This window comes from Pantoea sp. C2G6, assembly GCF_051336815.1.
Taxonomy (GTDB): Bacteria; Pseudomonadota; Gammaproteobacteria; order Enterobacterales; family Enterobacteriaceae; genus Pantoea.
Genome location: NZ_JBGMNJ010000003.1, coordinates 1 through 230,686 on the forward strand (window position 1 = coordinate 1; position 230,686 = coordinate 230,686).

Annotated in this window: 209 protein-coding genes, 2 tRNA genes, 1 other RNA gene and 2 pseudogenes (1 of these 214 cut by a window edge); 105 read left to right on the forward strand and 109 right to left on the reverse strand. The window is 56.5% G+C overall.

From position 1 onward, the window contains the following. Window positions 1-38 precede the first annotated feature (38 nt). Window positions 39-609 (forward strand): annotated as a pseudogene (locus tag ACCW71_RS05930) (hypothetical protein). A 519-nt stretch (window positions 610-1,128) separates the two neighbouring features. Here ACCW71_RS05930 and ACCW71_RS05935 read toward each other — a convergent pair. Continuing rightward, window positions 1,129-2,262 (reverse strand): glutathione-independent formaldehyde dehydrogenase, encoded by a 1,134-nt coding sequence (locus tag ACCW71_RS05935; protein WP_436370175.1) that lies wholly within the window; start codon window positions 2,260-2,262, stop codon window positions 1,129-1,131. 753 nt (window positions 2,263-3,015) lie between these two features. Between ACCW71_RS05935 and ACCW71_RS05940 the strand changes: the two genes are divergently transcribed. Continuing rightward, entirely contained in the window at window positions 3,016-3,918 is a 903-nt protein-coding gene (locus ACCW71_RS05940) for an alpha/beta hydrolase (RefSeq protein WP_436370176.1), read from the forward strand. A gap of 154 nt (window positions 3,919-4,072) precedes the next feature. On the opposite strand, the gene rhaT is transcribed toward ACCW71_RS05940, so the two are convergent. Then, window positions 4,073-5,107, reverse strand: coding sequence for an L-rhamnose/proton symporter RhaT (gene rhaT, locus ACCW71_RS05945; protein ID WP_436370177.1), 1,035 nt, complete (start codon window positions 5,105-5,107; stop codon window positions 4,073-4,075). Window positions 5,108-5,466: 359 nt separating this feature from the next. Between rhaT and ACCW71_RS05950 the strand changes: the two genes are divergently transcribed. Together ACCW71_RS05950 and ACCW71_RS05955 are read left to right on the forward strand one after the other, a co-directional pair. After that, complete coding sequence (locus tag ACCW71_RS05950; RefSeq protein WP_436370532.1) at window positions 5,467-5,790, forward strand: hypothetical protein; 324 nt, start codon at window positions 5,467-5,469, stop codon at window positions 5,788-5,790. A gap of 43 nt (window positions 5,791-5,833) precedes the next feature. Beyond that, the gene (locus tag ACCW71_RS05955; protein ID WP_008925225.1) at window positions 5,834-5,932 is read left to right on the forward strand and encodes a YoaK family small membrane protein; all 99 of its coding nucleotides are present in this window, start codon (window positions 5,834-5,836) and stop codon (window positions 5,930-5,932) included. Between the two features lie 3 nt (window positions 5,933-5,935). Here the strand turns inward: ACCW71_RS05955 and ACCW71_RS05960 are convergent, their stop codons facing one another. Continuing rightward, window positions 5,936-6,202 (reverse strand): DksA/TraR family C4-type zinc finger protein, encoded by a 267-nt coding sequence (locus ACCW71_RS05960; RefSeq protein WP_436370179.1) that lies wholly within the window; start codon window positions 6,200-6,202, stop codon window positions 5,936-5,938. A gap of 196 nt (window positions 6,203-6,398) precedes the next feature. Between ACCW71_RS05960 and aldA the strand changes: the two genes are divergently transcribed. Further along, window positions 6,399-7,847: an aldehyde dehydrogenase gene (aldA, locus tag ACCW71_RS05965; protein WP_436370181.1), complete on the forward strand. Its 1,449-nt coding sequence runs from the start codon at window positions 6,399-6,401 to the stop codon at window positions 7,845-7,847. Window positions 7,848-8,053: 206 nt separating this feature from the next. On the opposite strand, the gene ACCW71_RS05970 is transcribed toward aldA, so the two are convergent. Continuing rightward, window positions 8,054-9,319: an MFS transporter gene (locus ACCW71_RS05970; RefSeq protein ID WP_436370182.1), complete on the reverse strand. Its 1,266-nt coding sequence runs from the start codon at window positions 9,317-9,319 to the stop codon at window positions 8,054-8,056. Next, window positions 9,316-10,737 (reverse strand): M20 family metallopeptidase, encoded by a 1,422-nt coding sequence (locus tag ACCW71_RS05975; protein ID WP_436370183.1) that lies wholly within the window; start codon window positions 10,735-10,737, stop codon window positions 9,316-9,318. Before ACCW71_RS05975 ends, ACCW71_RS05970 begins: the two co-directional genes overlap by 4 nt. Before the next feature lie 162 nt (window positions 10,738-10,899). On the opposite strand from ACCW71_RS05975, the gene ACCW71_RS05980 reads away from it, so the two are divergent. Continuing rightward, window positions 10,900-11,814: a LysR family transcriptional regulator gene (locus ACCW71_RS05980; protein WP_436370184.1), complete on the forward strand. Its 915-nt coding sequence runs from the start codon at window positions 10,900-10,902 to the stop codon at window positions 11,812-11,814. Window positions 11,815-11,862: 48 nt separating this feature from the next. On the opposite strand, the gene ACCW71_RS05985 is transcribed toward ACCW71_RS05980, so the two are convergent. Next, a complete protein-coding gene (locus ACCW71_RS05985) occupies window positions 11,863-13,458 on the reverse strand; it encodes an ABC transporter substrate-binding protein (protein WP_436370185.1) in 1,596 nt (531 codons plus the stop codon). 127 nt (window positions 13,459-13,585) lie between these two features. Between ACCW71_RS05985 and pepT the strand changes: the two genes are divergently transcribed. Next, window positions 13,586-14,815 (forward strand): peptidase T, encoded by a 1,230-nt coding sequence (gene pepT, locus ACCW71_RS05990; protein ID WP_436370186.1) that lies wholly within the window; start codon window positions 13,586-13,588, stop codon window positions 14,813-14,815. Window positions 14,816-14,851: 36 nt separating this feature from the next. On the opposite strand, the gene ACCW71_RS05995 is transcribed toward pepT, so the two are convergent. Together ACCW71_RS05995 and ACCW71_RS06000 are read right to left on the reverse strand one after the other, a co-directional pair. Further along, a complete protein-coding gene (locus ACCW71_RS05995; RefSeq protein WP_436370187.1) occupies window positions 14,852-15,628 on the reverse strand; it encodes a transporter substrate-binding domain-containing protein in 777 nt (258 codons plus the stop codon). A gap of 70 nt (window positions 15,629-15,698) precedes the next feature. Then, entirely contained in the window at window positions 15,699-16,865 is a 1,167-nt protein-coding gene (locus ACCW71_RS06000) for a methionine aminotransferase (protein ID WP_436370188.1), read from the reverse strand. Window positions 16,866-16,989: 124 nt separating this feature from the next. Here ACCW71_RS06000 and ACCW71_RS06005 point away from each other — a divergent pair, with 124 nt between their 5' ends. After that, window positions 16,990-17,871 (forward strand): LysR substrate-binding domain-containing protein, encoded by an 882-nt coding sequence (locus tag ACCW71_RS06005; RefSeq protein WP_436370190.1) that lies wholly within the window; start codon window positions 16,990-16,992, stop codon window positions 17,869-17,871. On the opposite strand, the gene ACCW71_RS06010 is transcribed toward ACCW71_RS06005, so the two are convergent. The 4 genes from ACCW71_RS06010 to ACCW71_RS06025 all read right to left on the reverse strand — a co-directional run bounded on the left by ACCW71_RS06010 (window position 17,829) and on the right by ACCW71_RS06025 (window position 24,424). Beyond that, complete coding sequence (locus ACCW71_RS06010) at window positions 17,829-19,505, reverse strand: methyl-accepting chemotaxis protein (RefSeq protein WP_436370192.1); 1,677 nt, start codon at window positions 19,503-19,505, stop codon at window positions 17,829-17,831. The genes ACCW71_RS06005 and ACCW71_RS06010 overlap by 43 nt on opposite strands. Before the next feature lie 217 nt (window positions 19,506-19,722). Then, window positions 19,723-21,243, reverse strand: coding sequence for a carboxylesterase/lipase family protein (locus tag ACCW71_RS06015; RefSeq protein WP_436370193.1), 1,521 nt, complete (start codon window positions 21,241-21,243; stop codon window positions 19,723-19,725). A 435-nt stretch (window positions 21,244-21,678) separates the two neighbouring features. After that, window positions 21,679-23,022 carry a 2-oxoadipate dioxygenase/decarboxylase HglS gene (hglS, locus tag ACCW71_RS06020; protein ID WP_436370195.1) on the reverse strand — a complete coding sequence of 448 codons (1,344 nt, stop codon included), beginning with the start codon at window positions 23,020-23,022 and terminating at the stop codon, window positions 21,679-21,681. Between the two features lie 67 nt (window positions 23,023-23,089). Next, complete coding sequence (locus tag ACCW71_RS06025) at window positions 23,090-24,424, reverse strand: MFS transporter (protein WP_436370196.1); 1,335 nt, start codon at window positions 24,422-24,424, stop codon at window positions 23,090-23,092. Window positions 24,425-24,746: 322 nt separating this feature from the next. Here ACCW71_RS06025 and ACCW71_RS06030 point away from each other — a divergent pair, with 322 nt between their 5' ends. Next, window positions 24,747-25,667, forward strand: coding sequence for a LysR substrate-binding domain-containing protein (locus tag ACCW71_RS06030; RefSeq protein ID WP_436370198.1), 921 nt, complete (start codon window positions 24,747-24,749; stop codon window positions 25,665-25,667). Here the strand turns inward: ACCW71_RS06030 and smrA are convergent. Then, the gene (smrA, locus tag ACCW71_RS06035; RefSeq protein ID WP_436370199.1) at window positions 25,664-26,230 is read right to left on the reverse strand and encodes a DNA endonuclease SmrA; all 567 of its coding nucleotides are present in this window, start codon (window positions 26,228-26,230) and stop codon (window positions 25,664-25,666) included. The two genes, ACCW71_RS06030 and smrA, sit on opposite strands and share 4 nt — an antisense overlap. A 311-nt stretch (window positions 26,231-26,541) precedes the next feature. Between smrA and ACCW71_RS06040 the strand changes: the two genes are divergently transcribed. Together ACCW71_RS06040 and uspE are read left to right on the forward strand one after the other, a co-directional pair. Then, window positions 26,542-27,294 carry an FNR family transcription factor gene (locus tag ACCW71_RS06040; protein ID WP_010244686.1) on the forward strand — a complete coding sequence of 251 codons (753 nt, stop codon included), beginning with the start codon at window positions 26,542-26,544 and terminating at the stop codon, window positions 27,292-27,294. A 117-nt stretch (window positions 27,295-27,411) separates the two neighbouring features. Next, the gene (gene uspE / locus ACCW71_RS06045) at window positions 27,412-28,368 is read left to right on the forward strand and encodes a universal stress protein UspE (RefSeq protein WP_436370201.1); all 957 of its coding nucleotides are present in this window, start codon (window positions 27,412-27,414) and stop codon (window positions 28,366-28,368) included. 42 nt (window positions 28,369-28,410) lie between these two features. Here uspE and pntB read toward each other — a convergent pair whose 3' ends face one another. Then, entirely contained in the window at window positions 28,411-29,802 is a 1,392-nt protein-coding gene (gene pntB, locus ACCW71_RS06050) for a Re/Si-specific NAD(P)(+) transhydrogenase subunit beta (protein ID WP_436370202.1), read from the reverse strand. A gap of 3 nt (window positions 29,803-29,805) precedes the next feature. Then, a complete protein-coding gene (pntA, locus tag ACCW71_RS06055; RefSeq protein ID WP_436370203.1) occupies window positions 29,806-31,338 on the reverse strand; it encodes a Re/Si-specific NAD(P)(+) transhydrogenase subunit alpha in 1,533 nt (510 codons plus the stop codon). Window positions 31,339-31,880: 542 nt separating this feature from the next. Between pntA and ydgH the strand changes: the two genes are divergently transcribed. Both ydgH and ACCW71_RS06065 read left to right on the forward strand, forming a co-directional pair. Further along, window positions 31,881-32,834: a DUF1471 family protein YdgH gene (gene ydgH / locus ACCW71_RS06060; protein ID WP_436370205.1), complete on the forward strand. Its 954-nt coding sequence runs from the start codon at window positions 31,881-31,883 to the stop codon at window positions 32,832-32,834. A 202-nt stretch (window positions 32,835-33,036) separates the two neighbouring features. Further along, window positions 33,037-34,428, forward strand: a complete 1,392-nt coding sequence (locus ACCW71_RS06065; RefSeq protein ID WP_436370207.1) for a basic amino acid/polyamine antiporter — start codon at window positions 33,037-33,039, stop codon at window positions 34,426-34,428. On the opposite strand, the gene ACCW71_RS06070 is transcribed toward ACCW71_RS06065, so the two are convergent. Continuing rightward, a complete protein-coding gene (locus ACCW71_RS06070; protein ID WP_436370208.1) occupies window positions 34,425-34,838 on the reverse strand; it encodes a hypothetical protein in 414 nt (137 codons plus the stop codon). The genes ACCW71_RS06065 and ACCW71_RS06070 overlap by 4 nt on opposite strands. A gap of 176 nt (window positions 34,839-35,014) precedes the next feature. Between ACCW71_RS06070 and rstA the strand changes: the two genes are divergently transcribed. The 5 genes from rstA to ACCW71_RS06095 all read left to right on the forward strand — a co-directional run bounded on the left by rstA (window position 35,015) and on the right by ACCW71_RS06095 (window position 40,269). Beyond that, window positions 35,015-35,740, forward strand: coding sequence for a two-component system response regulator RstA (gene rstA / locus ACCW71_RS06075; RefSeq protein ID WP_436370209.1), 726 nt, complete (start codon window positions 35,015-35,017; stop codon window positions 35,738-35,740). Then, entirely contained in the window at window positions 35,737-37,038 is a 1,302-nt protein-coding gene (rstB, locus tag ACCW71_RS06080) for a two-component system sensor histidine kinase RstB (RefSeq protein ID WP_436370210.1), read from the forward strand. Before rstA ends, rstB begins: the two co-directional genes overlap by 4 nt. A gap of 18 nt (window positions 37,039-37,056) precedes the next feature. After that, window positions 37,057-38,544, forward strand: a complete 1,488-nt coding sequence (locus ACCW71_RS06085; RefSeq protein WP_436370211.1) for a carboxypeptidase M32 — start codon at window positions 37,057-37,059, stop codon at window positions 38,542-38,544. Window positions 38,545-38,701: 157 nt separating this feature from the next. Next, a complete protein-coding gene (gene asr, locus ACCW71_RS06090; protein WP_436370212.1) occupies window positions 38,702-39,181 on the forward strand; it encodes an acid resistance repetitive basic protein Asr in 480 nt (159 codons plus the stop codon). A gap of 278 nt (window positions 39,182-39,459) precedes the next feature. After that, window positions 39,460-40,269, forward strand: a complete 810-nt coding sequence (locus tag ACCW71_RS06095) for a trypsin-like serine peptidase (RefSeq protein ID WP_436370213.1) — start codon at window positions 39,460-39,462, stop codon at window positions 40,267-40,269. A gap of 52 nt (window positions 40,270-40,321) precedes the next feature. On the opposite strand, the gene hrpA is transcribed toward ACCW71_RS06095, so the two are convergent. Continuing rightward, window positions 40,322-44,224 carry an ATP-dependent RNA helicase HrpA gene (hrpA, locus tag ACCW71_RS06100; protein ID WP_436370214.1) on the reverse strand — a complete coding sequence of 1,301 codons (3,903 nt, stop codon included), beginning with the start codon at window positions 44,222-44,224 and terminating at the stop codon, window positions 40,322-40,324. Window positions 44,225-44,480: 256 nt separating this feature from the next. Between hrpA and azoR the strand changes: the two genes are divergently transcribed. Continuing rightward, window positions 44,481-45,080 (forward strand): FMN-dependent NADH-azoreductase, encoded by a 600-nt coding sequence (gene azoR / locus ACCW71_RS06105; protein ID WP_436370215.1) that lies wholly within the window; start codon window positions 44,481-44,483, stop codon window positions 45,078-45,080. Window positions 45,081-45,151: 71 nt separating this feature from the next. Here the strand turns inward: azoR and ACCW71_RS06110 are convergent, their stop codons facing one another. From ACCW71_RS06110 to ACCW71_RS06120, 3 genes are read right to left on the reverse strand one after another with little or no spacing between them, the layout of a single operon-like run. Next, complete coding sequence (locus ACCW71_RS06110) at window positions 45,152-45,490, reverse strand: YdbL family protein (RefSeq protein WP_436370216.1); 339 nt, start codon at window positions 45,488-45,490, stop codon at window positions 45,152-45,154. A gap of 11 nt (window positions 45,491-45,501) precedes the next feature. Next, complete coding sequence (locus ACCW71_RS06115) at window positions 45,502-45,690, reverse strand: YnbE family lipoprotein (protein ID WP_436370217.1); 189 nt, start codon at window positions 45,688-45,690, stop codon at window positions 45,502-45,504. Beyond that, window positions 45,687-48,317: a YdbH family protein gene (locus ACCW71_RS06120; RefSeq protein ID WP_436370218.1), complete on the reverse strand. Its 2,631-nt coding sequence runs from the start codon at window positions 48,315-48,317 to the stop codon at window positions 45,687-45,689. The genes ACCW71_RS06115 and ACCW71_RS06120 overlap by 4 nt, the downstream gene beginning before the upstream one ends. A 145-nt stretch (window positions 48,318-48,462) precedes the next feature. On the opposite strand from ACCW71_RS06120, the gene ACCW71_RS06125 reads away from it, so the two are divergent. Further along, window positions 48,463-49,455: a 2-hydroxyacid dehydrogenase gene (locus ACCW71_RS06125; protein WP_436370219.1), complete on the forward strand. Its 993-nt coding sequence runs from the start codon at window positions 48,463-48,465 to the stop codon at window positions 49,453-49,455. A 32-nt stretch (window positions 49,456-49,487) separates the two neighbouring features. On the opposite strand, the gene ACCW71_RS06130 is transcribed toward ACCW71_RS06125, so the two are convergent. After that, window positions 49,488-49,763 carry a putative hemolysin gene (locus tag ACCW71_RS06130; RefSeq protein ID WP_436370220.1) on the reverse strand — a complete coding sequence of 92 codons (276 nt, stop codon included), beginning with the start codon at window positions 49,761-49,763 and terminating at the stop codon, window positions 49,488-49,490. A gap of 184 nt (window positions 49,764-49,947) precedes the next feature. Here ACCW71_RS06130 and ACCW71_RS06135 point away from each other — a divergent pair, with 184 nt between their 5' ends. The 3 genes from ACCW71_RS06135 (at window position 49,948) to ttcA (ending at window position 53,083) form a co-directional block, all read left to right on the forward strand. Further along, window positions 49,948-50,604, forward strand: a complete 657-nt coding sequence (locus ACCW71_RS06135) for an MgtC/SapB family protein (protein ID WP_436370221.1) — start codon at window positions 49,948-49,950, stop codon at window positions 50,602-50,604. 182 nt (window positions 50,605-50,786) lie between these two features. Further along, window positions 50,787-51,047, forward strand: a complete 261-nt coding sequence (locus tag ACCW71_RS06140; protein ID WP_436370222.1) for a hypothetical protein — start codon at window positions 50,787-50,789, stop codon at window positions 51,045-51,047. A 1,100-nt stretch (window positions 51,048-52,147) separates the two neighbouring features. Next, complete coding sequence (gene ttcA, locus ACCW71_RS06145; RefSeq protein WP_436370223.1) at window positions 52,148-53,083, forward strand: tRNA 2-thiocytidine(32) synthetase TtcA; 936 nt, start codon at window positions 52,148-52,150, stop codon at window positions 53,081-53,083. 45 nt (window positions 53,084-53,128) lie between these two features. Here ttcA and ACCW71_RS06150 read toward each other — a convergent pair whose 3' ends face one another. The 3 genes from ACCW71_RS06150 to ACCW71_RS06160 form a co-directional block, all read right to left on the reverse strand. Next, on the reverse strand, window positions 53,129-53,275 hold the full coding sequence (locus ACCW71_RS06150) for a hypothetical protein (protein ID WP_162836816.1): 147 nt from the start codon (window positions 53,273-53,275) through the stop codon (window positions 53,129-53,131). A gap of 305 nt (window positions 53,276-53,580) precedes the next feature. Further along, window positions 53,581-54,564, reverse strand: a complete 984-nt coding sequence (gene zntB, locus ACCW71_RS06155) for a zinc transporter ZntB (RefSeq protein ID WP_436370224.1) — start codon at window positions 54,562-54,564, stop codon at window positions 53,581-53,583. Window positions 54,565-54,678: 114 nt separating this feature from the next. Beyond that, window positions 54,679-56,298, reverse strand: coding sequence for a peptide ABC transporter substrate-binding protein (locus ACCW71_RS06160; RefSeq protein WP_436370225.1), 1,620 nt, complete (start codon window positions 56,296-56,298; stop codon window positions 54,679-54,681). A 154-nt stretch (window positions 56,299-56,452) separates the two neighbouring features. Here ACCW71_RS06160 and mpaA point away from each other — a divergent pair, with 154 nt between their 5' ends. Next, window positions 56,453-57,160: a murein tripeptide amidase MpaA gene (gene mpaA / locus ACCW71_RS06165; protein WP_436370226.1), complete on the forward strand. Its 708-nt coding sequence runs from the start codon at window positions 56,453-56,455 to the stop codon at window positions 57,158-57,160. On the opposite strand, the gene ycjG is transcribed toward mpaA, so the two are convergent. Continuing rightward, the gene (ycjG, locus tag ACCW71_RS06170; RefSeq protein WP_436370227.1) at window positions 57,135-58,118 is read right to left on the reverse strand and encodes an L-Ala-D/L-Glu epimerase; all 984 of its coding nucleotides are present in this window, start codon (window positions 58,116-58,118) and stop codon (window positions 57,135-57,137) included. The two genes, mpaA and ycjG, sit on opposite strands and share 26 nt — an antisense overlap. A 144-nt stretch (window positions 58,119-58,262) precedes the next feature. Between ycjG and tpx the strand changes: the two genes are divergently transcribed. Next, complete coding sequence (gene tpx / locus ACCW71_RS06175; protein WP_436370228.1) at window positions 58,263-58,766, forward strand: thiol peroxidase; 504 nt, start codon at window positions 58,263-58,265, stop codon at window positions 58,764-58,766. Window positions 58,767-58,815: 49 nt separating this feature from the next. Here the strand turns inward: tpx and tyrR are convergent, their stop codons facing one another. The 7 genes from tyrR to pspA all read right to left on the reverse strand — a co-directional run bounded on the left by tyrR (window position 58,816) and on the right by pspA (window position 64,595). Beyond that, entirely contained in the window at window positions 58,816-60,381 is a 1,566-nt protein-coding gene (gene tyrR / locus ACCW71_RS06180; protein WP_436370229.1) for a transcriptional regulator TyrR, read from the reverse strand. Between the two features lie 202 nt (window positions 60,382-60,583). Beyond that, a complete protein-coding gene (locus ACCW71_RS06185) occupies window positions 60,584-61,645 on the reverse strand; it encodes a YcjF family protein (protein WP_436370230.1) in 1,062 nt (353 codons plus the stop codon). Further along, a complete protein-coding gene (locus ACCW71_RS06190) occupies window positions 61,642-63,039 on the reverse strand; it encodes a YcjX family protein (RefSeq protein WP_436370231.1) in 1,398 nt (465 codons plus the stop codon). Before ACCW71_RS06190 ends, ACCW71_RS06185 begins: the two co-directional genes overlap by 4 nt. Beyond that, the gene (pspD, locus tag ACCW71_RS06195) at window positions 63,020-63,268 is read right to left on the reverse strand and encodes a phage shock protein PspD (RefSeq protein ID WP_436370232.1); all 249 of its coding nucleotides are present in this window, start codon (window positions 63,266-63,268) and stop codon (window positions 63,020-63,022) included. The genes ACCW71_RS06190 and pspD overlap by 20 nt, the downstream gene beginning before the upstream one ends. 54 nt (window positions 63,269-63,322) lie before the next feature. Beyond that, complete coding sequence (gene pspC, locus ACCW71_RS06200) at window positions 63,323-63,673, reverse strand: envelope stress response membrane protein PspC (protein ID WP_436370234.1); 351 nt, start codon at window positions 63,671-63,673, stop codon at window positions 63,323-63,325. Beyond that, the gene (pspB, locus tag ACCW71_RS06205; RefSeq protein WP_436370235.1) at window positions 63,670-63,894 is read right to left on the reverse strand and encodes an envelope stress response membrane protein PspB; all 225 of its coding nucleotides are present in this window, start codon (window positions 63,892-63,894) and stop codon (window positions 63,670-63,672) included. The genes pspC and pspB overlap by 4 nt, the downstream gene beginning before the upstream one ends. Before the next feature lie 35 nt (window positions 63,895-63,929). Beyond that, complete coding sequence (gene pspA / locus ACCW71_RS06210) at window positions 63,930-64,595, reverse strand: phage shock protein PspA (protein WP_436370236.1); 666 nt, start codon at window positions 64,593-64,595, stop codon at window positions 63,930-63,932. Between the two features lie 164 nt (window positions 64,596-64,759). On the opposite strand from pspA, the gene pspF reads away from it, so the two are divergent. The 12 genes from pspF (at window position 64,760) to ACCW71_RS06270 (ending at window position 75,826) form a co-directional block, all read left to right on the forward strand. Further along, the gene (gene pspF, locus ACCW71_RS06215) at window positions 64,760-65,761 is read left to right on the forward strand and encodes a phage shock protein operon transcriptional activator (RefSeq protein WP_436370238.1); all 1,002 of its coding nucleotides are present in this window, start codon (window positions 64,760-64,762) and stop codon (window positions 65,759-65,761) included. A 356-nt stretch (window positions 65,762-66,117) separates the two neighbouring features. Then, window positions 66,118-66,330 carry a hypothetical protein gene (locus ACCW71_RS06220; protein WP_436370533.1) on the forward strand — a complete coding sequence of 71 codons (213 nt, stop codon included), beginning with the start codon at window positions 66,118-66,120 and terminating at the stop codon, window positions 66,328-66,330. A 113-nt stretch (window positions 66,331-66,443) separates the two neighbouring features. Next, a complete protein-coding gene (locus ACCW71_RS06225; RefSeq protein WP_436370239.1) occupies window positions 66,444-66,590 on the forward strand; it encodes a putative hemolysin in 147 nt (48 codons plus the stop codon). A gap of 81 nt (window positions 66,591-66,671) precedes the next feature. Beyond that, a complete protein-coding gene (locus ACCW71_RS06230) occupies window positions 66,672-67,334 on the forward strand; it encodes a class I SAM-dependent methyltransferase (RefSeq protein ID WP_436370240.1) in 663 nt (220 codons plus the stop codon). A 366-nt stretch (window positions 67,335-67,700) separates the two neighbouring features. After that, window positions 67,701-67,856: a hypothetical protein gene (locus ACCW71_RS06235; protein ID WP_436370241.1), complete on the forward strand. Its 156-nt coding sequence runs from the start codon at window positions 67,701-67,703 to the stop codon at window positions 67,854-67,856. 443 nt (window positions 67,857-68,299) lie between these two features. After that, on the forward strand, window positions 68,300-69,925 hold the full coding sequence (gene sapA / locus ACCW71_RS06240; RefSeq protein ID WP_436370243.1) for an ABC transporter substrate-binding protein SapA: 1,626 nt from the start codon (window positions 68,300-68,302) through the stop codon (window positions 69,923-69,925). Further along, on the forward strand, window positions 69,922-70,887 hold the full coding sequence (sapB, locus tag ACCW71_RS06245) for a putrescine export ABC transporter permease SapB (RefSeq protein WP_436370244.1): 966 nt from the start codon (window positions 69,922-69,924) through the stop codon (window positions 70,885-70,887). Before sapA ends, sapB begins: the two co-directional genes overlap by 4 nt. Then, window positions 70,874-71,764 carry a putrescine export ABC transporter permease SapC gene (gene sapC / locus ACCW71_RS06250; RefSeq protein ID WP_436370246.1) on the forward strand — a complete coding sequence of 297 codons (891 nt, stop codon included), beginning with the start codon at window positions 70,874-70,876 and terminating at the stop codon, window positions 71,762-71,764. Before sapB ends, sapC begins: the two co-directional genes overlap by 14 nt. Next, on the forward strand, window positions 71,765-72,760 hold the full coding sequence (gene sapD / locus ACCW71_RS06255; protein ID WP_436370247.1) for a putrescine export ABC transporter ATP-binding protein SapD: 996 nt from the start codon (window positions 71,765-71,767) through the stop codon (window positions 72,758-72,760). Between the two features lies 1 nt (window position 72,761). Then, window positions 72,762-73,565 (forward strand): putrescine export ABC transporter ATP-binding protein SapF, encoded by an 804-nt coding sequence (gene sapF / locus ACCW71_RS06260; RefSeq protein ID WP_436370249.1) that lies wholly within the window; start codon window positions 72,762-72,764, stop codon window positions 73,563-73,565. A gap of 142 nt (window positions 73,566-73,707) precedes the next feature. Continuing rightward, window positions 73,708-74,496: an enoyl-ACP reductase FabI gene (fabI, locus tag ACCW71_RS06265; protein WP_436370250.1), complete on the forward strand. Its 789-nt coding sequence runs from the start codon at window positions 73,708-73,710 to the stop codon at window positions 74,494-74,496. A gap of 217 nt (window positions 74,497-74,713) precedes the next feature. Further along, entirely contained in the window at window positions 74,714-75,826 is a 1,113-nt protein-coding gene (locus tag ACCW71_RS06270; protein WP_436370251.1) for a CMD domain-containing protein, read from the forward strand. A gap of 6 nt (window positions 75,827-75,832) precedes the next feature. On the opposite strand, the gene ACCW71_RS06275 is transcribed toward ACCW71_RS06270, so the two are convergent. Continuing rightward, window positions 75,833-76,729, reverse strand: a complete 897-nt coding sequence (locus tag ACCW71_RS06275) for a LysR family transcriptional regulator (RefSeq protein ID WP_436370534.1) — start codon at window positions 76,727-76,729, stop codon at window positions 75,833-75,835. A gap of 691 nt (window positions 76,730-77,420) precedes the next feature. On the opposite strand from ACCW71_RS06275, the gene ACCW71_RS06280 reads away from it, so the two are divergent. Next, complete coding sequence (locus ACCW71_RS06280; RefSeq protein ID WP_436370252.1) at window positions 77,421-80,654, forward strand: autotransporter domain-containing protein; 3,234 nt, start codon at window positions 77,421-77,423, stop codon at window positions 80,652-80,654. Between the two features lie 192 nt (window positions 80,655-80,846). Here ACCW71_RS06280 and ACCW71_RS06285 read toward each other — a convergent pair whose 3' ends face one another. Continuing rightward, window positions 80,847-81,416: a DUF4142 domain-containing protein gene (locus ACCW71_RS06285; RefSeq protein ID WP_436370535.1), complete on the reverse strand. Its 570-nt coding sequence runs from the start codon at window positions 81,414-81,416 to the stop codon at window positions 80,847-80,849. 247 nt (window positions 81,417-81,663) lie between these two features. Continuing rightward, entirely contained in the window at window positions 81,664-81,849 is a 186-nt protein-coding gene (locus ACCW71_RS06290; protein WP_436370253.1) for a general stress protein, read from the reverse strand. A 688-nt stretch (window positions 81,850-82,537) separates the two neighbouring features. Here ACCW71_RS06290 and ACCW71_RS06295 point away from each other — a divergent pair. Next, window positions 82,538-82,741 (forward strand): hypothetical protein, encoded by a 204-nt coding sequence (locus tag ACCW71_RS06295; RefSeq protein WP_436370254.1) that lies wholly within the window; start codon window positions 82,538-82,540, stop codon window positions 82,739-82,741. A gap of 187 nt (window positions 82,742-82,928) precedes the next feature. Here ACCW71_RS06295 and ACCW71_RS06300 read toward each other — a convergent pair whose 3' ends face one another. The 4 genes from ACCW71_RS06300 to ACCW71_RS06315 all read right to left on the reverse strand — a co-directional run bounded on the left by ACCW71_RS06300 (window position 82,929) and on the right by ACCW71_RS06315 (window position 88,301). Next, on the reverse strand, window positions 82,929-83,639 hold the full coding sequence (locus tag ACCW71_RS06300) for a YoaK family protein (protein WP_436370255.1): 711 nt from the start codon (window positions 83,637-83,639) through the stop codon (window positions 82,929-82,931). A gap of 711 nt (window positions 83,640-84,350) precedes the next feature. Next, window positions 84,351-84,722 carry a hypothetical protein gene (locus ACCW71_RS06305; protein ID WP_436370256.1) on the reverse strand — a complete coding sequence of 124 codons (372 nt, stop codon included), beginning with the start codon at window positions 84,720-84,722 and terminating at the stop codon, window positions 84,351-84,353. Between the two features lie 263 nt (window positions 84,723-84,985). Next, window positions 84,986-86,530 (reverse strand): methyl-accepting chemotaxis protein, encoded by a 1,545-nt coding sequence (locus ACCW71_RS06310; protein ID WP_436370257.1) that lies wholly within the window; start codon window positions 86,528-86,530, stop codon window positions 84,986-84,988. A 184-nt stretch (window positions 86,531-86,714) separates the two neighbouring features. After that, complete coding sequence (locus ACCW71_RS06315; RefSeq protein ID WP_436370259.1) at window positions 86,715-88,301, reverse strand: PTS transporter subunit EIIC; 1,587 nt, start codon at window positions 88,299-88,301, stop codon at window positions 86,715-86,717. A 260-nt stretch (window positions 88,302-88,561) separates the two neighbouring features. Between ACCW71_RS06315 and ACCW71_RS06320 the strand changes: the two genes are divergently transcribed. From ACCW71_RS06320 to pdeR, 5 genes are all read left to right on the forward strand, one after another. Beyond that, window positions 88,562-90,865 (forward strand): FdhF/YdeP family oxidoreductase, encoded by a 2,304-nt coding sequence (locus tag ACCW71_RS06320; protein WP_436370260.1) that lies wholly within the window; start codon window positions 88,562-88,564, stop codon window positions 90,863-90,865. A 111-nt stretch (window positions 90,866-90,976) separates the two neighbouring features. Next, the gene (locus tag ACCW71_RS06325) at window positions 90,977-92,911 is read left to right on the forward strand and encodes an exoribonuclease II (RefSeq protein WP_436370262.1); all 1,935 of its coding nucleotides are present in this window, start codon (window positions 90,977-90,979) and stop codon (window positions 92,909-92,911) included. A 186-nt stretch (window positions 92,912-93,097) separates the two neighbouring features. After that, window positions 93,098-95,167: a carbon starvation CstA family protein gene (locus ACCW71_RS06330; RefSeq protein WP_436370263.1), complete on the forward strand. Its 2,070-nt coding sequence runs from the start codon at window positions 93,098-93,100 to the stop codon at window positions 95,165-95,167. Next, window positions 95,160-95,450, forward strand: a complete 291-nt coding sequence (locus tag ACCW71_RS06335) for a YbdD/YjiX family protein (RefSeq protein WP_436370265.1) — start codon at window positions 95,160-95,162, stop codon at window positions 95,448-95,450. Before ACCW71_RS06330 ends, ACCW71_RS06335 begins: the two co-directional genes overlap by 8 nt. A gap of 159 nt (window positions 95,451-95,609) precedes the next feature. Next, entirely contained in the window at window positions 95,610-97,595 is a 1,986-nt protein-coding gene (gene pdeR, locus ACCW71_RS06340; protein ID WP_436370266.1) for a cyclic di-GMP phosphodiesterase, read from the forward strand. A 12-nt stretch (window positions 97,596-97,607) separates the two neighbouring features. Here the strand turns inward: pdeR and ACCW71_RS06345 are convergent, their stop codons facing one another. From ACCW71_RS06345 to araD, 3 genes are all read right to left on the reverse strand, one after another. After that, window positions 97,608-98,474, reverse strand: coding sequence for a crotonase/enoyl-CoA hydratase family protein (locus tag ACCW71_RS06345; RefSeq protein WP_436370268.1), 867 nt, complete (start codon window positions 98,472-98,474; stop codon window positions 97,608-97,610). Window positions 98,475-98,618: 144 nt separating this feature from the next. Next, window positions 98,619-99,602: a 2-keto-3-deoxygluconate transporter gene (gene kdgT, locus ACCW71_RS06350; protein WP_436370269.1), complete on the reverse strand. Its 984-nt coding sequence runs from the start codon at window positions 99,600-99,602 to the stop codon at window positions 98,619-98,621. A 217-nt stretch (window positions 99,603-99,819) separates the two neighbouring features. After that, window positions 99,820-100,518, reverse strand: coding sequence for an L-ribulose-5-phosphate 4-epimerase (araD, locus tag ACCW71_RS06355; protein WP_436370270.1), 699 nt, complete (start codon window positions 100,516-100,518; stop codon window positions 99,820-99,822). A 346-nt stretch (window positions 100,519-100,864) separates the two neighbouring features. Between araD and osmB the strand changes: the two genes are divergently transcribed. Next, window positions 100,865-101,080 carry an osmotically-inducible lipoprotein OsmB gene (gene osmB / locus ACCW71_RS06360; protein WP_003853848.1) on the forward strand — a complete coding sequence of 72 codons (216 nt, stop codon included), beginning with the start codon at window positions 100,865-100,867 and terminating at the stop codon, window positions 101,078-101,080. A gap of 77 nt (window positions 101,081-101,157) precedes the next feature. On the opposite strand, the gene yciH is transcribed toward osmB, so the two are convergent. From yciH to pgpB, 5 genes are all read right to left on the reverse strand, one after another. Next, entirely contained in the window at window positions 101,158-101,481 is a 324-nt protein-coding gene (gene yciH, locus ACCW71_RS06365) for a stress response translation initiation inhibitor YciH (protein ID WP_436370271.1), read from the reverse strand. Beyond that, a complete protein-coding gene (gene pyrF, locus ACCW71_RS06370; RefSeq protein ID WP_436370272.1) occupies window positions 101,481-102,200 on the reverse strand; it encodes an orotidine-5'-phosphate decarboxylase in 720 nt (239 codons plus the stop codon). Before pyrF ends, yciH begins: the two co-directional genes overlap by 1 nt. 194 nt (window positions 102,201-102,394) lie before the next feature. Beyond that, window positions 102,395-103,564, reverse strand: coding sequence for a lipopolysaccharide assembly protein LapB (lapB, locus tag ACCW71_RS06375; RefSeq protein WP_436370273.1), 1,170 nt, complete (start codon window positions 103,562-103,564; stop codon window positions 102,395-102,397). 6 nt (window positions 103,565-103,570) lie between these two features. Then, window positions 103,571-103,879 carry a LapA family protein gene (locus ACCW71_RS06380; protein ID WP_436370274.1) on the reverse strand — a complete coding sequence of 103 codons (309 nt, stop codon included), beginning with the start codon at window positions 103,877-103,879 and terminating at the stop codon, window positions 103,571-103,573. A 134-nt stretch (window positions 103,880-104,013) separates the two neighbouring features. After that, complete coding sequence (pgpB, locus tag ACCW71_RS06385) at window positions 104,014-104,772, reverse strand: phosphatidylglycerophosphatase B (protein WP_436370275.1); 759 nt, start codon at window positions 104,770-104,772, stop codon at window positions 104,014-104,016. A gap of 227 nt (window positions 104,773-104,999) precedes the next feature. Between pgpB and ribA the strand changes: the two genes are divergently transcribed. Continuing rightward, window positions 105,000-105,593, forward strand: coding sequence for a GTP cyclohydrolase II (gene ribA / locus ACCW71_RS06390; protein ID WP_436370277.1), 594 nt, complete (start codon window positions 105,000-105,002; stop codon window positions 105,591-105,593). A 30-nt stretch (window positions 105,594-105,623) separates the two neighbouring features. Here ribA and acnA read toward each other — a convergent pair whose 3' ends face one another. The 4 genes from acnA to topA form a co-directional block, all read right to left on the reverse strand. Further along, the gene (acnA, locus tag ACCW71_RS06395) at window positions 105,624-108,305 is read right to left on the reverse strand and encodes an aconitate hydratase AcnA (RefSeq protein WP_436370278.1); all 2,682 of its coding nucleotides are present in this window, start codon (window positions 108,303-108,305) and stop codon (window positions 105,624-105,626) included. A gap of 594 nt (window positions 108,306-108,899) precedes the next feature. Next, a complete protein-coding gene (locus tag ACCW71_RS06400) occupies window positions 108,900-109,058 on the reverse strand; it encodes a YmiA family putative membrane protein (protein ID WP_436370279.1) in 159 nt (52 codons plus the stop codon). Between the two features lie 497 nt (window positions 109,059-109,555). Next, on the reverse strand, window positions 109,556-110,530 hold the full coding sequence (gene cysB, locus ACCW71_RS06405; RefSeq protein WP_436370280.1) for an HTH-type transcriptional regulator CysB: 975 nt from the start codon (window positions 110,528-110,530) through the stop codon (window positions 109,556-109,558). A 184-nt stretch (window positions 110,531-110,714) separates the two neighbouring features. Further along, on the reverse strand, window positions 110,715-113,312 hold the full coding sequence (gene topA, locus ACCW71_RS06410) for a type I DNA topoisomerase (RefSeq protein ID WP_436370281.1): 2,598 nt from the start codon (window positions 113,310-113,312) through the stop codon (window positions 110,715-110,717). A 371-nt stretch (window positions 113,313-113,683) separates the two neighbouring features. Between topA and ACCW71_RS06415 the strand changes: the two genes are divergently transcribed. Continuing rightward, window positions 113,684-113,932, forward strand: a complete 249-nt coding sequence (locus ACCW71_RS06415; protein WP_436370282.1) for a DUF2498 family protein — start codon at window positions 113,684-113,686, stop codon at window positions 113,930-113,932. Window positions 113,933-113,960: 28 nt separating this feature from the next. On the opposite strand, the gene sohB is transcribed toward ACCW71_RS06415, so the two are convergent. Beyond that, entirely contained in the window at window positions 113,961-115,007 is a 1,047-nt protein-coding gene (sohB, locus tag ACCW71_RS06420; RefSeq protein ID WP_436370283.1) for a protease SohB, read from the reverse strand. A gap of 173 nt (window positions 115,008-115,180) precedes the next feature. Here sohB and ACCW71_RS06425 point away from each other — a divergent pair, with 173 nt between their 5' ends. Both ACCW71_RS06425 and cobO read left to right on the forward strand, forming a co-directional pair. Further along, window positions 115,181-115,942: a YciK family oxidoreductase gene (locus ACCW71_RS06425; protein ID WP_436370284.1), complete on the forward strand. Its 762-nt coding sequence runs from the start codon at window positions 115,181-115,183 to the stop codon at window positions 115,940-115,942. Further along, the gene (gene cobO, locus ACCW71_RS06430; protein ID WP_436370286.1) at window positions 115,942-116,532 is read left to right on the forward strand and encodes a cob(I)yrinic acid a,c-diamide adenosyltransferase; all 591 of its coding nucleotides are present in this window, start codon (window positions 115,942-115,944) and stop codon (window positions 116,530-116,532) included. The genes ACCW71_RS06425 and cobO overlap by 1 nt, the downstream gene beginning before the upstream one ends. A gap of 52 nt (window positions 116,533-116,584) precedes the next feature. On the opposite strand, the gene rluB is transcribed toward cobO, so the two are convergent. Continuing rightward, window positions 116,585-117,478 carry a 23S rRNA pseudouridine(2605) synthase RluB gene (gene rluB, locus ACCW71_RS06435; RefSeq protein ID WP_436370288.1) on the reverse strand — a complete coding sequence of 298 codons (894 nt, stop codon included), beginning with the start codon at window positions 117,476-117,478 and terminating at the stop codon, window positions 116,585-116,587. Between the two features lie 784 nt (window positions 117,479-118,262). Here rluB and ACCW71_RS06440 point away from each other — a divergent pair. Then, window positions 118,263-118,910, forward strand: a complete 648-nt coding sequence (locus ACCW71_RS06440) for a serine protease (protein WP_436370289.1) — start codon at window positions 118,263-118,265, stop codon at window positions 118,908-118,910. A gap of 10 nt (window positions 118,911-118,920) precedes the next feature. Here ACCW71_RS06440 and ACCW71_RS06445 read toward each other — a convergent pair whose 3' ends face one another. Both ACCW71_RS06445 and rnm read right to left on the reverse strand, forming a co-directional pair. Beyond that, complete coding sequence (locus ACCW71_RS06445; RefSeq protein ID WP_436370290.1) at window positions 118,921-119,541, reverse strand: L-threonylcarbamoyladenylate synthase; 621 nt, start codon at window positions 119,539-119,541, stop codon at window positions 118,921-118,923. A gap of 12 nt (window positions 119,542-119,553) precedes the next feature. Then, complete coding sequence (rnm, locus tag ACCW71_RS06450) at window positions 119,554-120,438, reverse strand: RNase RNM (RefSeq protein ID WP_436370291.1); 885 nt, start codon at window positions 120,436-120,438, stop codon at window positions 119,554-119,556. A gap of 279 nt (window positions 120,439-120,717) precedes the next feature. Here rnm and ACCW71_RS06455 point away from each other — a divergent pair, with 279 nt between their 5' ends. From ACCW71_RS06455 to ACCW71_RS06480, 6 genes and pseudogenes are all read left to right on the forward strand, one after another. Continuing rightward, window positions 120,718-122,283, forward strand: coding sequence for an anthranilate synthase component 1 (locus ACCW71_RS06455; protein ID WP_436370292.1), 1,566 nt, complete (start codon window positions 120,718-120,720; stop codon window positions 122,281-122,283). Further along, window positions 122,283-123,877, forward strand: a pseudogene (gene trpD / locus ACCW71_RS06460) (bifunctional anthranilate synthase glutamate amidotransferase component TrpG/anthranilate phosphoribosyltransferase TrpD). Before ACCW71_RS06455 ends, trpD begins: the two are co-directional and overlap by 1 nt. A 2-nt stretch (window positions 123,878-123,879) precedes the next feature. Beyond that, window positions 123,880-125,241: a bifunctional indole-3-glycerol-phosphate synthase TrpC/phosphoribosylanthranilate isomerase TrpF gene (trpCF, locus tag ACCW71_RS06465; RefSeq protein WP_436370294.1), complete on the forward strand. Its 1,362-nt coding sequence runs from the start codon at window positions 123,880-123,882 to the stop codon at window positions 125,239-125,241. Window positions 125,242-125,287: 46 nt separating this feature from the next. Next, the gene (gene trpB / locus ACCW71_RS06470; protein ID WP_436370296.1) at window positions 125,288-126,478 is read left to right on the forward strand and encodes a tryptophan synthase subunit beta; all 1,191 of its coding nucleotides are present in this window, start codon (window positions 125,288-125,290) and stop codon (window positions 126,476-126,478) included. Next, window positions 126,478-127,281, forward strand: coding sequence for a tryptophan synthase subunit alpha (gene trpA, locus ACCW71_RS06475; protein ID WP_436370297.1), 804 nt, complete (start codon window positions 126,478-126,480; stop codon window positions 127,279-127,281). Before trpB ends, trpA begins: the two co-directional genes overlap by 1 nt. 149 nt (window positions 127,282-127,430) lie before the next feature. Beyond that, window positions 127,431-127,745, forward strand: a complete 315-nt coding sequence (locus tag ACCW71_RS06480) for a BON domain-containing protein (RefSeq protein ID WP_009089937.1) — start codon at window positions 127,431-127,433, stop codon at window positions 127,743-127,745. Between the two features lie 40 nt (window positions 127,746-127,785). Here the strand turns inward: ACCW71_RS06480 and ompW are convergent, their stop codons facing one another. Then, window positions 127,786-128,421, reverse strand: coding sequence for an outer membrane protein OmpW (gene ompW, locus ACCW71_RS06485; RefSeq protein WP_436370299.1), 636 nt, complete (start codon window positions 128,419-128,421; stop codon window positions 127,786-127,788). 249 nt (window positions 128,422-128,670) lie between these two features. On the opposite strand from ompW, the gene ACCW71_RS06490 reads away from it, so the two are divergent. From ACCW71_RS06490 to yciA, 4 genes are read left to right on the forward strand one after another with little or no spacing between them, the layout of a single operon-like run. Beyond that, a complete protein-coding gene (locus tag ACCW71_RS06490; RefSeq protein ID WP_436370300.1) occupies window positions 128,671-129,087 on the forward strand; it encodes a YkgJ family cysteine cluster protein in 417 nt (138 codons plus the stop codon). A gap of 27 nt (window positions 129,088-129,114) precedes the next feature. Beyond that, on the forward strand, window positions 129,115-129,849 hold the full coding sequence (locus ACCW71_RS06495; RefSeq protein WP_436370301.1) for a YciC family protein: 735 nt from the start codon (window positions 129,115-129,117) through the stop codon (window positions 129,847-129,849). Window positions 129,850-129,897: 48 nt separating this feature from the next. Next, on the forward strand, window positions 129,898-130,437 hold the full coding sequence (locus ACCW71_RS06500; RefSeq protein ID WP_436370303.1) for a septation protein A: 540 nt from the start codon (window positions 129,898-129,900) through the stop codon (window positions 130,435-130,437). 60 nt (window positions 130,438-130,497) lie between these two features. Further along, window positions 130,498-130,929 (forward strand): acyl-CoA thioester hydrolase YciA, encoded by a 432-nt coding sequence (yciA, locus tag ACCW71_RS06505; protein ID WP_436370304.1) that lies wholly within the window; start codon window positions 130,498-130,500, stop codon window positions 130,927-130,929. Between the two features lie 39 nt (window positions 130,930-130,968). Here the strand turns inward: yciA and tonB are convergent, their stop codons facing one another. Continuing rightward, entirely contained in the window at window positions 130,969-131,706 is a 738-nt protein-coding gene (tonB, locus tag ACCW71_RS06510; protein ID WP_436370305.1) for a TonB system transport protein TonB, read from the reverse strand. A 198-nt stretch (window positions 131,707-131,904) separates the two neighbouring features. On the opposite strand from tonB, the gene ACCW71_RS06515 reads away from it, so the two are divergent. After that, entirely contained in the window at window positions 131,905-132,201 is a 297-nt protein-coding gene (locus tag ACCW71_RS06515) for a YciI family protein (protein ID WP_436370306.1), read from the forward strand. A 73-nt stretch (window positions 132,202-132,274) separates the two neighbouring features. Beyond that, the gene (locus ACCW71_RS06520; RefSeq protein WP_436370308.1) at window positions 132,275-132,454 is read left to right on the forward strand and encodes a hypothetical protein; all 180 of its coding nucleotides are present in this window, start codon (window positions 132,275-132,277) and stop codon (window positions 132,452-132,454) included. Window positions 132,455-132,528: 74 nt separating this feature from the next. Here the strand turns inward: ACCW71_RS06520 and ACCW71_RS06525 are convergent, their stop codons facing one another. Continuing rightward, complete coding sequence (locus ACCW71_RS06525) at window positions 132,529-133,008, reverse strand: anti-virulence regulator CigR family protein (protein ID WP_436370309.1); 480 nt, start codon at window positions 133,006-133,008, stop codon at window positions 132,529-132,531. A gap of 460 nt (window positions 133,009-133,468) precedes the next feature. Further along, entirely contained in the window at window positions 133,469-133,726 is a 258-nt protein-coding gene (gene ycgZ / locus ACCW71_RS06530; RefSeq protein WP_436370311.1) for a regulatory protein YcgZ, read from the reverse strand. Between the two features lie 358 nt (window positions 133,727-134,084). On the opposite strand from ycgZ, the gene ACCW71_RS06535 reads away from it, so the two are divergent. Beyond that, entirely contained in the window at window positions 134,085-134,402 is a 318-nt protein-coding gene (locus tag ACCW71_RS06535) for a hypothetical protein (RefSeq protein ID WP_436370313.1), read from the forward strand. Window positions 134,403-134,522: 120 nt separating this feature from the next. On the opposite strand, the gene ACCW71_RS06540 is transcribed toward ACCW71_RS06535, so the two are convergent. After that, window positions 134,523-134,696: a YciY family protein gene (locus ACCW71_RS06540; RefSeq protein ID WP_436370315.1), complete on the reverse strand. Its 174-nt coding sequence runs from the start codon at window positions 134,694-134,696 to the stop codon at window positions 134,523-134,525. Between the two features lie 160 nt (window positions 134,697-134,856). Here ACCW71_RS06540 and cls point away from each other — a divergent pair, with 160 nt between their 5' ends. Both cls and ACCW71_RS06550 read left to right on the forward strand, forming a co-directional pair. After that, window positions 134,857-136,317 carry a cardiolipin synthase gene (gene cls / locus ACCW71_RS06545; RefSeq protein ID WP_436370317.1) on the forward strand — a complete coding sequence of 487 codons (1,461 nt, stop codon included), beginning with the start codon at window positions 134,857-134,859 and terminating at the stop codon, window positions 136,315-136,317. Window positions 136,318-136,362: 45 nt separating this feature from the next. Continuing rightward, the gene (locus ACCW71_RS06550; RefSeq protein WP_436370319.1) at window positions 136,363-136,686 is read left to right on the forward strand and encodes an HI1450 family dsDNA-mimic protein; all 324 of its coding nucleotides are present in this window, start codon (window positions 136,363-136,365) and stop codon (window positions 136,684-136,686) included. Window positions 136,687-136,732: 46 nt separating this feature from the next. Here ACCW71_RS06550 and oppF read toward each other — a convergent pair whose 3' ends face one another. From oppF to ACCW71_RS06585, 7 genes are all read right to left on the reverse strand, one after another. Next, window positions 136,733-137,734, reverse strand: a complete 1,002-nt coding sequence (oppF, locus tag ACCW71_RS06555) for a murein tripeptide/oligopeptide ABC transporter ATP binding protein OppF (protein ID WP_436370320.1) — start codon at window positions 137,732-137,734, stop codon at window positions 136,733-136,735. Further along, window positions 137,731-138,744: an ABC transporter ATP-binding protein gene (locus ACCW71_RS06560; protein WP_436370321.1), complete on the reverse strand. Its 1,014-nt coding sequence runs from the start codon at window positions 138,742-138,744 to the stop codon at window positions 137,731-137,733. The genes oppF and ACCW71_RS06560 overlap by 4 nt, the downstream gene beginning before the upstream one ends. Before the next feature lie 11 nt (window positions 138,745-138,755). After that, window positions 138,756-139,664, reverse strand: coding sequence for an oligopeptide ABC transporter permease OppC (gene oppC, locus ACCW71_RS06565; protein WP_436370322.1), 909 nt, complete (start codon window positions 139,662-139,664; stop codon window positions 138,756-138,758). 14 nt (window positions 139,665-139,678) lie between these two features. Next, on the reverse strand, window positions 139,679-140,599 hold the full coding sequence (gene oppB / locus ACCW71_RS06570; RefSeq protein WP_436370324.1) for an oligopeptide ABC transporter permease OppB: 921 nt from the start codon (window positions 140,597-140,599) through the stop codon (window positions 139,679-139,681). A gap of 92 nt (window positions 140,600-140,691) precedes the next feature. Next, window positions 140,692-142,332 carry an oligopeptide ABC transporter substrate-binding protein OppA gene (gene oppA / locus ACCW71_RS06575; RefSeq protein ID WP_436370325.1) on the reverse strand — a complete coding sequence of 547 codons (1,641 nt, stop codon included), beginning with the start codon at window positions 142,330-142,332 and terminating at the stop codon, window positions 140,692-140,694. Between the two features lie 155 nt (window positions 142,333-142,487). Further along, window positions 142,488-144,113 carry an ABC transporter substrate-binding protein gene (locus ACCW71_RS06580; RefSeq protein ID WP_436370326.1) on the reverse strand — a complete coding sequence of 542 codons (1,626 nt, stop codon included), beginning with the start codon at window positions 144,111-144,113 and terminating at the stop codon, window positions 142,488-142,490. 585 nt (window positions 144,114-144,698) lie between these two features. Further along, window positions 144,699-145,346: a YchE family NAAT transporter gene (locus ACCW71_RS06585; protein WP_436370327.1), complete on the reverse strand. Its 648-nt coding sequence runs from the start codon at window positions 145,344-145,346 to the stop codon at window positions 144,699-144,701. 462 nt (window positions 145,347-145,808) lie between these two features. Here ACCW71_RS06585 and adhE point away from each other — a divergent pair, with 462 nt between their 5' ends. Then, window positions 145,809-148,496, forward strand: coding sequence for a bifunctional acetaldehyde-CoA/alcohol dehydrogenase (gene adhE / locus ACCW71_RS06590; RefSeq protein WP_436370328.1), 2,688 nt, complete (start codon window positions 145,809-145,811; stop codon window positions 148,494-148,496). Window positions 148,497-148,559: 63 nt separating this feature from the next. Here adhE and tdk read toward each other — a convergent pair whose 3' ends face one another. After that, on the reverse strand, window positions 148,560-149,186 hold the full coding sequence (tdk, locus tag ACCW71_RS06595) for a thymidine kinase (RefSeq protein WP_436370329.1): 627 nt from the start codon (window positions 149,184-149,186) through the stop codon (window positions 148,560-148,562). 393 nt (window positions 149,187-149,579) lie between these two features. On the opposite strand from tdk, the gene hns reads away from it, so the two are divergent. Then, entirely contained in the window at window positions 149,580-149,987 is a 408-nt protein-coding gene (gene hns, locus ACCW71_RS06600; protein WP_436370330.1) for a histone-like nucleoid-structuring protein H-NS, read from the forward strand. 96 nt (window positions 149,988-150,083) lie between these two features. Here hns and ACCW71_RS06605 read toward each other — a convergent pair whose 3' ends face one another. The 5 genes from ACCW71_RS06605 to rssA all read right to left on the reverse strand — a co-directional run bounded on the left by ACCW71_RS06605 (window position 150,084) and on the right by rssA (window position 155,592). Continuing rightward, on the reverse strand, window positions 150,084-151,091 hold the full coding sequence (locus tag ACCW71_RS06605) for an NAD-dependent epimerase (RefSeq protein WP_436370331.1): 1,008 nt from the start codon (window positions 151,089-151,091) through the stop codon (window positions 150,084-150,086). 14 nt (window positions 151,092-151,105) lie between these two features. After that, on the reverse strand, window positions 151,106-152,446 hold the full coding sequence (locus ACCW71_RS06610) for a UDP-glucose dehydrogenase family protein (protein WP_436370332.1): 1,341 nt from the start codon (window positions 152,444-152,446) through the stop codon (window positions 151,106-151,108). A gap of 22 nt (window positions 152,447-152,468) precedes the next feature. After that, window positions 152,469-153,377 (reverse strand): UTP--glucose-1-phosphate uridylyltransferase GalU, encoded by a 909-nt coding sequence (gene galU / locus ACCW71_RS06615; protein ID WP_436370333.1) that lies wholly within the window; start codon window positions 153,375-153,377, stop codon window positions 152,469-152,471. Window positions 153,378-153,570: 193 nt separating this feature from the next. Further along, window positions 153,571-154,587 carry a two-component system response regulator RssB gene (gene rssB / locus ACCW71_RS06620; RefSeq protein WP_436370334.1) on the reverse strand — a complete coding sequence of 339 codons (1,017 nt, stop codon included), beginning with the start codon at window positions 154,585-154,587 and terminating at the stop codon, window positions 153,571-153,573. A 99-nt stretch (window positions 154,588-154,686) separates the two neighbouring features. Continuing rightward, entirely contained in the window at window positions 154,687-155,592 is a 906-nt protein-coding gene (gene rssA / locus ACCW71_RS06625; protein ID WP_436370335.1) for a patatin-like phospholipase RssA, read from the reverse strand. 95 nt (window positions 155,593-155,687) lie between these two features. Here rssA and ACCW71_RS06630 point away from each other — a divergent pair, with 95 nt between their 5' ends. The 6 genes from ACCW71_RS06630 (at window position 155,688) to xthA (ending at window position 158,497) form a co-directional block, all read left to right on the forward strand. Continuing rightward, window positions 155,688-156,143 carry a YchJ family protein gene (locus ACCW71_RS06630; protein WP_436370336.1) on the forward strand — a complete coding sequence of 152 codons (456 nt, stop codon included), beginning with the start codon at window positions 155,688-155,690 and terminating at the stop codon, window positions 156,141-156,143. A 56-nt stretch (window positions 156,144-156,199) separates the two neighbouring features. Next, on the forward strand, window positions 156,200-157,048 hold the full coding sequence (gene purU / locus ACCW71_RS06635; RefSeq protein WP_436370337.1) for a formyltetrahydrofolate deformylase: 849 nt from the start codon (window positions 156,200-156,202) through the stop codon (window positions 157,046-157,048). Window positions 157,049-157,193: 145 nt separating this feature from the next. After that, window positions 157,194-157,278: transfer RNA gene (locus tag ACCW71_RS06640), tRNA-Tyr, on the forward strand. 38 nt (window positions 157,279-157,316) lie between these two features. After that, a tRNA-Tyr gene (locus ACCW71_RS06645) sits at window positions 157,317-157,401 on the forward strand. A gap of 40 nt (window positions 157,402-157,441) precedes the next feature. Further along, a non-coding RNA gene (locus tag ACCW71_RS06650) (RtT sRNA) lies at window positions 157,442-157,569 on the forward strand. A 121-nt stretch (window positions 157,570-157,690) separates the two neighbouring features. Continuing rightward, window positions 157,691-158,497 carry an exodeoxyribonuclease III gene (gene xthA, locus ACCW71_RS06655; protein ID WP_436370338.1) on the forward strand — a complete coding sequence of 269 codons (807 nt, stop codon included), beginning with the start codon at window positions 157,691-157,693 and terminating at the stop codon, window positions 158,495-158,497. Window positions 158,498-158,530: 33 nt separating this feature from the next. Here xthA and ACCW71_RS06660 read toward each other — a convergent pair whose 3' ends face one another. From ACCW71_RS06660 to ACCW71_RS06670, 3 genes are all read right to left on the reverse strand, one after another. Further along, complete coding sequence (locus ACCW71_RS06660) at window positions 158,531-158,842, reverse strand: DUF1496 domain-containing protein (protein WP_436370339.1); 312 nt, start codon at window positions 158,840-158,842, stop codon at window positions 158,531-158,533. Next, window positions 158,839-160,755, reverse strand: coding sequence for a DNA topoisomerase III (locus ACCW71_RS06665; protein WP_436370340.1), 1,917 nt, complete (start codon window positions 160,753-160,755; stop codon window positions 158,839-158,841). Before ACCW71_RS06665 ends, ACCW71_RS06660 begins: the two co-directional genes overlap by 4 nt. 192 nt (window positions 160,756-160,947) lie before the next feature. Further along, complete coding sequence (locus ACCW71_RS06670; protein ID WP_436370341.1) at window positions 160,948-161,499, reverse strand: NAD(P)H nitroreductase; 552 nt, start codon at window positions 161,497-161,499, stop codon at window positions 160,948-160,950. Between the two features lie 173 nt (window positions 161,500-161,672). Between ACCW71_RS06670 and sppA the strand changes: the two genes are divergently transcribed. From sppA to pncA, 3 genes are all read left to right on the forward strand, one after another. Then, a complete protein-coding gene (gene sppA, locus ACCW71_RS06675; protein ID WP_436370342.1) occupies window positions 161,673-163,535 on the forward strand; it encodes a signal peptide peptidase SppA in 1,863 nt (620 codons plus the stop codon). Between the two features lie 85 nt (window positions 163,536-163,620). After that, window positions 163,621-164,634, forward strand: coding sequence for an asparaginase (gene ansA, locus ACCW71_RS06680; protein ID WP_436370343.1), 1,014 nt, complete (start codon window positions 163,621-163,623; stop codon window positions 164,632-164,634). A gap of 16 nt (window positions 164,635-164,650) precedes the next feature. Then, entirely contained in the window at window positions 164,651-165,259 is a 609-nt protein-coding gene (pncA, locus tag ACCW71_RS06685; RefSeq protein WP_436370345.1) for a bifunctional nicotinamidase/pyrazinamidase, read from the forward strand. Window positions 165,260-165,316: 57 nt separating this feature from the next. Here the strand turns inward: pncA and ACCW71_RS06690 are convergent, their stop codons facing one another. Continuing rightward, a complete protein-coding gene (locus tag ACCW71_RS06690; RefSeq protein WP_436370346.1) occupies window positions 165,317-165,598 on the reverse strand; it encodes a YeaC family protein in 282 nt (93 codons plus the stop codon). Window positions 165,599-165,603: 5 nt separating this feature from the next. Continuing rightward, window positions 165,604-166,014 (reverse strand): peptide-methionine (R)-S-oxide reductase MsrB, encoded by a 411-nt coding sequence (gene msrB / locus ACCW71_RS06695; RefSeq protein WP_436370347.1) that lies wholly within the window; start codon window positions 166,012-166,014, stop codon window positions 165,604-165,606. Between the two features lie 341 nt (window positions 166,015-166,355). Here msrB and gapA point away from each other — a divergent pair, with 341 nt between their 5' ends. Next, entirely contained in the window at window positions 166,356-167,354 is a 999-nt protein-coding gene (gapA, locus tag ACCW71_RS06700) for a glyceraldehyde-3-phosphate dehydrogenase (protein ID WP_436370348.1), read from the forward strand. A 74-nt stretch (window positions 167,355-167,428) separates the two neighbouring features. Beyond that, the gene (locus tag ACCW71_RS06705) at window positions 167,429-168,328 is read left to right on the forward strand and encodes a D-hexose-6-phosphate mutarotase (protein ID WP_436370349.1); all 900 of its coding nucleotides are present in this window, start codon (window positions 167,429-167,431) and stop codon (window positions 168,326-168,328) included. On the opposite strand, the gene ACCW71_RS06710 is transcribed toward ACCW71_RS06705, so the two are convergent. Continuing rightward, window positions 168,325-169,176, reverse strand: a complete 852-nt coding sequence (locus ACCW71_RS06710; protein WP_436370350.1) for an aldo/keto reductase — start codon at window positions 169,174-169,176, stop codon at window positions 168,325-168,327. The two genes, ACCW71_RS06705 and ACCW71_RS06710, sit on opposite strands and share 4 nt — an antisense overlap. A 72-nt stretch (window positions 169,177-169,248) precedes the next feature. After that, window positions 169,249-169,998: a MipA/OmpV family protein gene (locus ACCW71_RS06715; protein ID WP_436370351.1), complete on the reverse strand. Its 750-nt coding sequence runs from the start codon at window positions 169,996-169,998 to the stop codon at window positions 169,249-169,251. A 418-nt stretch (window positions 169,999-170,416) separates the two neighbouring features. Here ACCW71_RS06715 and yeaG point away from each other — a divergent pair, with 418 nt between their 5' ends. The 6 genes from yeaG to ACCW71_RS06745 all read left to right on the forward strand — a co-directional run bounded on the left by yeaG (window position 170,417) and on the right by ACCW71_RS06745 (window position 179,170). Beyond that, window positions 170,417-172,351, forward strand: coding sequence for a protein kinase YeaG (yeaG, locus tag ACCW71_RS06720; RefSeq protein WP_009089877.1), 1,935 nt, complete (start codon window positions 170,417-170,419; stop codon window positions 172,349-172,351). 88 nt (window positions 172,352-172,439) lie between these two features. Further along, window positions 172,440-173,717, forward strand: a complete 1,278-nt coding sequence (locus ACCW71_RS06725) for a YeaH/YhbH family protein (protein WP_436370352.1) — start codon at window positions 172,440-172,442, stop codon at window positions 173,715-173,717. Between the two features lie 247 nt (window positions 173,718-173,964). After that, window positions 173,965-175,692, forward strand: coding sequence for a potassium/proton antiporter (locus ACCW71_RS06730; protein WP_436370354.1), 1,728 nt, complete (start codon window positions 173,965-173,967; stop codon window positions 175,690-175,692). 78 nt (window positions 175,693-175,770) lie between these two features. Further along, on the forward strand, window positions 175,771-176,004 hold the full coding sequence (locus ACCW71_RS06735; protein ID WP_436370355.1) for a DUF1480 family protein: 234 nt from the start codon (window positions 175,771-175,773) through the stop codon (window positions 176,002-176,004). Window positions 176,005-176,381: 377 nt separating this feature from the next. Beyond that, on the forward strand, window positions 176,382-177,848 hold the full coding sequence (wbaP, locus tag ACCW71_RS06740; protein WP_436370356.1) for an undecaprenyl-phosphate galactose phosphotransferase WbaP: 1,467 nt from the start codon (window positions 176,382-176,384) through the stop codon (window positions 177,846-177,848). Window positions 177,849-177,976: 128 nt separating this feature from the next. Next, window positions 177,977-179,170: a multidrug effflux MFS transporter gene (locus ACCW71_RS06745; RefSeq protein WP_436370357.1), complete on the forward strand. Its 1,194-nt coding sequence runs from the start codon at window positions 177,977-177,979 to the stop codon at window positions 179,168-179,170. On the opposite strand, the gene dadX is transcribed toward ACCW71_RS06745, so the two are convergent. Further along, on the reverse strand, window positions 179,163-180,233 hold the full coding sequence (gene dadX / locus ACCW71_RS06750; RefSeq protein WP_436370358.1) for a catabolic alanine racemase DadX: 1,071 nt from the start codon (window positions 180,231-180,233) through the stop codon (window positions 179,163-179,165). The genes ACCW71_RS06745 and dadX overlap by 8 nt on opposite strands. Window positions 180,234-180,252: 19 nt before the next feature. After that, window positions 180,253-181,554, reverse strand: coding sequence for a D-amino acid dehydrogenase (locus ACCW71_RS06755; RefSeq protein WP_436370359.1), 1,302 nt, complete (start codon window positions 181,552-181,554; stop codon window positions 180,253-180,255). A gap of 504 nt (window positions 181,555-182,058) precedes the next feature. On the opposite strand from ACCW71_RS06755, the gene ACCW71_RS06760 reads away from it, so the two are divergent. Further along, on the forward strand, window positions 182,059-183,594 hold the full coding sequence (locus ACCW71_RS06760; RefSeq protein WP_436370360.1) for a SpoVR family protein: 1,536 nt from the start codon (window positions 182,059-182,061) through the stop codon (window positions 183,592-183,594). Window positions 183,595-183,641: 47 nt separating this feature from the next. Here ACCW71_RS06760 and fadR read toward each other — a convergent pair whose 3' ends face one another. Further along, the gene (gene fadR / locus ACCW71_RS06765) at window positions 183,642-184,361 is read right to left on the reverse strand and encodes a fatty acid metabolism transcriptional regulator FadR (protein ID WP_436370362.1); all 720 of its coding nucleotides are present in this window, start codon (window positions 184,359-184,361) and stop codon (window positions 183,642-183,644) included. 455 nt (window positions 184,362-184,816) lie between these two features. On the opposite strand from fadR, the gene dsbB reads away from it, so the two are divergent. Continuing rightward, window positions 184,817-185,347, forward strand: a complete 531-nt coding sequence (gene dsbB / locus ACCW71_RS06770; RefSeq protein ID WP_436370363.1) for a disulfide bond formation protein DsbB — start codon at window positions 184,817-184,819, stop codon at window positions 185,345-185,347. A gap of 50 nt (window positions 185,348-185,397) precedes the next feature. On the opposite strand, the gene ACCW71_RS06775 is transcribed toward dsbB, so the two are convergent. From ACCW71_RS06775 to ACCW71_RS06785, 3 genes are all read right to left on the reverse strand, one after another. Further along, entirely contained in the window at window positions 185,398-185,844 is a 447-nt protein-coding gene (locus ACCW71_RS06775) for a YcgN family cysteine cluster protein (RefSeq protein WP_436370364.1), read from the reverse strand. Between the two features lie 64 nt (window positions 185,845-185,908). Continuing rightward, entirely contained in the window at window positions 185,909-186,568 is a 660-nt protein-coding gene (locus ACCW71_RS06780) for a fumarylacetoacetate hydrolase family protein (RefSeq protein ID WP_436370365.1), read from the reverse strand. A 313-nt stretch (window positions 186,569-186,881) separates the two neighbouring features. Continuing rightward, window positions 186,882-187,157: a YcgL domain-containing protein gene (locus ACCW71_RS06785; protein WP_436370367.1), complete on the reverse strand. Its 276-nt coding sequence runs from the start codon at window positions 187,155-187,157 to the stop codon at window positions 186,882-186,884. 155 nt (window positions 187,158-187,312) lie between these two features. Here ACCW71_RS06785 and minC point away from each other — a divergent pair, with 155 nt between their 5' ends. The 3 genes from minC to minE are packed head-to-tail and all read left to right on the forward strand — an operon-like array spanning window position 187,313 to window position 189,133. Continuing rightward, window positions 187,313-188,014 (forward strand): septum site-determining protein MinC, encoded by a 702-nt coding sequence (gene minC, locus ACCW71_RS06790; RefSeq protein WP_436370369.1) that lies wholly within the window; start codon window positions 187,313-187,315, stop codon window positions 188,012-188,014. A 33-nt stretch (window positions 188,015-188,047) separates the two neighbouring features. After that, entirely contained in the window at window positions 188,048-188,860 is an 813-nt protein-coding gene (gene minD, locus ACCW71_RS06795) for a septum site-determining protein MinD (RefSeq protein ID WP_046101942.1), read from the forward strand. 3 nt (window positions 188,861-188,863) lie between these two features. Continuing rightward, complete coding sequence (gene minE / locus ACCW71_RS06800) at window positions 188,864-189,133, forward strand: cell division topological specificity factor MinE (RefSeq protein WP_436370371.1); 270 nt, start codon at window positions 188,864-188,866, stop codon at window positions 189,131-189,133. Window positions 189,134-189,186: 53 nt separating this feature from the next. Here the strand turns inward: minE and rnd are convergent, their stop codons facing one another. The 7 genes from rnd to ACCW71_RS06835 all read right to left on the reverse strand — a co-directional run bounded on the left by rnd (window position 189,187) and on the right by ACCW71_RS06835 (window position 197,388). Beyond that, entirely contained in the window at window positions 189,187-190,308 is a 1,122-nt protein-coding gene (gene rnd, locus ACCW71_RS06805) for a ribonuclease D (RefSeq protein WP_436370373.1), read from the reverse strand. 98 nt (window positions 190,309-190,406) lie between these two features. Next, the gene (gene fadD, locus ACCW71_RS06810; RefSeq protein ID WP_436370375.1) at window positions 190,407-192,083 is read right to left on the reverse strand and encodes a long-chain-fatty-acid--CoA ligase FadD; all 1,677 of its coding nucleotides are present in this window, start codon (window positions 192,081-192,083) and stop codon (window positions 190,407-190,409) included. Window positions 192,084-192,288: 205 nt separating this feature from the next. Continuing rightward, a complete protein-coding gene (locus tag ACCW71_RS06815) occupies window positions 192,289-192,882 on the reverse strand; it encodes a Slp family lipoprotein (RefSeq protein ID WP_436370377.1) in 594 nt (197 codons plus the stop codon). Window positions 192,883-192,942: 60 nt separating this feature from the next. Beyond that, window positions 192,943-193,641, reverse strand: a complete 699-nt coding sequence (gene tsaB / locus ACCW71_RS06820) for a tRNA (adenosine(37)-N6)-threonylcarbamoyltransferase complex dimerization subunit type 1 TsaB (protein WP_436370379.1) — start codon at window positions 193,639-193,641, stop codon at window positions 192,943-192,945. Between the two features lie 44 nt (window positions 193,642-193,685). Further along, the gene (locus ACCW71_RS06825; RefSeq protein WP_436370381.1) at window positions 193,686-195,596 is read right to left on the reverse strand and encodes an ATP-dependent DNA helicase; all 1,911 of its coding nucleotides are present in this window, start codon (window positions 195,594-195,596) and stop codon (window positions 193,686-193,688) included. A 251-nt stretch (window positions 195,597-195,847) separates the two neighbouring features. Then, window positions 195,848-196,585 (reverse strand): carbonic anhydrase, encoded by a 738-nt coding sequence (locus tag ACCW71_RS06830; RefSeq protein ID WP_436370382.1) that lies wholly within the window; start codon window positions 196,583-196,585, stop codon window positions 195,848-195,850. A gap of 635 nt (window positions 196,586-197,220) precedes the next feature. Then, window positions 197,221-197,388, reverse strand: a complete 168-nt coding sequence (locus ACCW71_RS06835) for a hypothetical protein (RefSeq protein WP_436370384.1) — start codon at window positions 197,386-197,388, stop codon at window positions 197,221-197,223. Between the two features lie 316 nt (window positions 197,389-197,704). Between ACCW71_RS06835 and ACCW71_RS06840 the strand changes: the two genes are divergently transcribed. Together ACCW71_RS06840 and ACCW71_RS06845 are read left to right on the forward strand one after the other, a co-directional pair. Then, the gene (locus tag ACCW71_RS06840; protein WP_436370386.1) at window positions 197,705-198,064 is read left to right on the forward strand and encodes a hypothetical protein; all 360 of its coding nucleotides are present in this window, start codon (window positions 197,705-197,707) and stop codon (window positions 198,062-198,064) included. A 62-nt stretch (window positions 198,065-198,126) separates the two neighbouring features. Then, on the forward strand, window positions 198,127-198,471 hold the full coding sequence (locus ACCW71_RS06845; protein WP_436370388.1) for a RidA family protein: 345 nt from the start codon (window positions 198,127-198,129) through the stop codon (window positions 198,469-198,471). Window positions 198,472-198,483: 12 nt separating this feature from the next. Here ACCW71_RS06845 and ACCW71_RS06850 read toward each other — a convergent pair whose 3' ends face one another. Beyond that, window positions 198,484-198,675, reverse strand: a complete 192-nt coding sequence (locus tag ACCW71_RS06850; protein ID WP_436370389.1) for a YoaH family protein — start codon at window positions 198,673-198,675, stop codon at window positions 198,484-198,486. A gap of 110 nt (window positions 198,676-198,785) precedes the next feature. Between ACCW71_RS06850 and pabB the strand changes: the two genes are divergently transcribed. From pabB to ACCW71_RS06870, 4 genes are all read left to right on the forward strand, one after another. Next, the gene (gene pabB, locus ACCW71_RS06855; protein ID WP_436370390.1) at window positions 198,786-200,165 is read left to right on the forward strand and encodes an aminodeoxychorismate synthase component 1; all 1,380 of its coding nucleotides are present in this window, start codon (window positions 198,786-198,788) and stop codon (window positions 200,163-200,165) included. Further along, entirely contained in the window at window positions 200,149-200,712 is a 564-nt protein-coding gene (locus ACCW71_RS06860) for a CoA pyrophosphatase (RefSeq protein WP_436370391.1), read from the forward strand. Before pabB ends, ACCW71_RS06860 begins: the two co-directional genes overlap by 17 nt. A gap of 185 nt (window positions 200,713-200,897) precedes the next feature. Continuing rightward, on the forward strand, window positions 200,898-202,262 hold the full coding sequence (locus ACCW71_RS06865) for an L-serine ammonia-lyase (RefSeq protein ID WP_436370393.1): 1,365 nt from the start codon (window positions 200,898-200,900) through the stop codon (window positions 202,260-202,262). A 225-nt stretch (window positions 202,263-202,487) separates the two neighbouring features. Then, window positions 202,488-204,062, forward strand: coding sequence for an EAL domain-containing protein (locus ACCW71_RS06870; protein WP_436370395.1), 1,575 nt, complete (start codon window positions 202,488-202,490; stop codon window positions 204,060-204,062). A 112-nt stretch (window positions 204,063-204,174) separates the two neighbouring features. On the opposite strand, the gene ACCW71_RS06875 is transcribed toward ACCW71_RS06870, so the two are convergent. Further along, window positions 204,175-205,746 carry a TerC family protein gene (locus ACCW71_RS06875; RefSeq protein ID WP_436370396.1) on the reverse strand — a complete coding sequence of 524 codons (1,572 nt, stop codon included), beginning with the start codon at window positions 205,744-205,746 and terminating at the stop codon, window positions 204,175-204,177. A 505-nt stretch (window positions 205,747-206,251) separates the two neighbouring features. Here ACCW71_RS06875 and manX point away from each other — a divergent pair. From manX to ACCW71_RS06895, 4 genes are all read left to right on the forward strand, one after another. Further along, the gene (gene manX / locus ACCW71_RS06880) at window positions 206,252-207,214 is read left to right on the forward strand and encodes a PTS mannose transporter subunit IIAB (RefSeq protein WP_436370398.1); all 963 of its coding nucleotides are present in this window, start codon (window positions 206,252-206,254) and stop codon (window positions 207,212-207,214) included. Between the two features lie 66 nt (window positions 207,215-207,280). Next, the gene (locus ACCW71_RS06885) at window positions 207,281-208,081 is read left to right on the forward strand and encodes a PTS mannose/fructose/sorbose transporter subunit IIC (RefSeq protein WP_436370536.1); all 801 of its coding nucleotides are present in this window, start codon (window positions 207,281-207,283) and stop codon (window positions 208,079-208,081) included. Window positions 208,082-208,096: 15 nt separating this feature from the next. Continuing rightward, on the forward strand, window positions 208,097-208,942 hold the full coding sequence (locus tag ACCW71_RS06890) for a PTS mannose transporter subunit IID (RefSeq protein ID WP_436370400.1): 846 nt from the start codon (window positions 208,097-208,099) through the stop codon (window positions 208,940-208,942). Between the two features lie 91 nt (window positions 208,943-209,033). Next, the gene (locus tag ACCW71_RS06895; RefSeq protein ID WP_436370537.1) at window positions 209,034-209,492 is read left to right on the forward strand and encodes a DUF986 family protein; all 459 of its coding nucleotides are present in this window, start codon (window positions 209,034-209,036) and stop codon (window positions 209,490-209,492) included. Here the strand turns inward: ACCW71_RS06895 and rlmA are convergent. The 5 genes from rlmA to ACCW71_RS06920 all read right to left on the reverse strand — a co-directional run bounded on the left by rlmA (window position 209,489) and on the right by ACCW71_RS06920 (window position 212,623). Further along, the gene (gene rlmA / locus ACCW71_RS06900; protein WP_436370402.1) at window positions 209,489-210,298 is read right to left on the reverse strand and encodes a 23S rRNA (guanine(745)-N(1))-methyltransferase; all 810 of its coding nucleotides are present in this window, start codon (window positions 210,296-210,298) and stop codon (window positions 209,489-209,491) included. The genes ACCW71_RS06895 and rlmA overlap by 4 nt on opposite strands. Before the next feature lie 138 nt (window positions 210,299-210,436). Then, a complete protein-coding gene (gene cspE / locus ACCW71_RS06905; RefSeq protein ID WP_003852684.1) occupies window positions 210,437-210,646 on the reverse strand; it encodes a transcription antiterminator/RNA stability regulator CspE in 210 nt (69 codons plus the stop codon). Window positions 210,647-210,727: 81 nt separating this feature from the next. Next, window positions 210,728-210,802 (reverse strand): DUF2627 domain-containing protein, encoded by a 75-nt coding sequence (locus ACCW71_RS06910; protein ID WP_436370538.1) that lies wholly within the window; start codon window positions 210,800-210,802, stop codon window positions 210,728-210,730. Window positions 210,803-211,327: 525 nt separating this feature from the next. After that, window positions 211,328-212,332, reverse strand: coding sequence for an MBL fold metallo-hydrolase (locus ACCW71_RS06915; protein WP_436370403.1), 1,005 nt, complete (start codon window positions 212,330-212,332; stop codon window positions 211,328-211,330). Window positions 212,333-212,350: 18 nt separating this feature from the next. Next, window positions 212,351-212,623: a YebO family protein gene (locus tag ACCW71_RS06920; RefSeq protein WP_436370404.1), complete on the reverse strand. Its 273-nt coding sequence runs from the start codon at window positions 212,621-212,623 to the stop codon at window positions 212,351-212,353. Window positions 212,624-212,835: 212 nt separating this feature from the next. Here ACCW71_RS06920 and ACCW71_RS06925 point away from each other — a divergent pair, with 212 nt between their 5' ends. Beyond that, complete coding sequence (locus ACCW71_RS06925) at window positions 212,836-213,072, forward strand: YobH family protein (RefSeq protein ID WP_436370406.1); 237 nt, start codon at window positions 212,836-212,838, stop codon at window positions 213,070-213,072. A 27-nt stretch (window positions 213,073-213,099) separates the two neighbouring features. Here the strand turns inward: ACCW71_RS06925 and kdgR are convergent, their stop codons facing one another. Beyond that, entirely contained in the window at window positions 213,100-213,891 is a 792-nt protein-coding gene (gene kdgR, locus ACCW71_RS06930; RefSeq protein WP_436370408.1) for a DNA-binding transcriptional regulator KdgR, read from the reverse strand. Between the two features lie 187 nt (window positions 213,892-214,078). Here kdgR and ACCW71_RS06935 point away from each other — a divergent pair, with 187 nt between their 5' ends. Further along, window positions 214,079-215,452, forward strand: a complete 1,374-nt coding sequence (locus ACCW71_RS06935; RefSeq protein WP_436370409.1) for an MFS transporter — start codon at window positions 214,079-214,081, stop codon at window positions 215,450-215,452. 53 nt (window positions 215,453-215,505) lie between these two features. Here the strand turns inward: ACCW71_RS06935 and htpX are convergent, their stop codons facing one another. The 4 genes from htpX to ACCW71_RS06955 all read right to left on the reverse strand — a co-directional run bounded on the left by htpX (window position 215,506) and on the right by ACCW71_RS06955 (window position 219,988). Then, window positions 215,506-216,387: a protease HtpX gene (gene htpX / locus ACCW71_RS06940; RefSeq protein ID WP_436370411.1), complete on the reverse strand. Its 882-nt coding sequence runs from the start codon at window positions 216,385-216,387 to the stop codon at window positions 215,506-215,508. Between the two features lie 243 nt (window positions 216,388-216,630). Next, window positions 216,631-218,670 carry a carboxy terminal-processing peptidase gene (gene prc / locus ACCW71_RS06945; RefSeq protein WP_436370413.1) on the reverse strand — a complete coding sequence of 680 codons (2,040 nt, stop codon included), beginning with the start codon at window positions 218,668-218,670 and terminating at the stop codon, window positions 216,631-216,633. Between the two features lie 19 nt (window positions 218,671-218,689). Beyond that, the gene (gene proQ, locus ACCW71_RS06950; RefSeq protein ID WP_436370415.1) at window positions 218,690-219,391 is read right to left on the reverse strand and encodes an RNA chaperone ProQ; all 702 of its coding nucleotides are present in this window, start codon (window positions 219,389-219,391) and stop codon (window positions 218,690-218,692) included. 96 nt (window positions 219,392-219,487) lie between these two features. Next, window positions 219,488-219,988, reverse strand: a complete 501-nt coding sequence (locus ACCW71_RS06955) for a GAF domain-containing protein (RefSeq protein WP_436370417.1) — start codon at window positions 219,986-219,988, stop codon at window positions 219,488-219,490. Window positions 219,989-220,202: 214 nt separating this feature from the next. Here ACCW71_RS06955 and yebS point away from each other — a divergent pair, with 214 nt between their 5' ends. The 3 genes from yebS (at window position 220,203) to rsmF (ending at window position 225,623) form a co-directional block, all read left to right on the forward strand. Then, complete coding sequence (gene yebS, locus ACCW71_RS06960; protein ID WP_436370418.1) at window positions 220,203-221,447, forward strand: membrane integrity lipid transport subunit YebS; 1,245 nt, start codon at window positions 220,203-220,205, stop codon at window positions 221,445-221,447. Continuing rightward, the gene (locus tag ACCW71_RS06965; RefSeq protein WP_436370420.1) at window positions 221,416-224,049 is read left to right on the forward strand and encodes an MlaD family protein; all 2,634 of its coding nucleotides are present in this window, start codon (window positions 221,416-221,418) and stop codon (window positions 224,047-224,049) included. Before yebS ends, ACCW71_RS06965 begins: the two co-directional genes overlap by 32 nt. Window positions 224,050-224,195: 146 nt before the next feature. Beyond that, window positions 224,196-225,623, forward strand: a complete 1,428-nt coding sequence (gene rsmF, locus ACCW71_RS06970) for a 16S rRNA (cytosine(1407)-C(5))-methyltransferase RsmF (RefSeq protein ID WP_436370422.1) — start codon at window positions 224,196-224,198, stop codon at window positions 225,621-225,623. A 1-nt stretch (window position 225,624) separates the two neighbouring features. Here rsmF and ACCW71_RS06975 read toward each other — a convergent pair whose 3' ends face one another. The 4 genes from ACCW71_RS06975 to ACCW71_RS06990 all read right to left on the reverse strand — a co-directional run bounded on the left by ACCW71_RS06975 (window position 225,625) and on the right by ACCW71_RS06990 (window position 230,321). Next, window positions 225,625-226,272 (reverse strand): metallophosphoesterase, encoded by a 648-nt coding sequence (locus ACCW71_RS06975; RefSeq protein ID WP_436370424.1) that lies wholly within the window; start codon window positions 226,270-226,272, stop codon window positions 225,625-225,627. A 259-nt stretch (window positions 226,273-226,531) separates the two neighbouring features. Further along, on the reverse strand, window positions 226,532-226,747 hold the full coding sequence (locus ACCW71_RS06980) for a DUF1272 domain-containing protein (protein WP_436370425.1): 216 nt from the start codon (window positions 226,745-226,747) through the stop codon (window positions 226,532-226,534). Between the two features lie 83 nt (window positions 226,748-226,830). After that, entirely contained in the window at window positions 226,831-228,147 is a 1,317-nt protein-coding gene (locus ACCW71_RS06985) for an MFS transporter (protein WP_436370427.1), read from the reverse strand. 143 nt (window positions 228,148-228,290) lie between these two features. Continuing rightward, window positions 228,291-230,321, reverse strand: coding sequence for a choline transporter (locus ACCW71_RS06990; RefSeq protein WP_436370429.1), 2,031 nt, complete (start codon window positions 230,319-230,321; stop codon window positions 228,291-228,293). A 255-nt stretch (window positions 230,322-230,576) separates the two neighbouring features. On the opposite strand from ACCW71_RS06990, the gene betI reads away from it, so the two are divergent. Then, window positions 230,577-230,686, forward strand: the 5' portion of a protein-coding gene (betI, locus tag ACCW71_RS06995) for a transcriptional regulator BetI (protein ID WP_436370430.1). The gene runs 484 nt beyond the window's last position; only the first 110 of its 594 coding nucleotides appear in the window; the start codon lies at window positions 230,577-230,579; the stop codon falls past the right edge of the window.

The following is a 230,686-nucleotide window of genomic DNA, read 5'->3' on the forward strand; positions in this document are numbered from 1 at the left end:
GACCTGCTGCTTTCATATTTTTTTATATAAAAATAATTATGAAAAAAAGTTACCACTTCGAAAACACATATAAAAAATGGACCATTTCAGCCCTGACTCTCATCATAATGGGTGCATGGTTATGGTATATTTCCTGGGCATCCAGCATTTCAAATAATACAATTTTAAAAAAAATCGGAGCCTGAATGGGAAACATATATTTCTTTTGGCACATTGATTGGGATCTTTTCTTTTATATATGCGTTCTGTTTCCGTACTTCTAACAAAACAATAAAGTATCTCTTCAACGCATTTTTTGGCGGCTTTTGCGTAGGTTTGGTATTTATCTTAAACATTTTCGATGTCTATGTTTATCTTTTTCCAGACAAAATAATTGGCTATGAATCAGAATGTGAGATTGTCTTCCCTGGGCCATCAAGGGGTAAATATGGGCATTGTGAAGCAGGAATCTGGTTAAAAGATCTGAATACTACCCGATGGATACAACTTTGTACAAATAGGGAATTTTTACGCAGCCACCGTAAGCAAGGAATGACAGGAGTATGGGTATCAGCTCGTGTAAATAAAATTGGGACCTATATCATACAGTACGAGTTTATTTATAAATAATTTTACGAAAAATTAAAAACCCTTAGGTGAGTACTTTTTGTGTCTGCGGGATGAATGTTAGCCAATATCAGCCCCTCACCTGTATGGGACTACCCTAATCTCATCTTTTCCAATCCAGCGCTGGTTTTACACGACACATTTCAAGCAAACAATAGTTTTTGGATGACAATGACCTCGAAAGCCCGATACGTTACCCGTGCACTGAAGTCGAATAATAATCTTGGTAAACAATGAATTAATTTTAATTGCGGGACGCAAGCAAAAATTTTTCCTTTGATCTGTTTTTTGGTTTGCTCACATATAACGTCACCACCTCACTCATAGCGGCCCTTCCTGAATGTCAGAGGATGTTATTGCAGAAGCAGGCAAAAATCAGAGCAGGATAGTGACTAAATAAGAGATGGATAAGCGGGCAAGCCTGACTATTGAAGACCATTATGCCAACGGGATACGCAATGGTATCCCGTTATCACTACTGCGTTTTTCCCGATTTTATTTTTACTTCGCGATCGGCGTCAGTTAAGGCTTAAGGATAACCTTCGTCCATCCTTCATCGCGATCGTCAAAATGCTTATATGCTTCAGGCGCTTCTTCAAGTGAGAGCCGGTGCGAGATTATGTTGCCCGGGCTGGCTTTACCCTGATGGATCAGGCGGGCCAGCTGCCGATTGTAGGCTTTGACATTCGCCTGACCGGTGCGGATTGCCTGTCCTTTGAACCAGAAGTTGCCGAAATCAAAAGGCATTTTACCCTCTTTGGCGAGGTCAGATGCTGCGCCCGGATCCTGTGGTACAAACACGCCAACAACACCAATTCCTCCTGTTGCTTTGGTTGACGCAACGAGACTGTTCATGGTGGCGGAATTGTCTTCATGGCCGTGTTTGTTACAGCACTGATAGCCTACGCATTCACAGCCGCAGTCGGTGCCGCGTCCGTCCGTCAGGTCGAGAATTCTTTGCACCGCTTCATCACCGGTCGCATTGATGGCCGTCGCCCCCATTTTCTCTGCCAGAGCCAGACGGTCTTTGTGTGTATCCACCACAAACACCTGTGAGGCACCTTTTATGATGGCTGAATGTGCGGCCATCAAACCCACCGGACCCGCGCCATAAATAGCGACACTTTCGCCAGCCTTTAATCCAGCGAGTTCTGTTGCATGCCAGCCGGTAGGGAAAATGTCTGAGAGCATGACATAATCATCTTCTTTTTCTACTGCGTCAGGCGGCAGTACCAGGCAGTTAAAGTCTGCAAAGGGAACCCGAAGCAGTTCGGCCTGACCTCCTTCCCACGGGCCCATTTCAGCAAACCCATAGGCGGCGCCCGCGGTCCCCGGATTGGCGGTGAGGCAAAAGCCAGTCAGACCTTTTTCACAATTCTCGCAAAAACCGCATCCGACATTGAAGGGAAGGCAGACATAATCACCGACCTTGATACGCTCGACGCCTGAGCCAATTTCAACCACTTCCCCCAGGTTTTCGTGTCCCAGAATACGTCCCTGCTCGAAGCTGGTTCGCCCCTCGTACATATGCAAATCAGATCCACAAATATTGGTGGTGGTGATCCGGACAAGGACATCTGTAGGACGGACAATCTTCGCATCCGGTACATCTTTTACTTTTACATCGTAGGGACCATTGTAAATAACGGCTTTCATGATCTTCTCCTGCTTGCGTTCGGGAAGGCACTGCTCCCGGCCGGGTGGGTGTCAAAAAAGCTTAGCTGCCATAATAGATAACGTGATCGTCAGCACGACGTTCGGGATGATTCTTATCTGAACAGGTTTAGGTCTGTTGACAGAAAATGGCGGCCAAAGACCATCTGGAAACATTCCCGCCGCCAGCGTTTACTCAGCATAAAAGCGAAATAAACATTAATTTTTAAGGGGATACAATCATGTCCTGCGCGTCTGGCAGGATAAAATATGACGGTAAAGCAAGCTGTCAATGCAATGGTCGGAAGGCTGTTTGAATCCGTAAAGGGTAATAGTGTTAATAAAATCTTACAGATATGGCGTATCCGTCTGAATCGACCGATGAGTGTGTCGTAGTAGAAAATCTGAAGTGGCATTCTCGTTGCCCTGACATCAAGACAAAGAGTTTAAGTCATGCGGATGTCCGCTTGGTGCCAGAAGCGGACGTTCTTAGCATCTGCGAGCACTAATCAGTAGAGAGTAAATTTCACCGCATAATAATTCAGATGCGCCGCAATCTTTATAGCCGTTTTTCAGAACTCTGGCCGTTGATAGGTGCCGGAAACGGCCCTCATGCCGTAGAATGGCGCTGAGGGCGTCTGCGGCGGTGCGGCCAGGCTCTTTTATATTAAAAACTCTCGTGCATACATGAAATGTTGCATGCTTCATGTCACAAGTTCACAGGTAGTGAATCCTATTGAATAAGGAATTTAGGACGTGATTGACTTCACCCGCTTTGTCGAACGCTATGAGCAGTTTAACGCCTCATTACTCCCTTCTGATAACATCACCGAAAGCCGGATCAATGATTTATATATCCGGCTATACAGGCCAATGGCGGCCCTTGATGAGGTTCTCATTATCTACCATGGTGGTGGGGTCAACTCTGACGCTGGCTACGACATTCTTGCACGACAGTTGAGTTACGATCTGCCCGTCTGTGTTTGTCTCGTTGATATCCGTGGGCACGGTCGTTCGGTAGGTGTCCGGGGAGAAGCTTCCAGTCCTGTTCAAATCTGGCGGGATGTAGATGTCGTCATTGATTATGTCCGAACCTCATTTCCTGATGCCAGAATTCACTTGCTTGGGCACTCAAGTGGAGGCGGTATGCTGATAAATTACTTTACTCGATACTCTCTATCGAGAGTTGTTGAAAGCCTGATCTTGCTAGCCCCGGCATTAGGTCCTTTTTCACCTCCTGCTCTGAACCGCGATTTTTCCTCTCCCTTTGCATCGATAAACCGTTTGAGCTTCATAATCAATGCAATGAGTGCAGGTTTTCTATGTGGACGTCATGCAGGAGTAAGGCTTAATTTCCCCTGTGAGGTTATTAATGCAAGGCCTGACTTTGTTCAGACATACAACGTTAATATGGCTAACGCCCTTACCCCTCGGAACCCCGAAAGACAACTTAAAGAGATCTCCATTCCAGTAACGGTCATGCTTGCTGAGCATGATGAACTGTTTGATGTAAGCCGTATGGAAGAGTTTTTCAGGAACTGCGGCAATCCGAATGTAAGCAGTCGAGTTGTGGCAGATAGTACACATCTCGATTGTATTTTCGAGTTAACGGATATGGTGAGAGAACACTTCACTGGCCTGACTTCAAGAGCGCAATAGGAAAGTTATGTTCAACGTATCAGAACCACTCAGCTGTCATAGTCCCCTTCTCGCTCATCGCGGACGATGCTCACCCACATCGTCCGCTCTCTGACCAGACCCTTTCAACATCCCGCCCAAAGCCAGACACCAGACCGCCTTGACCAGAGCGGCATCAGGCCGCCATACCCAGCCCGACGATATTGGCCGCAATGATGATCACCAAACAGCCGATCGACAATACGCTGACCGGACGCCGCCCCACTGACTTCCACTCTTTCATCAGTAAGCCCACCAGACCGCCACACAACACGTAGAGGCTCATATGCAGCATCCAGCTGACATAGTCATACTGCGCGGGAATTCTGGCGTGGCCCCAGGCGTAGAAGAAGAATTGCAGATACCACATGGTGCCGCCCAGTGCCGCAAAGGCGGTATTGGCGATTAACAGCGGCTTCGCCACGGAGAAGTCTCTGCGCAGCGACAGCTCGGGCCGGGTTGCCAGCCGGTAAAAACAGAACAGCAGATTAACCAGCGCCCCGCCCCCCATAATGATCACATAGCTGGGTAAAGCGACATAGAGCGGATCGATCCCCAGCTCAGCCGCCGCCTGATGCAGCGGTTTCGCGGCGTCCATGGCAAACGACATGCCAGCGGAGAAGATGCCGCACAGCACGGCCAGCACCAGCCCTTTCTTCAGGTTGAACTCTTCCGCGTTAATACCCAGAGCCCGCTCTTTTAACAGGCCAGCCCGGGTAACGATCGCGACGCCCATCAGGGCCACCAGCACGCCCAGCAGGGTCAACCGGCCACCGGCTGAGGCGAACAGCTCGCCGAAACGTCCCTGAAGCAGCGGCGTCATCAGCGTCCCCACCACCAGCGTCACCCCGATGGCGATGCCAATGCCCATCGACATGCCGAGATAGCGCATAGTCAGACCATAGTTGATATTGCCCACGCCCCACATCGCGCCAAACAGAAAAACCGGCGTCAGCTGCGCCAGCGTGAAGCTGCGGTAATAAGCCATAAAGTCCGGCAACAGGATGGCGCTAACCGCCCATGGCAGGATCAGCCAGGAGACCACGCCACCGACCGACCACATGGTTTCCCAGGACCATCTTTTCACCTGTTTAAAAGGCGCGTAAAAGCACGCGGCGCTGGCCGCACCGACGAAATGCCAGAAGATACCTGCAATAATGGCGCTGTTCATTGTTATTCCCCGCTTAGGTTGAGGCCTGTCGGGAACCTGCGGCTCCCGCTCAGCAGGCAGTCTACGTTTGGCAGGATTTCCTCAGCCTTTGGCTTAATGCCGGACCCGGCAACATACTGGCAATATTCACCTCTTATTCCCGTTCAGGATCACAAATTCGTGGTTGACAGAAAATGGGAAGAAAAAGCAGGTAAGTAATTTATTATTCTACTTTTTTTTTGAATTATGCTGCATGACGCAGCTCATTTTCGTGCTGGATGCCAGTTGTGCTGTCAGCGTGGCAACACGGCAAAGAAGCCTTTCTTTACGCCAGACAAGGCCGTATAAACGGGGGAAATTGATGGGGATTGGGCATGCCAATGACGAGTAAGTGGTTAACGCTGTTTCTTTCGCAGGCAGTCAGCCGGGTGATGCTGGATGATATACGGGCGATCCTGCCAGCAGATGCCATGAAGGTATTTATCAATGGAATGGATGAAACCCACTACGCGACCGTTGAATGTCTCCAGGCGGAGCAGCATTGCGCTTTAATCGCCTCGGCAATCGTGGTGTGGCGTCAGCTGGGCCATGTGCACCATATTCTGTATAAAAAAGGGGAACTGCTGCGTGAGGTTGACGACGCGACGCAGTTCCAGCTGTTTACCCTGCTGAAAACCCACCGCGCGGTGCTCCAGATCTCATGATAAGATCGCGTTCCCGCACATCGCGCACTACAGCAGGTAAATAATGAGAATCGGCATTCTGTTTCCTATCGCCATTATCGTGGCGGGCGTTGGCTTTCTGGCCTGGTTTATCGGTAGCGGCCTGGCGATGCCGGGTTCCTGACCGCTAACGCAGCTGGCTATCCTTACTGCCGCGACGGTTATATAGGCTGCTGTTCTGCTGCTTTTTGTCAATTTTAGCCTGACACTCTACGCAGTAGCGCACCCCTTTAAGCGCCTGACGACGGGCTTCGGGGATCGGCTCACCGCAAAGCTCACATTCGGTCGCGCTCTCACCGTGACCGATAGCCTGTCGTACCCGTTCGATACCGTCGTTAACGGTGCTGTCGATCTGTTCCTGTACTGCCCCTTCGGACGCCCATCCATTTGCCATGATTTAGCCCCTTGTTGATCATTTCACTCCTTTAAATTTACAACAAATTGCCATTTTTGCCGCAGAACCCGCCGATACCTGTGATTGGTTGCCAGCTGATCCCTGCGCCTGGCAGTGAGGAAAAGGTCGCGGGCGGCGATCTGTTTCACCCTTTAATCACATTACGGCAACGTATCGTTAGCGGAGAGTGAAAACAATGACAACACATCATCAACATTACATAGCTGGCGAATGGGTCGCCCACCCCGGCGACCGCTGGATTGAGGTCATCAATCCCGCCACCGAAGCGCTGCTGTCGCGTATTCCGCAGGGCAGCCGTGAAGATGCCGGTCGTGCGATCAGCGCCGCTGAGGCCGCCCAGCCTGGCTGGGAAGCGCTGCCCGCGGTGGAGCGCGGTGTCTGGCTGCACAAAATCGCCACAGCGATCCGGGCGCGCGAGCCTGAGCTGACGGCGACCATTGTGGCGGAAGGCGGCAAGACGCAGGGGCTGGCGCAGACCGAGGTGCTGTTTACCGCCGACTACTTTGATTACATGGCGGAGTGGGCGCGCCGCTATGAAGGAGAGATCATCAATAGCGACCGCCCGGATGAAAATATCTTTCTGTTCAAAAAAGCGATTGGCGTCACCACCGGCATATTGCCGTGGAATTTCCCCTTCTTTCTTATCGCCCGTAAAGCGGCACCTGCGCTGATCACCGGTAATACCATCGTGATCAAACCCAGCGAGCTTACGCCGAACAACGCGGCGATCTTTGCCGATATTCTGCACCAACTCGGTCTGCCAGCCGGGGTGATCAATCTGGTCTATGGGCTGGGCCCGGAGGTGGGACAGGCGCTGGCGGATAACCCTAAAGTCGGGCTGGTCAGCCTGACCGGCAGCGTCGGCGCGGGTATCGCCACCATGCAGGCTGCCGCCAGAAATGTGACCCGGGTGTCGCTGGAGCTGGGCGGAAAAGCGCCCGCCATCGTGATGGATGATGCTGATTGTGACCTCGCGGTTCGCGCCATTGTCAGTTCGCGGATAATCAATAGCGGCCAGGTCTGCAACTGCGCAGAGCGGGTCTATGTGCAGCAGGGTATTTACGACCGGTTCCTCAGCGCGCTGACCGCCGCGTTTCAGCAGATAAAATATGGCGATCCGGCTGAGCAGCGCGACATCGATATGGGACCGCTGATTAACGCGGCGGCACGCGATCGGGTCGGGCAGAAAGTGGCGGAGGCGGTGGCGACCGGAGCAAAAGTGGTGCTGGGCGGCAAGCCAGCCGGAGAGAAAGGTTTCTTCTTTCAGCCCACGCTGCTGACAGAGGTGCGCCAGGAGATGGCGATCATGCAGGAGGAGATTTTTGGCCCGGTGCTGCCGGTGATGGCCTTTAAGACGCTGGATGAGGCGATTGCGCTGGCTAACGACTGTGAATATGGCCTCACCTCCTCGATTTACACCCGCGACCTCAATACCACCATGATCGCCCTGCGCAAGCTGAAGTTCGGCGAAACCTATGTTAACCGGGAAAACTTTGAAGCGATGCAGGGCTTTCACGCCGGATGGCGTAAATCGGGAGTGGGTGGCGCAGACGGGAAACATGGTCTGGAAGAGTATCTGCAAACCCATGTCGCCTACCTGCAATTCAGTCAGGCGCAGGCTTAATGTTCAGACCTGGCAGACGGCCTGAATCAGCGTAAACCTGGCCGCGACACATCAGCTAAACGCCCAGTGAAGCGGGTCAGAGGAGAAAAGCGGGCCGCGCCAGGGATGGCGGCTATCTGACCCTGTTTACTGCGCAGGCGCGATCTCACCACTTCCCCTGGCTGACTCTGTCAGTACCAGAAGGGGCCGGTTTCCCGGCCCCTTTGTTATAGCCGCTTACGGCAGCGCAACAGCGCAATGCCGCTCAGCAGCGCGACGGCCATCAGGTAGTAGCCCGGTGCCAGACTGCTGCCGGTGGCCGCAATCAGCATGCTGCAAATCAGCGGCGCGAAGCCGCCAAACAGCGTTACCGCCACGTTGTAGCTGATCGCCATGCCGCTGGCGCGTGTGGTCGCCGGGAAGAGGTCGGCCATTACCGACGGCACGGTAGAGAAATAGACCGATTTCAGCAGCGCCATCCAGCCCACCAGCAGGATCAGCGAGGTGGACGTGGTGTGATCGACCATCCACTTAAAGGCGGGATAGATGGTGACGATCAGCAAAAGCAGCGATCCCCACATCAGCGGCAAGCGACCCACCCGTTCAGCCCACAATCCCATCAGCGGCGTCACCACCGTCAGGATAATCCCCGCGACCAGCGTGGCGGTGAACGCCACCGATCCCGGCAGATGCAGGGTTTTAGTGGCGTAGGTGGGAATGTAGTTGAGCATGTAGTTCACAGCGGTTGAGATCACCATCAGCCCGATAGCCAGGGTGATCAGCGCTTTCTGACGCCCGAACAGCGTCTTAAGCGGTGCAGACTCCTTCTGCTGCGTCGCAAAGCTGGCCGGTTCCTGCACGTGGCGGCGAATATAGATCCCCAGCGGGCCGATCAGCAGGCCAAAAGCAAACGGGATGCGCCAGCCCCACGCCTGAATATCGCTTTCGCTCAGCCAGTGGGTCAGCCCCAGCCCGAAGGCCGACGCCATCAGGGTACTCGCTCCCTGAGTCGCGAACTGCCAGCTGGCGATAAAGGCTTTACGCTCTGGAAAATGCTCCACCAGAAAAGCGGTCGAGCTGCCAAATTCGCCGCCAGCGGAGAAGCCCTGGATCAGCCGCGCCAGAATAATCAGCAGCGGTGCCGCCAGTCCGATGGAGGCGTAGCCCGGCATAAAGGTAATGATCGCCCCGCCCAGCATCATCAGGTTAATCGACAGCAGCAGCGCCTTTTTACGGCCATGACGATCGGCATAGTTACCCAGCACGATAGCGCCCAGTGGACGGATCAGAAAGGAGATGCCGAAGCTGCCGAAGGTCAGCAGCAGCGAGACCGAGGGATCGCTGACCGGAAAGAAGACATGTGCGATATAGCTGGCGAAAAAGCCATATACCGCAATATCGAACCACTCCAGCGCGTTACCGATGCAGGTCGCGAACAGGGTTTTATGCAGGCTGGGTTTCACCTGCGCGGTACTTTGCGCGATGCTGCTCATTGATCCCCCTCCCGCCAGCGAGTGTGGCGCGCCATCAGCGCTTCGCCCTCTTCGCCCAACTGCCAGAGTAATCGGGTCATGATCGCCAGCCCTTCACGCGCCACGGCGGTCAGCATATGTTCATTGACGCCATGCTGGCCGCAGGCGGGATAAGAATGGGGAACCCACAGCGTCGGCAGGCCGAGAATATCGGCGAACACTTCGTTGGGCAGTGAGCCGCCCAGATTAGGCAGCAGCGCCGGTTTTTTGCCGCTGCTGCGCGCCAGGATCGCCAGCGCCCACGCCACCAGCGGGTCCTGCGGGTCGAGCCGGGTAGCCGGTGAACCGCGCATAAACTCGACGCTGACGTTGTCGAAGCCGTGTTGCCGCAGATGGGTTTCAATATGCTGCACCAGGTTTTCCCAGTCGGTGCCGACCACAAAACGCAGCTGGCACACCGCGGTGGCGTGACCGGGAATGGCGTTCATGGGCCGCGCCGGATTGCCGGTTTCAAAGGCCAGCACCTCCAGCGTGTTCCAGCCGTAGAGCCGCTCGGCAGGCGTCAGGCCGGGTTCACCCCAGCCGGCTGCCAGCGCCGGATCGCCGGGCATCCCGCCGACCTCGATGTCACTTAAGATGGCACGCACTGCTTCAGTGAGAGAGTCCGGTTTGAGCGCCGCGACCTGCAATACTCCCTGCGCATTCACCAGACACGCCAGAGCGTTAGCGAGCTGGGTGCCGGGATTGCTCAGCAGTCCGCCCCAGTTGCCGGAGTGATAGGCGTTGTCGCGCGCGTTGATGGTCAGGCGAAAGTTCGCCGCCCCGCGTGAGCCGAGAAACAGTGTCGGCCGCGGTGCGCTCAGCCGGGGGCCGTCGGAAGCGATAAAGAGATCGGCCTGTAACAGCGCCCGCTGCTGCTGGCAAATCTGCGCCAGCCCTGGCGAACTGATCTCTTCGCCCATTTCGAACAGAATTTTGCAGTTGAATCCCAGCCGTCCGCCTCGCGCCTGCCAGAGCTGCTCCAGCGCGGCGAGATTGATGCAGTGCTGCCCTTTGTTATCCGCGCTGCCGCGGCCATACCAGCGATCCTCTTCAGCCGTGAGCTGCCAGGGAGACAATCCCTCGCGCCAGTTTTCATCGTCGCCAAACACCACATCACCGTGGCCATAGCAGAGCAGCGTCGGCTTTGACGGGTCTTCGATGCGGGTGGCGATCAGAAACGGCGGGCTCTCTGGCTGCGGGTTTTCAAAATGATGCAGCGTGAATCCCAGCGCTGTCAGCTGCGGGCCAATCTCCTGGTGCAGATAGTGATCCAGCCCGGCCCGCTGGCTGGCGTGCTGGCTCTCGGTGACGCAGGCGATGCGTCGTGCCAGCAGCTGCTGGAACTCGCCGCTGTCAAAATAGTGCATCGCCTGGTCGACTGCCTGTTGTTCTGTCATGTTTGCCCTGTCTGTTTTTTTTATCGTGGGTTATCTTTGACAAACTTTGCTCTTTGCCACAATTATCAATTTATCGAGCAGGCGTTGCTTTTAAAGCAAAGCAGCGTTGCCCGATTGTGAGGCATCCCTTTTTCCCTTCTTCGTTACAGGAGTCCATGCACGATGATAAGCAGCGAGATCCGCTATTTTCTGGCGGTGGCGAACAGCGGCTCGCTGAGCGCAGCCAGTGAACAGCTGTTTGTGGCGGTTTCGGCGATCAGTCGTCAGATTCAACGGCTGGAGGCACAGGTCGGCGTGCCGCTGTTTGAGCGTCACGCGCGCGGCATGGTTCTGAATGAAGCGGGCGAGATCTTCGCGCACCATGTGCGGAAAAGTCAGCTGGATATGGAGTATGCGCTGGCGGAGATTAAGGGGCTGAAAGCGGTGCGCCGTACCCGGATCCGTATCGCCTGTACTGATGGCATGGCCTTCAGTCTGCTGCCTGGCCTGCTGGCGGAGTTTCGTCTTGCCAATCCGGGGGTACTGTTTGCCCTTAACGTGACGCACTCCCAGGGGGTGGCGGCCAGCGTGCGGGCCGGTGAGTGTGACGTGGCGTTGCAGTTCAGCCTGCAACCGGAGCGCAGCGTGGAGGTGCTCGGCTCCTGGTCCGCGCCGGTTTTACTGGCGATGCATCAGTCTCACCCGCTGGCGACACGTCAGGTGACGCTGGCTGATCTCCATCGCTGGCCGCTGGCGCTGCCGGGCCAGCACACCACCGTGCGGCAGCTGTTCGATCTCTCCTGCCAGATGAACGACTGCGTGGTGGAGCCGGTGCTGACCTGTGACTACTTCGCCACCCTCTACCATTTCCTGTTGCGCACGCCGCAGGCGGTCACCATTTGCAGCGCCTTTACCCTGCTGTTTGAGCGCGATACGCAGCAGCTGGTATTGCGATCGATGGGAGTGGATCAGCTGAGCCAGCGCACCCTGCAACTGCAAACCGTTTCCGGCCGCCAGCGTAACGCAGCCCTGACGCTGTTTCTGCAATTTTTGCAGCAGCGGCTGACGGAGATCGACCAGCAGGTCCGGGCGGGATAAGGGTAAAAGGCCCACTGCGGCGTGGGCCTCTGGCGTTTGCAGCACCGCTTACGGCTTAATATCGACCTGATAGAAGATATGTTTGCCGAAAGGATCGACCTGATAGCCGCTGACCGATTTGCGCACCGGTTCAAAGATGGTGGAGTGCGCAATCATCACCGCCGGCATCTGGTCATGCATCATCTGCTGCGCCTGCAAATAGAGCGCGGTGCGTTTGCCCTGGTCCGGTTCCGCGCGCGCTTCAGTGATCAGCTTCTCAAACGGCTGATAGCACCATTTTGAGGAGTTCGATCCGCCGTTTGCCGAGGTGCAGCTGTAGAGCGGGCCAAAAAAGTTGTCCGGGTCGCCTGTCGCGGTGGTCCAGCCCATCAGCGCCGCCTGATGCTCGCCGCTGCGTACCCGCTTGAGGTATTCGCCCCACTCATAGCTGACAATCTTCGCTTTGATGCCCACTTTCGCCCAGTCCGACTGAATCATCTCCGCCATCCGGCGCGCGTTCGGGTTATAGGGCCGCTGTACCGGCATCGCCCAGAGCGCGATTTCGGTGCCGGGTTTGACGCCCGCCTGTTGCAGCAACGCTTTAGCCTTATCCGGGTCGTAGTCGTAATCCTTCAGATCTTTGTCGGCGCTCCAGACGCCCGGCGGCAGAATGTTTTTGGCCACCGTGCCGGTGCCTTTAAAGATGGCCTCAATGATCGCCGGTTTGTTAATCGCCATCGCCAGCGCCTGCCGCACTTTGACATTATCGGTTGGCGCTTTGGTGGTATTAAACGCCAGGAAGCCGGTGTTCAGCCCCGCTTTCTGCTCCAGGGTGATGTCGGGATTGGCGCGCATCTTTTCCAGGTCGGCGGGATTCGGGAACGGCATCACCTGACACTCGTTCTTCTCCAGCTTGGCATAACGCACCGAGGCGTCCGGGGTGATGCTGAACACCAGCCGATCCAGTTTCGCCTTGCCCTGCCAGTAGTCCGGGAAGGCTTTGTAGAGGATGCGGGAGTCCTTCTGATACTGCACCAGTTCAAACGGGCCGGTGCCGATCGGGTTCATATCCACCTTCTCCGGCGTGCCCACTTTCAGCATCGCGTCCGCGTATTCGGCGGAGTGAATGGAGGCGAAATACCAGGCGAGATCGGCAAGGAATGGCGCTTCCGGGTGCGACAGCGTAAAGCGCACGGTGTGGTCGTCAACCCGGTCGATACTTTTAATCAGGGTGGAGAGTTCCAGGCTTTCGAAGTTGGAATAGGTGCCGCCAGAGACAGTATGGTAGGGGTTTTTCGGGTCCATCTGGCGCATAAACGAGAAGATCACATCATCGGCGTTGAAGTCTCGGCTCGGTTTGAACTCTTTGTTGCTCTGAAACTTCACGTTGTGACGCAGGTGGAAAGTGTAGACGGTGCCATCGGGGCTGATTTCCCAGCGTTCCGCCAGGCTGGGCACCAGCTCAGTGGTGCCTGGGGTAAAGTCCACCAGCCGGTTAAAGACCGGTACCGCGCTGGCGTCAACACTGGTGCCTGAGGTATAAAGTTGGGGATTAAAGTTTTCCGGCGAGCCCTCAGAGCAGTAGACCAGGGTTTTCGCATTCACGCTGCCCGCCAGCGCGATCCCAGCCGTAACAAGCGCTAAGGTGGCTATCTTCATTTTCATTATCATCCTCGCTTGGTATTGACTTCCGGTGATCACAATATCTAAATGAATCATTCAGATGCTTCATTGATAGCACGATTCGGCACCATAGCGAACCCCAGCCCTGGCTGACCAATAAGGAATAGTGATGACCGACACTCTAGAGACGCAACTCACCGATCGTTTTTTCCGTTACCTCGCCGTCAGCAGCCAGAGCGATGCTAAATCGACATCGCTGCCCAGCACAGCAAGCCAGCACGCCATGGCCGCACTGCTGGCGGATGAGCTGCGCGCCCTGGGGCTGGATCAGGTGGTGATTGATGAGCACGCCACGGTGACGGCGGTGAAACGCGGCAACCGCCCTGACGCGCCGCGCATCGGTTTTATCACCCATATCGATACCGTGGACGTTGGTCTGTCGCCCGATATTCACCCGCAGATCCTCACCTGGCAGGGCGAGGATCTCTGTCTGAACGCGCAGCAGAATATCTGGCTGCGCCGCGACGAGCATCCTGAGATCGCACCCTATGTCGGGCAGCAGGTGATCTTCAGCGACGGCACCAGCGTGCTGGGCGCGGATAACAAAGCGGCGGTGACGGTGGTGATGACGCTGATGGAGAACCTGAACGGTGACCACGGCGATATTGTGGTCGCCTTTGTACCGGACGAAGAGATTGGCCTGCGCGGGGCGAAAGCGCTCGATCTGGAGACGCGTTTCAACGTCGATTTTGCCTGGACCATCGACTGCTGTGAGCTGGGCGAAGTGGTCTATGAAAACTTTAATGGGGCGGCGGCGGAGATAGTGTTTACCGGCGTGCCGGCGCATCCGATGTCGGGCAAAGGGGTGCTGGTCAATCCGCTCTTGATGGCGCATGACTACATCAGCCTGTTTGACCGGCAGCAGACTCCTGAACATACCGAAGGACGTGAAGGCTATATCTGGTTCAACGAGATACAGGCCAACGCCAGCAAAGCGACGCTGAAAGCTTCCATTCGTGATTTTGATCTCAGCAGCTTCGCCGCGCGTAAGCAGCAGTTGCAGCAGGCCGCTGCGGATCTCGCGGCACGTTATCCGACCGGCGAGGTAAGCGTCAATATCAGCGATATTTACAGCAATATCAGCAATGCGCTGGGTGAAGATCGTCGGGCGATCGACCTGATTTTCAGCGCCTTTGCCGCGCTGGAGATTGAACCGAAAGTGATCCCGATGCGTGGCGGCACCGACGGCGCGGCGCTGTCAGCCAAAGGGTTGCTGACGCCGAACTTCTTCACCGGGGCACACAATTTCCATTCCCGCTTCGAGTTTTTACCGCTGCCCTCGTTTGTGAAGTCCTATCAGGTGGCGGAAAAACTCTGCTATCTGGCGGCGGCAGGCTGAACCAAAAACCGGGCGCTGAATGCGCCCGGTTTGCGATTATGGCTTCACGCTGACATCAATGCCGGGGAAATATTTCTCCGCCAGCTTTTTCAGCGTGCCATCGCCCTGCACTTTGGCGATCGCCGCATCCAGCGACTGCTTCAGCTGGGTGTCATCTTTACGCAGACCATAGCCGATGCCCGACCCCAGAATCGCGTCATCTTCCACCGGCTTGCCGACAAAGCCAAAACCTTTGCCCTGCGGCTTATCGAGGAAACCGGACTGACCGGCGGCGGACATTACCAGCGTACCATCAAGGCGACCGGCAACCATGTCGTTATAGACCTGGTTCTGATCCTGGTAAGAGGTGACGGTCACGCCCTGCGACTCCCAGTGTTGCTTCGCGTAGGTCTCCTGAATCGATCCCTGTAACACGCCGATGTTTTTGCCCTTCAGCGCCCCGGCCGTCGGGGCCAGCTTCTGATCGGTTCTGGCGACTAACATGGTCGGGATACGGTAGATCGGCTGGGTAAAACCGATACTTTTCGCGCGCGCTTCGGTAATGTTCATCGCTGAGTTGATGGCGTCGAACTTCTTCGCCTGTAACGCCGGGATCAGCGCGTCAAAGCTGCTCTCGACCCAGTGGCAGCTGAATTTTCCCGCCTGGCAGATAGCGTTGCCCAGCTCAATATCGAACCCTTCCAGCTCACCTTTGGCGTTGCGACTTTCAAACGGCGGATATTGTGACTCCACGCCGTAGCGCAGATCCTGAGCCAGTGTCGACAGCGATGTCATCATGCCGAGCGCGAGAAACAGCGCGTTCATTTTTTTCATTATTTACTTACCCCGAAAGTCATATTTACCTCTCCCGTCCTGCCTCACATCCGCGATGCCGCGTCGTGATTCAGTGGGGAAAAGCACACAGCGCAGCGGCGCCAGCCTCAAGTGTCGCCTCGTCTTTCGCAAAAGAGAGGCGAATCAGTTTGTTGTCTGTCCCATCCATATAAAACGCCGACAGCGGAATGGTCGCCACTCCGTAATCGACGATAAGACGTTTTACCATTTCGCTGTCCGGTTCGTCACTGAAATGTCCATAACTGGCCAGCATAAAGAACGAACCGGCGCTCGGCAGCAGCCTGAAGGGAGATCCCTCCATCAGTGCCACCAGCCGATCGCGCTTCTGTTGATAGAAGGCGGAGAGCGACAGGTAATTCTCCGGCGTTTGCAGATAGTGCGCGAAGCCGACCTGCATCGGCGTATCGGCGGCGTACATCATAAACTGATGCACTTTGACCAGCTCGCTCATCAGTTCCGCCGGTGCCAGGCAGTAGCCGACCCGCCAGCCGGTGACGTGAAAGGTTTTGCCGAATGAGGAGACGATGACGCTGCGCGCCGCCAGCTCCGGGTGCGTCGCCATTCCGCAGTGCGGGCGACCGTCAAACAGAATATGTTCGTAGACCTCGTCAGAGAGCACCACGATGTCACTGTTGCGGGTCAGAGCGGCCAGCTGGTTCAGATCCTCCGGGGTCAACACCTGGGCGCTGGGGTTATGCGGCGTATTGATGATAATCATCCGGGTGCGCGGGGTAATCGCGGCCCGCAGCTGATCCCAGTCGATGGCGAAAGCGGGCACCTGTAATTTCAGGCCGATGGGCTTGCCGCCCTGCAACCGCACCACGGGGGCGTAGCTGTCGAAGGCGGGCTCAAAGAAAATCACCTCGTCGCCCGGATGGACCAGCGCAGTAATCGCCATGTAGAGTCCCTGACTGGCGCTGCCGGTGATCAGCACTTCGCTGGCGGGATCATATTTCTGCCCGTAGAGCGTCTCCACTTTTTCGGCCAGCGCTTCCCGTAACACCGGCAGCCCCATCATGGCGGCATACTGGTTGTGCCCCTGCTCCATGGCGCGGCTGACCGCGGCTACCAGCGCCGGATCGCACGGGAAGTTGGGCGCGCCCTGCGACAGGTTGATCGCCTGATGCCGGGCCGAAAGCTGACCAATGACGCTAAAAATAGTGGTGCCGACATCCGGCAATTTTGACTGGATAGCGACAGGCGTGTTCAGTGACATACTCTCTCCGAGCGGGCGAATCCCGTGAAAATGGGTAAACCGCTATTCAACGGGCTGTGACTTGAGTCGGCAAGCGAAATGTCGTCATAATAGCCATGACAAAAATGCATAGCTGAGGTTTCCCGTGTCGCGTTCATCCCTGCCGCTTAACGCCATTCACGCCTTTCTGGTGACCGCCCGCCATCTCAATCTGACGCACGCCGCCAGCGAGCTTTGTCTGACCCAGGGTGCCGTCAGCCGCAAGATCGCCGCGCTGGAGCAGTGGCTGGGGCTGACGCTGTTTGATCGTCACGCGCGCGGTCTGCGGCTGACGCCACAGGGCGCGGCGCTGCTGCCCGAACTGCGCCAGGGCTTTGAGCTGATGGAACAGGCCAGCGAGAAAGCGCGCCGCAGCCATACCAGCATTCGCCTGAAGGCCCCGACCTGTGCGATGCGCTGGCTGGTGCCGCGACTGGTGGCGCTGGAACAACAGCGGCCGGACCTTCATGTCGCGCTGACCACCACGCTGGATCATGCCACCCAGCTTGAAAACTACGATGCGGCCATTGTCTATGGCAAGCCGCACGCCGGGGGGATCTGCCTTTTCGCCGAGTCGCTGACGCCGGTGATCGCCGCCGATCAACCCTGCCCCGAATCGCCCTCCGCGCTGGCGGCGATGACCTTTTTGCATCCCACTGGTGATAGTCGTGACTGGCAGTGCTGGCTGGCGGCGCAGCGGGTGACGTTAAGCATGAGGCGAAACCAGCATTTTGCCACCATGGATCTGGCGATCAGCGCGGCGATTCAGGGCTTTGGGGTGGCGATTGCCGACAGCAATCTGGTGGAGAGTGATATTGCCAGCGGCAGGCTGATAAAACCTTTCGCTGGCGAGGTAAAAACCGGGGCCGTCTATACGCTATTGCAGCGGCCCGCGGCGGACGCGCCACCCTTCCTGGCGGAACTGGTGGCGTGGCTGTGTCGCGATCAGAAGGTCACCCAGTCACTGCTCTCTGCTGGTTTAGCCTGAGCCTGAGCCTGAGCCTGAGTCCGCAGCGGCGCGGCGGGCGCGGTGGGTTTCGCCTTGCTGGCGGGCGCGCTCTGCGCGCTGCCGGAGAGTCGGAACTTCGCCACTGAAGCCTGCAATGCTTCTGTCTGAACCGCCAGGGCGCTCGCCGCCGTGGAGACCTCTTCAACCAGTGAGGCGTTCTGCTGCGTCACGCTGTCCATTTCCGTTACCGCCGTCCCCACCTGCGAAATCCCTTTGCTCTGCTCTTCAGAAGCAGAGGCAATCTGTTTCATGATGGCATCGACATCCTGCACCGATTTAAGAATGTGGTTCATGGTGCCACCGGTGGTGCTGACCAGCTCGGCTCCTTTGCCGACACGCTGGACCGAATCTTCAATCAGCGTGGCGATCTCTTTGGCGGCGTTGGCGCTGCGCTGGGCGAGATTACGCACTTCGGACGCCACCACCGCAAAACCACGGCCCTGTTCCCCTGCCCGCGCCGCTTCTACCGCGGCGTTGAGCGCCAGGATATTGGTCTGGAAAGCGATACCGTTGATCACGTTGGTGATCTCGGCAATTTTCTTCGAGCTGCCGGAAATGCCATCCATTGTGCTGATCACTTCGCTCACCAGCTGGCCACCGCGCTGGGCGGTGGAGGTGGCGGTTTCTGCCAGCAGGCTGGCCTGACGCGCATTGTCGGCATTGAATTTCACCGTGGCGGTGAGCTGTTCCATGCTGGCCGCGGTCTGTTCCAGCGCGGCCGCCTGCTCTTCGGTACGCGAAGAGAGGTCGTTGTTACCGGCGGAGATCTCTGCCGCACCGCGTGAAATGTTCTCTGTGCCGCTGCGAATCGCGCTGACCGCTTCGCGCAGACTATCCTGCATCGCGCTGAGCAGCGGCACCAGCTTACCGACGCAGTTACGGCCAAATTCATGGACCGGCTGGCTCAGATCGCCAGTGGCGATGATAGCGAAGTGGTTGCGGATCTTCTCCAGCGGCCGGACCAGCATCGCCACCAGATAACGGTCGGTAAACAGCAGAATCAGCAGGCCGATCACCACGGCGATGGTGATAATCAGTTTGGTGATGGCGGTCAGGCGATCAACCTCAACCCGGGTCTGATCGAGTATTTCAGCGGCAGTCTGATTAAATTTATCGGCGCTGAGGCCAAACGCGCGGCTCAGCGGCGGCGTCACGTTGTTGGCCTGCTGACGATACGCCTCGGCCGACGCCTGACGCGCCTGCTGCAACTGCGGCGTCACGCCCCCATCCAGCAGCTTTTGCCAGCGCTGAATCACCTCATCCACCACATCGGGGCTCATCGGGCCGGGTGCCAGCTGCTTAAAGCGCGTCAGCTGCTGGGTCATGCCGTCCAGCGCCTGCTGCACCGGCGCGTAATCCTCATCAGTCAGCGTCTTGCCCGCCGCTTTGCTTTCCATGACACGGGATAAGCGGGTAATAACCCGAAAATATTGATCGTTACCTTTACCCAGCACCGTCATCTGCTCGACCAGATGACGGTCAACATCGTTGCCGTCACTGAGCGCGCCAAGCGAGTGGATGCTGTAAAGCCCGACGCCGCTCCACAGTAAACAGAACAGTCCCAGAATCGTGAGCATGACTGCACGAATGGTGAAATTTTTGAGCATTCCCATACCAGAATCCTATACACGTTGACCCGCAAGCGTCGGGCATAGGAGATTTATCGGCACGGGATCGTGAAAATGTAACTGTTTTGTTACCTATTTATTTACAGCGTCCGCCCGAGCGATGCCCGATAAAAACAATAAATATCAGTACATTACACTTTAAAAAGCAAAATTATTCCATTCGCGAAATTTAACGGTTAGCAGGCTAACCGTCATCTGCCGCCTAAAGCCTGACCATTCTGCTCATCAGCAGGCGGAACAGCCGCATTCTGGCACGCATAAAGTTGTGTCTTAAAGACAGACCCTGCTGGCTCGCCTGACCCAGTGACATTGTCACGTCATTGCCCGGATGCCACGCTGGCCAGACGACGTCTCCCTCCAGCTGATGCTTATATTCCCCGGCATCACGGGCAAAGGTGAACCAGTAGTCGCTGACCTGTGCGGCAAAAGCCCGGTCGCCGGCGCTGAAGGGGCGGTTTTCCAGTGGATCGGGCATCTGACTCAGGGTATCCAGCACATAAGGCACTTCGTTGCCGTGCCAGGTGCCGTGCGGATAGAGATCGCGGGCCTGCTCCGACACATAATCAAACCAGTAGCGCCAGCCCGGCATCCCGACCCTGTGCTGCGCCCGCATCACCAGCCAGGGCATGATGCTGAAGGCCATATCGCGCGCCACCGCCCGTCCCAGCAGCCGATCGTCATGGATGTCATACATCCATTTCAGCATCCGATAGGTGAGCCGGTTCTTATCGCGCAATTGATAGAGGATTGCCGTGGCGTCAACGCCAAAATATTCCAGCACGCTGGCTTCGTCGCTGTTACTGCCCGCCATCAGCGGCAGCCGATGCTGCTGTGCCGCCAGAAAGGTTTTCAGCATCGGCTCAGGCAGCACCGCGTCACCGGCAATCGGTACCGGCGGGATCGCCAGTGGCCCTTCCAGTGACCAGAAGGCGTCGGCGGGCAGTGCCCGCAGGGCATCGGCGCTGGCGTCGGGCGGCAAACCCAGGTGCCGGGCAACCGCCATCCCCTGCTGACGCGCCTTTTTCAGCGGCGTATCCGGCAGGCTATAGGCGCTCTGGACGATGCCTTTATGAAACAGCCCTTCCGCCAGCGGTGAGCAGCAGAGCGACAGCACGCTGCGCGCGCCGGACGATTCGCCGAACAGCGTTACGTTACGGCGGTCGCCGCCAAATGCAGGGATGTTGCGCTGAACCCATTGCAGCGCGGCGATTTGATCGAGCAGACCAAAATTGTTCACCGTGCCAGCGACCGGATATTCCGCATCCAGCGCCGGATGAGAGAAGAAACCGAGATGGCCCAGCCGGTAGTTGAGAGTGACCACTACCGCGCCGCGTGAGGCCAGCGGCTTGCCGCTGTAAGGTGCCAGACCGCCCGCGCCAATGGCGTAACCGCCGCCGTGCAGCCAGACCATCACCGGCAAAGGTTTCACCGGTTCAACATCGGGCGTCCAGACATTCAGATAAAGGCAATCCTCGCTCAGTTCGCCCGGATCGCCTCCACCCACCGCCTGACACCAGGCGCGGTTCTGCCAGGCGGAAGCACTGAAGCGGGTGGCATCACGCACCTGCTGCCAGGGGGCGACAGGCTGCGGTGGTCGCCAGCGCAGCGCGCCCTGTGGCGGTGCCGCATAAGGTATGCCTTTGAACACGAAAAGGTCATCGTCCATGCATCCACGTAACTCACCCTCGGCAGTCATGATCCTCAGACCTGTTTCGTTTTTCATTCCTGTTTCCCTGTGCAGACGTCTCTCCATTATTTGCAGGCCCGCCACGCTTGTCCATGTCTGAGGCGGATTTGCAGATTAAGCTGAAACGGGCATATCAGGTGTCTGCACCCTCGTCACCCGCTGAGGCAGCTCCGCCAGCGCGATTGATTAATAACGGTTATCTCAGCACGGCGCGGCTGACGCCGCCGCAGGCCGCCAGCACGCACCTTCGCACGCTGTGCCCGGCGGCTGGTGATAAATAATCAGCAGGCGGGCTAACCGATAAAGATATTTACGCCAGGAAACCGGCAACCGTTGATAAAGCGACAATTTCTGGCGGACAGCCTGCGGGAAACCGCGGTTCAGGACCATCGGATTCAGAGAGCCGTTGATGGAGATGCAGGCTGAGCGCCTGCGGGATAACAGGAGAGCGGGCGCTCTCCTGTTAACAGCTTAGCCGGTTCGTATGCCGCACTGTTCCAGCGAACGCTGCTGACGTGACGCATAGAGCGCCATCTCATCCAGCACCGCGCTGCCTAACGCCGCTTCAAAGGCTTCGCGGCTCGCCTGACCGGCTGAGCGCACCTGCGCCCGATCGCCGAGGTTGGACTGAAAAATGCCCGCCGCGCTGACCGGCAGAAAATCTTCATACACGATGGGGTCCGCCAGCACCCGTCCTGCGCGGATCAGGCTCTCCAGCGATTCACCCTGTTCAGGCGGTGTGGCGACGCCCTTTTCACTCAGCCGGTAATGGAACCAGGCCAGTTCCTGCTGACGCAGCGTGGTCTCATCATCAGGAAAATCGCGGAACACGGCGGCCAGATGCTGCTGATGCTGCTGGTTATCCTGCCCGCTGCCCGCCTCACTGAGCAGCCGATCGTAGAGCGCGCGCCCTTTCGGCGTCAGCGCCACGCCACGCTGTTCAATCTCGCCAAAACGGGCGGTATGGGTTCCCTGATGACCATCCTGGAAAATTATCGGCTCCTCCAGCGCTTTGAAGCTGGTCTGCCGTAACAGGATCGGCACCTGACGACGTGGCGGCCCCTCAATCAGGGTTTTGGGATCGATGCCGCGCGACGGCATCAGCTGCTGAACCCGGTCAATATCCAGGGTGCGCGGTGTCAGGTGATTGATATGGCAGCCGGGAAAACAGACCACATCGGCAATTAACCGGTGCTGCTGATTCAGCGCCTGATAGGTCTGGCTGTCAACGTTGCTGTGGGCGTGCCAGCGGAAGGTTTCCAGCGCTTCGGTAACAAACTCCTCAGCCTGGGCTGCGGTCAGACCGCCCTGTTGCTGATGCAGTTGCAGCAGCTGGCGACAGCGGACGGTGAAAATATCGCGTGCCGCAAGGATCGCCAGCGCTTTTTCCCGCAGCGCACTATCTTCGATCAGTTCGGGACGCAGCAGCGAGGTAAAGACCCGGAAGGGATTGCGCCGCAGCGCCGCCTCATCGATCGGGCGGAACGCGGTGGAATGGACCGGCACCCCCGCCTGCGAGAGATCATAATAGCCGACCGGATACATCCCCATTACCGCAAACAGCTGCCGCAGCGTGGCCAATTCCTGGGCGCTGCCGACGCGGATAGCACCGTGGCGTTCGATATTCAGTCGGCTAATCTCATCGGCGGCGGTCAGACGATCCTTCAGCGCGATGTCAGCTTCCAGCGCGCGATCGTTAACGGTGGCCACCAGCTGCATCAGCGTGCCGTATTGCGGCACCTCCTGCTGATACATCGCTGACATCGCCTGAGAGAAACGGGTGCGGATAGCATCCGCACTGAGAAAGTTGTCCATCTTATCCACCTGCCTGCGTGAGCGTTGCTGCTAATGTAATGCAACGCACCGGCGTCAGCGGAAAAAATCATGAATTTGTGATCGGCTTAAAGCCGTAGCGGTTTTTCAGTATCAGCATCAGGGTGGTGATCACAGCCGGTATCGCCAGCAGCAGGAAGATAACGCTGAAGGACCAGCCGAGTGACAGCATCTCCGCGCCGACGAAGGCGCTTAAAATCGCGCCGACACGACCCACCCCGTGCATCCAGCTGGAGCCGGTTGCGCGGGCGTGCGTGGGATAGTAGCTCGCGGACAGGGCATTCATGCCGGTGTTGGCCCCGTTGAAACAGAAGCCGCTGCAAAAGGCGATCAGGCTCATGATGCCCGCTTCGGCCGGGGAAAAGCCCAGCGCCACGATAAAGACACCACCACAGCCGTAGATTGCCGCCAGCGCCAGGTTGGGATTGAAGCGATCCATCAGCCAGCCGGCAAACAGCGATCCCAGCGTTCCGCCAGCCTGATACATCGCGGTGATGATCGCCGCTTCCGTTACCGACATACCCAGGGTGTTGACCAGCGAGGGCAGCCAGCTGCCGATCAGATAGACCAGAAACAGCCCCATAAAGTAGCCGCCCCACAGCATGGTGCTGCCAAACAGATAGCGGCGTGAGAGCACGGTCCCGATGGCGCCATGCGCCGCGACACGGGTTTCCGGGGCGAGAAACGCGCTGTCGGGCTGGGTTTTGCCCGGCAGCATCCGCTCAACAATGGCGTGAATACGGGCAGCGGGCGCCCCCCGGCTAATCAGAAAACGTACTGACTCGGGCAGGCCGCGGATCAAAAAAGGCAGCACCAGCAGCGGCAGCAGACCGCCCAGCAGCAACACCGAATGCCAGTTGTAGCGCGGCAACAGCCAGGAGGCGGCAAAGCCCCCGCTGGCGGCCCCGAAGGTAAAACCGCAAAAGACCACGGTGATGATAAAAGCGCGTCGCCGATCCGGGGCATACTCGGCGACCAGCGTACCGACATTCGGCATCGCCGCCCCCAGCCCGAGACCGGTCAGGAAGCGAAACAGCATCATCTGCTCAATGTTCTGCGACAGTGCGGTCGCCAGCGTCCAGAGGCCAAAAAAGAAGACGCTGAGGATAATCATCATCCGGCGACCGTAGCGGTCGGCGAGCGGCCCTGCCACCATCGCGCCGAGCGCAAGCCCGATTAACGCTGCGCTGATCACCACGCCCAGTTGATGATTGGTGACACCCCACGCCATTTTCAGCGTCGGGGCAATAAATCCCATAATCGCAATATCCATGCCATCGAGCGCAACCACAATAAAACAGAGCGCTATTAACCGTTTCTGCCAGAGGCTAAGCCTCTGCTGGTTGATAAGCTGGCGAACATCTACCGCCTCGATGCTGCTCAATGAAAACTCCTCTGGAGGGTCGGGATTTGACATCAGATTAAGTAAAAAAAACGGCGCTAATGATAGCCGATCGTTAACCTTAAAACGCCAGAAATTTATATGATATTGAGAATTATTCAATTTAAGAAGCGTTAACCTGTTGATCTCATAGGCGCTGTAAACCGCCCTGGCCTGCACTCATCAGGAGGAATGGTTATGATTCAGTAGGTTAAGCGGGAATAGTGCTATTCCAGCCTGTTTGTTAAAATAAATTTGCAACTAAGTTAACAAAATCCATTTTAAAGGGTTGCCTGTTCGCGGTGATCCTCATTAAGTTTAGGCTATGGAAAAAAATATCCTTTTTAATCAGCGCATTCGTTTGCGCCATTTACATACCTTTGTTGCCGTTGCGCAGCAGGGCACGCTGGGCCGGGCGGCAGAGACGCTGAGCCTGAGCCAGCCTGCGCTCTCCAAGACCCTGAACGAGCTGGAGGAGCTGACCGGCGTCAGGCTGTTTGAGCGTGGCCGGCTGGGTGCGCAGCTCACCACCATGGGCGAGCAGTTTCTGACCCATGCGGTGCGGGTGCTGGACGCGCTGAACCATGCCGGACAGAGTTTCAACGAGCAGCCCGGTGACAGCCCGGTGATCATCCGGCTCGGCGCATTAACCACCGCCGCGATGGGCATGCTGCCGCCGATTCTTGATCGCTTCCACCAGCTGCAACCTCATACCACGATTCAGGTGGCGACCCTGCATAACAATGTGCTGCTGGCCGGGCTGCGCGCCGGTGAGTTCGACATCGGCATCGGCCGGATGGCCGACAGCGACATGATGCAGGGGCTGACCTATGAACTGCTGTTTCTGGAGTCGCTTAAGCTGGTGGTGCGGCCAGAACATCCGCTGCTGAGTGACAACGTCACGTTATCCAGGGCGATGCAGTGGCCGGTGGTGATTTCGCCGGAGGGCACCGCCCCGCGCCGTATCGCCCAGCAGATGCTTGATGAGCAGGGTTGCTCGCTGCCGCCGCACTGCATCGAAACCTCTTCAACCTCGCTGGCTCGCCAGCTCGCCCTGCGCTACGACTACATCTGGTTTGTGCCATCCGGGGCGATCAGGGAAGATCTCAGCCACAACGCGGTCTGTGCCCTGCCGATAAACTCTTCAGGACCGGGAGAGCCGGTCGGTATCATTACCCGGACCGGCAGTGAGCTGAGTCTCAGCGCAGAAGTGCTGATGTCGACCATCCGTAAGTTTCACAGCTAGCGGCTGCGTTTCGCATGGCGCTCACGGTTATCGAGCCGCGCTTTGTCGGTTTTGCGCAGCCCGACGTAGAGCGCCCCGCCGCCGCCATGCTGGGTCTGGGCGACGCAGAAGGTCTGCACATCGTCAAACTGCTGAAGCCAGCGCGCCAGATAGCTGCGCACAATGTTGGCATGTGACTGATCGTCGCGGCCTTTGCCGTGAATAATCAGCAGATTACGCAATCCCTGTTTGTGAGCCTGCATCATAAAACTGAATAGCGCCTGGCGACAGGTTTCAACCGGCTGGCGCAGCAGGTTGAGACTGGCGTCCAGCCGGTACTCCCCTTTGCGCAGTTTATCCAGCACGCCCTGCTGAATACCGTCGGCTTTATATTCCAGCGGTGTGTTCAGCGGCACGATCTCCAGATAACCCCGGGTCAGAAAATTCTCCTGCTCCGTGTCGCCTGGCGGCTTACGTGGCGCTTTGGTTGACGGGGCTTTGAGCCATAACGTGCTGGTGGTGTCTTTTAACGGAGTGACATCGCCCATGGCATCCCGAAAGAGGTCGTCATCATCAAGGTTCATGGTTTCTCACACCTGGTTAAAATTGATGGAGTGCAAAACGGGCTAATCAGAGAGCGTAGCAAAAGCGAAAACCGCCCTGCCAGCCTCTTTTTTCATTCTGCCGGTCGATAAAGCGCCGTGTGCGGCGGTCAGAAGCGGAAACTTTTCGTGACAGTGCGAGATTCCGCCATTCTGAGAAGCCCGTCACATCAGCATTTCAGGTTGTGTGATTCATCCCTGAACTTTGTAGGCCTAAAGCTGCTCGGATGAGTTCCATTGCGCTTAAAAAATGTTAAAATTGATTCCAGTCAATTATCGTCGAGCAAACCATTATGATCCCTGAAAAACGCAGCATTCGTCGTATTCAGTCAGGCGGTTGTGCCATTCACTGCCAGGATTGCAGCATCAGTCAGCTCTGCATCCCTTTCACCCTAAATGAACATGAGCTGGATCAGCTCGACAATATCATTGAGCGTAAGAAACCGATCCAGAAAGGGCAAACGCTTTTCAAAGCTGGTGATGAACTGAAATCTCTTTATGCGATTCGCTCTGGCACCATTAAAAGCTACACCATTACCGAACAGGGCGATGAGCAAATCACCGGTTTCCACCTCGCGGGTGACTTAGTCGGCTTTGACGCGATTATGGGCTCCAGCCATCCGAGCTTCGCCCAGGCGCTGGAAACGGCGATGGTCTGCGAAATTCCGTTTGAGACGCTGGATGACCTGTCAGGCAAAATGCCGGCCCTTCGTCAGCAGATGATGCGTCTGATGAGCGGCGAAATCAAAGGCGACCAGGATATGATCCTGCTGCTGTCGAAGAAAAATGCTGAAGAGCGGCTGGCGGCCTTTATCTGGAACCTCTCCCGCCGTTTCGGCCAGCGCGGCTTCTCACAGCGCGAGTTCCGTCTCACCATGACCCGTGGCGACATCGGTAACTACCTGGGTCTGACCGTGGAGACCATCAGCCGTCTGCTGGGCCGTTTCCAGAAATCGGGCATGCTGGCGGTGAAAGGAAAATATATCACTATTGAGAACCACGCCCTGCTGGAAGAGTTGGCGGGCCAGAGCCATCAGGCGGCCTGACAGCTGGCCGGATTAATAATTGTTATTTTGTTGATCCGGCAGTAACTTTTTCACTTCTTCCGCTGTGCAACATAGGCTATCTTTATTCCAGTCGCACTGGTTTAAGGAGAACGCCTCATGTCCCAGTACCAAAACATTCTGGTCGCCATTGATGCCCAGCAGGACGATCAGCCCGCGCTGCGACGTGCGGTCTATCTCAATCAGCGCATCGGCGGCAAAATCAAAGCCTTTCTGCCTATCTACGATTTCTCCTATGAGATGACCACCCTGCTGTCGCCTGACGAGCGCGCCTCGATGCGCCAGGGCGTCATCAGTCAGCGTACGGAGTGGATCCGCGAGCAGGCGCACGCCTACCTCGATGCCGGGGTCGAGATTGATATTAAAGTCATCTGGCATAACCGTCCCTTCGAGGCGATTATTCAGGAAGTCCTGACCCATCAGCATGACTTAGTACTGAAAATGGCGCATCAGCATGACCGCCTCGAATCGGTGATTTTTACCCCCACCGACTGGCATCTGCTGCGTAAGTGCCCCTGCCCGGTCTGGATGGTGAAAGACCAGCCGTGGCCGGAAGGCGGTAAAGCCATTGTCGCCGTCAATCTCGCCAGCGAAGAGCCGCATCACGATGGCCTGAACCAGAAGCTGATCCGGGAAACGGTGAAGCTGGCGGAGAAGGTCAATCAGACCGAAGTCCATCTGGTCGGTGCCTACCCGGTTACGCCGATCAATATCGCCATTGAACTGCCTGACTTTGATCCCAGCGTCTATAACGACGCCATCCGCGGTCAGCATCTGGTGGCGATGAAAGCGTTACGTCAGAAATTCGGTATTGGTGAAGAGTTTACCCATGTGGCGAAAGGATTACCGGAAGAGGTGATCCCCGACCTGGCCGCGCATCTCGGTGCCGGTGTGGTGGTGCTGGGCACCATCGGGCGTACCGGCCTCTCGGCGGCTTTCCTCGGCAATACGGCTGAACAGGTGATTGATCATCTGCGCTGCGATCTGCTGGCCCTTAAGCCAGACGATTTCAAATCGCCGATTGATCTGGATGATGAAGAGGATGAGGAGGATTAATCCTCCTCATGGGATGAACGGGCGGCTGATTAGCCGCCCTTTTTATTTCAGGGCTTTGAGAATCGCTTCGACGCTGGCTTTGGCGTCACCAAACAGCATCTGGGTGTTCTCTTTAAAAAACAGCGGGTTCTGCACCCCGGCATAACCGGTATTCATTGAGCGTTTAAACACCACCACGTTGTGCGCTTTCCACACCTCCAGCACCGGCATACCGGCAATCGGACTGTGCGGATCATCCTGCGCGGCCGGGTTAACGGTATCGTTCGCGCCGATTACCAGCACCGTGTCGGTGTCGCTGAAATCATCGTTGATCTCATCCATCTCCAGCACCACGTCATACGGCACTTTGGCTTCCGCCAGCAGCACGTTCATATGGCCCGGCAGACGTCCTGCCACTGGATGGATACCGAACCGCACTTTAATCCCGAGCGCACGCAGTCGGGCGGTGATCTCCGCAACCGGATATTGTGCCTGGGCTACCGCCATGCCATAGCCCGGCGTGATAATCACGGAAGATGAGGCTTTCAGCATCTCCGCGGTCTCTTCCGGGCTGATTTCACGGTATTCGCCCACTTCCTGGCTCTCCTCACCACTGCTGGCTTCGGTACCAAAGCCGCCAGCGATCACGCTGATAAACGAGCGGTTCATCGCTTTACACATAATGTAGGAGAGGATCGCACCGGAAGAACCCACCAGCGCGCCGGTGACAATCAGCAGGTCGTTGCTGAGCATAAAACCTGCGGCAGCCGCCGCCCAGCCGGAGTAGGAGTTGAGCATTGAGACCACTACCGGCATATCCGCCCCGCCGATAGAGGCGACCAGATGCCAGCCAAACGCCAGCGCAATCACCATCATCAGCAACAGGGCAAACACCTGTACGGCGGTGCTGTGAGTTTTGACAAACCACAGCAGCAGCAGGAACGACACTACCAGCGCCAGCAGATTGAGCTTGTGGCGATGCGGTAAGGTCAGCGGCCGGGAAGAGAGCTTGCCGCACAGCTTGCCAAACGCCACCAGCGACCCGGTGAAGGTCACCGCACCGATAAAGATGCCGATAAAGACTTCGCTGAGATGGATGTTCTCCATCACCGCGGGCAGGCCAGGCGCATGGTCGATATAGCTGTTGATGCCCACCAGCACCGCGGCCAGACCGACGAAACTGTGCAGAATCGCCACCAGCTCCGGCATGCCGGTCATCTCAACCTTTTTCGCCATGCGGATACCGATGGCACCGCCGATCACCATAGCCAGCAGGATCCAGACCACGTTACCGCTCTCTGGCCCGAAGATGGTGGCGATCAGCGCAATCGCCATCCCGGCGATACCAAAAATATTTCCGCGCTTTGAGGTCTCATGTCGGGAGAGACCGGCGAGACTACAGATAAACAAAATTGCAGCAACAATATAAGCTGCTGTGACTAATCCGCCAGACATAAGTTACCCCTTACGAAACATTTTCAGCATGCGCTGGGTGACGGTGAAGCCACCGAAAATATTGATGCTGGCAATCAGCACGGCAATAAAGGAGATAAAGGTGACCCAGCCTCCGTGCCCCATCTGTAACACCGCACCGATCACGATGATGCCGGAGATCGCATTGGTCACTGACATCAGCGGCGTATGCAGCGCGTGGCTGACGTTCCAGACCACGTAATAACCGACCACGCAGGCGAGCGCGAACACGGTAAAGTGCGACAGGAAATCGGCGGGTGCGACGCTCGCCAGAGAGCCAAACAGGACGATCGCCACGGCCATCAGCAGATATTTGCGCCACGGCGAGCCCGGTTTTTCCTCCACTTTCTGCGCCGCTTTCGCCGCCGCAGGAGCGGCTTTCGGCGCTGCGGAGACCTGAATTGGTGGGGCTGGCCAGGTGACGTCACCGTCACGTACCACCGTTACACCACGCACTACCACATCGTCAAAATCGATCTCAATTTCGCCGTTTTTCTCTTTGCACAGCAGCTTGATCAGGTTGACCAGGTTGGTGCCATAGAGCTGGGAGGATTGCGTCGGCAGGCGGCTGGGCAGATCGGTATAGCCGATGATCTTCACGCCATTCGGGGTGACGGTGACCTGATCGGCGACGGTCAGCTCGCAGTTGCCGCCGGTCTGCGCGGCAAGGTCAACAATCACGCTGCCGGGCTTCATGCTGGCGACCATCTCAGCGGTGATCAGCTTCGGTGCCGGTTTGCCTGGGATCAGCGCGGTGGTGACAATGATGTCCACCTCTCTGGCCTGCGCGGCAAACAGTTCCATCTCCGCTTTGATAAACGCCTCGGACATGACTTTGGCGTAACCATCGCCGCTGCCCGCTTCCTCTTCAAAGTCGAGTTCGAGGAATTCGGCGCCCATACTCTGCACCTGCTCTTTCACTTCCGGGCGGGTATCAAACGCCCGGACGATAGCGCCCAGGCTGCCTGCGGCACCAATCGCCGCCAGCCCGGCCACACCGGCACCAATCACCATCACTTTTGCCGGAGGCACCTTGCCCGCGGCGGTGATCTGACCGGTAAAGAAGCGACCAAACTCATGGGCCGCCTCGACGATGGCGCGATAGCCGGCAATGTTCGCCATCGAACTCAGCGCATCCAGCGACTGGGCGCGTGAAATGCGTGGCACCGAGTCCATCGCCATCACCGTCACCTGCCGCGCCGCCAGCTTCGCCAGCAGATCGGGATTCTGCGCCGGCCAGATAAAGCTCACCAGCGTACTGCCCGCCCGCGTCAGGGCGATCTCATCGTCATCTGGCGCATTGACCTTGAGTATGATGTCGGCCTGCCAGACCTGCTCTCTGTCACTGAGGGTGGCGCCCGCCGCGCTAAAACTTTCGTCATCAAAGCTGGCGCGTTTACCGGCGTCATGCTCAATCACGACGCTGAATCCCAGCTTAATCAGCTGCCCGACGGTGCCGGGCGTGGCGGCCACGCGCGACTCATTCGGCAGGTGTTCCTTGGGTATTCCAATTAACATAGTGTTTCCTTTCATCGGTTAAAGGATGATTGCCTGAACTCTGCACGACGACCGGCAACTGAAACGCCGTTTCAGCTGCTTATGAACGAAATGCATGTATTTCAAAGTATTTATAACCTACTGAAATTGTGTCTCGCGATCCAGAGTCGTGCCGCAGAGTGGTGACATTCACCCAATAATTCAGTTTTAGAACCGTAAAACCATGTTATCCCACTGCAAAGCAGCGGCAGCAGCAGATAATCTGCTGTGAAAAAGCGTCGCAGGGCGAATTAACCATCAATTAAAACCCTTATTTAACAATGCATTAACTGTTATAGCGCTAAGCGTTACCCTTTTAAGTGGTTACTCAGCGCGGAAACCGCCCTATATGCGCGTTTCATGACAAAAGAATGAAAAAGCGCTGGTTGAATAACGCGATATAGCGCAAAAAATGGCTGCGACAGTCTGTTTATAACATGCAATAATCAGCGGCTAATCTGTTATACATCAAGAGTCCAGCACGTTTTCGTACTCATTTTTGCGTAAGGCGAAGGATTATTTTTATGAAGCTGAAGAACACCATTCTGGCGTCCACCCTGTTATCCCTGCTCACAGCCAACGCATTCGCTGCCCAGGAGTTAACGCCAGAAAAAGCGGCCGCGCTGAAGCCATTCGAACGTATTAATATCACCGGTCGTTTCAACGCCATTGGCGATGCTGCCGACGCCGTCTCTAAGCGCGCAGATGAGATGGGTGCGGCCTCCTTCTACATTCAGGGTATCAATGACAGCAACGGCAACAGCGGTAACTGGCGGGTCACTGCCGACCTCTATAAAGCCGACGCGCCGGCAGCAGATACCTCGACCACCTATCGTCGCTTCAATGGCGTCAACGAGCTGCCCAAAGCGGAAGCCTACAAACTCGAACCTTTTGACACCGTTTCGGTCAGCGGCTTCTTTGCCAGCCAGCCGGACGTGAACGACGCGATCTCCAAAGCGGCGAAAGAGAAAGGCGCAGCCTCCTTCTTTATCGTGCGTCAGATCGATGCCAACAGCGGCGGCAATCAGTACATCACGGCTTACGTCTATAAAGCGGATGCCAAAGAGCGTAAGGTCCAGAACCCGAACGCGATCCCGGCCAATTCCGAAGCGGGTAAAGCGGCCCTGGCCGCCGGTGGTGCCGCGGCGGCTAACGTTGAGATCCCAGGCGTTGCCTCTTCTGAAACCCCAAGCAGCAAAGTGGGTCGTTTCTTTGAAACGCAGAGCTCTACCGGTAAACGCTACACGGTCACCCTGCCCGACGGTAAAACCGTACAGGAAGTGAACGCCATCACCGCGGCGCAGATGCAGCCGTTCGACACTGTCACCTTTACCGGTCACTTCGGTACTCCGACCGCTGTGTCGGAAGAAGTGGCCAAACGTGCGGCGGATAAAGGCGCGAAGTTCTATCACGTCACCCGTCAGTGGCAGAACCAGAGTGGCGGTAACCTGACCGTCACCGCGGATCTGTTTAAGTAATTCCCGTCAGGGCGGCGCTCGCCGCCCTGCTGTTTGCATAATCCCTGCTCTGTTTTGCATATTCACGCATTGCCATCCTGAGTCACTCTCCGTAAAATCTGCCGCCTGTCTGGATTTTGTTATCGCATTCTGCTGCTGCTCTACGATAATCCTATGATAAAACCGGGTTTACCCAGCCATTTATGCTAGCGGGAAGGTAGTTTTGGAGAAAAAATTAGGTCTCGGTGCGCTGACCGCACTGGTGCTCAGCTCAATGCTGGGCGCCGGGGTGTTCAGCCTGCCGCAAAATATGGCGGCGGTGGCCGGTCCGGCTGCGCTGCTGCTGGGCTGGCTGATTACCGGCGTCGGCATTATTTTTCTGTCGCTGGCGCTGCTGCTGCTGACGCGCCTTAAACCCGAACTGGATGGCGGTATCTTTACCTACGCCCGCGCCGGGTTTGGGGAGCTGATGGGCTTCTGCTCCGCCTGGGGCTACTGGCTGTGTGCGGTGATCGCCAACGTCTCCTATCTGGTGATCGTCTTCTCCGCCCTGAGCTTTTTTACCGATACGCCCGACCGGATTATCTTTGGCGATGGCAATACCTGGCAGGCGATGCTGGGTGCCTCCGTGCTGCTCTGGCTGGTTCACTGGCTGGTGCTGCGCGGAGTGCAGACCGCCGCCAGCATCAATCTGCTGGCGACGCTGGGCAAACTGGTGCCGCTGCTGCTGTTTATTGTGCTGGCGGTGCTGGCGTTTAATTACGATCGGTTCCGTTTCGACTTCTCCGGCGTGACGCTGGGGCAACCCTTGTGGGAGCAGACCAAGCAGACCATGCTGATCACCCTGTGGGTGTTTATCGGGGTTGAGGGTGCCGTGGTGGTCTCCGCCCGCGCGCGCCAGAAAAAGGATGTGGGCCGGGCGACGCTGCTGGCGGTGCTGGCGGCACTGCTGGTCTATCTGCTGGTCACGCTGCTGTCGCTGGGTGTGGTGCCCCGTGCCGAACTGGCGGCGATGCGTAATCCTTCCATGGCGGGCCTGATGACCCGGCTGATGGGCGGCTGGGGTAACGCGGTGATTGTGGTGGGGCTGATCATCTCGGTGTGCGGTGCCTATCTCAGCTGGACCATTATGGCGGCGGAAGTGCCGCTGATTGCCGCGCAACAGGGCGCTTTCCCCCGCATTATCGCCCGGCAAAACAGCCACAACGCCCCTGCCGCGTCACTGTGGCTCACTAACGGCAGTATTCAGCTCTGCCTGATCCTGATAGCCATTACCGGTGCTGACTACAATAACCTGCTGACCATCGCCTCGGAGATGATTCTGGTGCCCTATCTGCTGGTGGGGCTCTATCTGATGAAAGTGGTGCGCGGCCAGGCTAACCCGCTGGCGATGGCGGTGGGTATAGGTGCCAGCCTCTATGGTATCTGGCTGCTCTACGCCTCGGGGCCGCTGCATCTGATGATGTCAGTGGTGCTCTATGCGCCGGGCCTGCTGCTGTTTCTGTTTGCACGACGGGGTGGCCGCGCCGATGTTGCGCTGACCTCACTGGAACGGATCGCCATGGTTCTGCTGATTGCAGCCGTGCTGCCAGCGGTGTGGCAGCTTATGGCTTAATGTGACTGCACCGGAATCGAGACGCACAGCAGGTCATCCTGCTGTGTCAGATTCAGCGGCTTACGGTATTCGTGATGGATCTCATCCAGCTGCTCAGCGGAGAGCGGATAAGGGAGCTGAATGTCGAAGCGGCTGATCTGCTGCTGTTCCGCGAGGGTGATCAGGCGAGCGATGTTAATTTCGTCGCTGACCTGAGTCGAAATGATTTGCAACGCTAATTCTTTCAGGGTGTCGTCATTGCCCGCCACCGGGTGGGTGGATTTGCGTGTCACCATCCCGAATATCGGCATCACGCCATAGATGGCGTCGACGAAACTCCAGCGTTTTTTGCAGGAAGCGGAAAGAAAGTCACTGTAATTGAAGCAGATGCGGTCGGGGTATATGGCTGATGCCAGCTCTTTATCAGACACACTACGCTCCTCATGATAATCATAACTATCCCAAACCTGGCGCAAAAAGGCCGCGCTAATGATGGCACATTTTGCCGGTTAGATACCAGCGAGCCAGGGATATTTCGTGCGGTGACGTAGAGCTCAGGACCAGGAAAAGATATGCTTTCGCCATCCTCATTCCTGCTCAGTGAACTATGAACAAAATTGTTTATGTAGAAGATGAACCCGAAGTGGGTTCGCTGATTGCGGCCTATCTGGGTCGTCACGATATTGAGGTGATCGTCGAGATGCGCGGCGATCGCGCGGAAGCGGTGATTGCTGAACAGCAGCCCGATCTGGTCATGCTGGATATTATGCTGCCGGGGAAAGATGGCATGACCCTCTGCCGTGACCTGCGCGCCAACTGGCAAGGCCCTATCGTTCTGCTGACTTCGCTCGACAGCGACATGAACCATATTCTGGCCCTGGAGATGGGCGCGCAGGATTACATCCTGAAAACCACGCCGCCCGCGGTGCTGCTGGCCCGGTTGCGGCTCCATCTGCGCCAGGCGCAGCAGGGACAGCCAGAAGACGCGCCCGCCCCGCCCACCGCCAACCGGATGCTGCGCTTTGGTTCACTGACGATTGACGCCCTCAACCGCCAGGTGACGCTGTTTGATGAGCAGATCGCCCTCTCCACCGCCGATTTCGATCTGCTGTGGGTGCTGGCCAGTCATGCCGGACAGACGCTTAACCGCGACGCGCTGCTGAAAACCCTGCGCGGCGTCAGCTATGACGGTCTCGACCGCAGTATCGACGTGGCGATCTCCCGGCTGCGTAAAAAGCTGCACGACAGCGCCACCGAGCCGTTCCGCATAAAAACCATCCGCAACAAAGGCTATCTGTTTGCGCCCCAGGCCTGGGATACCCGCGTGTTATGAGAAAGCTTTTTATTCAGTTTTACCTGCTGCTGTTTGTCTGTTTTCTGGTGATGGCGCTGCTGGTCGGTCTGGTCTACAAGTTCACCGCTGAGCGCGCCGGTCGCCAGTCGATGAATGACCTGATGGCCAGTTCGCTCTATCTGATCCGCAGCGAACTGCGCGAAATCCCGCCGCGCGACTGGAACAGGACGATTAAAAGTCTCGATCTCGGCCTGTCGTTTGACCTGCACATTGAGCCACTGAGCAAATATCAGCTGGATGAGGGCAATATGCGGCGGTTACGCGCTGGCGAGATTGTGGCGCTCGACGATCAATATACCTTTTTGCAGCACATTCCCCGCAGCCACTACGTCCTGTCGGTCGGACCGATCCCCTATCTGTTCTATCTGCATCAGATGCGGCTGCTGGATATTGCCCTGCTGATTTTTATCGGCATGTCGCTGGCGCTGCCGGTGTTTATCTGGCTGCGTCCCCACTGGCAGGAGATGCAGCGGCTGGAGAAAGCGGCGCAGCGTTTTGGCCGGGGCGAGCTGGATGTGCGCACCCATTTTGACAGCACCTCCAGTCTGTTCCGGCTGGGTATCGCCTTTAACCAGATGGCGGAGAATATCAACACGCTGGTGGCCAGCAAGAAGCAGTTGATCGATGGCATCGCCCATGAGTTGCGGACCCCGCTGGTACGCCTGCGCTACCGGCTGGAGATGAGCGATAATCTCTCTGACGGCGAGCGGGTGGCGCTGAACCGCGACATCGGTCAGCTGGAAAGCCTGATTGAGGAGCTGCTGACCTATGCCCGCCTTGACCGGCCGCGCGTCGATCTCAACCTGACTTCGCTCGATCTCGCCAGCTGGCTGCGTGAGCGGCTGGATGATTTCCGCACCATTAATCCCGACGTACGGCTCGATCTTGACCTGCCGCAGCGCGAAAACGTGGGTATCTCCGACCCGCGGCTGATGGAGCGGGTGCTGGATAATCTGGTCAACAACGCGCTGCGTTATGCGCGGGAACGGCTGCGTGTCAGCCTCTGGTTCGATGGCCCGGTCGGCTGCCTCCAGGTGGAGGATGACGGTCCGGGTATCCCGCCCGAAGAGCGGGCGCGGGTTTTCGAACCCTTTGTCCGGCTCGACCCCAGCCGCGATCGCGCCACCGGCGGATGCGGGCTGGGGCTGGCGATCGTTCATTCGATTGCGCAGGCGCTCAGCGGCCAGGTGACGATTGAGTCCAGCCCGCTGGGCGGGGCAAGCGTTCGCTTTTGCTGGCCGGTTGATCTACCCTTGCGGGAAATTCCCCTGCGTTAAAACCACAAGGAGCCTTACGTGACTTCAGCGTATCAACAGCTTTGCGCCACATTCCAGCGCCTCTCCCGGTTTGGTCATGTTGCGGCCATCGCCGGATGTGACATGCAAACCACCATGCCGCCAGGCGGCAGTCAGGCGCGCGGTGAAGCGCTGGCCGAAATGAGCGTATTGCAGCATCAGATCCTGACCTCTCCGCAGGTGGGTGAGCTGTTGCAGCGTGCGGAGCAGCAGACGCTGAACGATGTTGAGCGGGCCAACCTCAACGAAATGCAGCGCGCCTATCAGCAGGCCAGCCTGCTGCCGGATGATTTTGTGGAAGCCAAATCGATCGCCGGTTCCCGCTGCGAACATGCCTGGCGCAGCCAGCGTCCGGCCAATGACTGGCAGGGCTTCGCCACCAACCTGAAAGAGGTGGTGCGCCTGAGCCGCGAAGAGGCACAGCGGCGTGCCGACGCCAGTGGCTGCTCGCGTTACGATGCGCTGCTGGATCTCTATGAACCTGGCATGACCCGCGCCCGGCTGGACTCCACCTTTGGCGAGCTGAAGAGCTGGCTGCCGCAGCTGTTGCAGCAGGTGGTGGAGAAGCAGGCGCAGCAGCCGGTTATCACGCCGCAGGGCCCGTTTGCCGTGCCGGCCCAGCGCCAGCTCGGTCTGAGCATTATGGAGACGCTGGGGTTCGACTTTAATCATGGCCGACTGGACATCAGCGCCCATCCCTTCTGCGGCGGCGTGCCGGAAGATGTGCGCATCACTACCCGTTACAATGAGAGTGAATTCCTCAGCGCCATGATGGGGGTGATCCATGAAACCGGTCACGCCCGCTATGAGCAGAACCTGCCGCAGCAGTGGCGCGGCCAGCCGGTGGCGCTGGCGCGTTCAACGGCGATCCATGAGTCACAGAGTCTGTTTATGGAGATGCAGCTGGGCCGCAGCCGCCAGTTTTTACAGCGTATTCTGCCCCAGGTGGTCGCCACCTTCGGCGATCAGCCCGCGCTGGCGGCGGATAACTTCGTGCGTCTGGCGCAGCAGGTTAAACCGGGGCTGATCCGGGTGGATGCCGATGAGCTGAGCTATCCGGCGCATGTTATTCTGCGCTACGAAATCGAGCAGGCGTTGATTGAGGGTGAAATTGAGGTCGACGACATCCCGGCGCTGTGGGATGAGAAGATGCAGCAGTCGCTGGGGCTGGATACCCGGGGTAACTACCGTGATGGCTGTATGCAGGATATTCACTGGACCGACGGCGCGTTTGGCTACTTCCCGACCTATACGCTGGGCGCAATGTACGCCGCGCAGCTGTTCCGCTCGGTACAGCAAGCGATTCCTCAGCTCAGCGAACTGGTCCAGCACGGGGAGCTGCAACCGGTGTTTGACTGGCTGCAACAGAATATCTGGCAGCACGGCAGCCGCTTCTCTACCGACCAGTTGCTGATCAACGCCACCGGCGAAACGCTGAACCCCGCCTTTTTCCGCGAGCATCTGGAGCAGCGTTACCTGCATAACTGAGTACAGAGGCGGTCAGCTGACCGCCTTTTTCCTGTCTTGTACAATCGGTTACACGCCGATACCAAACACCCACGGACACCCTTCTGCAATTTCCCTATAGTCTCTTCACCGGCCCCGCAGTGGGCTACACATGAAAAAATAGTCCGAGGAATTTGCAATGAAAAAATTATTTGCACTGGTTGTCGCCGCTGCTATGGGTATGTCTTCTGTTGCTTTCGCTGCTGATACCACCGCCGCGCCTGCTACCGCTGCACCAGCCGCAACAACGACCACCACCACTTCAGCTGCACCGGCTAAAACTGTTCACAAAACGGCGCACAAGAAACATCATAAAGCGGCTCAGAAAGCGCAGGCAGCCAAGAAAGTTCACCACAAAAAAGCGGTGAAAAAAGATGCCGCGCAGAAAGCGCAGGCCGCTAAAAAAGTTCACCACAAAAAAGCGGTGAAAAAAGACGCCGCGCAGAAAGCACAGGCCGCTAAAAAAGTTCACCACAAAAAAGCGACCCAGCCAGCAGCTCAGAAAGCCCAGGCTGCTAAAAAAGTTCACCACAAAAAAGTGGTAAAACCGGCTCAGAAAGCGCAGGCCGCTAAAAAGATGCACCACAAAAAAGTCGTTAAACCAGCGGCTAAAAACTAAGGTCGCCACCCGGCGCCCGACCACGCGTTAATGATTAAAAACACCCGGTTCTGCCGGGTGTTTCTTTACTGGAGTGGATGATATGGTGCGTCGCTATCGCTTCGAAATTATTCTGCTTATTATGATCCTGTGTGGCATTGTTGCAGCCAGCTTTTTTATTTAACCGTTGTAGCGTACTGATTAACCAATAAAACTCCCTTTTTCAACGCTCACCGACTATAGTTATCGCTGTTACGTGATAACAATAACCTCAATTTTTTCTCGCCATTGAGAGTTCTATGCGCCTGGCTACCTTGTTAATGGTTGGACTTTTCAGCTTTGCCACCACTGTTCATGCTGATGATGACGATGACACACCCACTTCTGCTGAAATCAAAATGCTGTTCTTTGGCAAAGATCACCGCAAAGCGATCACCGATATTACCGCGGCGCCCTGGGATGCGATTGGTCAGCTGGAAACCGAAAGCGGCAACCTCTGTACCGCCACGCTGATCTCCCCGCACCTGGCCCTGACCGCCGGACACTGTCTGCTGTCACCGCCGGGCAATTTTGATAAGCCGGTTGCGCTGCGTTTTATGGCCAGCGATAAAGGCTGGCGCTATGAGATTCATGATATTGATGCGCGGGTTGAACCCTCGCTGGCGTCGAAATTAAAAGCGGATGGCGAAGGCTGGATCGTGCCGAGCAATGCGGCACCTTTTGATTATGGCCTCGTGATATTACGCAATCCGCCTTCGGCGATTACCCCGATCCCGCTGTTTGATGGCTCGCGCAGCGATCTGACCGCCGCGCTGAAGCTGACCGGGCGAAAAGTGACGCAGGCGGGCTATCCGGCCGATCACCTCGATACGCTCTACTCCCACAGCGATTGCCTGATTACCGGCTGGGCGCAGCGCGCCGTGCTGTCGCATCAGTGCGATACCCTGCCGGGCGACAGCGGCTCGCCGCTGCTGCTCAACAGCGACAAGGGCTGGCAGTTAATCGCGGTACAAAGCTCCGCTCCCGCGGCGAAAGATCGCTATCTGGCCGATAACCGCGCCATCGCGGTAACGTCGTTCAAAGATAAGCTGGAATCGCTGGCGCAGTAACGCGCCGCGATTTCGCTGCTATCAGGCGGCGCGCCAGCTGGCGCGCCTCCCGCTACTCCGCCATCTGCTCCATCGTCTGCAAAATACGCTTGTCTGAAATCGGATAAGGCGTACCCAGCTGCTGGGCAAAATAGCTGATACGCAGCTCTTCAATCATCCAGCGGACACTCTTCACCTCGTCATCATCCTGGCGCTGCGGCGGCAATTTATTGCGCCACGCCTGATACGCCTGCTCCACCGCCTGCACTTTCAGCATCCGCGCCCGATCGCTGTGCGGATCGGCCGGCAATTTCTCCAGACGGCGTTCAATGCCGTGCAGGTAGCGCAGCGTATCGGCCAGCCGCTGCCAGCCGTTGCCGGTGACGAAACCGCGATAAACCAGCCCGCTGAGCTGCGCTTTGATGTCAGACAACGCCAGCGCCATCGTCATATCGACCCGGCCTTTCAGCCGTTTATTGATATTGAACACCGCCGTCAGGATCTGCTCGACCTGTTTCGCGATGGTCACCACCGTCTCATTGAGTTCACCCCGCACCTTCTCCTGCAACTGCGCGAACGCCGCCTGATCCCAGGCCGGACCGCCCGCCTCTCCCATCAGCTTATCAATGCCGCAGGCGATGCAGTCATCGATCAGCTCCAGCACCTTGCCGTACGGGTTGAAGTAGAGTCCCAGCTTGGCTTTGTTCGGCAGTTTTTCATGCAGATACCTGATCGGTGACGGCACATTCAGCAGCAGCAGACGACGCTGACCGCGCCACATCTCTTTCTGCTGTTCATGCTCACTGTCAAACAGGCGAATGGCGACACTCTCTTTCTCATCCACCAGCGCGGGCCAGGCTTTAACCTGATAGCTGCCGCGCTTCTGTTCGTAGCTGCGCGGCAAATCACCAAAGCTCCAGATGTGCAGTCCGCTCTGCTCCAGCCCGTCATCAGCGACTTTCGACAGCGTCTCCTGCACTTTTCCTTTCAGCTGCGCCTTCAGCGCGGTGAGATCTTTGCCTTCCAGTAGTTTACGGTTCTGCTCATCCACTACCCGGAAGGTCATTTTCAGATGATCGGGCACCTGTTCCCACTGCCAGTTTTCCCGCTCCAGCGTGACGCCGGTCATGCGGCGGAATTCACGCGCCAGCGCATCCAGCAGCGGCATCTCCATCGCCTTGACCCGGCCCAGGAACGCTTCGGCGTAGTTGGGGGCCGGCACCAGATTACGGCGCAGCGGTTTGGGCAGCGATTTAATCAGCGCGATAATCAGCTCCCGCCGTATACCGGGGATCTGCCATTCGAAGCCGCTATCCTCGATCTGGTTCAGCAACGGCAGCGGAATGTGTACCGTCACCCCATCGGCATCTGCGCCGGGCTCAAACTGATAACTCAGCTTCAGCTTGAGGTTGCCCTGATGCCAGAAGTTGGGGTAGTCGAGCTGGCTGACTTTATCCGCGCCCGCTTTGATCAGCATCTGCTTGTCGAAGTTCAGCAGTTCTGCGTTTTCGCGGCTGGCCTGTTTCCACCAGCTGTCAAAGTGCTTCGCCGATACCACCGCTTTGCCGATGCGCTGATCGTAAAACGCGAACAGGGTCTCATCATCCACCAGGATGTCGCGACGGCGGGATTTATGCTCCAGGTCTTCCACTTCGCTGCGCAGTTTCTGGTTGGTGCGGAAGAAGGCATGTCGCGTCTGCCAGTCGCCCTCCACCAGCGCGTGCCGGATAAACAGCTCGCGGCTCAGGGTCGGATCGATGCTACCGTAGTTGACCTTACGGGCGGCGACAATCGGCAGACCGTAAAGCGTCACCTTTTCCGTGGCCATCACCGCGCCCTGCGACTTCTCCCAGTGCGGTTCACTGTAGCTGCGCTTGATCAGATGCTGGGCCAGCGGCTCAATCCACTCCGGTTCAATGCGCCCCGCCGTCCGGCCCCACAGGCGGCTGGTCTCAACCAGCTCCGCCACCATGGTCCACTTCGGCGGCTTTTTAAACAGCCCGGAGCCAGGGAAGATGGCGAAGCGGGTGTTGCGCGCGCCAGTATACTCCTGCTTGTCGGCATCTTTCTGACCAATATGCGACAGCAGACCGCTGAGCAGCGCGCAGTGGATCTGCCGCAGTTCGGCCGGTTCACTGTTCACCGGTATCCCCAGTTCCCGCACCACCTGGCGCAGCTGAGTGTAAATATCCTGCCATTCACGTACCCGCAGATAGTTCAGGAAGTCGCTTTTACACTGGCGGCGGAACAGGTTGCCGGACAGCGCTTTCTGTTGCTCCGCCAGATAGTTCCACAGATTCACAAAGGCGAGGAAGTCAGAATCTTTATCGGCGAAACGGCGATGTTTCTCGTCAGACGCCTGCTTCTTCTCCGCCGGACGCTCACGCGGGTCCTGAATCGACAGGCCAGCGGTGATGATCATGACTTCACGCACGCAGCCATGTTTCTGTGCTTCCAGCACCATGCGTGCCAGCCGCGGGTCGACCGGCAACTGCGCCAGCTGACGCCCGGAGCCGGTCAGTTTGTAATGGCCCGTCTCCTCATTCAGCGTCAGCGCGCCCAGTTCCTCCAGCAGACGCACGCCATCCTGGATATTGCGCTTATCGGGCGCTTCCACAAACGGGAAGGCCGCGATGTCACCCAGCCCCAGCGAAGTCATCTGCAAAATCACCGACGCCAGGTTGGTGCGCAGGATTTCAGGATCGGTAAAGGCCGGACGACTCAGGAAGTCATCTTCCGAGTAGAGCCGGATGCAGATCCCCTCAGAAACACGTCCGCAGCGGCCTTTACGCTGGTTAGCGGAAGCCTGCGAGATGGGTTCAATCGGCAGACGCTGCACTTTGGTGCGGAAGCTGTAACGGCTGATGCGCGCCGTACCGGGATCGATCACATATTTGATGCCGGGCACCGTCAGTGAGGTTTCCGCGACGTTGGTGGCCAGCACGATGCGACGGCCACTGTGCGACTGGAAAACCCGGTTCTGTTCGGCGTTCGACAGGCGCGCATAGAGCGGCAGGATTTCGGTATGCGGCAGGTCGCGTTTATTCAGCGCATCGGCGGTGTCACGAATCTCCCGCTCGCCACTCATGAAGATCAGGATGTCGCCCCGGCTCTCGCGTCCCAGCTCATCCACCGCGTCAAAAATCGCCTGTAGCTGGTCGCGATCGCCATCATCCGCCTCTTCCACCACCGGCCGGTAGCGCACCTCAACCGGATAGGTACGGCCAGAGACTTCAATGACCGGCGCGTTATTGAAATGGCGTGAGAAGCGCTGCGGGTCGATGGTCGCCGAGGTGATGATCACTTTCAGATCGGGACGGCGCGGCAGCAGTTCGCGCAGATAGCCGAGCAGGAAATCGATGTTCAGGCTGCGTTCATGCGCCTCATCGATGATGATGGTGTCATACTGCATCAGCAGGCGATCCTGCTGGATCTCCGCCAGCAATATCCCGTCGGTCATCAGTTTAATCTGGGTCAGCTCGCTGACCTGGTCATTAAAGCGCACCTTGTAGCCGACGCAGCCGCCCAGCGAGGTACTCAGCTCATCGGCAATGCGGTTCGCCACGGTGCGCGCCGCCAGACGACGCGGCTGGGTATGACCAATCAGGCCGGTCACACCGCGTCCCAGCGCCAGACAGATCTTCGGTAGCTGGGTGGTTTTACCCGAACCGGTCTCACCAGCGACAATCACCACCTGATGGTCGCGAATCGCCTCGGCAATATCCTGCTGCTTCTGACTGACCGGCAGATTGTCCGGGAAGGTAATCGCTGGCGTAGCCGCACGGCGCTGCGTCACGCGCTGTTCAGCGGCGCTGAATTCCTGCTCCAGTTCACTGGCGATGCCCAGCCGGGCCTCGGCGCTTCTGGCTTTGCTGGCCCCCTGTAAGCGGCGCTGCAATCGCTGCCGATCGCGCAACATTAATCCGTCGAGGCGTGACCAGAGCGCGGCCAGTGGGGAAGTATCGGGAGATGACATAATAGTGACGTACCTTACACAGTCAGTGCGGCTGCATGAAACAGCGCCCTGTAAGCCGGGATAACCAGCTGATTCAATAAATTAATTGTGCGCATAATAGCACATTCTGAACGGCCCCAACGGCGGGTGCCGCTCCGACTTATTCAATAAATTCGAACATAGGGCTCGAAATATTGCGCTTTCACCGCGCCATTGATAACCGTAGAGTGTAAACCATTGAGCGGAAAGCCTTCCGCGTTACAGACAGGAAATCACCATGAGCAAAGTGTTAGTTCTGAAATCAAGCATCCTCGCAGGCTACTCACAGTCAAGCCAGCTGGCTGACTTCTACGTTGAACAGGCAAAAGCACAGGGTAAAGAAGTCACTGTACGTGACCTGGCCGCTAATCCGATCCCGGTGCTGGATGGTGAGTTAGTGGGCGCGCTGCGTCCCTCCGACGCACCACTGTCGCCACGTCAGCAGGAGGCGCTGGCGCTGTCAGATGAGCTGATTGCAGAACTCCAGGCGCATGATGAAGTGGTGATTGCCGCGCCGATGTACAACTTCAACATCCCGACCCAGTTGAAGAACTACTTCGACCTGATCGCCCGTGCTGGCGTGACCTTCCGCTACACCGAAGCAGGCCCGGAAGGTCTGGTTAAAGGCAAAACCGCAGTAGTGATCTCCAGCCGTGGCGGCATTCACAAAGATACCCCAACTGACCTGCTGACCCCTTACGTGAAGCTGTTCCTGGGCTTTATCGGCATCACTGACGTTGAGTTTGTGTTTGCTGAAGGTATCGCTTACGGCCCGGAAGTGGCCAGCAAAGCGACCGCTGAAGCGAAAGACGCCATCAAACAGATCGTGACCGCATAATCGCGCTCATCTTTTGAAGAGGTTGTCACCCGCCGGGCCCTGTGCCCGGCTTTTTTTTGCCGGTGACCGACTCACGGCGTGGCGCTGCCCTCTTTCTTCAGCCACTGACCGTTGATACCGCGCACATATTCTCCCGCCGCCGCCCGGCTCACCAGCTTCTGGCCCGCGATGCTGGCGACCTCGGCGGTGGTCAGGTTGTTCTGCTGGGCCAGCCGCTGATACTGCTGCTGACGCCCGGCGTTAATGCGCTGCACCAGCGCCTGGGTTTCGCTATCCTGTGCACGGGCAGCCAGATAGCCGGAGAGGGTTTCGCCGACCCGTCCCGATTGCCGCGCCTGATCCAGCGTCAGTGCCCAGGCGGGTTGCGCCATCGCCAGGGCAAAAAACAGCGCCACGCTGATGCGTTTCATCTTCGTTCTCCTCAGAACAGGTCGCTCTGGTTTTTCAGTAACGCTTCCACGTCTTTATCCACTTTGATATGGATTTCGTGTTCGATTTTCACGTTCATATTGATGGTGATGGGATCTTTGGGTGCCGTCACTTCAATGCGCGGCACGCAGCCAATACTCAGCAGTCCGGCTGCCAGAACCAGTAGTGCCCTGAGGCTCATGGTGAGGTGTCCTTGTTCGATGGCAGAGTCGCATGTTGCTCTAACCAGGATTGCAAATTATCGCCAAAGCGCAGGCTGCGCCAGAGCTGAAACAGGTTTTCCTGATGATGATAGTTAAGATTGACCGTCTGACGACGGTTACTGAACTGGCTGACGCCCTGCACCTCTGCCGCCATAGTGAGGTCGCCGAGATTATCCAGATTAATCGTCGCCCAGCTGCGGGAGATCTCCATATAACGTAACCAGTCCAGCGCCGCGCCGGTCGCGACGTTATTGCGGGTAATCGCATCCGCCATATCTTTATCCAGCCGGAAGGTCAGCGGACCACTATTGGCAATCCACCCTTTTTCAACCAGCCAGCGGGGATTATTCAGCCACAGCGGCAGCTCGCCGTTGATCCTGCCGGACATGGCAAACTGTTTCGGATTAATGGCCGTCACCAGCTTGCTCAGGCTGATATTGCGCAGCGACACCCGCGCGGGCTGATGCTGCGGCATGCGCAATGCTGGCAGGGTGATCTGCCCGCCCAGCAGATCAAGACTGACATCCTGTAGCGTCAGCGGCTGCCGTTCGCTCCACGGCCAGCTGCCCTGAAGATCGGCACGGATGTTCTGCATCGCAAACTGGTTCTTTATTTCCGCGATGCGCAGGGAAACCGGCCCGTGCTGACCAAACTGCCACTGCTGATTGCTGAAGCGAAACGGCAGGGAAAAATCGACGCCGTTGATCTGACTGTCGGGCGTCCAGACGCTGCCCTGCGTCACCTTCCAGTGACCACCCGCCTGGAATCCCTGATCGCGCGCGGCGGAGAAGGCGACCTGCGCCTGTAACTCGCCGCCCTGGATCTGCATTTTCAGATCCTGACTGAGCAGCGGCTGAAAAACCGTCAGCGACTGGGCCGGCCACCAGGCCTCGCCCCGCAGCCGCTCGCCATCCCAGCGGCCATTGACCTGAAGCGGTCCGACCCGGCCCGCTTTCAGCTCGCCGCGCCAGAGGAAATAGCCAGGATCGCGCCCGCGGGCCTCAAAGTCGAGCGTGGCGTTATCCAGCCGGCCACCGTAACTGAAGCGGGTCGCGCCCGTCTGGAGGCGGAATTTACCGTTAAACGCGGGATGTCCGGCGGCACGCTGCCAGTTGACCGGCGCAGTCAGCGTCAGGCGCGGTTTTGCCACGTCGACGCTGCCATAGGCCAGCTGATTAAAGCCGGTGGATAAGCTATCGAGCTGGATCAGGGTATCGTGCCAGCCGCCGGTCCCTTTGACATCCCAGCGCGCCTGAAGCGGCAGCATCTCGCCTGCGCCCCAGTAGCGCCAGTTCCATTCGCCCTTGTCAGGCCAGAAATCACTGGCGCGGCCATCGAGGTGCAGCCGGAAGCGACCAAAACTGGGGTCGTGGGCGTTGAGTATCGCCTGCAACCGGCCATCAATGCCCTGCGACGAGAGCCGCACGCCCGCCAGCGGCCAGCGCGCCTCATCCACTTCCAGCGTAGAGAGCAGGCGTCCGCGCAGGCGCAGCAGCGATTTCGGCTGGAGCAGTAACTGCGGATCGAGCAGCGAGCCGCTGAGTATGCCCGGAATGGAGCCGTAAAGTTGCAGATCGGCCAGCTTGCTCTCACCGGTCAGCTGAAACGGCAGCTGGCTGTCAGTCAGGCTGAGCCTGCCGGGCCCAAGGCCCAGCACCACATTGCCTTTGCCGCCGCGTCCCTGGGTCAGCAGATTCACCCGCCCGCTAAGCACACGGGCTTCAGGGCCCGACTGCCAGTTATCCAGCGTCAGGTTAACAAAACCTGAAAGTGGCTGCGCGGCCAGTGGCCAGAAGTATTCGCCCTGCTGAATACGAATCTGGTCGCGGCTCACCTGCCACGGCAGTCGCAGCAGCGGCCGCTTCATCTCCTGCATCATCACGCTCAACACGCCCTGCTGCTGCTGCCAGTCGAGATGAAGTTGTAGCGGATGCGGCAGCGCCGCCAGCGCCAGTTGTCCCGCCACGTCGCCGCTTACCGGCAGGCCATTGGCAAAGGTGGGGAGTTCCAGCTGACCGCTCAGGGTGACAGGTTCCGGCAGTGCGGGATGGCTCAGCCGCAGATGGCGGATAGCGAGCTGCTGACCGGTGAGCGTCGCCGCCAGTTGCAGATTATCCCCCTGATAGCTGAGCTGCTGGTGATCCCGCTCCAGAGTCAGATCCAGCGCGCCCGCATAGCTCTGCCAGGGCGCGACCACCAGCCTGGCCAGATGCACGTCTGCGCCAGGCAGCATCGCCTGCCACTCCGCCAGGGTTTTGGGGGCGGTGGTATCGGCAGTACTGGCGGGTAATTTTTGCAGGCAGTCGCTGTTAAGGGTCAGCTGAGCCGCGCTGAGCTTCCAGCGCGACTGATGCCAGCCCAGCGCCACCTTATCCACCGTGGCCAGCGGGCAGTCACCCGCCAGATAGCGGATGGCGGGAAACCAGACACCGCCCTGCCGCCAGCGGGGAGCACCAGAGAGTTCAATGCGGGTGTCGGGTGGCAGCCAGAGACCGGCCAGTCGGGGCAGCCAATGCGTCACGGTTAACATCAGGCCCAGCAACAGCAGAATTAGCGCCAGAACGGCTGCAATGCGTCGCCGGAAAATCGGTGGCATCAAAGCCATAGTCCTTTTCCTTACCCTATCCTGACACGGATGATGGCATGTAACGCCCGCAAGGTGAAGGTCTGAGCCCGATGCAAAGCAGCGGTTTCAGCAAAGTCCGCCAGAAAACGTTATCCTTGAGTTATCACTCTGCAGGAGCATAACAATGAAAATCGCGGTCTACAGCACTAAACATTACGATCAGAAATACTTTGAGCAGGTCAACCAGCAGGCTGGCTTTGAGCTGGTGTTTTTTGACTTCTTACTGACCCCCTCCACGGCGAAAACCGCCGTCGGCTGTGATGCGGTCTGCCTCTTCGTTAACGATGATGGCAGCCGTCCGGTACTGGAAGAGCTGGCCTCACTGGGTGTGAAGTATATTGCGCTGCGCTGTGCCGGTTTCAATAATGTGGATCTGGCGGCGGCGGCGGAACTGGGTCTGCCGGTGGTGCGCGTCCCGGCCTATTCACCGGAGGCGGTCGCCGAGCACACCATTGGCATGATGATGGCGCTGAACCGCCGGATACATCGCGCTTATCAGCGTACCCGCGACGCCAACTTTTCGCTCGACGGGCTGACCGGCTTTAACATGCATGGCAAAACCGCCGGCGTGATTGGCACCGGCAAGATTGGTATTGCGACGATGCGCATCCTGAAAGGCTTTGGTATGCGGCTGCTGGCGTTTGATCCCTATCCAAGCGCGCAGGCGCTGGAGCTGGGGGCGGAGTATGTGGATCTGAAAACGCTGTTTGCGGAATCCCACGTCATCACGCTGCACTGCCCGCTGACGCCGGAGAATCATCACCTGCTCAATGCCGACGCTTTTAATCAGATGCGGGATGGCGTGATGATCATCAACACCAGCCGCGGCGGGTTAATCGATTCGCAGGCGGCGATTGACGCGCTGAAAAAGCAGAAAATTGGCGCGCTCGGAATGGATGTCTATGAGAATGAACGCGACCTGTTCTTTGAAGATAAGTCGAATGATGTGATCCAGGATGATGTGTTCCGCCGGCTGTCGGCCTGTCATAACGTCCTGTTCACCGGTCATCAGGCGTTTTTAACCGCCGAAGCGCTGACCGCCATCTCAGAAACCACGCTCAACAACCTCAGCCAGCTGGAACGGGGCGAAACCTGCCCGAACCAGGTTTCTGCCTGATCACCACGGGCCGGTCTCATCCGGCCTGCTTATCAGCGCGCGCAGCGTCCGCCAATCAGCGCCTGTTCATCACAGCGACGGCCATTCACCAACTGGCACATGCCAATTCGCGATCCATCCAGCTGATGAGAGAACGCCAGGGTTCCGCCTGCGTTGGTGCAGTTGCTTTCGGCCAGCGAAGACATCACCACCCGCGGCTGGATATGGGCGGCAGTGGCTTGTTGAGGTGGCTCGTTATCATCACTGTGGCTGCTACAGGCAGAGAGTAATAGCGCGGCACCGGCCAGCAAAAAAGTGGCTGCTTTCATCAGTCGGACTCCGGGGGTTGGGGTTAAAGGCTGGGTCAGCATATGCCAGGCAGCACAAGGGGTCGAGAGGTGAAACAGCTTTTTACAAAATTATCCGGCATCATTTGCAAGCAGAATTATCTTGTTTACCGGCTATAGCTGAACTGTCACCTTCTTTCTGCCTTTTTAAAATCGGAGTAATGCCATGTTAATGGATATGTTAATTCGCATCGCCCTGGCCGGGATCCTTGGCGGCCTGATCGGGATGGAGCGCCAGATGCGGGCCAAAGAGGCGGGGCTGCGCACGCACATTCTGGTGGGTATTGGCAGTGCAATGTTCATGCTGGTGTCAAAATATGGCTTTGCCGACATGCTGAACAGCGAACATGTGGCGCTGGACCCAAGCCGGGTCGCAGCCCAGGTGGTCAGCGGCATGGGCTTTCTCGGCGCCGGCACCATCATGATCCAGAAGCAGGTGGTGAAAGGTCTGACTACCGCCGCAGGTTTATGGGTGACGGCGGCAATTGGCCTGGTGATTGGTAGCGGCATGTATGAGATTGGTATTTATGGCACGGTGCTGGCGCTGGTGGTGCTGGAGGTGTTTCGTCGCCTCAGTCATGTGCTGATTGGCAAACATCATACGCTGCTGGTTTACCTGAAACCCAAAAGCGTACCGCTGGTACTGCTGGTGATGCAGCGGGAAGGCATTCGCTACGGTAACGTCACCGTCATCAACCGGGATGAGGAGAGCGGGCTGTGTGAGCTGAGCGTGCAGGTAACATTATCGCGCAAGTTCAATGATGCCCACCTCTACGACAAAGTGATGGAAATCAAAGGGGTGCAGTCGCTGGAGATGATGTAATCGCCCGAGGCTGATAACGCTTTCCGCGGGCGCGCTCTGCCAGAGTGCGCGCCCACGGCCCCGTCGCGAAGTCAGACGCCTTTTTTAAACGCCAGTGCAACCACTCCCTGACCTGAGACAAAAAGGGGAATGCGGATTGATGCCATACTGACTGCCTGCGCAATCATTCTGGCTGGAGACCCATGTCTTTACAATCTGACAATACTCAAACCGCCCTGCCCGCTGCCGCCTCTAAAAATGTCAGCCTGACGCTGAAACTGTCTGTTTTACTCTTAATCGGCGGAGCTGTCGGGTTCATGGTGTTCCTGAATCATCGGGGCTCGGTAAATAGTGTGCTGGAGAGTGGTAACTGTATGGCTGAAGAAGGCGTACACGAATTTTTTTCCTCGCTGAAATTTCTTCTGCACCAGGCTTACCGCTGGATTTTTAAAACCTGCGGCTGATGTGACTCAGTGCAGCAGGAAATGGAATAATCCGGGGTGATTAATCAGCAACTGCACGCCAGCATACATAATTGCAACATAGCATAGTAAAAAGAGCATCAGCGTAATTGAAAATCTGAAGCCGTACTTTTTAATTTTTTTGGTTGTGCCCCAATGGCTCATATTCGGTTAACGCTATTTTTCGGTTTCAATGATTCGGTATTTAACGTTTTCGTCGAATCGCTGTATTCACAAAACGTGCGCAGCGCAGAGCCTGGCGCGTTTCCCGGCGTCCCTGGCTCTGCATCGCGCACGGCAGCCAGAAAAATCAGCTAATAATCTGTTTTTATTGCATAAGATTAACAGGATGCGATCGAAATCCTGACACGCTATTGGTCGCTGAGTCACTAATCCGGCCTGGCCTGTTGTTAACATCGATTAAAACCATTAACGCCGGTTAAACCGAAAACTTTAATTCAGGCTGAACAGTATAAAGCACTCTCTTCAACCCTTATTCAACAGCACACTTTCTTCTGCTGCTGACCTGCCGTTAACCATTAAAGATAAAAAGGCATTTATTTCCCTTTTTTCTTAAAATAGGTTCAGGGTTGATGCATATCAAAAAAGATGAGGGGAATCCTCCTTTCTGTTGATAGCTGATTGAGTCAGCCGCATGCACGCTGTCTGTTTTTGGTTATCCGGGCGTGACAATGAAATATCTGCTTATTCTCTTCTTCATTTTTATCTCGGCGGGATGCGCAGTGAAAAACCCTAAGCACGCAAACGCGGCTTATCAAGCCTCGCCGCCCGCCTGCTCCACGCACCAGGATGAGATCGATTGTGAGTGGGATCATGTCCCGGCCAACGAGGGTTAACCGCTCTCTCTCTGGTCAGACAGGCAATCGCCCCCTCAGCTGGTGAGCCTGTTAAGTGCGTTTTATCGCCCCGCCCCTCAGCGCGGCACGCTTTAAGGTGCAGCTTTCTTCACTCCAGCGCTGGCAATCGCGGCAACAATCCGTACCATACGCTGCATATTCGTGACACCGCAGAGCAGCGTTTGCCTGAGCGCGTGCCATCGCTGGCACCCCAGGGACCTATTCTGGCTTCAGAGATAGATAAAAATGCAAGATAATCAAACGGTTGACAAGAAAGAACAGTACAACCTCAATAAGCTGCAAAAACGCCTGCGCCGTCATGTTGGAGAAGCGATTGCGGATTTCAATATGATCGAAGAAGGCGACCGCATCATGGTTTGCCTCTCCGGTGGTAAAGACAGCTATACCATGCTGGAGATCCTGCGCAGTCTGCAAAAAAGCGCGCCGGTCAGCTTCAGCCTGATTGCCGTTAACCTTGACCAGAAACAGCCGGGTTTTCCTCAGCACATTCTGCCGGAATATCTTGAGTCTCAGGGGGTGGAGTATCGGATTATCGAAGAAGATACCTACTCCATCGTCAAAGATAAGATCCCCGAAGGGAAAACGACCTGCTCACTCTGCTCCCGACTGCGCCGGGGCATTCTCTATCGCACCGCCACCGAGCTGGGCTGTACTAAAATCGCACTGGGCCACCACCGTGACGACATCCTGCAAACGCTGTTCCTTAATATGTTCTACGGCGGAAAACTCAAAGGGATGCCGCCTAAGCTGATGAGTGATGATGGCAAACACATTGTGATTCGTCCGCTCGCCTACTGTCGCGAAAAAGATATTATCCGCTTCTCTGAAGCGCGCCAGTTCCCGATTATTCCCTGCAACCTGTGCGGTTCTCAGCCCAACCTGCAACGTCAGGTGGTGGCGGATATGCTGCGCGACTGGGATAAGCGCTATCCGGGCCGTATCGAAACCATGTTCAGCGCGATGCAGAATGTGGTGCCGTCGCACCTGGCGGATATTAATCTGTTTGACTTCAAAGGCATCAAGCATGGTGATGCTGTAGTTGACGGCGGCGATCTCGCCTTCGACCGGGAAACGCTGCCGTTGCAGCCAGTGGGCTGGCGAAGCGATGAAGAGGATGCGCCTGATCTCAGCGCACGTCTGGATGTGCTTCAGATTAAGTAAGTGCTGAAATGATCAAGGGCGTGCTGTCAGCAGCACGCCCTTTTTTTATATGTTGCGGTGCGGTGGCGGATCCATTACCGGCGGAAATTCCGGGTCCGGTGGCGGATCGGGCTGGGGTTGCGGCTGAGGAATCGGGTCAGGAATCGGTGTCGGATCCGTGGGTATCGGCTCGCTGTTAAGAATCGCGTTCATGCCGTGCTCCTTTGCTGACGAATGAATCTTAAGCATAGGTAAGGAATGGGGTTACAGCCAGCGGGCAAAAAAAAAGCCGGCGCTATGGCCGGCATGTTTCGAATTAAATGTGCTATGCAATAATTCTAAATTAGGAAGTAAGACAATATGGAGCGCAACGCCCATCGCTTGACGTTGCATTCACCTGCGGGAGAGAGTTTGCGTCAGCTGCGCTTATGGGTTCTTGATGTCGATCAGCTTTTGCGCGCTTTATGGCGTTTCTCAGCAGAGATAACGCGATTCCGGCGCAAAAAGTGCACACTTTCCTACATCCAGCGCCGTTTACGCAGGTAAGCCGTTACCCCCAGCGCCAGCGCCACCAGCAACAGACAGAAGAGTGAAAAGCCGTAATGCCACTCGCCTCCCGGAATGCCACCGAGGTTGACGCCAAACAGCCCGGTCAGGAAGGTGGCAGGCAGGAAGATCATCGCCATCAGCGACATGGTATAGGTCCGGCGATTCATCGATTCCGCCATTGAAGAGGCGACCTCGTCGGCGAGGATGGCGGTTCGCGCCACGCCCGCATCGAGGTCATCGAGCCCGCGCCCCAGGCGATCGGCGATCTCCTGCATCCGTCGCCGTTCACTGTCATCCATCCAGGCGAGCTTTTCGCTGGCCAGCCGGGCGTAGACATCCCGCTGCGGTGCCATGTAGCGCCGCATCACAATCAGCTGCTTGCGCAGCAAACCCAGCTCGCCGCGCGCTGGCATCCGCTGATCCAGCAGCGCATCTTCCAGCTCAATGATTTTGTCATGCAACTCTTCAATAAACTCGCTGGTGTGATCGGTCAGCGCGTCACAGAGTTCGACCAGCCAGCTGCCGCAATCGATCGGGCCATTACCGTTCTGTAACTCTTTCAGCACTTCATCAACCGCAAAGACTTTACGCCGCCGGGTCGAGACGATCAGCTTGTCGTTGATAAACACCCGCATCGCCACCAGCTGGTCGGGACGGGCATCGCTGTTGTGGTTGACGCTGCGCAGCACGATGATAAATCCGTCACCCAGCCGGCTGACGCGCGGCCGCATGCTGTCACCCGCTAAGGCGTCACGCACCGCGTCCGGGATTTGCGGCGTTGATTGCAGCCACTCCGCACTCTGGCGATGGGTATAGTTCAGATGCAGCCAGCTTGGCTGTTCGCAGTGGATCACCTCATCCCCGGCAATCGGGATCATGCCGCCCTTGCCATCCAGCTGGCAGGCGATAATCGCGTCTGACACCTGCAATGCTTTTCCCTGAATTACGTCCACACCTTCACCTCGTTATCAAAATCAATACGATGCAGTCTAGCGTGGCGCTGATGAGTTGCAATCGTCGGGCTGTATGGAAAGATGTCGCGCAGCCGTCTTGCGGCCGCGCGCGGCTCAGTGCTTCGCAATCCACAGCTCGCGGCTGTAGGCGACATCTTCCGGGTTGGCGATGGGATAGCCTTTGACCCAGGGTTTAATCAGGCGGCCATTGGTATATTGATAGATCGGCGCAATCGGTGCCTGCTCAGCGAGGATCTGCTCGGCACGGTTGTAATCGCTGTTGCGCGCCTCGTCGCTGGTCTCTTTGCTGGCTTTGGCGATCGCCGCGTCATAATCCGCATTGCTGAAGCGCGCGATATTGCTGCTGTTGCCGGAGGTGAGCAGGTTGAGGAAGGTTGAGGGCTCGTTGTAATCCCCCACCCAGGAGGCGCGAATAACGTCGAAATTACCGCTGTTGCGACTGTCGATATAGGTTTTCCACTCCTGGTTTTCCAGGGTGACATCCACCCCGAGGTTCTTTTTCCACATCGACGCCACCGCAATCGCAATCTTCTGATGGCTCTCCGAGGTGTTGTAGAGCAGCCTGAGTTTCAGCGGTTTGCCCGGACCATACCCCGCCGAGGAGAGCAGCGCTTTGGCCTGCGCGTTCAGGGTGCTCTGATCGTGCTGTTGCAGGAAAGCGGGCAGCGGTCGGAAGCCCGCGGTGACGTCAGGGGTGAAGTGCCAGGCGGGTTTTTCCCCGGTACCCAGCACCTTTTCAGCGATAATCCTGCGGTCGATGGACCAGGAGAGCGCTTTACGCACCCGCACATCGGCGGTCGGACCTTTCACGGTGTTAAAGGCGTAATAGTAGGTGCCGAGCTGGTCAGGCGTGTAGACCTCGCCCGGCAGCGTCTTCTTCAACAGCGCGTACATGTTTTTCGGGAAAGATTCGGTAATGTCGATGTCGTTGGCGCGATAGCGTTTAGTGGCGCTCGACTCTTCGTTAATCGGCACAAAGGTCACTTTGTTCAGCACCGAGTGCGCATCGTCCCAGTAGTGCGGATTGCGGGTCAGCACAATTTTTTCATTTACCACCCGCTCACTAAGCCGGTAAGCGCCGTTGCCCACCAGTTTGCCGGGCGCGGTCCAGCCATCACCCAGTTGCGCAAGGGTCTGCTGCGGCACCGGAAACAGCGCGACGTTGGCCACCAGCGCCGGGAACCAGGGCACCGGCCGGTCCAGCGTCACTTTCAGGCGGCTGTTATCCAGCGCCACCACCCCCAGCTTATCTGGCGTCATCTCACCTTTGGTGATCGCCGCGGCGTTGTCGATACCGCTCAGGGCGGCGAACCAGGCAAAGGGGGAGCTGTTTTCAGGATTAACCAGTCGCTGCCAGCTGTAGACAAAATCTTTTGCGGTCACCGGCTCGCCGTTGGACCAGCGGGCGTTGTTACGCAGGGTGAAGATCCAGGTTTTGTTATCGCTGCTGCTCCAGCTCTGCGCCACGCCCGGCACGATTTTACCCTGCGCATCCTGATTGGTGAGACCTTCGAACAGATCGCGGATCACCTGGATTTCGGGCAGCCCGACCGCTTTAAGCGGATCGAGCGAGGCGGGTTCATCTTTAATATGCCGGACAATCTGCTGCTGCTCAGCCAGCTGCGCGCCAGCGGGCAGATTCGCCGCGAAAGTCGGTGTCACTATGCTGCTCAGGCTGACTGCCGCCAGCGTTATACGAAAGGTCTTTGCCATCATCACTCCTTTACCCCAAAGAAGCGCTACATCCGTTCAGTGCCGGTGCAGCTTGTCTCCCGGCACTTTAACGCAAATCGTTGACAGATATTTAGCTATTTTCCGAACGCCGCTTTTCCGCTACTTTTAGAAAAACCTTTCAGAGGATATGAAGATGTCGTCATTACACCCGCGTCCGCTGCGCGGCAAACTCGACGTTCCCTATCAGCAATATGGCCGCTCGGTGCTGGGCGCGCCGCTGCTCTGGTTCCCGGCTCCGCTGAGTGAAGGTGACAGCGGCCTGATTCTGGCTGGCACCCATGGCGACGAGAACGCGGCTATCGCCACGCTCTCTGCGGCGCTGCGGACGCTGCCGGACCGGATGCGTCGCCATCATGTGGTGCTGGCGGTCAACCCGGATGGCTGCCAGCTTGGGCTACGCGCCAACGCCAATGGCGTCGATCTTAACCGCAACTTTCCGGCCGCTAACTGGCAGTCGGGCGAGACGGTTTATCGCTGGAACAGCGTCGCCGACGCGCGTGACGTGGTGCTCTCTGCCGGTACGCACCCCGCCTCGGAACCAGAGACCCAGGCGCTCTGCGCGCTGATCCATCAGCTGAAACCGCGCTGGGTGGTCTCATGGCATGAACCGCTGGGCTGCATTGACGATCCGCATCAGGCGGAGATTGGCGGCTGGCTGGCGGCACAGACCAGGCTGCCGCGCGTCAGCAGCGTCGGCTATGACACGCCCGGATCGTTCGGCAGCTGGTGTAAAGATCTCAGCCTGCCCTGCGTCACCGCCGAAATGCCGGTGATCTCTGTCGATGAGGCGACAGAAACCTATCTGGACATGATGGTTAACCTGCTGCGCTGGCAGCAATGATCAGCTGACCGTTCTGCACCCTGATCGCCGGCTCAGCATCCACCGCCAGCCAGGTCGGTCCGTCGAGGTCGGCGAAGCGGCTCTGCGGTACCAGCGGCAGCGCGGCGCGGATGGCGCGCGAGGTGCAGAGCATACAGCCGAGCATCAGCGCAAACCCCTGCTGCCGCGCAGCGTCGGCCAGCGCCAGTGCTTCGGTCAGGCCGCCCGCCTTATCCAGCTTGATATTCACCATCTCATAACGCCCCCGCAGCGCCGCCAGGCTGTCACGGGTGTGGCAGCTCTCATCGGCACAGATCGGCAGCGGGTGGATAAAGTTTTCCAGCGCCGCATCTTCGCCCGCTGGCAGCGGCTGCTCCAGCATCGCCACATCAATGTCGGCCAGCAGCTGACAGCGCGCCGCCAGACCTTCCGCGTGCCAGGACTCGTTGGCATCGACAATCAGGGTCGCCTGCGGCACCGCCGCCCGGATCGCCATCAGACGCTCGGTGATAAAATTATTATCCAGCTTAATCTTCAGCAGGGTCGCGCCATGCTGCCATAGCGCCAGTGCGCTGCTGGCCATCGCTTCGGGGGTATCGATACTCACCGTCTGAGCGGTCACCACATCCGCTGGCGCGGTTACCCCGCTGAGCTGCCACAGGCTGCGGCGCTGCTGATGCGCGCTGAGATCCCACAAAGCGCTGTCGATGGCGTTACGCGCCGCCCCGGCGGGCAGCGCCTGCTGTAACGCTTCGCGCGTCATCCCCTGTTGCAGCGCCGGCAGCAGCGAGGCGATTTGCGCCAGCACCGACGCTTCGGTTTCACCGTAGCGGGCGTAAGGGGTCGCCTCCCCGATCCCTTTCACGCCCGCCTCTTCAATTTCAACCACCACCACCTTCACTTCGGTCCGGGTGCCTCGGGCAATGACAAACGGCGTATGCAGCGGCCAGGCTTCGGGATAACTTTTTACCGTTTTCATTTCCACTCCAGAATGGTTGACGCAGTGGCAGACCGCCACGCTGAATTTAACAATTGAACTCGTAAACCCTTAAAAATTATGTCATAAACAAGCCCTGTCTTTAGCGGTCTTCTCTCAGGTCTCTCTACCATAAAAGGAATCACTATGTCTCAGACTGTACATTTTCAGGGTAACGCCGTGCCGGTTGCCGGGCAGTTTCCTCAGGCTGGCGATAAAGCCAAAGCCTTTACCCTGGTCGCTAAAAACCTGGTCAACGTGGCGCTCTCTGAGTATGCAGGAAAACGCAAGATTCTGAACATTTTCCCCAGCGTTGATACCGGCGTTTGCGCCTCATCGGTGCGTAAATTCAATCAGGCGGCCAGCGAACTGAACAATACCGTGGTGCTGTGCATCTCTGCTGACCTGCCCTTTGCCCAGTCACGCTTCTGCGGCGCAGAGAATCTGAATAACGTGGTGACGCTCTCGACGCTGCGCGGTTCAGAGTTTAAGTATGAATATGGTGTGGAAATCGCCGATGGCGCGCTGGAAGGCCTCACCGCCCGCGCGGTGATTGTGCTGGATGAGAATGACAAAGTGCTCTACAGCCAGCTGGTGGATGAAATTACCACTGAGCCAGACTATGACGCGGCGCTGGCTGCGCTGAAGTAATAAAAAAGCGGATAACCGGGTTATCCGCTTCTTCTCTTGCGGTGGCGACTTACTCGCTTTCGCTGCGCTTCTGCCCCAGCCCATACTCCCGCAGCTTGTTGGCAATCGCGGTGTGCGAGACACCAAGTCGTTTAGCCAGTTTTCGGGTGCTGGGATAAGAGAGATAGAGCCGGGTCAGAATCGAACGTTCAAAACGGCTGGTGATTTGATCCAGCGTCCCCTCCAGCGCCTCATCCCCCAGCGAGACATCCAGCGCCTGCTCCGGCAGCACAATATCCTGGGGTCGCAGTTCGTAGCCTTCCAGCTGGGTTAACGCCCGGTAGAGCGCGTTTTTCAGCTGACGCACGTTACCCGGCCAGGCGTAACGGGTTAAAAAGGCGTTGAGCTGCGGTGACAGTCGCGGACGCGGCATGCCCTGCTCATCGGCAAAGCGGGCGACAAACATTTCGGTCAGCGGCAGAATATCCTGCGGACGGTCGCGCAGCGGCGGCAGTTGCAGCGTCAGCACGTTCAGCCGGTAGAAGAGATCCTCACGGAACTCACCGCGCTGCACCAGCTCAATCAGGTTCTTCTGCGTGGCGCAGATGACGCGCACGTTGACATGCACCTCGTGCTCTTCGCCAACGCGCCGGAAGGTGCCATCATTCAGAAAACGCAGCAATTTGGTCTGCATTCTGGGTGACATCTCACCAATTTCATCCAGCAGGACCGAGCCACCGTTAGCCTGCTCAAAGAAGCCTTTTTTGCCCTCCAGCGCATTCGGATAAGCACCAGCGGCATGGCCAAACAGCTCGCTCTCCGCGACATCATCAGGCAGCGACGCACAGTTCAGGGCGAGGAAAGGATTTTTGCCGCGGGCGCTGCGCAGATGACAGGCGCGCGCCAGCATATCCTTACCGGTTCCGGTATCGCCGACGATCAGCAAAGGGGCATCAAGCATCGCCAGCTTGCGCGCCTGATCGACCACCTGCCGCATTTTTGGCGTGACGGCAATAATATGATCGAACTCCGACTCATCGGTCACCACCAGATTCTGCAACTGACGGCCCATGCGCGCGGTCGATTTCAGCATCACCATCGCGCCGACCGGCTGATCGTTCTCGCCCTCTTCACCGGGCAGGTAGATGGGGCGCGCCTCCATCAGAAAGTCGCGTCCCTCAATCACCACATGCTGCGCCTGCGCTTCGACCCGCTCACTCTCCAGCCAGCGCATAAAGTTGAAACCGTTAATCAGATTACCGGCGCTGAAGTTACGAATCTTCTGTTCGTCGAGATTAAACAGGTTTTGCGCCGCCGGATTAGCCAGTTCAACTTTGCTTTTCAAATCGATGGAAAAGACTGGTTCCGGCATCGCCACCAGCAGCGCGCTCAGCGCCCGATGCTCACGCTCTGAGGGCATGTACGCCACGGTGCGCACATCTGTTACGCCGGGTGTACGCCGGATTTCCGCCATCAGGTTACTGAAAGCGTCAAATTCCAGGGCGGAAAAGTTCAGATAGATGCGGCCCAGCGCCGCGATTTCGATACCGCGCAAATCGATGTTGCGCGCCACCAGCAGGTCGAGCAGTTCTCGCGTCAGGCCGATACGGTCCTGACAGAACACTTCCAGACGCATTGTTTTCGCCTTAATCAGGTTCAGATAAAGCGATGATACGCTAAGAGATGTGCCAGCAGAAAGGGCTCTGTCAGGAAAAGTTGACAGCGTTAACTCATCCGACTGACTTTTGTACCACCAGCGGGATGAGCCGCGTCAGCGCCCGAGGAGCAGGCTTTGTCAGTGCCAGGCTTTTTCTGAACAGCTGACCGCCTGGCTGCTGTCAGGCGCTCTTATTACCGCCCTTGTGCAACGCCTCTTTCATCTGGCCCAGCAGTTCCCGACGAAAATCGCCCAGCCGCGGCTTATCCTGCTCCAGCCACGGCAGCGGACGGCAGAGTTCCATCGCTTTTATCCCCAGCCGGGCGGTAAGTAATCCTGCGCCAATCCCCTGGGCTGCGCGGGTTGAGAGACGGGCGGCAATATCCTGCGACATCCAGTCCATACCGACCTCACGCACCAGTTCTGAAGCCCCGGCAAAGGCCATGTTGAGCAGCACCAGCCGGAACAGCCGGATACGGCTGAAATAACCCAGCTCAATGCCATAAATCGCGGCGATGCGGTTCACCAGCCGCAGATTTCGCCAGGCGATAAACGCCATATCCACCAGCGCCAGCGGGCTGACCGCGATCATAAGCGTCGCTTCCGCCGCGTGACGGCTGATTTCGCGTCGCGCCTGGCGGTCCAGCACCGGCTGCACCAGCTGCGCGTAGAGCCGCACAACTTCACTGTCATTGTGGGTTTCGTGCAGTGCGGCGTGCCAGCGCTGTAGCGCCGGATGCGCCTGATCCAGCTCCGCCTGCTGCGCCAGCTTCTCGCAGAAGGCCCGGCCTTTGCCAATGCCGTGACTGTGCAGCAGTTCACGCCCTACATCCCGCTCTTCGGCCCGCTGGCGCAACTGGTAGAGACGTCGCCATTCGCTGGTGAGTGCGCCCACGCCCGCCAGTACAATCAGGCCGCCCGCCATGCCACTGCCGAGCGCAAACCAGTCGCGGCTCAGCCAGGCGTCATGGGTCCACTGAACGCCCTGGGCAATGACGCTGACGCCAAACAGCAGCACGCCCGCCGTCACCAGTCTGCGCCACAGACTGCGCCGGGGTTTCAGCGCGGCTTCCACCGCGCGCTCACCTGCGCCCTCCTCTTCGACAGCGACATCTTCATCCTGCACCGCCAGAAAGGCGGCTTCGGTCTCGGCGGCAAAGGTCTGCGCCGGACGCAGCGGCGTGCTGCTGTTCTCCTCCAGCGGATGGGCAAAGTCGATACGCGGCTTCAGCGGATCACTCATCGCAATTTATCTCCTAATAAAAACTCCAGCGCGGCATCCATGCGGATATGCGGCAGCGGACGATCAACGTCCAGCTGCTGCGGCCGGAACTGTTCAAACTGAAAGCCCTGCTGCTGCCAGAAGGCGTTGCCCGGCAGGCGCGGCGGCACTTCGCCCGGGTAGACGGTGAGCGGCTCGCCATCACTGAGCCGATTGCCGCGCAGCGCCGGGATCTTTTCGCCACGATGATCGACCAGTCCGCTCTGCGTCGCCTGCACCGAAGCGAGTCCGATACAGTCCATGCTGATCCCTTCAAACGCGGCGTTCTGCCAGGCATCCTGCACCAGCTGCTGTAACAGCGACACCATATTGCCGTGCTGATCGCTGGTGATATGGTCCGCTTTGGTGGCGGCAAACAGTAACTTATCGATCACCGGTGAGAAGAGCCGACGGAACAGCGTGCGCTGACCGTAATGAAAACTCTGCATCAGCTGCGTCAGCGCCAGCCGCATGTCGTTAAAGGCCTGCGGGCCGCTGTTCAGCGGTTGCAGACAGTCGACCAGCACAATCTGGCGATCAAAACGCAGAAAGTGATTTTTATAGAAGCCCTTCACCACATGCTGGCAATAGTAGTTAAACCGCTGTTGCAGCATGCCGAAGTGACTGCCCTTGTCGGCCTGGGCCAGCTTAGTCAGCTGCGCCTCATCGTCGGTCGGCCAGGGAAAGAACTGTAAGGCGGGCGCGCCCGCCATGTCGCCGGGCAGCACAAAGCGGCCGGGCTGAATAAAGTGTAAGCCTTCTGATTTACAGCGGTGCAGGTAGTCGGTCCAGGCGGCCGCGATCTCCGCCAGCTGGGTTTCATCGGCCGGGGCAAAAGGATCAAGCTGCTGGCAGAGCGTGCGCCAGGGTCTGGCCCACTCAGCGCGGTCGCCCTGAAGCAGACCGTTCATCTGGCGCGACCAGGCGAGATAATCCTGGGCCAGCATCGGCAGATCCAGCAGCCATTCACCCGGATAATCGACGATTTCCAGATAGAGGGTCGCGGTCTCTTTCAGGTGACGCAGCAGAGAATCATTGGGGCGGTAGCGCAGCGCCAGCCGCATTTCGCTGACGCCACGGGTTGGCGTTGGCCAGGCGGGTGGCGTGCTGTAGAGCTGCGCCAGGCCCTCATCGTAGGTAAAACGCGCGGTGCCCATGTCGCGCTGCGGCACCCGCTTTACCCCTAACAGGCGCTCATCCCGCACCACGGAAAACAGCGGCAAACGTGCGCCGCTGTGAACCGTTAAAAGCTGATTAACCAGTGAGGTAATAAAGGCCGTTTTACCGCTGCGGCTCAGGCCGGTCACCGCCAGGCGCAGATGGCGATCGACGCCGCGGTTCATCAATGCCACTAATTCAGTTTGCAGTCTTTTCATCTTTCTCCCTGATGAAGCGCGACGCCGCCCGGTTCATTACTCGTTTCAGCATCGGCTCAAGCGCCAGAGTCAGCAGCAGACGTAAAGGACGCCGCGCGACCGATTTCACCGCCCAGCCCGTAACGCCGGCCGGACCATAAGTTACAGCATTGATAATGATGAATCTGGCCGCCGACTTCAACACAGGCGCCGCGCGCTGACCAAAAGCGGTGGTTCGTGAAAATGACATCAGTACCTCCAGAGTGTCAGCAAGGGGCCTGAGCCAGGCCCGGAGTAAGCAGAATCAAATCTGACGGAAGCGGCTGCGCACACTGAAGGTTTCAGAGGTGACGTAGCGTTCCACGTCGCGCACGCTGCGCTCATCCTGCTGCAAGGCGCTCTCCAGTTGATCGAGCAGCTCGCTGGCGCTGGGCTGGCGCTCGCCCTCTTTCAGCGCTGCGGGTTTGGCATCCAGCACATAACCCAGCACAAAGTAGGCGACGACGGTAAACATAAACAGCCCAAAGAACAGCGATAACACCACAATGATGCGCAACAGACGGACCGGAATATCCAGATACTCCGCCAGGCCAGCGCAGACGCCCATCAGCTTCCCTTCTTCAGGCTTGCGCCAGAGTTTACGGCCTTTCATCATGGCTGCCTCCAGTTAGGATGTTCGGCGTCCAGAATCGCTTCCAGCGCGTCGATACGTTCACGCATCCGCTGGGCTTCCAGGGTGACACGTTGCAGGCGCTGGATTTCGCTTTGCGACAGTTCCGAACCGCCGTTGCCTTTGTTGTAATGCAGCCATAACCAGATCGGTGCCACAAACAGCACGAAGATGGTCAGTGGTATGGCGAGAAAAAGTGCGCTCATTGACTCTCCTTTATCACTTTTCGCAACGTCGATGATTACTCACTGCGGTTCATTTTGGCTTTTAAGGCGTTAAGCTGCTGGCTGATCTCATCATCCGCTTTCAGATCGGTAAACTGCTGGTCCAGGGTTTTCGGTTTACCGAAGCCGTGGCTTTCCGCTTCCGCTTCCATATGATCGATACGACGCTCAAAGGATTCAAAGCGTGCCATCGCCTCATCGATTTTACCGCTGTCCAGCTGACGACGTACATCGCGTGATGAAGAGGCCGCCTGATGACGCAGCGTTAACGCCTGCTGGCGAGCGCGGGTTTCACTCAGTTTCTTCTCCAGCTCACCGATTTCGCCTTTCATGCGATCCAGCGTCTCTTCCACCTGGCTCACTTCCTGCTTCAGCGACGCGATCAGGTCAGTCAGTTTCTGTTTCTCAATCAGCGCCGAGCGGGCTAAGTCATCTTTATCTTTACGCAGCGCCAGCTCCGCTTTTTCCTGCCATTCAGCCTGCTGGATTTCAGCCTGCTCAATGCGACGTGACAGCTGTTTCTTTTCCGCCAGCGCCCGTGCCGAGGTCGAACGGACTTCAACTAAGGTGTCTTCCATTTCCTGAATCATCAGCCGCACCAGTTTCTGCGGATCTTCCGCACGCTCCAGCAGCGAGTTGATGTTGGCATTTACGATGTCAGCGAAGCGAGAAAAAATACCCATAATGATGTTCCTCTTTAAATGTTTTAATACCCGATAGGCTGCTTAGTTAATACAAGATGCGTGCCAATTTTATAATCACTTGATTTTTCTATCTTTTAAAATTTTACACCTTTTCCCGCTTGTTCTAATATAGTGAAAATGATTAACAGGTGGCGAAATTCATCATGGCAGTAACCAACGACAATCTTCTGGGTGAATCGAACAACTTTCTTGAAGTGCTGGAGCAGGTTTCCAAACTGGCGCCGCTGGAGAAACCGGTGCTGGTGATTGGCGAGCGCGGTACCGGTAAAGAGCTGATCGCCAGCCGCTTACACTATCTTTCAGACCGCTGGCAGGGCCCTTTTATCTCGCTGAACTGCGCCGCCCTGAATGAGAATCTGCTCGATTCTGAACTCTTTGGTCATGAAGCGGGCGCGTTCACAGGCGCGCAGAAGCGTCATCTCGGTCGCTTTGAACGGGCCGACGGCGGCACGCTGTTTCTGGATGAGCTGGCGACGGCACCGATGCTGGTGCAGGAAAAGCTGCTGCGGGTAATTGAATATGGACAGCTGGAACGGGTCGGCGGCAACCACTCTTTGCAGGTGAATGTGCGGCTGGTCTGCGCCACCAATGAAGATCTGCCCGCGCTGGCCGCGGCAGGGAAGTTCCGCGCCGACCTGCTGGATCGACTGGCCTTTGACGTGGTGCAGCTGCCACCGCTGCGCGAACGCCGCAGCGATATTCTGGTGATGGCTGAGCATTTCGCCATTCAGATGTGCCGGGAGCTCGGCCTGCTGCTGTTTCCCGGCTTCACCCCACAGGCACAACAGGCCCTGCTCGACTACCACTGGCCGGGTAACGTCCGCGAACTGAAAAACGTGGTCGAGCGATCGGTTTATCGCCATAACAGCAGTGAGCAGCCGCTGGATACGGTTATCATTAATCCGTTCGCTTCACGGCCTGAGCCAGTGGCGCGCTCCCCTCTGAGCCCGGACGCTGAAAGCAGCGCGCTGCCCGCCCTGCCGCTGGATCTGCGTCAGTGGCAGAATCAGCAGGAGCGCGATCTGGTGGAGGCCAGCCTGCAACAGGCGCGCTATAACCAGCGCCGCGCGGCCGGTCTGCTGGGCGTCACTTACCACCAGTTGCGTGCGATGATGAAGAAGCATGGTATCGCCAGTGATAAATAGCGGCCTGCGCGCACGACAGCTGCGTTAAATATCCCAACGGTTTAGCGTTTATTTAATATCAGCCTGAGTCGGCAGCGGTTAAATAGCGATAAACCCGGTCTGGTTTTCAGCGGCGTTAACATCCAGGCGCGGGCAGCGCAATAGTGAATGACGCTGCCCGCCCGGTTATTTATAAAAACTTTATCTCATCTCAAAGTATTTACCCGGCCAGCCGTATTAAGATAGCAAAGGTAATTCGCTGCCCTTCAAGGCATAAACCAGAGTGATCTTCAGGTTTAAAGCGATGATGCGCCGGGCAGCCGGTATTAATGAGTCCGTACGTGACGTTGATTCAACAGCAATATGAGAAGATGGCTATGGATGACGCTGATTTATCACAACAGGTTGAGCAGGCAATTATTGCGGCGGCCTTAACCAACCGTAAACCGCAGCCAGTCAGTCCTGATGGCATCTGTATCTGGTGCGAAGATCAACCTATTGTCGCTAACACTGCCTTCTGCTCGGCAGAATGTGGCGTCGACTACCATAAATATCACCGTGAATTACGCCAGCGTAATAGTGGCGATTGACGATGTAATCACCAATCTGATTAAAGTTAATGATGAAAAAATGTTTGATAGCCGCAGCCGCACTTTTATTATCTGCCTGCACCCCACACGACGATCTGCCGCGCAGAATTGGCATGGCTAATCCGGCGTCGCAATACTGTCTGAAAATGGGGGGTAAACTGGAGCGGGTCAGAGACGCAGCAGGTGAGAACCATTTCTGCACGCTGCCAGATGGTCAACGTATTGAACAGTGGACGCTCTATCGTCAGCACCACTGTTAAGCGCGACGCAACCGGCCAGAGGAGAACCATGCCCGGTGTGCAACTCAATCATTACACCGCTTTTCACAGGAGAATTTAGGGATGAATATCGAAACGAAAAGAGGCGCGCAGGTTTACACGCCGCTCTCTCTGCGGCTCTATGACTGGTGGGTGCTCGACATATCAAACAGTTATGCGTGGCAGTGTAAAACCCGGCCGGTTCTTCTTGACCATTTCCAGGCCTTTCTGGGCAAGGATCATATGGACATCGGGGTGGGAACCGGCTTCTATTTAGCCCAGAGCAGCCAACAGGCGGGCCATCTCACACTGGTTGATCTCAACCCCAGCAGTTTAAAGGCGGCCAGCCAGCGGGTCAGCGCGCGATACACCCCGGAATGCATTGAGCACGATATTTTCAAACCCTTGCCCGACCGGCTGAATCATCGTTTTGACTCGGTTTCTCTGTTCTACCTGCTGCACTGTCTGCCGGGTGAAATGGCGTTCAAATCGGCGGTGATCGCCAATGCCGCGCGGACGCTCAAGGCTGACGGGATACTCTATGGCGCGACGATTCTGGGTTCCGGCGTAATTCATAACAAATTTGGCCGCAAACTGATGAATATCTATAACAAAAAAGGGATATTCAGCAACTGGCAGGACTCAGCAGAGGAATTAAAAAAAATCCTCGAGGCCTCTTTCAGACAGGTTGAGATTAAAATCTGCGGCACCGTGGCACTATTTTCCGCCAGCCAGAAAATTTCCTGATTTTACCAGGACCACGGGATCATCAGGTCAGTAAATGTTGATTCTGTTGCGGGACCAGAAGAGGAGAATGCATTCTGCGGCCGGAGTTAACGCCTCAGAATATAAATCTGTTGAGCTATGGTTTCAGTTTATAACCCTATACTCCTTTTCGTGGTTATGACATCACTGGTCAGCAGGAATGATATGGGTAACCGGCCTGAAAAGGGATATTTTTAAGCGGGTTCCTGATGTTGCTTAGTGATGTTATTGAGCGTTTTAAGGTTACTCCTGTTTATCTGAGCTGAAACTGCTTCAGTGGTTGCCGGGAATTGTTCAGGCTTCTCCCGGCAATCCTCTTTTAATTTATAATTAAAATGATAATTTACTATGGAATTTACTGAAGAAGAAAAAGAGGCTATCAGCAGCTTTCTTTCCCAGCACTGGAATGATTTCTTTCACTGTAGCCGGGATTTTATGTCAGTGGTTGCGCTGCATAAATTAGCCAGAAAACTTGATCTGAGCGAACCTGACGATCCGCGCTAAAATAGCCTATCTTTGCGGCAACGCCATTCAAAGGGCAGACATTCAGCCCCGTCCCCACCCTGTTCTCCCGCTATTCTGCTCAGCGACGCTTGCTGCCTGACCGCCATCGACTTTTATCTGCTTCAGGCAACAGGCTATGGCCGGACGAAGCGTTGCCGCCTGAGACAAAAAAAGCCCGCCATCAGGCGGGCAACAATACTGGAAGCAATGTGAGCAATGTCGTGCACTTCTCCGGCAGAGCCACCGTTGAGGCGCAGATGAATAATAATCATTCTTATTATCATCTGTAAAGAGGTAGTTGAGAATTTTTCTCATTACCACAGCGTTAGTGCGCTTTTTTTACGATGGCCATGAGGAAAATCAGGCTGGCAGCGGTTGCAGGTTTTGGGACAACGCCCGCTTTGCGATACACTCTGGGGAATGCCTCAAAATCGTTGAGTTATATGTCAAAACTACTAAGTTCGCTGTTGTTCAGCTTCAGCGTGTTGAGTCTGCCTGCATGGTCGGCGCCTGCCAGTGATATTCGCCAGACAGGCTTTGTCTATTGCGTCAGCGGCACGCTGAATACCTTTAATCCGCAGATGGCCAGCAGCGGCCTGATTGTCGATACGCTGGCGGCGCAGCTCTATGACCGCCTGCTGGATGTGGATCCCTACACCTATCGTCTCAAGCCCGACCTGGCATCCAGCTGGGAGGTGCGGGACAACGGCGCGACTTACCGTTTTCATCTGCGCAGTGGTGTGCAGTTTCAGCAGACCAATCAGTTCCGCCCTACCCGGCCGCTGAATGCCGATGACGTGGTGTTCAGCTTTGCCCGGATGTTTGACCGCAATCATCCCTGGCATAACGTCAACGGCGGCAACTATCCCTATTTTGATAGCCTGCAATTCGCCGATTCCGTGCAGAGCGTGAAGAAGATCGACAACCGGACGGTCGAGTTCCGCCTCAACAGCCCGGACGCCTCCTTCCTGTGGCACATGGCGACCCACTATGCGCCGATACTCTCCCGAGAGTATGCCGATCAGCTCACCGCACAGGGCCATCAGGAGGAGCTGGATCGTCAGCCGGTCGGCACCGGCCCCTATCAGCTCAGCGAATATCGCACCGGCCAGTATATCCGGCTGGCGCGCAATCCCCGCTACTGGAAAGGGGTGCCGCGTCTGCAACAGGCGGTGATCGATCTCGGTTCAGGCGGCACCGGGCGGCTCTCCAAACTGCTGACCGGGGAGTGCGACGTGCTGGCTTATCCGGCGGCCAGCCAGCTCAGCATCCTGCGCGACGACCCGCGTCTGCGGATGACGCTGCGCCCCGGCATGAATATCGCCTATCTGGCCTTTAATACCCGCAAGCCACCGCTTGACCGGCCCGAAGTGCGGCACGCACTGGCGCTGGCGATCAACAATGAACGGCTGATGGAGTCGATCTATTACGGCACCGCCGAAACCGCCGCCTCAATATTACCGCGCGCCTCCTGGGCTTATGACAATGAAGCGCGCGTCACCAGTTACGACCCGGATAAGTCCCGCGCGGCCCTGGCCGCCCTGGGATTAACCGATCTGCATCTGCGGCTGGTGGTGCCCGCCGCCTCGCAGTCGTGGAACCCTAGTCCGCTGAAAACCGCAGAGCTGTTGCAGGCCGACCTGGCGCAGGTTGGCGTGAAGCTGACGATAGTGCCGGTTGAGGGACGTTTTCAGGAGGCGCAACTGATGGCGATGAATCACGATCTGACCCTCACTGGCTGGGCCACCGACAGTAACGATCCCGACAGTTTCTTCCGTCCGCTACTCAGCTGCGCGGCGATTCGCTCTCAGACCAACTACGCGCACTGGTGTTCGCCCGCCTTTGACGCCACGCTGCAAAATGCCCTGCTGTCGCAGCAGCTCTCTGGCCGCATCGACAGCTATGACAAAGCGCAGCAGATTCTGGCGCAGGAGTTGCCGGTGCTGCCGCTGGCTTCCTCGCTGCGGCTCCAGGCGTTTCGTCACGATATTAAAGGGCTGGTGCTGAGTCCGTTTGGTAACGCCTCCTTTGCCGGGGTCTACCGTGAAGCTGATGAGGGCAAAAAATGATCATCTATATTCTGCGTCGCCTGCTGCTGCTGCTCATTACCCTGTTTCTGCTGTCGCTGGTCAGCTTCAGCCTGAGCTACTTCACCCCTAACGCACCGCTGGAGGGCGCAGCGCTCTCCGACGCCTGGTGGTTCTGGTTCAAAGGCATGTTGCAGTTCGATTTCGGCGTCTCCAGCACCAATGGTCAGGAGATCGGGTTGCAATTACGTGAAGTGTTTCCCGCCACCATGGAGCTGTGCATTCTGGCTTTCCTGTTTGCGCTGCTGGTGGGGGTGCCACTGGGGATCTGCGCCGGGGTCATGCGCAATAAGTGGCAGGATAAAACCATCCGTGCGCTGGCGCTGGTTGGCTTCTCCGCCCCGATCTTCTGGCTGGCGCTGCTGTTTACCCTGTTCTTTTCGCTGACCCTCGGCTGGCTGCCAGTCTCCGGTCGTCACGATCTGCTCTATCCGGTGCAGAATATCTCCGGCTTCGCGCTGATTGATGCGTGGCTGAGCCCCTCTCCCTGGCGGCATGAGATGATTATCAGCGCCCTGACCCATCTGATTTTACCGGTGCTGGTGCTGGCTATGGCCCCGACCACCGAAGTGATCCGCCTGCTGCGTAACAGCACCAGCGAGGTGATGGACAAAAATTATGTCAAAGCGGCCGCCACCCGCGGTCTTTCGCGCTTCACGGTGATCCGCCGCCACGTGCTGCATAACGCCCTGCCGCCGGTGATCCCGCGCCTCGGCCTGCAATTTTCCACCATGCTGACGCTGGCGATGATCACCGAGATGGTGTTTAACTGGCCAGGTCTGGGCCGCTGGCTAATCAATGCGATTCGCCAGCAGGACTATGCGGCGATCTCCGCCGGTGTGATGGTGATTGGCGGGCTGGTGATCCTGGTGAATGTCATCTCCGAAATTATTGGCGCGGCGATGAATCCGCTGAAACATAAGGAATGGTATGCCCTTAGATAATATCTACGCCGAAAAACGCCTGCCCAGCGCCTTTCGTCAGAGCTGGCATCACTTCTATGGCAACCCGATGTCGATGGTCGGGCTGTATGGTTTTGGCGCGCTGTTACTGCTCTGTCTGTTCGGCGGTCTGATTGCACCTTACGGCATCGATCAGCAGTTTCTGGGCTATCAGCTGCTGCCACCTTCCTGGTCGCGTTATGGCGATGTCTCTTTCTTTCTCGGCACCGACGATCTGGGCCGCGATGTGTTGAGCCGTCTGCTGAGCGGAGCTGGCCCGACGGTAGGGTCGGCGATTCTGGTGACGCTGTTCGCCACGCTGGGCGCGCTGCTGCTGGGCGTGCTGGCGGGCATGACGCACGGCGTGCGCTCAGCGATCATGAACCACGTGCTCGACACCCTGCTCTCTATTCCCTCGCTGCTGCTGGCGATTATCGTGGTGGCGTTTCTCGGCCCGCGGCTGGAACATGCGCTGCTGGCGGTCTGGCTGGCGCTGATGCCACGGCTGGTGCGCGAGATCTACAGCGCCGTGCACGATGAGCTGGAAAAAGAGTATGTGGTGGCGGCGCGTCTCGACGGTGCCAGAAACCGCAACATCCTGCGCTATGCGATTTTGCCCAACATTCTGCCGTTGCTGATCACCGAGATTACCCGCGCGCTGTCGATGGCGATCCTCGATATTGCCGCCCTCGGCTTTCTCGACCTCGGCGCGCAGCTGCCGTCACCGGAATGGGGCGCGATGCTGGGGGATTCGCTGGAGCTGATCTATGTCGCGCCCTGGACCGTGATGCTGCCCGGTGTGGCCCTGATGGTCAGCGTATTAATTGTTAACCTGCTCGGTGACGGCATCCGTCGCGCCGTCGAAGCGGGAGTGGAATAGATGCCGTTACTTGATATTCGTAATCTGACCATTGAATTTATGACGGCTGATGGGCCGGTCAAAGCGGTCGACCGCGTGAACCTGACGCTGAGCGAAGGCGAAATTCGCGGTCTGGTGGGTGAGTCCGGCTCCGGCAAAAGCCTGGTGGCGAAGGCCATCTGCGGCGTGACCAATGATAACTGGCGCGTCACCGCTGACCGCATGGTGTTTGATGATGTTGATCTGCTGCGCCTGTCGCCGCGTGAGCGCCGCCGGATCATCGGCCATAACGTCTCGATGATTTTTCAGGAGCCACAATCCTGTCTCGATCCCTCTGAGAGCATTGGCCGTCAGCTGATGCAGGTGATCCCGCGCTGGACCTTTAAAGGTCCATGGCTGAAACGCTTCTGGTTCTGGCGCAAAACCCGCGCCATCGAACTGCTGCATCGCGTCGGCATTAAAGATCACAAAGATATTATGCGCAGCTTTCCCTATGAGCTGACCGAAGGGGAATGCCAGAAGGTGATGATCGCCATTGCGCTGGCTAATCAGCCGCGTCTGCTGATTGCGGATGAACCGACCAATGCGATGGAGCCGACCACCCAGGCGCAGATATACCGCCTGCTGAGCCGTCTCAACCAGAATAACAACACCACGATTCTGTTGATCAGCCACGATCTGCGCACCCTGAGTCAGTGGGCGAATCGCATCAACGTGATGTATTGCGGTCAAACGGTGGAGACGGCGCAGAGCGAGGATCTGATGAGCACGCCGCATCATCCCTATACCCAGGCGCTGATCCGGGCAATGCCCGATTTTGGCCGCGCGCTGCCGCACAAAAGCCGGCTCAACACGCTGTCAGGCGCGATTCCGTCGCTGGAGAGCCTGCCGATTGGCTGCCGGCTGGGGCCACGCTGCCCCTACGCCCAGCGCAAATGCATCGAAACGCCGCGGCTCGCCGGAAGTAAAACGCATCTGTATGCCTGCCATTTCCCGCTGAATATGGAGAGTCAGTAGCATGGAAACCTTACTGGAAGTGCGTAACCTGAGTAAGACCTTTCGCTACCGCACCGGCCTGTTCCGGCGGCAGCACGTTGAGGCGGTGAAGTCGGTGAGTTTCACCCTGCGTGAAAAGCAGACGCTGGCAATCATTGGCGAAAACGGCTCCGGCAAGTCAACGCTGGCGAAGATGCTCAGCGGCATGGTGGCTCCGAGCGAAGGTGAAATCCTGATTGACGAACACCCGCTGACCTTCGGCGATTATGGCTATCGCAGCCAGCGCATCCGCATGATCTTTCAGGACCCCTCGACCTCACTCAATCCGCGTCAGCGCATCAGCCAGATCCTGGAGTTTCCGCTGCGGCTGAACACCGATCTGAATGCGGAAGATCGCGAAAAACGCATTATCGCCACGCTGCGCCAGGTGGGATTACTGCGCGATCACGCCGGTTACTATCCGCATATGCTGGCCCCCGGACAGAAGCAGCGTCTGGGGCTGGCGCGCGCGTTAATTCTGCAACCGAAAGTGATTGTGGCGGATGAGGCCCTGGCTTCGCTGGATATGACCATGCGTTCCCAGCTGGTGAATCTGATGCTGGAGTTGCAGGAGAAACAGGGCATCTCTTACATCTACGTCACGCAGCACCTCGGCATGATGAAGCACATCAGCGATCAGGTGCTGGTGATGCATCAGGGGGAAGTGGTTGAGCGCGGCGGCACCGCTGACGTGCTGGCCTCCCCGCTGCACGACCTGACCCGCCGGTTGATCAGCAGCCACTTCGGCGAGGCGTTAACCGCCGAAGCCTGGCGGCGCGATCTCTGATTTTTGCTGCCGGTCGCGGAAATTACCGGCCGATTTACCTGATTTATGAGAGACGTGCTAGAATCCGCACGTCGATTAACGTCGGTCGCCTACTTTTTAACCAATGCGACCGCCAACTACAATGACCATAAGGATTACAGCTATGGGTTTTCTTTCCGGTAAGCGCATTCTGATTACTGGCGTTGCCAGTAAACTTTCCATCGCCTACGGTATTGCGCAGGCGATGCACAAACAGGGCGCAGAACTGGCTTTCACCTACCAGAACGACAAATTAAAAGGTCGTGTGGAAGAGTTTGCTAAAGATTTGGGTTCTGACATCGTGCTGCCATGTGACGTAGCTGAAGATGAGAGCATCAAATCTCTGTTCACTGAACTGGCAAAAACCTGGCCGAAATTTGACGGTTTCGTTCACTCAATCGGTTTCGCCCCTGGCGACCAGCTGGATGGCGACTACGTGAACGCCGTTACCCGCGAAGGCTTTAAAATCGCGCATGACATCAGTGCCTACAGCTTCGTTGCGATGGCTAAAGAGTGCCGCGAGATGCTGAATCCCCACTCCGCCCTGCTGACCCTCTCTTACCTGGGTGCAGAGCGCGCGATCCCGAACTACAACGTGATGGGCCTGGCGAAAGCGTCGCTGGAAGCCAACGTGCGTTACATGGCAAACGCCATGGGCCCGGAAGGTGTGCGTGTGAACGCCGTGTCAGCCGGTCCAATCCGTACCCTGGCGGCATCAGGCATCAAAGATTTCCGTAAGATGCTGGCACATTGCGAAGCGGTTACGCCGATTCGTCGTACCGTAACCATCGAAGATGTCGGCAATTCAGCCGCTTTCCTCTGCTCTGACCTGGCGGGCGGCATCACCGGTGAAGTGGTACACGTTGATGGCGGCTTCAGCATCGCCGCAATGAACGAACTGGAACTGAAATAAGTTCTGCAAGGGCGAGCCTGGCTCGCCCTTCTCTTTTACCCCGCCTCACGCTTGCTGCCTGATTTTCCTGCCGTTATACCGTAACGCTATTAATTATCACCGATCAATCTTTTGCCCCGGACCGGCCTTCAGCGACGATAAGCCTGCCCTTCGGTTTATGCACATTTTCAGATTCTGCCGCCTGCATGCCGAACCCGAATTTGCAAAAGGATTGATCATGGAACAACGCCGCTATCCGGGCCATAACCACTGGTTTTACGAGAGCCAGACCAGTCCACGTACTCTCCAGGCCGCGCCGCTGGTCCCCGAAGCCGCCCATATTGACGATCGCTTTCTGCTGGGTTGCCCCTGTGATGATGAAGCGCTCGCCTCGCTGCTGCATGCTCACCAGCCCGCTTTACAGGCGGCGCGCGATCTGGCGCAGCGGCTGTTTCCCGATAGTCTGACTCCCTCGCTGACCCACACCCTGACCCTCTACGATCGCCTCAGCACAGCGCTGACCGTGGCGCAGGTGGCGGGCGTTCAGCGTTTATGTAATCACTACTCTGCCCGGCTCAATCCGCTGCCCGGTCCCGACTCCTCGCGCGAAAGCAACAATCGCCTGACCCAGATTACCCAGTATGCGCGCCAGCTGGCGATGCAGCCTGAGCTGATCACCGCCAGCGCCATTACCGCGCTGGATGCAGTGGGTCTGACCGAGCCGGACATCGTGACGCTCAATCAGCTGATTGGTTTTGTCAGCTATCAGGCGCGAGTGGTGGCCGGACTTCAGGCGCTTCAGGCGCAGCCGGTACGCTGGCTGCCCGGCACCCAGGCCCCGCCTGACGCGCAGGCAACCGGCTTTGATCGTCCTCCCCGCTGGCAGCCGGTCATTAAACCGCTGGAGTTACGCTATGCCAGCGCGGACCAGCTTGCCGCGATCACCCATTGCCAGCCGCTGGCGGGAATGCAGGAGCCGGTGTGGCTGCTGGCGCACGATCCGGTGGCTTTAAGCGGCTGGACCGCACTGCGTCAGCAGCTCACAGCGGCAAATAGTCTGGCAGAAGCGACGGCCGCCCGTATTCTTGGCAGCCGCTGGGCCTTCCGGCTGCTGGCCGGGCATGAGATCATCATCGAGGGCGTTGATGGCGCTGGAGCCGGTCGTGAAGAGCAACAGATTATTGCGCTGGCGGCACAGCTGACCCGCTCACCTGAGCGCTTCAGCGCCGCCCACCTGCAACCGCTGACGGAATCAGGCTGGGAGGCCGGAACATTGTTCGCGCTGATCCAGTCAGTGGCGATGGGTAACTGGACCAGCCGTCTGTTTTATGCGCTGGGCGAAGCCGCCTAAGCCGGACTAAACCGGTAGCTGACCGCGTGCTTCGTCGAAGAAGTGCTGCGCCAGCGGCGTGGCGCGGCCAGGTTCGGCAATCACCAGCGCCGCCTCGCGCGCCATCGGCGGCAGCGTAATCGTCCGCTGATGCAGCCCGTGGAGTGAAGCGGGCAGCAGATGACCGACCGGCGACACCAGCAGCCCTAATCCAACCTGTGCGCACTGCATCAGCTGCATCACCGACGCGCTTTCAACAATCACGCGCGGCACCAGCCCCGCTTCGCGGAAAGCCATATCGAGATAGCGGCGAAAATAGCGCGTCGGTTCTGCCAGGCAGAGCGGCTGTTGTGCCAGCGTGGTGAGGTCCAGCGGTTCATCCGCCACCAGCTGCGGAAAGTGCTGAGGATGAAAAATCGCCTCCACGCCACGATCGGCCAGCAAAGCGGTCTGGAAATGGAGTTCCCGCAGGGTCGCCATCTCAAAAAAACCGATGCCGACATCCACCGTATGACTGTTAAGCGCTTCCAGCAGCTGGTCGGCGCTGAGCACCGCGATGCGATAATCGAGCTGAGGATAGCGCGCCTGCACCGCTTTGAGCAGCAGCGGCAGCGCCACGCTGCACTGTGGCACCACACCAACCCGCAGCGTGCCATTAACCCCATGTTTCAGCGACTCAACTTCCAGTTTCAGCCCCTGATAGACCGAGACAATCTCCCGCGCCCAGGCCAGCACGCGATCGCCCTCTGGGGTAAATCCGGCAAAGTTATTACTGCGGTTAATCAGCGGTAATCCCAGTTCGCGCTCCAGATTTTTCAGGCGCATCGAGAGGGTCGGCTGTGTGACAAAACTGGCTTCCGCGGCACGGCCAAAATGGCGTTCACGCTCCAGGTTGCAGAGGTAGATCAATTGTTTTATGTCGATTTTCTTTTACCATCAGTCGCTTACGGATTAATATTTTGGCCGGGTAAATTTTTACAGACTCATCGCTGTATTAACTAGAATTCAACACCCGTTTAACCCAGAGTCAGAATCATCTTATGCTTAATGTCACTGTGCTTCAAACCAGCGGACGCAAAAAGCGGGCCGCCGCAACTGCCCGCCAGACGCTTCCCTTCCTCAGCTGACCAGGGCGTTAATCATAACGTTCTGTTCCGAAAGCACGCTCCCGCCTGACACTATTGTTTTTACACCTGAAATATTTGAGTTTTGGCCTGCGCTGCCGATGTTACAAATGTTAATACGGGAGAGGCTTTACAGCCAGACATTGGGGCAGGATGCGGTCCCCCCTCTGCTGCCCTTATCACGTCTTTACGAAATCATAACCTGCTGATTTGCAGACTAATTAAATTTTACTTAACTGACTTCCGGGTGGAATATGGGGTGGAGTGTTTCTTGCAGGCAGGTTACTGCAAGCCTGATTTGCGTCATGCTGCTGACAGCTTCAGCGACACGGGCATTTGCGCTGTCTGCCGGTTGTGCAGTGATCAATAACTTATCCGGCTCTGCATCACTGTCGTTTAGCGGCAACAGGTATCCCGCCTCTGATTTTGCCCCCGGTGACGCACTGACGCTGAGCTTCACCGACAGCGGCGCAGGGACTGGTGCCCCGCCCATGAATACGGATAGCCTGAGCCTGGCCCGTTATGATTTGAGTAATGCCCAGACTTATAACGCGACTAACTCAACGAGTAATACGCCGCATAGCGTCTCAATTACCGTGCCCGCGGGGAGTCTGGAAGCTAATGGCATTGCAGTGCGTGCCACAACATCGCATGGTCAGATAAGCAATCTGGTGTTTGACTGTACCAGCGCCGCTTCATCATCCAGTGATGCCACCCTGTCAGCCCTCTCTCTTTCGTCAGGCACGCTGTCGCCGTCGTTCAGTCCCGCCACCAGCAGCTACAGCGCGTCGGTGGCCAGCAGCGAGACTTCGGTGGGAGTTACCGCGGTGGTTAATGAAAGTCATGCCACGGTAAAGATCAACGGCTCGGCAGTGAGTTCGGGCGCCTCCGCAACCCTTCCGCTGGCCACAGGCAACAACAGCATTTCCGTTTTGGTGGCGGCCGGGGACGGTACCACCCGTTCATACAGCATTAGCGTCATTCGCCCAGAAGCGCCGCCCTCAGCAGCCAACAGCAGCTCAGTCGTGGCGGCAAACAGCGCCAGCAATATCATTGCGCTGGCCCTCAGCGGCGGCACCGCATCCTCAGTTACCCTGGTAACGCCACCAGCGCACGGTAGCGCCTCCGTGAGCGGAACCTCGCTGAGCTACACCCCGGTGGCGGGCTATTCCGGCAGTGACAGTTTTGTCTGGCATGCGGCAAACAGTGGCGGGACGTCAGCGGATGCTACCGTGTCGATTACCGTCAGTGCTCCTGTGCTCTCGATTATACCGGCAGCAGGCGCACTGCCAGCCGCTACTGCTGGCAACGTCTGGTCACAGACGCTGTCCGCGTCCGGTGGCACCGCCCCTTACACCTGGAGCAGTACGGCCCTTCCGCCCGGTCTTACGCTGAATTCATCAACGGGTACGCTGTCAGGAACCGCCACTACGGCGGGCGATTACCCCTTTCAGGTCACCGCAACTGACGCGCTGGGTGGCAACGGCAGCGCAGCTTATACACTCAACGTCAGCGCCGCCTCACCCGTGGCCAGCGACAGCCTGGCCACGGTGGCGGCAAACAGCCGCGGCAATCTGCTTACGCTCAGCCTTTCCGGCGGTACGGTTACAGCGTTGAGCATCGTGGATCTGCCGGCTCACGGCAGTGTCACCGTCAATGGCACGGCCGTTTCATACACCCCCGCCCCAGGCTACGACGGCAGCGACAGCTTTACTTACTTCGCCACCAACGCCAGTGGCAGCTCAGCCCGAGCCAGAGTGTCACTTACCGTCACGCCGGTGCTGCTGACTGTTCTGCCTGCCAGTGGCGCGCTCTCTGCGGCAACGGTGGGCAGTAGCTGGAGCCAGACGGTCAGCGCAACTGGCGGAACCTCGCCCTACTCCTTCAGCGCCACGGCCCTGCCAGCGGGAATCACGCTGAACGCGGCGACAGGTCTGTTGACGGGTTCACCGACCGCAGCAGGCAGCTACTCTTTTCAGGTCACAGCCTCTGACAGTCGTGGCGCCAGCGGTACGGTAAGCTACGCGCTGACTGTCAATGCCGCGCCGCAGGCAGCACTGATGATGCAGCCTGAAAGCGGCGCACTGCCTGAGGGGATGGCCGGAAAAGTGTACGCCCAGGGGTTCAGCGTGAATGGGGGGACAGCGCCTTACCAGTGGCAGTTGAACGGGACACTTCCCGCCGGTCTGACCTTTGCCAGCGGCCAGCTCAGTGGCACGCCTCAGAGCAGCGGTAACAGCGCCTTCACTATTCTGGTGACGGATGCGGCTGGAAAAACCTTGCAGACCGGTTACAGCCTGAAGATAACGCCTGCAACGGCAGTCGCCACTGACCACAGCGCCTCACTCACCGCGGGGCAGTCAGTGACCATCACGCTTAACAGCGGTGCGACAGGCGGCCCGTTCAGCGGTGCGCAACTTCTCGATCAGCCTGATCGCAGCGTAGGTACAGCTACGGTAAATGCTTCCGGTGCCGACTACCAGCTGCTGTTTACTGCGGCGGCGCAGGCCAGTGGAACGGTGGCGCTTCGCTACGTGCTTACCGGACCTGCCGGGGCTACCCAGCCGGCCAGGGTGATACTCACCATCGCGGAACGCCCCAATCCTGCCCGGGATGCCGACGTTATCGGGATCGTAAGTGCTCAGTATCAGGCCGCACAAAATTTTGCCCGCGCACAGCTTCGCAACTTCAGCGACCGCCTCGAACAGTTACATAGCGGAGCTGATCTCCCTTCTGACCTGCGCGGGATTCGCTTCACTATGCCGTCAGGCCGGCCTGAACAGGATGCTGACCAGAAGATGTGGGCTACCGCCTGGGAACATCAGCGCTCCCTGACCGACAGCAGCAGAGATCAGGCGCTCTCCCCGTCGCTTCCCCTTTCCACCCAGCAGCAGGCTAAGCGGCTCTCTTACTGGACGGGCGGTTACGTTGACTTTGGCAGTGATAAAGAGAGTGGCATACGCTTCAGCCACACCACGGTGGGCGTGACCACCGGTGCCGATTACCGGTTTACCCCGGCGTTTACCGCAGGCATGGGCATAGGTTTCGGACGTGATGTTAGCGACGTGGGTAACAGTCACTCCCGGACCAACGGACGGGCCTTCAGTTCTGCCCTGTATGGCAGCTATCATCCAGGCGCTTTCTTCGTCGATGGCCTGCTGGGACACGGCCTGATGAACTTCGACAGCCGGCGTAGCGTCAGCGACAGCGGTGGAGTGGCACGTGGCAGCCGCTCAGGACGTCAGGTATTTAGCGCTCTGACGTCCGGTTATGAGTTCCGCTCACCGGACACGCTGATTTCGCCTTATGGGCGTTTGCAGTATTACCGGACCTGGTTTGATGGCTACAGCGAAACCCATGCCGGTGCTTTCAGCCTGGCCTATGCGCCCCAGGCATTCTCTCAGGTGATCACCAGCGCAGGTCTGCGGGGTGAACACACCGTTCCGGCCCGCTGGGGTGCGCTGCGCCTGCAAAGTCGTCTGGAGTATTCACAGATGCTCAGCGACAGCGGTGAAGCCCGGGTAGGGTATGCCGACACCGGTAATGACACCTGGCGGATACCCCTGACTGAGCAGAGCCGTCAAAGCGTGACGATAGGCACCGGCATCGATTTTATGCTGCCGAATAGCATCACACCCGGTATTGCTTATCAGGCTACGCTCGGGCTTGACGCGGCACGCACCCAGGATCAGATGGTGCTGATCCGGTTAAATATCGGGTTTTGAAAATAACCTATTCAGGATTAATTGATGGGTGCGGCACTGATTTTTGCTGCCTGTTACCGGGAAAACGGGGCGGGTTAAGCGTGATCCCTGTCGTGAATAGAGGAGCCGGGGGTTCTGGCTCCTCTTCATGTCGGCCAACGCGAAGCCCGCGACATGCGTCTGAAGCCAGAGAGCGATAACCGGCAAGTCCGGTTACATTGACATGTGCTGGGCGGATTTCAGATGCTGTTCAACCACCGGGGTATGGGCCTCTGCCAGCGCTTTCACATCGGCGTCCTTTATCTTCATCGCGTCACTCTTAAGGGTAGAGAGCACCATTTTATGATCTTTGACGCCGGCGTTTTCCATATACAGTTTGTCAAAAGCACCGCCGCTCTGTTTTTCCAGTTTATCGGCCATCGCCTTGTGTTTAGCGTCCGGCTCCGTGGGTAACGAAACCCCTTTTTGCTGAGCAACCATCTGTACTTTATTCAGGGCGCTACCATGGTCGTCGACCATTTTCTGGGCAAAAGTTTTGACTTCAGCGCTTTGTGCTTTATTTAGCGCAATTTTGGCGGCGGCAATTTCATTGATATTGGCCTGCGCCATATCTTTTAGCGCTTTTTCGTCGCCAGCGCTGAGCTTGCCCTTCACTACGGTCTCCGCTGCATTACCGCCCTGCGGGGTGCTGGTCTGAGTCTGGGCCTGAACGCTGACAGTACTGAACAGCGCGACACTGACCGATAGCGCCAGCAGTGTCTGGAAAGTTTTATTCTTTGGCATTATGCACTCCTGAATGTCATGGAAGAGATTGATGTCAGACACAAACTGCTCAGTCTCATGGGGTAATTGCACACGCGATAATTTATTCAGCGGACCGGCAATAAGAGACAACCGTTGAAGTTGGATTCGCGGCAAGAAAGTCAGAAAATAAAGTTGAAAAGAAAGGAAGCGCGAACGGTTTAAAATATCGTACAGAGCATTCCTGACTTCATCTCTTCAGCATTCATATTCATGTTTGTCTGGGGATTCACACTCTCTCTTCCTGCCCTTTCCCCCGTCGACTGACTGAGCCACCTTTCCGACCGGCATCAACGGCTCTCTCTGGGTTATTCTTGAAATTTCCACTGCTTACCTGTCCGCCCTTACGTCCCGCTTCCGCAGCACGTTGCGGATTTTCCGCAAAATTACCTGCACCACCTCGATGATTAGCCATGTTTTTTTTCCTCACTTACCCTTTCTGAACATCACTGAGTTATTAAGCGTGGTACCATTCGCGGGTTATCACAAATATAAACAAGGGATTGCAGCAGGATAAAAACAATAAAAAAACCTTCCGCTTCGCTTAAAAAGGAACTTTTCTCTATTACTTGCAACGGCTTCAGAATAATATCTGTACGAAATATTAAATTACTGTACAGCTTTACTGGTTTCTTTTTAAGAAAATTCCTGGTTTGCTTATTTGCAGCTGTGAACCTTTTATCGGGGGTAATCGGGTTAAACGCCGACCAGACCACGGGGAAGTATTCTTTCCGTAACCCCTGACATTCAGCAGCGGCATGTCAAAGATAAAAACTTATTCTGCGGGTTACTCTGTACCTGGTGTCAGCCTGAACCTCCGCAACGATGTTTAATTAAATCTCTCTCAGGGTGTTGATAAAACACCGACCTCAGATAACAGATCAGATAGTGGAGAATATCGACCAGAAAGAATTTGCCGGGCCAACAGAAAGACCAATGCAGGCCCTGCAAACGCACCCTTGATTGCTCTGTGGAGATGGCCTGTCGAAATGAATCAATTTAATCAACTGAGAAGGTATTTTCAGGATGGTCTAATATTCTCTAAGTAAGTGTCAGCAGAAAATCCTGAAATAATCACGCAGGTATCAGAATGAGGACGGAAAATGAAAATCAGTGTAATTTTTGAAGACACTGGCGTTGAAGAGGAACATGACTTTGAGACTAAACCTCGCGCCGGAGATTTGGTGACGTTAACGCGCGATGGAAAAGGTGAAGATTATATCGTTATTATTGAACCTGATCCTGACCACACTCATGATGATGGGCGTGATGGGCATCCCACCAAGGCCAGGGTCCGGCCAGCCTGATGCGACTCAACTAATCGCCCCGCGCGGCGATTTCTGGCTGCCCCACCCGCTTTGTTTCACAGGCGGATTTCAGGAGGTGAAAGGAATTGTTGCTAATCCTTCACTTCAGTGGCCGATCCGCCCGGCAGGTCTGGCGCGTTTAACGCCCGCGCTCATTTGCTCCGGCTGCGTCGTCGCTGATGCGGGCTTAATGCCGCTTGCTCACTATCGCGTTCAGCGCCAGGCAGATTAAGCCAAACCCCACCGGCAGCAGGAAACTATAGCCCAGCAGTTTATAGAGCCAGATGCCAGCTACCCCACCCGCCAGGAAGGATACCAGCGTCAGGCTGTGAAGCCGCAACCGCTCCAGATAAAGCGGAGCATCCTTCGGCGATGTTTTGCGCCACAGCACTTCATACAACATCGCCAGTTCAATGCCAATATCGGTGGCGGTGCCGGAGATGTGGGTGGTACGGACTCTGGCGTTGGAGAGACGGGTGACAACCGCATTCTGCAAACCCATCAAAAAGCTCAGGCTCATGACCAGCGCCACGCCAGGTGAGAGCGGCGGAAAGTGGTTTTCAATCACGCCGAGCACAATCAGGGCGCTGCCCTCCGCCAGAATGATGAACGCATAGACCGTGCGACTGTTTCTGCGACGTCCTGAGTTGATCATCAGCGTTGAGAAGGTTGAGCCCGCGATAAACAGGCTGACAATCGACAGAAAAAATAGCCCGCCACTCAGATTGGCTTTCGCCAGGTGATCGGAAAGGGATGAGACATTCCCGGTCATGTTGGCCGAGAAAAACCCTACGATTTCAAACGCTGCGGTATTCAGTGCGCCCGCCGCCGCCGCCAGGGTACAGGCCAGCCGGGTATCGGCGCTATTGGTGCGGGCACTCTCTGTGCTGATTAGCATTGCTGCCACTTCTTCTGTCAAAAGCCCTAGAATCCGCTGATTATACCCCCGCGACAAGGTGCTGAAGCAAGCCGTCGGCTCACCGTGCTTTTCTTTTTTTTCTTCTGACGCCCCATATCGTTAATGAAACTTATCGCCCTATAAAATACCTCTCCAGCCTTCTTGCAGGAAAATAAAATCTGATGATATCTCCATCTGCGAAAAATAAAATTCACCAGATGGTTACCAACCTTTATCAATATTTAATCTGGCTAAACGCGCAGACTCCTCTGCAAGCTCATGTATCCGGCAATCTGATATGCTCCAATAAGGCTTAGCTCAATGAAATTGATCAGGAAAAATCATTTAAATCATCAAATTAAAACTTACAGATGTGTATAACATCCAAACTTCGCATCAAATGAAAGTTGTGATTTATGTCAATCCAGTCATTAGTTCAAAGTCTTGCGCGAGAGCAGGAAAAACTACTGACCATTGGATAGGGTGTCAAGGAAAGCTGCAAGCGATAGAGGATATGACTATGCGTCTTACGCCATATTGATAAATGAGGTAAACGCAGCCTGTTTCAGTGACGGCGAGTAAAAAATCATTTCAGATTCGGTCTATTCCCTGTCCTACTTTCTGCTGATTATTTCGTCCCAAATAACGGCCATAACTTTTTTCAGTTATTGATCAATGCAAAAAACCGCCCGAAGGCGGCGTTTCAGCTTACTAATAGTTAAGCCCTGCCAGTCTGCTACGGAGTCGCCTGATTTCATCCTGAGATGATAAGCTTTCAGTCGCCTTTGCCTGGGGGTCAACCCGTTTATAACGAGAATTTGCGTAACTGACCATCGCCTGAAGACTGATGAGGACATTCTCAATGCCCATCACACCTTCTTGCTCGGCATGTACCCGGATATACCTGCGCTTCACAATGGCAGGACTGAACAGCGAGAAGATGGCTGGCTTGTAAGCTGAAATATAATCACTAAATAGGTTTTCCCAACGCGCATCAACTTCCTTATCAAGCTCAAAATAAAACACACCCGATCTACGACTGTTAGCACATAAATTGTGAGCCATTCCCTTAATCTTTGGCATTGAAAAATTCATGCAACCCTCGCTCGCCTGTAACTAGTTCCATAAGAAGGGCTACAAGAATAGTCTCAATTATTTACTGTTTTCCAGTTTTTTTTCACTTTTCTGCGCCCCTCAGAAAAGACCCTTCATGTTAACAAGATGTTTTTCATCAATAACCGCTGTCAGGGCACTGGCCAGCCGGTCATCGGCGCGACTTGTGTCAACATTAGCTGTGCTGATTCATTATGCCCGCCCTGAAAACCACTCAGGGCGGGAGACTTTCACTAGCTGCTGGCCAGTCGGAAGGTTGAGACCGAATGCGTCAGGTACTGCACCTGCTCCTCCAGCGAGGCGGAGGCCGCCGCAGACTCCTGCACCAGCGCCGAGTTCTGCTGGGTGACGCTGTCCATCTCGGTTACCGCCTGTTCAATCTGACCAATGCCGCGACTCTGCTCATCAGAAGCGGTTGAGATATGCTCCATCAGCTGATTGACGCGACTCACCGACGAAATTATCGCGTTCATCGCCTCACCGGTGCGGCTGACCTGACCGGAACCGGCCTGGATAATCGCCACCGACTCCGCAATCAATCCCTCAATCTCTTTGGCCGCGACCGCACTGCGCTGTGCCAGATTACGCACTTCGCCCGCCACCACCGCAAAACCGCGGCCCTGCTCGCCCGCTCTGGCCGCTTCCACCGCCGCGTTCAGTGCCAGAATATTGGTCTGGAAGGCGATGCTGTCGATGACCGTGGTGATCTCCTCAATCTTCTTCGAGCTGGCATTAATCAGCCCCATGGAAACCACCACCTCCTGAGAAACCTTCTCTCCCGTTTCGGCGTTTTTCACCGCTTCGCTGGTCAGACGGCAGGCTTCAAACACATTTTCGGTGTTCTGTTTTACCGTCGCCCCCAGCTGCTCCATGCTGGCCGCGGTCTCGGTCAGCGCCGCCGCCTGCTGCTCGGTACGCGAGGCGAGATCGATATTGCCCGCCGCAATCTCCTGTGAGGCGGTGGAGACCGAGCGGGTTGAGTCACGCACCTGAAGGATGATGCTGGTCAGCGCGCTACGCATCTGCTCCAGCGAGCCCATCAGCAGCTGGATTTCACTGCGCGAGCCAGCTTTAACCGGCACCGTGCTGTCCAGCACGCCCGCCGCGATCAGCTTGCAGTGCTCCTGCGCATGATTCAGCGGTGAAAGCACATAGCGCTTCATAAAGAGATAGATGGCCACAATGATGGCGAAGAACAGCACCCCGAACAGCACCAGCAGCGTAAGCCCCGACGTGAAGTGGCGCTGAGCATCGCTGTTAAGCGATTTGGCATAGGCTTCATGTTGCGCCAGCACCCGATCCAGAATGATTTCATACTGACGGTCAAGGCGGACGACGGTGGCAATCTGGTTTTTGAAACGCACCTGATCGTGAGCCTCTGCCGCCTCAATCAGCGGCTGCAACCCCTGCTGACGATAGGCCAGGTAAGCCTGACGGTAGGCGTCTGCCTCTGCCTCTTCGCCCGGCAGACGCGGTGCATTCAGGTAAGCCTGGAAAGCGGCATCCGCTTTACCGGCCACGGTGCGCACGCCATCCAGCGTGGCGGGGTTCGTGGCATCACTGCCTTCGATCGCTTTCATATACTCCATCAGCCTGACACGCAGGGTGCGGCTGTGGTTGATCGGGTCAATCACCGACAGCACCACCCTGATCTCTTTGTTAACCGCATTCAGGGAGTGATTGCTCTGGATAAGCAGCCAGGTACTGATGGCCACGCTGGTGAGGAACAGCGCCAGCAGAAAGGAGAAAATAATCAGCGAAGATTTTTTTAACGACATAACAACGTTCCGAAAAGTTAATGGATTGTTAGCTATATCGGCTAAAAATTTGCGCCCATTAGGGTCAGGCTTTTTTTAGTTACATTAAGCGAGACGGCAAGCCTCTGAAACGACAGGGTTAACAGGGTATTACCGCCAGGCGGGCGCAGCCTGTTAAGGCGTTAACCCGACGGCTCGCGGGCTCTCAGGCGACGCCCAGCGCCATTTTCACTTCATTGGCGATTTTCTCCACCTGCGGGCCATAGATCACCTGAATATCGTGCTCGCTGACGCGATTGACGCCATTGGCACCGGTGCTCATCAGCGTCTGATCCACCACCTGGTTCATCTCCTTCACCCGCACGCGCAGCCGGGTAAAGCAGCAATCGACATCCTCGATATTGGCCTGCCCGCCCAGCCCGCTGATGATCACCTGGGTGCGTTCATCCGCCGCGACCTGCTGCGGTTTCTCCTCCTCAGATTCCCGGCCCGGCGTCTCAACGTTCATCCGGGTAATCACCAGCCGGAAGGCGTAGTAGTAAATCGGCGCGTAGATCACCCCCAGCGCCAGCGTCCACCACCAGTGGGTTTTCGCGCCGCCCAGCATGCCGAACACCACCAGATCGATCACCCCGCCCTGCACGTTGCCGATCATCAGGTGCAGCATCGACATCAGCATAAAGGAGAGACCGGTAAGGAAAGCATGCAGCAGATAGAGCACCGGTGAGACGAAGATAAAACAGAACTCCAGCGGTTCAGTGATGCCGGTGGTAAAAGAGGTGAGCGCTCCAGCCAGTACCAGCGCTTTAACCCGCTGCTTATGCTCGGGGCGCGCGGTGTGGTAGATCGCCAGTGCCGCCGCCGGCAGGCCAAACATCATCACCGGAATTTTACCCTGCGCCAGAAACTGGGTGGCGGTGCGCAGCGTCTCGTCGGGGATCGATCCCGGATGGGTCAGCGAGGTGTTGAAAATATTCAGCGCGCCGACGATGGTCTGGCCATCGACCACCGCCATGCCGCCAATCGGCGTGAAGCGCACGGTTTCGTTAAGGATATGGTGCAGACCGGTCGGGATCAGGATGCGTTCAAAAGTCCCGAGCAGGAAAGCTCCATACTGACCGCTCTTTCCGATCATGTCGCCAATCCAGGCGATGCCCGCGCCAATCGTCGGCCAGATCAGCGCCAGCGCGATCCCCACCAGCGGCAGGCAGACCACGGTGACAATCGGCACAAAACGCCGTCCGCCAAAAAAGCTGATCGCCGTTGGCAGTTGCTGAGTGTAAAAGCGATTGTGCAGCACCACCGTGATCAGCCCGGCGATGACGCCGCCCAGCACGCTCATGTTATAGGTGAAGATGCCCAGCATGTTGATATATTCCGCCGAGGTCATCATCGCGCTGGTCTGATCAAGCCCCGCCTGTTGCAGGGCGGCGGGCGTGGTGGTGACGGCGGTAATCCCTTTGGCGGCCAGCGTGGCGCTGATGCCGACATTCATCACGATATAGCCGATGACCGCGGCAAAGGCGGCGGTAGGCTTTTCCGCTTTGGCCAGTCCGATGGCGCTGGCGGCGGCGAAGAACAGCGGCAGGTTGGCGAACAGCGCGCCCGCGACCTTGCGGATAAAACCGATGATCAACTGAGGCAGCTGCATCTGGACAAACGCCTCGCCGGTTACCGCCGGGTTCTGCATCGCCGCCGCCAGTCCGAGAAAGATCCCGGCGGCGGCAATCACGGAGATTGGCATCATCAGCGCTTTGCCAAACGCATGGATCTGGCTGGTCAGCTGTTTCATGGTGTTGCGCCCTTTGAGTAGTGAACAGCAAGTATTAGCCCGTTATGACGAGAACTCCCGTTATCAGCAGGTTAAAGGCGGGTAAAATTTGAACAGCATCACATTTCTGGCCGATGTGCGATAAACCGCAGCTATCGCACCATTAAGTCAATCAATTAGACAAGGTCTGGTGTTAACTGCACACTTCGCTTCACCATCAGGCTATAACCTGATAACAAACAATCTACAATAATGCCTACTATAAAAAGCCTGCACTCAATATGAAATTTAAACGCCAAATTAAACCCTACCGCGCGGCTGCGGGCGGCTGGGGCTCACTGGAAGCCACCACTCGTTTCGTTCTTGACAGCAAAGCGGCCCTGAAAAATATGCGCAACCTGATGCGCATGAATAAAGCGCGCGGTTTTGACTGTCCCGGTTGCGCCTGGGGTGATGACAATAAAAGTACCTTCAGCTTCTGCGAAAACGGGGCCAAAGCGGTCACCTGGGAAGCGACGCGCCGGATGGTCGATACAGACTTTTTCGCTAAACACAGCGTAACCACCCTTTATACCCAGAGTGATTACTTCCTGGAATACCAGGGGCGTCTGACCCACCCGCTGCGCTATAACGCCGCCACCGATCACTATGAACCGATCAGCTGGGACGATGCGTTTGCGCTGATCGCGCAGCACATCAAGGCGATGGATCACCCCGATCAGATGGAGCTTTACACCTCCGGTCGCGCCAGCAATGAAGCCTCCTGGCTCTATCAGCTGTTTGGTCGCTTGATGGGCACCAATAACTTCCCTGACTGCTCCAACATGTGTCATGAAGCGAGCGGCACCGGGCTGAAGCGCAGTATCGGCGTCGGTAAAGGCACCATCCGGCTGGATGATTTTGACCATGCCGACGCGATTTTTGTCTTTGGTCAGAACCCTGGCACCAACCACCCGCGTATGCTGCACAGCCTGCGCCACGCCGCCGATCACGGCGCGAAAATCGTCACTTTCAACACCCTGCGTGAACGCGGTCTGGAGCGCTTCGCCGATCCACAAAAACCGCTGGAAGTAGTGACTTCGAAAGCCGGCAACATCAGCTCCTCCTACTACCAGCCTAATCTCGGCGGGGATATGGCGGCGGTGCGTGGCATGGTGAAATCGCTGCTGGAGACCCATCGCGCGCGGCTGGCGGCGGGAGAAAGCGGCCTGTTTGATCAGACCTTTATCAATGCCAAAACCAATGGCATTGAGGCCTATATTGAGGCGGTGGATAACACCGACTGGATGCAGATTGTGGCGCAGTCGGGCCTGACCCAGGCACAAATCCGGGAAGCGGCCGCGATCTACCAGAGCGCCGATCGGGTGATCTGCACCTGGGCGATGGGGATCACCCAGCACAAGCACTCGGTCGATACGGTGCGGGAGATCACCAACCTGCAACTGCTGTTTGGTCAGCTGGGTAAAAAAGGCGCGGGACTCTGCCCGGTGCGCGGTCACAGTAACGTGCAGGGCAACCGCACCATGGGGATTGATGAGAAGCCGGCGAAGCCTTTCCTCGATGCGCTGGGCAAGCATTTCGATTTCGAGCCACCGCGTGCGCCGGGCCACAACACCGTTGAAGCACTGAACGCCATGCTGCGCGATGAAGTGAAAGTGCTGATCGCGCTGGGGGGTAACCTGGCGGCGGCCGCGCCTGACTCACCGCGCACCGAAGAGGCGCTGTCGCGCTGTGGTCTGACGGTGCACATCAGCACTAAACTCAACCGCAGCCACCTGGTGCCTGGCCATGAAGGGCTGATTCTGCCGACCCTGGGCCGCACCGAGCGCGATCTTCAGGCAACCGGCAACCAGTTCATCACCGTGGAAGACTCCTTCAGCATGGTGCACGCCTCCGAGGGGATCGGCATTCCGCTGGCAGAGACGCAGCGCTCTGAAACCGCGATTGTCGCCGGCATCGCCGATGCGGTGCTGGGCGATGAGAAGGTGAAATGGCGCGAGCTGGCGGCTGATTACAACCTGATCCGTGACCATATTGCCGCCACCATTCCGGGCTTCGCTGACTTCAATGCGAAATGCGATATTCCGGGTGGTTTCTATCTGGGTAACGCCGCCGCTGAGCTGCGCTTTAACACGCCGAGCCAGAAAGCGGAGTTCAGCGCCGCCGCGCTGCCGACCACGCTGTTCCCGAATCTTGATCAGGATGTGCCCTTTACCTTGCAGACCCTGCGTTCACACGATCAGTACAACACCACGATTTACGGCCTTGATGACCGTTATCGCGGCGTGTTTGGTCAGCGTGAAGTGGTGTTCATCAACCCGGATGATATGGCGGCGCTGGGCTTTACCGAAGGCCAGAACGTCGACATCGAAACGCTGTGGAACGATGGCATAACCCGTCGCGTCAGCGGCTTTAAGCTGGTGCCCTACAATATTCCCCGCGGCAATCTGGCGGCTTACTACCCGGAAACCAATCCGCTGGTGCCGTTAAACAGCTTCGGTGATGGCAGCGGGACACCGACTTCAAAATCGGTGCCGGTGAAGCTGGAGCTGTCGTCAGCGCTGGCCGATCAACGCATCGCCTGATCGCGCGTCACCCTCCCCTAAAAAGCCGGTTCGTCCGGCTTTTTGCCTTGCCGCGCGGCGTCGATTCGCGTAAAACTGTCAGCCGCAATCAGGCCACGAAACGTAAAAATTATGTTCCAGGATAACCCGCTGCTCGCGCAGCTGAAAGAGAAGCTCCATTCACAAACGCCTCGTGCTGAAGGCGTTGTCAAAGGCACCGAAAAAGGCTTCGGCTTTCTGGAAGTCGATGCGCAAAAAAGCTACTTCATTTCGCCCCCCCAGATGAAGAAAGTGATGCATGGCGATCGTATCGTCGCCGTCATCCATAGCGAAAAAGATCGTGAAAGCGCTGAGCCGGAAACCCTGGTTGAGCCCTTCCTGAGCCGCTTTGTTGGCCGGGTGCAGAAGAAAGACGATCGTCTGTCGATTGTGCCGGATCATCCGCTGCTGAAAGAGGCGATCCCGTGCCGTCCGGTGCGCGGTCTGAGCCATGAGTTTGAGCATGGCGACTGGGCGGTCGCGGAGATGCGTCGCCATCCGCTGAAAGGCGATCGCGGCTTTTATGCCGAACTGACCGATTTTATAGTGAAAGCTGACGATCACCTCGCTCCCTGGTGGGTGACGCTGTCGCGCCATAACCTTGAGCGTGAAGCGCCTGATGTCAGCTTTGGCGAGATGCTGGATGAAAACCTGGCGCGTGAAGATTTGACCGCGCTCGATTTTGTCACCATCGACAGTGCCAGCACCGAAGATATGGATGACGCGCTCTATATTGAAGAGCAGGATGATGGCGCGCTGCGTCTGACCATCGCTATCGCCGATCCTACCGCTTACGTGGCGGAAGGCAGCGAGCTGGATAAGCTGGCGGCGCAACGGGCGTTTACCAACTATCTGCCGGGCTTTAACATTCCGATGCTGCCGCGTCAGCTCTCTGACGATGTCTGTTCGCTGCGTCCGAATGTGCGCCGCCCGGCACTCGCCTGCCGCGTGACCGTGGCGGCAGACGGCACCCCGTCTGATGACGTGCAGTTCTTTGCCGCCTGGATCGAGTCGAAAGCGAAACTGGCTTATGACGACGTCTCTGACTGGCTGGAAAACAGCGGCACATGGCAGCCGCAGAGCGAAGCGATTGCCGGTCAAATCCGTCTGCTGCATCGCCTCTGCCTGGCGCGCAGCGAGTGGCGTCAGACCCATGCGCTGGTGTTTAAAGATCGTCCCGACTACCGCTTCCTGCTGGGTGAAAAAGGTGAAGTGCTGGAGATCGTGGCGGAACCGCGTCGTATCGCGAACCGCATCGTGGAAGAGTCGATGATCCTGGCTAACATCTGTGCGGCGAAAGTGCTGCGCGATCGCCTCGGCTTTGGTATCTACAACGTGCATGCCGGTTTCGATGCCACCAACGCGGAACAGGCGGTCGCGGTCCTGGCGAATCACGGTATCACCGCTGACGCCCAGGCGATCACCACCCTGGAGGGATTCCGGGTGCTGCGTCGTGAACTCGATGCGCAGCCGACCCAGTTCCTTGATAGCCGCATCCGCCGTTTCCAGACCTTCGCTGAGATCAGCACCGAGCCCGGCCCGCACTTTGGCCTCGGTCTGGAGGCGTACGCCACCTGGACCTCACCGATTCGTAAGTTTGGCGACATGATCAACCATCGTCTGCTGAAGGCGATCATTCGCGGCGAGCAGATTGACCGTCCTGACAGTGCGCTGACGGTGACCATGAGTGAGCGTCGTCGCCTGAACCGCATGGCGGAGCGTGACGTCGGTGACTGGCTTTACGCCCGTTATCTGGCCCCGTTTGCCGCCACCGATCGTCGCTTCAGCGCCGAGATCATCGATGTCTCACGCGGCGGTATGCGTGTCCGCCTGCTGGAGTCTGGCGCGGTCGCCTTTATTCCGGCACCGTTCATTCACGCGGTGCGTGATGAGCTGGTGTGCAGCCAGGAAAATGGCAGCGTGCAGATCAAAGGTGAAGTAGTTTATCGGGTGACGGACGTGATTGATGTCACTATCGCTGAGGTGCGGATGGAAACGCGCAGCGTGGTGGCGCGTCCCGCCGTCTGAGCCTGACACCCGGCGGGATAACTCCGGTTATCCCGCCGGTTCCCGCCCCGCTGATGCGGCAAAAAAGTTAAATTTGCACCCCGCTTCACACTTCTCCACTGATTAACTTTCACTTACATTCCATTACATTAACTTTAACTCGTTGTTTTCGATCGCTTTCCTCTCGGTCCCTACAAGGAGTTAGTCATGAAGAACGTCAAAACCAGCGCAATCTGGTTAGTAGTGGCGTTAATCGGCGCGGGCGCTTTCGCCATGCTGGCCCTCAGCCGCGGCGAGCACGTTAACGCCGTCTGGCTGGTGATCGCCGCTGTCGCCTGCTACAGCATCGCTTATCGTTTTTACAGCCTGTTTATCGCCCGCAATATCTTTGAACTTGACGATCGCCGGATGACGCCCGCTGAGCGGCTGAGTGACGGGCTCGATTATGTCCCGACCAACAAATGGGTGCTGTTTGGCCACCACTTTGCCGCTATCGCCGGGGCGGGTCCGCTGGTCGGGCCGATTCTGGCGGCGCAGATGGGCTTTCTGCCCGGCACCATCTGGATTCTGGTCGGCGTGATGCTGGCGGGTGCGGTACAGGATTTCCTGATCCTGTTTATCTCGACCCGCCGCGATGGCCGTTCGCTGGGTGAAATGGCCCGACAGGAGCTGGGCGCGTTTGCCGGTGTGGTGACCATGCTGGGGGCGCTGGGGGTGATGATCATCATTCTCTCCGCGCTGGCGTTAGTGGTGGTTAAAGCGCTGGCCAATAGTCCGTGGGGGCTGTTTACCATCGCCGCCACTATTCCGATTGCGCTGTTTATGGGCATCTATATGCGCTATATCCGGCCCGGTAAGATCGCAGAAGTTTCGCTGATCGGCTTTGTGCTGATGATGGCGGCGATCATCTATGGCGGTGACGTGGCGCAGCATCCCTACTGGGGCCCCTTCTTCACCCTGAAAGGCACCTCGCTGACCTGGGTGCTGGTGATCTATGGCTTTATCGCCTCGGTGCTGCCGGTCTGGCTGCTGCTGGCCCCGCGTGACTACCTCTCCACCTTTCTTAAAATCGGCGTCATCGTCGGTCTGGCGGTGGGCATCGTCTTCGCCATGCCGGAAATGAAGATGCCTGCGGTGACTAAATTTATCGACGGCACCGGTCCGGTCTTCGCCGGGGCGATGTTCCCGTTCCTGTTTATCACCATCGCCTGTGGCGCGATTTCCGGCTTTCATGCGCTGGTTTCCAGCGGCACTACCCCCAAACTAGTCGAGCGCGAAAGTCATATCCGCTTTATTGGCTATGGCGCGATGCTGATGGAGTCGTTTGTGGCGATCATGGCGCTGATTTGTGCCTCGGTGCTCGATCCGGGCGTCTACTTTGCCATGAACTCCCCGGCGGCGCTGATCGGCACCACCGTAGAGAGCGCTTCCCAGGCGATTAACGGCTGGGGCTTTGTGGTGACGCCTGAAATGCTGAGCGGCATCGCCCGCGACGTAGGTGAAGGCTCGATTCTGTCCCGCGCTGGCGGTGCACCGACTTTTGCGGTGGGTATGGCCCACATCATCAGCGACATCTTTAACAGCCGGGCGATGATGGCCTTCTGGTATCACTTCGCCATTCTGTTTGAAGCGCTGTTCATCCTGACGGCGGTGGACGCCGGGACCCGCGCCTGCCGCTTTATGGTGCAGGATCTGGTCGGCACGGTTGTGCCCTCAATGGCCAACAACCGCTCGTGGCTGGGTAACATGGCGGGAACTACCGTCGCGGTCGCGGGCTGGGGATTCTTTGTCTATCAGGGCGTGGTCGATCCGCTCGGCGGGATCAATACCCTGTGGCCGCTGTTTGGTATCGGCAACCAGATGCTGGCGTCGATGGCGTTAATCCTCGGTACCGTGGTGCTGTTTAAGATGAAAAAACAGCGCTACGCCTGGGTGACGATTCTGCCTACCATCTGGCTGTTTATCACCTCAATGACCGCGGGCTGGCAGAAGATTTTCCATGAGAAACCCGCCATCGGTTTCCTGGCGCAGGCCAACAAGTTCCGCAAAGGGCTGGATGAAGGGGTGATCATCGCTCCGGCCAAAAGCGTGGCGGATATGCAGACCATCGTGTTCAGTAATCAAATCAACGCGGCACTGTGCGGCTTCTTTATGCTGGTGGCGGTGACGATGCTGATTGCCGCGTTCTTCGTCATTCGCCGCGCGCTGCGCAGCACGGTTCCGACCACCCATGAATCGACGGTAGCGCTGCGTAACAAGGAGGTGCGTCATGTCTGACGCCATTCATCAGGTCCAGCGTCCGCAGGGGCCGTGGTCGATCCTGCGCTGCCACCTTGTGCAGGCCCCGGTCGATCACACCTTCAGCTGGCGCGGGTTGTGGCGCGGTCTGCAACAGTGTTTTCGCTTAATGGTCGGGGTGCAGGATTATCAAAAATATTTACAGCATATGCGGCTGCACCATCCTGACCAGCCGCCGATGAATGAGCGTGATTTCCATCGCTACTGTCTGGATGCCCGCTTCCCCAGTCAGGCGGGAAAACTGGGCAAATGTCCCTGCTGACCGCCGCCTGACGCCCCGCTTCGGCTGGGCTTTTTTGTGCCATTCTTATCTGGATGGGAAAATATATTTGGTTTGCACCTTGTGCTGGCGTCAGATGATGAATACTGTTGCTAAAATAATGAGATAACGCCTGCAGAGCACTTCCCGGAGGAAGTTTCCATGACCGATGAACAAGGGCAAACGTTGTTGTATACCTTGTTTGGTACAACCAGCCCTCATTGGCGTCTGACCGCGGACAGCGATGCGCTGCATTTTGCCGAAGATGAGTCGTCCCAGACCAATATTGCCCTTCCGCTTACCCCAGGTCAGGCAGCCATGATCAGGGCGATGCCGGTCATCACCTCAAGCATTAATCTGACCCTGCCTTTGCAGGGCGTCCCTGTGCCGATGCATTTTGTTGGCCGTAAAGTGAATCAGATCTCCTGGGCTGGCACCGCCTCCGCCTGGGGCGACACTTCAGCCGTAGCCCGTGACCTGACCCTCGGCCTTTCATTCGCCGAACAGGTGGTTTCCGAAGCCAATTCGGTGATCGTGATCCTCGACCAGCGCGGCAATATTCAGCGTTTTAACCGCCTGAGTGAAGAATACACCGGCCTGAATGAGCATGAGGTGATCGGCCGGAACGTCTTTCAGCTGTTTATGACGAAGCAGGAAGCCTCCCAGTCGCGGCGTAACATCGCCGGCTTTTTCCGTGACGGCAACTCCTATGAAGTGGAGCGCTGGGTCAAAACCAAAAAAGGTCAGCGACTCTTTCTGTTTCGTAATAAGTTCGTTCACAGCGGCAGCGGGAAAAATGAAATTTTCCTCATCTGTTCAGGCACGGACATAACCGAGGAGCGCCGCGCCCAGGAACGTCTGCGCGTGCTGGCTAACACCGATACGGTGACCGGTTTGCCCAACCGCAACGCCATTCATCAACAGATCAGCCTGGCCCTTGAGCAGGCGGCGGGCAGTCAGACCGGTGTGGTCTATCTCGATCTCGACAATTTTAAAAAAGTGAACGACGCCTACGGCCATATGTTTGGCGATCAGCTGTTACAGGCGGTGTCGCTGGCGATCCTCAGTTGCCTCGGTAAAGACCAGACGCTGGGTCGGCTGGGCGGCGATGAATTTGTGGTGCTGGCGGAGCAGACCAGCCAGGCGGCGCTGGAGGCGATGTCCTCACGCATTCTGGAACGTCTGCGCCAGCCATTCCGCATCGGGCTGATCGAAGTCTACAGCGGCTGCTCGATCGGGATTGCCCTCGCCCCACTGCACGGTGAGGATCGGGAGAGCCTGATCCGCAACGCCGACACGGCGATGTACCACGCCAAAGAGAATGGCCGTGGCAAGTTCTGCGTCTTTGCCGCCGAAATGAACCAGCGGGTGTTTGAATATCTCTGGCTCGATACCAACCTGCGTAAGGCGCTGGAACTGGACCACCTGACCGTGCACTATCAGCCCAAAGTCGACAAAGATGGCGAGGTACGCAGTGCCGAGGCGCTGGTGCGCTGGAATTCGCCGGAGCGCGGGCTGGTCTCTCCCGGCGACTTTATTCCCTACGCCGAAGAGTCGGGTTTGATCGTGCCGCTGGGGCGCTGGGTGATGCTCAACGTGCTGAAGCAGATTATCGCCTGGCGGCAGCAGGGAATCTTCTTGCGGGTCGCCGTTAACGTGTCGGCGCGTCAGCTGATCGATCAAAGCATCTACAGCGATTTGAAACAGGCGCTGGCCGAAGCCGCGCTGACTGACTGCCCGATCGACATCGAGCTGACCGAAAGCTGTCTGATTGAGAATGAAACCGAAGCGCTGAAGCTGATGAAGCAGTTTCAGGAGCTGGGTGCGCAGGTCCATCTGGATGACTTTGGCACCGGCTACTCCTCTCTTTCTCAGCTGGCCAGGGTTCCCATCAACGCGATTAAGCTCGACCAGAGCTTTATCCGCGATATTAACAAACAGCCCGTTTCACAATCGCTGGTACGCGCTATCGTCGCCGTCGCCAAGGCGCTCGACTTGCTGGTAATTGCCGAAGGTATTGAAACCGTGGATGAGGAGAAATTTATCCTCAACAGTGGTGTGGATGGGCGTCAGGGTTATTACTACGCAAAACCAATGCCCGCGGAGCAATTTGGGCATTGGCTGGCTAAGCATCCTGCCCGCGTTTAACGCTCGTGGCTATTAACCCGCTTTACGCAGTGATGCGCTGTGGCGGTTTTGTAACTGGACCAGACGTTCCATGTAGGCAATGTCCTTGGGTTCGATGCTAAAGGCATAGTCGACCCAATCCTCGGTTATATCCATCAGTTCGGCGCGTGACAGTTGCAGTACGCGCTGACGCGCTTTCAGCATCGCCCGCACCCCGTTGAGCTTTGGCCGTAAGGTATCGATAAAGGTGCGGGTCGCGCGATAGCTGTCGCCCGGCTGGAAGACTTTGTCCACCAGACCGCGCGTTTCGTACCACTCCGCACTGTGGGATTCACCTTCACAGATCAGCTCTTCCGCCAGTTTCATGCCGGAGCGCCGCGCCACCAGTGAGTAACCGCCCATGCCGGGAAACAGGTTAAAGGCAATTTCCGGGAAGCCCATGCGCGCGTTGTTCTGCGCCAGAATGAAGTGGTGTGCCAGCGCCGCTTCGAATCCGCCGCCTAACGCGCTGCCTTCAATCATCGCCAGCGTCACCGCCCCGGTGTCAAAACCGCGTGCTGCCGAATGGATGCAGTCGACACAGGCACGGGCATAGGCCCGCAGCGCCTCACGCCGGTTGTTGCGAATGCACTCGACGAAGAAGCGCAAATCGCCCCCGGCGTTAAACATCTGCGGCACCAGCGAACCGGTGACCCAGAAGTCGATAGGCAGGCCGGAACGCTGCGCGGCATAGCTCAGGTTCATGATCTCCTCAATCAGCTCATGGTTGAAGCTGGGACGCGGCTGCGCTCGTAACATCATCCACATGGTGCGCCGCCCCTCTTCGTAATAGGCGACTAACTGCGTGGTGTTACCGACTTCGGTAAATAATCTGCAAGTGGCTTGGTTAATTACTGTCATTGTCTCATCCTCTGTTTATATTTGATGCGTTAAATACGCCACATCAGCGTAATGCAGAGTGAGGCCAGACCAAATGAGAGATTGATTTACAACACAAAATCCAGAGTGATCCCCGACTGGCGCGCCGGGGATTGATTAGGTGGGTTACTTAATAGCGGCACGCTGTCCGACCGCAACATGCAGTCGCTTAACACGTTTCGAATAGATCGCAGTAATAATCGGCACCAGCACCGAGGTGACAATTACCGAGGTAGCCACCAGCGCCGTGGCGGCCGGTGCCATCGCTTTAAACTGCGGCACGATCTCGGCAATCAGCACCGGCGTCGCGACGGCTGCCCCCGCCGTACTGGATGCCGCCACGCCCGCCGTGCCATCACCGCCGCCAATCAGCCGGTCCGCCACGATTAACGGAATGCCGGTGATGATGATCACCGAGACGCCCAGCATAATGCCCAGCAGGCCGGTTTCAGCAATCACCCCCAGATTGATGGTATTGCCCAGCGCGAAAGCGAAGAAAGGGATCAGCGTCTGCACCGCTTTGCCGAAGAACTCCCGCAGTTCAGGATCAAGATTCCCTAATGCAAAGCCTGCGATAAACGGCAGCACCGCACCGACAAAGACCTGCGGCTCAAATGACGCTATACCGGCGGTGCCGAGAATCACCATGGTCATTAATGGCCCGGACTCCAGCGACATCAGCACAAACGCGCCCGCCTCCTCTTTAGTGCCATATTGCTGCATGATCGAGGCGTAGAGCCCGCCGTTGGTCATATCCATTGCCGCCACCAGCGCCAGCGTTGATAACCCGGCAAACATCCCCACTTCGATGCCATTTTCAGGCATCACCCGCGAGGCGATCGCCGCCACGATCCAGGCTACCGCAATTTTGGTCAGCACCAGGGTGCCCGATTTGCGCAGCACCTTGCCGGTGGCGCTGAGCTTAATTGAAGCCCCCATACAGAAAAACCACACCGCCAGAATCGGTACGGTCCCCGTCATTAAGCCGTTGGTGAAAGAGCCAAAATATTTTCCTGCGCCAGGGGAAAGCGTATGACAGAGCGCGCCGATAAACAGCGGAATGAGCATCATGCCGCCAGGGATCTTGTCGATTGCACGTTTGATATGCATTTGGATGTCACCTTTGCTATGCCAGAGGATGGAGCGGGAAGTGCCCGAAGGCGATGCAGGCAAATTAGTGACTCAGGAGAAGGAAAACAGTGATCGCCCCGATAAAATGAAACGCTGTTTTATTTTTATTAATTTTATGTTTTGTTATTTTGAGCGGGATCGCCATACCAGTATCAGATGAGAATGAAAAAACGGAACGCCGTGGCGTTCCGCTTTTTTATTTCTGCCCGTACCAGGCGTTTTCGCCATGTTTTCGCAGATAGTGCAGATCAAGCAGCGTCTGCTGAATCGGCGGCAGCTGCGGAGTCAGCTGCTGGCTGAACAGCCCCATATAGGCGACCTCCTCCAGCACCACGGCGCTATGCACCGCCGCGTGCGCGTCTTTCCCCCAGGCGAAGGGGCCGTGCGAGTTAACCAGCACCGCCGGGATCGCTGACGGGGATAACGCCCGCTGTGCAAAGGTTTCAATAATCACTTCACCGGTGTTCCACTCATACTCCTGCTGGATCTCTTCATTGCGCATCACCCGCGTACAGGGGATCTCACCATAAAAATCATCCGCATGGGTGGTGCCCCAGGCCGGGATTGGCCGTCCGGCCTGCGCCCAGATAGTGGCGTGGCGCGAATGGGTATGCACGATGCCGCCCACCTCCGGCCAGGCAAGATAGAGCGCGCGGTGCGTCGCGGTATCTGAGGAGGGCCGTTTCTCACCCTCCACCACCTCACCACTCGCCAGATCGACCACGACCATATCTTCAATCCGCATCACCTCATAGCGGACGCCGGAGGGTTTAATCACCAGTAATCCGCGTTCACGGTCCACTGCGCTGACGTTGCCCCAGGTGAACGTTACCAGGTTATATTTGGGTAAATCCAGGTTTGCTTCCAGAACCTGCTGTTTCAGGTGTTGCAGCATGCCTTTTCTCCGGCTGACCATCGTTGTTAAATTCTGCGGAGTTCAGCGGCAAAGAGTTATGGAGCAAATGGCTATAAACGCAGATGGAATGGCTGTGAATGCAAAAATGTGGCGTGATTTCAGAATTATCTATCTTTGGATTGGACGCAGAACATTTAAAATCCTCTCAGGCAATGCGTGGACCTGTTTGTTCTGCATTGTGACTCACCCGCTACAAACGGTTTGTCCATGGTGATCACATTTCGATGGCGTCACGGAAGCGACAATGATGTATCACAAGCGGGCTGAGGAAATATCAGAGCTATACTTAGGTGTTGCCTCTGTGAGCACATTAAAGGAGAAGTTTATGACAACAACAATGAAACGCATTACTGCCGTAGTACTGGCAACCACGTTAGCCGTTGCACTGAGCGGATGTTCTAACTGGTCCAAACGTGACCGCAACACCGCGATTGGTGCGGGCGCGGGCGCGATCGGGGGTTCAGTTCTGACCAATGGTAGCGCACTCGGCACCGTCGGCGGCGCCGCTGTGGGTGGTATCATCGGTCATCAGGTCCACTAAGGACCTTATTAAAACTATAATCGGCTACGCTAAGCATCTACCTGTCAATCGGGCTACTTCGGTAGCCCGATTTTTATTCAGCCGCCCGCCAGTTTGACCTTCATCCCTTTGGCTTCCAGCAGGCTTTTCAGCAGATCGCGCTTATCGCCCTGAATCTCGATAATGCCCTCTTTCAGCGAGCCGCCGCAGCCACACTTCTTTTTCAGCTCCGCCGCAAGTTGCGTCAGGGCGGCATCATCCAGATCGATGCCGCTGATCAGGCAGACGCCTTTGCCCTTTCGTCCGCTGGTCTGGCGCTGGATACGAACAATGCCATCCCCTTTTGGCCGTGCCGGTTTCTGCTCCGGCTGTGTGATGCGGCCGCTGTCCGTTGAGTAAACCAGTGGATTGTCATTCGCCATTACTGTTGCTCCAGACTGTGCAGGATCGCCTGTAGTGCGGCGGCGGGATCGGCGGCCTGGGTAATCGGACGACCGATCACCATATAGTCGACGCCCGCCTGTTTCGCCTGCTGAGGTGTCATGATACGACGCTGATCGCCCGCGTCGCTGCCTGCCGGACGAATGCCCGGCGTGACCAGCGCGAAATCCTGGCCGATAACCGCTTTAAAGCGCGAGGCTTCCTGAGCGGAGCAGACGACGCCATCCAGCCCACACTCCCGCGTCAGCTTCGCCAGTCGCTCCGCCTGTTCAGCCGGTGACAGCGTGATGCCCAGTCCTTGCAGATCGTCTGCGTCCATGCTGGTCAGTACCGTCACCGCAATCAGCAGAGGCGCCGCTTTACCATAGGGTAGCAGCGCTTCACGCGCCGCGTTCATCATTCGCGCCCCGCCGCTGGCATGGACGTTAACCATCCAGACGCCGAGGTCAGCCGCCGCCGCTACCGCGTGAGCAGTGGTGTTGGGGATATCGTGGAATTTGAGGTCGAGAAATATCTCAAAGCCACGCTGTTGCAGGGTTTTGACCAGCGAGGGGCCAAACAGCGTGAACATCTCTTTGCCCACTTTCAGCCGGCAACTGCGGGGATCGATCTGGTCGACAAAGCGCAACGCGCTGTCGAGCTCATGATAGTCCAGCGCCACCAGAATCGGCGAAGCGGTCACGGTGTGAGATGAAGGCATGGTATTTCCTCTGCTAGTGGGCACCCGCGGGCGCGTTAGACAAACGGCAAGCATTCTACCTGCGCCCCTGGCCCATCACAATCACCATTGTTCCTCTGCCAGACGACGCAGGCAGCGGGGTTAAATTCAGGGTGAGTCACACTCTTTAGTATGTTGTAACTATTGACAGGGTAAAAAAAGGGATGGCGGCCCGACTACTGGCCGTCGAGTCCGCGAATCGGTTTGACTGAGGACCAGGTGCGGCAGGAAGGACAGTGCCAGTAAAGCGCATGGGCGGTGAAGCCACACTTCTGACAGCGGTAGCGCGGCTTGGTGCGGATCTGCTCGCCAACCATGTCGCGCAGCACCATCAGACTCTCTTTGGCCCGGCCATCTTCCGCTTCCTGGAGATTCAAATCCATCAGACGATGGAACACCCGCATCGTCGGGTGGCGTTGCAGCTGACGGTTAATGTAGTTCTGCGCCGCCTCGGTGCCCTGCTGCTGCTCCAGAATATCGGAGAGATAGAGTTCCGCGGCTGCGCCGGTGTTTTCTTCAACACAGCGTTGCAGAAACGCGGCCCAGGCATCGGGCTGATTCAGCCGCTGGAAACAGGTTTCCAGCATCGCCAGCGTCTCGCTCACCAGCTCTTTATCCTGATCCAGAACCCGTTGCAGCAGCCCCACCGCTCTGGCGTACTCCTCTTTCTCCATCAGGATGCGCCCCATCATGATAGAGACGCGGGCGCTGTTCCGATCGGCCGCCTCCCCTTTCTTCAGCAGGTTCATGGCGCGATCCAGATCGTCACTGCTCATCGCCTGTAATGCCAGCTCACAATAGAAGTGGGCAATCTCCCCCTTCTGCTTCTCCTTGCCAAGCCGCACCAGCCGTTCAGCGACCTCAATCGCCTGCTGCCAGTCGCTGGTCGCCTGATGGATCAGCAGCAGCTGTTGCAGCGCACCGATGCGAAAATCGGTTTCGTCGGTGAGCTGTTTGAACATATCTTCCGCGCGGTCGTAGAGGCCAGCCGCCATATAGTCGCGCCCCAACTGCTGCACCGCCAGCAGACGCTGCTCATAGCTCAGTGAGGCGCTCTCCATTAATGCCTGGTGGATACGGATGGCGCGATCCACTTCCCCGCGTGAGCGAAAAAGATTACCCAGCGTCAGATGCGCCTCCACGGTGCCGCTGTCCTCTTTCAGCATATCCAGGAAGAGGTCGACCGCTTTATCCTGCTGATTGGAGAGCAGGAAGTTTACGCCAGCGACATATTCACGGGAGAGTCGGTTAGCTTCCTGTTGCTTATCCTGGTGCGCGCTGCGGCGGCCCATATACCAGCCATACGCAGCCGCAACCGGCAGTAACAGAAACAGCAGTTCATGCATCGGGATTTATTCCCGGCCAGCCGGCGGCGCGGAAGGTGTCGCCAGCGCGGTGCTCTGCTCAATCTGCGTCTGCATGCGTTTGATTTTCCGGTTGGCGTTCGCCAGGGCGACGCGGGTGCGCAACCAGAAGAGACCGCAGATGATCCAGCCCAGCACAAAGCCTGCGCCAAACAGCGATGCCAGTAAGGTCGAGATGCTGAACTCTCCCTGCGCCAGCAGATAGTTGAAGGTAATAACCTGGTCGTTGTGCGCGCCTAAGGTGACGGAAATAATGAAAATGACCAGTACCACTAAAAAAATCAGCAAATATTTCACAGTGCATCCTGTTGTGAGGTTATCGGGTGGAATTATGCCAAAACTCCAGCAAAAATGCTGCTCCCAGCAGCATCAGGCGCGTCGCTTTTGCGCAGGCCTGCTTAATAATATGGGGTCTTGCGGGTTAATTACAATCAGGGGTCCCGCTGCGCCACCTCTTTTTGCTCGGCCGGCGGCAGGCTGAGTGGTCCACAGAGTCGCTGCGCCAGCCAGGTGGCAACCGTCACCAGCAGCCAGGAGATGAGGGTCGCCATCGCCAGATCGCGCGGCCAGTGCATGCCAAGCAGCAGACGGCTGGCCATCACCCCCGCCGCCCAGAGGAAAATCACCACCACGGTTTTATAGTGGCGGCGCGGCCAGAGTAAGCCGATAGCCAGCAGCGCCCAGCTGGCGGCAAACATGGTGTGACCGGAAGGAAACGCGAAGCCGGTTTCAAAAGCCCAGTGACGTTTCAGCCAGCCCGGGATCTGCGTCTCATTGGCGATTAGCGAGGTCACCATCTCGCCGCGCTGCTTGCGCTTCAGCTGATAAAAAGTTTGATCGTCCAGCCCGTGATGCTCTTCCAGCCAGACCACATAAGGACGCGGCTCCTGCACCTGCTCTTTGATAAAGGATTTAGTGTACTGACCGGCGAGAATAGTGGCGTTCATGATCAGCAGCAGCACGATCGCCGGTTTCAGACGAAAGCGCAGGCACCACAGCATCCAGGCGCTGAGCAGCACGCTGGTTAAAATACCCCACGGTGCGGTGACGGTTTCCGTTAGCCAGAACAGCCCCCTGAGCATGGCGTTGCTTTCGCCTGGCTGCCAGCGCCAGCCGGTCAGCCAGGCCGCAACCGGCATGATCAACAGCAGCAGCATTCCGAAGGTGGTGCGGCGCGAAATCTTAAACATCCTCTTCCCTTATATCGGCGAAAAATGACAACAATTGCATAACTTTAGCTTAAAAAAGAATAACATAACCCTTACCGATTAGATAATTGTGCTTTATCACTGTAATCGCCATGACAGATTACCAGCCCGCCGTTGGGTTGTGGCACAATATCGCACGTTTGTCAGGCCATAACGGCCTGTGCGCTATCATGATGATAGTGCATCCTCTGAAGGTTCTGGAGAGTCACATGCAGCTTAAACGGGTGGCAGAAGCCAAACTGCCCACACCATGGGGAGATTTCCTGATGGTCGGTTTCGAAGAATTGGCAACCGGACATGACCACGTTGCGCTGGTCTTTGGCGATATTAATGATGGCGAGCCGGTACTGGCGCGCGTTCACTCCGAGTGCCTGACCGGCGATGCGCTGTTCAGTCTGCGTTGCGACTGTGGCTTTCAGCTGGAAGCCGCCCTGAACGCCATCGCCGAAGAGGGTCGCGGCGTGCTGCTCTACCATCGTCAGGAGGGCCGTAACATCGGGCTGCTGAATAAGATCCGCGCCTATGCGTTGCAGGATAAAGGGTATGACACGGTAGAAGCGAACCATCAGCTCGGTTTTGCCGCCGATGAGCGCGACTTTACGCTGTGTGCCGATATGTTCAAACTGCTGGGGGTGAATGAGGTACGACTGCTGACCAACAATCCCCGCAAGGTGGAGATCCTCAGTGAAGCCGGGATCAACATTGTTGAACGGGTGCCGCTGGTGGTGGGACGCAATCCGAAGAATGCCCACTATCTCGATACCAAAGCGGAAAAGATGGGGCATCTGCTGCCGAAGTCATAAAAGAAAAGCCGGGTCTCCCCGGCTTTTTTGTCAGTCCAGCATGTTGCGGATGACATAGTGCAGAATGCCGTCGTTGCGGTAATAGGTCAGCTCATTACCGGTATCAATACGACAGCGGGCATCCAGCTCCTCCTTGCTGCCGTCGGCGCGGGTCAGCGTCACCTTCACGCTGCACCCCGGCTTCAGCGACTGAAGATCTTCCACATCGATCCGCTCTTCCCCGGTCAGCGCCAGGCTTTTGCGGGTGACGCCCTGCGGGAACTCCAGCGGCAGAATACCCATGCCGATCAGATTGGAGCGGTGAATACGTTCAAACGATTCGGCAATCACCACTCTGACGCCCTGTAGTCGCGGGCCTTTTGCCGCCCAGTCACGGCTGGAACCCGAGCCATACTCTTTACCGGCAATCACCGCCAGCGGCACCCCTTCCGCCTGATACTTCATCGCCGCGTCATAAATCGCCAGCTGCTCGCCGCTGGGATAGTGCCGGGTGTAGCCGCCCTCGGTGCCGGGCACCATTTCGTTACGGATACGGATATTGGCGAAGGTGCCACGCATCATCACTTCATGGTTGCCGCGACGTGAACCGTAGGAGTTAAAGTCGTTACGCTCAACCCCATGAGCCAGCAGATAGCGCCCGGCCGGACTTTCCGCCTTGATGCTGCCCGCCGGAGAGATGTGGTCCGTGGTGACCGAATCGCCCAGTATCGCCAGCACCCGCGCGCCACGAATATCCTGCACCGGCTTCGGCTCTTTCTCCATGTCATCGAAGAAAGGCGACAGCCGAATGTAGGTCGATCCCTCATCCCACTCATAGGTGGCCGCTTCGCTCACTTTAATCTGCTGCCACTCTGGTGTGCCGTCGAACACTTCGGCGTACTCTTTGTGGAACATGTCGCTGGTAACCTGCTGTACCGCGGTGGCGATCTCTTCGGGTGAAGGCCAGATATCTTTTAAATAAACCGGCTGACCCTGGCGATCGTGGCCCAGCGGCTCAGTTTGCAGGTTAATTTTCATATTTCCCGCCAGCGCATAGGCGACCACCAGCGGTGGCGAGGCCAGCCAGTTGGTTTTAATCAGCGGATGAATACGCCCTTCGAAGTTGCGGTTGCCTGACAGCACCGCCCCCACCGTAATGTCGCCCTCTTTGATGGCTGACTCAATCTCATCCTTAAGCGGACCGGAGTTACCAATACAGGTGGTGCAGCCGTAGCCCACCAGATTAAAGCCCAGCTTGTCGAGATAAGAGGTCAGCTGCGCCACCGCCAGGTAATCGGAAACGACTTTCGAGCCGGGTGCCAGCGAAGCTTTGACCCACGGCTGACGTTTCAGGCCGCGCTCGACCGCTTTTTTCGCCAGCAGACCGGCGGCCATCAGCACGCTGGGATTGGAGGTGTTGGTACAGGAGGTGATCGCACTGATCACCACCGCGCCATCGGTGAGCGTATGAGTCAGGCCGGTGTCGCTGTCGGTGTATTCGACGCTTTTATGCGGTTTCTGCGCGTGGTTGACCTCCAGCTCATTGCTGGCGTCAAAGGCTGCGGGCACGTCGCCGAGCGACACCCGATCCTGCGGACGTTTAGGTCCGGCCAGGCTCGACTCGACATCATTCATATCCAGCGACAGAGAGCTGGTAAAGCGCGGCTTATCGCCGGGGTTACGCCACAGGCCCTGCGCTTTGGCATAGGCTTCCACCAGCGCCACCTGATCCGCGTCGCGGCCGGTCAGCGTCATGTAACTCAGTGTGACATCATCCACCGGGAAGAAGCCGCAGGTCGCGCCATATTCCGGTGCCATGTTAGCGATGGTCGCGCGGTCTGCCAGCGGCAGGTCCGCCAGGCCGTCACCGTAAAACTCGACAAATTTGCCGACCACGCCATGCTTACGCAGCATCTGCGTCACGGTGAGCACCAGATCGGTGGCGGTAATGCCCGGTCGTAACTTACCGGTGAGTTCAAAGCCAACCACATCCGGGATCAGCATTGAGACCGGCTGGCCCAGCATTGCCGCTTCCGCCTCAATGCCACCCACGCCCCACCCTAATACGCCAAGCGCATTGATCATGGTGGTATGCGAATCGGTGCCGACCAGCGTATCGGGCCAGGCATATTCTTCGCCATCCAGGGTCTCATGCCAGATCGCCTTACCGAGATATTCCAGGTTTACCTGATGGCAGATCCCGGTGCCCGGTGGCACCACCCGGAATTTATCAAAGGCTTTCTGGCCCCAGCGCAGGAAAACGTAGCGTTCATGGTTACGCTCCATCTCCAGCCGGACGTTCTCTTCAAAGGCGTCATCATCGCCAAAGTGGTCAACCGTGACCGAGTGGTCAATCACCAGATCGACTGACGACAACGGGTTCACTTTCGCCACGTCGCCACCCAGCCGGTTTACGGCTTCGCGCATCGCCGCGAGATCAACCACCGCTGGCACGCCGGTAAAATCCTGCATTAAGACGCGCGCGGGCCGGTAAGCGATTTCACGATCGGCATGCGCATCTTTTTGCCAGTCCACCAGCGCCTGAATATCTTCCAGCGTGACGGAGTCGCCATCCTGCCAGCGCAACAGGTTTTCCAGCAGCACTTTCAGGGATTTAGGCAGACGATCGATGTTACCGAGATGTTGAGCAGCGTGGGGAAGACTGAAGATGTGATATTTTTTCGTGTCGACCTGTAGTATGTCCTGACTCTGCTCGCGTAGGGTAGACGACATAGCTCCTCCTTTGATTCGTGGTCGTTAAACCTTAGTGTAATAAAGGTTTATGTTAAAGATAGACCACAAATTCGTTAACGTTTTGATTACAACACAAATTGCTACAATCGCCGTAAACGAAAATGCCCCGTGAGATCACGAGGCATCGGAAAGAGAAGAGTTAATTCAAATCAGAGCGCGATCCACACCGCAGCAGACCAGAACGCAAAGGAGAAGGCATACGCACTAAGCCAGGACATTTTAATCATATTCATTGGTCTACTCCTTCGCCGCAAGCTGGCGTAAAAGTTCTCAGGTCATCGGGACGCGATGACACCCATAGTAAGACAGGATGTGGAAGTGGGCTTTTAGCAGGCCCGCCGGAAATACCGGTAAGACAAACAGTTAATAAAAAAATGGGTCTGACAGGGTTATTTACTTTTAGGGTCAAGAAACGACTCGATAAAATGTCGCTGATTATCACTCAGCTCCCAGGAATCCGGGATAGACACTTTCTCTTCCTTTGCAAGCGACTCTTTCGCTTTGCAGGAAACCGGCTTGCGCTGACACGAAGTCGCAGCGCGCTTATGGCTGAGTGTATTTACCCACATGGCTTTAGCCCCAGATGCGCCAGATCATTAACGCAACAACCACCCAGAACAGCGCAGAGGCAGCGAATACGGTTAACCAGGCTTTACGGCGGGTGTTACCCGTACGTTCAGCTTTGGTGCTTTTTACCGGGAAACCCGGTTGGACAGTCAGTCGTGTATTCATAGTTTTTGATAATCACTCTCAACAAAATGATTGATAACAACGATTAAGATTTAGGACGAATCCTAAACGCCTTAAGGCCAAAAATCCAGTTATTTTTATTGAGTAAAACGATTAACGCTATTAATCAATACAATGAAATAACGTAAGAAATCATTAACCACCAAACGAACTTTTAATTAACTGAACCCCTAAAAAATTTGAGTTAATTCCAAATCAGATCCATTTAAAACTTGAGTATTAATTAAGGAGACCAATCTGTATCGGCTTCATACTCAAGCTGTTAACTGGAGTATGGGAATATTCCTGGCGACCCGCAAAGCGGCAAGGTTAAAAATGTGTTGTGTTTCGCATTTAAGAAAGACCAATCAAAAAACATGTGATCAATGTTTCATTTACAAAAAAATCATGAAAACTTTTAAGTCTCATTTGGCGCTAAACCCTGGAAACAAAAAAGGCTGCCCTCTGGCAGCCCTAAGCGTAAGACCTGGCGGTAAACCTTACTTAAACGGCAGTTTAATATCCTTAAACATCGCCTCAATGTCTTCGTTGGAGCGCAGGGCGACCGCGGTGTCGACCACATCGCGCGTCAGGTGTGGTGCAAAACGCTGGATGAAATCATACATATAGCTGCGCAGGAAGGTGCTGCGGCGGAACCCGATCTTCGTGGTGCTGTTGGTAAAGATGTCGGCCGCCTCAATGCGAATCAGGTCAGGGTCGGCGATGGGATCGACCGCCATGCTGGCAATTACCCCGACTCCCAGCCCTAAGCGGACATAGGTCTTAATCACGTCGGCGTCGGTGGCGGTAAACACAATGCGTGGCGTGAGTCCTGCCCGGTTAAAGGCGGTATCGAGTTCCGAGCGCCCGGTGAAACCAAAGGTGTAGGTCACCAGCGGATACTCAGCCAGCTCCTCAATAGTCACCTGCCCTTTACCCGCCAGCGGATGGTCCGAGGTGACCACAATCGCCCGGTTCCAGTGGTAGCACGGCAGCATGATCAAATCGTCATAGAGATGCAGCGCTTCGGTAGCAATAGCAAAATCGGCATTGCCCTTTGAGACCGCTTCCGCAATCTGGGTAGGCGACCCCTGATGCATATGCAGCGAGACGCGTGGGTAGCGCTCAATAAAGCCTTTAATCACCCCCGGCAGCGCATAACGCGCCTGAGTGTGGGTGGTGGCCACATAGAGCGAACCTTTGTCCGGCCAGGTGTGTTCGCCCGCCACCGATTTAATCGCATCGACTTTGGAGAGAACTTCACGCGCGATACGGATAATCTCTTCACCGGCTGGCGTCACCTGGGTGAGATGCTTTCCGCTGCGGGCAAAGATTTGCACCCCCAGTTCATCTTCCAGCATGCGCACCTGCTTACTGATGCCGGGCTGAGAGGTATAAAGTCCTTCTGCCGTCGAAGAGACATTGAGATTGTGGTTCACCACTTCGACGATATAGCGCAACTGCTGTAATTTCATATCTGTTCCATCCCGGTAAGTTACAGAGTCGCATCCCCGGAAAACGTATTGTCGCAAGGGTAAAGAGAGGCCATGCATCAGGAAAGGTCGGAAATGCTATAACAACTATATCAGTTAAGGGGTGAGAGTAGAACGGATTGATATAAGGCTCAGAAAAAGGCCAGCGAGCGCTGGCCTGTGAGGATTACTTTTTCGCTTCCTGCCATTTTCCTTCTATATAGAAGGCTGACCAGCCGGTCGCTTTCCCCTCTTTTTCCGAGGAGACATACTGCTGTTTGGTTTTGCGGCTGAACCGCACCATTGTTTTGTTGCCTTCCGGGTCGACAGCCGGCGCTTCAGCCAGATACTTCAGCTTCTCCGGCAGACGATCGCTGAAGCGCTGAAGCTCTTCCACTAGCGGCGCACGGGTTTCGCGGGATTTCGGGAAGGTGTTGGCCGCCAGGAATACCCCTGCCGCGCCATCACGCAACACAAAGTAAGCGTCAGACTTCTCGCACGCCAGTTCCGGCAGCGGCACCGGATCCTCTTTAGGCGGTGCCACTTCACCGCTGCGCAGGATCTTCCGGGTGTTTTTGCACTCTTCGTTGGTACAGGCCATGTACTTGCCAAAGCGTCCCATCTTCAGGTGCATTTCCGAACCGCACTTCTCACACTCCACTACCGGGCCGTCATAACCCTTGATGCGGAATTCACCCTTCTCAATCTCATAACCATCACACTCCGGGTTATTCCCGCAGACGTGCAATTTACGTTCGTTATCGATCAGGTAGCTGTCCATTGCCGTGCCACATTTCTGGCAGCGACGACGGGCGCGCAGGGCGTTGGTTTCAGCATCATCCCCTTCCAGAATATTCAGAACTTCATTTTCCGGGATCAGGTTGATGGTCTGCTTGCAGCGCTCCTTAGGCGGCAGCGCGTAACCGGAGCAGCCGAGGAAGACGCCGGTGCTGGCGGTACGGATACCCATCTGACGGCTACAGGTCGGGCACTCAATCGAGGTCAGAACCATCTGGTTGGGCTGCATGCCGCCCTCTTCAGGATCTTTCTCTGCCCGCTCCAGCTGTTGGGTAAAGTCGCTGAAGAAGTGGTCGAGGACCGCTTTCCACTGCGCCTGGTTGTTGGCGACCTGGTCGAGGCTGCTTTCCATATGGGCGGTGAAATCGTAATTCATCAGTTCGCGGAAGTTCTCTTCCAGACGATCGGTGACGATTTCACCCATTTTTTCCGCATAGAAACGGCGGTTTTCCACCCGCACATAGCCGCGATCCTGGATGGTCGAGGTAATGGCCGCGTAGGTAGAGGGACGACCAATGCCGCGCTTCTCCAGTTCACGCACCAGCGAGGCTTCGCTGAAGCGAGCCGGTGGCTTGGTAAAGTGCTGACCTGGCAGCAGCTGTTGCAGATCCAGCACATCCCCCACGCTGACCGCAGGCAGCGTACGATCTTCATCATTTTTACGCAGCGCAGGCATGACTTTGGTCCAGCCGTCGAAACGCAAAATCCGGCCTTTGGCTTTCAGTCTGAACTCACCCGCCGCGGCGGTGATGGTGCTGGAGTCATACTTCGCCGGCGTCATCTGACAGGCGACAAACTGACGCCAGATCAGCTGATAGAGCTTCTGCGCATCCGCTTCCATATCTTTCAGCTGTTCCGCCACCACTTCCACATCGGAAGGACGAATCGCTTCGTGCGCTTCCTGCGAGTTCTCTTTGCTGGCGTAGGTAATGGCGCTTTCCGGCAGATATTTTTTACCGAAATGGCTCTCGATATAGCCCCGCGCCATGGCGACCGCATCCTGACTCAGGTTAGTTGAGTCGGTACGCATATAGGTAATGTGTCCCGCTTCGTAGAGTCGCTGGGCCATCATCATGGTTTTCTTCACGCCAAAGCCGAGCCGGGTACTGGCCGCCTGCTGTAGCGTTGAGGTGATATAAGGTGCGCCAGGTTTACTGCTGGTCGGCTTGTCTTCACGATCGATGATTTCATAGCGTGCTTTTTCCAGCAGCGCCACGGCCGCGTAGGTCTCGTCACGGTTAACCGGACGGAAAACGCTATCACCCCGGTGCGTGACGTCCATTGAGAGATCGTCGCCCTTTGGCGTGGTCAGCGCCGCATTGACTTCCCAGTACTCTTCCGGGACGAAGGCTTTGATCTCACGCTCACGTTCCACCACCAGGCGAACGGCAACAGACTGCACCCGCCCGGCGGAGAGACCACGGGCAATCTTTTTCCACAGCAGCGGTGACACCATATAGCCCACCACGCGATCCATAAAACGGCGCGCCTGCTGAGCATTAACCCGATCAATATTCAGTTCGCCCGGCTTCTCAAACGCCTGGCGAATCGCATTTTTGGTAATTTCGTTAAACACCACGCGGCTGAAGCGCGAGTCGTCACCGCCGATCACTTCCCGCAGGTGCCAGGCAATGGCTTCCCCTTCGCGGTCAAGGTCAGTCGCGAGATAGATGTGATCTGCACTGGCGGCCAGCGCCTTGAGTTCGGCCACCACCTTCTCTTTGCCAGGCAGAATCTGATAATCCGCTTCCCAGCCGTGATAAGGGTCAACACCCATGCGGCTGACGAGTGCGGCTTTCTCATCTTTTTTAACTTTTTTAACTTTCTTATCTGTCGAGGCGTCAGCACTTTTCTTGACGGTTGAACCACTGGTCGGCAGATCCCGGATATGACCGACGCTGGATTTAACCACGTAGTCACTGCCGAGGTATTTATTGATTGTTTTAGCCTTTGCCGGGGACTCAACAATAACGAGTGCTTTACCCATATTTACCTTTACCTAATGAAAACATCCTGCTTAACGGGAGAGGATTGGATGCCCAAAAACCCATCGGGTTCAATATTGCTGCGCCTGTTTAACATTTCAAGGCGAAGGGGTCAATCTCAGTTCAGATGATAGGGCCTTATGCAACTGCATGATAAAGAGCGCTTTTTCCATCTGAAATCCTCCCACATCCCGCTGCAAAATCCCTGAAATCGGAATCGCCCACACTCTACCTGATAAAATCTGTTACGCAACCTAATTAGCACTCAGGTCAGAGTAACGCCAGTTTTTAGCCCGTTACGCCGATTTGTCACCGCGCATAACACGCAAGTAATATAGAAAGGATTAAGAGGCTGTCAAAAAAGGAGCGACAAATGCAGCAAACGACGCAGGCTATTTCACGCCAGGCATTGCTGGAAAAGGCCAATGCGCTGATCAAAGAGCATGATGATTATTTAGCGGGTATGCAGGCGGAAGAGGTGATTCAGCAGGGGAATGTTCTGGTGTTTCGCGGACCGCTCTTTCTTGATGCGGATGAATTGCCGACCGCTAAAACCACGGCGGTGTTTAATGTGTTCAAACATCTGGCCGTGGTGCTGTCGCCGCTCTATCACCTGGAATAAAAACCCGGCACAGAGGCCGGGTTCAGCATCAGAGCAGCGGCTTTTCACCGCGCTGCCAGAGCTTCAGCAGTAAACGTTCGGCTACCGAACCGGCACTCTGTGTTACTCGGTCGATCATTTTCCGCCGACGCGCATAGTGCACGCCGAGCACGTTAAAGCGATCCATCTGGCGGATAATCAGGTCATCGCTGGTGCCGATCTCATCAACCAGACCGAGATCCAGCGCCTGGCGGCCATACCAGTGTTCCCCGGTCGCCACCTGATCGATATTGAGCGACGGACGCATCTGATGAACAAACTGCTTGAACAGCTGATGCGTCTCGTCGAGATCTTCCTGGAACTTCTCACGTCCCTCTTCGGTGTTTTCACCAAACAGTGTCAGGGTACGTTTGTACTGGCCGGCGGTGTGTAACTCAATATCAATATCGTTACGCTTCAGCAGGCGGTTGAAGTTAGGGATCTGCGCCACCACGCCGATGGAGCCAATAATAGAGAACGGCGCGGCCACGATGCGATCGGCAACGCAGGCCATCATATAGCCGCCACTGGCCGCCACTTTATCTACCGCGGCGGTAATCGGCAGCCCCTGATCGCGCAGACGCTGCAACTGCGAGGCGGCCAGACCATATCCGTGCACCACCCCGCCAGGGCTCTCCAGCCGCAGCAGCACCTCATCCCCCGGCTGCTTAACCGCCAGCACCGCGGAGATCTCTTCGCGCAGGGAGCTGACTTCGCTGGCATCCATGCTGCCTTTAAAATCAATCACATAAAGCGTAGGCTTCGCCACATCGCTCCGGCCCTGTTTCGCCGCCTGCTTTTCCGCTTTCGCTTTCAGCTTTTCACTCTTTTTATGATTTTTCAGCCAGACTTTTTGCGCCTGCGGTTTCATCTTCGCCAGTTGCAGATCCTCTTTCATCTGCTGATAGTCATCACCCAGATGTGTCAGACGCAGCTGGCCGTGCTGCGCTCGTTTGCGTAATGCGGCATTCATCACAATCAGCACAATGGCAGCGACAACCAGCACCACCGTCACCGCTTTGGCCAGAAACAGCCCATATGTTGAAAGAAAATCCATCAGGTCGCCTTAGTAAACAGAGAATTAGAAACAGTGGGCTAGTTTAGCCGTTTTACGCTTTAGCGTCGCCTGAAATGCCAGCAGCTGGCACAGAATGCGTGGGTGGATGATTGCGCCCGCCTCTGAATTCAGGCATAAAGCGAAATCATGCTGTTTTGCCGGAGGACCCCGCTGTGCATTATCAACCCAAAAGCGACCTGCTCAATCATCGCATTATCCTGGTCACTGGCGCTTCAGATGGCATTGGCCGTGAAGCGGCGCTGACCTACGCCCGTTATGGCGCTGAAGTGATTTTAATGGGCCGCAACCCTGAGAAGCTTCAGCAGGTGGAACAGGCGATCGCGCAACTGAATAAACGCCCGGCCCATAGTCTGGTGTTTGACCTGGCAGAGGCCACACCGCCCCGTTGCCAGCAGCTGGCGGAGCAACTGGCACAGCAGTTCCCGCGTCTTGACGGCGTGCTGCACAACGCCGGTATTCTCGGTGAGATCGTGCCGCTGGCGGAGCTTGACCCGCAGGTCTGGCAGCAGGTGATGCAGATTAACCTGGATGCCACCTTCTTTCTGACTCAGGCGCTGCTGCCGCTGCTGTTAAAGTCGGATGCCGGTTCGCTGGTGTTTACCACCTCCAGCGTCGGTCGCACCGGTCGGTCGGGCTGGGGCGCGTATGCGGTGTCAAAATTTGCCACTGAGGGGATGATGCAGGTGCTGGCGGATGAGTATAAAAACCAGACGTTGCGGGTGAACTGTATCAACCCCGGCGGCACCCGCACCAAAATGCGCGCCAGCGCGTTCCCGCAGGAAGATGCCGCTAAGCTGAAAACACCCGCCGATCTGATGCCGCTCTACCTCTACCTGATGGGTGATGACAGCCGGCGTAAAACCGGCATCAGCTTCGATGCCCAGCCCGGCAGAAAACCGGGAGCCGCGGAGTAATGGCGGAAGATCGGCATCAGCAACGCCAGCAGCGGCTGAAAGAACAGGTGGACGCGCGCATCGCGGCGGCCACGGAGGTGCGCGGGATCCTGATGGTGTTCACCGGTAATGGCAAAGGCAAAACCACGGCCGCTTTCGGCACCGCGTTACGTGCCTGCGGCCACGGCAAGCGCGTCGCCGCTATCCAGTTTATCAAAGGTGACTGGCCCAACGGCGAGCGCAATTTACTGGAACAGCACGGCGTTGAATTTCAGGTGATGGCCACCGGCTTTACCTGGGAGACGCAGAACCGGCAAACCGACACCGACGCCTGCCTGGCTGTCTGGCAGCATGCCAGACGGATGCTGGCGGATGAGCAGCTCGATCTGGTGGTGCTGGATGAGATCACCTATATGGTCAGCATGGACTATCTGCCGCTGGAGGAGGTCGTGACAGCGCTGCGCGAGCGCCCTGCCCACCAGAGCGTGATTATTACCGGACGCGGCTGTCACCGCAGCCTGACAGAGATGGCGGACACCGTCACCGAGATGCGGCCGGTGAAGCACGCCTTTGACGCCGGGATTCAGGCACAGCAGGGAATTGACTGGTAGCAGAAAAAGAAAACGCAGCCCGGAGGCTGCGTCTGTTAGCTGTCTGACAAGGTTATGAACCGGAGTTGCGTTTGCTGCCCGGATTGCGGCGCGGCGCACGAGGCGTGCTGCTCACCTTGCTGTGACGCTTCACGGCGCGACGGATCTGGTTCGCTTTGGTGCGACGGCGATCTTTCTCAACCACCAGCTTAGTGACGGTTTCCTCATCCATTCCCACCAGATTGCGCAGGTAGTTGACCGCTGGCAGATCCAGCTCGGTCCAGCCACCGCGTGGCAATCCTTTCGGCAGCGTAATATCGCCATAGCGGACGCGCATCAGACGACTCACCTGGACGCCAACCGCTTCCCATAAACGACGCACTTCACGGTTGCGCCCTTCGGTTAAGGTGACGTTATACCACTGGTTGATCCCTTCTCCGCCGCCAAAACGCAGGGTTTTAAAGGCGGCCGGGCCATCTTCCAGCTGGACGCCCTTGCTCAGCTGACGAATTTTATCGTCGTCCACCTGACCAAAGACGCGCACCGCATATTCACGCTCAACTTCACGACTCGGGTGCATCAGGCGATTGGCCAGCCCCCCGTCGGTGGTGAAGAGCATCAGACCACAGGTGTTCACATCCAGACGGCCAACGGCAATCCAGCGTGAACCGCGCAGCCGTGGCAGACGGTCAAATACCGTCGGGCGTCCTTCGGGATCGCTGCGGGTACAGAGTTCACCTTCCGGCTTATAGTAAGCCAGCACGCGACAGACTTCGGTTGCGGATTCCGCAATCGAGACCAGGTGACCATCAATACGGATTTTCAGGGATTTGCTGCTTTCGACGCGGTCGCCCAGCGTGGCGATTTTTCCGTCGACGCTGACACGGCCAGCGGCAATCATAGATTCGATTTCACGACGCGAGCCATGACCGGCACGCGCTAAGACTTTCTGTAACTTTTCGCTCATTGAGCTTCCTCTTTGTCGCCTTCCCAGGCGTCACGGTGGGGTGATAATGCTTTCTAAATCAAAAGGTTAAATTAGAAAGTTTGGCCCATTATACAGGCAATTAACCTTGATGTAACGCCCTTTGTGCGTCGGCGCGTGGCCGCTCAGGATGCATCAGCCAGAAAGCTTTTTCAGGGGGATCGATTCCGCCTGTGGCGGGTTAGCGTACCGGGCTGACTGATTAGAAAAGGTGTTTAATAAATCGGGAATAACGAAAACTTTATAGTAAGAGAGAATTAAATTTTCTGAACACTGCATTACCAGCGAGGGAATCGTCTGTCGTCAAAAACCTTATCGGTATCTTACACTTCCCTCGTTTTAATCCTGCTTTTAATCCTCTGACTGCCAAGCCATTAACAGCATAAAAATCTGTCCGATTGATTTTAGCCACCATAAGTGATCGGCTATTTTAATAAAGTCAGATTAACCCTGATGCAGATTTATTTAAAACCTTATTTTCCCGGTTATTTAATAAAGATTAATTTTAATAAATTGTACAACACTATTAAGCGTGTAAACTTTGTCACTGACAGATAATAAAAATGCAGAGTCCGGCGGAAAGCCTGCTCGCGATACGCTTCTTACGTTTTTAAAATTCATTAATAAAAATAGCGTTTTTTAAATTAAATCCAATAAACCGGCGCACCCGGACCTGTTGCGTTAATACGGTTCAGTGATGAACCTGATTGCATGTCAAAAATCTTCACCAGGGATTTCCCGACATGCCTGAATAAAGATGATCCTCATGAGAAACCTGATGCTGTTTCCGGCGCTGGCTGCGCTGGCGCTGAGCGGGTGTTCCGTGGGCCATACTGAGTACAGTCGTACCGCGATGCAGCACGTTGATATGAGCGTGACTGGCATTCCGACGATCCTCGGTCTCGGCACGCTGGGCACCAGCATTCCTCTGACACCTGACTATAGCCTGACGGCTGCGCACGTGGCAAAAACCGCCGTGCAGCGGGTTAAGGCCTATCACCCCTATTGCGACGTGGCGATTATTTATCATAAGAATGACGCACGCACGCTGGCCCGATTCCGCAGCAGCGATATTGGCGATCCGATTAAAATGTATGGTTACAGTTTTATTTCAGCGATGCCGGTGGAGTCAAAAGGGATTAATCTGGCCCGGACCACTATCCGTAATGGCTGGAATAAAAGTCCCTGTATGGCAATGGCATCTAATGCTGGCGTAGTGCAGGGAATGTCGGGCGGCGGGGTTTATAATAGCGACGAGACGCTGGGCGGGGTTATTGTTGGCTATTCAGATGCGATTAAAAATGGCCGCAGCGGAAAAGTGATCCTGAAAGATGTGTCACTCTATATTCCCTACGGCCAGTTTAAGAGCTGGTTGCAGTCGAACCTGGGCCCGACGCCGACCCGCGGCGTCTGAGCCGCTGGCCTTACTGGAACGGACGGGTGTCGCCCACCCCTTCACGCACAATCTCCGGCGCATCGGTGGTCAGATCGACCACCGTGGTCGGCTGCTGCCCCAGGGTGCCGCCATCAATAATCAGGTCAACCAGCTTGCCGATGCTGTGCTGGATCTCTTCCGGGTCAGACTCGGTAAAATCATTGCCCGGCAGAATTAAGGAGGTCGACATCATCGGCTCATTAAGGGCTTCCAGCAGCGCCAGCGCCACCGGATTCGACGGCACGCGCAGACCAATGGTTTTACGTTTCTCATTCATCAGACGGCGCGGGACTTCTTTGGTCGCCTTGAGAATAAAGGTGTAGTTGCCTGGGGTGTTGTTCTTCAGCAGGCGGAAGGCGGAATTCCCCACCTGTGAATAGACCGACAGCTCTGAGAGATCGCGGCACATCAGGGTGAAGTTGTGATGGCCATCGAGCTGACGGATGCGGCAGATGCGCTCCATCGCGCCCTTCTCCTCCAGCCGGCAGCCCAGCGCGTAACCGGAATCGGTCGGGTAGACAATCACACTGCCTTTATTCAGATAGTCCACGGCCTGATTGATCAGACGCGGCTGGGGATTGTCGGGATGAATATGAAACAATTGACTCATAGAAACCTCTTGTCACCTTTCCGTGATGGCCGGGCCAGGCGCCAGATCCGGGAAGCGTTCCCAGACCGGCTCAACCGCCGCGGGCAGCCAGAGTTTGCGGCCCAGCTCAATCCACGGGCAGGGTTGATGAAAATCGGAACCTTGTGATGCGGCCAGTTCATTATCTCTGGCATATTGCGCCAGCTGGGTGCGCTCATTGGGCGGCTGCTGGCACTGCGCCACTTCCATCGCGTCACCACCCGCTTCACGGAAATGGGCGATGAGCCGCTTGAGCCACTTAGCCGACAGGCCATAACGGCCAGGATGCGCCAGCACGGCGCAGCCACCAGAATGATGAATCGCATCAATAGCTTGTTTAATTGTACACCATTGTGGCGGCACGTAGCCGGTTTTGCCACGCGCCAGATAATTTTTGAAGACCTGCGCCATATCACTGGCTTTGCCCTGCTCGATCAGAAAACGGGCAAAATGGCCACGGGTGATGATGCCGCCATCCGCCAGTCGCGTCGCGCCAGCCAGCGCATCAGGAATACGCGCTCTGGCCAGTCGCTCCCCTATCTCTTCCGCGCGGCGCTGACGGCAGGCGTGTTGTCCGGCGAGGAAGGCGACCATCGCCGGATGGTGAATATCGATATTGAGCCCGACGATATGAATTTCGTGGTTTTCCCACAGGGTTGAGATCTCCGCGCCGGCCAGAATTTTGATCGGTAAATCGCGATCGAGGGCGGTCTGCTGCGCTTCCTCTACCCCCGCCACGCTGTCGTGATCGGTGATCGCCAGCACGCCCACGCGCATCTCCACCGCACGTTCAACCAGCGCCGCAGGCGTCAGTACCCCATCAGAGGCGCGCGTGTGGCTGTGTAAATCATAAACCGGGAAACGGGCGATATCGCTCAAAAGAACTCCTGCTGCAAACTAAACCGGCCAGCATGATAACGATTTTAACCGTCAGTGAAAAAGTGTATTGACATTTCCGCCCTGAACCCGTTAACTAGTACACAAGTTCACACCTGACAGGTACTCACACATGGCGATGGTTATTATGCATTTAAATGGTTGGCGCACTGTTCCCGACATCGGGCGACACGGTCGTGCACACCTGGCGTAAACGCTGTGCCGAGTCCTGAGCCCGCTACCAAGCGGGCTTTTTTTTAGGCGAAATTCAGAGAAATCATCATGCCAAATGCGAAACCTACAGTGAAGTTGATTACCGGGACCGCGCCCTACCGCGAAGATCCGGCCGCAGTGTTTCACCAGCTATGCGGCGCACGTCCGGCAACCCTGCTGCTTGAGTCGGCCGACATCGACAGCAAGCGCAACCTGAAAAGTCTGCTGGTTGTCGACAGCGCCCTGCGCATTCGCGCCCTGGGCAATCAGGTAAGCGTTCAGGCGCTGTCTGAAAATGGTCGCGCCCTGCTGCCGCTGCTGGATGAAGCGCTGCCAGCCTCGGTCCGCAACCAGGTACGTCCCGACGGACGCGAACTGACCTTCCCACAGATCACCGACCAGCAGCAGGATGAAGACTCCCGCCTGAAAGCGCTCTCGGTGTTTGATGCGCTGCGGATGATCCCGCAGCTGGTTAACTCACCCGCCGATGAGCGCGAGGCGCTGCTGCTGGGTGGTCTGTTTGCCTATGATCTGGTGGCTGGTTTTGAGACCCTGCCCGACCTCGACAATCAGCAACGCTGCCCCGATTACTGTTTTTATCTGGCGGAAACCTTACTGGTGATCGATCACCAGACCCGCAGCGCACGTCTGCAAGCCAGCCTGTTCTGCCCCTCCACCAGCGAGTTCCAGCGGCTGCAACGCCGTATTGAACAGCTGCATGGCCAGATGCTGCAACCGGCACCGGCTCTGCCGGTTCAGACGGTTGCCGGGATGGCGCTGACCACCAGCCAGAGCGATGAAGAGTATTGCGAGGTGGTACGTACCATGCAGGAAGCGATTCGCATCGGCGAAATTTTCCAGGTGGTGCCGTCACGCCGCTTCTCACTGCCCTGCCCGTCACCGCTGGCTGCGTATGAGACGCTGAAAAACAGCAATCCCAGCCCCTATATGTTTTTCATGCAGGATCAGGATTTCTCGCTGTTTGGCGCGTCACCGGAGAGTTCACTGAAGTATGACGCGACCTCGCGGCAGATTGAGATCTACCCGATCGCCGGTACCCGTCCGCGTGGCCGTCACGCCGATGGCTCGCTGGATCGCGATCTTGACAGCCGCATTGAGCTGGAGATGCGCACCGACCATAAAGAGCTGGCTGAACATCTGATGCTGGTCGATCTGGCGCGTAACGATCTGGCGCGTATCTGCGTGCCCGGCAGCCGTTATGTGGCGGACCTGACCAAAGTCGACCGCTACTCCTTTGTGATGCATCTGGTTTCCCGCGTGGTCGGCACGCTGCGCGCCGACCTCGATGCGCTGCACGCCTACCGCGCCTGTATGAACATGGGCACCCTGAGCGGTGCGCCGAAAGTGCGCGCGATGCAGCTGATCGCCGGAGCGGAACGCACCCGCCGCGGCAGCTACGGTGGCGCGGTGGGCTACTTCACCGCCCAGGGCGATCTCGATACCTGCATCGTTATCCGTTCCGCCTATGTCGAAGATGGCGTCGCCACCGTTCAGGCGGGCGCCGGTGTGGTGCTGGACTCTAATCCGCAGGCGGAAGCCGATGAGAGCCGTAACAAGGCCCGCGCCGTGCTGCGCGCCATTGCGACAGCCCATCACTGCAAGGAGATCTTCTGATGGCCGATATTCTGCTGCTCGATAACATCGATTCCTTTACCTACAACCTGGTTGATCAGCTGCGGACCTTTGGTCACAACGTGGTGATCTACCGTAACAGTCTGCCAGCAGACCACTTAATCGCAGAGTTAGAGCGGATGGAAAATCCGGTGCTGATGCTCTCTCCCGGTCCGGGCGCACCGAAAGATGCGGGCTGTATGCCGGAGCTGCTGCGGGTGCTGCGCGGACGTCTGCCGATTATCGGTATCTGTCTGGGACACCAGGCGATTGTCGAAGCCTACGGCGGCCATGTCGGCCAGGCGGGCGAGATCCTGCACGGTAAAGCCTCCTCCATCACGCACGACGGCGAGGCGATGTTTGCCGGTCTGAGCAATCCGCTGCCGGTAGCGCGTTATCACTCACTGGTCGGCAGCAATACCCCGGACGAGCTGACGGTCAACGCCAGTTACAACGGGATGGTGATGGCGGTCCGTCACGAGACCGATCGCGTGTGCGGCTTTCAGTTCCATCCTGAATCCATTCTGACTTCTCAGGGCGCGCGTCTGCTTGAGCAGACGCTGGCCTGGGCGCTGGCAAAGTAACAGGGAGAATAATGATGCAACAGACACTGGAAAAACTTTACCAGGCGCAGACGCTGGATCAGGCTGAGAGTCATCAGCTGTTCAGCGCCATTATTACCGGACAGCTGCAACCGACGCAGCTGGCAGCCGCGCTGATCGCCATGAAAGTGCGCGGTGAAACCCCGGAAGAGATTGCCGGGGCCGCCACCGCGCTGCTGGAAGATGCCCGGCCCTTTCCCCGCCCTGACTACGCTTTCGCCGACATTGTCGGCACCGGCGGCGACGGCAGCAACAGCATCAATATCTCCACCGCCAGCGCCTTTGTCGCGGCGACCTGTGGCCTGAAAGTGGCGAAGCATGGCAACCGCAGCGTCTCCAGCAAATCGGGTTCATCCGATCTGCTGGCGGCCTTTGGCATCGATCTCGATATGCCTGCGGAGCGGGCGAGAAAGGCGCTGGACGATCTCAACGTCTGCTTCCTGTTTGCGCCGCAGTACCACACCGGCTTCCGTCATGCGATGCCGGTGCGTCAGCAGCTCAAAACCCGTACGCTGTTTAATGTGCTCGGCCCGCTGATTAACCCGGCGCGTCCGCCGCTGGCGGTGATTGGCGTCTATAGCCCGGAGCTGGTGATGCCGATAGCGCAAACCCTGAAAGTGCTGGGGTATCAGCGTGCCGCCGTGGTGCACGGCGGCGGGATGGATGAAGTGGCGCTGCACGATGTCACGCATGTCGCCGAGCTGCGTGACGGTGAAATCACCCGGTATCAGCTCTCGCCAGAGGACTTCGGTTTTGGCTTCCATCCCAAAGAGGCGCTGGCGGGCGGCACCCCGGAAGAAAATCGTGACATTCTGACCGCTTTACTTCAGGGTAATGGCCAGCAGGCCCATGAGGAGGCAGTCGCCGTGAATGTGGCGATGCTGCTCAAGGTATTTGGTCAGGAAGATCTGCGTGAAAACGCACAGCAGGCGCTTAACGCCATCCGTAGCGGACAGGCTTACGAGCGCGTCGTCGCACTGGCAGCAAGAGGATAATCATGCAAGGCACCGTGTTAGAAAAAATTGTTCAGGACAAAGCGATTTGGGTTGAAGCACGTCAGCAGCAGCAGCCTCTCTCCACCTTTCAGAACAGCATTGAGCCTGCCAGCCGTCATTTCTATGACGCGCTTCAGGGCGCAAGAACGGCGTTTATCCTGGAGTGTAAAAAGGCGTCACCGTCGAAAGGCATCATCCGCGAGGATTTTGATCCGGCCGCCATTGCCGGGGTCTATCGCCATTACGCCTCAGCGGTCTCCGTGCTGACCGATGAGAAATATTTTCAGGGCGACTTCGCCTTTCTGCCGATTGTCAGCGCGGCGATTACCCAGCCGGTGCTGTGCAAAGATTTTATTATCGACCCTTATCAGATCTATCTGGCCCGTTACTATCAGGCGGATGCCATTCTGCTGATGCTGTCGGTGCTGGATGATGAGCAGTATCGTCAGCTGGCCGCCGTGGCGCACAGCCTGAAGATGGGCATCCTGACCGAAGTCAGTAATGAAGAGGAACTCGAACGCGCGATTGCGTTGCAGGCAAAAGTGGTTGGCATCAACAATCGTGACCTGCGCGACCTCTCTATCGATCTTAATCGTACCCGTCAGCTGGCGCCGCGCCTGTCGCACGGCGTGACGGTGATCAGCGAGTCGGGCATCAACAGCTATGCCGACATCCGCGAGCTGAGCCACTTTGCCAATGGCTTCCTGATTGGCTCGGCATTGATGGAAGAAGCCGATCTCACCGCGGCGGTGCGCCGGGTGACGCTGGGCGACAATAAAGTCTGTGGCCTGACCCGCCCGGAAGATGCGCGCGCCGCCTATGAAGCGGGCGCCATCTACGGTGGTCTGATCTTTGCTGAAGGCTCACCGCGCCGGATCGAGCAGGCCACCGCTCAGAACGTGATGGCGGCAGCCCCGCTGCGCTATGTCGGCGTGTTCCGCAATAACGCCGTTAGTGACGTTGTCACACAAGCCAGCGCCCTGTCGCTGACCGCGGTCCAGCTGCACGGCAACGAATCGCCGGAATATGTGGCGGAACTGCGCGCCGCGCTGCCGGCGGAGATTAAAATCTGGAAGGCAATGCGCATCGAAGGTTCACTCCCGGCGCGCGACTGGCCGCACGTCGATCGTTACGTGTTTGATAATGGCGATGGCGGCACCGGACAGCGTTTCGACTGGTCGCTGTTACAGAATCAACCGCTGACTGATGTGCTGCTGGCCGGAGGGCTGAGCGCGGATAACTGTGTTGAAGCCGCCCGACTCGGCTGTGCCGGTCTGGACTTTAACTCCGGGGTGGAAAGCGCGCCCGGCATCAAAGATGCCCGTAAAATTGCCGCGGTGTTTCAGACCCTGCGAGCCTACTGATTTGCCTGGCCTGCTTAACGGCGGGCCCGAAAAAGGAAGATAAAAGATGACCTTACTTAATCCCTATTTTGGTGAATTTGGCGGAATGTATGTTCCGCAGATCCTGATGCCCGCCCTGCGCCAGCTGGAAGAGGCCTTTGTCGACGCCCAGAAAGATCCTGAGTTCCAGGCTGAATTTACTGACCTGCTTAAGAACTATGCCGGGCGGCCGACCGCGCTGACGCTGTGCAGGAATCTCACGAAGGGCACTAAAACCCGGCTCTATCTGAAGCGTGAAGATTTGCTGCACGGTGGTGCTCATAAAACCAACCAGGTGCTGGGTCAGGCGCTGCTGGCGAAGCGTATGGGTAAAAACGAAATCATCGCCGAGACCGGTGCCGGTCAGCACGGTGTCGCCTCGGCGCTGGCCTGCGCGCTGCTGGGGATGAAGTGCCGTATCTACATGGGCGCGAAAGATGTCGAGCGTCAGTCTCCTAACGTGTTCCGTATGCGTCTGATGGGGGCGGAAGTGATTCCGGTACACAGCGGCTCGGCCACGCTGAAGGATGCCTGTAACGAGGCGCTGCGTGACTGGTCGGGCAGCTATGAGACCTCGCACTATATGCTCGGCACGGCGGCGGGCCCGCATCCCTTCCCGACCATTGTGCGTGAGTTCCAGCGGATGATCGGCGAAGAGACCAAAAAGCAGATTCTGGAAAGAGAGGGGCGTCTGCCTGACGCGATCCTCGCCTGCGTGGGTGGCGGCTCCAACGCCATCGGCATGTTCGCGGACTTTATCGAAGAAGAGAAAGTCAGACTGATCGGCGTGGAGCCGGCGGGTCACGGCATTGAGACCGGCGAGCATGGCGCGCCCCTGAAACATGGCCGCGTCGGTATCTACTTCGGCATGAAAGCGCCGATGATGCAGACCGGCGACGGTCAGATTGAAGAGTCCTACTCTATCTCTGCCGGTCTCGATTTCCCGTCGGTGGGGCCGCAGCATGCCCATCTGAACAGCACCGGCCGCGCCGAGTATGTCTCGATTACCGATGACGAGGCGCTGGCCGCCTTTAAACAGCTCTGCCGGGCCGAAGGTATCATTCCGGCGCTGGAGTCGTCACACGCCCTGGCGCATGCCCTGAAGATGATTCAGGCTGAACCGGAAAAAGAGCAGTTGATTGTGGTCAACCTCTCCGGCCGGGGTGATAAAGATATTTTCACCGTTCACGACATCTTAACCGCGCAGGGAGAAATCTGATGGAACGTTATGATCGACTGTTTAAGCGCCTGTCAGAAAATAACGAAGGCGCGTTTGTCCCCTTTGTGACGCTGGGCGATCCCTCACCGGCGCTTTCACTGCGGGTGATTGACGCGCTGGTGGAAGGCGGCGCGGATGCGCTGGAGCTGGGTATCCCCTTCTCCGATCCGCTGGCTGACGGCCCGACCATCCAGAACGCGACCTTACGTGCGTTTGCGGCAGGCACCAATACCAGCCAGTGCTTTGAAATGCTGGCGACCATTCGCCATAAATATCCCGATCTGCCGATTGGATTGCTGATGTATGCCAATCTGGTGTTTACCAACGGTATCGATGCGTTCTATGCGCGCTGTGCCGAAGCGGGCGTCGATTCCGTACTGGTGGCCGACGTGCCGGTGGAAGAGTCGGCCCCCTTCCGCCAGGCGGCGCTGCGTCACGGCGTGGCACCGATCTTTATCTGTCCGCCGAATGCCAGCGATGACCTGCTGCGGGAGATCGCCTCGCACGGACGCGGTTATACCTACCTGCTGTCGCGGGCGGGCGTGACCGGTGCTGAAAATCGCGCCAGCCTGCCGTTGCAGCATCTGATTGACAAGCTGCGGGAATACCACGCTGCGCCGCCTTTACAGGGTTTCGGCATCTCGGAACCTGAACAGGTGAAAGAGGCGATCGCCGCCGGTGCCGCTGGCGCGATCTCCGGTTCGGCGATTGTCAGAATCATCGAAAAACATCATGCAGAACCTGACGTGATGCTGAGCGAACTGAAGAACTTTGTCAGCCGCCTCAAAGCCGCCAGTCGTTAATCCTGTCAGCATGCCTTATCACACGATAAGGCATGATTTGTTTCCTTTTTTTTCACTCCACTATTTGCCCTTTTTGCGCAATCTGCACCACAATGACATTGCGCCGTTACGGTAACGTCGCATCCATTTTGTGACAGGGAGAGAAAGCAATGAAATTTGTTAAACTGCTGACAGGTGCTGTACTGGCGGGCGTGGTTGCGCTGACACTGAGCGCCTGTGCGCCAACCGCAACCAAAGAGGGAACCGGTGGCTATATTGATGACACCGTAGTGACCACCAAAGTTAAAGGTGAACTGCTGAAAGACGATTCGCTGAAATCAACTGAGATCAACGTAGAGACGTTTAAAGGCAAAGTTCAGCTGAGTGGTTTTGTTTCATCACCGCAGATGGCCAATCGTGCCGTTCAGGTTACGCGCAGCGTGCCGGGTGTGAAATCTGTCGTCAATAATATGCAGATTAAATAACTGACACAAAAAGGCCGCTGTTTCAGCGGCCTTTCTCTTATCAGAAGCGGTAGCCCGCACCGAAGAAGAAAACCCAGGGATCGACGCTCATATTGATATTCTGCTGTGCGCCTCCCGCTTTGAACTTCACTTCCGTATCAATATCCATGTACCAGAGTGACGCATTCAGCATCCAGTCACGGTTAATCTGATAGTCCAGACCCACCTGTCCCGCCACGCCCCATGAATCCTTAACGCTCAGATCGCTCAGGCCCGCATCGCGGCCGGTCTGGTTGAAATCGGCATCATAAAAGGTGGTGTAGTTGATACCTGCGCCAATATAGGGACGCACTTTGCTTTTGCTGTCAAAGAAGTAGTACTGCGCCATCAGCGTCGGCGGTAACTGGCGCACGGTGGCCAGGGTGCCGGTCGGGCCGAGACCCACTTTATGACGGAATGGCGTCGCAGCCAGCAGCTCCACACCGATGTTGTCAGTGGCCATATAGGTAAAGGTCAGGCCCAGCTGGGTATTATTACTGGCGCTGAACTCACCCATGCCTAATACGTTATCGGAACTTTCGGTTGGACGAACGGTTGCACTGCCGGCACGCATAAAGAAGTCGCCCGCTTCATGGGCCATTGCCAGTTGAGGTAAAGCCAGAGCCAGCAGCATCGCGCATTTTGCCAGTTTCATCATCACTCCTTTGCTTGAGGTTAATGTTGCGAACGCATCACTTTTTTGCTGGCAAATATTTAACGTGATTTACAGAAAATTGCACTCTGAACGGATCAGAAAAATCACTTAAAAAACAATGGATTGATTTAGATCAATTTCGCTACAAACCGACGTCACAAAATTTCGCTTGCTGAATATTTTCGCCGGGCCTATTTTGCTGATCTTCCTGTTTGATTTTGGTTCGATGCCCTGGGAGGGGCGGGTGATCAAATGAGTGAATCCTCTAACCCATGTATCAGCTGTGGCGCCTGCTGCGCCCATTTTCGTGTCTCATTTTACTGGGCTGAAGCCGACGATGCCGGCGGCCCGGTGCCGACGGAGTTAACCGAACCGCTCAGCCTGTTGATGCGCAATATGCGCGGCACCAACGACCGCACGCCGCGCTGCGTTGCCTTGCAGGGCGAGATCGGCGGCTGCGTCTCCTGCGGCATCTATCAACAGCGCCCGACGCCCTGCCGGGAGTTCGCTATGTCGGGCGAAGCGGGCATCGCGAACGAAGCCTGCGATCGCGCCCGCGCCCGCTACGGCCTGCCCGCCCTGTTTCACCCATCTTTACCTGTTATGACAGAAAGTTATGCCACGGCGGGTGCCGCCGGGCTGCCAGAACATGTACAATCGCCAGGTTAATTAACCGGGTTCCTCCAAGGAGTGTACATGTCTATCACGGCGAGTTCGTTATACCGTGACACTGGAAATTTCGCGCGTCATCAACTGGCGACATTGCTGTTAATGTCGCTGTTGACCGCGTTTATCACCGTCATGCTGGTGCATGTGCTGACGCCAGATGCCGATCAGATGGCCATACTGCAACAGGGTGACAGCAGCGCCAGCTCATTGTTTGAGATGGTGCAGAATATGTCACCTGAACAGCAACAGGTGCTGCTGCGCGCTTCGGCGGCCAGCACCTTCGCCGCGTTGATGGGCAATACCCTGCTGCTCGGCGGGATGCTCTGTCTGATCCCGCTGGTCTCTTCCGGCCAGCGGGTCAGTGCGCTGCGGGCGATCGGGGCGTCAGCGCCGCTGCTGCCAAAGCTGTTGCTACTCACCTTTCTGATGACGCTGATCGCCCAGCTGGGCTTTATGGTGCTGGTGGTGCCGGGGATCCTGCTGACGATGCTGCTGTCGCTGGCGCCGGTCATGCTCGCCAGCGAGAAGATCGGGGTGTTTGCCGCAATGCGGGCCAGCATGCGCATGGCGTGGAAAAATGTGAGACTGATCGCCCCCGCCATTCTGCTCTGGCTGCTGGCGAAACTGATTGTCATGCTCTTCTTCTCGTCGCTGACCGTGTTACCCCTGAATGTCTCCTCGGTGATTTTTACCGCGGCAGGTAATATGGTGTCGGCCATGCTGATTATCTATCTCTGCCGACTCTATATGCTGTTACGTTGATGGCGGATGCGCCGCAGGGCGCATCGGGCAACTCTGACTGGAATGACTATGAAGCAGTTACTCGACTTTCTTCCCCTGGTAGTCTTTTTCATCTTTTATAAGCTGTATGACATTTTTGTCGCCTCTGGCGCGCTGATTGTCGCAACCGGCCTGGCGTTAGTGGCAAGCTGGGTGCTCTATCGTAAGCTGGAAAAGATGACCATTTTTACCTTTGTGCTGGTGGCGGTATTCGGCACCCTGACCCTGGTGTTCCACAACGATGAGTTCATTAAGTGGAAAGTCACGGTCATCTACAGCCTGTTTGCGCTGGCGCTGCTCTACAGCCAGTGGTTTATGAAACAACCGCTGATCCAGAGCATGCTGGGTAAAGAGCTGGTATTACCTGACGCGGTCTGGCGTCGCCTTAACGTCGCCTGGGCGCTCTTCTTCCTGATCTGCGGTCTGGCTAACATCTATGTGGCTTTTTGGTTATCCCAGGCCTTTTGGGTTAACTTTAAAGTGTTCGGTCTCACCGGCCTGACCTTACTGTTCACCCTGCTCAGCGGCCTCTACATCTGGCGACAGATGCCTCAGCAGGAACAGAAATAATCATACTGCCCGGTACGCCGGGCATTTTTTTGGCATTCACCTGTAAAAGAAGCGGAATCAATGAGCGAAAAACATAACCTGCCACAAGGCGAAATGGTGCTGCGTACGCTCGCCATGCCAGCAGACACCAACGCTAACGGCGATATTTTCGGTGGCTGGCTGATGTCGCAGATGGATATTGGCGGCGCGATTCTGGCTAAAGAGATCGCCGAAGGGCGTGTGGTGACGGTGCGGGTTGATGGCATGTCATTTCTGAAGCCGGTCGCGGTGGGCGATGTGGTCAGCTGCCATGCGCGCTGCATCCGTACCGGCAACAGCTCGATAACCATCAATGTTGAAGTCTGGATTAAGAAAGTGTCGTCTGAGCCGATTGGACAGAGATACTGTGCGACCGAAGCGGTATTCATCTATGTCGCGGTCGACAACGAGGGCAACTCACGCCCGCTGCCCGCGGGGCGTGCCAATCAGCAATCCGGCGAGAAAAGCGAATAAGCAGGCGGGTCAGGCTGGTTCAGCCTGACCTTTTCGCCCCTACTCCAGGCTTGCGCCACCCTTAACCCGGAAGATGATATTCATGGTCAGCTGACCCGGCCGGCCACTCTGATAGCGCCAGCTTTTCATCGCCTGCTTCACTTCCCGCTCAAACATATTGCGCGGCTCTGCGGAGAGTATCTGGATATTATCGACCCGCCCATCGCTATCCACATCAAATCTGACCCGTACCCGGCCCTCGATGCGCAGCGCTAAGGCGCGCGGCGGGTAGCCTGGTTTGCTCACACTCAGGGCTTTCGGCCCGGTTGAGACCGATGGGGTGGGTGCCGGTGTGCTCTTTGGCGCGGCGGTCGGTTTGCTCTGGGTGGCCGGCGCCTGTTGCTTAAAGGGATCAGCCTGCGGTCTGCTCTCCTGACGGGGTTTCTGTTCAGGCTGGACGCGCCGGTGCTCCGGTTTCGGCCTGGGTTTCGGCTTCGGCTTAGGCTCAGGTTTGGGGATCGGCACTGGCTCCGCTTTGGGCGGTTCAGGCACCGGCTCAGGTTCTGGCTGAGGTTCCGGTTGCGGCTGAGGTTCCGGTTGCGGCGCGGTGACGGCTGGCTCGGGCTGAACTTCCGGGGCGACCAGGCTTACGCTGATAGGCTGCGCCGCTTCAGGGACGTCCGTCACCTGATGGAATGAGGCATACAGCATTCCGGCAATCACGGCACCATGTAAAGCCACAGACAATAACATGGCGACGGGCGTGCGTTTTGGTATTGGCATAGTCAGCGTGGTCATAACAGTCGCAGTTATAGAGTGAAGCCGCGATTTTAAATGCAAATAGCAATCAGTTTCAATAACTCCGGCGATCGGGGCGAAAGAAAAGCGCTTTTTTAGCCCATTATGCTGAGCGGGCGACGGCTCAGAGGTTTCGTTTGCACTCTGAGGGTCGATCCCTTAACGTGTTGCCAAATTCTGATTAGTGGGAGTTCCCAAGTGCTTTACGTCATTTATGCAGAAGATAACGCCGATTCACTGGAAAAACGTCACGCCGTGCGCCCTGCCCATCTGGCACGGCTGAAGCTGCTGCATGAAGAGGGACGCCTGATTATTGCAGGCCCGATGCCTGCGGTCGACAGCAACGATCCGGGCGTGGCAGGCTTCACCGGTTCCACCGTGATTGCTGAGTTTCCGTCACTGGAAGAGGCGCAATCCTGGGCGCAGGATGATCCCTATATTGCGGCTGGCGTCTACAAGCAGGTCGCGGTGAAACCCTTTAAGCGGGTGTTCTGAGTCTGAAACCCGAGATTAAAGATGGCGGTTCTACGCTGTTGAGCCGCCATCTTCTCTCTGCCGGAGGCGCGGAATGCAAATAATCGTGTTAACGCTGCTGGCTGTGGTGGTGGTGCTTATCGGTAGTGCGATCTGGCTCTGGCGGCGTCAGGGCTGGCGTCAGCAGAAGCAACTGATCGTCATGCTGGTGGTGCTGGCAGCCGCGTTGCAACTGGTGAACGTTACGCTGATGCTCAACGCCCAGCGAGGCTGATTCTACCCGCTTTCCTGCCGCTTTAAAAAACCGCCCGCGTTATGCTGGCGGTTTTTTTATGGCCGCAGGAGACGTTAATCAAACACGTTGTTAATAATGGTCGTCACCACCGCCGTGCTCAGGGCAATCAACATCAGATTGTCGCCAACGATCTTCCATTCGTAGCCCGGATAATCAGGCAGGCCCCGACGCATTGAGTCCGGCAGCGAACGTTTTGCGATGCCAGGCGGCAGCGGCTTGCCGCGGGCCAGATTTTTCGCAATGCCTGGCGGTAATGGCGCGTAACCGGTCACGCCGTGCTGTCTGGCAAGATCACGCGCAAAGGAAAATGTGACATCGGCGTCGGCGTGCCAGGGATCATCGCCACCCTTCTTCGGCTGGTGAGACGCAGAGCCCTTGCCCTCAGCCATCCTGCCATGCCCCTGCGAATGTCCCTTGCCGTGACCACCGCCATTACCCTTCCCGTTACCGGGATCCGCCAGCAAAGCCGGGGAAGTCAACAGCAGGCAGCAGGTTAACGCGGTAACAGCCGCTTTTGATCGATTTTTCATCATGCCACTCCCAAAGTGAATGCTGTTTAACGCTATCGCCTGATTTGAAAAACAACAAGCTGCCCGCGCCAGCGATCATATTGAACCGTTTTCTCCACCTGGGCGGCAGGCAACAGGCGTTGATCGCCCAGCGGCAGAAGCAGAACAATTAAACCGGCTAAACATTCAGCAGCAAAAAATGCCTGAATCCACGCGCGCGGTCCCGCTGTCAGGCGACATAGTGCGGAAAATGCCCGCTATCGGCAAATAAAAATGTAAATTTTTTTGACCAATCCCCCACTCTGTCCTTGACTGACAATGAGCGTCACACAACAGGAGAGATCGTCATGACCGAATTACTGCATATCATGTCTGTGAGCGCGATTGTTGCGGGCATCTATTTGCTGGACTGAAACAGCAACGCGGGGAAAACAAAAGCCCTGCCGATTGAGGCAGGGCGAGTCTCGGGTATAAGCGAGCTTATTTAAGCCTGAGAGCTGAACTGCGGCTCCAGCAGCAAGCCAATCAGTTCATGATAGTGCTGCTCTTCTTCCGGGCTGGTCACATGCTGTAAACGGCTAATCAGTTTAGAGCAGATGGCTTTACGATTCAGGCTGCGGCCGGAACGCATAATTTCCGTGACCACAGAACCAAGAATAGCCTGCTGAGAAAGACGTGCCGCGCTATGAAGGTAAGCGGAAATATCAGCGACTGAAGCGGGAATTCGTACGTTGGTCTGCATGGTTAACCCTCATAACGTTCATTTAAATTATCTAACCGATGCAGTAAAGCTATACAACAACATGATGGTTGTACAGGTATTTAGCTTAAAAATTAGCATTAATCATAGGGTTTTTTGATAAATCGAGCCCTGACAGTCACTTGCGTGATGGTCAGGTTGTACAGGTTTTCAGATGGGGTGTGACGGTGCGGCGGAAAAGTAAAAAGTTATCGCCGCCTGTTAACGCCTTGCGTAAGAAAAAGTGTCCTGACCGTCATTTTTTTAAGGGTAAAGAGGAATTATTCCAGAGAGCTGTCTACCTTTATCGTTTGCTGCTTATTCCTCTGAACGGACGCGATTGCACATTCGCAGGCTCATTATGCATAAAATAGATAATATCCAGGCTTCAACCCTGTTCGATGCGCTGTTATCGCGTATGGCCGCTATTGGCGATCCGAAAATTGAAGTCCTGAGCGGGTATCCCGCCAACTGTTCGGCGTGGCTGACCATCTATTATCAGCGCCGTTCAGATAAGTGGTCGTTTGAATGGTATGACCGCGCTGGCTATCGCAGGCCCACCGTGCTGGGCAGCAGTGCAGAGTGCCTGATGCGTGAAGTCAGCGATCGCGGCGCCTCCGGGCAGGAGATGCTGCTGGCGCGTCGCATGCTGGCGGAATATGGCTTTTTTGAAGCCTGAGTGGCTCACTGAATCATGGACGGCAGGCTGCATGACCTGATAGTAAATGTTTATCGTGCCAGACCAGCCTGCGAATCATCGCCCTGCTTCAGCCACCGGCTGAATCACCGCACGGCGGGATTATATCATCTGCGTTATAAACAGAATCGAGCGACGCTGCTGCTGCGCCAGCTGATGGCGGATGGAGTGGATGCGCTTATAGCGTCTTGACTGCGCCTCCAGCCAGCGTGAACGGCGGCGATACACCTGACGTAACATTCTCCAGCGCGCCACTTCATTTCTGCTTCGTTTCATAACTTCCTCTCTGACATCGTTTAACGCGCAGGCATTATAGAGATCTTCACGCCAATGCCAAATCCAATCTCTTATCGTCGCCACGCAGCATAAAGGGTTTCGTTAGCTGGCATCTGCACGTAAACTTGCCAGACGAAAGCGCGAACCGGATGTCCACTTTATGACCACTTTTTACACCCTGATCAGCTGGCTGCTGCTGTTTGGTTACTGGCTGCTGATCGCCGGTGTCACCCTGCGCATCCTGATGAAGCGGCGTGCCGTGACCTCTGCCATGGCCTGGCTGCTGGTTATCTATATTCTGCCGCTGGTCGGCATTATCGCTTATCTCTCGTTTGGCGAACTGCATCTGGGCAAACGGCGTGCGGAGCGCGCCCGCACCATGTGGCCCTCGACCGCCCGCTGGCTGAATGACCTGAAGCAGTGCCGCGAAATCTTTGCCACCGAGCACAGTGACGTTGCGCGTTCGCTGTTTGAGCTTTGCTACCACCGGCAGGGGATCGCCGGGGTAAAAGGAAATCAGCTCCAGCTATTAACCAGCTCTGACGATGTGATGCAGGCGCTGATCCGCGACATTCAGCTGGCGCGCCACAATATTGAGATGGTGTTCTATATCTGGAATCCTGGCGGCCTGGCCGATGAAGTGGCGGAATCGCTGATGGCCGCCTCGCGCCGGGGCGTTCACTGCCGTCTGCTGCTCGATTCGGCGGGCAGCGTCGCCTTTTTCCGCAGCCCCTGGGCTGACATGATGCGCAACGCCGGTATTGATGTGGTGGAAGCGTTGCAGGTCAGCCTGTTGCGTGTTTTTCTGCGCCGCATGGACCTGCGGCAGCATCGCAAAATAGTACTGATCGATAACTACATCGCCTATACCGGCAGCATGAACCTGGTGGACCCGCGCTTTTTCAAACAGAGCGCGGGTGTGGGCCAGTGGATCGACCTGATGGCGCGTATGGAGGGACCGGTCGCCACCGCGCTGGGGATCGTTTTCAGCTGTGACTGGGAGATAGAGACCGGCAAACGCATTCTGCCACCACCGCCCAATCACAACGTGATGCCGTTTGAACAGGAGAGCGGTCATACCGTGCAGGTGATCGCCTCCGGTCCCGGTTTCCCGGAAGATATGATCCATCAGGCGCTGCTGACCGCTGTCTATTCGGCGCGTGAGCAGCTGATCATGACCACGCCCTACCTGGTGCCCAGCGATGACCTGCTGCACGCTATCTGTACCGCGGCGCAGCGCGGCGTGAATGTCAGCGTTATCGTGCCGCGCCACAACGATTCGCTGCTGGTGGGCTGGGCCAGCCGCTCCTTCTTCAGTGAACTGCTGGAAGCGGGGGTAAAGATCTATCAGTTTGAAGATGGCCTGCTGCACACCAAAAGCGTGCTGGTTGATGGTCAGCTGAGTCTGGTGGGTACGGTGAATCTCGATATGCGCAGTTTATGGCTCAACTTTGAAGTGACGCTGGTAGTGGATGATGCGGGATTTGGCAGCGATCTGGCCTGTGTGCAGGATGACTACATCGCCCGCTCGCGGTTGCTGGATGGCAAACGCTGGGCAAAACGTGCCTGGTGGCAGCGCATCGTCGAACGACTGTTTTACTTCTTCAGCCCTTTACTGTAAAACGAGCCAGATTATGTAAATGGCCTCAGGCAGACAGGACAGACTATGGATTTAAATAATCGCCTTACTGAAGATGAAACGCTGGAACAAGCCTACGATATTTTTCTCGAACTGGCAGGCGACAATCTCGATCCGGCAGACATCATCCTCTTTAATCTCCAGTTCGAAGAGCGCGGTGGCGCAGAACTGTTCGATCCTTCCGAGGACTGGAAGGAGCATGTCGATTACGATCTGAATCCTGACTTTTTCGCTGAGGTGGTGATTGGACTGGGTGAAGCGGATGGCGAACCGATTACTGATGTCTTTGCCCGCGTGTTATTGTGCCGCGAGAAAGATCACAAGCTCTGTCATATCCTGTGGCGTGAATAAGCGTCGCAGCAGAGAAGAACGCCGGGCCACTGCCCGGCGTTTTGCGTTATAGCGGATCGACTTTCAAACAGGAGACCGCATGGTGGAAACTGCCCTCCAGCAGCGGTCGGGTTTTGGCGCACTCCGGTCCGGCAATCGGACAGCGGGTGCGGAAAACGCAGCCCGACGGCGGATTGATTGGTGAGGGTAACTCCCCTTCCAGCAGCTGGATCTGTTTATTCTTCTCCAGATCCGGGTCGGGGATCGGCACCGCCGACATCAGCGCCCGGGTGTAAGGGTGCTGAGGATTGCTGTAGACCTCACTGTAGGTCCCCAGCTCCACCGCATGACCGAGATACATCACCAGCACCCGGTCAGAGATATGTTTTACCACCGCCAGATCGTGGGCAATAAAGATCAACGACAGCCCCATTTCGCGCTGTAGCTGTTGCAGCAGATTCACCACCTGCGCCTGAATCGAGACATCCAGCGCCGAGACCGGCTCATCACAGATGATCAGTTTAGGTTCCAGAATCAGGGCGCGGGCGATACCGATACGCTGACACTGTCCACCGGAGAACTCATGCGGATAGCGGTTGATCAGGTTCGGCAGCAGCCCGACTTTCATCATCATATTTTTGACGCGATCTTTCACTTCCTGCCGCGCCATCTTTGGATGATAGGTGCGCAGTGGCTCGGCAATAATATCGCCGATGGTCATGCGCGGATTGAGCGAGGCCAGCGGGTCCTGAAATATCATCTGAATATCGCTGCGCGCCTTGCGCCACTCCTCTTCGCTCTGCCCCAGCAGATCGCGGCCCAGCCACGCAACCCGTCCATCGGTGGCCTTTACCAGTCCGATGATGGCGCGCGCCAGGGTCGATTTACCACAGCCCGATTCGCCCACCACGCCGAGCGTCTCACCTTCATAGAGACGCAGGCTGACGCCATCGACCGCCTTCAGCGTCTTTGATGGCTGCCAGAACCACTGCTTGCCATCTTTGATGTCGAAATGCACTTTGAGATCGGCGATTTCGAGTAACACTCTTTTTTCAGCTACGGTGCTCATACTAACTCCTCCGCCGGCTTGAAGCAGGCGCGCAGACGTCCATCACCAAAAGGTTCCAGCGGCGGAGCCTGGGTGCAGATCTCCATCGCGTGCGGGCAGCGCGGCTGGAACGGACAGCCCTGTGGCAGTCGCAGCAGGTTGGGTGGATTACCGGGAATGGTGGTCAGGCTTTCACCTTCAGCATCCAGACGCGGCACCGCGTTCAGCAGGCCGATGGAGTAAGGGTGTGACGGCTGATAGAAGACATCGCGGGCGCGGCCATACTCCATGGTGCGTCCGGCATACATCACCAGCACCTTGTCGCAGATCCCCGCCACCACGCCCAGATCGTGAGTGATCATGATTATCGCGGTGTTGAACTCGCGCTTCAGATCGTTGAGCAGCGTCATGATCTGCGCCTGCACCGTCACATCCAGCGCGGTGGTCGGCTCATCGGCAATCAGCAGTTTTGGCCGACAGAGCAGCGCCATGGCGATCATCACGCGCTGGCGCATCCCGCCGGAGAACTCATGCGGATACATCTTCATCCGCTTGCGCGCTTCCGGCATTTTCACCGCGTCGAGCATGCGGACCGACTCTTCAAACGCCTGCGCGCTGTTCATCCCTTTGTGCAGTTTAAGCACTTCCATCAGCTGATCGCCCACCCGCATATAGGGATTCAGCGAGGTCATCGGGTCCTGGAAGATCATCGCAATCTGCTCGGCACGCAGTCGGTTGAGCTGGCTCTCCGGCAGATTAAGGATCTCTTTGCCATTAAACAGCGCCGAGCCACCGATGCGGCCATTTTTGGCCAGCAGTCCCATCAGGGCAAAGGCGGTCTGCGACTTGCCGGAGCCGGATTCACCGACGATGCCCAGCGTCTCACCGGCGCGCAGCGAGAAGTTGAGATCGTTGACGGCGGTGACATCCCCATCGTGGGTGCCAAAGGTCACGCGCAGATCTTTGACCGTAAGTAGCTGTTCGCTTCCCGCGCGGGCCGCCATCGCTGGCTGAAATTCATGAATAGTCATCGGGAAACTCCTTAACGATCTTTCGGGTCGAGGGCATCGCGCAGGCCATCGCCAATAAAGTTGAAACAGAACAGCGTGACCACCAGAAAGCCTGCCGGATAGAGTAACAGCCACGGCGAGACTTCCATGGAGTTGGCCCCATCGCTGAGCAGTGCGCCCCAGCTACTCAGCGGCTCCTGGGTGCCCAGACCGAGGAAGCTCAGGAAGGATTCAAACAGGATCATGCTCGGCACCAGCAGCGAGGCGTAAACCACCACCACGCCCAGCACGTTAGGCACGATATGACGTACCACGATTTTCCAGGTTGAGACGCCGCCAACGTGGGCAGCTTCAATAAACTCTTTGCGCTTCAGGCTCAGGGTCTGCCCGCGCACGATACGCGCCATATCCAGCCAGGAGACCATGCCGATGGCGGCAAAAATCAGCAGGATGTTGCGGCCAAAAAAGGTGACCAGCAGAATGACGAAGAACATAAACGGGAAGGAGTTGAGGATCTCCAGAACGCGCATCATCGCGGAGTCAATTTTACCGCCGAGGTAGCCAGCGACTGAACCGTAGAGGGTGCCGACAATTACCGCGATCAGGGCGGAGGCGACGCCAACCATCAGTGAAATCCGGCCACCAATCGCCACACGCACCAGCAGATCGCGCCCCGACGAATCGGTGCCAAACCAGTGACCCGAGGTGGTGTCAGGTGGCGCGGACATCATCGCCCAGTCGGTGTCATCATATTTAAACTGCGCCAGCATTGGCGCAAAGATGACAAACAGGGTAATCAGCAGCAGCACCAGTAAACTGATGGAGGCGGCACGGTTATGGATAAAGCGACGACGGGCATCCTGCCACAGGCTGCGCCCTTCTACTTCCAGCTTCTCACTGAACGCATCAAGAGCTTCGCTGTTTTTCTTACTTAACATCATGGCGAACTCCGCAATCAGTAACGAATTTTGGGATCGATAACGGCATAGAGCACGTCAACAATCGCGTTAAACAGGATGGTCAGCAGACCCACCAGGATGGTCAGGCTCATCACCAGCGAGTAGTCACGGTTCAGCGCGCCGTTGACAAACAGCTGGCCGATACCTGGCAGACCGTAGATCGACTCAATCACCATCGACCCGGTAATAATGCCGACAAACGCCGGGCCCATATAGGAGATCACCGGCAGCAGCGCAGGTTTCAGCGCGTGACGCAGCACAATGCGGCGCAGCGGCAACCCTTTGGCGCGGGCGGTACGGATAAAGTTGGAGTGCATCACTTCAATCATTGAGCCGCGGGTAATACGCGCGATACTGGCGATATAGGCCAGCGACAGCGCCACCATCGGCAGCAGCATGTAGTTCCACTGCCCGCCGTTCCAGCCTCCCCCCGGCAGCCATTTCAGGCTGATGGCGAACAGCAGCACCAGCAGCGGTGCGACCACAAAGCTGGGTATCACCACGCCGGTCATTGCCACCCCCATTACCGCAAAATCCCACAGGCTGTTCTGTTTAAGCGCAGCGATCACCCCGGCGGTGACGCCGAGTACCACCGCCAGCAGGAAAGCGGCCAGGCCAAGTTTGGCTGAAACCGGGAACGCATGGGCGACCAGATAGTTGACCGAGTAGTCTTTGTATTTAAATGAGGGGCCGAAATCGCCGTGTGCCAGCTGCACCAGGTAATCGACATACTGCTTACCAATAGGATCGTTGAGGTGATATTTCGCCTCGATGTTGGCCATCACTTCCGGGGCCAGGGTACGCTCACCGGTAAACGGGCTGCCGGGTGCCAGACGCATCATAAAGAAGGAGATGGTGATCAGGACGAACAGCGTCGGGACCGCTTCAAGCAAGCGACGCAGGATGAATTTTAACATTGCCGTACCTACCAGGCTGTTGCTTCACAACAGATAAATAAAGATAAAAGGCGGCGCCAGACGCGCCGCCACTGCTGATAGCCTGTGTGCTATTAGTGTTTAATGATGTAGAAGTCTTTATCCAGCGTTTTATCCAGTGGATCTTTACCGGTGTAACCGCCGACATAAGGTTTCACCAGACGGGTATTCACGTAGTAGTAAACCGGTACGATGGTGCTGTCTTTATCCAGAATCTGCTCCGCTTTCTGATAGTCAGCTGCACGGGCTTTTTCATCCGGGGCTTTAATCGCGTCACGCACCACTTTGTCAAACTCTTCGCTCTTATAATGCGCGGTGTTACTGCTGCTGTTCGACAGCATGGTATTCAGGAAAGATGTGGGTTCGTTATAGTCTGCACACCAGGCGGCGCGTGAGACATCGAAGTTACCCTGATGACGGGTGTCCAGGAAGGTTTTCCACTCCTGGTTCTCCAGCTTGATGTTCACCCCGATATTTTTCTTCCAGATCGACGAGGCGGCAATCGCCAGCTTCTTGTGCAGATCGGAGGTGTTATACAGCAGGTTGAATGTCAGGGGTTTATCGGCGGTATAACCCGCTTCAGCCAGCAGCTTTTTCGCTTCGGCATTACGTTTGTCCTGTGACCATTTGAACCAGTCTGGCGGCAGAATATCCATACCGTCGGTGGATGGCGGCGTGTAGCTGTAGGCTGGCTTCTGACCCTGCGCCAGCACTTTATTCACCATGATGTCACGATCCAGACCCAGCTTCAGGGCGGCGCGCACGCGAGGATCGGTGAATGGCGCTTTCTGGTTGTTAATTTCGTAGTAGTAGGTGCAGAGATAGGGATCAACGTGCAGCTCTTTACCGTTGTCACGCTGTAACTTTTTAAACAGCTCAATTGGCAGGTTGTTATAGGTCATGTCACTGCCGTTCTCAGAGAAGTAGCGGTTAACATCGCTGACTTCAGAACTGATGGGCAGGAAGGTGACTTTGTTCAGCACTGTGTGCTCATTGTCCCAATAGTTCGGGTTACGCACCAGGGTGATGCGTTCGTTGATCACGTGCGCATCCAGCTTAAAGGCACCGTTGCCGACCCAGTTCTGTGGCTGCGTCCACTGATCGCCGAATTTTTCAATCGCCGGTTTGTAAACCGGTGACATCACGGAGTTGATCAGCAGCTTATCAAAATAGGGAACCGGCTCACTCAGGGTGACTTCCAGCGTGTGATCATCAATGGCTTTCACGCCCAGATCGGTAATCGGTTTTTTACCGGCGATGATCTCATCGACGTTCAGGATGTGACCATACTGCGGATAGCTGGCGTAAGGCGACGCGGTTTTCGGATCGACCAGACGCTCCCAGCTATAAACGAAGTCGTGTGCAGTGACCGGCTCGCCATTGGACCATTTGGCATTTTTGCGCAGGTGGAACGTCCACACCTTGAAATCTTTATTTTCGTAACTTTCCGCCACGGCCGGGATCGGTTTGCCGTTGCTGTCATTGACCAGCAAACCTTCATACAGGTCACGCGCCACGTTATCTTCCGGCACGCCTTCAATTTTGTGCGGATCGAGCGACTGCACTTCATCGCCATTACCGCGTACCAGCTCCTGTTTTGCTGCCAGCTCTACGCCAGCGGGTACTGTCGCAGCCAGAGCAGCATTCCCTGCCAGTGCGCTCACTGCGGCGAAGACGCCAGCAGCAATCAGGCTTTTTTTCGTGATGTTGTTCATTATTACACTCCAGTTTTATTATCGTCACCGCGGCGATTTATGCCCCGGTGTCCCCCGTCTGCGGGTTTCCCAGGCCTGTCAGCCTGGAAAGCGTGACCCTGTAAGGTCCGCACACTGACGCGCTTCCCGACTGTCTCGCCGGGTAGAAGCCGTCATCAGTGCTGTTTTATGAAGTAGTACTTCAGGTCTGTCATGTCCTGCGGGTCTTTGCCCGTAAAGCCGCCAACCCAGGGCTTTACCAGGCGCACACTTACGCGGTAGTAAACTGGCACAATTGGTGAGTCTTTGTCGAGTTGTGTTTCAGCCTGCTGATACAGGCTGGCGCGTTGCGCCTCGCTGCCCGCCGTCAGGGTCTCCGCCATCAGTCGATCAAACGCCGGGCTGCGGTAAAACGCGGTGTTGATCGAGGCGTTGCCGATCAGCATGTTGAGGAAGGTTGAAGGCTCATTGTAATCGGCGCACCAGGTGGCACGCGCCACGTCATATTGCGCCTGACGCCGTGTCTCCAGCATGCTCTTCCACTCCTGGTTTTGCAGCGTCACCTTCGCGCCGAGGTTTTTCTGCCACATCGACGCGGCAGCAATCGCCTGGCGTTTGTTCTGATCGGAGGTGTTGTAGAGCAGCGAAAAAGAGAGCGGATGTGCGGCATCAAATCCCGCTTCGGCCAGCAGTTTTTTCGCCGCCTCATTACGCTGCGCCTGCGTCCACCTGAACCAGGCGGGCGGGCTGAGCGTGATCCCCGCGGTGAACGGCGGCGTCAGGCTGTAGGCCGGAATCTGCCCCTGAGCCATGATCTTATTGGCAATCACCTCGCGATCGAGGGTCATTTTCAGCGCGGCGCGCACCCGTGGATCGGTAAACGGCGGCTTTTTGTTGTTGATTTCATAGTAGAAGGTGCAGAGGAGCGGACTGACTTTCACTTCATCGCCCAGCTCTTTGCGCAGTTTGCCAAACAGCTCCGGCGGCACTGCGCTGTTGGTCATATCGATACCGCCGCTGCGGTAGCGATTAATATCGCTGTTCTCAGAGGCGATAGGCAGGAAAGTGCCCTGCTCGATTACCGTATGCGCATTATCCCAGTAGAGAGGATTGCGCTTCAGCACGATCTTCTCATTCACTACCCAGTCACTCAGGCTATAAGCGCCATTACCGACATAGTGGTCAGGTCGGGTCCAGGCGTCGCCCCACTGTTTAATCGCCGGGGCATAGACCGGTTTCATCGCGGTATGCGCCAGCATCGCCACCAGATAAGGCACCGGTTCACTCAGGGTAATTTGCAGCCGATGATCATCCAGCGCTTTTACCCCCAGCTGGTCTGGTGCGGCTTTGCCGGTAAGAATGGCATCAATATTGGCAAAATGGGCGGCCTGAAGATAGCTGGAGTAAGGCGAGGCGGTATGGGGATCCGCCAGCCGACGCCAGCTGTAGACAAAATCGGCGGCCGTTACCGGCTGGCCGTTGCTCCACTTCGCCTCATCACGCAGCGTGAAGATCCACTGGGTAGGCGTCGGATTCTCCCAACTCTTTGCCACACCCGGCACTACCTGACCGGCGTTATCGGTGTTAACCAGGCCATCCAGCAGATTGAGAATGATGTTCGATTCCGGCACGCCCTCGGTTTTATGGGGATCGAGCGAGGCGACTTCACTGCCGTTGTTAATCACGATCTGTTGCAGCGCGGCCAGGGCGGTGCCCGGCGGAACGGTGGCCGCATAGGCTGGTGTAAAAACAGTAAACAGAATCCCGGCGAGTGTAGACCGCTGTAGCGATAGTGCTTTCATCCCAATCATGCGAAAACGCCAACCTTTAATTAAGTATCCCGATAGGCTTAAGCAAAAAGCGTTCTCACTTTGGGCTTTCGGAGAAAAAAAAATCATGTTGAGCCAAAAATTATCAGAAGCGGCCATAAGGCGCCAAAGCAAAATAGCCAAAATGTTAACTAATTCTCTTTTATCATGAGAAGTGGTGCAGCGGAAGTGTTAATTTTTCAGCGAAAAATATCTTATCAATATGAAAAATAGCGATTTTCGTTAAAAAACCCCACTTCACCAGCCAGGAACGGGCGAAAGAGAGTGATTCTGGTGGTTATGCTGGATAGATGGCAGCTGATGCGATGGAAATAAAAGGGAATAACCTTAAGATAGCGTTTTATCACGACGATGGTAAAACGCTAAGCAGAATATCATGTGAAAATAGTGACATTATTTCTCAATAAAAAGTCTGTGATCCCTGCCGCAGTAATGAAATTAATAATGCATTGCTCTCATTTAGCGGGATGAATAAATGCATCATTATGGTGCAGTAAATCCCTCTTTTGCACCACGATGAATCACAACTTCCTTTTACTGCCTGAAATAAGGGAGGGATTAACCGAGTAAACCTGGAAAAATAGATTTCAGACCGGTCACGACAAACTCAATTCCCAGCGCCATCAGCAGCAGCCCCATGATTCGGGTAATCACGTTAATGCCGGTCTGACCCAGGATACGCACCATTAAAGGGGCGGCCCTGAACAGCAGCCAGCAGCAGAAAGCAAAGATGGCAATCGCCAGGGTGAAACCCAGCAGATTCAGCCAGCTGTGATAGCGGGTACTCCAGACAATGGTCGAACTGATCGCCCCCGGCCCGGCCATCAGCGGTAACGCCAGCGGCACCACCCCGACACTTTCGCGGATCGCCGTTTCTGACTTCTCCTGTTTGTTCTGCTTATCTTCGCCCAGCTTGCCGCTGATCATCGACATCGCAATGGTGACCACCAGGATCCCGCCGGCAATACGGAAAGAGTCAATGGAGATGCCAAATACCCGCAGAATCGCATCGCCCAGAAACAGTGAAGTCCAGAGAATGATGGCGACCGCCAGATTGGCCGTCAGGTTGGTTTTATTGCGCTCAGCCGCTCCCTGATAACGGGTCATGCTGATAAACACCGGAATAATCCCCACCGGATTGACCAGCGCGAACAATCCGACAAAGAATTTTATATAACCTGATAAATCTAAAAGCGCTGGGTTCACGACTGACTCCGTAACACTGGGGGGGAGAAAACGCGACTAATGTAAGTGAAAAGTCGCTGATGCGCCAGATGCTGGCACAGCTATTTATACTATTGAACTGGCGCAGGTTTAGCGCATTTCGCCAGAGATCAAAAACCCACTGGTTTTAGTCGCTACCCGACCGGCCAACCGCTGGCGTAAACGGATTTGATGGCTGACAGCGAGAAAGGGCTGCTGAAAGGTGTCAGCTTGCGCTCAAATTGATCTGAATCAAAATTGGTCTACCTCAAACCAGGTAATCTTTTCGCAACGGAAGTCACAGCATCAGACAGCAAAACAGCACGGGCTGTCCAGCAAGACTTATTTAGTAAACAGTTGAATATCCTGACATTCCGCCCTACTCCGACACGTTATGGCAGCGTGACTATACTCAGGACGCAGGATTGTTTACTAAAAAAGTTTAACTTCCTTCAGGAGAACACCATGGCCGTTACTAATGTCGCTGAACTTAATGCACTGGTTGAACGTGTAAAAAAAGCCCAGCGTGAATATGCCAACTTTTCCCAACAACAGGTTGACGCCATCTTCCGTGCTGCCGCCCTTGCCGCTGCTGACGCCCGAATTCCACTTGCCAAGATGGCCGTCGCCGAATCCGGTATGGGCATCGTCGAAGACAAAGTGATTAAAAACCATTTTGCTTCAGAATATATCTACAACGCCTATAAAGATGAAAAGACCTGCGGTGTGCTGGCCACTGACGATACTTTCGGTACCATCACTATCGCGGAACCCATTGGCATCATCTGTGGCATCGTTCCCACCACCAACCCGACTTCCACCGCCATTTTTAAATCGTTAATCAGCCTAAAAACCCGCAACGGTATTATCTTCTCGCCACACCCACGCGCCAAAGACGCCACTAACAAAGCCGCTGAGATTGTGCTGAAAGCCGCGATTGCCGCGGGTGCGCCAAAAGATATTATCGGCTGGATCGATGCGCCTTCAGTTGAGCTGTCAAACCAGCTGATGCATCACCCTGACATCAACCTGATCCTCGCCACCGGCGGACCGGGTATGGTGAAAGCGGCTTACAGCTCCGGTAAACCGGCGATTGGTGTCGGTGCCGGTAACACGCCAGTGGTGATTGACGAAACCGCGGATGTGAAGCGTGCGGTCGCCTCTATCCTGATGTCAAAAACCTTTGATAACGGGGTGATCTGCGCCTCTGAGCAATCGGTGATTGTGGTGGATGCCGCTTATGATGCGGTGCGTGAACGCTTCGCCAGCCATGGCGGCTATCTGTTGCAGGGTGCTGAGCTGAGCGCGGTGCAGAATATCATTCTGAAAAACGGCGGTCTGAACGCGGCGATCGTTGGTCAGCCCGCGTTCAAAATTGCTGAAATGGCCGGTATCAGCGTGCCGCCAAGCACCAAGATTCTGATTGGCGAAGTTAAACTGGTGGATGAGTCTGAGCCATTTGCTCATGAAAAACTCTCCCCTACGCTGGCGATGTACCGGGCGAAAGATTTCGCGGACGCCGTCGATAAAGCGGAAAAACTGGTCGCCATGGGCGGCATCGGTCACACCTCCTGCCTCTATACCGACCAGGACAACCAGACCGAGCGCGTTAACTACTTCGGCGACAAAATGAAAACCGCGCGTATTTTGATCAATACGCCTGCGTCACAGGGCGGTATCGGTGACCTCTACAACTTTAAGCTGGCACCCTCACTGACGCTGGGTTGTGGTTCATGGGGCGGAAACTCGATTTCAGAGAACGTCGGTCCGAAACACCTGATCAATACCAAAACTGTCGCCAAGCGAGCTGAGAATATGTTGTGGCATAAACTTCCAAAATCTATCTACTTCCGTCGGGGCTCTCTGCCAATTGCGCTGGAAGAGGTGGCAACAGATGGAGCGAAACGTGCCTTTATCGTCACAGACCGCTTCCTGTTCAACAATGGCTATGCCGATCAGGTGACCCGCGTCCTTAAATCACACGGCATTGAAACCAAAGTCTTCTTTGAAGTCGAAGCTGACCCTACCCTGAGCATTGTGCGCAAAGGCGCCGAGCAGATGAACAGCTTCAAGCCCGATGTGATTATCGCGCTGGGCGGCGGCTCCCCGATGGATGCGGCGAAAATCATGTGGGTGATGTATGAACATCCTGAAACCCACTTTGAAGAGCTGGCGTTGCGTTTCATGGACATCCGCAAACGTATCTACAAGTTCCCGAAAATGGGTGTCAAAGCGCGCATGGTGGCTATCACCACCACCTCCGGTACCGGCTCTGAAGTGACACCGTTCGCTGTTGTAACCGATGATGCCACCGGTCAGAAATACCCGCTGGCTGACTACGCTTTAACCCCGGATATGGCGATTGTCGATGCCAACCTGGTGATGGATATGCCACGTTCGCTCTGCGCCTTTGGTGGTCTGGACGCCGTTACCCATGCGCTGGAAGCCTATGTGTCAGTGCTGGCGAATGAATATTCAGATGGTCAGGCATTGCAGGCTCTGAAACTGCTGAAAGAGAACCTGCCAGCCAGCTATGCCGAAGGTGCAAAAAATCCGGTGGCGCGTGAACGGGTACACAATGCGGCCACCATCGCCGGTATCGCCTTTGCCAACGCCTTCCTCGGCGTATGTCACTCAATGGCGCATAAACTGGGTTCAGAGTTCCATATCCCACACGGCCTGGCTAACGCCCTGCTAATCTCTAACGTTATTCGCTACAACGCCAATGACAATCCGACTAAACAGACCGCTTTCAGCCAGTACGATCGTCCGCAGGCACGTCGTCGCTACGCCGAGATCGCTGACCATTTAGGTCTGAGCGCCCCGGGCGACCGTACCGCGCAGAAAATCGAGAAGCTGCTTGGCTGGCTGGATGAGATTAAAACTGAACTGGGCATCCCGACCTCTATCCGTGAAGCAGGCGTACAGGAAGCGGACTTCCTGGCGAAAGTGGACAAGCTGGCCGATGATGCCTTTGATGACCAGTGTACCGGTGCTAACCCGCGCTATCCGCTGATTGCTGAACTGAAACAGATCATGCTCGATACTTACTACGGCCGCGAGTTCACCGAACCCTTCTCCAGCGTCGCTGAAGCCGTTGCTGAGCAGCCGGTTAAGAACGTGAAAACCGAGAAAAAGGTCAAAAAAGTCTGAAACCCTGAGCTGACTCTCTGATAAATAAAAACCCGCCGCGGCGGGTTTTTTATCATCTGAGCATCAGCGCTCGTTGAGCGGCGTTTGCGCGCCGTGAATCGCCTGCAACGATCCCTGTTCTATCGCCTGTTTGTAGTGCTTGCGACAGACGGAGATATAACGCTCGTTGCCGCCAATCACCACCTGCTCCCCCTCACTGAACGGCCTGCCCTCACTATCCAGCCTCAGCACCATGCTCGCCTTGCGGCCACAGTGACAGATGGTTTTAAGTTCGACCAGCTTATCCGCCCACGCCAGCAGGTACTGACTACCGATAAACAGTTCACCGCGGAAGTCGGTTCGCAGTCCATAACAGAGTACCGGAATATCCAGATCATCGACCACGTCGGAGAGCGATTTGACCTGTTCCCGCGTCAGGAACTGGCTCTCATCCACCAGCACACAGTGAATGGGCTGAATGGCATGCTCAGCAGCAATCTCACTGTAGAGTGAGGTCTCTGCGTTATATAACTGTGCAGGCGAAGAGAGACCGATACGGGAACTCACCTGGCCGGCCCCAAAGCGGTTATCAATTTCGGCCGTGTAGACCAGCGTGCGCATTCCGCGTTCCTGATAGTTATAGGAGGATTGCAGTAGTGCGGTTGATTTACCTGCGTTCATGGCAGAGTAATAGAAATAGAGTTGAGCCATAGCAACATATCTTCATCGGGACTGAACGGAATGGCGCGCATATTAGCATAAAGTCCTGTCAATCTGCTGGGATTGATTGCGCGGGGGAGAAATCCGTGAGGGTGCTATCAGAGCGCAGTTTCGCCCTGTCCGGCCATCCTCCCTTTCACCGGGATATATCCCTGACAAATAAAATGACATTTTTGTTACGGATCTGAACAGATTAAATTTATTGATTATCGCTTCGCTAAAAATAACGGTTATTGCGCATAACCAGGAATTTTCTTAAGCTGATTATTTTCCGGCACCATTCCCCTTTATTCCTTCGCGGTTTATTTTGTGATTGAAGTTATTTATTGTCGCCTCTACTATTGGCGTGCAACACAACTTTTCCCTTATTCAGAGACCAGGACAATGAGCGAAGCACTAAAAGTTCTAAATAATATTCGTACGCTGCGCGCCCAGGCCAGAGAGTATCCTGTCGAAATACTCGAAGAGATGCTGGAAAAACTGGACGTGGTGGTAAAAGAACGCCGCGAAGAGGAATCTCATTTTCAGGCAGAAAATGAAGAACGTACTCGGAAACTTAATCAATACCGGGAAATGCTGCTGGCAGATGGCATTGACCCACAGGAACTGATTGGTACGCTGACAGAAACCCGAACGGCAGCCAAAGGTAAACGCTCAGTGCGCCCGGCTAAATATGCTTATACCGATGAAAAAGGCGAGTCCAGAACCTGGACAGGTCAGGGCCGGACACCCGCCGTGATTAAAAAAGCGCTCGAAGAACAGGGTAAACAGTTAGACGATTTTTTACTGTAATTTGACCGGGTTTTGCTGAGGCGTTTTATCTGAATAATCGCTTCGTTTTAAATAAAAAAGGAAGCCTGCGCTTCCTTTTTTTTATTCAGCTGTACGTCAGACCTGATAGAAATCGCGGTACCAGTCGACAAAGCGTTTAACCCCCTCTTCCACACCGGTCTGCGGTTTAAAGCCAATCGCTTTAAACAGGGCTTCAGTATCTGCGCTGGTCTCCAGCACGTCACCCGGTTGCATTGGCATCAGATTCTTCTGTGCAGTAATGCCCAGCGCTTTTTCAATCGCCTCGATATAGCGGATTAAGGTTACAGGCTGACTGTTCCCGATATTATAGACCCGATAAGGCGCTGAACTGGTTGCTGGCGATCCCGTCTCAACCGTCCAGTTTTCATCCTGCTGTGGAATAACATCCTGTAACCGGACAATCGCCTCAGCGATGTCATCAATATAGGTGAAATCGCGCTTCATCTGGCCCTGGTTATAAACATCAATCGCTTCACCGGCCAGCATGGCGCGGGTGAATTTAAACAGGGCCATATCGGGGCGTCCCCACGGGCCATAGACGGTGAAAAACCGCAGCCCGGTGGTCGGCAGCTGATAGAGATGCGAATAGGTATGCGACATCAGTTCATTGGCTTTTTTGGTGGCGGCGTAGAGCGAAACCGGATGATCGACGCTGTCATCGGTGGAGAAAGGCATTTTGCGATTCAGGCCATAAACCGAGCTGGATGACGCATAAAGCAGATGTTCAATTTTATGGTGGCGGCAGCCTTCAAGAATATTGAGGTGACCGATGAGATTTGAATCGGCGTAAGCGTGGGGATTTTCAATGGAGTATCGGACGCCAGCTTGTGCGCCCAGATGAATAACACGCTGGAACTTATGCTGTGCAAACAGTGACGCAATTGCGTCACTGTTTGCCAGATCCCCTTCAATAAAGGTAAAAGCGGGATCTGATTTAATCAGATTCAGGCGGGCGAGCTTAAGATTTACGTCGTAATAATCATTCAGGTTGTCGATACCGACAACCTGGTGACCGGCGGCCAGCAGACGCTGGCTGACATGAAAACCAATAAAGCCTGCGGCGCCGGTGACCAGAAAGTTCATAAATCCCTCGTTAATTACGCAATTTGAATAGACGCTCCGCGGCCGATTGCATAATAAACGAAACCGCGTTTGCTGGTACGCTCTGGATCATACAGGTTACGACCATCAAAAATCACGGGTTCTTTCAGTGCATTTTTGATGACGTCAAAGTCAGGTGCACGGAAGTTCTGCCACTCCGTACAGATGACCAGGCCGTCCGCGCCCTGAAGTGCCGCTTCTTTGGTACCCATCAGCTTAAGATCGCTGCGGTGACCATAGATGCGCTGCGCTTCGTCCATTGCTTCCGGGTCAAACGCCTGTACCGAGGCACCCGCTTCCCACAGCGTTTCCATCAGCACGCGGCTGGAGGCTTCACGCATGTCGTCAGTGTTAGGCTTGAATGACAGACCCCAGATAGCAAAGGTTTTGCCGCTCAGATCGTTACCAAAATGACGTTTGATAAAGGTCGGCAGCTTGGTCTTCTGGCTGTCATTGACATCTTCCACCGCCTGTAACAGACGTGGCTGATACCCAATCGATTCAGCAGTACGGATTAACGCCTGCACATCTTTCGGGAAGCAGGAGCCGCCGTAACCGCAGCCAGGATAGATGAAGTGGTAGCCAATACGGGGATCAGAACCGATACCCTGGCGTACTTTTTCAATATCCGCGCCTAAACGTTCAGCCAGGTTGGACATCTCATTCATAAAGCTGATTTTCGTCGCCAGCATGCAGTTTGCCGCATACTTGGTCAGCTCTGCGCTGCGGATGTCCATCATGATCATACGATCGTGGTTACGGTTAAACGGCTCATAAAGCTCGCGTAACAGCTCGACCACGTCGTCGTTGTCGGTGCCGACAACGATACGCTCAGGACGCATGCAGTCATTGACCGCCGCGCCTTCTTTCAGGAATTCCGGGTTCGACACCACATCAAATGTGATGTTGACATCACGCGCTTTGAGCGCTTCCGTCATGACCGCACGAACTTTGTCTGCTGTGCCAACCGGTACGGTTGATTTGTCGATAACCACTTTGTGATCGTTCATATGCTGCGCAATGGTGCGCGCAACTGCGGTCACATATTTCAGATCGGCAGAGCCGTCTTCATCCGGTGGGGTACCGACTGCAATAAACTGCATAACACCATGGTTAACGCCCTGCTCAGCATCAGTGCTGAACTTCAGACGACCCGCTTCGTAATTGGACATTACCAGCGGTGTCAAACCCGGTTCGAAAATAGGAATGATGCCTTTTTTCAGATTTTCGACTTTGTTTTCGTCGACATCAATGCAGAGAACGTCATGTCCGACTTCGGCTAACACCGCAGCCTGAACCAGACCGACATAGCCGATACCAAATACAGTGACTTTCATCGAGTTATCCTGTGTTTATGAATTACTTTTTGTTGCCAACCGCGCCATCGAGCCATTCAGAAAAATCTTTGCCCAATACCGGATGACGAACACCGTACTCAACGAAAGCCTGCATGTAGCCCAGTTTGTTACCGCAGTCATGGCTCACACCTTTCAGGTGATAGGCTTCAACGGTCTCTTTTTCCATCAGCATGGCGATAGAGTCAGTCAGCTGAACTTCGCCGCCGGCACCTGGAGGAGTTTTTGCCAGCAGTGGCCAGATATCCGCAGAAAGCACGTAACGACCCACAACTGCCAGGTTAGATGGGGCTTCTGCCGCTTTCGGCTTCTCAACCACACCGACCATAGGTGCGCTGTCGCCTGGGTTCAGTTCTGCACCCTGACAATCCACCACGCCATACGCCGTCACATCAGCCACCGGCTCAACCATGATCTGGCTGCGGCCAGACTCTTCATAGCGGCTCAGCATTTCGGCCAGGTTGTCTTTGGTTGGGTTGGATTCATACTCATCGATGATCACGTCTGGCAGGATAACCGCAACCGGCTCGTCACCCACTAAAGGATGTGCACACATGACCGCGTGGCCCAGACCTTTGGCGATACCCTGACGGACCTGCATGATGGTGACGTGTGGTGGGCAGATAGACTGGATTTCATCCAGCAGCTGACGCTTAACACGTTTTTCCAGCATAGATTCCAGTTCGAAGCTGGTGTCAAAGTGGTTTTCGATAGCGTTTTTAGAGGAGTGCGTAACCAGCACGATCTCATTGATGCCTGCGGCGATACATTCGTTAACGACATACTGGATTAACGGCTTATCAACCAGCGGTAACATCTCTTTCGGAATCGCTTTGGTAGCCGGGAGCATGCGCGTACCCAAACCCGCTACCGGGATTACCGCTTTTTTTACTTTGGTATTATTGGCAGACATTAAGATACCTCTCTCATAGGCCGTTCAAGTTAATACTTGATATGTCGGTTTAAAATCGAAAACGAGTATAACAGTTTGTATCGAACGGATTTATCCTGGAAGGAGACAAACCGTCGAAATTAAGACTATTACCCAACTGTAAAGCTAAACTCTGGTCCTGTCTCCTGCGGCAAAATCGCTGCGATTCTGCCGCTTATTCCTCTGCTGAAAGCATCAGCCGGATACGGCCGCCTGCGCCCCATACGTGGCACTGCCAGCTCTCAGCGCGCTGACTAATCTGATTAAGGTGAGTGCTGCCCATAGTGCCGAGCGGCACGCCATTACTGAGCTGAATCTGATGAGCCTGAACATGCAGGGTGGCGTTTAGCCCGGCGGAGACCAGAATCAGATTTTTCAGGCCGCGATGGTAGTAGCCCACCAGCAGCGGAAACTGCCCGCTTAAGTTGGCCTGCCGCAGCAGCAGATTGACCTGGCGCAGCAGTCCATTGAGCTCTGGCAGGCGCTGCTTCTCACCGGTCAGCTGCTCCTGCAACAGGCCATTAAACAGCGCGCGCAGCAGCAGAGCCGCCAGCACGCCATTGTCCCCGGCACGGGTTACATCCAGACAGTAAAAGGCCAGATCTTTATCGGAGAGCGCGGCAATATCCAGTACCAGCCCAGGCTGCTCGGCCATGGTCAGCTGTCGGTAGTTTACCCGGCAGTTGGCAATGGTCTGCTGCACCGGAGGCTGGAGCTGTTTCAGCAGCTTGGCGGCCGCTTTCGGGTCGCGCACCAGCGCATCCCAGTCCTGAAACAGCTGTTCATCCTCTTCAACTTTTGAGGTAAACATGGAGGGATAGAGGCATTCATAGACCGCTTCACGGAAGCGTTCGAAATTTTTCAGTGGCTTAAGCAGCACATCCTGCACACCGAGTCTCAGCACGTGCGCAATGTCAGACATATTTTCGGTAGCGGAAATGATTAAGATTGGCACCACGTTGCCACGGGTACGAATATGCTCAACGAACTGGATGCCATTCATGCGTGGCATCTCCAGGTCACAAATGATCAGGTCGACAGTATGCTGCTGTAGTTGTGTAATTGCTTCCAGACCATCTTCCGCTTGTAACGTCACAGCACCCATCGATAACAAAAATTGGTCCAGCAACGAACGGAAAACAGCCTCATCTTCGACAATGAGTATCTTTTTGCCGAGTAGTGGTTTTTCCATTCTAACCCCCTGCGTACCAGATAATTCAATAGTGGTTCATAAAACGCAGTTGCGCCTTTGAGAATTGCCCGAAGTAACCGCTGTGAATGAACAACCTGATTATCTGCCACGGACCAGTGGTAATAGTTCATCCATTTTCTTCTCTACGGCGGCCTTGCCTGCCTCGATCGCCTCTTCAGCGCGATGAAAGTCCAGCGTCGAAATCTGCGGACAGACAGGCTGAATCAGCACATCAGGCGGATCGCCTGCCATACGGTTTCGCTTCAGGCGATTTTCCAGCACCTGAATGGAGGTCGACATGATCTCCATTGCGCCAGGTGACTGAGACGCACGACGTTGGGTGAAACCCACCAGACGCTGTCGCAGTTTCCCACTCCAGCTAAGTGCCGCTGCGGCGGCTTCTTCTTCACTGTTCTGAGGTGTAACGGAAAACAGATCCTGCTGCATCAGATGCGCGTCATGCTGTAAGTCAACAGCAATAACAATATCCGCGCCCAGGGCGCGGGTCAGCGAGATGGGCACCGGATTGACGACCGCGCCATCGACCAGCCAATACCCATTGTAGCGCACCGGCGGTAATAAACCTGGCATACTGCATGAGGCGCGCACCGCCTGGTGCAGATCGCCCTCGGTCAGCCACAATTCCCGCCCGGTACTCAGATTGGTCGCTACCACGCCAAAGGGTTTCCCGCAGCTCTCAATGCTGTCATTGGGGATCAGCTGACGGACATGATTAAACACCCGCTCTCCGCGTAACAGTCCACCGCGCTGCCATGAAACATCCATCAGCCGGATAACATCCCAGTAGCGAAAAGCGCTGACCCATTTTTCCATCAGCGGCAGGCGGTTATTGACATAAGCGGAACCTACTAACGCGCCGACCGAACAACCCGCCACCACGTCAACCTCAATACCCGCGCGCTCCAGCGCCTTAATGACGCCGATATGTGCCCATCCCTTGGCCGCTCCAGAACCCAGAGCCAGTCCAATTTTTATCTTTCTCATTTGTATCTGGTCCTGCCGTCAATACGTAGCGCCACAGCCGGGGGTCAGCTAACATAGCGCGCTTTCTTACAGACTCATTACCCTCAGGAGATAACGTGTCGGAAACCTGCCCATGCTGTAGCGGAGAGCAGTATAGCCTATGTTGCGAGCCCTTTCTTCAGGGCAACCAGATTGCTGCGACCGCGGAACAGCTTATGCGATCGCGCTATTGTGCCTATGTTCAGCATAATGCGGATTATCTGGTTGCGACCTGGCATCCTGCCAGACGCCAGCCAGAGCTGGCAGCGCTTTTATCTGAAAGTTTTGCCGGCACCGAATGGCTGGGCCTGACTGTAACTCGTTGTAATCATGGAAGCCATGAGAATGAGGCTTTCGTGACTTTTTTTGCGCGATACCGCGAGAAATCGAAGATTCAGGCCATCCATGAGTGTTCGCGCTTTCTTCGTGAGGATCAACGCTGGTACTATGTAGACGGTAAGGCACCGCCTATTGGACGTAACGATCCCTGCCCGTGCGGCAGCGGCAAAAAATACAAAAAATGTTGTGGTTAAGCCTGAGGCTGCCGCAACGGTTCTACCCTTAATGCTCTGACAGGACTCTGATTGAGATGCAAGCGCAAACCATGCAAAGAAAAGTTTTACGAACCATTTGTCCCGATGCAAAAGGTCTGATCGCCAAAATCACCAATATTTGTTACAAGCACGAACTCAATATCGTGCAGAACAATGAGTTTGTTGATCATCGCACCGGGCGTTTTTTCATGCGCACAGAGCTGGAAGGGATTTTCAACGATAACACCCTGCTCGCCGATCTCGACAGCGCGCTGCCCCAGGGTTCCGTTCGTGAACTGCACAGCACAGGTCGCCGTCGCGTGGTGATTCTGGTGACTAAAGAGGCACACTGCCTGGGCGATCTGTTAATGAAGAGCGCCTTTGGCGGCCTGGATATGGAGATCGCCGCGGTGGTGGGCAACCACGAGACGTTGCGTTCGCTGGTTGAGCGGTTCGACATTCCTTTTGTGCTGGTGAGCCATGAAGGTTTAACCCGCGAAGAGCATGACAACCGCATGGTGGAAGAGATTGACCGCTATCAGCCCGACTATGTGGTGCTGGCAAAATATATGCGCGTCCTGACGCCCGCCTTTGTGCAGCGTTATCCCAACCAGATTATCAATATCCATCACTCCTTCCTGCCCGCCTTTATCGGTGCCCGCCCCTATCACCAGGCGTACGAGCGTGGCGTGAAGATTATTGGTGCGACCGCGCACTACGTAAATGACAATCTCGATGAAGGTCCGATCATCATGCAGGATGTGATCAATGTGGACCACAGCTATACCGCCGATGAGATGATGCGCGCCGGTCGTGATGTTGAAAAAAATGTGCTGAGCCGGGCGCTCTATAAAGTGCTGGGTCAGCGCGTCTTCGTTTACGGCAACCGAACGATTATTCTGTAAACAACCCATGGCGCTGAATTGTCTGCGGATTCAGCGCTACGGGTAAAAAGTGGGCAAACAGTTGCTGTTTCGCCGATGGGCGCTTTACACCCTTAGCGCATTTGGTATGATGCGCCCCGCTTTAAGAGAGAAAGATTCAGGCCATGGTGGGATTCCCGAGCGGCCAAAGGGAGCAGACTGTAAATCTGCCGTCACAGACTTCGAAGGTTCGAATCCTTCTCCCACCACCATCTGAATCTCAATCCTCTTAAGCCACATCATTATCCCTGGTGGGATTCCCGAGCGGCCAAAGGGAGCAGACTGTAAATCTGCCGTCACAGACTTCGAAGGTTCGAATCCTTCTCCCACCACCATCTCGTATGTTGCACCCTATCCCAAACCTATACCAAAGCTTCCTGTTCTGCGGGGAGAGGGATGAGAACCTTCGATCAAGGTTCGGGTCGAGCATCGCGAGACAACGCGCTTCAGCGCGGCCCGCAGGGTGAGGCGCATCGCGCCGAATAATCCTTCTCCCACCACCATCTCGTATGTTGCACACCATCCCCTGATTGACACAAAAAATCCTCTCCTGTTCCGCCATGACTTTTCTGGCAAAAATCGCTACCATCCCCGCTTATCACTCGCTGACTAACGGTCGATTTTATGAAATTTGTTTCATTCAACATCAATGGGTTGCGTGCCCGTCCGCATCAACTTCAGGCGCTGGTCGAGCAACACCAGCCCGATGTCATCGGCTTACAGGAAACCAAAGTCCATGACGACATGTTTCCGCTGGAAGAGGTGTCAAAACTCGGTTATCACGTCTTCTATCATGGTCAGAAAGGACATTACGGCGTCGCCCTGTTAACCAAAGTGGAGCCGGTTTCCGTCAGTCGTGGCTTTCCGGGTGATGACGGGGAGGCGCAGCGCCGTCTGATTACGGCGGAGATCCCCAGCCCAATCGGTGACATTACCGTGATCAACGGCTATTTCCCGCAGGGCGAAAGCCGTGACCATCCGACTAAATTCCCCGCTAAAGAGAAATTTTATCGCGACCTGCAACGCCTGCTCTCCGAGGATCTGCCCGCCGATAAACCGGTTTTGATCATGGGCGACATGAATATCAGCAGTACTGACCTGGATATTGGTATTGGTGAGGATAGCCGCAAGCGCTGGCTGCGCACCGGTAAATGCTCTTTTCTGCCGGAAGAGCGTGAGTGGATGGAGCGCCTGCTGGGCTGGGGACTGGTTGATACCTGGCGTGAGCACAATCCCGACGTAGCGGATCGCTTCTCCTGGTTCGATTACCGTTCGAAAGGTTTTGATGATAATCGCGGCCTGCGTATCGACCTGTTGCTGGCCAGCAAGGTGCTGGCGGCGCACTGTGTTGAAACCGGCATTGATTATGAGATTCGCGGCATGGAAAAACCCTCTGACCACGCGCCAGTCTGGTCTGCCTTCCGCTTTTAACTGAAGGTCGCGTGGCTGAACGCCACGCGACGGCTATTTCACTATTTTCCAGATCAGGTTGTTGGTGCCAAGGGAGTGTTCATCCCGGGCGCATTGCAGTAATACCCCCTCCGACTTCACCACCGCACCTTCCGTGTAGTTTCGGTTCTCGAAAATACAGCAGCGCAGACAGTCTGGCTGACGTCTCTCTGCCTGCGTCCACGCCTCTGGTGGCATATCCACCACTACATCGGTGTTCACACCGTTATTACCCTGCGGCGGCATCGACTGATAACGGCTGTTGGCCTGCGCCAGGCTGGTCGCCAGTGACAGTGCCACCACCAGTAATACTGAATAACGCTTCATTCCGTCTCCTTCACTTTACGCCTGGTTTTGCGCACCGGACGTTTCTGTCCGGTGGACGGTAATCCCCGAAATGCATGCGCCGCAGGCTGCTGTCTCGCCTGATGGATCAGCCCGGTTAAAGTCTGCACCAGCGGTTGCATAAACTCCTCATATCGGCAGGCCTTTTCACTGATACGGGTCAGGGTCGATTCCCACTGCGCCGTCATATCGGGGCGTGCTGCCAGATCGGGTAACGAGTGAATCAGGGCGCGCCCCGCCTCGGTCGCGTTGATATAACGGCCCTTCTTCACCAGGAAGCCACGGCGAAACAGTAATTCGATAATACCGGCTCGCGTGGCTTCCGTTCCTAAACCATCGGTCGCGCGCAGCACTTTCTTTAATTCTTTATCCTGAACAAAACGGGCGATCCCGGTCATCGCGGAAAGTATTGTGGCATCGGTAAAGGGACGCGGCGGCTGGGTTTGTTTTGCCAGCACCTCGCCACGCTCACACAGCAGCACATCCCCTTTCGCCACTTCAGGCAGCGGCATGCCGTCATTCTCTTCATCGCGCTCTTTGTTACCCAGCAGCGCGCGCCAGCCCACCTCCGCCAGAAACCGCGCTTTGGCTGTGAATTTGCCGCCTGCGATGTCGAGGTCAATAACGCATTTACGAAACACCGCGTCCGGGCAGAACTGCATCAGATACTGGCGCGCAACCAGCTCATAAATATGCTGCTCATTTTCGGTGAGTTTGACAGCACTGGCGCGGGCGGTCGGAATGATGGCGTGGTGAGCATCCACCTTTTTGTCATCCCAGCAGCGGCCGCGGCGGTCGGCGTTGAAATCTGACGGCGGCGTCAGCTGTGACTGATGCGCCTGGATCGCCTTCAGCACCGCATGACGGCCGGCGTAATGCTCTTCAGGCAGATAGCGGCTGTCCGAGCGGGGATAGGTAATCAGTTTATGGGTCTCATAGAGCCGCTGACAGGTATCCAGCACCGTTTGTGCGCTCAGCCCGTAGCGTTTGGCCGCCTCAATTTGCAGGCTGGAGAGCGAGAAAGGCAGCGGCGCAACTTCATTTTCGCGCTTATCACTGTAGGCGGTGACGGTCGCAGGCTGGCCGGTGATACGCGCCACCACATGATCGGCCAGCGCACGCTTCAGCAGCCGCCCCTCTTCATCCTGCCAGGGTTCACAGGCTTCGCTGGGGATCCAGCCGGCGGTAAAGCGCACGCCATCGGGGGTGAGGATATGGGCTTTGACTTCGAAATAGTCTTTCGGCACAAAGTTTTCGATCTCTTCATCGCGACGTACCACCAGCCCCAGCACCGGCGTCTGCACCCGCCCGACAGAGAGCACGCCATCGTAGCCCGCATTCCGTCCCAGCAGCGTCCAGGCGCGGGTCATGTTAATCCCGTAGAGCCAGTCGGCGCGGGCGCGGGCCAGGGCTGAGACGCACAGCGGGATGAACTCACGGTTTTCACGCAGACGGTTAACCGCCCGGTCCACCGCCTGGGGGTTGAGATCGTTAATCAGACAGCGCTGCACTTTACTGCGTTTTTCCGCAGGCAGATTCAGGTAGTCAAGCACCTCATCGACCAGCAGTTGCCCTTCCCGGTCGGGGTCTCCGGCATGCACCACTTCACTCGCCTGCGCCAGTAACCCCTCCACCACTTTCAGCTGCTTCGCCACCGAGGGACGCGGCTGGAGCCGCCACTTTTCCGGGATGATCGGCAGATCGGCCAGCGACCAGCGGGCATAACGACTGTCATAGGTGTCGGGCTGCGCCTGCTCCAGCAGATGGCCGACACACCAGGTGACGATCTGATCGTTACCGCAGGCGATAAATCCGTCACCGCGACGATGAGGTTTCGGCAACACATCCGCAATAGCACGGCCAAGGCTCGGTTTTTCCGCAATAAACAAACGCATTGAATCAGGTAATCCTTAACATCGGGGAACACAGTGATAACCGGTGGTCCGCTGTCGGCTTGAATCATGCGGGCTATGTTAGCCTGGCAGAACGCCAGGCGTAAGCGGCACTCACGGTGTTAGCGATCGTTCGCACAGGAACCGTGCAAAACAGGGCTGAATCACGCCCTGTTTAATGCGGTCTACCCGGAGTCAGAAATAACGGACGAAAGGCGCGGTGTCTGGCGCGAGCACCGTGGTGCTCGATTTGAGCTGCGGGGTACCGAGATAGAGGAAACCAACGATGGCATCCTGCGCACGACAGCCAAACGCCTCACGCACCTGCGGGTCATCAGTCCAGGGACCGCTGCGCCAGATGCCGTTGTAACCCTGGGCGACGGCCGCCATCTGCATCGCCATCACCGCGCAGCTGGCGGAGGCGATCTGCTCCCAGCGCGGCACTTTATGGTGCTCTTCACAGTGCGCCACCACGGTAATGATCATCGGCGCGCGGAACGGTGCCTGGCTCGCTTTATTGATCGCCTTCTCATCCAGCTGCTGAGCGCGCGCGGCCTGCTCCAGCAGCTGACTCATCCGGTCGCGTCCCTCATTCTCTACAATGATAAAGCGCCAGGGTTGCAGCGTGCCGTGATCCGGGGCGCGCATGCCCGCCCGCAGGATATTTTCCAGCGCGTCACCCGCCGGTGCCGGCTCAGTCAGGCGTGAGGCCGAACGTCGGTTTACCAGTAACTCCAGTGCGTCCATGTTTCTCTCCCGATCTCTGTAATGTTGCAGGTATCCTGGCACAGGCAGATTTTTTGTAACAGTGCGCAGTGATTTCCTGCTGACTTTTAACACGCCGCTCTTTAGGATGAGCTCGTCGGGGAAGTCTGGTCCGCGCGGCGGCCACTTCCTGCTACATGTATATGGAGAGTCTGATGCGCACATTGTGGCGAATAATTGCAGGTCTGTTCCGCTGGAGCTGGCGGGTATTAAATTTTATCAGGGAATTTATTCTGAATATTTTCCTGATTTTGTTGATTGTGGTGGGTGCAGGCATCTGGTTGCAGATCAGCAGCTCAGGCGGCAGTTCAGCCCCTGCGCAGCAGGGTGCGCTGAAAGTCGATCTCACCGGCGTACTGGTGGATAAGCCGTCGGTGAGCAATCGCCTGAGCAAAATTGGTCGTCAGTTGCTGGGAGCCAGCAGCGACCGTTTGCAGGAGAACTCGCTGTTTGATGTGGTCGATGCGATTCGTCAGGCGAAAACTGACAGCAATATTAAGGGCATGGTGCTCGATTTACGCGAGTTTGCCGGTGGCGATCAACCTTCGCTGCAATATGTCGGTAAAGCGCTGCGTGAGTTTCGTGACAGCGGCAAGCCGATTTATGCGCTGGGCGATAGCTACAGTCAGCCACAATACTACCTCGCGAGCTACGCCACTAAAATTTACCTCTCGCCACAGGGCACCGTCGATCTGCACGGCTTTGCCACCAACGGCTTGTATTACAAAACCCTGCTGGAAAAACTGAAAGTCACCTCGCACGTCTTCCGGGTGGGCACCTATAAATCCGCGGTAGAGCCGTTCCTGCGTGATGATATGTCCCCTGCCGCGCGTGATGCGGACAGCCGCTGGATCGGTCAGCTGTGGCAGAATTACCTCAACACCGTCGCCGCGAATCGTCAGATTACCCCTGAACAGCTGTTCCCCGGTGCCGCCGCGATTATTGCCGGGTTAAACGCTGTGAAAGGTGATACCGCGCAGTATGCGCTGGATAACAAGCTGGTCGATGCGCTGGGTTCGCGGGCGGCTGCCGATCAGGAACTGGTGAAAACCTTTGGCCTGGATAAGCAGAGCAACGATTACCGCAGCGTCAGCATCTATGACTACAGTGTGAAACCTGCGTCAGCCCAGCAGGATGGCAACATCGCCGTGGTGATGGCGAGTGGTGCGATCATGGATGGTGAGGAGACGCCGGGCAACGTCGGTGGCGACACCACGGCGGCGCAGATCCGCGATGCGCGTCTCGATCCGAAAATCAAAGCGATCATCCTGCGGGTCAACAGTCCGGGCGGCAGCGTGACGGCCTCGGAAGCGATTCGTGAAGAGCTGGCGGCGGCACAGTCGGCCGGTAAGCCGATTGTGGTCTCAATGGGCGGAATGGCCGCCTCCGGCGGTTACTGGATCTCCACCCCCGCCAGTTACATCGTGGCCAACCCCAGCACGCTGACCGGCTCGATTGGTATCTTCGGCGTGATCAATACGCTGGAGAACAGTCTGGACAGCATTGGCGTTCACACTGATGGCGTCGCGACCTCGCCGCTGGCGGATATTTCCACCACCAAAGCGCTTCCGGCGGAAGTTCAGCAGCTGATGCAGCTGACCATCGAGAATGGCTATCGCAACTTTGTCGGTCTGGTGGCGAAATCCCGTCATAAAACCCCGGAGCAGATTGATGCGATTGCACAGGGTCACGTCTGGACCGGCAGTGATGCTAAAGCCAATGGTCTGGTGGATGCGCTGGGCGACTTCGACGACGCGGTGAAGAAAGCGGGTGAACTGGCAAAAGTCAGCAAACCGCAGCTGAGCTGGTATCAGGATGACCCGAGCTTCCTGGATATGATGCTGAGCCAGATGAACGCTTCCGTTCGCGCCGTGCTGCCCGATACGCTGAAAGCCTGGCTGCCGGCTCCCATGCTGGATGTGATGAGCGCCATGAAAGCGCAGCCTGGGCTGTTCGACCATCTGAACGATCCCCAGAACCGTTACGCCTTCTGCCTGAACTGCGGCGAAGTGCGATAAACCTCGCAGCCCGGCGGTTGGCCGGGCTGCATTTCCCCGCTATTCCCCTTATACTGCGCGTTTTACGGCAAGTCTGAGTGCTCTAATGCAAAAGAAAAACATCTACGTAGCCTACACCGGCGGGACGATCGGTATGCAGCGTTCGGCGCAGGGTTACATTCCGGTTTCAGGACACCTGCAACAACAGCTGGCGAACATGCCTGAATTCCATCGCCCTGAAATGCCTGATTTCACTATTCACGAGTATCAGCCGCTGATCGACTCTTCCGATATGACGCCGCAGGACTGGCAGTCGATCGCTGAAGACATCCGGCAGAATTACGATCGCTATGATGGCTTTGTGATCCTGCATGGCACTGACACCATGGCGTTTACCGCCTCAGCGCTCTCTTTTATGCTGGAGAATCTGGCGAAGCCGGTGATCGTGACAGGATCGCAGATTCCGCTGGCGGAACTACGCTCAGATGGGCAGCAGAACTTACTGAACTCGCTCTATGTGGCGGCAAACTACCCCATCAGCGAAGTTTCACTGTTTTTCAACAACACGCTCTATCGCGGTAATCGCACCACCAAGGCTCATGCCGATGGCTTTAACGCCTTCGCCTCGCCGAACCTCTCCGCCCTGCTGGAAGCGGGAATTCACATTCGCCGCCTCAATACTCCACCCGCGCCCGCGGGTCATGGCGAACTCAAAGTGCACACCATCACCCCACAGCCGATTGGCGTGGTCACCATCTACCCTGGGATCTCAGCCGATGTGGTCCGCAACTTCCTGCGCCAGCCGGTGAAAGCGCTGATCCTGCGCTCCTATGGCGTGGGCAATGCGCCGCAGAACGCGGAATTTCTGGCCGAATTGCAGCAGGCCAGCGAGCGCGGCATTGTGGTAGTGAACCTGACCCAGTGTATTTCAGGTAAGGTGAACATGGGCGGATACGCGACAGGCAATGCGCTGGAGCACGCCGGAGTGATCAGTGGCTTTGACCTGACCGTTGAGGCGGCACTGACAAAGCTGCACTTTTTACTCAGCCAGGATCTGTCCGCCGATCAAATTCGTGCCAGAATGCAGCAGAATTTGCGCGGCGAACTGACTGAAGATTGAAACGGAGCGAGATACCATGAAGCGGGCACTCATCATTATTGATATTCAGAACGATTTTTGCCCCGGCGGCCCGATGGCGGTCAGCGAAGGCGACCAGACGGTCGGGGTTGCAAATCGTTATGCGCAGGCCTTTCATCAGAATGGCGAATGCGTGGTGGCTCTTCAGGACTGGCATCCGGCTGACCACGGCAGTTTCGCCTCGGTCTCCGGTGAACCGGTTTATACGCTGGGTGAACTCAATGGTCTGGCGCAGATCTGGTGGCCCGATCACGGTATTCAGGGCTCTGCGGGCGCGGACTTTCATCCGGGGCTGGATCGCTCCCTGTTTGATGCCATTTTCCATAAAGGGCAGGATCAGGACGTTGACAGCTACAGCGCCTTCTTTGACAACGGCCATCGCCGCAAAACCGAACTGGATAGCTGGTTACGGGAACGCGGGATCACCCATCTGACCATGCTGGGCCTGGCGACCGATTACTGTGTCAAATACAGTGTGCTGGATGCGCTGGAGCTGGGTTATCACGTTGAGGTGGTCAGAGAGGGATGTCGCGGCGTCAATCTGAACCCCGATGACAGCGAGATCGCCTTTGCGCAGATGACCGCTCAGGGCGCGGTACTGATTTAACAAAAAGCTGGCGCGACGCCAGCTTTTTTATAGGTGAATCAGAACTGATTGTGACAGCTAGTGCAGATGGATACGGGTGACGTCTGACTCGATACCGAACTCTTCCTTCAGCTCTTTTTTCGAGCGGGTCACCATCTCCCCGCCTTTGCCAATGGTCATATGCTGCGGCGCGTCGTTGTTTCGCGCCTGCCACATCATCACCAGTTGCAGGCAGTTCTCGCGCTGCTCCTGAGTCAGGGCGACGCCATCGGGCCACTTACCAATCTCAACGGCGGTTGCCAGACGCTGATAGACTTCCGGCGTCATCGACGCAATCATCGCTTCCAGTTGTTCCTTCATCGCCTCTACCCTTTAGTCTGTTCGCCCTGCTCGTCGGTAAAATTCAGCGAGGCGGAGTTAACACAGTAGCGTTCACCGGTCGGCTGCGGGCCATCCGGGAAGACGTGTCCCAGATGCGCATCACAGCTGCCGCAGCGGATTTCAACCCGCTGCATACCGTGCGAGTTATCTTCGATGTAGCGAATCGCATTATCATCTACCGGCTGATAAAAACTGGGCCAGCCGCAGCCCGAATCATACTTGGTTTCGGAGAGGAAAAGCGGTGCGTGACAGACCAGACAGTGGTAGATCCCCTCCTGTTTGTTGTGCAGCAGTGCACCGCTGTAAGGCGGTTCTGTTCCGCGCTGCTGCGTCACATAACGCTGCATTTCTGTCAGCTGCGCGATTTTTGCTTCAGGTGCGGTCTCTTTAGCCATTTTAGGATTCCAGGCAGTGCCATTCTGAAAATTTCGACTATTATTCTAACAAATGATCAACATAAGACGGGTCTTTTTTCGTGCTCACCCTTTCACTCTGTTTTCCACAAGCCGGATTTGTGACCTCGATCACCTTTTATCCGGAGCATCCCTATATATTCGGCAATTGATCCGGCAAAGCACGATATGATCGGCGGTGCGCAAGCGTTTGCGCATCGAATAATTCCTTTCAGGCGAATTGACCTGTCGCAACAATTGACACGATTCCGCTTGACGCCTGGTAAGGTTTTTGTAATTTTACAGGCAACCTTTTATTCACTAACAAATAGCTGGTGGAATATATGACTATCAAAGTAGGTATCAACGGTTTTGGCCGTATCGGTCGCATCGTTTTCCGTGCTGCTCAGAAACGTTCTGACATCGAAATCGTTGCTATCAACGACCTGCTGGACGCTGATTACATGGCGTACATGCTGAAGTATGACTCTACGCACGGTCGTTTCGACGGCACCGTAGAAGTTCAGGATGGCGCACTGGTGGTTAACGGTAAAAAAATCCGTGTTACTTCTGAGCGTGACCCAGCCAACCTGAAGTGGGATGAAGTGGGCGTTGACGTTGTTGCTGAAGCAACCGGTATCTTCCTGACCGACGAAACCGCACGTAAACACATCACCGCAGGTGCTAAGAAAGTCGTACTGACCGGTCCATCTAAAGATGACACCCCAATGTTTGTTCGTGGTGCAAACTTCGACAAATATGATGGCCAGGACATCGTCTCTAACGCTTCCTGTACCACTAACTGCCTGGCACCGCTGGCAAAAGTGATCAACGACAAGTTTGGCATCGTTGAAGGTCTGATGACCACGGTTCACGCCACCACTGCTACCCAGAAAACCGTTGATGGCCCGTCTCACAAAGACTGGCGCGGCGGCCGCGGCGCTTCTCAGAACATCATCCCTTCATCAACCGGCGCAGCGAAAGCCGTGGGTAAAGTTCTGCCAGAGCTCAACGGCAAACTGACGGGTATGGCTTTCCGCGTACCAACCCCTAACGTCTCCGTAGTTGACCTGACCGTGCGTCTGGAAAAAGCGGCATCTTACAAAGAAATCTGTGCAGCTATCAAAGCAGCAGCAGAAGGCGAGATGAAAGACGTACTGGGCTATGTTGAAGATGACGTGGTTTCCACCGACTTCAACGGCGAAGTGCTGACTTCTGTGTTCGATGCCAAAGCGGGTATCGCGCTGAACGACAACTTTGTGAAACTGGTTTCCTGGTATGACAACGAAACTGGCTACTCAAACAAAGTTCTCGACCTGATTGCTCTGGTTTCTGCTAAATAAGGCAGCCAGCTAGCACTGAGAATAAGGGCGACTTCGGTCGCCCTTTTTTTGATCCATTCAGCAAGGAATCAAAGATGCAAGATAAACTCTTCTCTCTGCCGGTGGTGACGCAGATCTCCCCCTACCTCTCCCAGCGTCAGGTGGGCGAACTGCCCGCTATTATCGTCAGCCATCCTAAGGTCCGGGCCGCTATTACGCTCCAGGGGGCGCATCTGATTGCCTGGCAGCCCAGCGGTGAAAAGCCGGTGCTGTGGCTGAGCGATAAAAGCCTCTTCTCGCCCGGCAAAGCGATTCGTGGCGGCGTTCCCATCTGCTGGCCATGGTTTGGCCCGGCGGGCGAGCCGGCGCACGGTTTTGCCCGTAATCAGCCGTGGACTCTCTCTGCCCATGATGAAAATGAAGATGGCGTGATCCTGACGCTGGTGCTGGAGAGCAACCCACAGACGCTGAAACTCTGGCCGCATGAATTTACCCTGATCGCCCGGTTCCGTCTGGGCCAGCACTGTGAGATTGAGCTGGAAGCGCATGGCGACTTTGAGGCCACCGCCGCCCTGCACAGTTACTTCACCGTCAGCGATATTAACGGTGTTGAGGTGTCCGGGCTGGGCAACAACTACATCGACAAAGTGAATAACAGTCAGTCAGAAAACGGTGACGGTAAGCAGCGCTACCCTGGCCGGATTGATCGCATCTATACGGCGGCAGAGGATTGCTCGGTAATTAATGACACCGCGGGTCAGCGGCAGATTGAAGTTTACCATCACCATCATAGTGACGTTGTCACGTGGAACCCCGGAGTGGAACTCTCCTGTAGCATGGCGGATATGGCCAATGAGGGTTACAAAACCATGGTCTGTGTCGAAACCGCGCGCATTAGCAGGCCATTACGCAGTGCGGGCGAAAAGCCGGCACGCCTGGGTACCACTTTTCGCCTGAAGAAAAAAGGCGCAACCGCTGACGCTGCTAAGCGTTAAACAATATCAAGCGGCAGCTTATGCTGCGGTGCTGGCCAGGCGCGATCGATGCGTTTCAGCTCATCGTCCGTCAGGATGACCTCCAGCGCCGCCGCATTTTCCTGCACATGAGCCACCGAGCTTGCTTTGGGAATGGCGATCACGCCTGGCTGACGGATTACCCATGCCAGCAGCAGCTGCGCCACGCTGATGCCCTTCTGCTGTGCAAGCTGAGTCAGCAGCGGATCGGTAAACAGCGACTCACGTAAGCGTCCCGCCTGCGCCAGCGGACAGTAAGCCATCACCGGCAGATTACGCTGCTGACACGCGGGCAGCAGATCAAACTCAATGCCGCGTGAGGCCAGATGATAGAGAACCTGGTTGGTGGCGCACTCTTTCCCCTTCTCCTCATCCCACAGTTCGGCCATATCTTCATAGTCGAAATTTGAGACGCCCCAGTGGCGGATTTTGCCCTGCTGCTGCAACCGCTCCATTGCGCGCAGCGTCTCTTCCAGCGGGATATTGCCGCGCCAGTGCAGCAGATAGAGGTCGAGATAATCGGTTTGCAACCGGCGCAGACTGCGCTCACAGGCCTCAATCGCATCCTGCTCCCCGGCGTTCCACGGATAGACTTTCGACACCAGTAGCGCCCGATCGCGGCGGCCGTGCAGCGCCTCGCCAGCGACTTTTTCGGCACCGCCGTCAGCGTACATCTCAGCGGTATCGATTAATCGTAATCCACATTCCAGCCCGGCCTGTAATGCGGCGACCTCACTGGCGCGCTGCGCCGGATTTTCGCCCATATACCAGGTGCCCTGGCCTATTACCGGCAGATCGGTGTGTCCGGCAAAATCGATGGTGTTACGCATGCGGCTCTCCCGCCCCATAACGGGGCCCTGTAAAAGAACAGAGGGCTCTGAATGCCCTCTTATGGTGCGTTATCAGAAGCTGTAGCTGACGCCGGTCCAGATCGTGGCCTGTCCGCTCTTGTCCACCATCGGGCTGTCTTTGATTTCACTGTCGAAGCGGGTGTAGCGACCGACCACGCCGACGTTCCACTGTGCAGAAACCTGATAGCTGGCGCTCAGCTCCACGTAAGGTGACCAGCTGTCATCCGGGTTGTAACGGCTGATGCCGGTACGGGCACTTTCATGCCCGGAAACACCGTAGTAATAACGGTTCTGGTTGGCGCTGTTCCACATCGCCCCGATACCTGGGGTCAGACTGAAATCCCCCATTTCGAAGCGATAAAGGTAGGTCAGATCCCAGATCATTCCGTTGCTGTTATTCAGCACATCGCCGAGCAAGGCGGTGCGCACAATTCCCCAGTCAGCAGTGTGACGGTAAGTTGCGCCCCCCATCAGGGTCATACGGCGTTTATCCAGCCCTTTCATGTCACCCAGATCGTTGTCGCTGGGTTTGTACTCCTGCGGCGAACCGAGCAGCGTCAGGGAGAGCTGGTTCTGCGGATCTTTCCACAGGTAATAACCGCCTTGCAGGCTGCGGAACCAGAAGTTTTCTCCCTCATAATTAATCACCGGAACCGGCAGGTAGCGATCCTGACCACCGCGATAAGGTGACTCAGCGTAAATCAGTGAGGCGCCCACAGAAAGCGGAGCGGCATAAAGCGGGCTGACTAGCAAATAACAGGGTAAAAGTGCAACAAGCGTCTTAATTTTGAAATGGTTCACAATTTCATCGTCCCATAAATATAACAATCATCGGGAAGTCTAACGTTTTTTCACGGCTGGATTAACTTATATCGAAATCCTTTAAGTCACCCACCGATGAAAGTGGCACCAAAGGTCAAAGATACGTTAAGTTTAACTATCAACGACGCTCACCCGTCTCACAACATACGCATTTTGCAGTTGATCTCTCCCTCATTCACCCAAACCCGTGGAGGAAATTTCCTAGAAGCCATCTACAGTTAGAAGTAAGAGCAGACTTTTTGTACGAGCAGAGTAACCATAAAAGTTGTGTATCCCGATAAGAAAGATCAGGTTGGCATAAGGGTTGCTGTACTCAACAGAGAATATTTTCCGGGAGCTGCATGAGCCTCTGATTACGCTCCTTACCTGTGCTAAAAACGAAAGGACGGGCATCGCTATGAATATATTCGATCACTATCGTCAGCGTTATGAAGCTGCCAAGGACGAAGAGTTCACACTGCAGGAATTTCTCGCTATCTGTAAGCAGGATCGCAGTGCATACGCCAACGCCGCAGAGCGACTCTTAATGGCTATCGGTGAGCCAGTAATGGTCGACACTGCTCAGGAGCCACGCCTTTCCAGAATATTTTCCAACCGTGTGATGGGACGCTATCCGGCGTTCGAGGAGTTTTACGGCATGGAGGAAGCGATTGAGCAGATCGTCTCCTACCTGAAACATGCCGCTCAGGGACTCGAAGAGAAGAAACAGATCCTCTATTTACTGGGTCCGGTCGGTGGGGGTAAGTCGTCGCTGGCGGAACGGCTGAAGTCGCTGATGCAACGGGTGCCGATCTATGTGCTGAGCGCAGACGGCGAGCGCAGCCCGGTAAACGACCACCCTCTCTGCCTGTTTAACCCACAGGAAGACGCGCATATTCTTGAAAAAGAGTATGGCGTGCCGCGTCGTTACCTCGGCACCATTATGTCGCCGTGGGCCGCCAAGCGTCTGCACGATTTCGGCGGTGATATTTCCCGCTTTAAAGTGGTCAAAGTCTGGCCCTCCATTCTGGAGCAGCTGGCGATTGCCAAAACCGAACCGGGCGATGAGAACAACCAGGACATTTCGGCGCTGGTGGGTAAAGTGGATATTCGCAAACTGGAAAACCACGCGCAGAACGATCCCGACGCCTATGGTTACTCCGGTGCGCTCTGCCGCGCTAACCAGGGCATCATGGAGTTCGTTGAGATGTTCAAAGCGCCAATCAAGGTGCTGCATCCGCTGCTGACCGCGACTCAGGAGGGTAACTACAACGGGACCGAGGGGATCTCCGCCCTGCCGTTTAACGGCATTATTCTGGCGCACTCCAACGAATCAGAGTGGGTGACGTTCCGTAACAACAAGAATAATGAGGCGTTCCTTGACCGCGTCTATATCGTTAAGGTGCCTTACTGCCTGCGGGTCTCGGAAGAGATCAAAATCTACGACAAGCTGCTGAACCACAGTGAGCTGGCCACCTCGCCCTGCGCACCCGGCACGCTGGAGACGCTGGCACGCTTCTCTATTCTGTCGCGCCTGAAAGATCCTGAAAACTCCAGCATCTACTCCAAGATGCGGGTCTATGATGGTGAGAGCCTGAAAGATACCGATCCTAAAGCGAAGTCGTGGCAGGAGTATCACGATTACGCCGGTGTGGATGAGGGGATGAACGGCCTGTCGACCCGTTTTGCCTTTAAAATCCTGTCGCGGGTGTTTAACTTCGACCATACCGAAGTGGCCGCCAACCCGGTGCATCTCTTCTACGTGCTGGAGCAGCAGATTGAGCGCGAGCAGTTCCCGCAGGAGCAGGCGGAGAAATATCTGGAGCATCTGAAAGGATATCTGATCCCGAAATATGCGGAGTTCATCGGCAAAGAGATTCAGACCGCCTATCTGGAGTCCTACTCTGAATATGGCCAGAACATCTTTGACCGCTATGTCACCTATGCCGATTTCTGGATTCAGGACCAGGAGTATCGCGACCCCGATACCGGACAGCTGTTCGATCGTGAATCGCTCAACGCGGAACTGGAGAAAATCGAGAAGCCCGCGGGCATCAGCAACCCGAAAGATTTCCGTAACGAGATCGTTAACTTTGTGCTGCGCGCCCGGGCACACAATAATGGTCGCAATCCAAACTGGACCAGTTACGAGAAATTACGCACCGTGATCGAGAAGAAAATGTTCTCCAACACGGAGGAGCTGCTGCCGGTGATCTCGTTTAATACCAAGACCTCCACCGATGAGCAGAAGAAGCATGACGACTTTGTCGATCGCATGATGGAAAAAGGCTATACCCGCAAACAGGTTCGCCTGCTGTGCGAATGGTATCTGCGCGTGCGCAAATCGTCCTGATAAGAGTCTGTAAGCACGCCGGTCACTGTACCGGCACCATAAGGTCGGGTTCGCCCGGCCTGCTTACAATGTAGTTTGGGGGAACACCATGGCCTATTTCATCGATCGCCGGCTTAACGGTAAAAACAAGAGCGCGGTCAACCGCCAGCGCTTCCTGCGCCGTTACAAGTCGCAAATCAAGCAGTCGATCTCCGAGGCCATTAATAAACGCTCGGTGACCGACGTCAGCAGCGGTGAGTCTGTTTCTATTCCGATTGACGATATTAACGAGCCGATTTTCCATCAGGGACGCGGCGGGAACCGTCATCGGGTGCATCCCGGCAATGACCATTTTGTGCAGAATGACCGCGTCGAGCGGCCACAGGGTGGCGGCGGCGGCGGTGGCGGCGGTCAGGGCAATGCCAGTCAGGATGGAGAAGGCCAGGATGAGTTCGTCTTTCAGATTTCGAAAGATGAGTATCTCGACCTGCTGTTTGAAGATCTCGCCCTGCCTAACCTGCGCCGCAACCAGCATCGTCAGATGAACGAGTACAAAACCCATCGCGCCGGCTTCACCTCAAATGGGGTGCCGGCCAATATCAGCGTGGTGCGTTCACTGCAAAACTCACTGGCCCGCCGCACCGCGATGACGGCGGGTAAACGCCGGATGCTGCATGAGCTGGAAGAGACGCTGAAGCAGGTGGAGAATTCGGAACCGGCACAGCTGCTGGAGGAGGAGCGGCTACGCAAAGAGATTGCCGAGTTGCGGGCGCGCATCGACCGGGTGCCGTTTATCGACACCTTCGATTTGCGCTACAAAAACTTTGAGAAACGCCCGGAACCCTCCAGTCAGGCGGTGATGTTCTGCCTGATGGATGTCTCCGGATCGATGGATCAGGCCACCAAAGATATGGCCAAGCGCTTCTATATCCTGCTCTATCTGTTTCTCAGCCGCACCTACAAGAATGTGGATGTGGTCTATATCCGCCACCATACCCAGGCGAAAGAGGTGGATGAACAGGAGTTCTTCTACTCGCAAGAGACCGGCGGCACCATCGTTTCCAGCGCGCTGAAGCTGATGGATGAGGTGGTGAAAGCGCGTTACGACCCGGCGCAATGGAATATCTATGCGGCGCAGGCGTCCGATGGCGACAACTGGGCTGATGATTCGCCGCTCTGCCACGAGATTCTGGCGAAGCAGATCCTGCCGGTGGTGCGTTACTACAGCTATATCGAAATCACCCGCCGCGCCCATCAGACCCTGTGGCGTGAGTATGAACACTTGCAGGCGATGTTCGATAATTTTGCCATTGAACATATCCGCGAGCCGGAAGATATTTATCCGGTGTTCCGATCGCTGTTTCATAAACAGGCAACGGAAGCCTGACTCACAGAGCCGGTTAATTACCGGCTTTTTTTATCTGCCGAATAACCTGCTAAAACAGTCCCTTTTCTGCCGCTTGCCTGCCAACCCCCTCATTCTTCACATTAATCTGATTCCATACCCGGTTAAGCAATTCGTATAATGATCAATTTCACAATGACAACTCCTTGATAAAACATTATCTTTCAGAGATAGCATGGATATTTGTCACCAATGCCGTCACTCAACGCCATATGTCAGGAGACCGGGTTTGAACCACACCATTGTATACAGTCTGTTTATCATCGGTTCCGTGCTGGTAGCATCGAGTATTTTGCTCAGTTCTTTCTCATCACGCCTGGGCATTCCTATTCTGGTGATCTTCCTTGCTCTGGGGATGCTGACCGGCGTCGATGGCATTGGTGGCATCGCGTTTGACAACTATCCGGCGGCCTATCTGATCTCTAACCTGGCGCTGGCGATTATCCTGCTGGATGGCGGGATGCGGACCAAACTCAGCTCCTTCAAGGTCGCCCTGGGGCCGGCGCTGTCGCTGGCGACCATCGGGGTGATGATCACCGCTGGCCTGACCGGTCTGGTGGCCGCCTGGCTGTTTAATCTCGATATGATGCAGGGTTTCCTGATTGGTGCCATCATCGGCTCGACCGACGCGGCGGCGGTCTTTTCGCTGCTGGGCGACAAGGGTCTCAACGAGCGTGTCAGCTCCACCCTGGAGATTGAGTCGGGCAGTAACGACCCGATGGCGGTGTTTCTTACCATTACCCTGATTGAGATGATCGAGCAGGGTCAGCGCGGGCTGGACTGGATGTTCCTGGTGCATCTGGTACAGCAGTTCGGTCTGGGTATCGTGCTGGGACTCGGCGGCGGCTGGGCGTTACAGCAGCTGATTAACCGCATCAACCTGGCGGGCGGGCTCTATCCGTTGCTGGCGCTGAGTGGCGGCATTCTGGTGTTCGCCCTGACCACGGTGTTAGAAGGCAGCGGCATCCTCGCGGTCTATCTGTGCGGCTTTTTACTCGGCAACCGGCCAATCCGCAACCGTCACGGCATTCTGCAAACCTTTGATGGTATGGCGTGGTTAAGTCAGATCGGTATGTTCATCGTGCTGGGACTGCTGGTGACGCCGTCTGATTTATGGCATATCGCGGTGCCGGCGATGATCCTCTCGCTGTGGCTGATCCTGGTGGCGCGTCCGCTGTCGGTGTTTATTGGTCTGCTGCCGTTCCGCAGCTTCACCACGCGCGAACGGGTCTTTATCAGCTGGGTCGGCTTGCGCGGCGCGGTGCCGATTATCCTCGCGGTCTTCCCGATGATGGCTGGCTTAGAGAATGCGTCACTCTACTTTAATATCGCCTTCTTTGTGGTGCTGGTGTCGCTGATGTTGCAGGGGACGTCACTGGGCTTTGCGGCGAAGAAAGCTAAAGTGGTGGTGCCACCAACCGCCTCACCGATCAGCCGAATCGGCCTGGATATTCATCCCGAAAACCCGTGGGAACAGTTTGTCTACCAGCTCAGCGCCGATAAGTGGTGCGTCGGGGCGGCGCTGCGTGATTTGCAGATGCCGCGTGAAACCCGCATCGCGGCGCTGTTCCGTGACAATGTGCTGATGCACCCCAATGGCGGCACGCGACTGAAAGAGAACGACGTCATCTGCGTGATTGGCCGTGAACGCGATCTGCCGGCGCTGGGCAAAATGTTCAGCCAGACACCGCCCGTCTCGCTCGATCAGCGTTTCTTTGGCGATTTCATTCTGGATGCCGAAGCGCGCCTGCGCGACGTGGCGCAGATTTACGGGCTGGAGCTGGATGAGAACACCAACGATCAGCAGTCGCTGGGGCAGCTGGTGCTGGGGATGCTGGGTGGCGCGCCGGTGGTGGGCGATCAGGTTGAGTGGAATCAGCTGACCTGGACCGTGGCGGAGAAAGAGGATAACCGCATAGTGAAGATTGGTGTCCGTCCGGCTGAAGAGAAGGATTAATCTTAATCATTCAGCGGCGTTATTTTCTGCTGATGAACTACGCTTAACTCTCTATGCCAGCAAAAACGGGAGCAATGAATGGGACACGTGGTTAAAATTGGTCGTTATGAGATTGTTGATGCCGATCTTGACAGTGAGAACCTGGACACCGTCAGTATCCCCTGTGACACCAATCCCGGCTTAATTACTCAACTCGATGGCTGGGATCGTGATACCAGCGTACCGGCGTGGATTGATGGTGAACCGGTTGATCTGCAACTGGGCCATTATGATAAACAGCAGGACCGCTGGATTTTAAAAAAACCTGCCTGAGTCACGCCCGTTACCGCCAGTCGTCAGATTTGGCGGTAATTCCTAAAAATCATCTTAAACAGTTTGGTTATAACCAACCCTCTTCTTATTTTATCCCTGATAAACAACAACTTACCCATTTAAATCTTTAACTGCTTTTGCTGTTTTCAGATTTTTTCCGTATTAACTCTGTCAAATATCTCCTGCATACTCTTTCTCATCGCTGCAATAATTCGTGAGTGACATCACGCTTTAACCGTAACACCTTTCGCAGCTGCACTGGCTTTACTGACTGCACCAAACTGAAAATGAATTTTTAATTTTTTCAGTAGCCCACTCCTGAGCGCGTACTTGATTCTGGTCAGGCCATCTTTTACTTAAGAAAGAGAGCAGGTTTTATGGCAAGTACATTGATAATGAATAACCCGAGCCGCTCCTGGAGCGGAACGCGAAAAAATATCATCGTGAAATTCGCCCTGAGTTTTTCCGATCTGATTGCACTTAATCTGGCGTTATTCTTATCCGCCGCGACAATTCAGGGCATCTGGGGGGAGCTGGATTCCTTTATTCCTCCGCATCAGATTGAATACCGTTTTGTGGCGCAGTTTATTATGTCTGTCATGTGTACCGGCTGGTTCTGGGTACGCCTGCGTCACTACACCTATCGCAAACCTTTCTGGTTCGAACTGAAAGAGATCGTTAAAACGCTTTTCGTTTTCTCGTTACTCGACCTCGCGCTGATCGCATTTTCGAAGTGGGATTTCTCCCGCATGGTGTGGGTGTTCAGCTGGACTTATGCCCTGCTGCTGCTGCCCCTGATGCGCACCCTGGTGAAACGCGCCATTAATAAAGCGGGCCAGTGGCAGAAAGAGACCATTATTATCGGCTCCGGCAGAAACGCCACCGAAGCCTACGCCGCGCTGCAAAGTGAGGAGATCCTCGGCTATAACGTGCAGGCGTTTATTTCGGTGGACGATGTTCCGGCCGAGCAGAGCGTGAATGGCGTGCCGGTGATCACCTGGAAAGATATTAACTGGCAGACCATCGACCGTGACAACGTGCAGTTTATTGTCGCCATGGAGTATGAGCAGCAGCCGATGCGTGACCGCTGGCTGAAGTTCCTGTCGAAGATGAACTGCCGTTCGGTATCGGTGATCCCGACGCTGCGCGGGGTGCCGCTCTACGGCACCGATATGTCGTTTATCTTCAGCCATGAGGTGATGATCCTGCGGGTCAGCAACAATCTGGCGAAGCACTCCTCGCGGTTCCTGAAGCGCGCCTTCGATCTGGTGGTCGCCTCAATGCTGCTGCTGTTCCTGGGTCCAATCTTCGCCCTGCTCTGCTACATGGTGAAACGCGATGGCGGCAATGCGATCTATGGTCATGAGCGCGTGGGTCAGGATGGTAAAAAGTTCAAATGTCTGAAGTTCCGCTCGATGGTCACCAACTCGAAAGAGGTGCTGGAGAATCTGCTGGCGACCAGCGCCGAAGCGCGCATGGAATGGGATAAAGACTTTAAGCTGAAAAACGATCCGCGCGTCACCCGGATTGGCGGCTTCCTGCGCAAAACCAGCCTCGATGAACTGCCGCAGCTCTGGAACGTGATCCGTGGCGAGATGAGCCTGGTAGGTCCGCGACCGGTGATTGAGGCGGAGCTGGAGCGTTACGCCGGTGATGTTGATTACTACCTGATGGCCAAGCCGGGGATGACCGGTCTGTGGCAGGTCAGCGGACGTAACGACATCGATTATGATACCCGCGTCTACTTTGACTCCTGGTATGTGAAAAACTGGGCATTGTGGACCGACATCGCCATTCTGTTTAAAACCGCTGGCGTCGTGTTACGCCGTGACGGTGCCTACTAAATCTGAGATCGCGATGCCTGTTTACCGCAGGCATCGCACTTTCCGCATTTCTTCCTCTATCTTTTTTGTCAGGTAATCATTACCCTCTGCGGCTCGTTTTTTAACAGAACGTTTACCCTCTGGTCGTTATGCAAAAATTTACTCTGCTGTTATTAAGCCTGGTGCTGCTGGCACCTTTAGGCATCGATCTCTATTTGCCGACGCTGCCGCAGATCGCGGCAGGTCTGAATACCCCGGTCAGCCTGGTGCAGACCACTATTCCGCTGTTTCTGCTGGTGATGGGGCTGGGCCAGCTGGTCACCGGGCCGCTGGTGGACAACTATGGCCGTAAGCCGATCGCCCTGCTGGGACTGACGCTCTATATCCTCGGCAGCGTCATTGCGGCCACCGCCAGCTCCTTTCCGCTGTTTGTGATAGCGCGTCTGGTGCAGGGCTGTGGCGTCTGCTGTAGCGCGGTAGTGGCCTTCAGCGGGGTGCGCGATCGCCTGAGCGGTGATGATGCCGCCCGCGCTTATGGCTTTCTCAACGGCGCACTGAACATCGTTCCGGCGCTCGCCCCGCTGCTGGGTGGCCTGCTGGCCAGCGCCTTTGACTGGCGTGCGCCCTTCTGGTTTCTCTGCGGCTACGGCGCACTGATTACGCTGCTGGTGATTGTCTGGCTGCCGGAGACCCGTCCGGCCGATACCCTGCGGGTTAAAGGCTTGCCGGTTAAACAGTATGCCGCCATTCTGCGCCAGCCGCGCTTTCTGGCCTTTGCTTTCGCCAACGCGGGCGCGCTGGGCATGGTGCTGACCTATGTGTCGCTGGCTCCCCAGGTATTAATGACCGAAGGCGGCCTGACGCCCATCCAGTTCTCGTTCGCCTTTGGCGCGAACGGTTTCTGGATCATGTTTGTCAGCATGTTCGTGAATAAAGCGATTCGCAAAGCGGGCCGCCCTTTCTGTCTGGCAATGGGGTTTTTCACCATGCTGCTGGGCGCGATATTGCTGGTGGCGGGTATGCAGCTGTTTCCGGCGTCGATGCAGTCACACTGGGCGCTCTATATGTTCCCGGTGGCGGTGTCGGTCGCTGGCCTGGCCTTTACCGTTGGCCCGGCCACCAGCTATGCGCTGGAGCCCTATCAGCAGCAGGCGGGCGTGGCGTCAGCGTTACAGGGCTTTATTCAGATGGCGGGTGGTGCGGCAGGTAGCCTGATTATCGTGGCCCTGCCGCTGGCGGAGAAGCTGTCGCTGAGTCTGATGATGCTGCTGGGTGCCGCGCTGGCGTTTATCGCCTGGCGCTGTAGCAGAAAGATGCGCGGCAGCCTGACCGCACTTAAATAAGCGAGACCGGAACGCGGGGGGCCAGCGCACACATCAACTCATACCCTACCGTTCCGGCCGCTTTCGCTACCTGATCGATTTTCACCTGCTCACCCCATAGCTCAACGGCTGAGCCAATCCCGGCCTGCGGACAGGGGGTGAGATCGACCGTAATCATATCCATCGAGATCGCACCCACCACCTGTGTCATCACGCCATCGACACAGACCGGTGTGCCGTTTGGCGCATGGCGCGGATAACCATCCGCATAACCACAGGCGACAACGCCGATTCGCTGGGCGCTGCTGGCGCGATAGCGGTAGCCATAACCGACGCCATCTCCCGGCTGGAGCTGCTGAACGCCGATAATCTCACTGCTTAGCGTCATCACCGGCTGCAAGCCGCTGCCGGCAATATCCCGCCAGTCGCCGCTGGGCGACGCGCCATAGAGCACAATACCGGGACGCACCCAGTCATAGTGCGCTTCAGGATGCCACAGGGTGCAGGCAGAGTTGGAGAGCGAGCGCGGACAATTCAGCCCTTCAGCCGCCAGCTCAATGCGCTGTAGCGGTTCAATCAACCCTTCCGGGTTTTCCGCATCGGCAAAATGCGCCATCAGCGTCATCTCCGCGACGGTGTTGAGCGCCCGCAGTTTCTGCCATACGCCGTGAACCTGCTCAGGACGAAAGCCGAGGCGGTTCATCCCGCTGTTCACTTTGACGTAAATATCGATCGGCGCAGAGAGTCTGGCGCTGGCCAGCGCGTTGATCTGCCAGTTGCTGTGTACGCTGATGGTGAGGCGATAGCGATCGATCAGCTGCAAATCTTCTGGCTGGAAAAATCCCTCCAGCAGCAGAATCGGCTTGTTCCAGCCCTGCTCACGCAGCTGGATCGCCTCGGCCAGATCGAGCAGCGCAAAGCCATCGGTGCCGGACAGTGCCTGCTGCACCCGGCTGATGCCGTGGCCGTAGGCGTTCGCTTTGATCACTGACCAGACGTGGGCGTCGGGCGCGGCCTGGCGGACGATCGCCAGGTTATGACGTAACGCCTGCTGGTTGATGGTAGCGACAATCGGACGTGACATCCTTTCTCTCCCTGAATGCTTAACGAGTTGCGTTGGCGTTACGCAGCGGCGATGAGGTCGCCGCGAAACCGGGTAAGTAGCGGAATACCGCTAAGTCATCGGCGGCGATCGCGGGCGTCTGGCCAGAGATAAGATCCGCCAGCAGCTGACCTGAGCCACACGCCATCGTCCAGCCCAGCGTCCCGTGACCGGTGTTGAGATAGAGATTGGATATCGGCGTGGCTCCGACAATCGGCGTACCGTCTGGCGTCATCGGACGCAAGCCGGTCCAGAAACTCGCCTGTTCGAGATGACCGCCTTCAGGATAGAGATCACTGACCACCATCTCCAGCGTTTCCCGCCGCGCTTCAGTCAGTTTGGTGTTAAAACCAACAATCTCCGCCATCCCGCCGACCCGGATGCGATCGTCAAAACGGGTCACTGCCACCTTATAGGTCTCATCCAGAATGGTCGAAACCGGGGCCGCATCAGGATTTTTAATCGGAATGGTCAGTGAGTAGCCTTTCAGCGGATAGACCGGAATATCAATGACGTTTTTTAACAGCGCGGTGGAGTAAGAACCAAACGCCACTACATAGCTGTCCGCTTTAACGATCTCCTCGCCGCACTTCACGCCATAAATGCGATTCCCGTCACGCAGCAGGTGATCGACCGGGGTATTAAAGCGGAACACTACCCCCGCCTCTTCCGCCATTTTCGCCAGCCGCTGGGTAAAGAGCTGGCAGTCGCCGGTTTCATCGTTGGGCAGCCGTAAGCCGCCGGTGAGTTTATGCTGGGTCGCCGCCAGCGCCGGCTCTGCGCGCGCCAGTTCGTGCGCCTGTAACAGCTCATAAGGCACGCCCGCGTCACGCAACACGGCAATATCTTTACTGGCGCTGTCGAACTGCTGCTGCGTGCGGAACAGTTGCAGCGTGCCGCCCTGACGCCCTTCATAGGCGATACCGGTTTCCGCCCGTAACGCCTTCAGGCAGTCACGGCTATATTCCGCAATCCGCACCATGCGGCTTTTATTCTGCTGGTAGTGGCCGATGTCACAGTTGCGCAGCATATGCCACATCCACTCCAGCTGAAAGCTGCTGCCATCAAGCCGGATAGCCAGCGGCGCATGGCGCTGGAACATCCACTTCACCGCCTTCAGTGGCACACCGGGCGCGGCCCAGGGTGCCGCATAGCCCGGTGAAATCTGCCCTGCATTGCCTGCGCTGGTCTCCATTGCCGCGGCAGGCTGACGATCGATGACCGTCACCTGATGCCCGGCGCGCGCCAGATACCAGGCGCTTGCCACTCCCACCACCCCACTTCCCAGAATTACAACGTGCATAGCTCCCCCACCCGGCATGTAAAAGCATAATTCACTGTTCAGCAGCTGATAGCCAGCGCATTAACTCAGCGGCTACCACCCGATAACTTCAGCATTCATTTCACATCTTTTTTACTTTTCAGGTAACTAAAATCATGTCGCCCGGCGAATTTCAGCGCTTTATGCGCCTTTTACCTGAAACGCAGAAAGAAATGACAAGATCGGCAGTTAAATCTGCTTATTGCAGGAGAATCATTCAACCCCATACATTCCGCTTATAAACAGGATGATATACCGCAATTTAAAAACGAATCCGAATTAAAGCCTGTTAAATTCCCTGTTGCCTGTTGCGGAATGATTTTGTGCCAAAGAATTCATTTGAGTTCGCATTTCGGATAGGCGACAGTGGGCTATCATTGTTGTGTTCGCTCAGTTTTTTTCGGGTTCCCTTTTTCAGGATGAAGCCTTAAATAACCGGAACGGGTTGCCTTTCGGGTCAGCCGGTTTGCCAAAAAGAGGTGCGCTATGACGACAATCTTTGACGATAGCATCAGAGACAGCAAACGACTCAATGACGGACCAGACTGGACATTTGAACTGCTTGATGTCTATTTAGCTGAAATCGACCGCGTCGCTAAGCTCTACCGGCTCGATACCTACCCGCACCAGATTGAAGTGATAACTTCCGAGCAGATGATGGACGCCTACTCCAGCGTCGGCATGCCTATCAACTATTCGCACTGGTCCTTTGGTAAAAAGTTTATTGAGACCGAGCAGCGCTACAAGCATGGTCAGCAGGGTCTGGCCTATGAAATTGTCATCAACTCCAATCCCTGCATCGCCTATCTGATGGAAGAGAACACCATGACCATGCAGGCGCTGGTGATGGCGCACGCCTGTTATGGCCATAACTCTTTCTTCAAAAATAACTACCTGTTCCGCAGCTGGACCGACGCCGGATCGATTGTCGACTACCTGCTGTTCGCGAAGAACTATATCAGCGACTGCGAAGAGCGCTACGGCGTGGAAGAGGTGGAACGGCTGCTCGACTCCTGTCACGCCCTGATGAACTACGGCGTCGACCGCTATAAACGCCCGCAGAAGATCTCGCTCCAGGAGGAGAAAGCCCGCCAGAAAAGCCGGGAAGAGTATCTGCAAAGTCAGGTGAATACCCTGTGGCGCACCCTGCCACGGCGCGAAAAAGAGGCGGTGCAGGTGGCCGCGACGCGCTACCCGTCTGAACCGCAGGAGAACCTGCTCTACTTTATGGAGAAGAACGCCCCACTGCTGGAGCCGTGGCAGCGTGAGATCCTGCGTATCGTGCGCAAGGTGAGCCAGTATTTCTATCCGCAGAAGCAGACTCAGGTGATGAATGAGGGCTGGGCCACCTTCTGGCACTACACCATCCTGAATCATCTCTATGACGAAGGCAAAGTGTCGGAACGCTTTATGATGGAGTTCCTGCACAGCCATACCAACGTGGTGTTTCAGCCGCCATACAACAGCCAGTGGTACAACGGTATCAACCCCTATGCGCTGGGCTTTGCGATGATGCAGGATATTAAGCGTATCTGTCAGTCACCAACCGAAGAGGATCGCTACTGGTTCCCGGATATCGCCGGTTCCGACTGGCTGGAAACGCTGCACTTTGCGATGCGGGAATTCAAGGATGAGAGCTTTATCAGCCAGTTCCTGTCGCCGAAGGTGATGCGCGATTTCCGCCTGTTCACCGTGCTGGATGATGACCGCAACAACTACCTGGAAATCGCCGCGATCCACGATGAGGCGGGCTACCGGGCGATTCGCCAGCAGCTTTCTGCGCAGTACAACCTGAGCAACCTCGAACCCAACATTCAGGTCTATAACGTCGATCTGCGCGGCGACCGTTCACTGACCCTGCGCTATGTGCCGCAGAGCCGCACGCCGCTGGATAAGAGCCGCCGCGAAGTGCTGAAGCATGTGCATCGTCTGTGGGGATTCGATGTGATCCTGGAACAGCAGAATGAGGATGGCAGCGTGGAACTGCTGGATCGCAACCCACCACGCGGGTCACCGCTTTAGAGAGCCGACCGCTGAGAGCGAAAACCGGACACGATGTCCGGTTTTTTTTAGCGCTTGTTGCCGAGATCGTCGGGCAGATTCTTCTGCATGCTGTGCCAGATCTCCCCGCTGCGACGGCCATAGTTGCGCACCAGCTCAACAATCTCATCCTGGCCCGGCGTCTGATCACAGAGTGCCAGTAACTTCAGATAGAACTCACGGGCCACCTGACGGGCTTCCGGGTTTGAGAAGTAGTGGCGGCCTACGCGGGTGTAGAGCCCTTTCAGGCCATTGAGGATCAGACCGTAAATCGGGTTACCGGAGGCAAACGCCAGACCGCGGAAAACCCGGTAGTCGAGTTCGGTATAGGCCTCAGCCTGATCGGCCGTCCCGGAGACGCTCTCCAGCACTTCACGCGCCTTCTCCGGGTGGTGACGCAGCGCCCGGCTGATAAAGATGGAGGAGATATTGCTGCGCACCGACAGCAGGTTATCGATCAATACCGGTACGCTGTCGTGGTCGAGACGCGCCAGGGTTTCCAGAATATTCAGCCCGGAGGTTTCCCAGAAATCGTTTACCCGGGTCGGTTTACCGTGCTGAATGGTCAGCCAGCCATCGCGCGCCAGGCGCTGTAACACTTCGCGCAGGGTGGTGCGCGTGACCCCGATCAATTCAGAAAGCTCACGTTCAGCAGGAAGAATCGACCCCGGCGGAAAGCGGCTGTTCCAGATGCTTTCAATAATATACTCTTCAGCAAATCCCGCTGGACTCTGAGCCTTTATAACCATAGCAATGTGTTCTCGTGGCTTTCTTAATCGTGATGAGCACTCATCATACCAGACGCCCTATAGCGGATATAGCCTGCGCCACCATTTAAACCGGGCGCGACCGCACTTTTCCCGGCGGCGTCAGCTGTAAGCGAGCAGTTTAACGCTTTCCGCTCAGGCATCGCCGGTCAGCGGCAAACCGTGCGCTAAGAGAGACGCTGCACCATAAGCGGCATCCGCATCAGCCCGCCCGGCAACAGCATAGCGGATTATAAGGCGCGCACACCGAACGGCATCGGGCTGACACAGCCCGCCCTGCCCGCGAAAATCGTGCTGCGGCGCAGGGCGCTTTTGGTCCTTAACTGTTCTGGATCAGAATCAGGTCAATTCAGAACCAGATTTTTGCCCATAACTGGCTGGTTTGCCCGCGCTTTTGGTTTACACTGCGGGGCATTAATGTTCACAGGGAATGCAATATGTTGCGATATCTGAATCAATGCTCGCGTGGCCGTGGCGCCTGGTTATTACTGGCACTCACCGCACTGGCACTGGAGTTGACGGCACTGTTCTTTCAACACGTTATGGGCCTGAAGCCCTGTGTGATGTGTATCTACGAGCGCAACGCGCTGTTTGGCGTGCTCGGCGCAGGTCTGCTGGGGGCGATAGCGCCGAAGTCGCCGCTGCGGCTGGCAGGCGTGGCGTTATGGATTTACAGCGCCTGGGAAGGTCTGCGTCTCTCCTGGGAACACACTATGGTTCAGCTGCATCCCAACCCCTTTACCACCTGTGATTTCGCCGCCCGCTTCCCCAGCGGTTTACCGCTGGATAAGTGGCTGCCGTCGGTGTTTCTCGCCAGCGGCGACTGCGCCGAGCGCAGCTGGACTTTCCTGACGCTCAGCATGCCGCAGTGGATGATTGTGGTTTTTGCCGCTTATCTGCTGGTGGCCGCGCTGGTGCTGATTGCGCAGCCGTTCAAACCTAAACGCCGCGATCTCTTCAGTCACTGAGAGAAAAAAGGCTGCCGCTGGCAGCCTTTTTTACGTCTACGCACCGGCGCTTAGCCGTTGCGATCGGGTCGGTCAATAATATGATCTTCCCAGTCCCGCACTTCACTCTCCCGCACCGCGATATACCGCACCGAAATACGCTGCGCGTGCATCGCGGTTTTCGATCCGGCCCGCAGCGGATGCCACGCGGGTAAATCTTTGCCCTCACCCAGCAGCCGGTAAGCGCAGGTGCGCGGCAGCCAGTCAAAGGTGGTCAGATTTTCGCGCGTCAGCTTGATGCAATCCTCTTCCAGCTCGAAGCGACGTTCATAGTTACGGCACTGGCAGGTTTTGATATTGAGCTGATTACAGGCGACGTTGGTGAAATAGATTTCATCCGTATCGGCGTCCTGTAATTTATTCAGACAGCACTGCCCGCAACCATCACACAAGGATTCCCATTCCTCATCGCTCATTTGTGCCAGGCGTTTGTGTTGCCAGAAAGGGGTGTCAGTCATGATGATTGTCCGGGTTTCGCATAAACCGCACCTTATAAAGCCTCTGGTGCGGTGATGCAAGTTTTTACAGTACGCGGGTGCTGATGCCGTGGCCCGCCAGCGAGACTTCCAGCTGGTCGCCCGAGCGCATCGGACCCACCCCTTCCGGGGTGCCGGTCAGGATCACATCACCCGCGCGCAGGGTAAAGTAGCGGCTCATGTGGGCGATCAGCGGCAGGATTTTATGCATCATCTCACTGGTGCTGCCGTGCTGACGCACCTCGCCATTGACCCGCAGCTTCAGTTCCACATTCTGCGGATCGCCGCTGAATTCAGCCACCGGAATAAAGCCGGAGATGGGACAGGCGTTGTCAAATCCCTTCGATTTCTCCCACGGCTGACCCGCCTTTTTCAGGCCAGCCTGCACATCCCGCAAGGTTAAATCCAGTGCCACGCCGTAACCCGCAATGGCCTGAGCCACGTGCGCTTCGGTTGCCTGCTTCAGGGTGGCACCAATCAGTACCGCCAGTTCGACTTCATGATGGACTTCGCCAAAGGCGTCAGGAATAGAGAGGGGCTGGCGTAAATCGCACAGCGCGGTTTCCGGTTTGATGAAGATCACCGGTTCAGTCGGCGTCGCACTGCCCATCTCTTTAATATGTTTCGCATAGTTGCTGCCGACGCAAACCACTTTGCTGACCGGATAATCTAACAGAGCGCCTTGCCAGTTACGATGCTGATACATGCTGATCCCCTGTTCGGGTTAGGTGTGATGTCAGCCAGGCTGACGGATTATGTTTGCTTAAGGGTTGATCGGAGTGCCAACCGCATGACCAGATAATAAGATCCTTTTTGCGGCCTGGGGGGAGATTTTGTTAAAAAGCGTGAATCTGTACATGGCCGCGGTGAATATTCATACAAATGCGCGGGAAAACCGGACGACTATTTATAACAGCAGCGGAATCGATAAGCTGCGCCATTAATTTCGCGCAGCCATTGATCGCTATTTTCCTGACAGGATCGACCTGTCACCATTTATATTTACAGATGAATCTGAGTTAAACTTTTTTATCGGCCTGTAAATGAATATTCAGCAGACTTTCAATCGGAGGCGGCAGCTGCAAATAATAGCCCTGCTCACTTAACCCCTGCTTAACCTTACTAATATCGGCATTGGCCAGCCTGTCGCGGCCTGCCAGGTTCAGCACCATCGCCAGCTGCGGCTTGCCAAAACCTTTCAGCAGTTCATCAGGGACGCGCGAAAAATCGTCTTTTTTTTCCACATAGAGATAAGTCTGGTCACGTAACGGGCTTCTGTAGATCACACAAAACATATTTTTTACTCGAATTAACCGGCGTTGAGGCTTGTCTGAATATAGCTGTAACTATAACATGCTTGCAGAACTTCGAATATTCACCGTTAGCGCTTTAATCAGGGTTTTAACCTCTTCAGGCTGACGGTAGTGAAAACAGGACTGAGTCGGGACAGATGTCGCAAACGCCAATCGAATTCAAAGGTAGCAGTTTCACCCTGTCTGTCGTCCATCTGCATCACCCTGATCCTGCGGTGATTCGCAAGGCACTACAGGACAAGATTGACCAGGCTCCAGATTTCCTGAAAAACGCCCCGGTGGTGCTGAACGTCGCCACACTGAGTGCTGATGTTAACTGGAAGCAGTTGCAGCAGGCCATCCTCGCCACCGGCTTACGTATTGTCGGCGTCAGCGGTTGCAAAGATGAGGCGCTGAAACGGATGATTGCCCGCGCAGGCTTGCCGGTGCTGGCTGAGGGGAAAGAGGCGAAACCGCGCAGCGAAGCGCCGCAACCTGAGCCTCTGCCGGTTGTCGCCGAACCGGTGGCAGCCAAAACCCGCATCGTGAATACCCCGGTGCGCTCAGGCCAGCAGATTTATGCCCGTGACGCCGATCTGATTATTACCAGCAGCGTCAGCGCCGGAGCCGAACTGGTGGCCGATGGCAATATCCATATTTACGGCATGATGCGCGGTCGCGCCCTGGCCGGTGCCAGCGGCGATCGCCACTGCCAGATTTTCTGTACCCACCTGGCCGCCGAGCTGGTCTCAATTGCCGGGGAGTACTGGATCATGGATCAGATCCCGCAAGAATTTTTTGGTAAAGCTGCGCGCCTGTGCCTCCAGGATGGCGCGCTGACGATCCAGACACTTAATTAGGCCCCTTTTCTTTTGTTAAGGAAATCAACATTTATGGCACGCATTATTGTAGTTACATCCGGTAAAGGGGGCGTTGGTAAGACCACGTCAAGCGCGGCCATCGCCACCGGTTTAGCGCAGAAAGGCAAAAAAACGGTTGTGATCGACTTTGATATTGGTCTGCGTAATCTCGATCTGATCATGGGCTGCGAACGGCGTGTGGTCTACGATTTCGTCAACGTGATTCAGGGTGACGCCACGCTGAATCAGGCGCTGATCCGTGACAAGCGCACCGAACAGCTCTACATTCTGCCGGCGTCACAGACCCGTGACAAAGATGCGCTGACCCGCGAAGGCGTGGAAAAAGTGCTGAACGATCTGGCGGCAATGGAGTTTGATTTCATCGTCTGTGACTCACCCGCCGGCATTGAAACCGGAGCGCTGATGGCGCTCTACTTCGCCGATGAAGCCATCATCACCACCAACCCGGAAGTCTCATCCGTCCGGGATTCTGACCGCATTCTCGGCATCATCTCATCCAAATCCCGTCGCGCTGAAAACAGCCAGGAGCCGGTGAAGGAGCATCTGCTGCTGACCCGTTACAACCCAGGCCGCGTCAGCCGTGGCGACATGTTGAGCATGGAAGATGTGCTGGAAATTCTGCGCATTCCTCTGGTCGGCGTGATCCCGGAAGATCAGTCGGTGTTACGCGCCTCTAACCAGGGCGAACCAGTGATCCTTGACGGCGAGTCTGATGCTGGCAAAGCCTATGCCGATACCGTTGAACGGTTGCTCGGTGAAGTACGCCCCTTCCGCTTTATTGAAGAAGAGAAGAAGGGTTTCCTGAAACGCCTGTTCGGGGGATAAACCATGGCATTACTTGATTTCTTTTTATCCCGGAAGAAGAACACTGCCAACATAGCCAAGGAAAGGTTACAGATTATCGTGGCAGAACGCAGACGGGGCGACAGTGAGCCCCACTATCTTCCGCAACTTAAACGCGACATTCTGGAAGTGATTTGCAGATATGTGAAGATCGATCCAGAGATGGTAACGGTTCAGCTCGATCAGAAAGGAGATGACATCTCCATTCTGGAGCTGAACGTGACGCTACCGGAAACGGATGAAGTGATTAAATGACGCTGACCGTTTGCTGAATTTCCCCTGCGCAGTGGCAGGGGAAATTTAACCGGTTAACCGCCCGCCAGAATCTCTTCAATGCCAGGTTTCAGCAGTTCGCCCCGCCATCCACTCAACAGCTCTGGCTGACGTCCCTGTGGCTTCAGGCCCCAGTAGTGGCTCAGTACCTGATTAATCTGACGTCGTGACGCCAGCAGCTCCTGACTGAACCCGCTCTGTTCGCTGACCTGCTGCACCAGCGCTTTCATCGCTTTAAATACCTGCTTGTAGCGCGGATAGTCGATCAGATTGCCGAGCGGATCCGGCAGATCGCCCTCCTCCAGCGCCTGCGCTTCAGCCACCAGCGCCACCAGCGTTTTACCGTGAAAGCGGATCTCATGCCCGGAAAGCCCCAGATGATCCAGCTCGCCCAGCGAACCCGGCATAAAGCGCGCCACCTTCCAGAGATGCTCTTCACGCACCACAAAGTTCACCGCCATATCCTTTTCCCGCGCCAGTTTCAGACGCCAGGCGGCCAGACGTTGCAGCGCGGCCAGCTGACGTGGCTGCAACTGCCAGGCGTTGGTAATGTCGCGCCACGCCTCTTCCGGTGCCACGCTCTCCAGCCGACGCTGACAGAGGTTGTCGCACTCGCTGAGCGCCGCCGCCATGTTACCCGCCTCTGCGGTATTCGCCATCAGCTGATGGGCGATGGGCAGCAGATAGTGCACATCCGCCGCCGCGTACTGGCACTGGCGTTCAGTCAGCGGACGCGCCAGCCAGTCGGTACGGGATTCACTTTTATCAAGCTCCACGCCGGTGAAATGGGCCACCATCGCGGCAAAGCCCCAGGAGAGCGGCTGACCGGAGAACGCTGCCAGAATCTGGGTGTCGATCATCGGGGCGGGCAGCACGCCGAAGCGATGCAGAAACACCTCCAGATCTTCGCCACCGGCATGCAGAAATTTGGTGACGGCGCTGTCGGTCAGCAGCGCGATAAAGGGGGACCAGTCGCGGATGTTCAGCGGGTCAATCAGCACCAGCTGCTCGCTGTCGAACAGCTGGATCAGGCCCAGCTGTGGGTAGTAGGTACGGGTGCGGACAAATTCGGTATCCAGTGCCACCGCCTGATGCTGGCGCGCTTTCTGACACACGTCTGCCAGCTGATCGTCCTGGTCGATAAGGGAATAATTCACGTCTGATTTTCACCGCAGCCAACAACGCGCGGCGCTCCATGTTAAAAACAATAAAAACGCCGGACATGCCGGCGTTCAACCTCAATTCTTATCCAGGCTTAGTTTGCGCCGGATTTCACTTCGTCGCGCAGTTCGCGTCGCAAAATTTTACCCACATTGGTTTTGGGTAACTCCTCCCGAAACTCAATGATTTTCGGCACCTTGTAACCGGTGAGCTGACGGCGACAGTGGTCGAGCAGCTCCTCTTTGGTCAGCGTGGCATCTTTTTTGACGATGCAGGCTTTCACCGCCTCACCCGATAGATCGCTGGGTACCCCGATTGCCGCCGCTTCCCGCACTTTGGGATGCTGCATCAGCACATCTTCGATTTCATTCGGGTAGACATTAAAACCTGACACCAGAATCATATCTTTTTTGCGATCGACAATGCGAATAAAGCCTTCCGGGTCAACGGTAACAATATCACCGCTGTGGAGCCAGCCATTTTTCAGCACCTCCGCCGTGGCCTCCGGGTGCTGCCAGTAGCCCGCCATCACCTGCGGACCACGAATGCAGAGTTCGCCCGGCTGACCCGGCGGCACATCATCACCGTTGTCATCAACAATCCGCACGTCGGTTGAGGGAACCGGCAGGCCAATGCTGCCGGTGTGGCAGCTGATGTCATAAGGATTGACCGAAACCAGCGGCGAACACTCCGTCAGCCCGTATCCTTCCAGCAGATAGTGGCCGGTCAGCTTTTCCCAGCGCTCGGCCACCGCTTTCTGCACCGCCATACCGCCACCGGCGGAGAGGCGCAGCGTAGAGAAGTCGAGCTTTGTGAACTGCTCATCGTTCAGCAGGGCGTTAAACAGCGTATTGACCCCGGTGATGGCGGTAAACGGGAACTTCGCCAGCTCTTTAACAAAGCCCGGAATGTCACGCGGGTTGGTGATCAGTAAATTCTGTCCACCCAGCTCCAGAAACAGCAGGCCGTTAACCGTCAGGGCGAAGATGTGATAAAGCGGCAGCGCCGTCACCACGCACTCTTTGCCGTCGCGCAGCAGTTTGCCGTAGGTCGCGCGGGTCTGCTCAAGATTGGCCTGCATGTTACGGTGGGTCAGCATCGCCCCTTTCGCCACGCCGGTGGTGCCGCCGGTATATTGCAGGAAGGCGATGTCATCATTCGAGACGCGGGGACGCTGATAAGAGAGCGTTGCCCCGACATCCAGCACCTGACGAAACGAGATCGCCCCCGGCAGGTGATACTTAGGCACCAGCCGTTTGACATATTTGACCACAAAGTTAACCAGCGTCGCCTTGACCGGCGCCAGCTGATCGCCCATCCGGGTCAGAATGACATGTTTTACCGCGGTTTCCGCCACCACTTTTTCCAGGGTATGGGCAAAGTTAGAGACAATGACGATGGCGCTGGCCCCGCTGTCATTAAGCTGATGCTTCAGCTCACGCGGAGTATAAAGTGGGTTGACGTTGACCACCACCATACCCGCCCGCAGCACACCAAACAGCGCTACCGGATATTGCAGTAAGTTGGGCATCATCAGCGCCACCCGATCGCCCGCCCGGAGTCCCAGCTGATGTTGCAGGTAGGCGGCAAAGGCGCGGCTCTTCTCTTCCAGCTGGCGATAGGTCATCTTCTGACCCATGTTCCAGAATGCAGGTTGATCGGCATAACGTTTTGCGGCCTGCTCAAACAGATCAACCAGCGAGGTATAACGATCTGCACTTATTTCGGCAGGCACATCTGCCGGGTAGCGTTTCAGCCAAACCTTATTCAAGGATCCACCCCGATAATCATGTTGTATTTCCATCGCTGCCTCAGCCAACCTGGTTTGTTAACAATATTTTAACTGATTGTACCAGTTTGCTTATTTCGGCATGTTGAGGTTGCGAAGTGCATCACTAAATTTCGTGCTGCTAAAACAGACAAAGAAAAGCCCGGCCGCGATCACCGCTACCGGGCTGAATAAACGACGCTCAGCATCATTCGGTCAGAATGGTCTGCTCCTGCATCGGACCGCCATTATACATTCCCCAGTAGGGATTGGGACCCCAGTAGCCGCCATGACGACGGGTGGGTCCATACCAGATCCAGGGATCCATCGGCTGCGGCGGCGCTATCACCTGGCGGGTCTCCTGCCAGCGCTGATAGCCGCGGACATCGATCACCAGGAATTTATAATTCGCCTCACCAATTTTGCCCTCTTCGGTGCCTTTGAGGGTACCCAGCACCGTGACATACTGGTTTTTCACATCAATCGGATCGACGAAGCCGTGAATATCGGCATAAATCCGCCCGACGGATGCGGCACCCAGTCGCGGCCTGGCGCTCTCATCCAGCGGCTGCGCCGCAATCTCCAGCCGGGTTTTGCCGTTGAGATTGATGACGTTGACCACTTTGCCGCCAAATCGCGACTCCTGGCCGACGTAGATCGCCGGGTCGCTCATCACCCGCAACAGATCCTGCTGCGGCTGCGGCGAACTGCCCTGGAGCGTCTCTGGAATGGAAACGCAGCCAGTTAAAACCAGTGTACAGGCCAGCAACAGACCTGAAAGCCCTTTACCGCACATTGACATACATGTTCTCCCGTTAGGTAAAGGATTAGACTGGACCGATAACAATAAGTTGCGTGCCGTTTACCGGCCTGGCAACTTTTTCCATGCCACTTCATTACGCAGGTAGGTGGGCTCCGCGGTTTCCGGCGACCGCGTGTTGCCCTGCGCCAGCGCGATAACCGCCAGCGGCAGCATATCCTGCGCGGCGGGCAGCGTCACCTCACTGGCGGTTAAGTGCAGAGCATGTCCCTGCTGGAGCAGCGGATGAGCCTGCCAGCCGGTGCCAGCGGTCATCCAATCCCCCGAGAGCGCCTGCATCCGCGCCTGGGCCGCTTCCGGTGACAGTACGCTTTCCGTGGCTTCACCCTGCCAGACGCCCTGCTCATCGCGCTGATACTCGGCCCAGTAGACTTCGCCCATGCGCGCATCAATCGCTGTCAGCACCCGGGTTGCGCCATGCAGACGCCAGGCCCCTTCAGCCAGCGTCGCCAGGGTCGAGATACCCATCATCGGCAGCGATGCGCCCAGCGCCAGCCCCTGCGCAATACCAATACCGATCCGCACGCCGGTAAAACTGCCGGGACCGCGGCCAAAGGCGAGCGCGTCCAGCTGCGTAAGTTCAAGCTGCCCGGCCAGTAAGAGCTCTTCCACCAGCGGTAAAATGCGCTGGGTATGATCGCGCGGGGCGATCTCAAACCGGGCATCAATCTGTTGCTGATTCAGCAACGCGGCTGAACAGGCTTCTGTCGCCGTATCCAGCGCTAATATTCGGGCTGACATGACCACCTCAGAACAATGAAAACGGGGCGCATCTTAACATAAAATCAGGCTTGCGGTGGCTGACGTATAAAGTCGATAGCGCGGGCAATATCCCGGGTGCGCGGCGTCGGCGGCAGGCTGTTGAGAAACAGCGCGCCATAGGGACGTGACACCAGGCGCTGGTCGCAGATCACCAGCACGCCGCGATCGTCGGTGTCGCGGATCAGTCGCCCGACGCCCTGCTTCAGGGTGATCACCGCGTCCGGCAGCTGCACCTCCGCAAAGGGATCGCCGCCGCGGATCCGGCAATCTTCCATTCTGGCTTTCAGCAGCGGATCTTCCGGGGAGGTAAATGGCAGCTTATCGATAATCACCAGCGACAGCGCATCCCCCCGCACGTCGACCCCTTCCCAGAAACTGCTGGTCGCCACCAGCAGCGCGTTGCCCTTCTCAATAAACTGTTTCAGCAGCTGGCCTTTGCTGGTTTCGCCCTGCACCAGCACCGGCAGCGTCATTGAGGCGCGGAACTCCGCGGCCAGTTCACGCATCATCAGATGTGAGGTACAGAGGAAAAAGCAGCGGCCTTTGTTGGCATCAATCAGCGGCTTCATCATCGCCGCCAGCCGACGGGCGCCGCCCGGACGGTTAGGTTCCGGCAGGTTGCGCGGTACGCAGAGCAGCGCCTGACTGGCGAAATCAAACGGGCTGTTGAGGATCAGACTTTTGGCGGCGTTGACTCCCAGCCGCTCAGCAAAGTGCTCCATCTTCTCGTTCACCGCCAGCGTGGCGGAGGTGAAGATCCAGGCGGCTTTGCGGTTATCCATCACTTCACGAAAACGTTCCGCGACCGAGAGCGGCGTCAGCGCCAGAATAAAGTGGCGTGAAGTACACTCATACCAGTAGCTGTAGCCCGGTTCGTTAATCGCCCGTAGCCGTTTCAGCCGGCCCCGATAGAGTGCGGCCCGTTCAAACGCCGCGTCCAGCAGAGCGGAGCGTCCCAGCGAGAGTTTGATCACGTCGTAACAGAGTTCCAGCGCATCATCCAGCAGGGTAAACATCCGCAGAATAGCGTTGTCGCTCAGCAGTTCACGCAGATTACCGCGATAGCCAGGATCGCCTAACGACAGGCGGAAATCCTGCGCGCACTGCGCCAGGCGATCGGCCGATTTCTGCAACTGCTGGGCATCCCGCACTTCGGTGCGGTAGGCGGTAATAATGTCTTTGGCGAGGTCCAGCAGCTGGCGGCTGGAGAGCTGCTGACCGAAATACTGGCTGGCAATATCGGGCAACTGATGCGCTTCATCGAAGATCATCACATCAGCTTCGGGGATCAGCTCGCCAAAACCGCCCTCTTTCACCACCAGATCGGCGAGGAACAGATGGTGGTTAACCACCACCACATCGGCATCCATTGCACGCTTACGCGCCCTGACCACAAAGCACTCTTTGTAGCGCGGGCAGTCGGTGCCGAGGCAGTTATCGTTGGTACTGGTGACCAGCGGCCAGATCGGGCTCTCTTCAGTGACGCCCGCACAGCTGCTGATGTCGCCATCTTCGGTCTGAGAGGACCAGCTGCGCAGCGTCACCAGATCGGTGAGTGCCTGTGCGGTGAGATCGCCGCCCGCCATCGACTGCTGCTCCATGCGCTCCAGGCAAAGATAGTTGGAGCGCCCTTTGAGTAACGCGGTTTTACCTTTGAATTTTAACGCCTTGATCATGGTGGGCAGATCGCGGCCATAGAGCTGGTCCTGTAACGCTTTAGAGCCGGTCGAGACGATCACCTTCTTACCCGCCCGCAGCGCGGGGGCCAGATAAGCGTAGGTTTTGCCGGTGCCGGTGCCCGCCTCAACCACCAGTTCTCCCTGCTGTTCTACGGCCTGGGAGACCGCCTGCGCCATCTCACGTTGTGCTTCGCGCGGCTTAAAGCCCGCGATAGCCAGCGCCAGCGCGCCATCGACTGCAAAATCGTCTGCCACATACCCTCACATAGAACGGCGAAAACACTGTAATTATGTCAGTATTAGATCCACAAAGCAAAATGGTTAACTATCAATAATTTAGCATTTTTGATATGCCACCCGGCGCAGCGGTTTCAGCTGCGAAAAATCACCGCTGACAGACGCGAAATAGCGGTGTACGGCGCTTTGACGGGAGTGAATGATGAAGCCGATACGCCCGCAGGCGTATCGGAGGGGAACAGAGTTAAACAGAGGAGAAAAAGCGGAAATTACTGAACAATCATCCGGCCGTTCAGATGTTGCAGCGGACGATTATTGGTGGTTTTCAGAGCCTGTTTAAAGGCGTCAAGCTGCGCCTGCGACAGGGTGACCGGCTGTTTCAGCACCAGCCAGCGGATGCCTTCGCTACAGGGTGGCGTGGTCAGGGAGCCGCTAAAACGATAATAGTGCAGATCTTGCGGGAAAAGTGCGCGCAGGTCGACCTCATGGTCAATTTTCACCTGCTGATTTTCCTGCTTCGGCATGGCGGCGATCAAAGGTGCCAGCGCCGGGTTCTCTTTACCCAGCTCAAACATCACCGCCACTACGGCCAGGTCGCCATCCTCTTTGCTGTGAACAAAGTGTGCTTCCAGAGGGAAGGTGCGGCCATCGATCTGGTTTTCACTCGGGGTATGAAAGTGATACTGACGCAGGGTGAACTTTTCACCATCCAGTACAAAATCATCCTCTTCATTTACCGTCACCTGAATGGTATGACCATTATTGATTACGCTTTCCGCAGCGGTGCGATATTCCAGATCCAGCGGCTGTAAATGACCTTCTATCGCATGGGTAATATTGATCGGTGACTGAGACTTACCTTCATGGCAGACATGGAAATCACGGGTCAGTTCGCTCCAGTGCTCTGGTCCGGCTTTGCCTTCATAGGTCCAGTGCGGCGTCGCGGCACCGGCCATGCTGATTGTTGACAGCGCCATCGCCAGAGTTAACATCCTCATTGTTTTCATTTTATTCCTGCTTAATAACGTCATTTGAGGCGGGAATAATATTCCTCCTCTGTTAACATCGGCAAGATGACGAAATGCGAAGACTTAAAAACGGCGGGAATAAAGAGTTCATAATCTCAATTGATGTTAATTTAATTAACACGCTTCACGATTAGGGTTTATTTCGCGGATGAGGATCGCACCTTTCGGCCAACCTTTATATAACGATGACGCTTAGTGGCTTATTTTATTCACGACCTGAACGCGAAAGGCCGTCAGAGAGCAAATAACAGCGGTGATCAGGGCCATAGGCCGTGATGGGGGGCAGAAACCGCAAAACTGCGCGACCGGCAGTTTTGCGGCGAAACGCTTGACAGCGTCTTAGCAGATGAGGCTGGTGAGTCTAGACATCCCTTTCTGACGGATCCTCTTCTTCGTCCTCTTCTTCATCCTCAGGATAGATCTCAGCGTCATCGGGCAGCGGTTCATCGTAATCAGGACGTTCAGACATAATTACCTCCGGTGATAAATAGCACTACTGCTATTTCATCTGAGCATAGTTAACCGCGCTCGCCGGACGCACACTTTCCCTCTGAAGTGTGAGCTAAGCGTGAAATAATTGTAATGTCCTGCAAGGGTCGCGACCTGATGCGACGTCAGAGATGAAGATAGAGCGCACCCGCCAGCATAATGATAAACAGAACAGCGAAGGTGATGAATCCCTGCTTAGTGCCACGTGACAACCCGACAAAGGCGGAAACCACAATAAACAGCAGCGTCAGCGCGCCCGCCATCACCCAAAAAAGATACTGCGTATTACCCATGCCTGAATCCTCATTCTTTAGCGCAATTTTTTCGCTGTTTTATAACATTTTTTTGTCCGGCGCGCCCTCACTTCTCCCGGCGTGACGACGTTTTGCCCGCGCCCGCTGAGCCGGGGCGATCCCGCCAGTGTGATGCAGCTATCAAATGCAGCAGATGGCAGCGAGGAAATAAACGCACGGTTTATAATGATTAAACTGGCTTATCTCTGGGATGTGGCAGTGACGAGCTGAGGTGCTGAGACGGGGTGAGCGGTTATTCCGGCTGAACCGATCAGAGGGTATGAACCCGACTGCCTGACTCAGGCGGAGGAACGCTATGAATCTTTTCCGCATCAGCACCCTGGCCGGCATACTGCTGCTTTGTGGCTGCCAGGCTCCCACGCCCGACCAGACCCGTCAGCAGCCGCCACTGTTTCAGGGGCAGAGCCTTCGCACCGCCCCCCAGCTCAGCGACTGTATCTCTCGCGGCTGGTCTGCCACTCAGGTGGTTGCCCAGGATACCACCACCCATACTCAGCCTGACGGCGACCAGATCAGCGTCTTTACCTGGGAGGATTCTATCTTTGCCGACGTTTCCCCGCAGCGGAAAGGCGCTGATGTGAAGTTTTTCACCACCTTCAGGATGGCCCCACAGGTGATAGCTGATCGGGAGGGGATTGTTAAACGCTGCCTGTAGAGTGGATGACAGCGGTGTCAGGATTGTGCCAGGCTAATGCGCAACTAATCAGGGAGAAAACGATGAGCATTACCCGTATTGATCCAGAACACCGCATGTCCGAAGCCGTCATTCACAACGACACCATCTATTATACCAGCGTGCCAGAGAATCTGGACGCCGACACCGAAGCGCAGACCGCCAACGCGCTGGCGGTAATTGATGCCATACTGACGCGGCTCGGCAGCGATAAAAGTAAAATTCTTGATGCGACGCTGTTTCTGGTGGACAAGGCCGATCTGCCCGCCATGAACCGCGCCTGGGACGCCTGGGTCTCGCCCGGCAACGCGCCGGTGCGCTGCACGGTTCAGGCCGCATTGATGAACCCGAAGTACCGGGTTGAGATTAAAATCATCGCCGCACGCTAATCACGCCGGGCGCTACGCCTCTTCGTCCTCTTCGTCGTCGTCGAAAAGCGCCCGAATCTGTTCACCCTTGTGAGTCTGTCGAATTTCCTGCGCCACCTGGGCGATCGCTTCACCACTCGACAGTCCACCCGCCATTAGCTCCTGAATCCGCTCGACGGCCTGCTGTTGCTGCTCATGAGAGAGAGCCGGTAATCCTATAAACATGTTTCACTCCTGCTTTGGGCCGGACAGTATCCCACGCCGAACAAACAGGTGCCAGTCAGGAAAAAATATGTCAGTCTGACCGCCTCTTTGCTCTCTGATTTCTCTGCCCGATGATTGTAGAAACCCTCAGCCTTGATTATACCCCGGACGCGACTGAACAGCGTTTCGCCGCCCTTGCCCATCTGCCCTGGGCGATGCTGCTCTCCTCCGGTCATGCCGATCACAGTGATACCCGCTTTGATATTCTGACCGCCGATCCGCGCACCACCCTGGTTACGCGCGGGGCGGTGACAACCCTCCACAGCGCCGGCGGCACGGTTGAATCCACTGCCGATCCGCTGCTTCTGGTGCAGCAGCAGTGTAATGCGCTGGGCATCAGGCCCGCCGCCAATGCCAGCCTGCCGTTTCAGGGCGGTGCGCTGGGTCTGTTTGGTTACGATCTCGGCCGCCGCTTTGAATCCCTGCCGCAGCAGGCCGCCGCCGATCTCACCACGCCGGATATGGCCGTAGGAATCTATGACTGGGCATTAATCGCCGACCACCAGCAGCAGACCCTGACGCTGGTGGCGTTGCAGGATGTGCAGGGCCGCGCCGCCTGGCTGGCGCAATGGCCCGACCGCCATCCTGAACCTTTTTCACTCACCAGCCGCTGGCAGGCGAATCTGAGCTATGCGGAGTATGCCGCGCGGTTTGCCGCGGTGCAGGCTTACATTCAGGCGGGTGACTGCTATCAGGTTAACCTCGCGCAGCGTTTTCAGGCGGGTTACCAGGGCGATGAGTGGCAGGCGTTCTGTGCGCTGAACGCCGCCAACCGCGCCCCGTTCAGCGCCTTTCTGCGTCTGCCCGACAGCGTGATCCTTAGCCTGTCGCCAGAGCGCTTTCTGTCGCTGAATGAAAAACAGATCGAGACCCGCCCGATTAAAGGCACCCGTCCGCGCTGCGCCGATCCGGTTGCTGATGCGCAGCAGGCTGAGTCGCTGCGTCTTGCTGAGAAGGATCGCGCTGAGAACCTGATGATTGTCGATTTGCTGCGTAACGACATTGGCCGCGTGGCGCTGCCTGGCTCCGTCAGCGTTCCGCAGCTGTTTGCGGTAGAGCCCTTCCCCGCGGTTCATCATCTGGTGAGTACGGTACGGGCTGAACTGCCCGCCGCTCTGCAAGCGACCGATCTGCTGCGCGCCTGTTTCCCTGGCGGCTCGATCACCGGCGCCCCGAAGATTCGGGCGATGGAGATTATTGATGAGCTGGAGCCGCAGCGCCGCAATGCCTGGTGTGGCAGCATCGGCTATCTCAGTCTGTGTGGCCGGATGGATAGCAGCATCACCATCCGTACCCTGATTGCGGAAGGTCAGCAGCTCTACTGCGCCGCAGGCGGCGGTATCGTGGCGGACAGTGATATGGCGGCGGAGTATCAGGAAACGCTGGATAAAGTCAGCCGGATTTTACCGGCGCTGGAACAGATGGGAGGGGCAGATGGCGCTGACGCTTGACGCCTTCCGCAGCCGGTTTCTGTTACAGCAGCCGGCACGCAGCAGCCAGCGGTTGTCGGGTCGTCATGCCGCGGTGCTGGTGCCGGTTGTAGCGCGGCCTGAGCCGGGGTTGCTACTGACCCAGCGCTCCCGCGCCCTGCGTAAACATGCCGGACAGGTGGCCTTTCCTGGCGGGATGCAGGATGAGACTGACAGCTCTCTGATCGCCACTGCGCTGCGCGAGGCGCAGGAAGAGGTCGGCATCGATCCGCAGCAGGTCGAGGTGCTGGGCGCGCTGCCTGCGGTCACCAGCAGCACCGGCTTTCAGGTCACGCCGGTGCTGGCCATCATTCCGGCCGATCTGCGGTTAGCGCTCAATCCCGATGAGGTCAGCAGCGCCTTTGAGATGCCGCTCGCCGAGGCGTTACAGCTCAGCCGCTACAGCGCGCTGGAGGTGCATCGCGCCGGGGTGCGGCATCCGGTCTGGCTGTCACGCTATCAGGATTACCTGGTCTGGGGCATGACCGCCGGGATCATCCGCTCGCTGAGTGAGCAGATCGCCTTTTAAACCTCGCTTTGCTTATTTCCTGTTCATCAGCGGCCAGCACCCGGTCTGGCTGCGCTATAATTTTTTCTATCGGTTTTGATAAGTTTATTTCATGCGAAAAGCTGCTCTTTTCCGGTGCATGACCATTACTATTAGCGCCATAAACTGCCCCGGCAGACTGATAATAATTGTGAGGAGTGTCACCTGTGATTAGTGTTTTCGACATGTTCAAAGTGGGCATTGGCCCATCAAGTTCGCACACTGTTGGCCCGATGAAAGCGGGGAAACAGTTTGTGGATTTGCTGTGCGAACAGGGAAAGCTACAGGATGTGACCCGGATTGCGGTTGATGTCTACGGTTCGCTCTCGTTAACCGGTAAAGGCCACCACACCGATATTGCCATTATTATGGGTCTGGCGGGCGAATCACCCGACACGGTAGATATTGATGCCATTCCCGCTTTTATTAAAGATGTTGAGCAGCGTGAGCGCCTGTTGCTGGCCAACGGCGCGCATGAGGTCGATTTCCCGCGCGAAGGCGGCATGGTGTTTCGCAGTGAAAACCTTTCGCTGCATGAAAACGGCCTGCGTCTGCTGGCCTTTGCTGGTGACCTGCTGATCCTCTCCAAAACCTACTATTCGGTGGGCGGCGGTTTTATTGTCGATGAAGAGCATTTTGGTCAGTCGGCGCTGGACGAAGTCTCTGTGCCCTGGCCGTTCCACTCCGCCAAAGAGCTGCTGGCGCACTGCCGTGAAACCGGCCTCTCGCTGTCGGGACTGGTGATGAAGAATGAGCTGGCTCTGCACAGCCGCGATCAAATCCACGCCTACTTCACCACCATCTGGCAGACGATGCAGGCCTGTATCGATCGCGGCCTGAATACCGAAGGCGTGCTGCCCGGACCGCTACGGGTGCCGCGTCGCGCCGCCTCGCTGCGCCGGCTGCTGACCTCCTCCAACAAGCACTCCAGCGATCCGATGATCGTCATCGACTGGATCAATATGTACGCACTGGCGGTTAACGAAGAGAACGCCGCGGGCGGCCGGGTGGTGACCGCACCGACCAACGGCGCCTGTGGCATCGTCCCTGCGGTGCTGGCTTACTACGATCACTTTATCGAACCGGTGACGCCCGATATTTTTCTGCGCTATTTCCTCGCCTCCGGCGCGATCGGCGTGCTGTATAAAATGAACGCTTCGATCTCCGGGGCCGAGGTGGGCTGTCAGGGGGAAGTGGGTGTCGCCTGCTCCATGGCGGCGGCGGGTCTGGCGGAGCTGCTGGGCGGCAGCCCGGAGCAGGTCTGCGTGGCGGCGGAAATTGGTATGGAGCATAACCTCGGTCTGACCTGCGATCCGGTGGCCGGTCAGGTTCAGGTGCCCTGCATTGAGCGCAACGCCATCGCCTCGGTGAAGGCAATCAACGCGGCGCGCATGGCGCTGCGCCGCACCAGCGAGCCGCGCGTCTCGCTGGATAAAGTGATCGAGACGATGTATGAAACCGGCAAAGATATGAACGCCAAATATCGGGAAACCTCCCGGGGTGGTCTGGCGATCAAAGTGCAGTGCGATTAACCGACACGCCCGAATGTTTAAATAACGTGCAAACGTAAGAAAATCCGTCTCCTGCGCTATCTCAGCGCAGGTTTAAACGGTAGAGTGATTTCCGCGCAGCCGTCCGGTCTGCGCCGCTTTTCCAGACCCGCTTTTCTGCATCCCGGCCTCAATATTGACCTGGCCGTGCCGATATTAACCCCGTTAATTTTTGCTTTTTCTGGCTTTTTGGGAAGGTGGATACTGATGTTTATGGCCCGGCCATTTGTTGGACAATTCAGACGCAAGCGTTTGCTGATCGCCCTGTTCATCGCCAGCGTGGTGCTTGTTCTGACGCTGGCCTTTCGCTATTTCGAAGAGAAGTCACGTATCGAACAGCAGGCGATGGATTTTGCCGACAAGGCCATTTCGCGCTTTGACCGGATGTTTTCGCCACTTGAGGTCTCAGCCAATAATATGCTGGGGCTGGTGGGCGTTTCCTGTAATCAGGTGCGTTTCCCGCTGATTGAAAAAATCTCCACCCTGCAAACTGTCCGGGCGATCCTGCTGGTGGATGACGATAATCTCTACTGCTCCAGTGTCTATGGCCCGCGCGCCATTCCCTTTAGTCAGACTTACCCCGACCTGGCCTTTAACGGCCAGCGTATGACGCTCGCCACCGATCAATACCTGCTGAAAGGCTCCCCGGTGCTGTTGCTCTGGACGCCGAAGAGCCTGAACAACCGCGCCGGCATTTTGCAGGTGATTAACATTGAAATGATGAGTAATTATCTGCTGGAGCCGCAGCTGCCGTGGGTGGAGCGTGCCGTGTTTAATGTCAACGGTGAGAGCCTGGAGTATGGCAACCCGCTGATTGAACCCACGCAGCCATCCGAGGATGAAGTGAGCTATGAACAGGGCTCGCTGCGTTATCCCTTTACCCTGACGCTGTATGGCCCATCGCCGACGCGGCTGGCGCTGAACACCCTGCCCTCACAGCTGCCGCTGGCGCTGCTGCTCAGTTTGCTGATGGGCTATATCGTCTGGCTGGCCACCGCCAATCGCATGAGTCTGAGCTGGCAGATCAGCTATGGCATCACGGCAAACGAGTTTATGGTCTATTGCCAGCCGCTGATTAATGGCAAAAGCGGCGAGTGCGACGGGATAGAGCTGCTGCTGCGCTGGCATAACGCCCGTCAGGGCTGGATTGCACCGGATGTCTTTATCCCGCTGGCGGAGCGTCAGAATCTGATCCGGCCGCTGACGCGCTTTGTGCTGAATGAGGTGGTGCGCCAGCTGCCGCAGTTACCGGATGACCCCGCTTTTCATATCGCCGTTAATGTCGCTGCCAGCCATTTCCGGGACCGCGCCATTCTTGAGGATTTGCAGAATATCTGGTGGCCCGCGAACCCGGTGCCGACCCTGATTGTGGAGTTAACTGAACGCGACGCGCTGCCGGTGGTCGATCAGCGGGTGATTACCCAGCTGCATGAGATTGGCGTCAGGCTGGCGATTGATGATTTTGGCACTGGCCACAGTTCGCTCTCCTATCTGAAAGATCTCCAGCCCGACGTGCTGAAAATTGACAAGATTTTCACCGCCGCCATCGGGACCGACGCGATTAACGCCACGGTGACCGATATGGTCATTTCGCTGGCCCAGCGTCTGAATATCAGCCTGGTGGCCGAAGGGGTGGAAACCGCTGAGCAGGCGGCCTACCTGCGCGAGCGCGGCGTGGATCATTTGCAGGGATACTATTATGCCCGGCCGATGCCGCTGGGCGCGTTTCCGGCGTGGCTGGCGCAGCATCGCGGAGAGGCCATACCGGAAGAGATCGCCTGAAGCGGCGGCTCTGCCCGCCTCTGCGCAGCGCGCGTGACGCAGAAATGAAAACAGCCGCGCCATACCGGCCGCGGCTGTCAGGGAGAGGCTGGCGCAAGGCGCGCCTGCCCGGTTACTCCTCTTCGTCGTCGTGCGGCTTATCTTTGGTAACCCGCACCAGATCGATGCGGTAATCGGTCGCCTCGATAATCTGGAAGTGCAGCGGCGTAATATCAATCACATCACCGGGCAGCGGTAATTGCCCCTTCTGTGCAATCAGCAGTCCCGCCAGCGAAGCGTGATCCTCATTGGGATCAACCAGCTCATGGAAATCGAGCAGCTGTTGCAGCGAGTGCAGATCGGTGCCGCCCTTCACTAACCAGCCATCGCCATCCGCAATGATGTCCGGGGTTTCATCTTCATCCGGGAACTCACCCGCGATCGCTTCCAGCACGTCCAGCGGGGTAATTAAGCCCTGCACCACGCCAAACTCATTGGTGACAATCACAAAGCTGCCTTTGGCCCGGCGCAGCACGCCTAGCAGGTTGATTGGGTCGAGCGTCTCCGGCACCACAATGGTCGGGGTACTCGCCGCGAACGTCGCCACATCAACGCCATGATCCAGCGCCACCAGCAGCTCTTTGGCGCGCACCACGCCGATGATCTCATCCAGTTCACCGCGACACACCGGGAACAGGCTGTGCGGCGTGTCGAGCAGCTGGTCGCGGATTTCATCGACCGGCCGATGGGCGTCCACCCAGGAGATTTCCCCGCGCGGCGTCATGATGCTGCGGATCGAACGGGAAGCCAGCGTCAGCACCCCGTTGATCATGTAACGCTCTTCATCTTTAAACGCTTCCTGCGGCATCGCTTCCGTCAGGGCGGACTCTTCGCCGCCGCTGTTATTGCTGGCTGTCTGGGCGCGGTTACGCCCTCCCATCAGCCGCAGAATCGCCTCCGCGGTGCGCTCACGCATCGGACGGTGCGACTGATGGCGAATAAAGTTACGCCGCGCAATCTGGTTAAACAGCTCGATCAGAATCGAGAAGCCAATCGCCGCGTAGAGGTAGCCTTTAGGAATATGGAAACCAAAGCCTTCCGCCACCAGCGACAGGCCGATCATCAGCAGGAAGCTCAGGCAGAGCACCACCACGGTAGGGTGCGCGTTAACAAAGTTGGTTAACGGCTTCGAGGCGAGCAGCATCACGCCCATCGCTATCACCACCGCGGTCATCATTATCGGCAGATGGTTGACCATCCCCACGGCGGTAATCACCGCATCCAGCGAGAAGACCGCGTCCAGCACCACAATCTGCGTCACCACCGCCCAGAAACTGGCATAGCCGCGATTGGCGGAGCCGTCGAGCTGCCGGTTCTCCAGCCTTTCGTGCAGTTCCATCGTGGCCTTAAACAGCAGAAACAGACCGCCCGCCAGCAGAATTAAATCACGACCGGCAAAGCTGAAACCGCCTACGCTAAACAGAGGTGTGGTCAGCGTGACCATCCATGAGATCAGCGACAGCAGCCCCAGTCGCATCACCAGCGCCAGCGACAGGCCGATGATGCGCGCTTTATCGCGCTGTTTCGGCGGCAGTTTGTCGGCCAGGATAGCGATAAACACCAGGTTATCAATACCCAGTACGATTTCCAGTACCACAAGCGTCAGCAGACCCGCCCAGATTGAGGGGTCGAATAAAAATTCCATTAGTGACTCCTGAACAGGGAAAAGCGTGAGCCGTCAGCTAACCGCGCAACGAGGCGTGGCAGGCGGGCAGTAGGGAAAGAAGTGGAAACGCCGTCAGGCGATAGGTGATGCGCCAGCAGAGGCAAATAACAGAATAAGCGACGTCGGTGACGATCCATAAAGGTGGGCTGAAGCCCGTTACTCCTGAGTAATAAACAGAACGTTAATGTATCAGGTGGGCGATTTGCGTCAAAAAATTTTCTTATTTTTACAATTTGCCGCAGAGATGATCCGGCGCATAAAAAAGGTCGCTGACTTCATCAGCCGCTGAATAGGAGACAGCCATCACAAAATTTATTTTTTCGCTCACTAAAATAAATCGCGACTTTACCGCCGTAATGTAGTTAACCAATGATTTTTCGAGGGTAACCCCCTTATTCGACTCACCCTGTCGTGCAGAGCACTGAATCAGCACGACGTGGGTTCATTTACTCAGATGAGCTTCTCTAGCAAACGGAGGTAGCAAGTGACCATTGCGATTGTAATTGGTACACACGGCTGGGCAGCAGAGCAATTGCTGAAAACAGCAGAGATGCTGTTAGGCGAGCAGGACAATGTTGGCTGGATCGACTTTGTCCCTGGCGAAAACGCAGAAACATTGATTGAAAAATATCAGGCGCGACTGGCAGAACTGGATACCACCCAGGGCGTGCTGTTTCTGGTCGATACCTGGGGAGGCAGCCCGTTTAACGCGGCCAGCCGTCTCGTGGTCGATAAGCCGCAGTATGAGGTGGTGGCCGGGGTCAATATCCCGATGCTGGTCGAAACCCTGATGGCGCGTGACGACAATCCGGGCTTTGACGCGCTGGTCGCCGTGGCGGTGGAAACCGGCCGTGAAGGGGTGAAGGCGCTGAAGGCTAAAGAGGCCGCACCGGCTCCGGCGGCCGCGAAACCGGCCGCGGCTCCGCAACCGGTTAAGCCGATGGCGCCAGGCGACCATATGAAGATCGGGCTGGCACGTATTGATGATCGTCTGATACATGGCCAGGTGGCGACGCGCTGGACCAAAGAGACCAACGTTCAGCGCATTATCGTGGTCAGCGATGAGGTCGCCAACGACCATGTGCGTAAAACGCTGCTGACGCAGGTAGCCCCGCCAGGCGTGACGGCGCATGTGGTGGATGTCGATAAGATGGTCAGGGTCTGGAATAACCCCAAATATGGTCAGGATCGGGTGATGCTGCTGTTTACCAACCCCACCGATGTGCTGCGCGTGGTGGAACAGGGCGTCGATATTAAATCGGTCAACATTGGAGGAATGGCGTTTCGCCAGGGCAAAACCCAGGTCAACAATGCCGTCTCGGTCGATGAGAAAGATATTGCCGCATTCCGCAAACTCAACGAGCGCAATATCGAACTGGAAGTCCGTAAAGTATCCAGTGACCAGAAGCTGAAAATGATGGATCTGATTGCGAAAGTCAATGCGTAACCGAGCGCCATCGGCGCCTGCATTTCCGGGCGCATTTTCGTTATCCCGCTGAGGACAAGAAGCATGATGGAAATAACCACGCTACAAATTATTTTAATCTTTATTGTCGCCTGTATTGCCGGTATGGGGTCGATTCTGGATGAGTTCCAGTTTCACCGACCGCTGGTGGCCTGTACCCTGATTGGGGTGGTGCTGGGTGATATGAAAACCGGCATTATCATCGGGGGTACGCTGGAGATGATCGCGCTGGGCTGGATGAATATCGGTGCCGCCGTGGCACCCGATGCCGCCCTCGCCTCGATTATCTCCACCATCCTGGTTATCGCTGGCGGTCAGAGCGTCGGTGCCGGTATCGCGCTGGCCATTCCGCTGGCTGCCGCCGGACAGGTACTGACTATTATTGTGCGTACCCTGACGGTCGCCTTCCAGCACGCCGCGGATAAAGCGGCAGAAAAAGGCAACCTCACGGCCATCTCCTGGATCCACGTCTCCGCCCTGCTGTTACAGGCGATGCGTATCGCTATCCCGGCGCTGATTGTGGCGATCTCGGTCGGCACCAGCGCTGTCCATGCCCTGCTCAGTTCGATCCCTGAAGTGGTCACCAACGGTCTGAATATCGCGGGTGGCATGATTGTGGTGGTTGGTTACGCGATGGTCATCAACATGATGCGCGCCGGCTACCTGATGCCGTTCTTCTACCTCGGCTTCGTCACTGCGGCCTTCACCAACTTTAACCTGGTGGCGCTGGGCGTGATCGGCGTGGTGATGGCGGTGCTGTATATCCAGCTCAGTCCGAAATATAACCGTGTGGCGGGTGAGGCTTCCGGCCCGGCGGCTGCAAACGATCTTGATAACGAACTCGATTAAGGAACAGGTGAGCACATGGTTGATATTACGAAAGTCGAAAAGAAACTGACACCGGGCGATGTGCGGGCCGTCTTTATGCGCTCGAACCTGTTTCAGGGATCGTGGAACTTTGAACGTATGCAGGCGCTGGGCTTCTGCTTCTCGATGGTGCCGGTGATCCGCCGTCTCTATCCTGAGAACAACGATGAGCGTAAGCAGGCGATTAAGCGCCACCTGGAGTTCTTTAACACCCATCCTTATGTGGCCGCGCCGGTGCTGGGCGTCACCATGGCGATGGAAGAGCAGCGTGCCAATGGCGCACCCATTGACGACGGTGCGATTAACGGCCTGAAAGTCGGCCTGATGGGTCCGCTGGCGGGCGTTGGTGACCCGATCTTCTGGGGTACGGTGCGTCCGGTGTTTGCCGCGCTGGGGGCGGGGATTGCGATGAGCGGTAGCCTGCTCGGTCCCCTGCTGTTCTTTGTGCTGTTTAACCTGGCGCGCCTGCTGACCCGCTACTACGGGGTGGCCTATGGCTACCGCAAAGGGATCGATATTGTCAGCGATATGGGCGGCGGTTTCCTGCAAAAACTGACGGAGGGCGCCTCGATTCTGGGCCTGTTTGTCATGGGGGCGCTGGTTAACAAGTGGACCCATGTCAACATCCCGCTGGTGGTGTCACGTATTACCGATTCCACCGGCAAAACCACCGTTACCACGGTTCAGTCGATCCTGGATCAGTTGATGCCTGGGGTGGTGCCGCTGCTGCTGACCTTTGCCTGTATGTGGCTGTTACGTCGCAAAGTGAATGCGCTGTGGATCATCGTCGGCTTCTTTGCCATCGGTATCTTTGGCTACTGGATCGGCCTGCTTGGTCTGTAGTTCAGCTGACCGGGAGCGCAGGCTCCCGGTTTTTTAAGCGTGGTGAGCTGAGCCGTGAGTGGCTGATCTCACCCTGTTTGAGGTAGATGTGATGTCCTTAACCGACCTATTGATGGCGTGCTGCATCGCCGCCCTGCTGCTCTTTGCGATCTATGACGAGGTGATACTGCCCCGGCGGCGCGGCCCGACCCGCTTACGGGTGGCCCTGCGCCGACAGCACAAAATCGACAGCCTGATTTTTATCGGGCTGTTGCTGATTCTGCTCTGGAACAACATCAGCCATCAGGGTCCGCAGCTCACCACCTCACTGCTGATGGTGCTGAGCTTTCTGGCGTTCTGGCTCTTCTGGCTGCGTCGGCCAAAGCTGCTGATGAAGAGTGAGGGGCTGTTTTACGCCGGGGTATGGATCGACTACCGGCGGATTCAGGGAATGAATCTCTCTGAGGATGGCATTCTGGTGATCCAGCTTGAACAGCGCCGGCTGCTCATCGCGGTGCAGCAGCTCGACGATCTGGAGCGGATTTACACTACGCTGGTAGAGGCGCGCTAGTCGCGCTGCCAGAGCATCAGGGTAAAGTCAGCATCACAGCTGAACTGCACGCTCTGATGCAGCGTCTGCCAGACATCGTCCCGTGCCCGCCAGGCGAAAGGGGTCATCTGCAATAACGTGGTGGCGTCCGCGCCGGTCAGCGTCATCGGATAGTGCAGCGTGTGCTGCGCCAGCTGGCGGAATCCCGGATAATCTTTCTGTTCCGGCGCATGTAGCTGCACCTCACGGTAGATCAGCGCCTTGAACTGCTGTAAATGGTGCGGGCCAGGGGTAACAGTCAGCACGATACCGCCGGGCTTCAGCACCCGCGCCAGTTCCGCTTCATTACAGGGAGCGTAGATACGTACAATCGCATCCAGTGAGCCATCCGCAAAGGGTAAGCGCTGACTGGAGGCGACGCAGAAACGCACCGCAGGATAGCGCTTTGCGGCCAGCCGGATCGCCATTCTCGCCACATCCAGGCCATAGACCTGACCGGCCTCGCCAGCCGCCTCCGCCAGGGCCGCGGTGTAGTACCCCTCCCCGCAGCCAATATCCAGAATCTGGCTCTGCGGCAGCGTCAGTGATTCCGCCAGCAGACTCACCACGCGATCGCGCAGCGGCTGATAGTAGCCCGCCTCAAGAAACTCCCGTCGCGCCTGCATCATCTCTGCGCTGTCACCCGGCTCACGTGACCGTTTATGCTGAACGGGCAGCAGATTGACGTAGCCCTCTTTGGCCTGGTCAAACTGATGACGGTTTTCACAGCACCAGCTGCGTTCAGTGAAAGAGAGAGGAGAATGACAAAGGGGACAAATCAGCGACATGGGGCACTCCGGCAACAGATAACGCGGCGCAGTGTAACCTTAACGTTTACGCATCGGAAGCATAAACAAAGCCCCGGCTATTCAGCCAGGGCTTTAAGATTCCATGTCAGGGTGCTGAGCACCGGCATCGGAGTTGAATCAGATAGCGGTAACGTTAACTGCCGCTGGGCCTTTCTGGCCGTCCTGAATTTCGAACTCAACGCTTTGGCCTTCGGCCAGGGTTTTGAAACCGTTGCCCTGGATAGCGGAGAAGTGTACGAACACATCTTTGCTACCGTCAGCAGGAGTGATAAAACCAAAACCTTTAGACTCGTTGAACCACTTAACCTGACCTTTAATCTTTGCCATTTTGCAAATTCCTTTAGATGTTTATTTAGCCCGAAGGCTGTCTTACAGAAAAACCAGAGACATTACTGCATGAGGCACTAATTAAGGTTCGGCAAGGAAGCGGTATTCAACGTCAACGTTTTTACTCGAAACTTCTTTACTGAAGATGCCATGCATAAACAGAACTGTACCTCGTTTAACCCACGAATTGTTATCACATATCCTAAAAATAATGGCAAGCCATTTTTAAAGCCTCCGTGAGGCTTTGCGCACAATTGCCAGAACGCTCACATTGCCTGTTGCCGAGGCTTCAGCAGTGATACCCGACTGCGCCGCCAAATAAGGCATGCGGCTATTCCCGCGGCGGCGTTGCGGCGATCTGTGCCCGGCTTTCGCTTTATCCTGCGGCATAACCTGATGGATAACATAAGAATTTAATATTGCATAAATATGGCAATCGCCGAATTAATAAGCGAAGCGGCAGCGACCAATGTGGCATTTAACCCCCGGCAATTCTGTACAGCGAGATTTATTTCGTACAGGTAATCGCTTTTCTGCACCAAAAGCAGGAGCAATACATTAGCCTTGCTCCAAATAAAAGCAGAGATACTCACGCAGCTTATTAAAAAGTTAACTTTCGATATGAACAATTGATGTCAGATTAAAACGGGACAGGTTTATTTTATCCCGGACGCCTTAAGACTATTCCTGGTCGACATTATCCAGCGGGCGGCTCTCCCCTATTCGCCAGGGAGAAAAGCCGCCATCTGGCTCATTTGCCCGGCGCAGCGCATCTGCCAGCTCGGCGGGCGGGGCATCCAGCGACTCGTCAGCCAGCTCAAACACCCCCCAGTGAATCGGCAGCGTCAGCGGTCTGCCTGCCGCCTGCCACAGCGAAACGGCCTGATCCGGGTCCATATGCTGAGCCGCCATGAACCATTTTGGTGCGTAAGCGCCTATCGGTAACGCGGCCAGGTTGAAAGGCCCTAAACGTTCAGGGATCTCCAGCAGCCGCGCTGAATAGCCGCTGTCGCCTGAAAACCAGAAGCGCAGCGAGCCACATCGCACCACCCAGCCACACCAGAGTGAGCGGTTTCTGTCGCGCAGGGTGCGCATACTCCAGTGGCGTGCCGGAACCGCGTCGATGGTGATATCGCCCAGCGAAAGCGACTGCCACCAGTCGGGCTGATGCACCTGTTTCACCCCCTGTCGGCGGCACCAGGCAGCCAGACCCAGCGGCACAATAAAGGTCGCCTGCGGGAAATGCCGGACAATCACTTTTACGCTTGCCCGATCAAGATGGTCGTAGTGGTTATGTGAGACCAGCACCGCATCCAGCCGTGGCAGATCGGCCAGATTGAGTGGCGAAGGCGTCTTACGCCGCGGCCCGGCAAAAGGCAGCGGCGAGGCGCGCGACGAGAGCGCGGGATCGATCAGCAGATATTGCTGTTTGATCCTTAACAACACGGCGGCATGGCCCAGCCACCAGATGCGATCGTCGTCCCCCCTTAAATCGGCGGGCTGCCACCATTGATCGGCAAAAGCGTCATAGCCCTGCTGCGGCGGCCGCGGCAGACCCTGCGCCTTGCGTTCCTCACGCCAGCGTTTCAAATCTCCTGGCTGGCGCGAGTCTCCTTCCGGGTTACAGAATCCGGTTGGGGTATGGTGCGCTTTGCTGCTGTCGTACCACGGATTTCTCCATGCCATGCCGCCTCCCGGCCCTGATTAACGTTCCGGGATCAGCCGGATGAAATCGCGCTTATCCTGATCGTCATCGCTCTTTTTCACCTCTGCGCCGGGCTGAAGTTCAACCAGACGGCGCAGCAGCTGGTTCTGCTTCTTCTGCTCCTCCAGCAGCTGCTCCAGTAAGCGGATATGCTCACCGGCCCGCACGCTGGCCCGGTTAACAAAGAACCAGGCGATAAAGGCCACAATCAAAATAATGACCAGCAGGCCATAGCTGACCAGCGGCCCCGCATTTGCGGCTAACTCATTCATAACTGCCTCATAAACCTGAGTGAAACACCAAAAACATGACAGCCTCACATTCTACCTGTCGCGGCTGCAAAAGATAATGGGCGAAGCAGTAATGCAGATTATGCCGTTTCAGTTATCTCTGATCGATTCCAGCGGTAAAGGGAGGCATGCTGGTAGCCGCATAACCCGTCGCAGCAGGTGGAGCGCTGCGTGATCGATTTCAAGGAGACAATATGAAACTGTTTGTTCGGACGGTAGGATTGCTGGCCGTGATCTGGCTGGCAATGCTGTTTACCGGCTATGGCGTATTAACCGGCAGTACGAAGAACGCGGCCGGGCTGGGGCTGCAATGCAGCTATCTCACGGCGCGCGGCGTGATCAGTGCTCAGTATCTGCATACTGACAGTGGCGTGGTAGGGGTCAGCGACTGTCCGCTGCTGAAGAAGAGCGTCGAGGTTATCGATAATTAAGGCTGCGGGCCAGCAGGCCCGCCGCACTCAGAAGGGATAGTCGTGATAGCCCATTTCGGCTGACACGGTGCGTGCCGCCCGGTGCAGCATCGCCACGTAATCCTGTCGTGCATCCTCTGAAAAGCGAATGGTGGGAAAAGAGATGCTGAGGCCGGCAATCACCACCCCAAAGCGGTCGAACACCGGCACCGCGATGCAGCGTAGTCCCTCTTCCTGCTCTTCGTTATCTTCGCCATAGCCCTGAATTTTGACCTGGTCCAGCGCCTCAAGCAGCGCCCCGGCGCTTAACAGCGTCCTGGCGGTGCTGCGTTTAAACTCCACGTCGCGCAGGATCTCCTCCACTTCACTGCGATCACGCCAGGCGAGCAGCACCTTACCGATGGCGGTGGTGTGCAACGGATTGCGGCGGCCGATGCGCGAATACATCCGCAGGTTATAGAGCGAGTCGATTTTATGGATGTAGACAATGCTGTCCTCTTCCAGCGCACCGAGGTGAATGGTCTCTTTGGTCAGGCGCGACAACTCCCGCATCTGCAAATCCGCACTGCGAATTAAATCGACGTTTTGCAGCGCTTTGGCACCCAGCTCAAACAGTTTCAGCGTCAGCGAGTACTTTTCGCTCTCTCCCTCCTGGGTCACGTAGCCCAGCGACTTCATGGTCTGAAGGAAGCGATAGACGGTGCTCTTGGACATCATCACACGTTGCGCGAGTTCGGTAATACCGTGATCCCGCTCTTCACCCAGCGCCTGGAGGATACCGAACACTTTCAGTACCGAGGAGACCGAATCAGGCTGTTTATCATTTTCAGCAGAGGACATTGCGCACCTTGTTAAACCTGTTTCAAAAAAAATGGAACGAGCTGTCAGTATAGAGTGAGGCAGCAAGTTGCAGCAATGCTTTAACCATTAAGTCATATTTTAAGACATATTATTGTCAGCCCGGACGCTGCATTTCGGCGACAACTTGATTAGCATGATGATATTCACTCTCTTTAGTAACCAGCTTATGACACTCTCCGCGTCTCAGGACGGATTACCTGCACCACAACGCTACCTGGCGATTCTGACCATCGCGCTGGGCATTACCATGGCCGTGCTGGATGGTGCCATCGCCAACATCGCGCTGCCGACTATTTCGCGTGAACTGAATGCCAGTCCGGCGCAGTCCATCTGGATCGTCAACGCCTATCAGATTGCGATTATCGTCTCGCTGCTGTCACTCTCCTTTCTCGGCGACATGCTGGGCTATCGCCGCATCTATCAGGCTGGTCTGGCGCTGTTTGTCGCCACCTCGCTGTTCTGCGCCCTCTCCACCTCGCTCAACATGCTGACGTTCGCCCGCGTGCTACAGGGATTTGGCGGGGCGGCGCTGATGAGCGTCAATACGGCGCTGATACGCATCATCTACCCGCAGCGTCATCTGGGCCGCGGGATGGCGATCAACTCGCTGGTGGTGGCGGTTTCCACCGCGGCGGGTCCGACGGTGGCCGCGGCGATCCTCTCGGTGGCGAGCTGGAAATGGCTGTTTCTGATCAACGTGCCGCTGGGCGTCGTGGCGCTCTGGCTGGCGCTGCGTACCCTGCCCGATAATCCCCAGAAAGCGACCACGCAGAAATTTGATCTGCCCAGCGCCGTGATGAACGCCCTGTTCTTTGGCCTGCTGATCTCAGCCTTAAGCGGCTTTGCGCAGGGACAGAGCCGGCTGCTGGTGCTGTCACAGGTGCTGATCCTGCTGGTGGTCGGCTGGTTCTTTATCCGCCGTCAGCTGAATATGGCGGTGCCGCTGCTGCCGGTCGATCTGCTGCGTATTCCGATTTTCAGCCTGTCGATGGGCACCTCAGTCTGTTCCTTCTGCGCGCAGATGCTGGCGATGGTTTCACTGCCCTTTTTTCTGCAAAACGTCCTGCATCGCGATGAGGTGACAACCGGTTTGCTGTTAACGCCCTGGCCGCTGGCGACCATGGTGTTCGCCCCGATCGCTGGCCGGTTGATTGAGCGGGTGCATGCCGGGCTGCTTGGCGGTATCGGGCTGGCCATGTTCGCCGCTGGCCTCTTCTCGCTGGCCTGGCTGCCAGCCGATCCCACCAATGGCGAAATTATCTGGCGTATGATGTTATGCGGCGCAGGCTTTGGCCTGTTTCAGTCGCCCAACAACCACACCATTGTCAGCGCTGCGCCGCGTCATCGCAGCGGGGGTGCCAGCGGCATGCTGGGCACGGCGCGTCTGCTGGGTCAGAGTATGGGAGCGGCACTGGTGGCGCTGATGTTTAATCTGTTTGATCAGAGCGGCACGCACGCCTCGCTGCTGCTGGCGGGCAGCTTTGCAGCGCTGGCGACCCTTGTCAGTCTCTCCCGCATGACCCAAAGCCGCGCGGGCTGACCGCAGAAAAAACAAAGGCGACCCGCAGGTCGCCTTTGTTGTCTCGCTCAGCTCTATTTCAGATACTCGCCGCTGCGCAGCGCTTCGATACGCTTGTCTAGCGGCGGGTGCGACATAAACAGCTCGCTGAATGACTTGTTTTTACCGTTGATACAGAACGCCATCATGCTGCCTGGCTCCTGCGGCTCATAGCTGGTTTTCAGACGCTGTAACGCCGCGATCATCTTCTCACGACCCACCAGTTTCGCAGAGCCCGCGTCGGCATGGAACTCGCGGTGACGTGAGAACCACATGGTGATAATGCTGGCGAGAATACCAAACACCAGCTCCAGCACCATCGACACCGCAAAATAGACCAGCGGGTTGCCGTTGCTGCTCTCTTCACCATCACGGTTGCCGGACATAAAGCCCGCCGCAATCTGCGCCAGGATACGTGAAACGAAAATCACAAAGGTGTTCACGATACCCTGAATCAGCGTCATGGTGATCATGTCGCCGTTGGCGATATGCGAGATTTCATGGGCCAGCACCGCTTCCGCTTCATCACGGCTCATATTTTGCAGCAACCCGGTTGAAACCGCGACCAGGGAAGCATCGCGCCGTGCGCCGGTGGCAAACGCATTAATATCGGGTGCGTGGTAGATCGCCACCTGCGGCATCGCAATGCCCGCCTGTTGTGCCTGGCGGCCAATGGTCTCCACCAGCCAGCGCTCCGTTTCATTGCGGGGCTGTTCAATCACTTCACCGCCAACCGAACGCAGCGCCATCCACTTCGACATCAACAGTGAAACAAACGCACCGCCGAAGCCAAACAGACCTGCCATGATCATCAGGCCCTGAACACTGCTTGACTGGATCCCTGTCAGGCTGAGAATCAGCCCGAATACCAACATCACAGCCAGGTTGGTCATCAGGAAAAGAGCAATACGCATCATATTTGTTAATCTTCCTCAGTAGTTCACGCGGCTATCCGCGGATACATATCCTATGAGCATTGTGCCGCTTTTCAAGCGACCTTAACGTTTAAGTGTCTAAAAAGACATAACTTTACATTTTGTCACGGCTGGCGGACAGCCCGGCCCTCAGCCGCTATCAGCGCGGTTAATCTTTACTGCGCGGAAACTTTTTCAGCGGCAAAAAAAAGCACCGCGCTGCGGTGCTTTTTCTGACCAGTGCGGTTATTTCGCCGCCGGTGCTTCAGGTCGGGATTTTTCCAGCTGCGCCAGATCGTTGGCAATCTTCACCGTCTCATCAAGATAAGGATCCGGCTCTTTATAATCTTTCGGCAGCTCATCCAGATTTTTCAGCGGCTTTTTACCTTCCGCCTGATAACGCGCGTTGATTCGCTCCAGACGCAACGCATCATCTTCGTGATTCTCTTTCTCACGCTGGGCAAGATTGAGTGACACGATGTTGCGTTTATCTTTCAGGGCATTGAACCGCTCAATGTCCTTCATGATGTACTGGAACTCACGATCCTGCGCGATACGCTCCGCATGCTCTTTGGTCAGCTGCGGCACCAGCGCTTTAACGTCACCGGTTTTAACGTAGGTCGCCGCATTGATGCTGTCCCACGGCAGCGCGTTATCTTCGAATTTCTCGCCGGTTTCCGCCGCTTCAACGCCGGTTGGCATCAGCAGATCGGGCGTGACGCCTTTACGCTGTGTGCTGCCGCCGTTAATGCGATAGAACTTCTGAATGGTATAGGAGACCGAACCCAGCGCCGGCCATTCCGGGCGCAGCATCTGATCGTAGATACGGTTCAGCGAGCGATACTGCTGCACTGTCCCTTTACCAAAAGTCGGTTCGCCAACGATCACCGCCCGGCCATAATCCTGCATCGCCGCAGCGAAAATCTCTGAAGCTGAGGCGCTGAAGCGGTCAACCAGCACCACCAGCGGGCCTTTATAGTAAACCACGCCGTCGTTGTCGCTATCTTCACGAACCCGGCCGTTGTTGTCGCGCACCTGCACCACCGGACCTGAAGGAATAAACAAGCCGGACAATGAGACCGCTTCGGTCAGTGCGCCGCCGCCGTTGGTACGCAGATCGATCACCACGCTGTCGACGTTCTGTTTTTGCAGTTTCTGCAACTGCACTTTGACGTCGTCAGTCAGGCCGACATAGAAGCCAGGAATGTCGAGCACGCCGACTTTCTGCTTGCCGACATTTTTCACGCTCATTTTCACCGCGCGATCTTCCAGACGGATCTTCTCGCGGGTCAGCGTCACGGTCCGGGTTTTGGTTCCCTTCCCGGCGGGCAGAACTTCAAGCCGCACTTTGCTGCCTTTCGGTCCTTTAATTTTTGCCACCACATCATCCAGACGCCAGCCAATCACATCTTCCATTGGCTTGCCTGGCTGACCGACGCCCACGATGCGATCGCCAACGGTAATGGCTTTACTTTTCGCCGCCGGGCCGCCTGCGACCATCGAGTTGATCACGGTGTAGTCGTCATCCATCTGTAATACCGCGCCAATCCCTTCCAGCGAGAGGCTCATCTCGGTGTTGAACTGTTCAGTATTACGCGGTGACAGATAGCTGGTGTGCGGATCGATTTCGTGCGCGAAAGCGTTCATCACCAGCTGGAATACATCTTCGCTGTTGCTCTGAGCCAGACGACGGATGGCGAAGTTGTAACGCTTGGTCAGAACATCGCGGATCTCTTTGTCATCTTTACCAGCCAGTTTCAGGCTCAGCTGGTCATATTTGACCTTGGCATCCCACAGCGCGTTGAGTTCAGATTGATCTTTTGGCCACGGCGCTTTCGCCCGGTCAATGTCAATGGTGTCATTACCGCTGAAGTTCATCGGGCGAGCCAGCACCGTCAGCGCATACTGATAGCGCTCAAAACGGCGTTTCTGCGCCAGATTATAAATATCGTAAAACAGATCCAGCTTGCCACTGCGCAGCTCATCGCCCACGGTGGTTTTTTTGCTGGCAAACTGTGCCACATCGGAGGCCAGCAGCACATTGTGGTTGTAGTCGAGCATGTTCAGGTAGCGATCAAAGATCTTCGCTGAAAAGTCCTGATTCAGGTCGAACTGACGGTAGTGGGAACGGGTAAAGCGCGACGTCACACGTTCGCTTACCGTAGGATCCTGCGCTTCTTCGTGAAGCTGGGGGATCTGATCGGCGCGGGTAATGTTTTCCGCGCCAAAAGCGGGGCCTGCCAGTAGCAGGCCCGCAATGAATCCAACTTTAAAAAGGGTGTTCATGCCGGGGTTAGCCTCCGTTTCAGAACTGCAAATGTTCTGCGCGCACAATCATTGCCATGCCGGAAGCGAGCTGGACCCGAACGCCGTCTTTTGATACTTCAAGAACGGTAGCGTCCATTGCACTTTTGCCTGCTTTAACTTTAATACTCTGGCCGGGTTGCAAAGTTGAGGTATCAGTGATGGGTCGGGCTTCCTGCTCCGGGCGTGGCGCCGGTTTGCGGTGCTGTGAGGCGGTCGCGCGTGGTGCAGTGGACTGCGGACGCGGTTTACGCGCGGCGTCGCCTTCTGCGGGTTTACGCGGCGCAGGCTTGCGGGGACGACGCGGTGCTGCGCCCTCTTCGCTTTCGCCCGCTTCACGCCGTGCGGCACGCTGCTGATCGCGCTGCGCCTGGACGCGCGCTTTGGCTTCTTCCAGCTGCTTACGTGCATGCTCAACGTGCTGCTCATCCAGCACGCCACAGGCGTTGCCGTCGAGATCGACACGGGTAGCACCGGCTTTGATGCCGTAGAGATAACGCCAGCTTGAGGTATAGAGACGCAGCGCAGAACGCAGCTGCGTTTTGCTCAGCCCCATTTCGCCCTGAACACGCTCAACCAGATCCTGAAAGATACCGATTTTGAGCGGACGCGCTTCACCTTCAGCGCTAAAGCAGTGCGGGAAGCGCTCCGCCAGAAAGCTAACAACTTCTTTACTGCTATTCAACTTAGGTTGATTTTCCATGAAATTTCCTGATTACAACGGGTTTGCCGACCAGCGCAGGCATGAACAGGCGTCATTATAATGACAACATCGCTAATTGCCATGCGATCCAGACGATTAGCTGCGTGTCAGCCGCAGATATTTTTCTAAGTCGCTGTTCGCAAGCACGTCACAAAGCCCGTTGGTCAGTGCCACCAGCCCCGATTCGTCATCGCTGTCAAAGCGATTGTATTCCACACTGTCGATGTCCAGCACCCCAACCACCGTGCCATTTACTTTCAGAGGAATCACAATCTCAGCGTTACTGGCCGCGTCGCAGGCGATATGGCCCGGAAACGCATGCACATCATCCACACGTTGCACCTTTTCTTCTGCCAGCGCCGTGCCACACACCCCTTTACCGACCGGAATCCGCACACAGGCGATTTTGCCCTGAAAAGGCCCCAGTACCAGCGTATTCTCTTCCGTCAGCAGGTAGAAACCTGCCCAGTTCACGCCATCGAGACGTTCATACACCAGCGCGCTAAAGTTACCCATGGCGGCGAGGAACGAGGTCTCTCCCGCTAACAAGGCGCGCATATCGCGATTCAAATCGGCGTAAAAGGCAGTTTTATTCATTATTTAACCGTTACCAATGACATCTGAACGGGGTGATGTAGACCGTTCGTTAAAAATAAGTTTTAAATATCCAGAGTGACAAGGTGAATCATAGCGTTAGTTACTATACCCTTAGCATTCTGTGGATCGAAGCGTGATGCCCGAGACAGGCACACAGAGCATGTCTTAAAGACCAATATCAGTTACTTTTGCAGAGCGAATATTGCCTCACCCTATGAAAATTCACGCTATCAGCCAGACATTGCCTCACGCACGTTATCAGCGTTGCCCGCAATGCGATACCCTTTTTTCCTTACCGGATGTGAAATCGGATCAGTCAGCCTATTGCCCGCGCTGCAACGCCCAGGTTCTCAGCGGTCGCGACTGGTCAATGACCCGCCTGATGGCGATGGCCGCCACGATGATCGTGTTAATGCCCTTCGCTTTTTCCCTGCCGCTGGTGGATATACGCCTGCTCGGCATGCGCATCAATGCCAGCGTGCTGGAGGGGGTGATCCAGATGACGCAGCAGGGCGATGTGCTGACCGCATCGATGGTGGCGTTCTGCACCATTGGCGCGCCGGTGACGCTGGTGGCCGGACTCTGCTATCTCGGTATCGGCCACCGCCTCGGAATGAATCTGCGGCCGGTGCTGCTGATGCTGGAGAAGCTCAAAGAGTGGGTGATGCTGGACATCTACCTGATTGGCATCGCTGTGGCGTCGATCAAGGTGCAGGACTATGCATCGCTGGAGGTGGGCTATGGGCTGACGGCTTACATCGCCCTGACGGTGATGAGCGTGCTGACGCTGATCCACCTCAACATAGAGCAGCTGTGGGAGCACTTTTATCCGCAGGAGCCTGCCAATGTGGCGCGTGATGACCTCCAGGTCTGTCTGAATTGCCACCATACCGGCGTGCCGGATCAACGGGGTCGTTGTCCGCGCTGCCACACCCCGCTAGACTTCCGCCGCCGGCACAGTTTGCAAAAATCCTGGGCCGCACTGATCGCCTCTATTGTGCTGCTGATCCCGGCTAACCTGATGCCGATTTCCGTGGTTTACCTCAACGGTTCCCGGCGCGAAGACACGATTTTCTCCGGCATCCTGTCGCTGGGTGAAGGCAATATCCCGGTGGCGGCGATTGTCTTTATCGCCAGTATCCTGGTGCCCTTTACCAAAGTGCTGGTGATGCTGACGCTGCTGCTCAGCATTCACTTTCGCTGTGAACAGGGACTGAGAACCCGTATCCGCCTGCTACGCTTCGTCAGCTGGGTGGGACGCTGGTCGATGCTCGATCTGTTTGTCATTTCATTAACCATGTCGCTGGTCAACCGTGATCAGCTGCTGGCTTTTACCATGGGACCGGCGGCGCTGTTTTTCGGCGCGGCCGTCATCCTGACCATTATGTCTGTTGAGTGGCTGGACAGCCGCCTGCTCTGGGATGCACATGCAACAGGAAACGCCGACTACACCGACTAACGCGACACTGCGCAATAAACGCAAAGTTTCGCCCTTCTGGCTGCTGCCGATTATCGCGATGCTGATCGCCTGCTGGTTGCTCTGGACCAATTATCAGGAGCGCGGCACCACGATTACTATTAACTTCCAGACGGCGGATGGGATTGTGCCGGGCCGCACGCCTGTGCGTTATCAGGGTGTGGAAGTGGGCACGGTGCAGGGCATCAATCTCAGTGACGACTATCGCCGCATTCAGATCAAAGCCAGTATCAAAAGCGACATGCGCGACGCGCTGCGTGAAGATACCCAGTTCTGGCTGGTGACGCCTAAAGCGTCATTAGCGGGCGTCTCGGGGCTGGATGCGCTGGTCGGCGGTAACTATATCGGGATGATGCCAGGCAAAGGCAAACCGAGCGAGACCTTTACCGCACTCGATACCCAGCCCAAATATCGGGTCAACACCGGCGAGCTGCTGATCCATCTGCACGCACCCGATCTCGGTTCACTCAACACCGGTTCGCTGGTCTACTACCGCAAAATTCCGGTCGGGCGGGTCTACGACTACAGCATCAATAGCAGCACCGACGGCGTGGCGATTGATGTGCTGATTGAGCGCCGGTTTACCAATCTGGTGAAGACCAACAGCCGCTTCTGGAACGTGTCGGGCGTCAATGCTGACGTCAGCCTGAGCGGAGCCAAAGTGCAGCTGGAGAGTCTGGCGGCGCTGGTCAATGGCGCGATTGCGTTCGACTCCCCCGAGGGCGCGGAACCGGCCAAAGCGGAGCAGAACTACCGGCTCTACCCGGATCTGGCGCATAGCCAGCGCGGGGTGCAGATTACGCTGGATCTGCCAGACGGCAGGAATCTCAAGGCGGGTAGCACCCCGCTGATCTATCAGGGCCTGGAGGTCGGAACGCTGACCAAACTCAACCTGCTGGATGGCGGCAAAGTCACCGGCGAACTGACCCTCGATCCCTCTGTGGTCGGTCTGATGCGCAGCGGCACCCGTATTGAGATGCACAGTCCGAAACTCAGCCTGACCGATACCAGTCTCAGCGCGCTGCTGACCGGCAATACTCTGGAACTGGTGCCGGGCGAAGGTGAGCCGCAGCAGCACTTTACCGTGCTACCGTCGAATGAAACCCTGCTGCAAAAACCCCATGTGCTGACGGTAAAACTCAGCGCACCAGAGAGTTACGGTATCGATCAGGGCCAGCCGCTGATGCTGCACGGTATGCAGATTGGCCAGGTGATGTCGCGTTCACTGGATGCGAATGGCGTTAACTTTGTGGTGGCGGTTGACCCGGAACATCGCGAGCTGGTGCACGGTGACAGCAAATTTATCGTCAACAGCCGGCTTGATGTGAAGTTTGGCCTCGACGGGATGCAGGTGTTAGGTGCCAGCGCCCGTGAGTGGGTGGATGGCGGCATCCGGCTGGAGCCGGGTAAAAAAGGTGAACCGAAAAACGCCTATCCGCTGTTTGCCGATGCTGAAAAAGCGGATGAAGGTATCACTGGCGACGCCCCTTCAACCACCCTCTCGCTGACCGCCACCAGCCTGCCCGACGTGCAGGCTGGCTCGGTCGTGCTCTACCGGAAATATCAGGTGGGCGAGATTGTGAAAGTGACCCCGCGCGCCGATGCGTTTGATATTGCGGTCCATATCAAACCGGAATACCGCAAGCTGCTGACCCCGGAAAGCGTCTTCTGGGCCGAAGGCGGCGCGCGCGTCAGCCTTAACGGCAGCGGTCTGACCGTGCAGGCGTCACCGCTGAACCGGGCGCTGAAAGGCGCGATCAGTTTTGACAATATGAGCGGAGCGCAATCGGCCAAAGGGGCGAAGCGGGTGCTCTACTCCTCTGAGACCGCCGCCCGCGCGGTGGGCAGCCAGATTACGCTGCACACCTATGACGCCAGCAAGCTCTCGGCCGGGATGCCGATTCGCTATCTGGGGATTAATGTCGGCCAGGTGGAATCGCTGTCGCTGAGTCAGGATAACAACCAGGTAGTGGCGAAAGCGGTGCTCTATCCCGAATATGTGCAGGATTTTGCCCGCATCGGCAGCCGCTTCTCGGTGGTTTCACCGGAAATTTCCGCCGCCGGGGTGAACCATCTGGAGACCCTGTTGCAGCCCTACGTCAACGTCGATCCCGGTAAAGGCCGTGCGGCGCGCTCGTTTGAGTTGCAGGAGAGCACCATTACCGATTCGCGCTATCTGAACGGTCTGAACATCTATGTTGACGCCACCGAAGCGGGTTCGCTGTCGCTGGGGACACCAGTGCTGTTCCGGGGTGTTGAGGTGGGTACAGTGACCGGGACCTCGCTGGGCAACATGGCGGATCGCGTTCAGATCGCCCTGCGCATCAGTAAAAAGTATCAGCATCTGGTGCGTAACAATTCGGTGTTCTGGCTGGCGTCCGGTTACAACCTCGACTTCGGTCTGATCGGTGGCGTGGTGAAAACCGGTACCTTCCAGCAGTTTATTCGCGGAGGTATTCAGTTTGCGACGCCGCCAACGGTGCCGCTGGCACCGCAGGCTAACCCGGATAAACACTTCCTGTTGCAGGATGAAGCGCCTAAAGAGTGGCGCAACTGGGGAACGGCGATCCCCTCTCCGCGCTAATTAGCATAAAACGGACAGCCTCTTTCAGACGGCTCAATACGTAAAGCGATGGGAGCATGTTATTCCCCCCCTCAAACGGGCAGCCTGGCTGCCCGTTTCTTTTCTGCATGTTACACTGCCGCCTTTGCCCTAACTGGAATGTGCCCGTGTCAGATGCCTCTTCGCTTTTCCCCGCCGATTTTCTCGCTTTAATGCGTCAGAGCCTGCCCGATGAGGCCAGCTTCACGCAGTTTCTCGCCTACAGCCAGCAGCCGCTGCGCCGCACTATTCGCGTCAATACCCTGAAGATCAGCGTGGCTGACTTCCTGAGCCAGACCGCTGATTATGGCTGGCAGCTGACGCCGGTGCCGTGGTGCGAAGAGGGATTCTGGATCACTCGCGAAGATGAGAGCCTGCCGCTGGGCAGCGTCGCTGAACACCTGAGCGGCCTGTTCTATATTCAGGAAGCCAGCTCGATGCTGCCGGTCACGGCGCTGTTTGAGGCCCAGCCAGAGGTGAACGCGGTGATGGATATGGCCGCCGCGCCCGGCTCCAAAACCACCCAGATCGCCGCGCGTATGAAGAATCGGGGGATCATTCTGGCTAACGAATTCTCCTCCAGCCGGGTCAAAGTGCTGCATGCCAACATCAGCCGTTGCGGGGTCAGTAACAGCGCCCTCACCCATTTTGACGCCAGGGTCTTTGGTCCGGCTCTGCCGGAGCAGTTCGACGCCATCCTGCTGGATGCGCCCTGTTCCGGCGAAGGGGTGATCCGTAAAGATGCCGATGCGCTGAAGAACTGGTCGCTGGCCAGCACCGACGCCATCGCCGCCACGCAGCGCGATCTGCTCGACAGCGCCTTTCACGCGCTGAAACCCGGCGGCACGCTGGTCTACTCAACCTGTACCCTGAATCAGATTGAGAATCAGCAGGTTATCGCCTGGCTGTTGCAACGTTACCCGGATGCCGTTGAGGTGATGCCGCTCAGCGGGCTGTTTGCGGGTGCCGCACAGGCCGCGACGCCGGAAGGCTATCTGCACGTTTTCCCGCAGATGTTCGACAGCGAAGGCTTTTTTGTCGCCCGACTGCGCAAAACCGCGTCGGTCGCGCCATTACCGCCACCGGGCTATAAAGTCGGGAAGCTGCCCTTTTCCCCCCTCAGCCGCAAGCTGGCAAGTGAAGTCGCCCAGGCCGCCGCCGCGGTCTCGCTTAAATGGGACGCTTCGCTGGAGCTGTGGCAGCGCGACAAAGAGATCTGGCTGTTCCCCGGCGCGGTTGTCCCGCTGCTGGGCAAGGTACGCTTCTCGCGTATTGGCCTGAAGCTGGCGGAAACCTTTGCGAAAGGCTATCGCTGGCAGCATGAAGCGGTGATCGCCCTGGCGCAGCCCGATGCGACGCAGCGCCATGAGCTGAGCGCTGCCGAGGCAGAAGAGTGGTATCGCGGACGGGATATTTACCCGGAAACGGTGCCGGCGTGCAATGAGATGATTGTCACCTATCAGCAGCAGCCGCTTGGGCTGGCGAAAAAAGTGGGCAGCCGCATCAAAAACAGCTATCCGCGTGAGCTGGTTCGGGACGGGCGCCTGTTCCGCTGAGCTACTGCAACCTCACCAGCGTCAGCCTGTTACCAAACACCGCGCCGGTGTCGATGTAATGCAGGTTGGCCAGGGTCAGCGGCTGCTTCAGTGGCGTGTGACCGAAGTAAAAAGCGTCAGCGCCACGGATAGCCGTGCGATCGCCAGACTCAATCGCCGTCAGCCGCTGACGGCTCCAGACCACCTGATGCCAGTCAAGCGGCTTCTGCCAGGCATATTCCGCAGCGGGATAGTCGGCATGGGCGATGACCACCGTCCGTTCGCCGAGTTGCAGATGCAGGATCCACGGCAGCGTGTCACAGCGTCGTAATGCATGGCGTGCCGCGATCAGCTGCGCGCCGCGCAGCCGCCAGAACCACTCTCCACCATTGCGCTGCCACAGCGCCCTGTCGTGACACTGTAACGCCGCCAGCGCCATCTCTTCATGATTTCCGCGCACGCAGCGAAACCAGGGCTGCTCCAGCAGCGCCAGACAGCCCGGACTGTCGGGGCCGCGATCGATAATATCGCCGGTTGACAGCAGTAAATCCTGTTGTGGATTAAACTGCTCACGCAGCAACAGACTATCCAGCTCGCGGCGGCAGCCGTGCAGATCGCCGACCACCCAAATCCGCTGCCAGTTTTCACCTTTCAGAAAGTGGTAATACATCGCGGCATCCTGAAACTCTCAAACGTCATCTGAGTATAGTCAGGAGAGAGAATGGCCTGTTGCCGGGCGGCAGAGCCTCAGTGAACCAAAGGGGGGAAGCAGGAGAATAACAGGGGCAGCCGCGGGAGAGAGTGTCCCTCCCGGCGCTTATCTCCGGCACTCAATTAAGGTGTTAGCTCTGTCAGGGACAGAGGCAATCATAACGGCATCGCCCACCGCAGGCTATTATCCCCCTGGTAATAACCGGTCTCATCTGACACTAACTTCGGTTTTTAGCCGGATATGTCAGCAGCTTTTCTGCCGGGCGAATCGGACGCCTTACCAGCTCACCGCCGCAGTTGGGGCAGGTGTTGCTGAGCTGCTGTTCAGCACACTCCGCGCAGAAGGTGCACTCAAATGAACAGATGCGCGCCGCTTCTGAAGAGGGAGGCAGATCACGGTCACAGCGTTCGCAGTTGGGGCGAAGTTCCAGCATGGTGTTACTCCTGAATGGATGAGATTAGCCAGCATCGCCGTTACCGGCCCGAATGTCGAGCCGGTACAGCGGGGCGTCCTCCTCTACTTCAGGGGCTCCTCAACGGCATTCTGATCCTCGCCGTCGCTCTCCTCCGAGGGCTGGCCGCCCATTGACGCCTGAATCACCTCCTCTTCCAGCGTCGGGATCAGCGCGGCCCCCAGCGGTGAAGTCGCCAGGCTGTCAGGCATCACCACATGCGGCAGCGGCACTTCGGTGGTGGGAAGCGGCCCCGGCGCCCGGACGTAACTCAGTCCGCCAATCACCAGCGCACAGAGGGCGAAGAAGAGATAGAGCATGTTACTGCCAAGCGGCTGCATCAGCGCGCCCACCACCAGCGGCCCGATACTGGCCCCGATGCCAAACGCCATCAGCAGACAGGCGGTTAACGAGACCCGGCGCTCCGCGGCAACCTGATCGTTCGCCAGCGCCACCTGTAACGGATAGAGCGCAAACTGCATCATGCTGGCGGCGAAGGCGATACCGATCATCCAGTGAAAGGTCAGATGTGGCAACATCACCAGCGGTACGCAACTCACCGCAAACAGCATCGCGATATAGAACAACAGCCGCTGACGATCGAAGCGGTCAGAGAGCCAGCTCAGCGGAAACTGCGAGATCAGGCCGGCGAAAATAGTAAGGCTCATAAAGTAGCCGGTCTGACTGGTGGTAAAGCCCTTGCTGCTGCCATAGACCGGCGCCAGACCATAAAAGGCCCCAATCGCCATGCCGGTGACCAGCGTGGTGCCGAGCAGTTTAGGGATGGTGCGGATAAAGTAGCCCAGCTCCATCGGGGCCGGGGTCATCGGCCTGACGTGAGTGCGGGTGGTCAGCGCAATCGGCACCAGACAGAGCGCGAAACAGAGCGCCACAATCAGCAGCGTGCTCACCCCGAATCCGGTTTGCAGACTCAGCACCACCTGCCCGCCGCTCAGGCCGAGATAGGTGGCGACCATATATAAGCCGAAGATCATGCCGCGTTGAGATGACTCCGCCTGATCGTTAAGCCAGCTCTCCAGCACCATATACTGGCACATCATGCAGAGGCCGATTATCAGCCGCAGAAAGACCCAGAGTGGAATAAAGTCGGTCAGTCCGTGACCAATCACCGAAGCGGTGATGATTCCGGCGCAGGCTACGTAGGCGCGGATATGGCCGACGCGGGCGATCAGGTTGTGCCCGACTTTGCCACCAATCACCAGCCCGATGTAGTTAGCCGCGATAATCGCGCCAATCAGCGCACCATTGACCTGCTCGCTGGCCAGCCGTAACGAAACATAGGTGGTGAGCAGACCGGAGCCGAGCAGCATCAGCAGCGTGGTGGTATAGAGCGGCAGAAAGGTACTGAATATTTTTCCCATATGACTCCCTGTCTACGCCCTTCAGCGATCGGGCCAGTTAAGCCCTAAAGATAGTCGATTCTGGCCGGTGCCGGAGAATTGTTGGCGTAAGCGGTAGTGATAAAAAAAAGCCCGTCAGCGATGGCTCACTGACGGGCGGCGACTCAGGCGCTCGGGAAGGTGATGTTGCTGCCCGGCGCTTCGCGGTTGAGATGGATGAAGTTCAGGTGTCGCTCATACTGATCCAGAATGTCGATGATCACCTGCTCTTTGGTGTAATCCATTAAATCGTTGCCCTGACTCCCTTCCAGCAGGAAGGTTTCCAGCCGGTAGTAGGTCGATTTACCGCTGCGGGCGCGATAGGTGAAGCCCGGAACCGAGTACTGCTGCGGCCAGACCTGATAGATAAAGTCCTGCTCCTCGCCCAGATGGACGCGCAGATCCAGATAGCCAATCGGGTTCGCCTCATCCGGTTCAACGCTCTCCAGGGTTACCCGGCCATCGCGCAGCTCCAGCTCTTTTGCCACTTCCTGCATCGCCGGGAAGATGGTGTTTTCCATCATCTGCTGGGTGTAGCGCGAGCCAGGATAGTTCATCAGGCGCGAGAGACGCTTTTTCCAGGTCAGCCGGTCGGTGGCGTGCGCCAGGTACGGCGCGGTGTCGCGGGTGGCGCTGGCGCGGCGGTAATCCTCAACCTTGAGTGATTTGTAGAGTCCGGCCATGACAAAGAAGATCACAAAGCTGAACGGCAGACCCATGATCACCGTGGTGTTCTGCAACGCCGAAATCCCGTTGGTCATCAGCATGCTCAGCGTCAGCACCCCAATCGCCACGGACCAGAAAATACGCAGCCAGTTGGGGGCATCGCTGTTGATGTCTTTCAGCCGCGAGGTGAAGTTACCCAGCACCAGCGAGCCGGAGTCAGCCGAGGTGACGTAAAACAGCATACCGGTGATGGTGGCGACCGATGCGCTGAGTTTAAACGCCGGATACTGCGCCAGCAGGCTGTAGAAACCGCGTTCCGCATGGGCCATCACCTCCTGAGCAAAGCCCGCGTTACCGTGAATAATCTGGTAGAGCGCGGCGTTACCAAACACCGAGAGCCAGAGCAGCGTAAAGGTGAAAGGAATAATCAGGGTGCCGAGCACGAACTCACGGATAGTACGGCCACGGGAGATACGCGCCAGGAACAGGCCGACAAACGGCGACCAGGCGACCCACCAGGCCCAGAAGAAGAGCGTCCAGCTGTTCATCCACTCGGTCGGGCGATCAAAGGCAAAGGTGTTAAGCGTCATCCCCATAAAGCGATTGATGTAATCGCCGACGTTGAGCACCAGCGCGTTGAGCAGGAACTCGGTGTTGCCAAAGAACAGCACAAACAGGATCAGCGCCAGCGCCAGCACCACGTTGAGTTCAGAGAGAATACGGATCCCTTTATCCACCCCGGAGGTGACGGAAATGGTGGCGATCACCACCGACAGGATAATCAGCGCGACCTGGGTGGTGAGTCCCTCAGGAATATCAAACAGCACCTTCAGGCCATAGTTCAGCTGCACCACCCCGATACCGAGCGTGGTCGCAATACCAAAGATGGTGCCGACCACTGCCGCAATATCCACGGTGTGACCAATCGGGCCATAGATGCGTTTACCAAAGATCGGATAGAGCGCCGAACGAATGGTCAGCGGCAGGTTATAGCGATAGCTGAAGTAGCCCAGCGCGATCCCCATCAGGGCGTACATCGACCAGCCGGTCAGCCCGTAGTGGAACAGCGTCCAGACCATCGACTGGCGTGCCGCTTCCAGCGTCTGCCCCGCTCCTTCCGGTGGCTGCATATACTGGGTGACCGGCTCGGCGACCGAGAAGAACATCAGGTCGATACCGATCCCGGCGGCAAACAGCATGGCGGACCAGCTGAGCACGCTGAATTCCGGTTTCGATTGCTCCGGCCCCAGCTTAATAGAGCCAAATCGTGAGCAGGCCATGTAGAGCACAAAGACAATATAGAGCGTGGCGGCCAGCATGTAGTACCAGCCAAAGGTGGCGGAAACCCAGTTGACCACGCTAAGGATCCAGCCGGCGGCCTGGTCGCTGTAGAGAATCGTCACGAGTGAAAACGTCAGAATCAATCCGGCAGAGGTGTAAAACACAACGGGATTGAGTCTGTCTTTTTCATCGGCAGGTGGATTATTCATCAATTACCTCTGGTTAATGTCCTGAAAAAAGACGCAATGGATAATGATCACCGCGGGTGGCGCTCGCCCCGGCGGCCTGGTGTCGTTTAGTTCCTTCTGTTAATCGCTCAGGCAATCCAGTCTATTTTAGCACTCATTGCCGTTTCGCTTACGCTACATTTAAGGAACAGCATCCTAACAACTTTTCTTTTTATATTGAACGTGCAATCAAAAAAAGTTTTAATAGGGGCTCGATTTGAGGGTGGAGCCGGAGCAATGCCAAAGGTAGGGATGCAGCCGATACGACGTCGGCAACTGATAGATGCGACCCTGAGCACGATTAATGACGTAGGGATCAATGACGCCACGATTGCCCAGATCGCCCG

Bases quoted from the DNA above. Each gene is read 5' to 3' on its own strand.
- sppA (WP_436370342.1), top strand. From the start codon at position 161,673: ATGCGCACATTGTGGCGAATAATTGCAGGTCTGTTCCGCTGGAGCTGG.
- ACCW71_RS06095 (WP_436370213.1), top strand. From the start codon at position 39,460: ATGCGCCTGGCTACCTTGTTAATGGTTGGACTTTTCAGCTTTGCCACC.
- cls (WP_436370317.1), top strand. From the start codon at position 134,857: ATGACCACTTTTTACACCCTGATCAGCTGGCTGCTGCTGTTTGGTTAC.
- ACCW71_RS06830 (WP_436370382.1), bottom strand. From the start codon at position 196,585: ATGAAAACAATGAGGATGTTAACTCTGGCGATGGCGCTGTCAACAATC.
- ACCW71_RS06285 (WP_436370535.1), bottom strand. From the start codon at position 81,416: ATGCCAAAGAATAAAACTTTCCAGACACTGCTGGCGCTATCGGTCAGT.
- ACCW71_RS06230 (WP_436370240.1), top strand. From the start codon at position 66,672: ATGAATATCGAAACGAAAAGAGGCGCGCAGGTTTACACGCCGCTCTCT.
- ACCW71_RS06150 (WP_162836816.1), bottom strand. From the start codon at position 53,275: ATGAACGCGATTCTTAACAGCGAGCCGATACCCACGGATCCGACACCG.
- prc (WP_436370413.1), bottom strand. From the start codon at position 218,670: ATGAACACCCTTTTTAAAGTTGGATTCATTGCGGGCCTGCTACTGGCA.
- minD (WP_046101942.1), top strand. From the start codon at position 188,048: ATGGCACGCATTATTGTAGTTACATCCGGTAAAGGGGGCGTTGGTAAG.
- ACCW71_RS06220 (WP_436370533.1), top strand. From the start codon at position 66,118: ATGGATGACGCTGATTTATCACAACAGGTTGAGCAGGCAATTATTGCG.
- ACCW71_RS06400 (WP_436370279.1), bottom strand. From the start codon at position 109,058: ATGAATACACGACTGACTGTCCAACCGGGTTTCCCGGTAAAAAGCACC.
- ACCW71_RS06490 (WP_436370300.1), top strand. From the start codon at position 128,671: ATGAGTGAATCCTCTAACCCATGTATCAGCTGTGGCGCCTGCTGCGCC.
- ttcA (WP_436370223.1), top strand. From the start codon at position 52,148: ATGCAAGATAATCAAACGGTTGACAAGAAAGAACAGTACAACCTCAAT.
- ACCW71_RS06885 (WP_436370536.1), top strand. From the start codon at position 207,281: ATGGAAATAACCACGCTACAAATTATTTTAATCTTTATTGTCGCCTGT.
- ACCW71_RS05975 (WP_436370183.1), bottom strand. From the start codon at position 10,737: ATGACAGAACAACAGGCAGTCGACCAGGCGATGCACTATTTTGACAGC.
- araD (WP_436370270.1), bottom strand. From the start codon at position 100,518: ATGCTGCAACACCTGAAACAGCAGGTTCTGGAAGCAAACCTGGATTTA.
- gapA (WP_436370348.1), top strand. From the start codon at position 166,356: ATGACTATCAAAGTAGGTATCAACGGTTTTGGCCGTATCGGTCGCATC.
- dsbB (WP_436370363.1), top strand. From the start codon at position 184,817: ATGTTGCGATATCTGAATCAATGCTCGCGTGGCCGTGGCGCCTGGTTA.
- tyrR (WP_436370229.1), bottom strand. From the start codon at position 60,381: ATGCGTCTGGAAGTGTTCTGTCAGGACCGTATCGGCCTGACGCGAGAA.
- ACCW71_RS06290 (WP_436370253.1), bottom strand. From the start codon at position 81,849: ATGGCTAATCATCGAGGTGGTGCAGGTAATTTTGCGGAAAATCCGCAA.
- pntA (WP_436370203.1), bottom strand. From the start codon at position 31,338: ATGTTAATTGGAATACCCAAGGAACACCTGCCGAATGAGTCGCGCGTG.
- ACCW71_RS05980 (WP_436370184.1), top strand. From the start codon at position 10,900: ATGATAAGCAGCGAGATCCGCTATTTTCTGGCGGTGGCGAACAGCGGC.
- rstA (WP_436370209.1), top strand. From the start codon at position 35,015: ATGAACAAAATTGTTTATGTAGAAGATGAACCCGAAGTGGGTTCGCTG.
- ACCW71_RS06535 (WP_436370313.1), top strand. From the start codon at position 134,085: ATGCATAAAATAGATAATATCCAGGCTTCAACCCTGTTCGATGCGCTG.
- ACCW71_RS06860 (WP_436370391.1), top strand. From the start codon at position 200,149: ATGGCGCTGACGCTTGACGCCTTCCGCAGCCGGTTTCTGTTACAGCAG.
- ACCW71_RS06935 (WP_436370409.1), top strand. From the start codon at position 214,079: ATGACACTCTCCGCGTCTCAGGACGGATTACCTGCACCACAACGCTAC.
- ACCW71_RS06320 (WP_436370260.1), top strand. From the start codon at position 88,562: ATGAAATTTAAACGCCAAATTAAACCCTACCGCGCGGCTGCGGGCGGC.
- ACCW71_RS06745 (WP_436370357.1), top strand. From the start codon at position 177,977: ATGCAAAAATTTACTCTGCTGTTATTAAGCCTGGTGCTGCTGGCACCT.
- ribA (WP_436370277.1), top strand. From the start codon at position 105,000: ATGCAGCTTAAACGGGTGGCAGAAGCCAAACTGCCCACACCATGGGGA.
- hglS (WP_436370195.1), bottom strand. From the start codon at position 23,022: ATGGACAACTTTCTCAGTGCGGATGCTATCCGCACCCGTTTCTCTCAG.
- ACCW71_RS06780 (WP_436370365.1), bottom strand. From the start codon at position 186,568: ATGTATCAGCATCGTAACTGGCAAGGCGCTCTGTTAGATTATCCGGTC.
- ACCW71_RS06965 (WP_436370420.1), top strand. From the start codon at position 221,416: ATGCAACAGGAAACGCCGACTACACCGACTAACGCGACACTGCGCAAT.
- ACCW71_RS06415 (WP_436370282.1), top strand. From the start codon at position 113,684: ATGCAGCAAACGACGCAGGCTATTTCACGCCAGGCATTGCTGGAAAAG.
- ACCW71_RS06760 (WP_436370360.1), top strand. From the start codon at position 182,059: ATGACGACAATCTTTGACGATAGCATCAGAGACAGCAAACGACTCAAT.
- lapB (WP_436370273.1), bottom strand. From the start codon at position 103,564: ATGCATGAACTGCTGTTTCTGTTACTGCCGGTTGCGGCTGCGTATGGC.
- azoR (WP_436370215.1), top strand. From the start codon at position 44,481: ATGAGCAAAGTGTTAGTTCTGAAATCAAGCATCCTCGCAGGCTACTCA.
- ACCW71_RS06610 (WP_436370332.1), bottom strand. From the start codon at position 152,446: ATGAAAGTCACTGTATTTGGTATCGGCTATGTCGGTCTGGTTCAGGCT.
- pepT (WP_436370186.1), top strand. From the start codon at position 13,586: ATGACCGACACTCTAGAGACGCAACTCACCGATCGTTTTTTCCGTTAC.
- dadX (WP_436370358.1), bottom strand. From the start codon at position 180,233: ATGTCACGTCCGATTGTCGCTACCATCAACCAGCAGGCGTTACGTCAT.
- ACCW71_RS06755 (WP_436370359.1), bottom strand. From the start codon at position 181,554: ATGCACGTTGTAATTCTGGGAAGTGGGGTGGTGGGAGTGGCAAGCGCC.
- ACCW71_RS05955 (WP_008925225.1), top strand. From the start codon at position 5,834: ATGAGAATCGGCATTCTGTTTCCTATCGCCATTATCGTGGCGGGCGTT.
- pspD (WP_436370232.1), bottom strand. From the start codon at position 63,268: ATGTCATTTTCACGAACCACCGCTTTTGGTCAGCGCGCGGCGCCTGTG.
- ACCW71_RS06305 (WP_436370256.1), bottom strand. From the start codon at position 84,722: ATGCCAAAGATTAAGGGAATGGCTCACAATTTATGTGCTAACAGTCGT.
- rhaT (WP_436370177.1), bottom strand. From the start codon at position 5,107: ATGAACAGCGCCATTATTGCAGGTATCTTCTGGCATTTCGTCGGTGCG.
- ACCW71_RS06955 (WP_436370417.1), bottom strand. From the start codon at position 219,988: ATGAATAAAACTGCCTTTTACGCCGATTTGAATCGCGATATGCGCGCC.
- ACCW71_RS06845 (WP_436370388.1), top strand. From the start codon at position 198,127: ATGAGCATTACCCGTATTGATCCAGAACACCGCATGTCCGAAGCCGTC.
- rssB (WP_436370334.1), bottom strand. From the start codon at position 154,587: ATGGAAAAACCACTACTCGGCAAAAAGATACTCATTGTCGAAGATGAG.
- sapC (WP_436370246.1), top strand. From the start codon at position 70,874: ATGCCCTTAGATAATATCTACGCCGAAAAACGCCTGCCCAGCGCCTTT.
- yebS (WP_436370418.1), top strand. From the start codon at position 220,203: ATGAAAATTCACGCTATCAGCCAGACATTGCCTCACGCACGTTATCAG.
- ACCW71_RS05970 (WP_436370182.1), bottom strand. From the start codon at position 9,319: ATGAGCAGCATCGCGCAAAGTACCGCGCAGGTGAAACCCAGCCTGCAT.
- kdgT (WP_436370269.1), bottom strand. From the start codon at position 99,602: ATGCATATCAAACGTGCAATCGACAAGATCCCTGGCGGCATGATGCTC.
- ACCW71_RS06560 (WP_436370321.1), bottom strand. From the start codon at position 138,744: ATGACTATTCATGAATTTCAGCCAGCGATGGCGGCCCGCGCGGGAAGC.
- ACCW71_RS06705 (WP_436370349.1), top strand. From the start codon at position 167,429: ATGCAAGATAAACTCTTCTCTCTGCCGGTGGTGACGCAGATCTCCCCC.
- ydgH (WP_436370205.1), top strand. From the start codon at position 31,881: ATGAAGCTGAAGAACACCATTCTGGCGTCCACCCTGTTATCCCTGCTC.
- sapA (WP_436370243.1), top strand. From the start codon at position 68,300: ATGTCAAAACTACTAAGTTCGCTGTTGTTCAGCTTCAGCGTGTTGAGT.
- ACCW71_RS06130 (WP_436370220.1), bottom strand. From the start codon at position 49,763: ATGAAAGCAGCCACTTTTTTGCTGGCCGGTGCCGCGCTATTACTCTCT.
- ACCW71_RS06115 (WP_436370217.1), bottom strand. From the start codon at position 45,690: ATGAGCCTCAGGGCACTACTGGTTCTGGCAGCCGGACTGCTGAGTATT.
- kdgR (WP_436370408.1), bottom strand. From the start codon at position 213,891: ATGTCCTCTGCTGAAAATGATAAACAGCCTGATTCGGTCTCCTCGGTA.
- rluB (WP_436370288.1), bottom strand. From the start codon at position 117,478: ATGAGCGAAAAGTTACAGAAAGTCTTAGCGCGTGCCGGTCATGGCTCG.
- msrB (WP_436370347.1), bottom strand. From the start codon at position 166,014: ATGGCTAAAGAGACCGCACCTGAAGCAAAAATCGCGCAGCTGACAGAA.
- minE (WP_436370371.1), top strand. From the start codon at position 188,864: ATGGCATTACTTGATTTCTTTTTATCCCGGAAGAAGAACACTGCCAAC.
- ACCW71_RS06330 (WP_436370263.1), top strand. From the start codon at position 93,098: ATGAAGAACGTCAAAACCAGCGCAATCTGGTTAGTAGTGGCGTTAATC.
- ACCW71_RS06185 (WP_436370230.1), bottom strand. From the start codon at position 61,645: ATGAGTGATCCGCTGAAGCCGCGTATCGACTTTGCCCATCCGCTGGAG.
- ACCW71_RS06010 (WP_436370192.1), bottom strand. From the start codon at position 19,505: ATGGGAATGCTCAAAAATTTCACCATTCGTGCAGTCATGCTCACGATT.
- rlmA (WP_436370402.1), bottom strand. From the start codon at position 210,298: ATGTCGCTGATTTGTCCCCTTTGTCATTCTCCTCTCTCTTTCACTGAA.
- oppA (WP_436370325.1), bottom strand. From the start codon at position 142,332: ATGAACAACATCACGAAAAAAAGCCTGATTGCTGCTGGCGTCTTCGCC.
- mpaA (WP_436370226.1), top strand. From the start codon at position 56,453: ATGTCGTCATTACACCCGCGTCCGCTGCGCGGCAAACTCGACGTTCCC.
- ACCW71_RS06850 (WP_436370389.1), bottom strand. From the start codon at position 198,675: ATGTTTATAGGATTACCGGCTCTCTCTCATGAGCAGCAACAGCAGGCC.
- cobO (WP_436370286.1), top strand. From the start codon at position 115,942: ATGGCGGAAGATCGGCATCAGCAACGCCAGCAGCGGCTGAAAGAACAG.
- galU (WP_436370333.1), bottom strand. From the start codon at position 153,377: ATGTCTGCCAATAATACCAAAGTAAAAAAAGCGGTAATCCCGGTAGCG.
- ACCW71_RS06125 (WP_436370219.1), top strand. From the start codon at position 48,463: ATGAAAATCGCGGTCTACAGCACTAAACATTACGATCAGAAATACTTT.
- sapB (WP_436370244.1), top strand. From the start codon at position 69,922: ATGATCATCTATATTCTGCGTCGCCTGCTGCTGCTGCTCATTACCCTG.
- ACCW71_RS06835 (WP_436370384.1), bottom strand. From the start codon at position 197,388: ATGGGTAATACGCAGTATCTTTTTTGGGTGATGGCGGGCGCGCTGACG.
- hns (WP_436370330.1), top strand. From the start codon at position 149,580: ATGAGCGAAGCACTAAAAGTTCTAAATAATATTCGTACGCTGCGCGCC.
- ACCW71_RS06540 (WP_436370315.1), bottom strand. From the start codon at position 134,696: ATGAAACGAAGCAGAAATGAAGTGGCGCGCTGGAGAATGTTACGTCAG.
- pspC (WP_436370234.1), bottom strand. From the start codon at position 63,673: ATGATGAAAGGCCGTAAACTCTGGCGCAAGCCTGAAGAAGGGAAGCTG.
- ACCW71_RS06310 (WP_436370257.1), bottom strand. From the start codon at position 86,530: ATGTCGTTAAAAAAATCTTCGCTGATTATTTTCTCCTTTCTGCTGGCG.
- ACCW71_RS06135 (WP_436370221.1), top strand. From the start codon at position 49,948: ATGTTAATGGATATGTTAATTCGCATCGCCCTGGCCGGGATCCTTGGC.
- ACCW71_RS06000 (WP_436370188.1), bottom strand. From the start codon at position 16,865: ATGTCACTGAACACGCCTGTCGCTATCCAGTCAAAATTGCCGGATGTC.
- smrA (WP_436370199.1), bottom strand. From the start codon at position 26,230: ATGAACCTTGATGATGACGACCTCTTTCGGGATGCCATGGGCGATGTC.
- trpB (WP_436370296.1), top strand. From the start codon at position 125,288: ATGACCTTACTTAATCCCTATTTTGGTGAATTTGGCGGAATGTATGTT.
- ycjG (WP_436370227.1), bottom strand. From the start codon at position 58,118: ATGAAAACGGTAAAAAGTTATCCCGAAGCCTGGCCGCTGCATACGCCG.
- ACCW71_RS06815 (WP_436370377.1), bottom strand. From the start codon at position 192,882: ATGTCAATGTGCGGTAAAGGGCTTTCAGGTCTGTTGCTGGCCTGTACA.
- ACCW71_RS05960 (WP_436370179.1), bottom strand. From the start codon at position 6,202: ATGGCAAATGGATGGGCGTCCGAAGGGGCAGTACAGGAACAGATCGAC.
- pspA (WP_436370236.1), bottom strand. From the start codon at position 64,595: ATGGGTATTTTTTCTCGCTTCGCTGACATCGTAAATGCCAACATCAAC.
- ACCW71_RS06975 (WP_436370424.1), bottom strand. From the start codon at position 226,272: ATGTATTACCACTTTCTGAAAGGTGAAAACTGGCAGCGGATTTGGGTG.
- ycgZ (WP_436370311.1), bottom strand. From the start codon at position 133,726: ATGCAGACCAACGTACGAATTCCCGCTTCAGTCGCTGATATTTCCGCT.
- ACCW71_RS06985 (WP_436370427.1), bottom strand. From the start codon at position 228,147: ATGGGAAAAATATTCAGTACCTTTCTGCCGCTCTATACCACCACGCTG.
- ACCW71_RS06725 (WP_436370352.1), top strand. From the start codon at position 172,440: ATGGCCTATTTCATCGATCGCCGGCTTAACGGTAAAAACAAGAGCGCG.
- ACCW71_RS06890 (WP_436370400.1), top strand. From the start codon at position 208,097: ATGGTTGATATTACGAAAGTCGAAAAGAAACTGACACCGGGCGATGTG.
- ACCW71_RS06660 (WP_436370339.1), bottom strand. From the start codon at position 158,842: ATGAAGCGTTATTCAGTATTACTGGTGGTGGCACTGTCACTGGCGACC.
- ACCW71_RS05995 (WP_436370187.1), bottom strand. From the start codon at position 15,628: ATGAAAAAAATGAACGCGCTGTTTCTCGCGCTCGGCATGATGACATCG.
- ACCW71_RS06920 (WP_436370404.1), bottom strand. From the start codon at position 212,623: ATGAATGAGTTAGCCGCAAATGCGGGGCCGCTGGTCAGCTATGGCCTG.
- ACCW71_RS06345 (WP_436370268.1), bottom strand. From the start codon at position 98,474: ATGACAGTAATTAACCAAGCCACTTGCAGATTATTTACCGAAGTCGGT.
- ACCW71_RS05985 (WP_436370185.1), bottom strand. From the start codon at position 13,458: ATGAAAATGAAGATAGCCACCTTAGCGCTTGTTACGGCTGGGATCGCG.
- ACCW71_RS06040 (WP_010244686.1), top strand. From the start codon at position 26,542: ATGATCCCTGAAAAACGCAGCATTCGTCGTATTCAGTCAGGCGGTTGT.
- ACCW71_RS06925 (WP_436370406.1), top strand. From the start codon at position 212,836: ATGAAACTGTTTGTTCGGACGGTAGGATTGCTGGCCGTGATCTGGCTG.
- ACCW71_RS06870 (WP_436370395.1), top strand. From the start codon at position 202,488: ATGTTTATGGCCCGGCCATTTGTTGGACAATTCAGACGCAAGCGTTTG.
- cysB (WP_436370280.1), bottom strand. From the start codon at position 110,530: ATGAAATTACAGCAGTTGCGCTATATCGTCGAAGTGGTGAACCACAAT.
- ACCW71_RS06300 (WP_436370255.1), bottom strand. From the start codon at position 83,639: ATGCTAATCAGCACAGAGAGTGCCCGCACCAATAGCGCCGATACCCGG.
- ACCW71_RS06280 (WP_436370252.1), top strand. From the start codon at position 77,421: ATGAATACGGATAGCCTGAGCCTGGCCCGTTATGATTTGAGTAATGCC.
- ACCW71_RS06235 (WP_436370241.1), top strand. From the start codon at position 67,701: ATGGAATTTACTGAAGAAGAAAAAGAGGCTATCAGCAGCTTTCTTTCC.
- rstB (WP_436370210.1), top strand. From the start codon at position 35,737: ATGAGAAAGCTTTTTATTCAGTTTTACCTGCTGCTGTTTGTCTGTTTT.
- ACCW71_RS06140 (WP_436370222.1), top strand. From the start codon at position 50,787: ATGTCTTTACAATCTGACAATACTCAAACCGCCCTGCCCGCTGCCGCC.
- ACCW71_RS06525 (WP_436370309.1), bottom strand. From the start codon at position 133,008: ATGATGAAAAATCGATCAAAAGCGGCTGTTACCGCGTTAACCTGCTGC.
- trpA (WP_436370297.1), top strand. From the start codon at position 126,478: ATGGAACGTTATGATCGACTGTTTAAGCGCCTGTCAGAAAATAACGAA.
- ACCW71_RS06030 (WP_436370198.1), top strand. From the start codon at position 24,747: ATGGAAAAAAATATCCTTTTTAATCAGCGCATTCGTTTGCGCCATTTA.
- minC (WP_436370369.1), top strand. From the start codon at position 187,313: ATGTCGCAAACGCCAATCGAATTCAAAGGTAGCAGTTTCACCCTGTCT.
- ACCW71_RS06895 (WP_436370537.1), top strand. From the start codon at position 209,034: ATGTCCTTAACCGACCTATTGATGGCGTGCTGCATCGCCGCCCTGCTG.
- ACCW71_RS05950 (WP_436370532.1), top strand. From the start codon at position 5,467: ATGACGAGTAAGTGGTTAACGCTGTTTCTTTCGCAGGCAGTCAGCCGG.
- ACCW71_RS06445 (WP_436370290.1), bottom strand. From the start codon at position 119,541: ATGAGTCAATTGTTTCATATTCATCCCGACAATCCCCAGCCGCGTCTG.
- pntB (WP_436370202.1), bottom strand. From the start codon at position 29,802: ATGTCTGGCGGATTAGTCACAGCAGCTTATATTGTTGCTGCAATTTTG.
- ACCW71_RS06670 (WP_436370341.1), bottom strand. From the start codon at position 161,499: ATGGACGCACTGGAGTTACTGGTAAACCGACGTTCGGCCTCACGCCTG.
- yciH (WP_436370271.1), bottom strand. From the start codon at position 101,481: ATGGCGAATGACAATCCACTGGTTTACTCAACGGACAGCGGCCGCATC.
- ACCW71_RS06455 (WP_436370292.1), top strand. From the start codon at position 120,718: ATGCCAAATGCGAAACCTACAGTGAAGTTGATTACCGGGACCGCGCCC.
- trpCF (WP_436370294.1), top strand. From the start codon at position 123,880: ATGCAAGGCACCGTGTTAGAAAAAATTGTTCAGGACAAAGCGATTTGG.
- ACCW71_RS06500 (WP_436370303.1), top strand. From the start codon at position 129,898: ATGAAGCAGTTACTCGACTTTCTTCCCCTGGTAGTCTTTTTCATCTTT.
- aldA (WP_436370181.1), top strand. From the start codon at position 6,399: ATGACAACACATCATCAACATTACATAGCTGGCGAATGGGTCGCCCAC.
- uspE (WP_436370201.1), top strand. From the start codon at position 27,412: ATGTCCCAGTACCAAAACATTCTGGTCGCCATTGATGCCCAGCAGGAC.
- fabI (WP_436370250.1), top strand. From the start codon at position 73,708: ATGGGTTTTCTTTCCGGTAAGCGCATTCTGATTACTGGCGTTGCCAGT.
- ACCW71_RS06190 (WP_436370231.1), bottom strand. From the start codon at position 63,039: ATGAAAAGACTGCAAACTGAATTAGTGGCATTGATGAACCGCGGCGTC.
- ACCW71_RS06225 (WP_436370239.1), top strand. From the start codon at position 66,444: ATGGCTAATCCGGCGTCGCAATACTGTCTGAAAATGGGGGGTAAACTG.
- htpX (WP_436370411.1), bottom strand. From the start codon at position 216,387: ATGATGCGTATTGCTCTTTTCCTGATGACCAACCTGGCTGTGATGTTG.
- ACCW71_RS06480 (WP_009089937.1), top strand. From the start codon at position 127,431: ATGAAATTTGTTAAACTGCTGACAGGTGCTGTACTGGCGGGCGTGGTT.
- yeaG (WP_009089877.1), top strand. From the start codon at position 170,417: ATGAATATATTCGATCACTATCGTCAGCGTTATGAAGCTGCCAAGGAC.
- ACCW71_RS06110 (WP_436370216.1), bottom strand. From the start codon at position 45,490: ATGAAACGCATCAGCGTGGCGCTGTTTTTTGCCCTGGCGATGGCGCAA.
- ACCW71_RS06440 (WP_436370289.1), top strand. From the start codon at position 118,263: ATGAGAAACCTGATGCTGTTTCCGGCGCTGGCTGCGCTGGCGCTGAGC.
- acnA (WP_436370278.1), bottom strand. From the start codon at position 108,305: ATGTCGTCTACCCTACGCGAGCAGAGTCAGGACATACTACAGGTCGAC.
- ACCW71_RS06315 (WP_436370259.1), bottom strand. From the start codon at position 88,301: ATGAAACAGCTGACCAGCCAGATCCATGCGTTTGGCAAAGCGCTGATG.
- tdk (WP_436370329.1), bottom strand. From the start codon at position 149,186: ATGGCTCAACTCTATTTCTATTACTCTGCCATGAACGCAGGTAAATCA.
- wbaP (WP_436370356.1), top strand. From the start codon at position 176,382: ATGGCAAGTACATTGATAATGAATAACCCGAGCCGCTCCTGGAGCGGA.
- tpx (WP_436370228.1), top strand. From the start codon at position 58,263: ATGTCTCAGACTGTACATTTTCAGGGTAACGCCGTGCCGGTTGCCGGG.
- ACCW71_RS06875 (WP_436370396.1), bottom strand. From the start codon at position 205,746: ATGGAATTTTTATTCGACCCCTCAATCTGGGCGGGTCTGCTGACGCTT.
- ACCW71_RS06915 (WP_436370403.1), bottom strand. From the start codon at position 212,332: ATGGCATGGAGAAATCCGTGGTACGACAGCAGCAAAGCGCACCATACC.
- ACCW71_RS06325 (WP_436370262.1), top strand. From the start codon at position 90,977: ATGTTCCAGGATAACCCGCTGCTCGCGCAGCTGAAAGAGAAGCTCCAT.
- ansA (WP_436370343.1), top strand. From the start codon at position 163,621: ATGCAAAAGAAAAACATCTACGTAGCCTACACCGGCGGGACGATCGGT.
- ACCW71_RS06690 (WP_436370346.1), bottom strand. From the start codon at position 165,598: ATGAAGGAACAACTGGAAGCGATGATTGCGTCGATGACGCCGGAAGTC.
- proQ (WP_436370415.1), bottom strand. From the start codon at position 219,391: ATGGAAAATCAACCTAAGTTGAATAGCAGTAAAGAAGTTGTTAGCTTT.
- purU (WP_436370337.1), top strand. From the start codon at position 156,200: ATGCAAGCGCAAACCATGCAAAGAAAAGTTTTACGAACCATTTGTCCC.
- ACCW71_RS06735 (WP_436370355.1), top strand. From the start codon at position 175,771: ATGGGACACGTGGTTAAAATTGGTCGTTATGAGATTGTTGATGCCGAT.
- osmB (WP_003853848.1), top strand. From the start codon at position 100,865: ATGACAACAACAATGAAACGCATTACTGCCGTAGTACTGGCAACCACG.
- oppB (WP_436370324.1), bottom strand. From the start codon at position 140,599: ATGTTAAAATTCATCCTGCGTCGCTTGCTTGAAGCGGTCCCGACGCTG.
- ACCW71_RS06605 (WP_436370331.1), bottom strand. From the start codon at position 151,091: ATGAACTTTCTGGTCACCGGCGCCGCAGGCTTTATTGGTTTTCATGTC.
- sapD (WP_436370247.1), top strand. From the start codon at position 71,765: ATGCCGTTACTTGATATTCGTAATCTGACCATTGAATTTATGACGGCT.
- ACCW71_RS06710 (WP_436370350.1), bottom strand. From the start codon at position 169,176: ATGCGTAACACCATCGATTTTGCCGGACACACCGATCTGCCGGTAATA.
- ACCW71_RS06015 (WP_436370193.1), bottom strand. From the start codon at position 21,243: ATGAAAAACGAAACAGGTCTGAGGATCATGACTGCCGAGGGTGAGTTA.
- pabB (WP_436370390.1), top strand. From the start codon at position 198,786: ATGATTGTAGAAACCCTCAGCCTTGATTATACCCCGGACGCGACTGAA.
- ACCW71_RS06335 (WP_436370265.1), top strand. From the start codon at position 95,160: ATGTCTGACGCCATTCATCAGGTCCAGCGTCCGCAGGGGCCGTGGTCG.
- pspB (WP_436370235.1), bottom strand. From the start codon at position 63,894: ATGAGCGCACTTTTTCTCGCCATACCACTGACCATCTTCGTGCTGTTT.
- ACCW71_RS06160 (WP_436370225.1), bottom strand. From the start codon at position 56,298: ATGGCAAAGACCTTTCGTATAACGCTGGCGGCAGTCAGCCTGAGCAGC.
- ACCW71_RS06785 (WP_436370367.1), bottom strand. From the start codon at position 187,157: ATGTTTTGTGTGATCTACAGAAGCCCGTTACGTGACCAGACTTATCTC.
- fadR (WP_436370362.1), bottom strand. From the start codon at position 184,361: ATGGTTATAAAGGCTCAGAGTCCAGCGGGATTTGCTGAAGAGTATATT.
- ACCW71_RS06980 (WP_436370425.1), bottom strand. From the start codon at position 226,747: ATGCTGGAACTTCGCCCCAACTGCGAACGCTGTGACCGTGATCTGCCT.
- ACCW71_RS06495 (WP_436370301.1), top strand. From the start codon at position 129,115: ATGTCTATCACGGCGAGTTCGTTATACCGTGACACTGGAAATTTCGCG.
- ACCW71_RS06580 (WP_436370326.1), bottom strand. From the start codon at position 144,113: ATGAAAGCACTATCGCTACAGCGGTCTACACTCGCCGGGATTCTGTTT.
- xthA (WP_436370338.1), top strand. From the start codon at position 157,691: ATGAAATTTGTTTCATTCAACATCAATGGGTTGCGTGCCCGTCCGCAT.
- tsaB (WP_436370379.1), bottom strand. From the start codon at position 193,641: ATGTCAGCCCGAATATTAGCGCTGGATACGGCGACAGAAGCCTGTTCA.
- pyrF (WP_436370272.1), bottom strand. From the start codon at position 102,200: ATGCCTTCATCTCACACCGTGACCGCTTCGCCGATTCTGGTGGCGCTG.
- ACCW71_RS06665 (WP_436370340.1), bottom strand. From the start codon at position 160,755: ATGCGTTTGTTTATTGCGGAAAAACCGAGCCTTGGCCGTGCTATTGCG.
- cspE (WP_003852684.1), bottom strand. From the start codon at position 210,646: ATGGCAAAGATTAAAGGTCAGGTTAAGTGGTTCAACGAGTCTAAAGGT.
- ACCW71_RS06520 (WP_436370308.1), top strand. From the start codon at position 132,275: ATGCAAATAATCGTGTTAACGCTGCTGGCTGTGGTGGTGGTGCTTATC.
- oppC (WP_436370322.1), bottom strand. From the start codon at position 139,664: ATGATGTTAAGTAAGAAAAACAGCGAAGCTCTTGATGCGTTCAGTGAG.
- topA (WP_436370281.1), bottom strand. From the start codon at position 113,312: ATGGGTAAAGCACTCGTTATTGTTGAGTCCCCGGCAAAGGCTAAAACA.
- ACCW71_RS06550 (WP_436370319.1), top strand. From the start codon at position 136,363: ATGGATTTAAATAATCGCCTTACTGAAGATGAAACGCTGGAACAAGCC.
- rssA (WP_436370335.1), bottom strand. From the start codon at position 155,592: ATGAGAAAGATAAAAATTGGACTGGCTCTGGGTTCTGGAGCGGCCAAG.
- ACCW71_RS06120 (WP_436370218.1), bottom strand. From the start codon at position 48,317: ATGGCTTTGATGCCACCGATTTTCCGGCGACGCATTGCAGCCGTTCTG.
- pdeR (WP_436370266.1), top strand. From the start codon at position 95,610: ATGACCGATGAACAAGGGCAAACGTTGTTGTATACCTTGTTTGGTACA.
- oppF (WP_436370320.1), bottom strand. From the start codon at position 137,734: ATGAGCACCGTAGCTGAAAAAAGAGTGTTACTCGAAATCGCCGATCTC.
- pspF (WP_436370238.1), top strand. From the start codon at position 64,760: ATGGCAGTAACCAACGACAATCTTCTGGGTGAATCGAACAACTTTCTT.
- pncA (WP_436370345.1), top strand. From the start codon at position 164,651: ATGAAGCGGGCACTCATCATTATTGATATTCAGAACGATTTTTGCCCC.
- ACCW71_RS06775 (WP_436370364.1), bottom strand. From the start codon at position 185,844: ATGACTGACACCCCTTTCTGGCAACACAAACGCCTGGCACAAATGAGC.
- pgpB (WP_436370275.1), bottom strand. From the start codon at position 104,772: ATGTTTAAGATTTCGCGCCGCACCACCTTCGGAATGCTGCTGCTGTTG.
- ACCW71_RS06840 (WP_436370386.1), top strand. From the start codon at position 197,705: ATGAATCTTTTCCGCATCAGCACCCTGGCCGGCATACTGCTGCTTTGT.
- sohB (WP_436370283.1), bottom strand. From the start codon at position 115,007: ATGGATTTTCTTTCAACATATGGGCTGTTTCTGGCCAAAGCGGTGACG.
- ACCW71_RS06270 (WP_436370251.1), top strand. From the start codon at position 74,714: ATGGAACAACGCCGCTATCCGGGCCATAACCACTGGTTTTACGAGAGC.
- ACCW71_RS06990 (WP_436370429.1), bottom strand. From the start codon at position 230,321: ATGAATAATCCACCTGCCGATGAAAAAGACAGACTCAATCCCGTTGTG.
- ACCW71_RS05935 (WP_436370175.1), bottom strand. From the start codon at position 2,262: ATGAAAGCCGTTATTTACAATGGTCCCTACGATGTAAAAGTAAAAGAT.
- hrpA (WP_436370214.1), bottom strand. From the start codon at position 44,224: ATGTCATCTCCCGATACTTCCCCACTGGCCGCGCTCTGGTCACGCCTC.
- sapF (WP_436370249.1), top strand. From the start codon at position 72,762: ATGGAAACCTTACTGGAAGTGCGTAACCTGAGTAAGACCTTTCGCTAC.
- ompW (WP_436370299.1), bottom strand. From the start codon at position 128,421: ATGATGAAACTGGCAAAATGCGCGATGCTGCTGGCTCTGGCTTTACCT.
- yciA (WP_436370304.1), top strand. From the start codon at position 130,498: ATGAGCGAAAAACATAACCTGCCACAAGGCGAAATGGTGCTGCGTACG.
- asr (WP_436370212.1), top strand. From the start codon at position 38,702: ATGAAAAAATTATTTGCACTGGTTGTCGCCGCTGCTATGGGTATGTCT.
- adhE (WP_436370328.1), top strand. From the start codon at position 145,809: ATGGCCGTTACTAATGTCGCTGAACTTAATGCACTGGTTGAACGTGTA.
- tonB (WP_436370305.1), bottom strand. From the start codon at position 131,706: ATGACCACGCTGACTATGCCAATACCAAAACGCACGCCCGTCGCCATG.
- ACCW71_RS06295 (WP_436370254.1), top strand. From the start codon at position 82,538: ATGAAAATCAGTGTAATTTTTGAAGACACTGGCGTTGAAGAGGAACAT.